Raw genomic sequence first — 228744 nt, 5'->3', positions numbered from 1 at the left:
TTTTGCGCTGCTTGTCCTCGGACATGCCCTTCGGGCGGCTGATCATCAGCCATAGCGGCGCGCGCACGACAGCATCCTTGGAGTCCTCAAGGTCAAACGGCACCGTCGGCGAGAGGAACGGATATCCAAAGGACTCCAGCGCGGACATATGCACCAGTATGGCGAGCAGCCCCATGGTAATCCCGAAGCCGCCGAAGGTCGCGGCGAGAATGAGCAAAATGATGCGCATGATGACTGCTGAATCGTTCTGATTCGGCACAAGGAAGCCTGAAACCGCCGTGATGGCCACGACGATAACCATCGGCGCGCCGATCAGGCCCGCCGACACCGCAGATTCGCCGATAACGAGAGCGCCGACGATGCTGAGCGCCTGGCCGACGGGACGCGGGAGCCGGATGCCGGCCTCACGGAGTATCTCGAAGGTGATGATCATGATGAGCGATTCCACAAAAGCGGGAAAAGGCACGCCCTCGCGGGCGCTGGCAAACGTAATGAGCAGGCTTGTCGGTATCAGCTCCTGATGATACGTCGTGACGGCAACGTAAAATGCCGGCGCCAAAACGGTGATCGCATAGCCGATAATTCGGATGATTCTCGTCATGGTGGCGAAATACGGTCTGAAATAGTAATCCTCCGCCGCCTGAAAGCTTTCCAGGAATACAAACGGCGCCGTGAGGACAAACGGCGTGCCGTCCACGATAATGGCGACACGCCCCTCGAGTATTTTGGCGGCGGCGACGTCGGGCTTTTCGGTGTACCCGATGGTCGCAAAAATCGATCCGGGCGCGTCCTCGATAAACTGCTCTATATATCCCGACTCCAAGATGGAGTCCGTGCTGATGCCCTTGATGCGTTTTTTGACCTCGGCGATGAGCTCGGGCTTCGCCAGGCCGTTGATATAGGCGATGCTGACATTTGTCTTCGTCTTCCGGCCGATGACCATCTGCTCAAAGACAAGCGAGGAATTTTTGATCTTGCGGCGTATGAGCGCCGTGTTTGTCCGCATGTTTTCGATAAAGCTCTCCCGAGGCCCGCGGATAACGGCCTCGCTGGAGGGCTCGGTGATGCTGCGCTTTTCCCAGCCCTTTGAATTTATGACGACGGCCCTGCCGATACCGTCCAGAAACAGCGCCACATCCCCGGACAGCGCGCCGTTGAGGGCCTCCGACAGCTTCCCCACCTCTTCGATCTCGTTGACAGCGATGAGCGACTTCTCGATGTAGGTGATCACGTTGTCCTTTTTGGCGTACCCCGCGTCCAGCCGCGTATCGAACATGAGCGGCTTGATCACGTCGTCGTTGATGATTTTCGAGCTGACGAGGCCGTCGATATAGACGATTGCCGCGTCGGCGCCCACATCGCCGCCAACGTAAATTTCGCGGATGACGACATCCTTGCTGCCGATGGTTTCATTTCTGATCGTATTGAGTACCTCGGTGAGGTTTTTTGAGATCGTATCGTCCTTGTCGGGTTCCTTGCTCCTGTAGGTTTCCTGCTTTTTTGCAAACCAGTAACCCGCTTTTCTCAATAGAAAATCGAACATATTTTGACTCCAGCGTATGAATATTCCGTTATTTCCCCTATAGTATGTCACCGCATTTTCAATTCATCGCAGCGCCGCACATCCAAGTATTTACAGTAGAGTTATAATCCGCTATCCTCGCCGTCGTAAAATATAATAAAACTGTCATTCCCGGCGAAGCGAAGAATGACAGTTACCGTCAGTTTTCAGTTTTAAATCAGCCCAGGAAATTGCGGCCCCGGATCATACTTTCTATGAGCGCAAGGCTTTTATCGCCGCCATCCAGCTCCCCCGATGTCAGGAGCGCCGACAGACCGTGGACGAGCCCCCAGCAGAGGAGCACCAACTCGTCCTGCGTCATTGCTTCCTCCGTGCAATCTTTTTTATATCGGGCCACCGCCTCGTAAAACGTCTTGTATGGGTGCTCGTCTCCGTACTCCCCGTTGAACTGTCGGTCCCATTCCTCCAGTACCGCCTTATCGAGCTTTTCCCTGATATTGCTGAAAAACAAAAGGCGCAGATAATCGGGATTTTCCCTGAAGAAACGGACATAAGCCACACCCATTTCCTTGAGCTGCCGCCGCGCGTCTCCCGGATACATGCTCACCGCCGCCCGGAGGCTCGCGTTGAACAATTGCATCGCCTGCAGCGTGATCGCGCCGATCAGCTCATCCTTACTCTTAAAATGCCGGTACGGCGCCGTCTGGCTGACGTTGCAGGCCTTGGCCACCTTTCGGAGCGACAGGCCGTCGTACCCCTCCGTGTCAAGAATTTTCAGGCCTTCTCGGATCAGCTCCCCTTTTAGGTCGCCGTGGTGGTAATTCTTATCGGCTGCCAACGTCTCCTCTTCCTTCCGTGAAAAATCTGCGTTGATTTTAGCACAAAATGTTGACAATGTAAACATCGCATAGTATATTGATGTTGACACCGTTAACATCTAAGGAGGAATCAAGTTGAAGGCATTTGTTGTCTCCGACGAGGAGCTGCGCTCAGCCAGGTCCGCGCAAATCAATGACGTCGTCCGCGGCTTTCTGAAGGCGCGCGGTTATGGCGTCGAAGAGGCGCACCTGGACCGGGATACGCTGAAATGCTGCATGGGCTGCTTCGGCTGCTGGGTCAAAAAGCCGGGTGTATGCGTCATCGGTGACGGCATGTCGTCCGTCAACAACAGCGCCATGACGAGCGACGCCGTTTTCTACATCTGCCCCATCGTGTTCGGGCAGTTTTCCGCAAACATCAAAAACGCGGTCGACCGGTGGCTGCCGAACATGCTGCCGTTTTTTGAAACCCGGCCGGACGGCTCGACCATGCACCCGCCGCGGTACATAGATTATCCCTGCCAGATCATGATCGGTTACGGTGAGAATTTGACCCGGGAGGACGCCCGCCTTTTTACCGATATCATAAAGAAGCACAGGGGCGGCGCCGAGGTTCTGATCTGCGGCGACCCGGCGGAGCTGCCGGAGGCGCTGGGCCGCCTCAGCCTTTCAAGAATCGGAGGTCATCTATGAACAGCGCAAAAACCGTCTCGCTCATCGCCGCCAGCCCGAAGGTCGGCGAGGCCGCCGTCTCCGACTGGCTGTCGGACCGGGCAAAGAAAGTTTTCTCAGGCGGCGGCGTCCTTGTGCATCAGATCAACGTGCGGCAGAGCGCGGCCCATAGGCCGGAGGACGACTTTGAGCGCATGCGCTTATCGGACGCTCTCATATTCATCTTCCCCCTCTATTTCTTTTGCCTGCCCGGGCTGCTGATCCGGTATCTGCAGGATTTTGAGGCGTATCTTGCCGCCCGGGAGGCCGCGCCAACAGTGCCGCGCGTATTCTGCGCCGTCAACTGTGGTTTTCCCGAGCCCGGCATCAACGAGGAGGCCGTCCGCGTCGTCAAAAGCTTCAGTGAGAAAATCGGCGCCTCTTTCGGTTTCGGCCTCATGATCGGCGGCGGCGGGATGTTACTGCCGGCGCAGGAAGCGCCTTTCATGAAAAAGACGCTGTCCGCCATCGATGCGGCGTTTGAACGGATGCGCACGGACCTCACGGCCGACCCCGCCGGGGAGACGGCAAATCTTGAAGTAAAGGCCGCCTTCCCCCGCCGCCTGTACTTTGCCGCCGCCAGCCTGGACTGGATCTCGTCGGCAAAGAAAAACGGCCTGAAAAAGAGGGATTTATACGCCCGGCCATATGTCTGAGCATGCCGGCGCTTTCTGCCGCGCTCCAGTCAAAGCCCGGTAAACGGCGGAAATTATCAAAAAACATCATCGGGAACCGATCCGCACGAACGATTTCCGGTGATTATTTTCGACTTATTCGCGTTATTGCGCCAAATATTTCCACATGCTTCCATTATAATTTTCTCATAAATTACGAGAAAATGGAATGGTGAGCATGGAAGTCAGCAATATTTTATGCCTCAGCAGAGACAACACGGAGCAATGGTGCGTTTACGCACATCATTGGTGCGGGCTGCCCGTCTTTGTGACGAAGGACGACCGGGAATCTCGAAGCGCCCTATACAGGGACGGCACAAGCTTTATTATTCTGGGCAGTACACTGATCAAATCGCGCAATCCGAAATTCATATACAACAGGCTGTGGCACGAGGTGGCGCATCTCTATTTCAAAGACGTCTGGAAGCCCTGGGACATCAGCTTTGAATACCGGGCGGACCTTGTCGCCGCCGCGGCCACGGGGCGGGACGTCTCGCTGACGCGGCTGTACCAGGTCAGATCGGCCGCCGCCACGCAGGACAGCGTCCAGGCGATCGAAAAGCGCATCGCGCACCTGCGCGCTGCCGCCAATTCCTATACGAGGGACGACGCGCTCACGATGCTGCAAAGCCTGCGGCCCGTCACGATTCAGAGCAGCGTGCGCGGCAATCAGTACATATAGCCCCTGAGACAAGCGCTTTGGCGCGCCAGCGTCAAATAGCCCTCCAGCACGGCGGCGCTGTCGGCATTGGCGCAGCTGGCGGCGGTGACGGCGGATTGCACCGGCTCCCGGGACGATATCCCGGAAACAGCCGGCGCCGGCGTTTTATCAGCGGGCGCGTTCCGGGCGCCCTCCGGTTCGCGGACGTTCGCCGCGATATTTCCGCGTCCTTCGAGATTGCCTGAAATCCGGACGGTCCTCCCGTGGATTCCGGCGGAGGACGCAGACATCGGATCGTATCCCATCCCCATTTTCCTTTCTCTTCGGCCTTGGCCGTTTTTTATCGCGCCTTGTCCAGGACGATGCGGATATCCTCGCGGATCGCCTCCTCGGACAGATAGCGGTCTTTCACGACGATGGTTTCAATCAGGTTGTCCAGAAGATGGATGAGCGTCCGAATGATGACGATCCAGTTGCCGACATCGCTCAGATGGGGCATAACGTGCTGAAAATGCCAGGGAATCTGGCTTTTCTCCCATTCGTCCATCACCTCGCTGAGCTCCTCGTCCCCGTCGAACGACAGGGACACCTTGACCCCGAGCCTGTATACCTTTTTGTCATAGCTGTCCAGATGGTTGAGCGTGTAGACATATTGGGTATAAAACTCGACGATATCTTTGTTCTGGACCTGCCTTGAATGTCTGTCCAGAATTTCAAAATAGTCTTGCTTGATAATTTCGTGAAAAAGTTCCTTCTTGCTGTTGAAATAATAATAGACCATCGGCAGAGAGCAGCCCACGTCCTTGGCGATATTGCGGATCGTCGCGCCGTGATAGCCCTCTCGATTGAAGTGATCCACTGCAACTTCCTTGATGCGCGCTCTTAAATCCGACTCCATAGTTCATCCTCGAATTTTACTTAACGTTAGATAATATTATATCTCCGTTTGAAAAAAGCGCAAGTCTTTTCTCGGCGTGCCACGGTGTTCCCCTGCCTTTCCAAAGGCTGCGGGCTTCTGCCCCAAGCACCGGCCGCCAAGCGAAACGCCCCGGTCAACCGGGGCGCAGTACACTGCTTCGGCAGACTTACTTATCCACCTTTTTGATGAGCTGAAGGATTTTTTTGTAAGTCATCGTTTCTTCTTCCAACTGCTCGATGCGCATGACAATCGTGCGGATATCATCTTCAGAGATATCGGGCTGCGCGCTGCGCGCTTTTCTGATCCACCGGTAAAACGTCGATTTAGGGACATTGTGCTCGGCGCAGATCTCATCGACGCTCCGCCCCTCGGCGTATAAATCAATCAACTGTTTCCTATAAATATCTCTTGTCATGATGCAGTTCCTTTCGTATCTAAAATATCTTCTTTCTACTCATTTCCCGATATTATTTGATACTATTTAATACAGCAAAAACCTCCTTCACTGGAACTCGTGAAGGAGGTTGTCATACGATCCTTTCATCAAGTTCGGCAACCGGCTGTCATAGTCCCCCGTCAAGCCTCCGCGGCTGACATCAGAACCTTAGACCCATAGCTTTGCGTCCCTGCTTTTCAACAGGTTTGCCATTATCGTTTGATATGAACTTTTTTCACTTACGTCGTGAAAATATCACAAGTTTCTACATTTGTCAAGAATATTTCTCAAAATTTCTCAAAATGGCCCTAAATAATCTGCTGAATAATAAGGAATTATGTCAATTAAGTCAAAATATGGCTCGTATTCCGAAAGCCGGAAGGGCAAAAGTCAGCCGCGGACAGCGTTTGTGCGCCATCCGCGGCAGGGATTTTCATGACGGCAGCTTGCCGAGCGTTTCCAGGGCGTCGGCAACGTCCTTCAAGCCGTAGCGCTCGAAGGTTTCCCGCGTCGGCCAGCCTGTCTTTTTGTCCCAGCCGCGCCGCTCGTAGTAGAGATCGACCAGGTCGTTCCAGTCCTCCCAGGATACCGTCTCCCCCCAGGGATCGGGGTACTGCATGGAGGGAAAAACGGCGCCGACCTCCATGTCCCTGTCCCGCCCGAAGTTGCGCATCAATATGGCGCGGAACAAAAGCCTCGAGCGCTCCGCCGCCGCGTTGAGCTGCCGCTCCGTCATGGGGATGCCCGTCGCCGCCGTGAAGGCCTCCGCTTCCATCTCCGGCCAGAACAGGTCCGGCGACTGCCACTCGCAGGAGGTGACCGAATCCTTGAGCTCCGCTTTGTTCTGATTCATGATAACGCCGTCCACAAGCAGCAGGCTGTGGCACGGATCGCCCCTGAACTGAAGATATTCCTCATATTTCTGGTGGTGGTGCTCCACCGTCTGGCAGTCCCGGGTCGACGTCATGAGCTCCAGCGACGTGGCCAGCCAGCCCGGCTTCGGGATCGAGCCCTCAAAACCCCGGCCCTGCCAGTGGTAGCTGTGGCCCCAGGCCGTCTCCAGGCTGACGGGCAGGTCCAGGCGCACGCCGGGCTTCACCTGGGAAAACCGGCCCCTGTAAATCGTGTCGCCGTACTTTTCCTTGCCCAGCGTCCTGATGGCGCGGGCCATGCCCTCGGCGAAGACCGGACCGTACTTCCCCTTCCGGTACGTGATCATGTCAAGAAAGTATTTGACGAACTCCTCGTTTTCCACGTCGGGCTCCATCCCAAAGTCCAGGTCGTCCAGCAGCCCCTCCTTTTTCGCCATGGACAGCCACGTCATAAACCAGACGATAACGTCCCACTTGTCGATGCCGTACTCGTTGCACATGTCCATCATGACGCTGCCCTTGTCGAAGTCCGGCTTCCAGTAATTGACCGTGTCGCCGGGCACCTTTTCAAAAAGCGCCGTCACGTGCGGGTCGGACATATCGATGGGCGGCATCTCCTGGCTCAGCATCTTGCAGGGCAAAAAGTGGTTTTGTTCCGTCTCAAAGCTCTGTATGGGCGTCCAGCTGCAGTCCTGCTGAAAGCCGTAGGCAAAGATGCCCACGCACTTTTCCACCTGGTTGATGCGCGCATCGCCAAAGGCCGATTTCATATTCATCATGAGCCGGCAGCAGTGCTGGTTGCAGCCGTGGCTGCAGGCCACCTGGCCCCGAAGCCAGCCGCCCTCCACGGGGATCGCGTTCTGGTCCATGCCGTGGGTCTCCTCACGGACGACCGGGCTCGGGCGCATATACGGCTCGCCCATCTTCTTCCGGAGCGCGTAGAGTTTTTTGATATCGGCGGGGTACACGGCCCCCGTACCCCGGACGGTGATCGCCTTGAGATTCTTTGAGCCGAAGACGGCGCCGAAGCCGCTTTTGGCCGCCACGTTGTCGTTGGAGGTGGTGATGCTGGCGTTGCGCATGAGGTTCTCCCCCGCCGGGCCGATCACGATGCTCTTGACGTTTTTGCCGTGCAGCTCCTCCAGCTTCTTCTGGGCCGGGTGCACCATGAGGCCCCAGAGAGGCTCCGCCGGCAAAAAGCGGATGTCGCCGTCCTCGATGTACAGGTATGTATGCGCCGGCGCCTTTCCCTCCAGGATAAGGCCGTCGTACCCGGCAAACTTCAGCTCCGCGCCGAACCAGCCGCCGATGCCGCTCCAGCAGTACTGCTCCGGCCAGCTGTTGGGCGAGATGCCGGTGAAAACGGTCCTGCCGCCGGTGGGGATGCCCGTGGCCGTCGTGGGGCCGGTCATATAAATCAGCTTGTTTTCAGGGTCGAAGGCCCCCACGCCGGGCTGGACCTCCTCCCAGAATATCCTGTTGCAGACGGACCGCCCGCCAATGTATTCCGGCACGTACTTTGACGTCGGAATGAGCTCGACGGCGGAGTTTGTAAGATCGATCCGGGCGATTTTGCCCGCGTAGCCGTACAGCCTGTCGCCCATTTCACGCCTCCCGCTGCAGCGGCGCCGCCACCGAGCTTTCGCTCAGCCCGATGCACCGCACGGGGCACCATTCGACGCAGGCCGGCCCCTCCGGCCGCGTCCGGCAGAGATCGCATTTTCTGGCCTTTCGCTTTTCCTTGTCCGCAGAGCGCACGAAATTGATCCGCGGCGGAGTGAACACGCAGGCCTTCACGCACAGGCCGCAGCCGACGCATTGGCTCTCGTCGATATAAACGATGCCGTTTTCGTCCAGCTTCATCGCCGCGCCCTTCTTCGGGCAGCTGTCGTAACAGGGATGGTCGGCGCAGTGCTGGCAGGAAAGGATCGTATGTACCATTGTCCGCGCGTCCCTGTCGACGAATATCCTGCTGTGGCTGGGGCTGACAAGCCCGTCGTGCACAAGTGTGCAGACGACCTCGCAGGAGGTGCACCCGGCACAAAAGGAATACTCGGGCGAATACTGCACGACATGGTTTAAATATGTTCTGCTTCCGTTTGCTTCCATACGCGCTCAACGCGCCACGGTCTATGGCGCAGCCCCTTTCTACTGATAAAATTTGTCATATGTCATAAATTATACCGGTGGCAAAACGGACTGTCAATGTGAATATATACAGAACCGGCCGCTAAAATCCGTAGGATTACAACTTTACAATTTTTGTCTGGCGCCCTTATACTTATGGTAAATTTTTATATCCTTTTACAGTATACGGCACCGCCGGCGCCGCATAAAAACATCGGAGGAGAATGGATGATGGGTAGACTTGAAGGGAAAATCGCCGTCGTGACGGGCGCCGGTTCCGGCATTGGCCGGGCAACCGCCGTCATGTTTGCCAGGGAGGGCGCCAAGGTCGTCTGCGCCAACAGGAACGAGGCCGACGGGGCGGAGACGCTCCAAAGCATCAAAGCCGCCGGCGGCGAGGGCATCTACGTCCGGACGGACGTGCGCCAAAAGAGCGACATCGACAGGCTATTGCGGGCGGCGCTCGATACATACGGCGGCGTGACGACGCTGTTCAACTGCGCCGGCGTCCTGGTCCACAAGCCGTTTCTGGAGCACGACGACGAGGACCTGGCAAAGCTCTTTGAAACGAACTTCCGCGGCTATTACTGGACGATGCAGGCCTTTCTGCCAGTCCTTGTGAAAAACGGCCATAGCTCCGTGACAAACGTGGCGTCCATCTCCGTCATGAAGCCGGAGACGAATGCCTATCTGTACGGGGCCTTCAAGGCCGCCGTCAACAAGATGACGCGGGACATGATCCGCGAGTTTTCACCCCAGGGCGTCCGCCTGAACGTCATCTGCCCCGGCCCCGTCCAGACGAACCTGACGCCGGAGTGGGTCCGCAACAGCCCCGAGGCCCGGAAGCAGATTCAAAAGGAGGTCTGCCCCGCCGGCCGCCTGGGCGTCCCCAACGACATCGCCTATGCCGCCGTGTGGCTGGCCTCCAACGAGGCCGACTGGGTCACCGGCAGCACCATCGTCATCGACGGCGGCGCCTGCAACATGGGCTGAACGCTCTCCGGCGAAAAAGGCGCAAGCGGCAATAACGGCCGCTTGCGCCTTTTTCGCCGCCGCGGTATTTTGGCAGCGTCTGCCGGAATCCGCCAGTCCTGCCTGTATTTGTGCGTGGAAAACGGCGCGGCAATCCGGTAGAGTAGTCGTATCACCGATACGAAGGCAGGTCGACAATTGAAAAAGCTCTGTCTCTGGCTGTGCGCCGCCGTTTTCTTGTCTCTTTTTTCCGGGATAAGCGCCGATGCGCTGGATTACAAGTTCAACATGTCCTACATATACTTCGGCAGCTCCACGGGTTATACATCGCTCGTTGACGGCGCTCAGGACTCCCTGGACGAGGTGGCGCCGAATTATTTCACCCTGGACGCCAGCGGCAGCCTGAAACTCACAAACGCGGTATCGCCCGCCTTTGTCAGCGACATGCACGCCAGAAACATCCGCGTGGTGCCCTATCTCACCAACGACTGGGCAAACCAGACCGGCGTCAACGCCCTGAATAACAGAGAAGCTCTGTCGACCAGCATTGCCGCCGCCGTCGCCGCCTATAATCTGGACGGCGTCAACGTCGACATCGAAAACGTCAACCAGGACCAGCGGGCCGCGTACGTGGATCTCCTGCGCCTGCTGCGGGAAAAACTCCCCGCCGGAAAGACGATCGCGGTGGCCGTGGCCGCCAATCCCTGGGGCGCCACCACGGGCTGGCAGGGCTCCTACGACTACACGGGGCTCGCGCAGTATGCCGACTACCTGCTCATCATGGCCTATGACGAGCACTATGACGGCAGCGCGCCCGGCTCTGTGGACAGCATTTCCTTCGTCGAAAAATCCATCGCCTACGCGCTGAGCAAGGCGCCGAAGGAAAAGCTCGTGCTGGGCCTGCCCTTTTACGGGCGCATCTGGTCGGACAGCGGCAGCTCTCCGGGCGGATACGGCGTCAGCAACACAAAGGTCGACCAGCTCCTCGCCGCCTATGGCGGCACCGTGACCGTTGACAGCGCCACACAGTCGGCCCGCGCCACGTTCACCGTCAGGGACAGTGATACAAAGCCCGTCGTCGGCGGCAAAGCCCTGGTGGCCGGGACGTATACGATCTGGTATGAAAACAGCCAGACGCTGAAGGCCAGGCTGAACCTGGTCCAGAAGTACGGCCTCAAAGGAACGGGCAGCTGGAGCCTTGGCCAGGAAAGCGCCGGTACCTGGGATTATTACACGCTCTGGCTCAACGGCTGCACCTTCGCCGATATTCAGAACAGCTGGGCGCGCGATGACATATTCAAGGCCTATATGAACGGCTGGGTCAACGGCACATCCTCCGCGACCTTCGAGCCCGACGCGCCCCTGACGCGGGCGGAGGCGGCCGCCGTCCTTGTGCGCATGCTGGGCTACCCCCTGGAAGCCAACACCGCCTATGCCTTTGACGACGCGAAGGGCGGCTGGGCCGAGGCGTATATCAACACCGCCCGGCGCTATAACCTCATCTCCGGCGTCGGCGGCAATGTGTTCGCGCCGGACAGGCCCGTCACCCGCCAGGAGATCGCCGTCATGGTGCGCAACGCCCTGGGCTATCCCGACGTGGTGCAGCAGGCAGCCTTCAGCGACGTCACCCTCTCCGGCAATTCCTGGTCTTACGGCGCCATCACCGCCCTCAGCGCCAGCGGCGTCATCACGGGCTACCCCGACGGCACCTTCCGGCCGGAGGTCAGCATCTCCCGCGCCGAGCTGACGGCGCTGCTGACGCGGCTCCCTGACAACTGATTATTCCTTCCTTGTATAGATGTTCTATCTTTTATGCAGACGCGAAATTTGCGTCTGCATCTTTTTTTGCAAATACGAGCCGTTCGGCCAGGAGCCGGGGCGATTCATTTCCGTTTTCTCCCATTTTATATTTCCTGTCATTTTCCGACTGCTTTCTCCCGGGCGGCGAATTAAACTATAAAAGCCCGGCATGTGATACCGTTTTCAAGTTTAGGGAGTGATATTTTGAAAAAGGCGAAGAAAATCGGCATATTAGTCGTCTGCCTCGCCGTCCTGCTGACCACGGCCCTGTCGGCGGCGGGACAGGCCGCGGAATACAGGTTCAACATGTCCTACATATTTTTCAGCAATACATCGAACTACACCGCCATGGTGGACAACGCCCAGAACTCCTTAAGCGAGGTCGCGCCGAATTACTTCGCGCTGACCAAGGACGGCAATCTGACGCTGACGTCGTCGGTCAGCGCGACGTTTGTGTCGGACATGCACAGCCGCGGCATCACCGTCGTCCCCTACCTGTCCAACGACTGGTCCCGAGCCGTCGGCAAGGTCGCCCTGAGCAACCGGGAAAAGCTGGCCCAAAGCCTGGTGGAGGCCGTGCGCCGTTACGATCTGGATGGGGTCAATATCGATATCGAAAATGTCACGGTGAATGAGCGGGCGGCCTATGTGGATTTCGTCAAAACGCTCCGGGAGCTGCTGGAGCCCGGAAAAACGATCGCCGTTTCCGTGGCCGCCAATCCCTGGGGCGCCTCCGCCGGCTGGCAGGGCTCCTACGATTACGCGGGGCTCGGCGAATACTGCGATTACCTGATGGTCATGGGCTATGACGAGCATTATTACGGCGGGCCGGCCGGACCCGTTTCCAGTTATTCGTTTCTCGATAAATCCCTGAGCTACGCCGTCAGCGTCGTGCCGAAGGAAAAGGTGGTGCTGGGCCTCCCCTTTTACGGGCGCATCTGGTCAAACCGCGGCGGCTTTCCAAACGGCTACGGACTGACGAATCCCCAGATCGCCAAGCTCGTGAAAAATTACGGCGGCGCCGTCAGCTTCGACACGGCCAGCCAGTCCACAAAGGCCGTGATCACCGTCGGCCCCCGCGGCGTAAAGCCCATCGTCGGCGGACAGGCCCTCGCTGCGGGCACATATACGATCTGGTACGAAAGCGAACAGTCCATCAAAGCGAAGCTGGCGCTGGTGAACAAGTACGACATCAAGGGCACCGGCAGCTGGGCGCTGGGCCAGGAGTCGGACAACACCTGGAGCTACTATAAACTATGGCTCAACGACTGCACCTTTACGGACGTGGAGGGCAGCTGGGCCAAGGATTACATACTGAACGCGTACCTCAACAACTGGGTTACCGGCTACAGTGCCGACAACTTTTCCCCCGACGCGCCGCTGACGCGCTCCCAGGCCGCCGTGATCCTCGTCCGCCGCCTGGGACTGACGCCGGAAACAGACCCCGCCTACCGGTTTGACGACTGCGCGGGCAGCTGGGCGCAGGCCTATATCGAGACCGCCAGAAAATATCAGATCGTCACCGGCGTCGGCGATAACCTGTTCGACCCCGACAGGCCCGTGACGCGCCAGGAGCTGGCCGTCATGATCAACAATATCCTGACGTACCAGAATACGAACAGCATCAATATCTTCACCGACGTCACCCCGCTGACGAGCCCCTGGGCCTATAACGCGATCCAGGCCCTGTCCGCCGGGGGCGTCATCTCCGGCTACCCCGACGGGACATACAGGCCGGACAGCGACGTGACCCGCGCCGAGATGACGGTATTCATTTCCCATATGTCCGTCACGGTGCCGGTGACCGCTCCCGTCATTTCTCCCGCGGCATCCCCCGGCGCCGCGGGAGACCGGCCGGATATTACGCCGGCATCCGGGCCGATGACCTCATAAAAAGCGCGAAAAAACGCGCCTGCGAGGAATCATCATCTCCCCACCGGCGCGTCTTCTCGCGCTTATATGCTTTCGGTTCCTCCGGCCTTCTCGTCACCGGGCTGAGCCCTTCCCAGGTTTTCCGCCGCTTGGCCAGCAGCTCCCGCTTCTTCCGTTTGGACAGCTTGTCAAACGGCACGAACTTTTCCATAGCGTTCTCCTTTTATTGATTTATTACAGTTTAACAAACAGCTGCTCCGTTGTCAAACATACCCAGGAGGCGAACACAATTCGCCCCTACGATACATACCCGATTCCCCCGTAGGGGCGATCTGTGATCGCCATCCGCGTCTTATTCCCGCCACAGCCGCATCGTCAGGCAGCGCAGGCTGCCGCCGCCGGCCAGAAGCGCGTCGGGGTGGAAATGGATGAAGCGCACGCCCTCGTGTTCCAGCGTTTTGATCGTCGACGGCTCCAGTGAAATATCGTAATTGATGATCAGGCCCGGCTCCAGCGGGACGAACGACGAGCCCCAGCGCTGCTGCTCCTTGTCGGAGAGCGGAACGAGCGTCACGTGACGGCGCGCCATCCATTCCTTCAGCTCGATGGCGGACACGCCCGCCTTCGTGAAGAGATAGGTGTCTTGAAAGGCCGGCGGGTACCAGACCATCAGCTGCTCCGTCATACGGTTCAACACCATATCCGGGTGCATAAAGCGCCGCTCCTTGGGAATAACGGCGTAGATCACCTGGCTGAAATGCTCCAGGATAAAGCCGATGAATTTCCGGATCGACAGGCCGTTATGCCGCTCCGTGTCCGCCACGAAGACGGTGTCGCCGTCGATGAGCAGGCAGCCCTCGAAGCTGTCGCCCTCCGGCGGCTCGTAGAGCGTGGGGATGCCGAGGGCGTGCAGGGCCTCCCCCACGGCGATCTCCTCGTGGCAGCGCCCGCGGGACGCCATTTTGGACACGATGGCGCCGTGGGAGCTGACGACGGCGGTGTCGTGCAGATACGCCAGATTCGGCAGGCGCTCAACGAGCGCCGTGTTCTTCCTGACGAGGTCCGACAGCTGATAGACTATCACGCCGTTTGACTCCAGGAGCGCCTGATACTTCCGGTGCTCCTCCAGATAGCGGCCCACGTCGGGCACGTGATCAAACAGGAAGAATTCCCTGTTATCCTCAGTAATTTTTCCGATCGCCTTGTCCGGCCGGTGCAGCATCACGGCCTTCAGCCTGCCAAAATTTTCGATCCCGTATTTTTTAATGTGATTTTGTTTCACGGTATTTACGCCAATCCAAGCTTTTTCCGCTTCTCGCCGATGACCTTGCAGATACATTCCGCCGCGTCGAAGGGATCGTCCCCCAAGAGGACCTTTCCGCCCGTCACGTTTTCCACATCCTCGGTGAGGAGCTTCACAAGCTTCGTCGCGCCGGTGATGAACGGCACCGGGGAGAGATGCGTCGCCGCGCCGTAAGCCACGGCGAAAACGCCGTCGATCGTCGCCTTCTGCTCCATCCACTCCGGGGCTGTCACGGCGATGGGCAGGTCCGGGATATCGGCGTTCAGATGGTCGGCCAGCGCCGTGACGAGCATGGAAATGCGCCCCGTGTCCGTGCAGGTGCCGAAGCTCAGGACCGGCGGGATCTTCAAAAGGCCGCAGATTTCCTGAAGCCCGGGGCCCGCCATGCCGACGGCGTCCATATTGCACAGCCCGGCCACCTCCAGGGCATGGTTGCCGCACCCGGCGCTGACGACGAGAATATCCTGCCGGATGAGCTCCTTGACGAGTGTGACCGTGTTGTAGTCCTGCGGGCCGTTCCGAAGCGTCGAGCAGCTGGCCAGGGCCACGACGCCCTTCAGCTTGCCGCTGACGATGACGTCGGCCAGTGTGTCGAGCTGCCCGCCGAGAGCCTGCAGCACGGCCTCCGTGGAAAAGCCGGCGACAGCCTTCTGGACGATTTTCGGAACCTTGACGTCGATGGCGTCCCTTCGGAGCCCGAAATTCTCGATGGCCGCGTCGATGAGCCTGTCGGCCGTCACGCCGGCCTCGGCGGGATTGTACGGCATTTTCTGCGCGAGGTCCGGCATGTCGATGATCGAGCTGATGGCCACGGGCGTAAACTGATATTTCTCGGCGTACGCGCGGATGGCCGGCGGAGAGCAGTTTTCCTCCATGGCAAACACATCCACGGCGCCGGTGGCCAGCAGCGGCTCGATGGCCAGCCAGTCGCCCGTGAGCCCCGCGAACACCTCGTCTGTGTCGAACCGCTGCAAAAGCTCCTGCCCCGTTTCGATAGAGCCCACGATCCTCAGGCCGGCGGCGCCGGCTTTTTTCGCGCGCTCCTGGACCTGCGGCGTCCGCGCCATTTTCAGCGCCGCCACGGCGATCCAGGGCTGATGGCCGTTGAACACGATATTGACATACCTGGGGTCCATAATGCCGAGGTCGACATTGACCTCATGGGGATACGGCGTGCCGTAGAGGATATCCTGCACCATCTCCAGCCCGATCTGGGCGTTATAGATGGTGGCCAGCCCCAGGCGCAGGGCCTTCACCGCCAGGGAGACATAGTTGCCGTCCACGTTCGTCAGACAGCTGGCCACGCAGCTTTGCTCCTCGTGCTCGATGCCGGCGGGATAAATGCCGGCGCGGTGCCAGACGGGGATGCGCTTTTTCGGGGCGAAGGCCTCCACCATCAGATTCTCCTCGCCGTTTCCGATGCGCATCTGCGCCGTCAGCAGGTCGGCCAGCCGGGCCGCCATTTTGTTATTCGTCTGCGACAGTCCGATGCCGAGCTTCTGGCACATCCACCGGAGCTTGTCTGTATCCTTTATAGAAAACGGCGTCTTCCCCTCCGCCGTCGCCTTCAGCGTCCGAAAGGCCTCATAGGCGTGGTGGCCGTAAGTCCCGGCACCCATGATGTTGTGCAGCAGGAGCGTCCGCATGGCCATGGCGTCGGGACCGATGCCGCACACGCCCTTGTCCTGCCCCGTCTTTTCGCTGATCCGGCACGGCCCGTTGCTGCAAAGCTGGCAGCTCATGCCCTCAAGGCAGAATTTACACCGTATTTTTTCCTGCTGCGCATACCGGTCAAAGGTGTTCGTCAGGCCGTCCGCCCTGATGCGCTCCAGCATTTCCTCCACCGAATCATGGATGCTGACGCGGGGACTTTTCCGTTCCAATACCGTTTCTTTCATGATGTATTCCTCCCATCGTTTGCGAAGATAATGTAACCAAAAACGGCTTTTCTTATGAGGCGGCGCATTTCTTTCATAAATTTTGGAACAAACCCGCGAAAGCCGCCGTCATAAAGCCGTTCAATCAATCATGTATGGAGGTTCTCATGAAAAAGAAGATTATTGCCGGCGCGCTCGTCGCCCTGATGCTTCTGGCCGCGCTGCCGTTCTCGGCGCTTGCCGCCCCGGGCGGGAGCTTTGCCTATACCGACGTCTCAAACGCCTGGTACACGGATGCCGTCGCGGGATACGGCTACGATGATATTTTCTCCGACGGGAGCGGCCTGTTCAAGCCGGCGCAGCAGATCACCCGTATGGAATTTGCCCGGAGCCTGTACAAGGCGCTCGGCATCACCATCAACTATTTCGCCGCACCCGATATCGCCGATGATTTCAACGACGTGAAGAGCACCGACCCGGGCGCCGGCGCGCTCATCGATCTGGTCACGGCCGGGATCGTGGAAAAGGGCGGCAGCTTCAACCCGAACGCGCCGCTGAACCGCGACGTCATGGTCCACTGGATCATGAACGCCCTGGAATACAAGACAGACGGCAATTATGTGATACCGATGGTAAAGCCCGTGCCCTTCAGCGACGATGATAAGATCACGGATGCTTACAGAAACGAAATCTATTCCGCCGTGGTCCTGAAGCTGGCCTTCGGCAAGGGCGGCAATGTGTTCGACCCGAAGGCGGGCGCCACCCGCGCCGAAGCCGTTGTCGTCATCTCCAGGCTTATGGGCCTTCTCGACAGCTACAGCGAACCCGACGGCCAGTCGGTCGCCGTCACCGCCGGAGCGGAGGAAGAGAACGGCGCGCTGGTGATGCGCCTGACCATCGCCAACGGCACCGATAAAGCCGTCTCGATCTCTCACGGCGGCCAGAAGTTCGACTTCAAGCTGTTCAACCAGAAGGGCGAAACGGTCTATGTCTGGTCTCAGGACAAATCCTTTATCATGATTCTCGACACCACAGTGATCGACCCCGGCCAAAGCGTCGTCTACACGGCAACGCTGGACAAAGACGCCTACGCCGCCGTCAAGCCGGACGTCGCCGCCATGAAAGCCTACATCACCGGCACCTCCGACGATTTCAAGATCGACGAAGCGGGCTACACCGGCACCATCACGGCAGAAAAAACCAACTGATTAACAACCGCCAAACACAAAGTCCGCCTTTCGGCGGACTTTTGTCTTATTTAAGCGGCTTTTCGCATTACGGGAATCAGGACGCGTCACAAACGGCGGAATCTCTCCGCGACGGCCCTGTTCCCCTTTTCCGGATCGATGCCCATCCCGGCAAGAACGGCGAGCTCGTCGTCCGTCCCCTGCCCCTGGCGTACCATCCAGGCGCCGCAGTCGCTGCCGGAGGCGATCGGAACGCCCCTGGCATAAGCCTCGGCCAGAACCCTTCTCTGCGCCTCGTGGATTTTCCGCATGGTGTCGCCGGAATAACGCCCCGTATCGATGAGATTGTAAACGGCCACGCAGGTCGGCACCCAGACGGCGCCCGTCTGCAAAAAATAATCGATCACATCGCCGTCCGGCCAGAACCCGTGCTCGACACTGTCGACGCCGGCCTCCAATGCCGCCTTGATATTGTCCGCGCCATTCACATGAGCCATGACACTAAAGCCCTCGCCATTTGAAATTTTAACGGCTTCCCTCAATTCCGGGCCGCTGAAAACGGGCCCCATGATCCTGCCCCCGTCGTCAAAGTCCAGCATGCCGGAGACCGTGAGCTTGACGAAATCGGCGCCCTGCGCCTTCGCCTCGAGAATGAGCGCGTGAAACTCCCGCATGTTTTCAAAGCTCCGGCCGTACATGGACCCGTAGTAGCCCGCCTTGTGCGATATAAAGACGGGCGTGCGGTAATCGACGCCGTACTCCCCCGCGATCTTCTTCGCGAAGGCGGACACCATGTACTTGTCCCCGCCGTCCCTGTAAAATCCAATGCCGTGCGCGGCGACAGTCTTCAGCGCCTTATGGACATAAGCCGCGTCAATCCCGCCTTTATGCCGCGCCATCGCCTCCTGATAGCTGACCCCGTCGGCGATGATATGTCCGTGACATTCATATTTCATCGGTCTAAAAACCCCTTATTTGCAAGCCATTCAACAGAAGACCGGCAGCTGTCCCGTATCTCCAGGGTCAGCGTCGCGTCCGGCGCGCCGCCGGCCAGGATATGCAGCAGCGCCTCCAGGTCCATGTCTCCGTCGAAGAGCGGATCGTGCGAATCCGGCCAGCCGCGGTTATTGTGCAGATGAGCGTGGCCCAGGTACGGGACGACGGCGCGCGCCCATTCCTCCATGGTGACGTCTTTTTTCGTGATGTTGGCGTGGCCGACGTCGAGGCAGAGCCTCAGGCGCGGGTCGCCCACGCCCTTCACCACGTCGATCAGCATAAACGGCTCGTCCTCCAGCACGTTTTCCAGCACGACCGTCAAATCCGCCGGTTTATCCGACAGGAATTCCTGCCAGAACTCCACGGAGCGATCCACAAAATATTGCTTAAAGTATACAAACGGCACATATCCCGAGTGGGCCACGATTCGCCGGATGCCGTAGCCCGCCGCCAGCTCGTACGCCTGCCGGTACCGCCTTTTGGCGATGTCCAAGACGAGCGGATCGATGGCCGCCGGGCAAAGCTCGTTAAACGCGGCGTGCAGGACCAGCCTGTCCGCGCTCTTCATCTTTTCCCGCGCAACGGCGTCCCATTCGTTAAAATCCGCGTCCATATTGCTGGCCGTGCAGAACTCGGCCAGCTCCAGGCCAAGCCCGTATTCCGCCGCCACCGGCGCCGCGTCTCCGGCCACGGTGGACAGATAAACCCGGTTAGAAATATTCTTATCATTCATATAGTTAGTCACCTCAAAAGCAGCTTCACCGTAACACGATTTCCCGGTGTTGTCAACAAACGCGCCCGCCCGGTCCGTGACGCCGGGGAGACGGTATCCCTTGCCGTACCGCAGCTGTAGGGCGGGGGCTTGCTCCCGCCGCTCCCCGCCGGCGCGGCTATACCTCTGCCGGGGCGGGCGGGCGCCCGCGCTCTTGACAAAATGGGCCGATATGTTAAACTGAGAGGACAAACATTCGGGCGACGGGAAGTCGGGTGAAAATCCCGCGCGGAGCCGCCGCTGTATGGGTACCAGCACGTTTCATACGCCACTGTGGCTTCCATGGGAAGGCGAAACGCTGCCACGACGCCCGAGCCAGAATACCGGCCGCCTGAATTATGCGCACAAAGCTGACGGACATTTGGCTGACGTGAAATTGCAATAGTGCTCTTTTCGCCTCTCCGTCATGCGGAGAGTTTTTTATTTGGCGCTTATTTTGCAAAGAGGATAAACTTATGAATTACTCCGAACTGAACAATCAGATACCGAAGCCGGATGCCGCGGCGCGGGCGCGGGCGCAGGCCCACTGGGACAGCATCGCCAAGCCGCTGAACAGCCTGGGCCTCCTTGAGGACGCGGTGGTCACCCTCGCCGGCCTGGCGGGATCGCCCAACGTCCGGCTGGACAGGCGCGGCGTCCTCGTCCTCTGCGCGGACAACGGGGTCGTCAGGGAGGGCATCTCCCAGTCCCCCAGCGACATCACGCTCCTGGTGGCCGAGAACCTGACGAAAAAACAGACCTCCGTCTGCCGGATGGCCAAGGTGGCCGACGCCGATGTCATCCCCGTCGACATGGGCATGATCAAAAAGCTCAGCAACCCCCTGCTCCTGGACCGCCATATTGCCGACGGCACGCAAAATATCGCCGAGGGTCCCGCCATGACGCTGCAGCAGGCCGAAAAAGCCATCGAGGCCGGTATCGGGCTCGTCAAGGACTGCCGGGAGCAGGGCTATGACATCCTGGCCACCGGCGAGATGGGCATCGGCAACACCACGACCTCCAGCGCCGTCGCCGCCGTTTTGTTACATAGGCCGGTGGAGGAGGTGACGGGCCGCGGCGCCGGCCTGTCCGACGACGCGCTCAGGCGCAAAATCGACGTCATTGAAAAAGCCATCCACGTCAACCGGCCGGACCCGGACGACGCGCTGGATATCCTCATGAAGCTCGGCGGCTTTGACATCGCCGGCATGACGGGGATTTTCATCGGCGGCGCGCTGTACCGTGTGCCCATTATCATCGACGGGATCATCAGCGCGGTGAGCGCGCTGATCGCGGCGCGTCTCTGCCCCGCCGCCAAAGCCGCGATGCTCGCCAGCCACGTCTCGGAGGAGCCGGCTGCCAAAATGCTGCTGGACACGCTGGACCTCCGCCCGATGATCACGGCCGGGATGCGCCTCGGCGAAGGCACCGGCGCCGTCACTCTCCTGCCGCTTCTGGATATGGCCCTCGCCGTCTACCACGGCTCGTCCTCGTTCTCCGATATCGGCATGGACGCGTACAAGCCGCATCAATAGTGCTCTTATGCCGTTCCGGCACTTACGTCATTCCCATCATCCTTATTCCTCGGCTATCTCATTCCTTCGCACTCTTATGTCATTCCCGCGAAGGCGGGAATCCATATCCATCGCACAAGGAACGTAGATTCCCGCCTTCGCGGGAATGACAAATTAAGAGCGGTACATGACAATGTTGAAGTGTGAAGGACAGTATTGAAGCGGTACATGACAAGGTTGAAGTGCGAAGGGCAATGTTGAAGTGGGACGGACAATGTGAAAGGAAAGAAATTTCAATGCGTACATTGGTGATCGGCGGGGCGGCCTGCGGCAAAAGTGAATACGCGGAGGCCCTGGCCGTCCGGAAACCCGTGCCGCGCTATTATGTCGCCACGATGATGCCCTTTGACAGCGAGGACGTCCGGCGGATCGAAAAGCACCGGGCCCAGCGCGCGGAAAAGGGCTTTCACACCATGGAGCGGTACACGGACCTGCGGGGGCTTCTCCTGCCCGAACGCGGGACCGTGCTGCTGGAATGCCTCGGCAATCTCACGGCCAACGAGCTCTTTGCGGAAAACGGCGCTCGTGAGGACGCGCTCGGCGCCGTCCTCCGCGGCGTAGAGGCGCTGGAGGTCCAGTGCGGCGACCTCGTCGTCGTCACCAACGACGTCCACTCCGACGGCGGGGCTTATGAGGCCGAGACGCGCCGCTATATCGAAACGCTGGGGAATATCAACAGGGCGCTGGCCGCGCGCTTTGAGTGCGTGGTCGAGCTTGTCTGCGGTATACCGCTCCCGGTGAAGGGAGTCCTGGCATGAATTTGGTACGGTCGTTTGTCACGGCTTTCTCGATGTTCTCCAAGCTCCCCGTCCCGACGCTCAAGTGGCGGGACGACAACATGCGCTATATGCTGGCGATGTTCCCTTTCGTCGGCGCTGTCGTCGGGCTCTTCGTCTGGGCCTGGCTCTGGATCAGCGAGGCTCTGGGCTTCGGCGCCCTCCTCCGGGCCGCCGGGCTGACGCTCCTCCCCGTCGCCGTGACGGGCGGCATCCATCTGGACGGCTTCTGCGACACGTCGGACGCCCTGGCCAGTCACGCGCCTGCCGAGCGCAAGCGTGAGATTTTGAAAGACCCGCACACGGGCGCCTTTGCCGTCATCAGCGTCGTGGCTTACCTTATCCTGTATTTCGCGCTGAGTACGGAGCTGCAAGTCTCCGCGCGCACGCCCCTGCTGCTGGGCGCCATGTTCGTGCTCAGCCGGACGCTGTCCGGCCTGTCCGTGCTGCTGTTCGCGCCGAACGGCGGGAAGGGGCTTTTGAGCACCTTTAAGAACGCGGCTGAAAAGCAGGTCTCCGTCGCCATCCTCGCCGTTTTCTTCCTGCTGTGTCTTGCCGGCCTGCTCCTCACGGACCTGTACCTGGGCGCGGCGATGATTGCCGCCGCCGTGTTGTGCGTTCTATATCTCTTCTTCATGGCGCGCCGGCAGTTCGGTGGCATGAGCGGCGATCTAGCGGGCTATTTCCTGCAGCTGGGCGAGCTTTGCATGCTCGCCGCCATGATTTTGATTCAAAAGGTGGTTTTTCAGTGATACTCGTCATCGGCGGTCTTGCCTCCGGCAAACGGGACTATGTCAAAAAGGAATTCGGCTTTACGGACGCGGATATGGCCGACGCCGCGCTGGACGGCCGCCCCGTGGTCTATAATCTTCAAAACCTCGTTACGGCGTCGCTTTCGTCTGTTGACGGGCTCCTTCCGGCGCTGCTTTTAAAAAAGGTCGTCATCTGCAACGAGGTCGGCAGCGGCGTCGTGCCCATAGACAAAACGGAGCGCGGCGCGCGGGAGGCCACGGGCCGGCTCTGCGTGGGCCTTGCCGAGAAAGCGGAAAAGGTCATTCGGATTTGCTGCGGCATTCCGTCCGTCATCAAGGGGTAGCCCATGGATATTATTTTAGTGCGCCACGGCAAAACGGAGGGCAACTTGTTCAGGCGCTACAGCGGCCGGACGGACGAGCCGCTCTGCCGGGAGGGCGTCGAGCACGCCAAGGCCTCCGGCGCCGACCAAACCGTCCCGCGCGTTTACGTCAGCCCGATGCGCCGCGCGCTGGAAACGGCGCGTATCAAATTCCCCAACGCGGCGCAGACCGTCTGCCCGGACCTCCGGGAGATGGACTTCGGCGATTTCGAGGGCAAAACGGCCGACGAGCTCCAAAACGACGCCGACTACACGAAATGGGTCGAATCGAACTGCACGCTCCCCTGCCCAAACGGCGAGCAGATGGACGCGTTTGCCGACAGGATCTGCCGGGCCTTCGACGGGATCGTTCGGGAAAGCATTGAAAATAACGACAACCGGCTCGTCGTCGTCGCCCACGGCGGCAGCATCATGGCGATCCTCTCCCGGTACGGCAGGCCGGAGCGGCAATACTACGATTGGTACGTCGACAACTGCTGCGGCTACCGCGCGCGGCTGGACGGCGCGGCGTGGGAGACAGAACCGGTCCTGTCCGACTGCGAAAAATTCGAAACGCTCCCGTAGGGGCAAGCCTTGCGTTTGTCCTGCGGCATGAATGTATTGCACAACGAAAGCGGGCAGACACGAGGTCTGCCCCTACGTCATTAAATTCTGCATAATCATTTCCCAAGGAGGAATTTATATGTCAAAAGGTCTCATCCATGTGTATTACGGTTACGGCAAAGGCAAAACGACGGCTGCCCTGGGGCTGGCGCTCCGCGCCGCCGGCTGCGGGCTCAAGGTAGTGATCGTGCAGTTCCTGAAGGACTCGAACACCGGAGAGCTGAATGCGCTCAAGCTCTTGCCGAACGTCACCGTCCTGCGCGGCACGGCGGCCAGGGCCTTTACGCGCGATATGACGCCCGAGCAGCTGGCGGAAACGCGGAAAATCCAGAACGCCAACTTTGAAAAGGCGCTCGAGCTGGTGGGCTCCGGCGAGTGCGGCCTGCTGATCCTGGACGAGGCGCTGGACGCGTACCAGCTGGGCCTTCTGGACAAGGCCGCGTTTCTGGACCTTGTGTGCCGCAAGCCCGACAGCCTGGAGCTCGTCATCACCGGCCACAGGCCGGACGAGGAAATCCTCGGCCGCGCCGATTATGTTACCGAGATGGTGAAGGTCCGCCACCCGTACGACAGCGGGATCTCCGCCCGGCGCGGGATCGAATTCTGAGCGTCCGCATGAAATTGACACGCGGCGTGCTTTTATGTTAGAATTGAGGCAAATATAAAAAAAGGACTCGATGGCAATGGAGAAAAATAATATCTGGGATAAACCCTGGAGAGGCCGCGGATAACGGCTTTCTTGGGGTTTATATTTTTTAGGCTGTTTTTCGCTCCAGTCGCCGGAGCCCGCAGCAGGAGATAATTCAGTATGGATCTAAAAACGTTCTTCAAGGAAAACCCGCGTTTTGCCATCGCCTTTTCCGGCGGAGTGGATTCGGCATACCTTTTGTATGCGGCGTCCGAGGCCGGCTGCGACGTCAAAGCCTATTATGTCAACACGAATTTTCAGCCGCAGTTCGAGCTGGATGACGCGAAGAAATTCGCGTACCTGACCCAGGCGCCCATGATGATCGAGAAGCTGGACGTTATGAGCTGCCCCAAGATCGTCGGTAACGGGGCAGACCGCTGCTATCACTGCAAGAGGGCCATTTACACGCGCCTTTGGGAGCTCGTCCGCGCCGACGGCTTCGATATGCTGTGCGACGGGACGAACGCCACCGACGACGCCAGCGTGCGCGCCGGCATGAGCGCGCTCTCCGAGCTGGGCGTCCGTTCCCCCCTGCGGGAGTGCGGGCTCCCGAAAAGCGCGGTCCGCCGCCTGTCCTGCGAGGCCGGGCTGTTCACCCATGACAAGCCGTCCTACGCCTGCCTGGCCACCCGCATCCCGACGGGAACGGAGATCACGGAGGAGCTTTTACAAAAGGTCGAGCAGTCGGAGCACGCGCTCCACGGGCTCGGCTTCAGCGATTTCCGCATCCGCTATCTCGACGGGTCAGCGAAAATTCAGATTCCCGAGAGCCAGTTCAAAATGATCGTCGATAAGCGGAAAAAGATCATCGACGCCGTCTCCCCGTATTTTGAGCATGTTCTCGTCGATCTCATGCCGCGCAAAACGGAGGTCTGACATGGAACCCGAGAAGCTTCTCAGCCTCCTGGACAGCGTCAAAAACGGTGAGGTCTCACCGGAAGACGCGCTCCTGAGGCTCAAAATGGAGCCCTTTGAGGATATCGGCTACGCCAAGGTCGACCACCACAGGAGCCTGCGGCACGGTATTCCCGAGGTGATCTACGGCGCCGGCAAAACGCCGGAGCAGATCGCCGGCATCATCACGGCGCTTAAAAATCACGGCAATACGAATATCCTTGTCACGCGCCTCACGCCGGAAAAAGCGGACGAGCTTCATAAGCTGATCGCCGTCGACTACGACCCCGTTTCCCGCGTCGCCATTCACGGGCGGAAGTTTGAGGCGGCAACCAAGGGCTATATCGCCGTCGTCGCCGCCGGGACGAGCGACCTGCCCGTTTCGGAAGAGGCCGCCGTCACCGCCGAAGCGTTCGGCAACAAGGTGGAGCGGCTGTACGACGTGGGCGTGGCCGGGTTGCACCGCCTGCTGAGCCGGCTTGACGTGCTGATGACCGCCAAGGTCGTCATCGCCGTGGCGGGCATGGAGGGCGCGCTGGCCACCGTTGTGGGCGGGCTCGTGTCCTGCCCCGTTATCGCCGTTCCCACCAGCGTCGGCTACGGCGCCAATTTCGGCGGCCTGTCTGCGCTCTTGTCCATGCTCAACTCCTGCGCGGGAAACGTCAGCGTCGTCAACATCGACAACGGCTTCGGCGCGGGATATCTGGCCAGCCTCATCAATCATATCGGGGAGTCTGAACGATGAAACTCTATATTGAATGCAATATGGGCGCGGCGGGCGACATGCTCATGGGCGCGTTGCTGGAGCTCCTGCCCGACAGGGACATCTTTCTCCAGCGGATGCGGAGCCTGGGCCTGCCCCGCGTCGATATCGGCTGCGATTTTATGACCAAATGCGGCGTCACCGGCACAAAGATGCGCATCCGCATCGGCGGCGAGGAGGAATCAAGCCACGACGCTTTCACCGATGCCCCCGACGCTCCTGAAAGCCGCCCAGATCACGAGCCTCCCCGCGAGCATGAGCATTCCCATGCGCATGAACATGACGAACATGAGCATGAGCACGAGCATACACACGAGCACACGCACGGCGGGGATGTCCACGCGCACGCCCATTACAGCTATAACGACATCTGCGAGATCATCAAGAATCTCGATCTGGCCGAAAACGTGAAGGACCACGCGCTGGCCGTATACAAGCTCATCGGCGAGGCCGAGGCCGCCGTCCATGGCGTGCCGCTCGGCGAGATCCGTTTCCACGAGGTCGGATCCTTCGACGCCATCGTCGACATCGTCGGCTGCTGCCTGTTGTTTCAGATGCTCGGCGTGACGAATATCGAGGCCTCGCCGGTGCATGTGGGCTCCGGCTTTGTCCGCTGCGCCCACGGCATCCTGCCGGTGCCCGCCCCCGCGACGGCGCATATCCTGCAGGGGGTGCCGATCTACGGCGGGAAAATAAATGGCGAGCTTTGCACCCCCACGGGCGCGGCGCTTCTCAAGCACTTCGTCCGCCGGTTCGGCGACATGGAACCGATGGCCGTCACAAAGATCGGCTACGGCATGGGCGCAAAGGATTTCGAGGCAGCCAACTGCGTTCGCGCCTTTCTGAGCGACAGGCCGGAAACAAAGGATACCGTCTCGGAGCTCCGCTGCAATCTGGACGACATGACGCCCGAGGCCATCGGGTATGTGACGGAGCTGCTGCTCTCCCGCGGCGCGCTGGACGTTTTTACGACGCCGATCACCATGAAAAAAAGCCGCCCCGCCGTCATGCTCACCTGCCTGTGCGCGCCGGACGACAAAAACGAAATGTCGCGCCTCCTGCTGGAGAACACGACGACGCTGGGCATCCGGTACGAAACGCTGAAGCGCGATGTGCTGGACAAGACGTCCTACAAGGTCAAAACGATTTACGGCGATATCCGTATCAAGTCCGCCAGGGGCTACGGCATCGTCAAGGAAAAACCGGAATACGACGACGTCCGCGCGGCCGCCGCCGCCCACAACGTCCCCTTTTCCCGGGTCTACGCCGCGGCCGCCGCCGAAATGAAATCCGTTCAGGGGCAGTAACCCAAACTAAACATCAAAAAGCAAAAGATTCTTCGGGCTTTCAGCCCCGAAGAATCTTTTTTGTTTTTTACTCCCCGACAGACAGCTCCAGAAAGCCGACCGTAAAGGGCAGATGCTCAAATTTTTTACTGCCTGTTGGCACACAGCCGTTTTTTATGTACCACTCCTTTAAAATCCCGTTCTCCTCGATGATCGCGATCCCCAGCTTATGGGCGCCCATTTCCTTTGCCTTTTCCCTGGCAAAATCCAGGAGCGCCGTCCCATACCCGCGGTGCCGGTATTCCGGCACGACGGAGATCTTCTCCAGATAAAACGTCCCGTTCCCGGCGTTCTCCAGCTGCATGAAGCCGACAATGCGGTCATCCTCCGTGAGCGCGTACATGAGATTGCCCTTCGCCCTATCGGCTATGAGCCTTTCTGTTTTGATATACGCCCCGTTCGTCGGCACCCTTTCCTCCGTCAGCCCGAAATCGTCCGCCACCGTCTGAAACCCCCGCCGGATTACCTCCGCGCACCGGTCCAGCTCGCCGTCATGAACCTCTCTGATGTCTGCCATAATGGCCTCCCTCCGTCTCAGAATATCTGCGCCTGTTTCTGCCAGTATAAACCAGCCGGCGCATTTGGTCCATATAATTTTGCGGGACCGCGCGCCCAGGGACGCCTGGCGGGAGAAAAATCCCTCTTGACACGCTCCCTATTATTCCTTATTATTACCTTATAGGTTACATTAAGGAGCACCTCAACCATGGACAATGCGTACTATACGGTAGAGCAAATCTCAAAAATGCTGGATATGCACCCCAAGACGATACAGCGGTATATTCGCGAGGGGAAGCTGCACGCGGTAAAAATCGGCAAAGGGTGGCGGGTGGCGGGCCACGACCTTTCGGTTTTTACCGAAAACGCCGCAGCGCCCCAGGCGGCGCGGACCGGGATGGATACCGGCGTTTCCGCGACGGCGTCTTCCGTTGTCGACATCCGCGTTCCCCTCAGGGACGAGGCCGTCCGCATCATGAACGCGCTGACAGCGGTGTTAAACGCAAAACCGCCCGAATTCGGGCGGTCTTCCATGCAGGCACAGTTTATCGAAGAGGAATTCAAGCTGCGCGTCACCCTCTGGGGCGGCGCGCGGTTCACGGCGGCCATGCTGGAGACCGTCGCCTTTTTGACGGAGCAAAACGATGGCGATGAACCTAAATAACGTGAAAGGAGCGTCATGATGAATACCATTGTTAAAAACGGCGTGACCATCTCCGTGGCCGACAGAACACTCAGGCTTGAAAGCGTTCAGGATATCCTCGATCTTATCGTCTCGGCATCCTTTATGGCACACAGCGCCGGCGTCGTCGTGTTCAGGGAGACCCTGCCGGAGCGCTTCTTTGACCTGAAGTCGGGGCTGGCGGGCGACATGCTGCAGAAGTTCTCCAACTATAACCTCAGGCTCGCCATCGTCGGCGATTTCTCCGGATACACGAGCAAAAGCCTGAAGGACTTTATCTATGAGTGCAACAAGGGCCGCCTGATTTTTTTCAAGCCCGACCTCGAAGCCGCCGCCGATGCCCTGTCATCCGTTTGACACAATCATAGCTTCTTTATACGAGGTATCGGTCGGAGCCCAATCGGGCCACAGGGCCGAGACCCTTCAATCGGACCATGGGGCGAAGCCCCAACCGGAGCCACAGGACCGAAACCCTTCAATCGGACCATGGGGCAAAGCCCCAACCGAGGTCACAGGGGCGGAGCCCCTCAATCCGGACACGGGGCAAAGCCCCAACCGGGGTCACAGGGGCGGAGCCCCTCAACTGGGGCATGGGGCGAAGCCCCATACCTTTTTGGGGCGGGTGGGCGGGAATTCTAACCGGCGATGATCTTCTTCAGCAGCTCCTCCGCCTCGATGGCGTTGGCGCGGCCCCTGGACTCCCGCATGACGGCGCCGACGAGCGCCTTGATGGCCTTCTCCTTGCCGGTGCGGTAGTCGTCCACGGACTTTGAGTTTTCGGCAACGGCCCGCAGGCAGAGCTCGTTGAGCGCACCGGCATCGAACCCGGCCATGTCCTCCTCGGAGATAAAGTCCGTGGCAGGCTTCCCCGTTTCAAGCATCTGGGAAAAGACGCGCTTGGCGATGTTGCGGCTGAGCTTGCCCCCCTCAAGGAGCTTTACCAGCTCGTTTAACTGGGCGGCCGAAACAGCAGGCGACCAGTTCTCGCGCTCGGCCTCGGTGGGAATGAGGCTGAACATCTGCGTCACCATGAACGTCGCCGCCGTCTTGGGGCTTTCGCAGCCCTCGGAGGCTGCTTCGAAATACTCCGACACCTTTCTGTATTTCGTCAGGAGGCGCGCGTCGGCCTCCGGTACGCCGAGCGCCGATATATACCGCTCCCGCTTGGCGTCTGGCAGCTCGGGCAGGCCGTCCCTGAGTCTCTGCAATACGTCTTCCGGAATGATGACGGGGACGATATCAGGCTCCGGGAAGTAGCGGTAATCGTCCGCGTTTTCCTTGCCCCGGAGGCTGCTCGTCTCGCCCGTGTCGGCGTCGAAATGGCGCGTTTCCTGCTCGACGGCGCCGCCTGCTGAAAGCAGCTCCTCCTGCCGGTCAAATTCGTGCGCGATGGCGGCGGCGACCGACGTAAAGGAATTGAGGTTCTTGATCTCGGCGCGGACGCCGAATTTTGTTTCGCCCTTCGGCCGCAGCGAGATATTCACGTCGCAGCGCATGGACCCCTCCTGCATGCGGCAGTCGGACACGCCCACGGCCCGCAGGATGGTCTGCAGCTTTTCAAGATATTCGGTGCACTCCTCGGCGCTGCGGAAATCGGGCTCCGAGACGATCTCGATGAGCGGCACGCCCCCGCGGTTGTAGTCGATGAACACCGCCCCGCCCTGGTGGACGAGCTTGCCGGCGTCCTCCTCGATGTGGATGCGCGTCAGGTTGATGCGCCTGCCGCCGGAGAGCTCGACCCAGCCGCCCTCGCACAGCGGCTGCTCGTATTGGGAAATCTGATACGCCTTCGGCAGGTCGGGATAGACATAGTGCTTGCGTGCCATGACCGACTGCGTGTTGATGCCGCAGTTGAGCGCGAGCCCCGCCGTCGCGGCGTACTCGATGACGCTTTTGTTCAAAACGGGCAGGCTGCCCGGCTGGCCCGTGCAGACGGGGCAGCAGTGCGTGTTCGGCGCGCCGCCGAACTGCGTTGTGCAGCCGCAGAAGATTTTCGTCTTTGTTGAGAGCTCGACGTGCGTTTCGAGCCCGATGACCATTTCGTACGTCACAGCAGCACCCCCATATCCGCCGTTTTCAGATGGCTCCCCTCCGTCTCGCGCTCGAACGCCAGAGACGCGTTTAAGACGACGTCTTCGCTGAACTTGTCCCCGATCAGCTGCATGCCCACCGGCAGCCCCTTTCCGTCATGGCCGCAGGGCAGCGAAACGGCGGGCAGTCCCGCGATATTGACAGAGCACGTGCAGATGTCCGTCTGGTACATCTGTACTGGCGTCATGCCGGCGCCGGACTTGAGCGCCGTGACCGGCACCGTGGGCGTCAGCAGGACGTCGCACCTTGAAAACATTTTGGAAAACTCGTTTTTGATGCTCTTTCTCAAAAGCTGCGCCTTGTTGTAATACGCGTCGTAATACCCCGCGCTGAGCACGTACGCCCCCAGAAGGATGCGCCGGCGGACCTCCTGGCCGAACCCCTCGCTGCGGGTGCGGCAGATGAAGTCGTTGAGGTCGTCGAATGCCGATGCACGGTGCCCGTAACGGAGGCCGTCGTAGCGCCCGAGATTGGACGACGCCTCGGCGCAGGCGATGATGTAATACGTCGGCAGGACATATTTGAGCAGCGGGAACTCCAGCTCGACGAGCTCGGCGCCAAGCTTTCTATACAGGTCAACCGCCTCGTCCAGCGGTCTCCGGACCGATTCCGGGAGGCCGTCAAAAAACTCCTTGGCAAGGCCGATCCTGAGACCCCGGACGCTGCCGGTGAGCTTGTCGGAAACAGGCTCTGATCCCTCGCTGGTCATGTCCAGCGGGTCCTTGGCGCAAATCTCGTCAAAGACAGCGGCCGCGTCCTCGGTGCAGGCCGCGATGGGGCCGATCTGGTCCAGGGACGAGCCATAGGCGATGAGTCCCCGCCGGGAGACTGCGCCGTACGTGGGCTTGAGGCCGACAAGGCCGCAGAAGGAGGCAGGCATGCGGATACTGCCGCCGGTGTCGGAGCCAATGCCGTAGACGGCCAGGTTCCCCGCCACCGCCGCCGCCACGCCGCCCGAGCTGCCCCCGGCCACATGGCCCAGGTTGCGCGGGTTTTTCGCGCCGCCGAAATAAGAGTTTTCGCAGGTGGAGCCCATGGCGAATTCGTCCATGTTCCCCTTGCCGATGATGACGGCGTTCTGCCCTTTCAGGCTCTCCCATACGGCGGCGTCATAAATGGGCGTGTAATCCTCCAGCATGCGCGAGGCGCACGTGGTCCGAAGGCCCTTTGTGGAAATGTTGTCCTTCAGGCAGAACGGGATGCCCTCCAGGGGCTGGAGCTCCTCGCCCTTTTGTATCTTCTTGTCCACGTCGTCGGCGGTCTTCAGCGCCGCCTCCCGCGTTAGGGTGATGTAGGCCGTCAGCTCCGGGTTCAGCTCCTCGGCGGCTTTCAAAAATCGGACGGTCAGCTCGCGGCAGGTGATTTCCTTGCACTTTAAAAGATGCCTGACGTTTTTGATCGTGTTCATCAGATCAGGCCTCCCCGCTGGCGCGCCACAAAGAAGCCGTCCTGCCGCTCTCCGGCGTTTTTCAGTATCTCCTCCGCCGGGTACGACGGCCGGCAGACGTCCTCCCTGAAGCGCCAGGACGCCTCGCCCCCGGCCTCCTCCGGCAGGTCGACGGCCGCCTGCGCGATCGTATCGGCAAACTCCAGCACATTGTCGATATCGCGCCGGAGCGCCTCCACGTCCTCGCCGTCCAGCGACAGCTTCGCCAGCGCGGCGATCTTTTTCAGTTCATCGACTGTGATCATAAAATCACTATCCTTTTTTATTTTACATGCCTTGCGGCGGCGGATGGCCAACGGCCATCCCTGCGATAAATCGTATATCCTACGCAGCGGCGGGCGACTCGTGAATCGCCCCTACGTTGTATATCGAGACACCTCACCAGCCCAAATGAGGTCCGGGGCAGAGCCCCGATGGGGTTTGGGGCGGAGCCCCCTATGCCTCTATCGGGCGGGTGGGTGGGCTTATCTTATTTTGACGTGCACTTCCCTGAGCTGATGCTCCGTGACCTCGCAGGGAGCGCCCATCAAAAGGTCCTGGGCGTTGCCGTTTAGGGGGAAGGCGATGACATCGCGGATCGTCTCCTCACCAGCCAGCAGCATGACCATACGGTCGATGCCGGGGGCCATGCCGGCGTGGGGCGGCGCGCCGTACTGGAACGCCGTATAGAGGGCGCCGAACCGCTCCTCCAATACCTCCTCGGAATATCCGGCGATGGCAAAGGCCTTTTTCATGATCTCGGGCGAATGGTTCCGCACGGCGCCGGAGGAAAGCTCCACGCCGCTGCAGACGACGTCGTACTGATACGCGACGATCTCCAGCGGATTTTTCGTCTCCAGCGCCTCCAGTCCGCCCTGAGGCATGGAAAACGGATTGTGCGTGAACCCGACGGCGTTCGTCTCCGGGTCGCGCTCGTACATGGGGAAGTCGACGACAAAGCAGAACTCAAACGCGTCCGTGTCGATGATATTGAGGTTTTCGCCCAGCCAGGTGCGGATGAGGCCGGCAAACCTGTCGGCGGCGCCGGGCGCGTCGCTGATGAAGAAGAGCGTCTGCCCTTCCTTGATATCGCAATGGCCGATCAGATATTTCTTCTGCTCCTCCGAAAGGAACTTTTCGATGGGGCCCTTGAAATTGCCCTCGCTGAGCGTGATGTACCCCAGGCCCTTCATGCCGATAGAGGTGGCGTACTTCAGCGAATTTTCAAAGAAGCTGCGGGTGCAGCCGGAGCAGTCGGCCACGATCCCGCGGACCGGCTTGTTTTTAAAGGCGGCAAATTCCACCCCTCTGAAGAAGTCGGTCAGGTCGCAGATGACGAGCGGATTGCGGAGGTCGGGCTTGTCGCAGCCGTAGTGGAGCATCGCCTCGGCGTAGGTGATGCGCCGAAACGGCGGCTTTGACACGCGCTTATCGGAAAATTTCGTAAACGTGTCGTACAGCACCGTCTCGGCGACGGTCAATACGTCCTCCTGCTCGGCGAACGCCATTTCAAAGTCCAGCTGGTAAAACTCGCCCGGCGAGCGGTCGCCCCGGGCATCCTCGTCCCGGAAGCAGGGTGCGACCTGAAAATATTTCTCAAAGCCGGACACCATCAGCATCTGCTTGAACTGCTGGGGCGCCTGCGGCAGCGCGTAAAACTTGCCCTTGTGCTTGCGGCTGGGGACGAGATAGTCCCGCGCGCCCTCCGGCGACGACGCCGTCAAAATCGGCGTTTGAATCTCAAGAAAGCCCAGCTCCTCCATCCGGCGCCGCAGGAAGCTGATCACCTGCGCGCGCAGAACGATATTTTTGTGGATGTCCGGGTTCCTGAGGTCGAGGAACCGGTATTTGAGCCGGACCTCCTCACGGGTGTCTGTCGATTCCCTGACTTCAAAAGGCAGGACGCTCCGACTGGGGCCGAGGACGGTGATAGATTCCGCCCGGAGATCGATCATGCCGGTGTCGATCTTCGGATTGACGTTCTCCTCGTCCCGGGCCTCCACGACGCCGGTCACGGCAATGACCGTTTCCCGATTGACGCCGTCCAGCAGGGCATCGTCGTGGAAGACGACCTGGGTGACGCCGCTCTCATCCCGCAGGTCCAGAAACTTGACGCCGCCGTGGTCCCGGATCGTGTCGACCCAGCCGGCCAGCGTGGCTTTTTCTCCGATGTGCCCCGTCCGGAGCTCGTTGCAGATGTGTGTTCTCAGCATTGCTCTTCCTCCAGATAAACAAAAAATCCCGGAAATTATCGTCAAATAATTCCCGGGACGAGCAATTCTGTCTGCCCGCGGTGCCACCCGCATTGACGCGGAAAGCCCGCGTCCACTTTCATATTCAATTTCCGGACTTTCAGAAGCGTTCCCCTGCTCACTACTCATCCGTATCGCGCTCTCAACCGGTGACGCGAATTCTCTGTCGGACTTTCCATAAAAGCGGAGTCTTCCTGTTTTGAATTATATGCGATGAAAAAATACATGTCAACATGTATTGTTTAATAGATTAAACAATTCGCCCAAACTAATATTGGGTTATCCTGCCCAAGAGTGCCTCTGCCTATGCATCGTCTGGCCGGATTTTTAAAATATGTCTTGACAATTTTAAATTCAAGTTATATATTTATCACACAAAGTTATATATTTATAACTTATGAAAGAGGCTATTTTTATGAAAAATCCGCTCGGTTACCTTGGTTTTCTAGGCCTGCTCGGAATTCTGAGCCTTGTTACGCACCATTGGATGTATCTCTGGTTTTTTTGCTTTTTCATCTTTTTCGTTTTCTTTAAGGTTATCCCCGACGAGCTGTTCCGGGAAAACATCAAGCGGTCGGCGACACCGGCGTTTTTCACGAGTTTGGTGCTGTACGTCCTGACCGTGGCCTTCCGGCCGCTTTATAACAGCGACGCCGTATACATGGCCTGTCTCATCATTGCCTTCGCGGCATCCTTCCTTGTTTTCTTTATCCTGCTGGCCGTCTATTCTGCCCGCGAAAGGCGGGGCTGAGCGTATGGTGATCAAAACGAAAATCAAGCAGTACAGGACGATGCGGGATATGAAGCAGGAAACGCTGGCCGCCTTCGTGGGCGTCCGCCGGGAGACGATCGTCCACCTCGAAAACGGCAAATACAATCCCTCTCTGAAGCTGGCCCTCGATATCGCCAAGGTTTTCGGCGTGACAGTGGAGGATCTGTTTGAATTTACGGAGGAGTAAATTCTTAGCCGTTTCCCACACTTTTAAAGTAACAGCTCCCCTACCCGATTACTGATGGCAGGGGAGCTTCGTTTATTTACGTAACTGTTATTAAATTCCGCCGAGCTTCGGGTGGCTGCCGGTGATGGAGTATTCCACCCATTCGGCGATGTTGACGGCGTGGTCGCCGATGCGCTCGAAATATTTTGCGATCATCAAAAGGTCCAGGAAAAGCTCTCCCCTGTTGTCGCCGTCGGAGATCATGCGGATGAGCTCCTCCTTGATGTTTCGGAACAGGTCGTCGACGATATCGTCGTAGTCCATGACGGAGCGCGCCAAGGCGATATCCTTCTTGACGAAGGAGTCGACGGCGTCCGTCACCATTTCTATAGTGGCCTTGGCCATCTCGTTGATGTGGAGCCGGCTTTTGAGGTCGGTATTGTTATGGATGTACTGCGTGATCTCCTCGATGTCCGACGCCTGGTCGCCGATGCGTTCCATGTCGGAGATCATCTTCATGGCGGCGGAGATGAGCCGGAGGTCGCGGGCCACCGGCTGCTGCTGCAGCAGCAGCCGCAGGCAGAGCGTTTCAATTTCGCGCTCCTTCTGGTCGATATCGCGCTCATAGATTCTTGCCGCGCCCAGTTCCGTGCCGTCGGGGTCAAGCAGCTCTTTTGTGCACGCGCTGATGGCATCCTCGCAGAGGGCTCCCATGTCGATCAGCTCGTGGTTGAGACGTTCAAGCTGTTCCTCGAAGTGCGTTCTCATTATCCGAACCTCCCTGTGATATAGTCCTCGGTGCGTTTGTCCTTCGGCATGGAAAACAGCGATTCCGTGTTGCCGACCTCAACGACCTCACCGAGCAGGAAAAATGCCGTTTTGTCCGAGATGCGCGCCGCCTGCTGCATGTTATGGGTAACGATGATGATGGTATATTGATTTTTCAACTCCAGCACAAGCTCCTCGATCTTTGAGGTGGAAATCGGGTCCAGAGCGCTGGTTGGCTCATCCATCAAAAGCACATCCGGCTGGACGGCCAGCGCCCGCGCGATGCAGAGCCTCTGCTGCTGCCCGCCCGACAGGCCGAGCGCGTTCTTTTTGAGTCTGTCCTTGACCTCGTCCCAGATGGCAGCGTCCTTAAGAGAGCGCTCCACGATCTCGTCAAGCGCCTGCTTCCCCCGGATACCGTGCGTCCGCGGCCCGTAGGCCACGTTGTCGTAGATGCTCATCGGGAAGGGATTTGGCTTCTGGAACACCATGCCCACGCGCTTGCGCAGGAGATTGACGTCCATCGTGCCGTAGATGTCTTCCCCATCGAGAAGGATTTCGCCACTAATTTTGCAGTTTTCGATGAGGTCGTTCATCCTGTTCAGCGTCTTCAAAAGCGTCGATTTACCGCAGCCGGAAGGCCCGATAAAGGCCGTGATCTCACTGGGCTGTATATGTAGCTCCACATCCTTCAGCGCCCTGAAATCACCATAATACAGATTCAACGCTTTGATCGAAAATTTATCCATCACATACCCTCGTTTATCGTTCTTCGCTCTAAAACAGTCAGATCTATTTAACCTTCCGAACGTAAAAGCCATTATCATATTTATGTTAAAACCATGTAAAATAGCCTGTGCCGCCGAGACGGCAGCCAGACCGGCGGCGGGCCGGGGCGTCCCGCCCTGCGGCGGCGGTATGCTGTCATATTCATCATTTTAGCCATAATTGGCTTGTTTATTCGATTGCTGAAGCAAAAGAGAAAGTTGATAAATTCAATTTGCAGATATAAATAATAGAAATTTGTTGTTGCAATCCATAGTCTTTTAAGACATAATAATTGTATGATATTGTATATATCATCGGATGAGCACCTGCCGTATGCGAGGCTAACTTGCATACGGCTTTTTATTTTGTTCGGGAGGTTTATACTATGTGGAATATGCTATGGCCAATTCTGATTGTTGTTGCCGCAAATACAATTTACAACATCAGCGCCAAATCAACACCGACAAATATCAATTCATTTGCTTCGCTTTCTGTTACTTACCTCATAGCTATGACTTGTTCAATAATTATGTATTTTGTGACCAGTGAAAAGAAAAATCTTTTGCTGGAATTATCAAAAGCGAATTGGACGACCTATGCTCTCGGCATTGCAATCGTTGGCTTGGAGTTTGGGTTTCTATGTGTTTATCGTGCCGGATGGAAAATAAGCACAGCAAATTTATTTGCCAGTATAACCCTGGCTTGCGTTTTGCTGATCGTTGGATTTCTCTTATACAAGGAAACGCTTAGCTTACGTCAAGTACTGGGAATGGGCGTGTGTGCGGTTGGCCTGGTTCTCATCGCAAAATAATCTGCTTATAAGTAACCGACAAATTGAAATTGTTTTAGCCTTTACACAAACAGAATGGATGTCCTGATGGATCAATCATCGTGACAAAATCCTCTCCGCCATATTGATCTGCCGCCATTACAGCACCTAACACCTTTGCTTTCTCAACCATTACTAAAATATCGTCAACTTGAAAGTCAAAATGCATTTGTTTTTGCTGCTTTCCACTTTCCTCCGGCCATATCGGTCGAATATAGTCCGGTTCCTCAATAAATAAAAAAACGACTCCGCTAGAGCTTCGAACTGCCGGCCGCTCAAATAATTCACATAAATCCCATCCTAATAATTCACCATAGAATTTCTGTAACTTTCTTTCATCATCACAATCAACCATTACATTTCCAAGCACTACTTCTTTTTTCATTTAAAACCTCCGCAAATTTTAATTTGTCAGGACAGCATAAATTCGTACTCCTCCGCGATAAGACCGCCGGGAAACTCAAAGACATCGCAGGACCGTTCGTCCAGATTGCTCCTCAAGATAGCAACAATGCGGTTCTCATCGCCGCTTTGATACAGGGCTTCGCAGACATATGTCTCACCCTCTTAAATTGGAATTTATCAATTTCCAGTTATGCTTATTATTCTAGCTGCTTTTTCATTAGGGTTGCTTCACCATATGGCGTTGCCATAGGCTCTACCTCTGTCCAGCAGAATCTCTCATATAGTGCCTTTGCTTTCTCAGTAACAAGAAATAGCTCCTTAATTTCCAAGCGGTACGCTTCGGCGATGAGCCGCTCAATCAGACGGAGGGAAATGCCTTTGTTCCGATGAAACGGATGCACATATAACGCAGACAGCCAAGGAGTTAGATCCGGTCTTGAGGCCTCGGTATTCCATACGCTTACCGTTCCGGCTGGTTTTGAATCATGAAGGGCGAGAAAGGTAATGGGCAGAGCCTCCTTATTGGCTCCGTCCGTGAACTTACTCAAAGCCCGTTCATATGTTCCGCCCGATTGGCTGCCCCACAAGCCGTATATCCAACTAGCACACGTTTGGATATACTCCGGATGGTCCGCAAGATAAGCGATCTCAATGCCCATGCCTATAATCTCCCAACATTAACTAACGTATTGGTTCTTCTTCCTGTCATAGATAAATTCCCGTTTGCCCAACTCAGCAAGACGCTTTTATGAGTTTACCATATTTATATGGTTCTGTCCTCATTTTCAAGCCAATTCGATTCCCCAAAATACGAGTTCATGTAAATCCATGTACATCCATGCCATGTCATAAAAGCTCGAAAAACCGTTGCGGCATCAAGAAATCCTGATACCGCAACGGTTTCTGTCCCAGCAGTTAAAATTCGGTAGTCCGGTGCTGCGCCCCGCCCTCGCATACAGCGGGCAAAGCCTCGCAGAGTTTGCCGCCGGAGCGGCAAATAAATTTAAAATTTGTCACGCAGGACGACATGCGCCTCCGGAGTGACTCTTCTCATGCGGGGAGCGGCTGAGCGAGCCGCATGCATCTCTTGTCGAGAAAGCCGAAGGGCTTTATCGACAGGCGGGCGGGTGGGCGGGTCATTTTCTAATAAAAAGTATCCCCAGCGTTCTCGGCCCGCAGTGGCAGGAGATGGTGCAGCCGGCCTTCGTCTCGGCGATCTCGCCGAAGGCGGCGTACCGGCCGATGGCGTCCCGCGCGGCGGCCACCGCTTTCTGTGACGCCGCCGGGTGCGTGATGAAAATCCGATCCAGAACGAGGTCGTCACGGCCCTGCAGCTTATCGCGGACATATGTTTCAACGGCGCTTTCAAACGCGCCCCTGTATTTTTTCGTGACCTGCATGACGCCGGTACTGACCTCGACGCAGGTCCTCAGATGGAGGATATTCGCGCCCAGGGCCGTGGCCAGCGAGCAGCGGCCGCCCTTGAAAATGTAGTCCAGCCGGTCGATGAGAAAGCTCGTCTCCACCCTGTCGATAACGCCGTCAAGCTGCCGGCAGAGCGCCTCCGCGTCCAGGCCGGACGCCGCAAGCTTCGCCGCTTCGAGGGCCACAAGCCCCTGTCCGGAGGACAGGTTTTTCGAGTCGACCACAAAGACGTTTTTAAACACCTTGGCCGCGGCCGCGGCGTTCGTATGGCAGACGGAAAAGCCGGACCCGAGATTGATGTGGATCACGGCGTCGTATTTTGCCGAAAAGCGTTCGAAAAACTTTATGTAATCGAACGTATTGACGGCGGCGGTCGTGCAGAAATCGCCTGTTTTTTCAACGTAGGAGAAAATATCGGCAGGAGTGATATCAACGCCGTCGCGGTATGCCTTCCCGTTTTTCATGATGTAAAGCGGAATCAGGGAAATATCATACCTGTCCAGCAATTCCTTGGACAAGTCGCAAGTGCTGTCGGACGTGATCTTGATATTCATCGGAAGCCTCCTGACCTTTTAAAAATTACGACGTTTTCTGCACCCCGATGCGTCTGAACCTCTTATACCTGCTTTCGGTCAGCTCCTCGGGGGTGAATACCTTCATTTTCACATACCAGCTCCTGATATCCGCCGCCAGCGACGCGAACAGGCGCTCGGTATCCCCGCCCTTTTCGGAGATGATGCGCTCCACAACGCCGAGCTCATAGACGTCCTTCGCCGTCAGGCGCAGGCTTTCGGCCGCCTCGGCCGCCTTGTCCGGGTCCCGCCAGAGGATATTGGCGCAGCTCTCCGGGGCGATGACGGAATACGTGGCGTTTTCCAGCATCCAGACCTCGTCGGCCACGGCCAGCGCCAGCGCGCCGCCGCTGCCGCCCTCGCCGATCACGACGGACAGGATGGGCACCCTGAGCGTCATCATTTCCATGATGCTCTCGGCGATGGCCTGCCCCTGCCCTCTCTCCTCGGCGCCGATGCCGGGATAGGCCCCCGAGGTGTCCACAAAGCACACGACGGGGCGGTTAAATTTTTCGGCCTGCTTCATAAGGCGCTGGGCCTTGCGGTAGCCCTCGGGATTGGCCATGCCGAAATTCCGCCGGATGCGGCTTTTCGTATCGCGCCCCTTTTCCGTCGCGATCACCGTGACGGGGATATCGTCCAGATAGGCCAAGCCGCCCACAACGGACGGGTCGTCGGCAAAACGGCGGTCGCCGTGGAGCTCGATAAAGCCCTTGAAGATGTGATTGATGAAATCGAGGCCGGTCTGGCGGTCCTTGCTCCGCGCCGCCGTAACATACTCATATGCAGCTTTCATAATACCCTCATATCGTTCTATGCGTGAGCCCGGTGCATTGCCAGCAGCGTGCCGATAATGCGCCTTTGCTCGGACCTGGGGACGATCATGTCGATGAAGCCGTGCTCCAGCGTCGTCTCCGCCTTCTGGAAGCCTGCCGGCAGCTTTTTCCGGACGGTCTGCTCAACGAGCCGCGCGCCGGCAAAGCCGATGGTCGCGCCGGGCTCGGCGATGATGACGTCGCCCTCCATGGCAAAGCTGGCCGTGACGCCGCCCGTCGTGGGGTCCGTGATGACGGTGATGTACAAAAGCCCGCAGTCGCTGTGGCGTTTGATGGCGCCGCTCGTCTTGGCCATTTGCATCAGGGAGAGTATCCCCTCCTGCATCCGGGCGCCGCCGGAGACGGTGCAGCCGATGACGGGCAGCCGCTTTTCCGCGGCGTATTCGAAAAGCTTTGTGATCTTCTCGCCCACAACGGTGCCCATGCTGCCCATCATGAAGTACGGCTCCATGACAAACAGTGCGCAGGGCACCCCGCCCACGGAGGCCTCGCCGCAGATGACGGCTTCCTTTTCGCGCGCCTGAGCCCTGATGCTTTCGAGCTTGTTTTTATAGCCCGGGAAGTTCAGTAGGTCGACGCTCTCCATATCCCCCCACAGCTCCGTAAAGCTGTCCTTGTCCGTCAGAAAACGGATGCGCTGCCGCGAATTCATGCGGAAGCAGTGCCCGCACCGGCAGACATGGAGGTTTTCCCACAACAGGCTCAGCGGCGTTTCCGTCCCGCACTCCGGGCATTTTTCGGACATTTCGTATTCCGTCTCCGCCCGCACGACGGGGGGCCTGCCGCCCTTTTCCAGCTCGTTTCTCGGTTTTTTGAAGAAGGCATCCAGTGCCATCAGTCGTCACCACGCTCTTTGATAAAATTCGTATTATAATCGCCCTTGACAAATCGCTTGTCGCTCAGTATCGATATCTGCTCGTCGATGTTGTTGGGCACGCCGTCGATGACCAGCTCGCACAGCGCTGCGTGCATCTTGCGGATAGCCTCCTCGCGCGTCTTGGCGTGGACGATCAGCTTGCCCAGGAGGGAATCGTAAAACGGCGGGACGGCGTAGCCCGTGAACAGCGCGCTGTCAAAGCGGACGCGGGGACCGCCCGGCACGTGCAGAAACGTCACCCGGCCGACGCTGGAGGCGTTGATGCGGCATTCGATGGCGTTGCCCTCGATGACCACGTCCTTCTGCGTAAAATCCAGCGGGACGCCGGCGGCGATGCGTATCTGCCATTTGACGATGTCGATGCCCGTGATCTGCTCGGTGATGCCGTGCTCCACCTGCAGCCGGACGTTCATTTCCATGAAATAAAAGCTGTTGTCCGTGTCCAGCAAAAATTCGATGGTCCCCGCGTTGCAGTAGCCCGCGGCCCTGGCCGCTTTAATCGCCGCGTCCGTTAACCGCGCGCGCAGCGCGCCATCCACCGCCGGGGAGGGCGACTCCTCGATCAGCTTCTGGTTGTTCCGCTGGATCGAGCACTCGCGTTCGGCCAGGCACACGATGTTGCCCGTCTCGTCGGCCAGCAGCTGGATTTCGATATGCTTGGCGGGATTGATCTGCTTTTCCAGATAGACCGCGCCGTCGCCAAAGGCCTCCTGCGCCTCGTGGGAGGCGGTCAGGAAAGCGTTTTCCAGCTCCTCCTCGCCCGTCACGATGCGGATGCCCTTGCCCCCGCCGCCGGACCGCGCCTTGATCAGAACGGGATAGCCGATCCTTTTGGCGGCGGCCGCCGCCTCGCCGGGATTTTTCAGAATATCGGTGCCCGGAATGACGGGGACGCCGGCTTTTTTCATCATCTGGCGGGCCTGATCCTTGTCGCCCATCAGGGAAATGACCTCCGGGGAGGGACCGATAAAATCGATGCCGTTTTTCTTGCAGAGCTCCGCAAAGCGCGGGCTCTCGGACATAAAGCCGTAGCCCGGATGGATGGCCTGCGCCTTGGTGATGATCGCCGCGCTGATGATGCGCTCGGCGTTTAAGTAGCTGTCGGAGGTCGACGCCTCGCCGATGCAGACGCTCTGGTCCGCCAGCGCCACATGCAGCGCCTCCTTGTCGGCGAGAGAATAAACGGCAACGGTCTGAATCCCCATCTCCTTGCAGGCCCTGATGATGCGGATGGCGACCTCGCCGCGGTTTGCGATCAGTATTTTTGAAAACACAGTGTCACCCCTTATTACGCCTTGACGAGCGCAAAGGAAAATTCCGCCTTGACGCAAAGCTTGCCGTTTACGCTCCCCTGCCCCTCGGCAAAGTAAAACGGCGGTCTGGACTTTGTGATGACGCACTCCGTTTCGATGGTATCGCCGGGCTTCACCGGCGTTTTGAATTTCACCCTGTCGAGTCCCGTAAACATCGGGGTTGCCCCGTTTGCCTCGCCGGCGAGCAGAACGCAGGCCGACTGGGCGAGTATCTCGCACAGGATCACGCCGGGCACCACGGGATTGCCGGGAAAATGCCCCTTTAAAAACCACTCGTCCCCCCGGACGTGATATTTTCCGCGGGCCTTACCTTCGGCAAGCTCCGCCTCGTCGACGAGGAGCATGTTGTCCCGGTGCGGCAGAACCGCCATGATTTCAGCCTTATTCATTGTGCTCTCCCCTTCCGCTTACGAGCGCCCGCGCCACATGCCGCTCTATTCATCGAGGCTTAACCGGAAGAGCGGATGGCCGTATTCGACGATCTGCTTGTTGCCGGCGCAGATTTCGGCGATAACGCCGCTCTTTTCCGAGGTGATCTCGTTCATCATCTTCATGGCCTCGATAATGCACAGCACGTCGCCGGCTTCCACACGGTCGCCGATGGAGACATACGGCTTCTTGTCGGCGGCGGGCGCCGCGTAGAACACGCCGACCATAGGCGAGGTGATGGTATAAGCGCCGCTGTTCGCCTCCGGCTGGGCCGCCGCTTCCTCGGCCTTCGGCGCGGCAACGGCAGGCGCCGCGCTCAGTACGGCGCCGCGCTCCATTTTGACGCTGGCGTCCCCCTCCGAATATTCCAGAGACGTCAGCCCCATATCCTTCATCAGTGACGCCAGTTGTTTGATGTCCTTAAACTCCATTGCTAGCCCCATTCCGCCGCCTTATGCCATTCCCGCGAAGGCGGGAAGCCGTGCGGCTTTCATAAATCAACTGTCGAATTTTGAAAACGCGACGCAGGCGTTGTGCCCGCCGAAGCCCATGGACACCGAGATCGCCAGCGCCGGGTCGGCTTTCCTGGACTTTACCGGCACGCAGTCGAGATCGCATTCCGGGTCCTGCTCCTGGAGTCCCGCCGTCGGCGGAACCACGCCTGTGTGCAGGGACAGGACGGATATGATGGACTCCACGGCGCCGGCGGCGCCAAGCATATGCCCCGTCATGGATTTCGTCGAGCTGACGACCACGTCGCCAAGCCTGTCGCTGAACGCTTTCTTGATCGCCACCGTCTCAGCCGCGTCGTTGAGCGGCGTGCCGGTGCCGTGGGCGTTGATGTAGATTTTCCCGTCCGCCGGGCTGCCGGCCTCCTGATAGGAATCGCGCAGGGCGCGGGCGCAGCTGTCCGCCTCGGGGTCCGGCGCGGTGATGTGATAGGCGTCGCAGGTGGTGCCGTAGCCCGTCACCTCGGCGTAGATCTTGGCCCCGCGGGCCTTGGCGTGCTCATATTCCTCCAGGATCAGCGCGCCGGCGCCTTCGCCCATGATAAACCCTGCCCGCCTTTTGTCAAACGGGAGGGACGCGGCGTCCGGATCGGTGGCCGTGGACAGGGCCGTCATATTGGTGAAGCCGGCGATGGACAGCGGCATGACGGCCGCCTCGCTGCCGCCGGTGATGACGGCGTCGGCATACCCGTGCTTGATGGCGCGGAACGCCTCGCCGATGGCGTTGCAGCCGGTGGCGCAGGCCGTGACGATGCAGATGCAGGAGCCCTTTGCCTTAAAGCGTATGGCAATATTGCCCGCGGCCAGATTGGAAATCATCATCGGGACAAACAGCGGAGAGACCTTTCTCGGGCCGCCGTTTACAAGCTTTGAGTGCTCATCCGTCAGCGTCACGATGCCGCCGATGCCGGAGCCGAAGGATGTGGCGAACCGCTCGGGCTCCACGTTGCCGAGGATGCCGCTGTCGCCGACCGCCTGCGTAGCCGCGGCGACGGCATACTGCGAAAAAAGGTCCATCCGGCGCGCCTCGCCCTTTTCCATATACAAAAGCGGGTCGAAGTCCTTGACCTCGGCGGCGAGCTTCGCCTTATAATCCGTACAATCGAACTTTGTGATCGGGCCGATCCCGTGGCGCCCCGCGACCAGGTTTTCCCACATCGTGTTAACATCATTTCCCACCGGCGTTATGGCGCCCATACCGGTGACTACGACTCTTTTCATGCTCATTCCACCTCGAAAAATTACATTGCCAGGCCGCCGTCAATCCGAATAACCTCGCCGGTTATGTAATTGGCGCCGTCCTGAACTAAAAAAGCCGCCAGCTCGGCAATCTCTTCCGGCAGGCCCATCCGCCCCAGCGGAATGTTCGCCATCAGCGGATTGTCGCTTGCGATATTTTCGGTCATGTCCGTCTGTATAAAGCCGGGCGCGATCGCGTTGCAGCAGACGCCCCGCGAAGCCAGCTCCCGCGCCACCGATTTCGTCAGGCCGATGAGGCCCGCCTTGGACGCGGCGTAATTGGCCTGCCCCGGATTTCCCATCAGTCCGGCAACAGAGCTGATATTGACGATTTTCCCGCTGCGTTTTCTGATAAAGATCGGGCTGCAGTGCCGGATCATGTTGAAAGCGCCCTTGAGATTGATGTCGATCACGCCGTCAAAGGCTTCCTCCTTCATGTTCATAATGAGGCCGTCCTTCGTGATGCCGGCGTTGTTGACAAGGATATCCACCGTGCCGAGCTTTGCCTTGATCTCATCCACCGTCGTCTTTACGGCGCCGAAATCCGACACGTCGCACTTGAACGCCTCGGCCCTGACGCCGAGAGCGCGGATTTGGGACGCGGTCTCCTCGGCCTTTTCCGTATTCCCGGCGTACACCAGGGCGATATCCGCGCCGAGGCCCGCCAGCTTCAAGGCGATGGCTTTGCCGATACCGCGCGATGCGCCCGTCACGAGCGCCACTTCTCCGTTAAGCATGGCTTTGCACCTCCGAAACCGTATTTTTGAGGCTCGATACGTCCTCCACATTAAAAACCCGCGCCTTGTCCGAAATCCTTGACACAAGGCCGGACAGGACCTTGCCGGGCCCGACCTCGACAAACGTGTCGGCGCCGGCGGCGATCATATTCTCAACGGTGCGCCACCACTGCACGGGGCTTTTGATCTGCAGCGCCAAAAGACCTTTGAAATCGTCCTCGTACGGCCGCGCCGTCACGTTTGAATACAGCGGCACGGACGGCGGCGTGATGGTAAAGTCTTCGAGCTCCTCCGCAAACCTGTCGGAGGCCGAAGCCATAAACGGCGAGTGGAAACCGCCGCTGACCTTGAGCGGCATGGTTTTGCCGCCCTTTTCCTTCACGCGGGCCTTGAACGCTTCCAGCGCGCCCACCTCGCCCGAAACGACCACCTGGCCGGGGCTGTTGAAGTTGACGGCGTAGACGTTTTCAAATTCCTTCGTCAGGGCGATCACCGTGTCGTCGTCCAGCTTGAGGACGGCGGCCATCGCCGCAGGCGTTTCCCTGGAGGCGCCCGCCATATGATAGGCGCGGCGGCAGACCAGCTTAAAGGCGTCCTCATAGGTAACGGCGCCCGAAAAGGCCAGCGCTGCCAGCTCCCCCAGCGAAAAGCCCGCCAGCATATCCGGCGTAACGCCCGCTTCCCTGAGGGCGGCCGCCGCGGCCAGATCGACGCAGAAAAGGCACGGCTGCGTGTTTTCCGTCTGGGAGAGCGTTTCGGCCGTCCCCTCAAAGCACTGCCCCGACGTGCCGGGCCGGATGCCGTCCGCCGTGTCGAAGACCGCCTTTGCCGCGGAGCTGGCGCCGTAAAGCTCCCAGCCCATGCCGCCGTACTGGGCGCCCTGTCCTGAAAATATAAAAGCTATTTTACCCATTTGTTCGCTCCACTCAAAACTTCTTCCGTTTCCGCGAATATCTCGCGGATGATCTCGGCGGCCGGCTGGCGCCGGTTCACCATGCCGGCGATCTGGCCTGCCAGGAAGCAGCCGTTGTTCAAATCGCCCTCCACGGCGGCCCGGCGCAGCGCGCCCGCGCCCAGGGCCTCCAGCTCCTCGTCGGAGATGGACGAATATTCCGCTTTGAAATATGCGCGTGCATAAGGCGTCTTCAGGCTGCGGACAGGATGACCCAGGCGTTTGCCTGTCGTGATGGTGGCGATATCATTGGCGCTTAAAATCTTTTCCTTATAGTTTTCGTGAACCGAGCACTCGTCGGCGACGAGAAAACGCGTACCGAGCTGAACGCCCTGGGCCCCCAGCATGAAGCAGGCGGCCGCGCCGCGCCCGTCGCCGATGCCCCCCGCCGCGATCACGGGGAGCGAGGTTGCGTTGCAAACCTGCGGGACGAGGACGAGCGTCGTCGTCTCCCCCACGTGGCCGCCGCTCTCGCCGCCTTCCGCGATGAGGGCGTCGGCCCCCGCCCGCGTCAGCAGCTTTGCCAGGGCCACCGAGGCCACGACGGGGATGACCTTGATGCCGGCAGCCTTCCACATGGGGATATATTTCGCCGGATTCCCGGCGCCCGTGGTGACGACGGCGACCCTTTCCTCGGCGGCGACTCTGCTGACTTCCTCCACATGGGGGCTCATCAGCATGATATTGACGCCGAAGGGCTTGTCGGTCGCCTCCCGGGCGGCCCTGATCTCCTGCCGGAGATAGTCGGCGCCGGCATTCATGGCGGAAATGATCCCGAGCCCGCCGCCGTTTGATACGGCGGCAGCCAGCCTGCCGTCGGCAATCCAGGCCATTCCGCCCTGAAATATCGGATAGTCGATCCCCAGGAGATCGCATACCGGCGTTTTGATCATAACATTATCCTTCCGAACGCTCAGCCCAGCTTGGACTCGACATATTTGGCCAGCTCCCCGACGGTTGCCATCTTCTCCTCAAGTTCGATCTCGATGCCGAGCTCCTCTTCGAGCTGCATGACCATTTCAACGGTGTCGAGAGAGTCGATCCCCAGGGACTCAAACGTGGTATCCTCGGTGATGGATTCTGTGTCGTTGATGTTTTCCTTAATAAGGTTAACGATTCTTTCAAATACTGACATGGTAATATTCCTCCCGTTTTATTGTCACTCCGGCTTGGAATTCCGGAGATGATCACTGATGTAAATATAATGTATGGATGAACGTGTGCGGCCTCAGATACCCCAGCGGATGATGCAGGCCGCGCTTGTCAGCCCGCCGCCGAAGCTCGCCAGTGCCAGGTAATCGCCCTTTTTGAATTTGCCGGCCCTGTTGAGCTCGTCCAGAAGTATCGGGACGCTGGCGGCCGACGTGTTGCCGTACTTCTCGATATTCTTGCCGAACCTATCCGCCGGGATATCAAGCTTCCGGCTGGCCGCGTCGATAATGCGGGCGTTGGCCTGATGCGGCACGACCCAGGCGATGTCGGACTGCTTCAGCCCCGCGGCGTTAATGACGTCGATAATATCTCCGGCCATGGCGTTGACGGCGAATTTGAACGTCTCCTGGCCGTTCATACGGATAAAGGGCTTTCTGGCCTCCAGCTGATTGAAGGGAGAATCGCCCGCATACTGCGGGATGACGATCGTCTCGCAGCCCTTGGCGTACAGCTTGGACGACAGGTAATCGTCCCCCTCGCCCAGAACCACCGCGCCGGCGCCGTCGGCAAAGATGACGCAGGTGTTCCTGTCGGTCCAGTCGATCAGGCGGCTCAGTCTTTCCCCGCCGATCACCAGCATTTTTTTCACCTTTTTCCGGGCAAAAAATCCCGCGGCTGTATCGAGGGCGTAAATAAAACCGCTGCAGGCGGCGTTGACGTCCAGCGCCGGGCAACTGGCGCCCAGCCTGTTCTGCATCATGCACGCCATGGACGGCGACGCCTCGTCGGCGCTGAGGGTAGCGCAGAGGATCATGTCCAGCTCTTCCGGCTTTGTTCCGCTCATCGCGAGCGCCTGCTGTGCCGCTTCAAACGCCAGGTCCGACGCCGTCTCCGTCGTGCAGACGCGGCGCTCCCTGACGCCGACGCGCGGCGCGATCCATTCGTCCGAGGTTTCCACGATCGTGGACATTTCGTCATTCGTCACAACGCGCGACGGCACGCAATGACCGGTACCAAGAATTTTAAAACTCATGTCGCTGCTCCAACGCTCTTTTCAAAAAATTTATTCAGCTTGCCAATAACGCGGATCAGGTACGCCTGTTCCTCGTCGCCAAATTCGTCTTCAATTTCATGGATCATGCTCAGGTGGTAACGATTATGATATAAGTAAATCTTCCGGCCCTCCCGCGTGAGCGTCACGCGCACGACCCGGCCGTCCGTATGACAGCTGTTTTTACAGAGGTAGCCTTTTTTCTCGAGCTTATTCACGGCGACCGTGACAGAGGGCTTAGCCACCTTGAGATACTCGGCGATCTCGCTGACCGTTTTTCCGTTTTCCTTATCCATCCCGACGCACTCGATCAGGTGCATCTCGCGGATCGTCAGGTTGACGCGGTCGTTGTTCTGCAAAAATTCCTCTTCCACGCGGAGAATATTGTGGTATACTTCCATTAGCATATTATTCAGAATCTTCTGAAACCCCTGCATTCATCTCATCCCCATCAATACGTCAGCGCACCGCCCGGCAACTCATCCGTTTATCATTAAATTAGTTAGTCTAACTAATTATATCAGGGATTTTACTTCTTTATTCCGCGCTTGTCAATACAAAACTGTTTCACCGATATTTATGTTGACACATACAATGCAATGTGTTAAAGTATAACAAATATCAAATTTCCGTACTTTTGCGGGGGAAATAATGAGAAACGTCCTTTTTACAGCTTCATATTACTTTTACTTTTACTTTTATTGGGATGAAGTAAGAGCGATTGATGCTGCAAAAAGTGCAATATAGTGGGTTACAACACAAGGTAACAAACGATTGCAAGGGGCTGTGCAGATTAATCGCTGCACAGCCCCTTTTGTATTTGTTTACAATATTTTCAGCAGAAAACAGCCTGCGCCGGCAACAGATTTGAGGAGGAAATAAAATGATCGCAGTATTGAAACCCGGCACCACCCAGCAGCAGATCGACAACCTTATCAATTGGTTCAAGGGCAGAGGCCTTGACGTTCACCTCTCGGTGGGCCAGTACCGCACGATCCTCGGTCTCATCGGCGACACGAGCAAGATCGACGTCGAGCTTCTGGAAGGCCTCGAGATGATAGAGTCCGTCAAGCGCATCACGGAGCCGTTCAAGAGCGCCAACCGCAAGTTCCACCCGGACGACTCCGCCGTGGATATCGGCGGCGGGATCAAGCTCGGCGGCGGCCACTTCCAGCTGATCGCCGGGCCGTGCTCGGTGGAGTCGGCGGAGCAGATTCTCGGCATCGCCGAGAGCGTCAAGGCTTCGGGGGCCACGATCCTCCGGGGCGGCGCGTTCAAGCCGCGCACCTCGCCCTACGACTTCCAGGGACTGCGCGCGGAGGGCATCGAGCTGCTGCTGGAGGCCAAGAAAAAAACCGGCATGCCGATCATCACCGAGATCATGAACCAGAACCATCTCCCCATGTTCGAGGAGGTGGACATCATCCAGGTGGGCGCGCGCAACATGCAGAACTTCGAGCTGCTCAAGGAGCTGGGCCGGACAAACAAGCCCATCCTGTTAAAGCGCGGCCTCGCCAACACGCTCAAGGAGCTTCTCATGAGCGCCGAGTATATCATGGCCGGCGGCAACAACAACGTCATCCTCTGCGAGCGCGGCATCCGGACCTTTGAAACGTACACCCGCAATACGCTGGACCTCTCCGCCGTGCCGATGCTCCGGGAGCTCACCCACCTGCCCATCGTCATCGACCCCAGCCACGCCACCGGCATGGCAAGGCTTGTGAAGCCCATGGCCCTGGCCGCCGCCGCCGCGGGCGCCGACGGCATCATGATCGAGGTGCACAACGACCCGGCCAATGCCCTCTGTGACGGCGCCCAGTCGCTGACGCCGGCCCAGTTCAGCGAGGTCGCCGAAAAGGTGCGCCAGATCCGAGAGGTGATCGCGGAATGATCGTCGGGATCGCCGGCCTCGGCCTCATCGGCGGGTCTCTGGCCAAGGCCTATAAAAGCGCCGGGGACCACACGGTCTACGGCTTCGACGCCGACGAGGCGACGCTGGGCTTCGCGCAGGTGGCCGGCGCCATTGACGGCGTGCTGACCCCAGAGACGGCCGCCCAATGCGGCCTCCTCCTCATCGCGCTTTACCCGAAGGACGCCGTCGAGTATCTGCGCAGCCTGGCGCCCTATATCCCCAGGGACGCCCTGGTGATCGACTGCTGCGGCGTCAAGCGTTTCGTCTGCCAGGCATGCTTTGAGCTTGCCGCGGCGCACGGGTTTACCTTTGTCGGCGGGCACCCCATGGCGGGCACCCACAATTCCGGCTTCAAGTACAGCCGCCCGACCCTTTTCAAGGGCGCCGCCATGATCCTGGTGCCCCCCGTCTACGACGATATCATGTTGTTTGACCGCATCGAAAAGGCGCTGGCGCCGGCCGGCTTCGGCCATCTCACCGTCACCACCGGGGAAAAGCACGATGAGATGATCGCCTTCACCTCCCAGATGGCGCACGTGGTCTCCAACGCGTTTATCAAAAGCCCCGCGGCCCGGGAGCACAAGGGCTATTCCGCCGGCAGCTACAAGGACCTCACCCGGGTCGCCTGGCTGAACCCGGACATGTGGTCGGAGCTTTTCCTGGAAAACCGCGACGTGCTCATCCGGGAGTTGGATTTCTTTATAGGCTCCCTCTCGAAATACCGCGACGCCCTTGACAAAAGCGACGGTCCTGCGCTGCGCGCGCTTCTGGACGAGGGGCGCCGCCTGAAGGAGGAGCTGGACGGACGATGAAAACGATCACGGTCAACGCCTCTAAAAAATACGATATCCTGATCGGCCCCGGGCTCCTTGACGGCGCGGGCGGCTATGCGCGTAAGCTCCTGAAATCAACTGCCGCCGCCGTCGTGACGGACGACAACGTCGCGCCGCTGTACGGGGATCGCCTTACCGCTTCCCTGCTGGACGCGGGCCTCCGTGTCGTCCGGTTCGTTATCAAAAACGGCGAGTCGTCCAAGAATGCCGAAAACTATATCGCGCTCTTGAATTTCCTGGCCGCCGAGCGTTTTACCCGGGACGACGTGATCGTCGCGCTGGGCGGCGGGGTGGCAGGCGACCTGGCGGGCTTCGCGGCGTCCACCTACATGCGCGGAATGCGCTTTATCCAGATGCCCACCACCCTGCTCGCCGCCGTCGATTCCTCCGTGGGCGGCAAAACGGCCATCGACCTGACCTCCGGCAAAAATCTGGCCGGGACGTTCTTTCAGCCGGACCTCGTCCTCTGTGATGTCTCATCCCTGGCGTCGCTCAGCCCGGACGTCTTTGCCGACGGTACCGCCGAGGTCGTCAAATACGGCGTCATCGCCGACGGGGAGCTTTTCGAGCTGCTCAAGGCGCCGATAATGCCGCAGCTCACGGAGATCATCGCCCGGTGTGTCGCCATCAAGCGCGACGTGGTGGAAGCCGACGAGACGGAGACCGGCCCCCGCAAGCTTCTGAATTTCGGCCACACCGTCGCCCACGCGGTGGAAGCCTGCAGCGATTATTCGATTTCCCACGGAAAGGCCGTCGCCGTCGGCATGGCCGTCTTTGCCCGCGCCGCTTTTAAATCCGGCCTGTGCGGCGAGGCGGCCTGCCGGGATATCATAGATATGATCCGCAAGCTCGGGCTCCCCGCCGAGACGGATTTCACCGCCGCCCAGCTGGCCCGGGCCGCGCTCAGCGACAAAAAGCGCAGCGGCGGCACGATCACGCTTGTTATACCAAAGTCAATCGGCACATGCGTCCTTCAGGAAACCCCGGTGGACGCGCTGGAACATTTTATCGCCCTGGGCCTGTGACACGTCTCCGGGAACCGGGCCCTTACGGCATAATCGCCCCGTCCTCCCCCCGGCTCCCTCAGACGAGGGAGCTGTCGGCGCAGGCGACTGAAGGAGGGAACTTGTCGGCGCGGCACAAGGCCGCGGGCAGTTTGTGAACCGCCCCTACAAGGCTGATACACAGCGGCGCGGCACAGGAGACAATCCTCAGTCGGTTGTGCCGACAGCTCCTTGCCAAAGGAGCCTTACGGTGGGCAATGGTCGTCCCTACGAAAAATAAGAGGATATGCCGTAGGGGCGAACTGTGTTCGCCTGCTCTTGTTGGCGCTGGGGCGGCCTGTGGGTAAGGGCCGACGGGGCGATGTGGGCATCGCCCCCTACGAGGGATTCGACGGGAAAACAGGCTTCTATTGGATGAAAAAGGGGTTCTATTGGATGTTTTGGGGCTGATATTGATTAAAAACGCCTTGTAAAGCTTTGAAAAGGGGCTGGATTGACGCGATATTTCCGAGGATATGTTACAAAAGTATGAAGCGTTGCGGTTTATCAAAGCGGTCAAACCGCTGCGGTTACAGGATAATCCATTTTTGAAAATCTCAATTTGTGTTATATTTATAATTATTTTTTCTGCCGCGGCCTCTTTGTCCGGGCTTCACGGATTCATTATAACATGGGTCGGCCTCATTTTGCGTGATACGACGACCGTGTGAGCACCCTGCCACGCCGGGGTCACACCCGCCCCCCGTAGGGCGCGCGACTCACTTGTTGGCGCAGCTGCCGAGGGCGGCCCATCGTGGTGTTCCTTCGACGGGCGGGACGGGCGATTGATAATCGCCCCTACAGGCATGGCATGGTTTTGCACCTTGGGAACGCCTCCGTTTCCCGCAGCACGACGCCGGAAACGAACGAAGCCCAAGGGCCGCCGGCACGTCCGGTCCCCGCAATATACGGACACAACCCGTAGGGGCGATTATCAATCGCCCGCCGTCCCGTAAGGCTCCTTTGGCAAAGGAGAGCTGTCGGCGGAGCCGACTGAGGATTGTCTCCTGTGCCGCGCCGCTGTGCATCAGCCCCTGTAGGGGCGATTCCCCCTCCCCCTGGCTCCCTCAGACGAGGGAGCTGTCGCCCGCAGGCGACTGAAGGAGGGACCCTTGTCGGCGCGGCACCGCACAAGCGGCCGGGTCGTCCCGCCGGCAGCCCTCATGCCGGACCGCCGCCGCGCCAACAAGAGCAGGCGAACACAGTTCGCCCCTATGGAAACCAACCGTTCGCCGTTTGCCGTCGCAGGGGATGCCGCCACGGCGTCTCGCATGCGGCGCATGCCGGGGAACGGGCCGCCGAGGGCGGCGGCCCCTACGGGTTACGCATATGTTTATCCACGGCTGGCAGGTCGATGTGATCCCTACACGACGACCCGTCTTGTCATTCCCGCGCAGGCGGGAATCCACATCCACGCAGCTGCAAATAAAAATTTCCGTGAAACGGAGGCTTTACGATGACTGTAACAATCACAAAACCCATAACAGGCGGCGCTGTCGGCGCCATTGCCTCCAAGTCCATGGCGCACCGGCTGCTTATCTGCGCGGCGCTGGCGTCGGCGCCGTCCTCGGTCGTCTGCGCGGAGACCTCCGCCGATATCGACGCCACCGCCGGATGCCTCACGGCGCTGGGGGCTCGGATCGACTTTGACGGCGGGGTTTTCCGCGTCGTGCCGATCCCCCGCCCCGTCGCGGGAGAACGGACGCTCGCCGTGGGCGAAAGCGGGTCGACGCTGCGCTTTATGCTCCCCGTGGCCTGCGCGCTGGGGGCCGACGCGTCGCTGACGATGGCCGGGCGTCTGCCCTCACGGCCGTTGTCGCCGCTTTACGAGGAGCTGATTTCCCACGGCTGCGCCATCTCTGCGCCGGGGTACAATCCCCTCCGCACCAGCGGGCAGCTCACCGGCGGAAAATATACCATCCCCGGCAACATCTCCTCCCAGTTCATCAGCGGCCTGATGTTCGCGCTGCCGCTCCTGCACGGCGAGAGCCGGATCAAAATCCTCGGCGATATTGAGAGCAAGCCGTACATCGATATGACGCTGGCCGCCCTGAAGGAGTTCGGCGTTACCGTCAAGCCGGGCCGGCAGATGTACGGGATCGCCGGAAACCAGCAATACGCTTCGGGTCGTACCGTGACGGTCGAAGGCGACTGGTCCAACGCCGCCTTCTGGCTCTGCGCCGGCGCCGTCGGCAGCGGGGAGATCACGGTGACGGGCCTCAGCACGGATTCCCTCCAGGGCGACAAAGGCGTTGTGGACATCCTTGAGCGCTTCGGCGCGCGCGTGCGGCGCGGCGGCGGCAGCGTCACCGTTTCGCGCGGGGCTCTGAAGGGCATAGACATTGACGCCGGAGATACGCCGGACCTGGTTCCCGCCCTGGCCGCCGTCGCGGCGGCCGCCGAGGGCACCACGGTGTTCCGCAACGCCGGGCGGCTGAGGATCAAGGAAAGCGACAGGCTGAAAACCGTCACGGAGACGCTGGCCGCGCTGGGCGCCGACATCGCCGAGACGGAAGACGGTCTTGTGGTGCGCGGGAAGCCGCGGCTCGGCGGCGGTACGGTCAGCGCCCACGGCGACCACCGCATCGCCATGGCGGCCGCCGTCGTTTCATCGGTCTGCGCCGGGCCCGTCACCATCGCGGGCGCCGAGGCGGTTAACAAATCCTATCCCGGATTTTTCAGCGATTTTACAATTCTGGGCGGTAATTACAAGGAGACAACGTGACGAAAATTATTATAGATCATTCAGAAACGGGGGCTGCGCATGTCTTCCACGTACGGTAAAAATATCAGAATCTCCATTTTCGGGCAGTCGCATTCCGAGGCGGTCGGCGTCGTTGTCGACGGCCTGCCGTCCGGCTTCAGGCCCGACCTTGACGAGCTGCGGCGATTTATGGACCGCCGCGCGCCGGGCAAAAACAGCTACTCAACGCCGCGAAAGGAAGCCGACGCCCCGGAATTCCTGTCAGGCCTTAACGGCGGCGTCACCTGCGGCGCGCCGCTCGTCGCGCTCATCCGCAGCAAGGACACGCGCTCGGCCGATTACAGCAACCTGAAAGACGTGCCTCGCCCCGGGCACGCGGATTTTACGGCGCAGCTCAAATACAAGGGCGCGCAGGACGTTGCGGGCGGCGGCCATTTCTCCGGCCGTCTCACGGCACCGCTCTGCGTGGCCGGGGGCATCTGTCTGCAGATTCTCAAATCAAAGGGCATCGAGATCGGCGCCCACATCGCCTCCATCGGCAATATCCGCGACGTGCGTTTTGACGCGTCCTCTGTCGGCAGGGCCGACTTTCACCTGCTCCGCGGCGCCGCCTTCCCCGTGCTGGACGAGGCGCGCGGGGCGCAGATGCTTACCGCCATCGAGCAGGCGCGAAAGGACGGCGACTCTCTGGGCGGCGTGATCGAATGTGCAGTGACCGGCGTCCCCGGCGGGCTGGGCGACCCCATGTTTGACGGCATGGAAAACCGCATCGCCGGGATCGTCTTCGGCATCCCCGCAGTGAAGGGCATCGAGTTCGGCAGCGGCTTCGGCGGTACGTCGCTCCGCGGCTCGGACAACAATGACAGCTTTTATATGGACGGGGGACGCGTCCGGACCAGGACCAACAATCACGGCGGCATCCTTGGCGGCATCACCTCCGGCATGCCCATCGTCTTCCGTGCGGCCGTCAAGCCGACGCCGTCGATCGCCAAGGAGCAGTACAGCGTCAGCCTGTCTGGAAAATCCAACGTCCGCATGACGATCAAGGGCCGGCACGACCCCTGCATCGTCCCCCGCGCCGTCCCCGTCGTGGAGGCGGCCGCCGCCGTGGCGGTCCTCGACGCGCTGCTGGACGGCAACAAATATCAGTAAGGAGCTAAAGTATGGATATCAAAGAACTGCGCGATCGGATCGACGAGGCGGACGCCGCCCTGCTCGACGCCTTCTGCCGGCGCATGGACGTCTCGGCGCAGCTGGCGGAATATAAAAAGGACAACGCTCTCCCCATATACGATCCCGCCCGCGAGCGGCAGAAGCTGGGCGAGGTCGCCCTCGGGACGCCGGAGCCGCTGCGCACCCACGCCATGGCCCTTTATTCCCTGCTCTTCGACCTCAGCCGGTCGTACCAGGAAAAGATTCTCTGCCCGGACGCCCCGCTTGTACGGCAGATCACCGGCGCCATCGACGGCACGCCGAAGCTCTTTCCGCAGACGCCCGTCGTCGCCTGCCAGGGCGTCGAGGGGGCCTACTCGCAGCTGGCGTGCGAAAAGCTCTTTCCCGTGCCGAACATCATGTACTGCACCACCTTTGAAAGCGTGTTCTCCGCCATCGATTCCGGCCTGTGCCGATACGGTGTGCTGCCGCTGGAGAACAGCACCGCCGGGTCCATCAACAAAATCTACGACCTGATGATGAAATACCGCTTCTACATCGTCCGCAGCGCGCGGCTGAAGGTGGACCATAACCTGCTGGCCAAAAAAGGCACGTCAGTTAAGGACATTAAAGAAATCATCTCCCACGAGCAGGCGATCAACCAGTGCGGGGCTTTCCTCAAGTCCCTGAGCGGCGTCAGGATCACGGCCGCTGAAAATACGGCGCTGGCGGCGCAGACGGTGGCCGAATCCGGCCGGAGCGACATCGCCGCCCTCTCCTCGCGCTATTGCGCCGACCTGTACGGGCTGGAGTGCCTGGCCGAATCCGTCCAGGACCAGGGCAATAACTACACGCGCTTCATCACCATTTCCAAAGTGCTGGAGATCTATCCCGGCGCGGACAAGACGAGCATCATGATGGCGGTCCCCCACAAGCCCGGCTCGCTGTACAGAATCCTGAGCCGCTTCTACGCGCTGGGCATCAATCTCATCAAGCTGGAAAGCCGGCCCATCCCCGACCGCGATTTCGAGTTCATGTTCTATTTCGATCTGGACACGCCCGTCTACTCCCCGCAGTTTGCCGAGCTCATGAGCGCGCTGGCCGCCGTCTGCGAAGAGTTTCGGTATCTGGGCAGCTATTCAGAGATCGTTTAGCCGTTTAAATCCGCCGGAGCCTTATATTTCCTCTCATCTTCATTAAAGGCCGCACCTAAAACCCCGATAATATCTATTATAGGCCGTCCTCCCCGGCTCCTCCGGGGCGCCGGGGGAGGCTGCCGTAATCCCCCCTGAGAATATGCTCGTCGGCAGGGCGCTGCACGCTTCCTTGCGACGGGGACAATGCGGAGGTGGCTGCGGGTTGACTTTTGCGCCGGTGCGGCACTATGATGATATCGTTATAGGGCCCGGATTTCTGAATCCCACGCGACCAGACATAGACGCGCTCATAACTTATGTCGCGCAATACTACTATATACAGCGCCGCATCGGCGGCCCGGTGTGGACGCCCTTCGTCTCCCCTGCGCCCGACGACGACGCTGAGGAGGCATATGACGTTTACGATCCCGCGTTTCCCGTCACTCCGTACGATTATATACAGCGCCGCCGGGACGGCCCGGTCTGGGCGCCGGTCTATTGCTGAATCCGCTGAATTTAAAGGTGTCCTGTATTTATGAACAAATTCGGCCTTCTCGGGGAGCATCTCGCCCACAGCTTTTCCCCGCAGATCCATTCGCTTCTGGGCGATTACGAATACCTGCTTTATGAAAAAACGCCGGACGAGGTTGCCGGCTTTCTGGCGCGCGGCGATTTCGACGGGCTGAACGTGACGATCCCCTATAAAAAGGCCGTCATCCCCTGCTGCGCCGCTCTGTCGCGGAGCGCCGAACAGATCGGCAGCGTGAACACGCTCGTCCGGCGGCCGGACGGCACGCTTTACGGGGACAACACGGACTACGACGGCTTTTCCTATCTGCTCGGCGCCCTCGGCGCCGACGTCGCCGGGAAAAAAGCGCTGGTACTGGGCAGCGGCGGCGCTTCCCTCACCATTCGCACCGTGCTCGCCGATCTGGGCGCCGGCGAAATCGTCGTCGTCTCCCGCGGCGGCAAAGACAACTATGAAAATATCGGGCGCCATAACGACGCGCAGCTCATCGTCAACACGACGCCGGTGGGCATGTTCCCCGGCAACGGCGCAGCGCCCGTCGGGCTCTCCGTTTTCAAGGCCTGCGCGGCGGTGGTCGACATCATTTACAACCCCGCGAAAACGGCACTGCTGCTGGAGGCTGAGGACCTGGGTATTCCGTGCGTGAACGGTCTGCCGATGCTGGTGGCCCAGGCCAAGCGCGCCGCCGAGATTTTTACGGGCCTTCCGATCGACGACGGGGTTATCGACGATATTACGGACAAGATCGCGCGCCGGACGAAAAACATCGTCCTCATCGGCATGCCCGGCAGCGGCAAGTCCACCACGGGCGCGGCGCTGGCAAAGCTTTTGGGCAGAGAGTTTTTCGATACGGACGAGCTTATCGTCAAGGCCGCCGGCAAAAGTATCCCGGACGTTTTCAAAGACGACGGCGAGGACGCGTTTCGGCAGTTGGAGACGGCGGCCCTCGCGGAGGCCGCTAAAAAAAGCGGGGCCGTTATCGCCACGGGCGGCGGCATCGTTAAAAAGCCGGAGAACAGGCGGCTCATCCGGCAGAACAGCACGGCCGTCTTTCTTGACCGCCCCCTGGACGCACTCCCCGCGGACGGGCGTCCGCTCTCCTTGCAAAACGGCGTGGAGGCTCTTGCCAGGGAGCGCCTGCCCCTTTACAGCAGCTGGTGCGACGTCCGCGTGCCGGTCATCGGCGTCGACGGGACGATTAATATGATCAGGGAGCTTTTAAGGTTATGATTCTGCTTGTCATCAATGGGCCGAACATCAATATGCTGGGGCTCCGGGAGCCCGGCATCTACGGGAAAAGGACCTATAACGACCTCCTCGACTTTTTGAGAGCCGCCGCCAAAGAGTCCGGCGTGGAGCTGGAGCTCTTCCAGTCCAACAGCGAGGGTGCCATCGTCGATATCATCCAGTGGGCGTATGGCAAAATCGACGGCATCGTATTAAACCCGGCGGCCTACACCCACACGAGCATCGCCATCCTCGACGCGCTCAAGGCCGTCTCCATCCCCGCCGTCGAGGTCCATCTCTCCGACCCGAACACCCGCGAGGAGTTCCGCCACAAATCCTTCGTCCGCGAGGCCTGCGTCAAAACCATCGCCGGGAAAGGCTTCGACGGCTACAAGGAAGCAATGCTGTTTTTGAAGGATTATATAACAGAGGCCGCCCTGTAATCCGATAAATACAGAAGAAGAACGACGGGTGAACTGTGTTCGCCCGTTTCATATCAATGTTTGCCCCGCAATAAATTATCCGCTTTTCCCCCCAGCTCCACGAGCTTGCGGAGGCGGTGGTTGAGGCAGGATTTTGTGAGCGCGGAGAGCTCCGCCAGCTCGTTGAGGCTCATTTCGGGGTTTTCAAGGCGCAGGACCGCCGTTCCGCGGAGCTTGTCCGGCAGGCTGTCCAGGCCGGTTTCGGTGCGCAGCTTCTCGATGGCCTCGATCTGGAGGAACGCGGCGTCCACTGTTTTGGAGACGTTGGCCGTGTCGCAGTTGACCTTTCTGTTGACGGCGTTGCGCATGTCCTTTTCGATTTTCCGGGACATAAGCTCCATGGCCGAAATCGGCGCGCCAAGGGTCGTCAGGAAATCCTCGATGGAGGTCGACTGCTTGAAATAGATGATAAAGTTGCCCTTGCGGGTGGCCTCCTTCGGCTCAAAGCCCATTTCCAGCAGGAGCGAATAGGTCTCCCGGCTGACATTATAATGGTCGGTCACCAGCTCCAAGTGGTACCGCTTGGCCGGGTCCGTCACAGAGCCGCCGGCGAGGAACGCGCCCCTGAGAAAGCTCGGGCGGCAGCAATCGTCCTCCAGAACGCTCAGGTTCAGATGATGGGCCAGCATTTTGCTGTCGGCCAGCCCAAAGGCCTCGAATATCGTGCGGAGCTTATCGGGGCTGATGATCAGAAACGTCTGCTTCCCGCCCTTCTCACCCCCCTGCGGTATGAGGTCAAACGTCAGGTTGAACGCGCGCTTGAACAGCTTTGGGAGGCGCTGGGCAAGTTCCCGGCTCTCCGTGATGATCCTGATTTCCCGGTCGGAAAACGTATTGCAGTATAAAAGAAGGCCGTAGCTTTCGGCAATGGCGCAGCATTTCCGGCCGATCGGATCTTTACACAGCTCCGCCTTTGCGTCGTACGAAAACGACATGGACGAACCCCCTTTGTATGTACGGTATCAGATCTTCCGGCGCTCAAAAATCCGCGTCGGTGCCCGCCTTCTGAAAATGCCCATGATCTCCCGGGCCAGCAGCTCGGGATTGTGGCGGACAAGGTCCTTATAGCGCTCCGCCAGCGGCGCCGTAAAAAGCTCGACGCCGAGCTTTTCGATTTTCTCCGGGTCCACGGCAATCGGCGCCGCGCCGTCGTCCGCGTAGCGCCGGAGGAGCTCCGGCGGCGGCGTCAGGCTGTTGACGAGGCACATGTCGAACAGCTTGCTGGAGGAGTGCCGGAAAAGCTCCCGGATATGGTCGGAGGCCGTATACCCCTCCGTTTCGCCGGGCTGCGTCATGATATTGCCGATATAGAGCTTCGCCGCGCCGGAATTCTCGATGGCCTTGACGACGCCGCCCACAAGAAGGTTCGGGATAATGCTCGTATACAGGCTGCCCGGCCCCAGGACGATGAGATCGGCCTCCTGGATAGCCTTTAAGCTCTCGGGCAGGGCCAGGACGGGCGACGGCACGATCTGGACCCGCTTGATGCGGCAGTTGCGCTCTTGCTTCGCCTGGCAGATTTTCGATTCGCCGTAGACGACGCTGCCGTCCTCGAATTCGGCCATCAGCCGGATATCCTCGTTCGTGACCGGCAGGACGCGGCCCGTGATGGCCAGCACCTCTCCCATCCGCGCCACCGCTTTGTCAAACGACGAGGAAATGCCGTTCATGGCGGCCAGCAGGAGATTTCCGAAGCTCTGGCCTTCCAGGCTGCCGCTCGAAAAGCGGTAGGACATGAGCTGCTCCATCGTCGGCTCGATGTTGGACAGCGCCAGGATGCAGCTTCTGATATCGCCCGGCGGCGGCATCCCCAGCTCCTCCCGGAGGACGCCGGAGCCGCCGCCGTCGTCGGTGACGGTGACGATCGCCGTAATGTTCGCCGTATAGCGCTTGAGGCCCCGCAGCATCGTGGACAGGCCCGTGCCGCCGCCGATACAGGTAATCGCCGGCGCGCTCGCGCCATGGTCGAAAAATGACTCCATGTCGTATCCCCGTTTCATGACGATTTTATGCCATATTATATGAAAACGGCACTATGTTTTGTCAATGTCCCGGTGGATGCATTCCGCGGGATAGCCTTTTTCGGTCAGATAATCGGACAGCGCCTGGGCCACGGCCACCGATCTGTGGCGGCCGCCGGTGCAGCCGACGCCGACCACCAGATGGCGCTTTCCTTCCTCGATGTAATACGGCAGCAGAAATTCCATCAGCTCCGACAGCCTCCTGAAAAACTCCTTCGTCTCGCCGAAGTCGAAGATGAATTCCCTGACGGAGTCCTCCAGGCCGCTGTGCTCGCGCAGGTCCGGCACGTAATACGGGTTCGGCAGAAACCGGACGTCAAAGACGAGGTCGGACTCGATGGGTATTCCGTACTTGTAGCCGAAGGAGATGACGTTGACATTCATCGGTTTTTCTTCCTGATCCCTGTTGAAGATCGAGAAGAGGCGGCGCTGCAGCTTGCCCAACGTCAGGTCGGTGGTGTCGATGATCGTGTCGGCCTGCTCCCTGAGCGGCGCCATCATGCCGATCTCCCGGCGCACGGCCTTTTCCAGGTCGCAGCCGTCCGGGTCGAGGGGATGGCGCCGGCGCGTTTCCTTATAGCGCTTGACGATCGTTTGGAGACCTGCCTCCACGAACAGAATCCGGTGGTCGCAGCCCATGTCGCGCATTTCGTCCAGCGCGGTAAAAAGCTCGCCCAGATTTTCGATAGCGCGCACGTCGGTGACGAGGGCGACGCGCTCGTACCGGCCGCGGGTGGCCAGGCAAAGCTCGGCAAACTTCGGCATCAGCGCGACGGGCATATTATCCACGCAGTAAAAATCCATGTCCTCCAGGACGGCGGCGACGCGGCTTTTACCCGCGCCCGACAACCCCGATATGATGAGTATTTCCATAGTGCACCCTTCTTCTCTCTCTGTCCCTGGCCTATCCCTTACCGGCCTGCGCTCCGGATGATTTTGACCTCCGGCTCAAGCGCCGTCCCAAATCGGCGCAGCACCTCTTCCCGGACGTGGTCCATGACCGCCAAGACGTCCTCGAACGTGGCGCCGCCCCTGTTGACGACAAAACCTGTGTGCTTATCGGACACCATGGCCCCCCCAACGGCGTAGCCGCGGAGCCCCGCCTGGTCGATAAGGGCGGCCGCGTATCCGTTTTTCGGCCTTTTGAACGTGCTCCCGGCGCTCGGCAGCGTGAGCGGCTGGCTCTCCCGCCGCTTTGCGGCCAGCGCCTCCATCCGGGCCCGTATCTCCTGCGGGTCGCCCTTTTTCAGGCGGAGCACCGACGAGAGGATAATATCTCCGGAATCGGAGAACCTGCTGCGCCGGTATGAAAAGGCGTGATCCGCGCCGTAAATATCATAAAGCGCCAGTCCCTGTCCGAGAAAGGAGGTTTTTGCCACGACATCCTTCATCTCGCCGCCGTAAGCGCCGGCATTCATCGCCACGGCGCCGCCCAGCGTCCCCGGGATGCCGTGGGCAAACTCCAGCCCCGTCAGCGCGTGCTCCAGCGCGAAGCCGGCAAGCCTTGACAGGAGCACGCCGCTCTCGGCGGTGATCTCCGTCTCCCCGGTCAGCCGGATGTCCCCGAGCCCCGCGTGCGTCTTCACAACGGCAAGGTCGATGGGCCCGTCGTCCGCCAGGAGGTTCGTCCCATTGCCGATGACGAGGGCTTTCAGGCTAAAATTCTTCAGAACGCCGCATAGAATTCTGAGCTCCTCCGGCGATTTCGGGAAAAACATCACGGAAACAGGCCCGCCGATCCTGAAGGAGGTATGCTCCTTCAGCGGCTCATCAAGGCGGTATTCAATATCCGGCAGCAGCTCCCTTAACGTCTCAAACACGGCGGACACGTTGTTCATGCGGCGATGGCTCCAATCAAGAATAAATTTATTACGACAGCTTTTCGTCGAAATGCCTGTTGATCTGGCGGGTGAACTCCAGCGCGGCGTTGTAGCCCATGAATTTCTGGCGCTGGTTCATGGCGGCCACCTCCAGGATGACGGCCAGGTTGCGCCCCGGTTTGACCGGGATCGTCACGGCCGCCACGTCGACGCCGAGAATGGTCACGGTTTGCTCGTTGATGCCGAGCCTGTCGTACAGCATGCCCTCGCGCCAGGGCTCCAGATTGACGACCAGGTGGATGTTCTGGCGCGCCTTGACGGCGCCCACGCCGAAAATTTGCCTGACGTCAATAACGCCGATGCCGCGCAGCTCCACGTAATGGCGGATGAGCTCCGGCGCCGTGCCCTCAAGGTAATCGGCGACAGCCTTGATCTCAACGGCGTCGTCGGCAATGAGCCGGTGGCCGCGCTTTAAAAGCTCGATGGCCGCCTCGCTCTTGCCGACGCCGCTTTCTCCCAGGAGCAAAAGGCCCATCCCGTAGACCTCTACAAGGACGCCGTGGCGCGTAACGCGTGGGGCCAGCTCCATTTTTATAATGCGGATCACATCCGACATGACCGCCGAGGTGCTCTTGCTGGTGGAGCACAGCGAGACGTCGTACTTCTCCGCCGCCTCCATGAACTCCGGCAAAAGCTCGGCATCGTGGCAGATGATGAGCGCGGGAAACTTTTTCGACATATAAAAATCGACCTTTTCCCTGCGTTCCTCCGATGAAAATTTCATCAGGAACGCGACCTCCATCCGGCCGACGAGCTGGACCCGGGCCGGGTCAAAGTAGTCGTAAAAGCCGGCCAGCTGCAACCCCGGACGGTGCACGTCGCCTGTCTTGATCAAAACCTTTTCATAATCCGTCGACGGGTAGAGGATATTCAGCTTCTGCCCTTCCACCAGCGTTTTCAGCCTGTAGCTGTATTCGCGTTCCATAGCATCCTCCCGCGTATCTCTGTAAATATATGTTCCGCCGGTTAAATTGTATACAATACCTCTCCCATTTGCAAGCAAATTTCTTGTCTCAAAAGCGCGCCTCCCAAAGAGCATCTCCAAACGCATCTCCAAACGCATCTCCAAACGCATCTCCAAGCGCACCTCTAAGCGCATCTCTAAGCGCACCTCTAAGCGCATCTCTAAGCGCATCTCTCAAGGAGCACCTTCCGAGCACCCGCCCCCTTCATGTCATTCCCGCGAAGGCGGGAATCCATATCCCGGCGCAAAATAATTAGTAATTAATACTTGCATTTTTCGCCCTATTCTGTTATTATAATAAAGCTGTTCAAAATCCAATAAAGCACGTGCAAGGAGGTGCAGCAGATGGCTAAGTGTGAATTTTGCGATAAGGGCGTTTCTTTCGGTATCCGTCAGAGCCACTCTCACAGGCGCACAAACAGGATGTGGAAACCGAACGTCAAGAGAGTGTCCGCTATTGTGGACGGCGCCCCGCGCCATGTTTACGTGTGTACTCGGTGCCTCCGCAGCGGCAAGGTTACGCGTGCAGTGTAGATAATGACTGAAATGCTCACAGCGTCCGCTGTGAGCATAATTTTTTATGCCCGCCCATCGGGACGGCGCTTCCCTCATCCGCCCGGCTTCGCAGAGGCGTCTACGGTATTATTGCCGGCGCGGTGCAAAAAGCATACGATTGAAAGAAATAATCCGCGACAGTGAGAATATAGTGAGAATATTGAACAAAAACTGTCCGATATATCCGCACAAATTTTCACAAAGATTTCCTCTGGCCCGAGATTTCACTTACATTCTCCGAATCAAACTGCTATGATATCTATGGAAAGCGTCAGAGGGATATGCGTTGAACGCGAGCGAAAGCCGGCACCCGGCTGAATGCTGCCGGATGCGCGCGGCTTAGAAAGGTCAGTGAATCATGGATATCATTAACACACAGGTTCGGCATAACAAGTACGGTATCGGCGCCGTTATCGAGCAGGCGGACAATATCATCACCGTAAAATTTCCCACGGAAAGCGAGACGAAAAGATTCCTCTATCCGTCGATTTTCGAAAATTATCTGACATTCTGCAGTGAAGAGCTGCAGACGCGGCAGATGGAAGAAATTTCACGGCAAAAGGCCGAATACGAAGTGGCCGTGACGCAGCAGAAAGCCGCGGCGGAGGAGCAGCGCAAAAAAGAGCTGAAGCCCGCCCCGAAGCGCAGGAAAAAAATGATATCATCGGAAACAAAGGCGTAAGCTTTATCGACAGTCTGGGACGGCTCATTTTATGAGTCGTCCCTTTGCGTTCTCCCCTGTTTTCATATCCACTCGGGCTTTTCTACCGTCCTGTCATTGGTGACGTCGCCGGTGTTCAGCGTCGTCTTCGCCTCGATGAGCATCACCTGGACCTCCCTTTCGGCCACCGGCATGTGCTCCACGCCCTTCGGGATGATCAGAAACTCCCCGTCGTTCAGGACAACGTCCTTATCCCGGAATTTTATGATGAGCTGTCCTTTCAGGACATAAAACATCTCATCCTCCGTTTCGTGACGGTGCCACAAAAACTCGCCCTTGAGCCTGGCGACCTTGATATACGACTCATTCAGCTCCCCGATAATTTTCGGGCTCCAATGCTCGCTGAAGAGACGCAGCTTTTCCTCAACATTGACTTTATCCATTTTCCCTCTCTGGTTTCCGTCATTTTAATTTGGCTAATATATAAAATTGAATTCAAAAGCATAGTCGAGGCCGCGGGCACAGCCCAGACCTCGCCGTCGGAGTTTATAGCAGGCGCAGTTCCGCATCCGTCAGGGCCCCAGGCATGGCGCCTTCCCCTTCAGGGAAGGCGGAAATGGGTCCGGGGCGAAGCCCCGCAAGGGATCATAGGGGGCGTAGCCCCCTATACCTCTATTGGGCGGGTGGGCGGGCTTTTTTAATGCACCATTTGATCCGTCCTGCTGATAAGATCGTTCTGCAGCGCGCTGTCAAGCTCGACGAAATAGGCGGAAAAGCCGGCGATGCGGATGACGAGATTTTTGTATTTGTCCGGCTCCTTCTGCGCCTCGCGCAGCTGCTCCCCGCCGACCACGTTATACTGGATGTGCATGCCGCCGAGGGAAAAGAAGGTCTCCACCAGCAACCGGAGCTTCATGGCGCCCTCGTCGCCCTGAACGGTGGCCGGGTGGAACTTCATGTTCAGAAGCGTGCCGTTGCGGTACGTGGCGTGATTGATGGCTGCCACGGACTTCAGGACGGCCGCGGGGCCGTTTTTGTCGAGACCCTGCTTCGGGGAAACGCCCTCGGCCAGGGCTTCCCGCGCCATACGCCCATCGGGCGTGGCCCAGGTGCGCTTGCCGTTGACCACGTGGGTGGAGACGGGATAAATGCCCGCCTGCCACTTGTTGCCCCGGTCGCCGGTGCCCTTTAAAAATGCCTGGGCGAAGATTTCCATCGCGTCGCGGGCGATCTTATCCACATACGGGATGTCGTTGCCGTAGCGCGGCACCTCGTTGAGGATGCGCTGGCGGAGCGGCTCGTAGCCCTTCCAGTCGGCCATGATGGCGTCATAGAGCTCGCGGGCCGTCAGGAGCTTTTTGTCGAACACCATGTATTTGATGACCGCCAGGCTGTCGATGACGTTGGCACAGCCGACGCCGGAGGAGCCGTTGGCGTTGTATTTCGCCCCGCCGTACATGACGTCCCTGCCGGACTCCATGCAGCCGTCCATGGTGGCCGAGGCGGCGATGAGCGGCATCTTGTCGCGCATGACGAGCCAGAAGAGGTTGGACATGGAGATGTGCCAGTTCACATAGTGCTCCACGTGCTTTTTATAGGCCGCCATGACCTCGTCAAAGGATTTGTAGTCGTAGAGATACCCGGTGCCGAAGCCGGAGTCCCCGCCGTTTAACGGATTCCTGCCGTTATTGATGAGCATGGTGATGAGATTGCCCATATTGAGGTACGTGGCGCGCCCCAGGCCGCCGCAGGCCGGGAAGTCGTTGCCGGCGCCGGCAGGCTCCACGCAGCCGATGATGCAGTAATCGCGGGCATCCCCGATGGTAAAGCCGCGGGCCAAAAGCGTCGGGATGATGACGTCGTCGTTCTGGAGCGTCGGGATGCCGCCACACTCCTTTGTGCAGGCGATGGCCGCCTCCCAGAGCGTATCCGGCGTACCTTTGTGGATGCGGAGCGAGAGCGGCGGCTCATGCAGGTGGAGCCGTCCCATCGTCTGGAGCATGAGGTAGGACACCGCGTTGGTGGCGTCGCCCCCGTCCCTGCCGACACCGCCCAGGGACATGTGCTGCCCGGAGGAATAGCCGCCGGAATTGGTCGCGGCAGCCGTCGTCTTCAGGACGACGGCCTCGGAAATCTTCAAAAAGAAGCAGTCGACGATCTCCTGGGCGCGCTCCAGCGTGGTGGTGCCCTCCTCCAGTTCCTTTTTCAGGAGCGGATACGTGTACTGGTCGAAGCGGCCAAACGTCAGGCCGTGCATCTGGCCGTCGAAGCAGAGCGTCAGGTGATAGATGAGCGTGGCCTGGACCGCCTCCCGGAAGGTGCGGGCCGGGTATTCGATGATGTGATCGAGGGAGTCCGCCATGGAGCTGAGCTCCGCCCTCCGCTCGGGCGTATATTTGTCCAGCGCGGCCATGTGGCGGCATACCGCAGCGTAGCGCTTACTGAGCAGCATGACGGCGTCGCAATAGATGACGACAGCGCGGTAAAAGAGGTGCTTTTCGGCGTCGCCCTCAAATAAATGGCCGTTCATGGCCGCGAGCTTCTCGAGGGCTTCGTCCTTGATGGCCCTGAAGCCCTTGCTCACGGCTTTGGAGTAGTTGGCCGAAAAATGTCCGATGGGATTGCCGCCGGTGCCGTTTCTGGCAAAGGGCAGGATGTTCGCCGTCTCCACGGGGTAAAATTCGTCCGGGATGACGGCGTCGCAGAGGGTGCCCAGGCAGCGGTCGTTCCAATACTCCTCGATGGAGCACATGTAGTCGGCGTCCACCGGATCGATCTCGTTGTACTCCTCGTATGCCTGTCTTTTATAGAACTGGCCGCTTTTGAGCTCGTCGACGAGCCATTTCACGCCGCCGTACTCGGGGTTCGTGGTGGCGCCGCGAAATGTCGGCACCTGATTGCCGACGATCAGGTCGTCGTCGCCGACGATGAGCGTCATCCTCTCGCAGATGGCGTGCATGCATTTGGCCCGCTTCAGCAGCGGATGCTCCGTCTCGTGGGCCTTATAAAACTCGGTGATGATCCTCGGGCGTTCGCTGGAGAATTTGGGCGTTGTGTTCCGGTACCGCTCCCTGATGCGCAGGACTCTGTCGCTGATGGGTGAAAAGGTATACATAGCAGTCTCCTTCCCGGCTCTCGATAACACTTATATTTTATTTTATTATAGTAACTGCCGCCGGCAAAATCAACCACGGCGGTCTTTACAAAAAATATCTCTGAAGCGGATATGATAACTTTTCTTCTTTTTTATATTAATGGAACCTTTCAGGCCCTGGCCCGTCTATACGTTTGAGGTGAAATTATGAAGAATCTGCTGTGCTCGGCTTTGATTGCCGCCCTGTGCTTCACCCTCCAGCCGGCCGGAAACGCGGCGGCGGCGCCCGCCGGCCCGCGTGACGAGGAATCGGCCCTTTCAAGGAGCGCCGTATCCGAATACATAGACGTCCCGGAGAATCGGGACAGCGTCGACGACGGGATATTTGCAGAGGCGCCATACAATTGCGATCCTCAAATGCTGATCCCTGTCACGGCGGATAACGACCCCGGCTTCACGCGGGAGCCCGAAGCAACACGCAGCGCCGCAGCTATAAATTTTATCCCTTAAAATACTTAAAGTCCGCTTTCGCGGACTTTAATCAGCTTGTCAAAAAACCTGCCTGCAGAGGGGACTGGCTTTATCGACAGCCTGGCTATCCCACCCAGGTCTCCTCGGCGGTATCCCATTCGCGCTTCCGGTCCCGGCTCATGAGATCCTTCATGGCGGTGAGGGCCGATTTGCCTTCGTAAAGCACCTTATAGGCCTCGGTGGATATGGGCATGGGGATGCCGACCTTTTGGGACAGCTCGTAAGCGGCCTTGGCGGCGTAATAACCCTCCACCACGGCGCCGACCTCCTTCATGGCCGCCTGGGCATCCATCCCCTTGCCGATCAGCACGCCGGCGCGCCTGTTGCGCGAGTGCTGCGAGGTACAGGTGACAATGAGGTCGCCGAGGCCGGCAAGGCCCGCCAGCGTGGACTTTCTTCCGCCCAGGGCCACACAGAGCTCCGCGATCTCGGCAAGGCCGCGCGTCATCAGCATGGCGATCGTATTATCGCCGAAGCCGAGGCCGTCGCTGATGCCGGCGCCTAAGGCAATGACATTTTTGAGCGCCGCGCCGAGCTCCACGCCGATGACGTCGGTGGAGGTGTAGACGCGCAGGTAATCGTTCATGAAAATATCCTGGACCTGCTCGGCAACCTTGATGTCCTCCGACGCCACGACGCAGGCCGTCGGCACCTGGCGCCCGACCTCCTCGGCGTGAGTGGGGCCGGACAGGGACGCCAGCTTTACCATCTCGCCCAGCGTCTCCCGGAGAATACGGGAAAAGAGCCGGCAGGTGTCCTTCTCGATGCCCTTTGACACGCAGACGACGATGCAGTCCGCCGGGAGCTTATCCTTCAGCATTTCCGCCGTTTCCGCCACCGCGAAGGACGGCGTTGCGATGACGGCGAGGCCGATGCCGTCGGCGGCGTCCCGCAGCGACGTGGTGATCGTGATCCCCGCCGGGATCGCCACGCCCTTCAGGAGCGGATTTTCTCTCGCCGTGGCAAGCGTCTCGGCTTCCTTTTCAAACTTTGACCACAGCGTGACGTCATGGCCGTTTTCATGCAGTACCTTGGACACGGCCGTACCCCAGCCGCCGCTGCCGAATACCGTTATTTTCATCATTGTTACCCCATCTCTCCACGTTGGGTTTCCCCCGCGCGGAGGCTATTTTTTATGTAAGGGCTTATCAATCGCCCGCATGCGCCGTCATAAGACGGCGGGCGATTATCAATCGCCCCTACATATATACCAGTCATTCACAGCAGTGAATATTACGCTTCTTTTTTGCGGTGAAAGGAAAACCTGGATTCCTTCCCGGCAAAAATGCGCCTGATGTTTTCCCGGTGGCGGTAAATGAGCAGCGCGGCGCACGCGGACGAGAGGACGATTTCCCACACGCCGCCGAAGCCCAGAAGGCCGACCATGAGCGGATAGGCGAGCACGCCCACCACGGCGCCCAGCGAAACGTACCGCGTCGCCAGCGTCAGCACTATAAACGCCCCCCAGGCGGCCAGGGCGATGCGCCAGTCGATGAAAAACACGATGGTGCCCATCGCCATAACGCCTTTGCCGCCCCGAAATTCATAAAAGAGCGGAAAGCAGTGGCCCAGCATCACAAAGAAGCCGGCCAGCTCGCTGCCGAAGAAGCTCAGGCCGAAGAAGCCGACGTTGCCGCTGGGGAACGTATCGGCGCTGAGAAAATGCGAAAACAAAAAGCCGCCGAGCACAACGGGCCCCACGGTCTTCACCACGTCGATGAGGACGACGAGCACCGCGCCGCCCTTTCCGAAAACGCGGTAAAAATTCGTCAGGCCGGGATTGCCGCTGCCGAATTTGCGGATATCCTTGCGGTAAAAATATTTGGATATAATGATCGCGCCGTTGACGCCGCCGATGACATACGCCTGCAAAGCCGTCACAATTATCAGTAAAATAAGCATTGCCGTCATCCCCCATGGTCCGAGTTTATTTCATACGCCTGTTTTCGCAGCGCGTTATTCGCCGTCCCTGCCCCGTTCCCGGACAAACAGGCGCACCGGCGTGCCTTCCAGGCCGAAGACGCCCCTGATCTGGTTTTCGAGATATCTCTGATATGAAAAATGGAACAGCGTCGCGTCGTTGCAGAAGCAGACGAAGGTCGGCGGGCGGACGCTGATTTGCGTCATGTAATAAATCTTCAGCCGCTTGCCCTTGTCCGTGGGCGGCTGGACGCGCGCCGTGGCGTCCGACAGGACGTTATTGAGCATGCCTGTCGTAATGCGCATGGCCGACTGGTTGTCGACGTAATTGATGAGCTCGAACAGCCGGTCCACGCGCTGACCGCTTTTGGCCGAGATGAAGAGGACCGGCGCGTACGTCATGTAGCCCAGCGCGTTGCGGACCTCCTGGCGCATATGGTCCATGGTATTGCTGTCCTTTTCGATAAGGTCCCATTTGTTGACGACGATGATGCTGGCCTTGCCGGCCTCGTGCGCCAGCCCTGCGACCTTTGTGTCCTGCTCCGTCACGCCGTCGCGGGCATCGATCATGATGAGGCAGACGTCGGCGCGCTCGATGGCCATCTCCGAGCGCAGGACGCTGTATTTTTCGATCCTGTCGTCCACTCTGGAGCGCCGCCGGATACCGGCCGTGTCGATGAAGATATATCGGCCCTGCTCGTTTTCAAAGGGCGTATCAACGGCGTCCCGCGTCGTGCCGGCAACGTCGCTGACGATGACGCGGTTTTCCCCCAGAATGTAGTTGATCAGCGAGGATTTGCCCACGTTCGGCTTGCCGATAACGGCCACCTTGACGACGTTCTCCTCCTCCTCTTCCCCGGTCTCTTCCGGGAAGTATTTGAGGCAGGCGTCCAGCACGTCGCCCGTGCCGTGGCCGTGCACGGCGGACAGCGCGACGGGGTCGCCCAGGCCGAGGGCGTAAAACTCGTAGATGTCGGGATTTGTCGGCCCGATGGAATCCATCTTGTTGACGGCGAGCACGACGGGCTTTTTCGAGCGCAGCAGCATGGACGCGATCTCCTGATCGGCCGCCGTAACGCCCGTCTCTATATCCGTGACGAACAGAATGACGTCGGCCATTTCAATGGCCAGCAGCGCCTGCTCGCGCATGAACAATAAAATTTCGCTGTCCGCCGTCGGCTCGATGCCGCCGGTGTCAACGATGGAAAATTCCCGTCCGCTCCAGTCGGAGGATGCGTACAGCCTGTCGCGCGTCACCCCGGGCGTATCCTCGACGATGGATAGGCGCTTCCCGGCTATTCTGTTGAAAAGCATGGACTTGCCGACATTCGGCCGCCCGACGATCGCGATCAGCGGTTTTGCCATATGAGGTACCTCTTATTACAGCTATTACGCCTCCCTCGGACGAGGGCGGCGGCACGGCGGAACACCGTGACGGAAGGAGAAATACAGCCGAGACTGTGGTGCGCGATATTCCTCCCTCAGCCGCCTGCGGGCGGCAGCTCCCTCGTCTGAGGGAGCCATGAGGATGAGGCAATAGAGAGTTCGCTAATTTCCAAAGATCGCGCGGATCAAATCCTCGCCATCCTGGCCGACGACGCGGACCGTTACGCCCAGCGCCCTGGACACCTCGTCCAGCGTGACGTCGTCGAGAAATACCGTTTCGCCGTGCCGGAGCATATTTTTCGTAATCAGCAGCCGCTGCCCCAGGTCGCGCCCCTTGAGCTGCGCGATGAGATCGCCGCCGGTAATAAGCCCAGCCACATCGATCAGGCTGCCGAAAAATTCATTTTTGACGGCAACTACATTTCCATTAATATTAGCACATTTTTCCCGCGCGGAATCTAAAATTTTTTGTAAACAATGCGCAGCGGCCTCGCCTGTGGCGATGGAAAACAGCGCGCCGTCGGCGGAATGATAAAACGGCAGCGCGTCGCCGGCCTGCGTCATGAGGAGCCGGAGCATGCCCACCCCGTTTTCCAGCTGCGGGTATCCCTCGTAAAACGCGTCCTCCGGGACGTCGAGCCCCGCCTTCAGGTAGAGCTCGTCCGCCGGGTAAAAAAGGCGCGTGCCGAATTTTTTCAGGCATTTCTCGCCGGTATGCTCCACCTGCCGGACCGTCTGGAGCGCGCGCGCCGAGTCGAACGGTGTGAGCGGACAGAGCCCTTCCCGGAATTTTGTGAGGCCGACCGGCACGACGGACACGCTTTTCACGGCCGGGTGCAGCGCGGCAAGGTCGCTCATGGTGCGTTCGAGATGCTCCCCGTCGTTGAGACCGGGGCAGCAGACAATCTGGCAGTGCATCGTCATGCCGGCGTCGCGGAAGCGCGACAGGGCCCCCAGCGCCCGGGCGCTCTTCTTGTTGCCCAGGAGCAGGCTGTGCAGCTCCGGTTCCGTTGAATGCACGGAGATGTTCAGCGGCATGAGGCGCAGGTCGATCATGCGCTGGAGCTCGGCGTCGGACATGTTGGTCAGCGTCACGTAATTGCCCTGCAGAAAGCTGAGGCGGGAGTCGTCGTCCTTGAAATACAGCGTGTCGCGCAAGCCCGCCGGCAGCTGGTCGACGAAGCAGAACACGCACCTGTTGGCGCAGGAGCGCGCGTCATCCATCAGATAGTTGTCAAACGTCAGCCCCAGCTCTTCGCCCTCCCGCTTGTTAACGCGCACAAAGCGGAGCCTCCCGCCGCCGCAAAGCTCCAGCAGCAAATGCGCGTCGTAGGCGTAAAACTTATAATCGAGGACATCGTTTATCTTATGCCCGTTGATCCTGTTTAAGGTTTCCCCCGGGCGGACATGCCGCCGGGCGGCCGGGCTTTTTTCCTCAACGGCGATGATGACGGACCCCATAAACGCTCCAAGCCCGACGCCGCGCACCGGCGCCGGGCGCCGCCGAAAACAGGCTGGCGGCCCGCCGTAATCTCTCTTTTCACGGTAATTATGTTGCAGGGACATGCTGTTTAGTCAGGCGGCAAACAAAATTACGGTGGCCCCGAACAGGCATAATAAAACGCGGGCGGGGGTTTTGCCCCCGCCTGTCAGTTCGTTTTATTCGGCGTCGATTTTGATGACCTCGCGCCCGTTATATGTGCCGCAGGACCTGCATACTCTGTGTGGGAGCCGCAGCTCGCCGCATTTCGAGCATTTGACAAGGCCGGGAGTCTCAAGCTTCCAGTGGGAAGAACGCCTCTTGTCCCGTCTCGCTTTTGATGTTTTTCTCTTTGGTACCGCCATGGTGACACCTCCTGTTATTCATTTTCCAGGAACTGTCCAAGGACAGCGAGCCTGGGATCTGTCTCCGATTTGCATGCGCACGGCCCCTCGTTTAAATCGGCGCCGCATTTTTCACAGAGACCTTTGCAGTCGTCCCTGCACAGGAGCCTCTGATCCATGTTCAGGACAAAATCCGTCGAGATGATTTCATCGACGTCGATGAAATCGCCCTCCAGAAAAAATTTGTCCGGATCGTCCTCATCCTGCTCTCCCTCGGAGAGCGTGGTCTCGATCGCGAGATGCACGGGGTAATCGAAATCCTTCAGGCATCTGGCGCAGGTACATTCCAAAACGGCATCGACATCCGCCGTAAAAAGCAGAACGCCGGCACTGTTTCTGATCTGCCCGGCTGCTCTGGCGTTTCTGACGCCCTTGACCGATCCATAACCGGCTTGCGACAGGTCAGGCTCATAGTCAAATGTGACGCCGGTTCCGGGGATATTAATGATATCACGAAGATCAAGACGCATAGCACACCTCGCACATACGCTAGGACATTATAAATGATAAAGCAAATGTTGTCAAACTATTTTTTAATGATATAATTATACCCACCCACCCGCCCAATAAAGGAATGTGGCTTCGCACCATTCCCCATTTATAGGGGCTGCGCACCAATAACCAACGAAGCCTTTCCCCTTGGCGAAGCCGTGACGGTTGAGGGCGTTACGGCAGAAATTTATATTGCTGATCAAATTATTTATGCCCAAAAAGGCGGTATACCATTGAAAGAATTCACCATAGAGAAAAATGACGCCGGGCAGAGGCTGGACCGGTTTGTGACGAAAACGGTGCCGCTGCTGCCGGCGTCGCTTTTGCAGAAGTATATCCGCCTCAAGAGGATCAAGTTAAACGGCAAGGGAGCGAAGCAGGATGCGAAGCTTGCCTTGGGCGATAATATTCAAATGTATATAAACGACGAGTTCTTCGAGGCGCCCTCTGAGGAAAACGCCTATCTGAAGATCACCGAGCCGCAGCTGGACATCGTCTACGAGGACGAGAATATCCTGCTCGTCAACAAAAAGGCCGGGGTCCTGTGCCACTCGGACGGCGCGTGGTCGTACAACACGCTGATCGCCCACATCCAGGCGTATCTGTACGCCGAACGGGCGTGGCGGCCCCGGGAGGAAAACGCGTTCGCGCCGGCGCTGTGCAACAGGATCGACCGAAACACGCAGGGTATCGTCATCGCCGCGAAAAACGCCGAGGCGCTGCGCGTTATGAATGAGAAAATCAAAAACCGCGAGGTAGAAAAATACTATCTCGCCGTTGTCAGCGGGCCGATGCGACCCGCAGCCGGAAAGCTTGAGGGGTATATCTTCAAGGACGCCGTGAAAAATCAGGTGTTCGTTTCGGACAGGAGCGTCGCCGGCTCGAAGACGGCGGTCACCGAATACAGGACGCTGGCCGTTCAAAACGGGCTGTCGCTTCTGGAGTGCCGTCTTATCACCGGGCGCACCCATCAGATCAGGGCGCAGCTCAGCCACGCCGGCCATCCGCTCCTCGGGGACGGCAAGTACGGCAGCGGCAAAACGAACCGCCAATACGGCGAAAACGGGCAGGCGCTGTGCTCTTACCGCCTCGTTTTCGGCTTCAAAACGGACGCCGGAATACTCCAATATCTGAGCGGACGGGAATTTAAAATCGCCAAGGTCGATTTTGTCGAAAAATACTTCAATATCAATTGACAATCACACTATAATTTTATATATTTATCCTGTTTTATTTTCACATGGAAACGGGGGCCGATAGATGTCCAAAGAGTTGATTCGCCTGTCGGAGTTAACGATGGCGTTTGACGGAGAAGTTGTTTTAGACAGCATAAATCTCGTCATAAATGATAAAGAATTCCTCACACTGCTCGGTCCCAGCGGATGCGGCAAAACCACGACGCTGCGGATCATCGGCGGCTTCGTGACGCCCGCGTCCGGAGACGTCTATTTTGACGGTGTGAGGATTAATGATGTCCCGCCCTATAAGCGGACCGTCAATACGGTTTTTCAGAAATACGCCCTCTTCCCTCACCTGAACGTCTTTGAAAACGTCGCGTTCGGCCTTAAGATCAACAGGCACGAGGGGAAAAAGCTCTCGAAGCAGGAGATTTCGTCGCGCGTTCTCGAGATGCTGGAGATCGTCAGCCTCAAGGGCTTTGAGTACCGCGACGTCTCTTCCCTGTCCGGCGGCCAGCAGCAGCGCGTGGCGATCGCCCGGGCGCTCGTCAACAAGCCGAAGGTGCTGCTTCTGGACGAGCCGCTGGGCGCTTTGGACATGCGCCTTCGCAAGGATATGCAAAACGAGCTCAAGCGCATCCACGAGGCGATGGGCATTACCTTTATATATGTCACCCACGACCAGGAGGAAGCCCTGGCCATGAGTGACACCGTCGTCGTCATGGACGCGGGCAAAATCCAGCAGATCGGGACGCCCGAGCAGATTTACAACGAGCCGGTCAACGCCTTTGTGGCCGATTTCATCGGCGAGAGCAATATCGTCGACGGGACGATGATCTCCGACGGCATCGTGGAGATATTCGGCCGGAAATTCAAGTGCCTGGACACCGGCTTTGCGGAAAACGCGCCGGTGGACGTGGTCATCCGTCCCGAGGACGTGGACATTGTCGACGTCAAAGACGGCATGCTCACCGGCACCGTGACGAACATCACGTTCAAGGGCGTCCACTACGACGTCATCGTGGACTTCAAGGGCTTCAAATGGCTTATCCAGACGACGGACCTTGTGACCGTCGGCGCGTATATCGGCATCAAGATCGACCCGGACGGCATCCACATCATGAGCAAAAGCGACTACAGCGGCAAATTCGGCGACTACAGCTCCTACAGCGCCGAGTACGACGAAATCAGCGACGTTGAATACGAGCCCGAGGAGGAAAGCGCCGAGGAGGAAATGTATGAAGCTTAGGACGCTGGCCATCCCCTACGTCGGCTGGATGGCGCTCTTCGTCGTAACGCCCGTCGTCATCATCCTCGCCTACGCGGTGACGAATTCCGGCGGCGCCTTCTCGCTGGAGAGCTTTGCAAAGATGGGCGATTACATTTCCGTCTTTATCCGGTCGTTTCTGCTGGCCGTCATATCCACCGTCATCTGCATTATCATCGGCTACCCCGTGGCCTATATCCTCGCCAAGGAGCGGCCGCGGCTGCAGCGCATCCTCCTGATGCTCGTCATGCTGCCCATGTGGATGAATTTTCTCCTGCGGACATATGCCTGGATGTCCATTCTTGAAAATACGGGACTTTTGAACCGCCTGCTCACCGCCGTCGGGCTGCCCGCCGTCGGCATCATCAACACCCCGGGCGCCGTGGTGATCGGCATGGTATATAACTTTCTGCCCTTCATGATCCTGCCGGTCTATTCCGTTATCGTCAAGATAGACCGCAGCCTGATCGAGGCCGCCCAGGATCTGGGCGCCGGCGGATTGACCATTTTCAGAAAGGTCATCTTCCCGCTGAGCCTGCCCGGCGTGTTGTCGGGGATCACCATGGTCTTTGTCCCGGCCGTTTCCACCTTTGTCATCTCGCAGCTTTTGGGCGGCGGCAGCAACATGCTCCTGGGCGATCTCATTGAAATGCAGTTTCTCGGCACGGCCTACAACCCGCATCTCGGCTCGGCGATCGCTTTTGTGATGATGATCGTCGTCATGCTCTGCATGTGGCTGATGAACAAATTCGGCGCCGGTGAAGAACAGGCGGTGATGCTGTGAAAAAACGTCCTCTTCCCACAAGCCGCATCTTCCTTGTGCTGATCTTCATCTTCCTGTACGCTCCCATCGCGCTGCTCATCGCCTTTTCCTTCAACAGCACCAAGAGCCGGACGGTGTGGAGCGGCTTTACGTTCGACTGGTACAGGCAGCTCTTTCAGGACAGCGCCATCATGAGCTCTCTCTGGACGACGCTGACCGTCTCCATTTTCGCGGCGCTGATCGCCACTGTCGCCGGCACGTTTGCCGCTATCGGCCTGAACAACATGCGTCGGCGCTGGCAGAGCCCGCTGCTGGCGGTGAGCAATATCCCTGTCATCAACGCCGACATCGTCACGGGCGTATCGCTGTGCCTCCTGTTCGTCTCGCTCGGCGCCGTTTTAAAGTTCGAGCTGGGCTTTGGGACGCTCCTGATTGCGCATATTACCTTTAATATTCCCTATGTCATCCTGTCGGTCATGCCGAAGCTCCGCCAGTTGGACAAAAACCTGGTGGACGCCGCGCAGGACCTGGGCTGCACCTGGTTCCAGGCCTTTTACAAGGTCATCATTCCCGAAATCATGCCCGGCATCATCAACGGCATGATCATCGCCTTTACGATGTCCATCGACGACTTTGTTATCAGCTACTTTACGGCCGGCTCCCAGGTGCAGACGCTCTCCATGACCATCTATTCCATGACCAGGAGGCGGATCAGCCCGAAGATCAACGCCGTGTCGACGCTTTTGTTCGTCTTCGTCCTCATCATGCTGCTGATCATCAATTTCCGGGAGGTCCGGCAGGAAGAACGCGTTAAAAAACAAAATTCACATCATCATTCGTAAAGGGGTATCGTCCATGAAAAAAGCTTTTTCCTTTGCCGTCGCCGCCGTCATGCTTGCGGCGCTTCTGGCCGGCTGCGCCGCCGGGGGCGGAAAAACATCGTCCGGCGAGGTCAACGTCTACAACTGGGGCGAGTATATCGACGAGAGCATTTTTGCCGATTTTGAAAAACAGACCGGTATCAAGGTCAATTACACCACATTCTCCGATAACGAATCCATGTACGCCGTTTTAAAGACGGGCGGCTCCAGCTACGACGTCATCATTCCGTCGGACTACATGATCTCCCGCCTCATCGCGGAAAACATGCTCGAGAAGCTGGACTTCTCAAATATCCCGAACTACAGCCAGATCGACGACAAATACAAGAAGCTGGACTATGACCCCACGGGCGAATACTCGGCGGCCTATATGACGGGCATCGTCGGCCTCATCTACAATACAAAGATGATCCCCGACGATATCACCAGCTGGAGCGGGCTGTTCGACAGCAAATACGCGGGCAAGATTCTCATGTTCGACAACTCGCGCGACGCCCTGGCCATCGCCCTGTTGCGCCTCGGCTACGCCGTCAACACGACGAACGCCGACGAGCTGAACGCGGCCTACGATCTGCTGCGCCAGCAGAAGCCGCTGGTACAGGCCTACGTGATGGACCAGATCTTTGACAAGCTGGAGAGCGGCGAGGCCGCCATCGCGCCCTATTACGCCGGCGACTACGTGACCATGAAGGAGTCGAATCCCGATCTGAAATTCGTTGCGCCGAGCGAGGGTACCAACCAGTTTGTGGACGCCATGTGCGTTCCCAAGGGCGCGGCCAACAAAAAGAACGCCGAGCTGTTCATCAACTTCATGTGCTCTAAGGACGTCAGCCTGAAAAACATGGAGTATACCAGCTACACCTCGCCGAATAAGGATGCGGCCGACGAGTACGCCAAAACGCTGGACGCCGAGACCGCAGCCGTCATGTTCCCCTCCGACGATATCCTGAGCCGCTGCCAGATTTACGTCAATCTGCCGCAGGATACGCTCAGGCAGTACGACGACCTTTGGGTCAAATTAAAATCATAGTTTTTTTATAAAACAAATTCCTTTTGTTCCGCAGGGGCGCATAATTTGTCAAACCGGATACCGCACGGCGATGCATTGATACTTTTTTTATTGCAATACTAGAATAGGAGAAATCCTTCACTAAGAATGTCAGGATGTGAACACATTGAGCATATTAGGCTGGGTCATTCTAGGCGGTATCGCCGGCTGGATCGCGAGTATCATCATGCGTCGGGATAAACGGATGGGTGTTTTCGCCAATATCCTTGTCGGCATCGTCGGCGCATTCATCGGCGGATTTCTGTTTCATCTCTTCGGCGGCACCGGCATCACCGGCTTCAATTTCTGGAGTCTCGTCGTGGCCACCGTCGGCGCCGTCATCCTGCTCTGGATCGTCAATCTCGCCAGCGGGAGCCGGTCCAGGTCAACCTGAACCATCGCCCAAAACATCGCCAAAGCAAAAAAGGACGGAAAACCGTCCTTTTTTTGCTTGTCAAAAAGCCCGCTTACAGAGGGCGAAGCCTCGCAGAGTTTGCCGCCGGGGCGGCAAATAAATCTGTAATTTGTCACGCAGGAGGACATGCGCCTCCGGAGTGACACTTCTCATGCGGGGCGCGGCTGAGCGCGCCGCATGCATCCCCTTGTCGGATAAAGCCCAACGGGCTTTATCGACAGACTGAAATCCCCCGCGGTATGCAATCAAGACATACCGCGGGGGATTTGCAAGCTTTCGGCTTTTATTCCTCGTCCCAGTTGTGCCAGACGTTTTGGACGTCGTCGTTGTCTTCCAGGAGCTCGATCATGCGCTCGAAGTTTTTGACGTCGTCGGGGTCTGTGAGCTTCACATAATTCTGCGGCACCATTTCGACCTGAGCCGAGAGGAATTTATATTTTTTATTTTCCAGCGCCGCGGCGACGCTGCTGAAATTATCGACAGAGGTATAGACCTCAAAGGCTTCTTCGTCGGTAACGATATCGTCGGCCCCCGCGTCCAGCGCGTCGGACAGGACAGTGTCCTCGTCGTAGTCACCGTCCTCGTTGTCGATGACGATGACGCCCTTGCGGTCGAAGGACCAGGCCACGCAGCCCGTGGCGCCCAGGTTGCCGCCGTATTTGTCAAAATGGTGGCGAACCTCCGAGGCCGTCCTGTTGCGGTTGTCGGTCATCGCTTCCACGATGACGGCGACGCCAGCCGGACCGTAGCCCTCGTAGGTGACGCTTTCGTAACTGTCGCCGCTGCCGCTGCCCAGCGCCTTGTCGATGGTGCGCTTAATGTTATCGTTCGGCATATTCGCCGCTTTCGCTTTGGCGATGACGGTGGCCAAGCGCGCGTTATAAGAGGGATCGCCGCTGCCGCCTTCTTTCACCGCGACGATCATTTCGCGGGCTATTTTCGTATAGGCCTGCGCCCTTTTGGCGTCGGCCGCGCCTTTTGTTTTTTGTATATTGTGCCATTTTGAATGCCCCGACATTGTAACCTCTCCTTGTTGTAACCAGATAACGCCTGTGCTTTGGGCCTCAGAGATTTTAACATATTTTCACGTGCGTGGCAAGCCTTTGCGCCGCCAAAATTAAGAGGCCGGGCCGCATCTTCCATTTTCTTCTTCCGGAGGTATAAAACGGATTTTGCCTGTGCAGAATACAAGTAATTTCGGAAAAAGGAGGTGTGTGTTTATGCCCAGCAAGGGCAAAAACCAGCAGTCAGACACAGGCAGTCAGCAGAACAGGAACTTAAACACGAATCAGAGCCAGAACGTCAGCCAGCCGCAGAAGAAGACGACAAGCGCAAAGTAAAAATATACGTATTGAGGCGGTCACAAGGCCGCCTCAATTATTTTTGACTCAGACGCCGTCTTCCTCCTCCGGACCGTTTATGAACGCCCTCCGGCCGAGCCCGAAGGCGCGCATGGCGTTCAGAACGGCGAGCACGGACACAACGGCGTCCGCCAAAACGGCGACCCATGCCGTGGCGAGGCCCAGCGCCACCAGCAGGAGAACCAGCCCTTTGAGCACCAGCGACACGGTGATGTTCTGCCCGACGATTTTATCGGTAGTCCGGGCAAGCTTGATCGCCTCGGTGATTTTGCTGGGTTCGTCGGTCATGATGACCATACCGGCAGCGTCGGCGGCCTCATCGGACCCCAGTCCGCCGATGGCGGCGCCCACGTCGGCCAGGCGCAGGACGGGTACGTCGCTGGCTCCGTCGCCGATGAAAATCAGCTTGTCGCCCGGGAGCTGCATCTCGTTGAGCCCCCGGAGCCTTTTGAGCTTGTCCTCCACCTGATATTCCGCGTAAAATTCAAGTATGCCGAGCTGGCTGGCGATCTCCCCGGCCGCGCTCTTTTTATCTCCCGTGAACATGGCGATCCTGTCGATGCCGATGTTGTGCAGATCCCTGACGGTCCTTTTCGCGTCCGGTCGGATGGTGTCCCGGAGGAGGATGCGGCCGGCATATTTGCCGCTCACCGCGATGTAGACGACGCTGGCGTCGTTTTCCGCGATATCGGGCGTGATGCCAAGCTCCTCCATCATGAGCGCGTTCCCGGCTGTGACGGTCATGCCGCTGATATCGACCTCGGTGCCCTTGCCGCTGATCTCGCGGTAATTGGAAATTCTGTCATAGTCGGGCGTAAATCCTGCCTCGGCGATGATCGCGCGGGCCATCGGGTGTCTGGAATACGCCTCGGCGTAAGCGCCCAGCATCAAAAGCTGGTCCGCGGGAATATTATACGACTGGATATCGGCCACCTGATAGCTGCCCGTCGTCAGCGTCCCCGTTTTGTCAAACACGACGGACGTGGCGTGGGCGGCGGCGTCAACGATGCTGGCGCCCTTGAAGAGGATGCCTTTTTTAGCGGCGCCGCCGATGCCGGCAAAGTACGTCAGCGTAATGGAAATCACCAGCGCGCTGGCGCCGGATACGGCCAGGAACCCGAACGCCCTACTCAGCCACGGCCTGAAGTCGAAGCCGCCGAACAGCGGGACAAGGACGCCGACAACGAGCGTGGCGGCGATAACCGTCGGGGTAAAGATGCCCGCGAAACGCGCGATCTTCTTTTCCGGCCGCGCCTTTTTGCTCTCGTCCTTTTCCACAAACTTCAAAAGGCGCGACACTGTGGTGCCGTCGAACTCACACGTAGCGCGGATGTCCAGCGTACCGGTCAGGTTCAGGCAGCCCGACAGGACCTCGCTGCCCTCCCGTACCGTCCGGCGGACGGACGAGCCGGTCAGCGCGGAAGCGTCCACCTCCGACACGCCGCTGACGACGACGCCGTCCAGGGCGAAGCGTTCGCCAGGGGCCACGGAGATCACGTCGCCTTCCCTGATCTTGCCGGCCGCCTTGCGGACAATGGCGCCGCTGACGACGGCGTTGACCTCGTCGGGCCGCAGATCCACAAATCCCTCAATAGAGCTCTTCAGCCTTTTGGCGGCCTTATCGCGCACAACCTCGCCGACCCGGAACAGCAGCATCACAGCCGCGCCCTCGGCCTCCCTGCCGATCAGAAATACGCCGATGGCCGCGATGACGACCAGAAAGCTCTCGTCGAAATCGTGTTCCCTGACGATCTTTACCACCGTGTCGACCGCGACGTCATAACCGGCCAGGACGACAGAGGACGCAAAGATAAATATTTTCAGCCATGCCGCCACATGGACGAAAAGCCCGACCGCCAGCAGGACGGCCGATACGGCAAGGCACATGAGCAGCAGAAAATCCGGCGGCAGCGCCGGACGCGGCTTTTTAAGCTGATCCCTGTCATTTTCCATCGACATCACCTATTTCCTGCGCGAATGTTCAAGCGCGTTCTTCATCAGCGCGCCGATATTGCCGGCAGCGCGCGGTAAATGCCCGCCTTGCCCTCGCGCCCGCTGCCGACGTGCGCCTGCTTCAGGCCCCTGAACCGATGCGCGCAATTGCTGAATTCACCATAAGGAGCGGCGCTGCGATACCAAAAGCGCACAGCTCTAATTTTACTTTTATGTAAACAAATGTTCAATCGTAGCCCTACCATACTCCAGAAAAGTCCCGTTTGTCAACACATTTTAACATTTTGCGCGCTGTCGGCGCCGCTGCGTCAGGCCGCCGCGCCGCCCGGGCATCCTGCAAAAAAGCGCCTCCGGGAAAGCCCGGAGGCGCTCAGTCTCAATGACAGCTCAAGGGTTTCAGTCGGATTCCCCTTCGCCGTTCTCGTCATCCTCGTCGAATTCAAACTCCAGCTTATCGCCGCACTTGGGGCAAGTGATCGAGCCGTTTTCAAGGTCGGACTCCTCGATGACGATATCCTCGCCGCAGGACGGACACGTCACCTCATAGGCGCAGTCCTCCTCGCCGCAGCAGCAGTCGTCGTCACAGCACCCGTCATCGTCGTCGTCCAGGTCGTCGTCATCGCCGTCGCCGAAGATGACTTCCTCCACGTCGGACAGATCGTCGGACAGGGCGTCCAGCTCGTCGCCGATATCAAGCGCGTTTTCGTTGAGCTCTTCAAGCTCCAGAGAAATATCTTCCAGAGTATCAATGATCACCGAAATGAGTTTCCCCTCTTTTGTCTCTGTGTCAAGTCCGAGTCCCTCAGCCAGTCCTTTAAGATATGCTACTTTTTCCGATACTGTCATAATGACGCCTCCTTCAGATATTTAAGCCAGTTTCGTATACTAAAGCCATCGTATGGCATCAGCCCTTCGCGCGTTCCAGATATTCACCGGTTCTGGTGTCTATCCGGATTTTCTCCCCTTCGCTGATAAACAAAGGCACCTTGACCTCCGCGCCGGTTTCAACAGTCGCCGGCTTTGTCACGTTTGTCGCCGTATCGCCCTTAAAGCCGGGGTCCGTCTGCGTAATGACGAGCTCGACAAAGTTGGGCGGCTCGACGTTGTAAACCTTTCCCTTATAGGAATAGATTGTGCACGGCATATTTTCCTTGACGAATTTAAAGTTGTCTCCCAGGAGGCTCCCGTCGATGGGCTCCAGCTCAAACGTCTCCATATCCATAAAATAGTAGAGATTTCCGTCGTTATAGCTGTATTCCATGTCGCGGCGCTCAACGAAGGCGTTTTCAAATTTATCCGTGGGGTTGAACGAGGTTTCAACCACGGCGCCCGTGATGACATTTTTTATTTTGGTGCGGACAAAAGCCGCGCCTTTGCCGGGCTTTACATGCTGGAATTCAACAACCTGCATGACCTTCCCGTCCATCTCAAATGTCACGCCGTTTCTGAAATCACTTGCAGAAATCATTTTTTATCCTCCTGTATATTGTCTTCTCTCTTACTGATTTTATCCTATATGTTCAGCGTTTGCAAGGACAATTTATACAACCAGAAGTGCCTTCGGCAGATTCGTAATGTTTTCGCACCCGTCCTTTGTGACGTAAACGACATCCTCGATACGCACGCCGTATTTGCCCGGAATATAGATGCCGGGTTCCGCCGAAATGACGGCGCCTTCGGGGATCTCCTTATCGTAAGAGGGCCCGGCGCTGGGCGTCTCATGCACCTCAAGCCCCAGCCCGTGGCCGAAGCCGTGGCCGAAAAACTTCCCATAGCCCGCCTCATCGATCACGCGGCGGGCCGCGCCGTCGATTGCGCTGCCCTTTACCCCCGCCCTTGCCGCCGCGATGCCCGCAAGCTGCGCGTTCAGGACGGTATGGTATATCTGGTCCATTTCCTCATCCGGCTTGCCGACGCAGAGCGTCCGGGTCGTATCGGAGCACCAGCCGTTTTTCCTGGCGCCGAAATCGATCGTCAGAAAGCCCTTTTGGATGCGGGCGTCCGTCGGGACGCCGTGGGGCATGCTGGAGCGCTCGCCCGAGACGACGATGGGGTCGAAGGACTTGTCGTCCGCGCCGTTTTTCATCATTTTGTAAACAAGCTCGGCCGCCAGCTCCCTCTCCGTGATCTTTTCCGAAACCAGCGGCAGGAGCTCCCCGAACGCCTTTTCCGCAATCCTCTGCACCAGGATCAGGCCGTCCAGGTCCTCGCGGCTTTTGACGGCGCGCAGTCCCGACAGGACCTGCTGCGCGGGCCGGAGCTTTGCCGTCAGCTTCCCGGTCCATTCCATATACTCGGCATACGTGAGGCGCTCGTCCTCAAAGCCGAGCGTTTTGATCCCGGCGTCGCCGATAATCTTATTGATCCTCTTGCTGTAAGGCTCTTCCCTGTCGGCAATCAGCACCTCGGCGCCGTCAATCGCATTCGCGGCCGCCTCGATATAGCGCGAGTCCGTGAAAAACCAGGCGTTGTCGGCGGTGACGACGACGACGCCGGCCGAGGAGTGAAACCCCGTGGCGTACTGTCTGTTCGATTCGCTGGTGATCATCACGGCGTCGATGCCGCCGGTTTTGACGGCCGCTTTTATTTTCTCCAGATTGTTCATTTTATCTCTCTTCCCTTCGGGCTTGTTTTTTGTTCCCGCCCGCCCACCCAGCAAAGGTATGGGGCCGCGCCCCGGTACGGCCGCCGGCCGTCCCCACGGCGTGTCCGGTGGCTTAAGGGCACCATATATCTAACAGATATATATCTATTAGATATATTAATATGCTTTACGCGCCTACAACTTATTCGGGCACATCGCGCGGAAGGGGGCTTCCAGCCAGTAGCGCAGGTTGAGCATGGGGTTTCTGATTTTAATGGGCTCCACGATGATCGACAGCAGGCCGGCGCAGTTGGCCGCCAGGATATCGGTATACACCTGGTCGCCGGCGAGCGCTGTTTCTCCGGGCTTTTTGCCCAGCTGCTCCAGCGCTCTGCTGATGCCGGAGACGAAGGGCTTATGCGCTTTCATAATATAATTCATTTTAAAGGCGGAGGCCAGGCTCTCGACGCGGTTTGAGCCTCTGTTGTTCGTGATGATAAACAGCTCTATGCCGTTTCTTTTCATGTTTTTCGCCCAGGCGGCGATGTCCTCGGGCGGAACGACGGTGCCGTACGGGGCGATTGTATTATCCAGATCAAGCAGCAGCAGGGCCACACCCCGGCTTAACAGAAATTCGGGCGTTACTTCGCAGATGCTGCGGAAAGAATAATCCGGTATCAGAGAAAAGCTCATATCAGGCACCTTAAAATCATATTTTATTATATCGGTTATCCTTAACAAATCACCGCGGGCGGAGACTCTGATTTTAAGCAGTCAAGGGACATGTTCCGCTGAAAGCGGACGTATGATTTTACCATGTGTCGGGAGGAATGTACAATTGGAGAATACCACAAATCTTATTGTCGCCGCGCCCCGGGAATACATCGCCGCAGCCGCCCGGACCGGGCTGCCGGTCGCTCATATCATTTACAGGATCGGCCGCGGGTATCACCTCTACCGTGCGCAGGGCACCGAATTTGTCAGAGGCGGGCTGATGGTCGTCGACACGGACGGTTTTACAGGCGGCGGACCGGCGGCGGCCTTTGTGGCGGAGCTCCTCCACGAATGTGAAAAAAGCGGCTTCACCGGCATCGTCCTGGACACCGGCGGCCGGTCGTCAGCACAGCTCACATCCCTGACGGCCCATCTGGCGTCGGACGCCAAAGCCCGGGGCCTGAAGGTGTACGTCCCCGAGGCGCTGGCATCGGCGAGCGAGCATGTCATCGCCCTGGTGCCGTCGGCACTGTCGGGCGGCACGCTCAGCGACCACATCGGCGAGGCGCTGAAAAAATACGACGGGCGGGTCGCCCTGGAGATCGAACGGGTCCGCATGGATTTCTCCCTGCCGGCCGTCACCGGCGCCGGCCGTGAGCTGACGGCGGAAGAGCTTCAGGCGCTCATAGAGCAGCAGCACGCCCAGTCTTTCCTCTCAAAGGACCTCTGCGCCTACTACTTTACATACCACGACAAGAAAGGCACGCGCTTTGTCCTGTACGACAACGCCGCCAGCATCCGGCGCAAGCTCACCGTCGCTTCCAGGCTGGGCATTGAGAACGCTTTTATATTCTACCCGCAAGTGGAAGATATCATTGACAAAATTATCGCGCCGTAGCATGAGAGAAAAGCGCGGAGAGACACGGCGCTTTCGCCCGGAATGACAGGATGGTCCCCGCAGGGGCGAACTGTGTTCGCCTCAACTTGTCTAATAAAGCCTTCGGGCTTATCGGCAGTCCGGGGCTCCCTCGTCAGAGGGGGCCTTTCTTTCCAGCTTCTTTATATGCTTTTCAATGCTGCTTCTCGGGCTCATGATCTCATGGCCGCAGCCGGTGCACCGGAGCTTGAAGTCAGCCCCGGTCCGAAGCACCTGCCATGTAAAAGCGCCGCACGGGTGCTTTTTTTTCATGGTGAGAATATCCCCAACCCGCACGTCCATCTGTATCACCTTTCACGCGGTATTCGCCGTATTATATGTTTACGCTTCCTGCCCGCCGTTTTTGATCAGATCCCAGTATTTTTTCGCGGCCTGCTCGGTCTTGTTGTCGCCGTACTCGTAATACCTGGCGTTTTTGATCTCGTTCGGGAGATACTGCTGCTTCACCCAGTGACCGGGGTAGTCGTGCGGATACTTATAATTCTGCCCGCGCTCCTGCCCCGCCGAGTCGGCGTGGACGTTCTGCAGCTCCCTCGGCACGTCGCCGCTCCGCCCCTTTCGGATATCCTCCATGGCGGCGTCGATGGCAAGACAGGCCGCGTTTGACTTGGGCGCGGTGGCCAGCAGGACGGCAGCCTCGGCCAGCGGGATACGCGCCTCGGGCAGACCCAGCTGGAGCGCCGCGTCGACGCAAGCCTTGACGACGGCCACCGCCTGGGGGTACGCCAGGCCGATGTCCTCGGCGGCAATGACGAGAAGGCGCCGGCACGGGGAAATCAGATCCCCGGCTTCCAGGAGGCGCGCCAGGTAGTGCAACGCCGCGTCCGGGTCGGAGCCGCGGATGGATTTCTGCAGCGCGGAGATGATGTCGTAGTGGCTGTCGCCCTCTCTGTCGTAGCGCATGGCGCTGCGCTGGGAGAGCGCTTTGGCGTCCTCCAGCCGGATACGGATGGCGTCCGCCGTCCTCTCCGAGGACGAGAACAGAAGCTCCACGGAGTTGACCGCCTTGCGGACGTCGCCGCCGCAGGCGCTGGCGATGTGCTCGGCCACGCCCTCCTCCAGCTCGGCGGGCAGGCCCTCCCGTTCCTCCATGAGCCGCACAGCCCGCAGCACGGCGGGCAGGACGCTCCGGGCCGTGAGCGCCTTGAACTCAAAGACGGTGCTGCGGCTCAATATGGCGTTGTACACGTAGAAATACGGATTTTCCGTGGTGGAGGCAATGAGCGTAATTTTTCCGTTTTCGATGAACTCCAGCAGCGACTGCTGCTGCTTCTTATTGAAGTACTGGATCTCATCGAGGTATAGCAGCACGCCGTTGGGCGTCATGAGGGTGTCCAGCTCCGCGATAATGTTCTTGATATCGGCGGTGCCGGCCGTCGTGGCGTTGAGCTTATGGAGGGCACGGCCGGATTTGAGCGCGATGATATTGGCCACCGTCGTCTTGCCGGAACCCGACGGGCCGTAAAAAATCATATTCGGTATCGTGCCGCTGTCAATAATACGCCGCAGCAGCCCGTTTTTGCCCAGGATATGCTCCTGGCCCACGACCTCGTCCAGCGACGTCGGGCGAATCTCATCCGCAAGGGGACGGTACATGATATCATCGCCTTTCCTTGTACAAATCTACCCGAAATCTGCCAAAATATCAATACCCCACCCGCCCGCCCAAAAAAAGGTATAAGGGGCTGCGCCCCCTATGATCCCGCTAATGGGGCTTCGCCCCATACCCCACGACTTTACGGCCTCGCTATTATACGCCCGGCAGTTTCACCGTTCGAGCTGCTCCGTCATCAGTCCCCAGCGGAAACCGAATTTATTGTGCAGGAACTGTATGTCGTACTGTGCGGCGGGTAGATGCCTATACCTTCCTCGATAAGAACGTCATACGCTTTCCTGACCTCGTTCGAAACACAGCGGGCGGGATCGCTCCCACCCGCTGTTATCATGATTCAATTATTCGTACAGCGGATGCTTGGCGGTGAGCTTGTTCACTTCGCTGCGGATGTAGTCCGCCTTGTTCTGGTAATCGGACGCCGTCAGGTAGATGAGCTCGGCGACCTTGACCATGTCCTCCTCCTTAAAGCCTCGGGACGTCACGGCCGGAGTGCCGAGGCGGATGCCGCTGGTCAGGGAGGCGTTCTGCGGGTCGTTGGGGATCTTGTTCTTGTTGGCGGTGATGTAGACGGTGTCCAGGAGCTTTTCCATGTCGCGGCCCGTGGTGTTGAACTTGCGCAGGTCCACGAGCATCAGGTGGTTGTCCGTGCCGCCGGAGACCAGGTTGAAGCCATGTTTCAAAAGCTCCGCGGCCAGCGTTTTGGCGTTTTTGCGGATCTGCTGCTGATACGTTTTGAATTCGGGCCTGAGCGCCTCGCCCAGCGCCACGGCCTTGGCGGCGACGATGTGCATCAGCGGGCCGCCCTGCGCGCCGGGAAACACGGCGCTGTTGATCTTTTTCGCAATCGCCTCGTCGTTCGTCAGGAGCAGGCCGCCTCTGGGACCGCGCAGTGTTTTATGGGTCGTGGAGGTGACGATGTCGGCGTACGGGACGGGCGACGGGTGCTCGCCCGCGGCCACGAGCCCGGCGATATGAGCAATATCGACCATCAGATACGCGCCGACCTCCTTCGCAATCTCGGAAAAAGTCTTGAAGTCGATGATGCGGGGATAGGCCGACGCGCCGGCGATAATCATCCGGGGCCGGTGCTTTTTGGCCAGGTCCCGCAGCTGGTCGTAATCGATGACGTTGGTATCCGTCGTGACGCCGTAGGAGACGATATTGTAATATTTACCGGAGAAATTGGCCGGGCTGCCGTGTGAGAGATGCCCGCCGTGGTCAAGATTCATGCCCAGGACCGTGTCGCCGGGCTTCACCAGCGTCATATAGGCCGCGTAGTTGGCGGACACCCCGGAGTGGGGCTGGACGTTGGCGAACCTGGCTCCGAAGAGCTTTTTCGCGCGCTCGATGGCGATGGCTTCGACGACGTCGACCTCCTCGCAGCCGCCGTAATAGCGGTGTCCGGGATACCCCTCGGCATACTTGTTCGTCAGCACGGTACCCGCGGTCAAAAGGACAGCCTCGCTGACGCAGTTTTCGGATGCGATCAGCTCGATATTTCTGCGCTGCCGGGCAAATTCCTTTTCGACAGCCGCGCCGACCTCAGGGTCGTAGCCGGTAATAAACGACATCGTCTCTTTAATCACGTGTTTTCCCCCATTAATCTATTAAAGTGATAAATCGTATTATATCGAAATCTGTCGGCATTTTCAACTGACAAACAGTAAAAAAAGTGGCTTTTCAACATTTACCGTGGTATCATAATGCCTATAGATTCGCTTTTGGAGTATTGATATGCACAGTAAAAAAGAGATCGACGAAATCATCCGCCTTCTCGAAGCCGACTACCCCGACGAGCTCTGCTCGCTGGAATACGTCAAGGATTACGAGCTTTTGTTTGCCACGCGCCTGGCCGCCCAGTGCACCGACGAGCGCGTCAATCAGGTCACGCCCGCCTTCTACGCGGCTTACCCGACGCTTCAGTCCCTGGCTGAGGCGGACGTGGCCGACGTTGAAAAATATATCCATTCCTGCGGTTTTTATCACACCAAGGCCAGGGATATCGTCAGCGCGGCGCAAATGCTGATCTCCGACTTCGGCGGCCGCGTCCCCGGCACGATGGAGGAACTGCTGAAGCTCCCCGGGGTCGGCCGCAAGACGGCGAACATCATCCTCGGCGACGTGTACCGCAAGCCCGCCGTCGTGGTGGACACGCACTGCATCCGGCTGTCGAACCGTATCGGTCTGGTAAATTTCGAGGACCCATACAAGATCGAGCTGGCCCTTCGGGACATCCTGCCGCCGGACAAGTCCAACGACTTTTGCCACAGGCTCGTCCTGCACGGGCGCGCCGTCTGCCCCGCCAGAAAACCGAAATGCGAGATATGCAGCATCCGCGGTTACTGCGATTATGGCAAAACACATTGAATAACGCGCGATAAGTGGATTCCCGCCTTCGCGGGAATGACAAAGAGGAGACCACCGCTCCCAGGTATGTCATTCCCGCGAAGGCGGGAATCTATTTTTGCCGGAGTTATCGAGTCACGACCCGCTAATAGTTCCCGTCGACCGTCGCGATCGTCTCAAGCGGCGGCGTTCCGCCCACGTTGCCCAGGGCGTAGACGGTCGACGTCGTGCCGCGCTCCAGCGTGACCGGCGCGGAGGCGACACCCTGCTGCCTTGATCCGGCGGGCCGCAGCTGAAAGACATAGGTGCCGGGGTCCACCGGGGTGTATTTCGTATGCGTCGTATACGGGACGTTCCGGAAAAGCCGTGTTCCGCCGACAATTGCCACGTCAAGCGGCGGCGAATTCGGGGAGAGGTTGATAAAGCGGACGTATGCCTTGCACCGTTCGCGCAGGCGGCGGCACGGGTCGAAAATCTCCTGGATGCCGAGCAGCCCTGTGCCGCAGCGGCAGTCTCCGAGGAACGCGAAGGTCGTCGCGGTTTTCGCACAGATTTCAAAGCACGCTTCGGCAATGGGGCACTCCCCGTACTTTTTGCCGGAGGGGAAAATTTTTATATGATACGTACACGGCGAAACCGTGAAGTAGCCCGCGGTCTGCTTGTAGGCAAGGTTCATTGCGACCGGATTTCCGTTGACGTACACGTCGACGGGCGGCATGTCAGGAGCGGCGTGGAGAATGCGGGTGTAGGACGGGGGACAGTTTTGGTATGTAGTGGACAATCGGCTGCATTTCAAAGTTTTCATGGTACTGATGCTCCTGTGTTTGGATTCTCAGTACAGTGTATGAAACCGGTCAAGCAGCACGTGACGCCCACCCGGCGCGGTCGTTCTTATAGTAATGGTAAACGTTGCCGACGGCGATATGGGCGTTTGCTTAAACCCGCCTGCCTGTCAGACGATCTCGGAAACGCGGCCGATAAAATCTCCGATCGTTTTCAGTTCCGTTTCAGTATAGCGGTCCAGCACCGAATCGATTTTTTTGTATATCTTCGCATGGAGCTGCTCATGGATGAGATATACTTTTTTCCCAAGGGGCGTCAGGGCATAAAAAATCTCTTTCCTATTCCCTTCCAAACGGTATATTCTGATCAGGCCCTTTTTCAGCAAACGCGCTGTAATTTTTGAAATACCGCCTTTGGTTATATTCATTTTCTGCGATATCCCTATCGCGTTGATCAGCGGATTTCTTTCAATACAGTCGATCACATGGCACTCCGTCAGCGTCATGCCGGGCAGGTCCGGGTACTTTTCGCTTTTCAGAGCTTCCTTCAGGTATTCTTCCTCGTAATCATAGCTTTCCGCGCTGACTTTATTGATGAATTGATCCATTTTCGCAACGAGTGCGCCTTTTATCTGCTGATTTTCTTCAAGCTTCATGATACCTGCTCCACAACTTAGATGTTTATTAGGAAACCATAACAAGTATATCACAATAAATATCGTTGTAAATATGCTGTTATGCATAGTTGACGCAGAAACGATATGGTGCTATCATTATCATAGTTTCCACGTAAACCATAATGCATCGCGAAAGATTGAAAATCATCTTGCCCGCCATGCTTGAAGGAGAAAGCGACAATGATATTTAAACGCCATCCACGCCGGCCGGACCCGCCGGAAGCGGGAACGCCCCGGGATCAGCAGTCCTCGGCGACGGCTTCACCCGCCGGCGCCGATCCCCTGCGCTGCCCTTTTTGTAAAAGGCATTGCCCCGTCACGGCGCCTCGGTGCTCACGGGGAAAAGCGTACGCCAAAAGCCTTGCGGAAAAAGAAAGAAACGGCTGAATCGGAAAATTCCGAAACCCCGCCGTTTCTTTTTATCAGCTTATTTTACCTGAAGCCGCTTGACGAGCTCCTCATCCGGCGACGCGATAATCGTCCTGTAATCAGTGTACGTCACCATGCCGGGGCGGCCGCCCGGGATTTTTTTGACGTATTTGACAAGCGTGCAGTCCACGGGGACCTTACTGCTCTCCCGGGCCTGGGAAAAGAACGCGGCGATGGCGGCCGCCTCCCCCAGCGCCGCCTCGTCGGGCTCCTGGCCGTTGGCGGAGACGATGACATGGGAACCGGGGATTTTCTGGGCGTGCAGCCAGACGTCCGTTTTGTAGGCCAGGCGGTGCGTCAGCGTCTCGTTTTGGATGTTGTTCCTGCCGGCGCGGATCGTGAGGCCTGATGTGGAGGCGAAGCGCATCGGCACGGCCTCCGGCGTTTTATCCTTTTTGCCTGTCTTTTGGACCCTGACGTACCCTGTCTGGGCGAGCTCCTGGCGAATTTCGGCGAGATCGCGTTCGCTTTCGGCTCGGCCGATCTCCTCAAGGACGCTCTTTAAGTATTCCAGTTCCTTTTCGCCCAGCGCGATCTGCTCCGTCAAAATCGTCTCGGCGTTCCGGGCTTTTGTATAGTCCTTGTAGTACTTGGCGGCGTTCTGCTGGGGCGTTTTCAGCGGGTCGAGGCGGATGTCGATCTCGTGTCCGTCGTCGGCATAAAAGTCCGTCGTCCTGAAAACGGCCATACCCTTTTTGAGGAGGTGCAGCTGCGCCGTGAGGATGTCGCCCAGCTCGCGGAGCCGTTCCCGGCCGGCGGTCTGCCGGAGCTCCTCCCTCTGGCTTATAAGCTTGCGCTGGACGCGGTCGCAGGCGTTTTTGATGGATTTCGTCAGCGATTGGGAGCGCTGGCGCATGCGCTCCATGGTAAACCGGCGCGTGTAAAACGCGTCGAGGAGCGCGGAAAAGGATTCGGCGGTTTCCTGCCGGAGGGCCGCGCCGTACTGGGAGATCGCCGTGTACGAAAAATCGGATGGTTTGCCCTCGCCGTCCAGCAGCATCACCGGCGCGAACCGGCCGGCCAGGACATCGTCCGTCAATACAAGGAACGCGCGGCGGAGCGCGGCGCCGTCAGCGGCCCGGAGCGCGGCGACACGCCTGTCCGTCTCCCCGCAGGCCCTGAAGACGAGCTCCCGGCAGATAAGCGGCGACAGGCCCGTGAAGCTGTCCACCAGCCATTTGTCGGCCGCCCTGTCTCCCGGCGCCGAAGCAAGCAATGTATCAAACGACTCCGGCGTCACCGCCAGGGGGTCGCTCTTGTCCTGAATGGGCGGCAGGCGGTAATAAAGGCCGGGCAGGACCTGCCGCTTTTCGGACATGGTGGCATCCACGCGGCGGAGGCAGTCGATAATGAGCATGTCCCGATCGGTGAGAATGATGTTGGAGTACCGCCCCATAAGCTCCAGGATCAGATGCTTTTCGCAGGGCTCTCCCAGTGCGTCGACGCAGTCGAGGGCGATATCGGCCGATCTTTCAAGCGGAGGCTGGGTGATCGACTTGATCTTCGCCCCCGTTAAATGCTTGCGCAGCAGCATACAGAACATCGGCGGACTCATCGGGTTTTCAAACGACGCGGCCGTGAGATGCAGCCGCGCGTCGCCTGTCCCCGCGGAGATGAGCAGCCGCGGCGATGCGCCGTAGCCCCGGAGCGCCAGAACGATCTGGTCCTGCTCCGGCTGCTGTATTTTATCGATTTTCATTCCCCGGAGCCTCTCGTCCAGCTCGTTACGGAGCGCCGTGAGGAATATGGCGTCAAGCGGCATTGCGGTGTCCTTTCTTTAATAAAGCCTGCACCTGATGAGGGGCCTTGCGGTGCGAAGCGGGAAGGGGCCGCCGAGGACGGCGGCCCCTACGATTTGTGTTTGCCTTCCACCGTCTCTTCGAGGGAGGTACTTGCCGCAGGCATTTTGCGGCGCGCAGTTGGGAACTCCTTCAGTCGGCTACGCCGACAGTTCCCTCAAAGAGAGCGCTTTTACGGAACATAGGAACAGAAGAATGTCAGCTTCCCAAGCTGGACACGCGGGTTTGACTATAAGGGGTATGGGGCGGAGCCCCAAAAAGGGGTCATAGGGCGCAGCCCTATACCTCTGTCGGGCGGGTGGGCGGGCCGATTATTATCTCGAACAGCTCGTTGAGTCTGTCCGCTCGGTTCTTCAGCCAGAGGTAGCCGAACAGGGTTTCGAAGCCTGTCGAGGCGTGGTATTCCTCCAGCGTGGCGTTGCGAGGCACGGAATTGACGCGAGTGTTCCGCCCGCGACGGAAGACGGCATGCTCCTCCTCAGTCAAAACCGGCAGGAGCTTTTGCACTCCCCTTGCCTGCGCCGGCGCCGAGACATACGTGATCGCCGCCTTATGGAGGCCTTTGGCTGTCGCCCGGCCGCTGGCGCAAAGCCAGGTGCGGACCATCAGCTCATAAACGGCGTCCCCGACGTGGGCCAGGCCCAGCGCGGAAATATTTTTGATGTCGTCGTCGGCCATTGAGACCGCCAGGTAGTCCGCCATTTATATTGGCTCCTTCCGTACTTAAGGGGTTTCTCCAAAATGTCTCACGACGGCATTCTTATGGTAAACGACAAAATTGAACACGTTTCCCATAATAAGAATAATGCTGCAGATATATATCCAGAACATCAGGATGATAAAAGATGCCAGCGAACCGTAGACGATCGGATAATTGGCGGCCGAGCCGATGAGATGCGAAAAAATGACGCTGGCCGCCACGAGCAGCACCGAAGCGATCAGCGCCCCGGGCATGCGGTGGACCTTTCTGGTCTCTCTGGGCGCGGATATCTTATAGATCAGATAAATGATGACGAGCAGCAGCAGAAACAGTATGGCAAAGCGCACCCACTGCCATATCTCGAACAGCTCCTCAAAGCCGAATTTTGTTTCAAGAAAATCAAGCAGCCATTCGCCCGACACGATCACAAGGCCCGAAACATACATGACGGCCAGCAGGCCGACGGAAATCACGACGCTGAACACGGTGGCCCAAAAGCCGCGGTACCGCGGCTTTCCCTGGATATCCGCCATAATGCTGATCAGCGAGCCGAACGCGGACGAGGACGAGGTCAGCGTCACGGTGATGCCGACAACCAGCATCGCCGTCGATTTGGCGCCGCCGACATACTGGAGATAGCCGAGGATGATCTTGAGCACGTCGGCCGGAAGTATCTGCTCCCAAACCTTATAGAGATTCTCATTGGAGATATTCAGGCTGTTCAGTATGGCGTAGGCAACGATCAGCAGGGGAAAAATAGAGATAGTGAGATAGTAGGACATCGCGGCGGCGCTGCGTGTCACGCGCTGCTTGTTGAAGATGTCATACATGGTTTTAACGACGCGCTTGACTTCTGGCATAGTCACACCTCTTTGAATTAAAACGGGACGAGCAGAGAGACTCTGCCCGTCCCTATTTTTAGCTGTAAATCGGTGTCCTATCGAACATAAGGGCGTTATTTTGAATTGAAAATTTTGAAAATAGTATCGAAGGGGTCTTCTTCCTGCACCGGTTCGGGCGCCGGCTTCTGCTCTTCCGCTTCTTTCTTCTCCGCCGCCTCGGTGAACAGGCCCACGCCGGGGGCCGGCTTTTCAGCGCCAGCCGTTGGCGTGTAAGTTTTCGGCTTGTCGTCAAAACGGGTGGCGATGACGGTGACGCGTATTTCGTCATCCATCGTCTCGTCAAAGGTTGCGCCGAAGATGATATTGGCGTCCGGATGCGCCGCCTGCTGAACGAGGCAGGCCGCCGCCTCGACTTCCTCCAGGCCAATGTCCAGAGAGCCGGTGATATTGACCAGAACGCCGTGCGCCCCGTCGATGGACGTTTCCATCAGCGGGCTGGAGACAGCCTGCTTTGCGGCCTCCTCCGCCTTGTTTTTCCCGGCGGCGTGGCCCACGCCCATGTGCGCGAACCCGGCGTCCTTCATGATGGCGGTGACGTCGGCAAAATCGAGATTGATAAAGCCCGTGTTTTTAATGAGCTCTGAAATGCTGACAACGGCCTGACGCAGCACATCGTCGGCGATGGCAAAGGCATTGGCAAACGTCAGCTTCTGATCGGTGGCAAATTTCAGCCTGTCGTTCGGGATGATGAGGAGCGAGTCGACCTTTCCCAAAAGCGTCTTGATGCCCTCTTCCGCCTGCATCATCCGGCGCTTTCCTTCAAAGCTGAAGGGCTTTGTGACGACGCCGACGGTAAGTATGCCGGCCTCCCGGGCGATATCCGCGACGATGGGCGAAGCGCCGGTGCCGGTGCCGCCGCCCATACCGCCGGAGATAAACACCATGTCAGCGTTTTCAAGCGCTTTGGCGATATTGTTGCGGCTTTCCTCGGCCGCTTTTTTGCCGACCTCGGGATTGGAACCGGCGCCCTGCCCATGCGTTAATTTTTCACCAATCTGTATTTTCTGATCCGCGTTTGAAATGCCGAGTGCCGGCTTGTCCGTATTGATCGAAATAAATTCAACACCCTGTGTGCCCGCTTCTACCATTCTGTTGACGACATTATTTCCGGCCCCGCCGATACCGGCGACCTTTATAACGACAACATTATCCGGACCACTTTCGAGTGATAATGACATTTTCTAATCCTCCTGTATATGAATTGAGAACTGAGGCAACTATTCATTTTTATTATGGTATAGCATCGCCAAAATCAGTCAGTCAGTTTTATTAATTATTCCAAATTGATTATTCCAATATTATTCATCATTCTATAACGATTTTCTGTCAAGGTCAATAGTTCACATAATATTTATTTACAGTTTTGTTGCATATTTTGTGTTTTTTTGCTAAATTTAGGGCAAAAAGTACTTTAATTCGGCGTAACCGGGATAAATCTCGCTGTTACGGGAGCATCCTGAGATACGTCGATCTTGCCCGTATCGTCCGGCTCAAGCGTCGCAATGACGTCATGGAGCTTGACCATCTTATAATCCGCGTCCTCGCCGGTTCCCATAATTACCGTAAAGCGGCCGTAGCTGAACTGGATATTGCCGATATTGGATACGTCGACCGACTGGACGTCGCCGGAGATTCCGGCGTTCTGGATGGCCGAGAGCACGTTTGCCAGATAAAGGAGCTTTGTCTGCTCGCCGTCACCCACCGCGAGCTGGCGGCCGACGGGGGCGTCCGTGGGGATGAGGCCGGTGACACTGATCTTTCCCTGGGCCGTGGCGCTGTCCGTCTTTTCCAGCACTCTGGCCTTCTGGTCAATGATATACCAGGTGTTGTCGACACTGACGGCGGCCAGCGGCTGGCTTTCCGTCACATTGATGGCGATCTTGTCCGGTACGATTTTGCTGATCTGCACATCACTCAAATACGGCAGGTTCGTTTTGATGGCTGCGGCGACGGCACCCGGGTCGATAAAAACAAGGTTATCCCCGATTTTGATCCCGGATGCCGATATGATCTGATCCACCGTATATTTTCCCGCGCCTTTTACCTCGATGTCGGAAATGCGAAAAAATACGCTGATTCCAAAAATCACGATGACGATGATCAGAATTGCGGCGATCGGCGTATATAAGACGGCGCCCCGTCTGCGCCGCCTGTAATATTTGTCGTCCGCCATTCCTCTTCCCCTTCTTTCGTATCAGTCGAGTCTTAAAATATCCGCGCCAAGCGATTCGAGCGCAGCGACAATATTGTCGTATCCCCTGTCAATATGATGGACGCCCGCGATCTCCGTTACGCCCTCCGCGCCGAGCGCTGCTACAAGAAGCGAGGCGCCGCCGCGCAGGTCGGTGGAGGTAATCGGCGCGCCGTGCAGCCTTGGAACGCCGCTGACGATGGCAACACGCCCTTCCGTCTTGATATCGGCGCCCATGCGTAAAAGCTCCGCCACATGGCGGTATCTGTTCTCGAAAATGTTTTCCACGAAAACCGTGGTCCCCTGCGCCGTCAGGCTCGCCGCCATGATCGGGGGCTGGGCGTCCGTCGGGAAGCCGGGATACGGCTTCGTTTCAATCGGCCGGGCCGCTTTTCTGGGCTTATCGGCACTGATGTAGATCGTGTTCTCGCCCAGCATGAGGCCGCAGCCCATCTCGCCGAGGACATCCGTTACCGTGGACAGATGCCCCGGCATGACGCCGGTGAGTTCCACGCTACCGCCCGACGCCGCGGCGCAGGCGAGGTAAGTTGCGGCGACAATCCGGTCCGGGATGACCCAATGCTCCATGCTCCCCTTCTGTATGCTGCCCTCAATGGTGACGACCGGCGTGCCGGCGCCGTGTACATTGACGCCGAGGCGGCGCAGATAACTCTGAAGGTCCCAGATTTCAGGCTCGCAGGCCGCGTTTGTGATGATCGTGGTTCCCTCGCACCGCGAGGCGGCCAGCATGGTGTTCTCCGTCGCGCCGACGCTGGGCAGCGCCAGATTAATACGGCAGCCATGAAGCTTTTTCGCCTTGCAGACGATATTTCCGCCGTCCTCTTCGATTTCGGCGCCCATGGCGCGCAGCGCCGAGAGGTGCAGATCGATCGGCCGCGGGCCGAGCTCGCATCCGCCCGGCATGGAGAGCACCGCCTCACCCAGACGGGCGAGGATCGCGCCGAGGAAGATAACGGAAGAGCGCATTTCTTTCATGAGATCATGCGGAATATCGCTCCGCGTCAGCGTTTTTGAATCGACATAAACCTTTTCGCCCTCGCGGGCAACGGTACAGCCCAAATGCGCGAGGATCCTGATTGCCGCGTCGACGTCGCTTAAATTGGGGCAATTATGTATGACTGTTTCGCCACATGCCAAAAGCGCCGCCGCCATAATCGGCAGAACGCTGTTTTTTGCCCCGTGCACGGGAATACTCCCGGAAAGCCGTCTTCCGCCATCAATACGTATGATACTCATAGTCAACCCCCGAAAACAGCATAGAATGATCCGTATGCCGTATACTATGTTCGGAGGTTGTTTTCCGTTAATCAGCACATGGAAATAATCAGATCGACGATTTTATTTGCCGAATCCGGGACGCCGGCCTTCTTCATTGCGGCGGCCATATCGTTCAGCGCCGACTTGTCCGCCAGCAGCGTTTTAACGGTCTGATACAGTGTCTCTCCCGTGCAGTCCTTTTCATACATGACGACGGCGCCGCCTATTTTGGCAAGCTGGAGCGCGTTTTTCTCCTGATGGTTATTGGTGACGTTGGGAGAGGGCACGATGACGGCCGGTTTTCCCATAAGGGCAAGCTCCGCCAGCGTTGAAGCGCCGCCCCGGCACAAAATGAGGTCGGATGCCGCCATGACGGCCGCCATGTTGTCAATGTACGTCCTTATATCGATCCACTCGGGGATACGGGCGCCTGCCGTTTTATCGTGCAGGCGCTTTTTCAGCGCCGCCATCACGGCGTCGTTGCCGCCGGTGGCGTGGATATGGTTAAACAATCTGCTCTCGATGTCCAGAGCGATAAAATCGGAGATGACTTCATTCATTTTTTCGGCGCCCAGCGACCCCCAGAACGAGACCACGAGCGGCCGCCCGTCCACGCCGAGAGCCATCCGGGCCGTATGCTTCGTCTGCGTCAGAAAGCTGCCTCTGACCGGCGTGCCGGTGAAAATGACCTTGCCGGGATATCTGTACTGGTTCTCAACGCCGGGAAAGGCGACAAGCACCTTGTCCACCGTTTTCATGAGCATTTTTGTCGTGAGCCCCGGTACGGCGTTCGACTCGTGGAGAATTGTCGGAATGCCGAGCTGGGCGGCCTTTTTCAAAACGGGATAGCAGACGTAGCCGCCTGTGCCGATGGCCACGTCGGGCGTGAAAATACGAATGATTTCCGACGACTGCGCCGCCGCCGACGCCAGGCTGCGCAGGTTCTTGAAATTGCGGATGAGCTTATTCGGCGTTACGCCGCGCTCGAAGCCGCTGATTTTTATATTTTTGATATCATAGCCCGCTTGAGGGATCAGTCTGTTCTCCATGCGCCTGCCCGAACCCACGAAAAGTATCTTTGAGTCCGGCATGGTGCGCTTGATTTCGTCAGCCAGGGCGAGTGCCGGATTGATATGGCCGGCCGTCCCACCGCATGTAAACAGAAATCTCATCGTTACTCCTCCGGCAAAATAATCTATCCGGCTTTGACAATCGGAATATCCCTGGATATTGAGAGAATGATGCCCATCTCTACGAGCTGAATCCACAGCGCCGTGCCGCCGTAGCTGAAGAACGGCAGGGATATGCCGGTACTCGGCAGCAGATTCGTCACAACGGCGACGTTCAGGAATACCTGGATTGCCAGAAGGCTCGACAGCCCCGTGACCACAAGTGAGCCGAACCGGTCCCTGGCGTGGAGCGCCAGCCAGAAGCCGCGGACGATGAGCAGCGCAAACAGCAATAGGATCAAAATGGCGCCGACGTAGCCGAGCTCCTCGCACACGATGGCAAAAATATAGTCGTTGTGCTCCTCCGGGAGATAGAGGTATTTTTGCCTGCCCTGGCCGAGGCCAAGCCCCATCAGGCCGCCCGAGCCGATGGCGTACAGCGACTGCAGAATTTGATAGGCGCTGTCACCCGGGTCATTCTCCGGATGCAGCCACGCGGTAATTCGGCTGCTGGCGTAGTCCATCTTGGATATGGTGAGATACGCAACTAAAATTATAACACCGCCCGCCAGCAGAAACCACTTCATTTTCGTTCCCCCCGCGAACATCATAATCGCGGCCAGAGCGATCACGATGACGGAAGCCGAAAGGTGCGGTTCCAGATACAGAAGGCCGACAATGACGACGACGACCGCCATAAACGGCGCGACGCCGTACTTGAACGTCTTCATTTTTTCCTTGTAGGTGCAGATCATGACGGCAAACATCAGCACCTCGGCAAGCTTCGCGATTTCCGACGGCTGAAACGTTGTAAAGCCAAGATTGATCCACCGCCGCGCGCCGTTTTCCTCCGACCCGATGACAGGCACGGAGGCCAGCAGCAGCAGAGAAATGACCATCAGCGGGAACGCGAATTTGCGGAGAGTAGCGACCTTCAAAGTGGATACGATGACCATGAGCACGACGCCGGTGATGGCGAAAATAATTTGCCTGGAAAAATGCTGAAGCGGGTTTCCGTTGGTGTAATAATCGCGGGCAAAGCTTGCCGAGAGCACCATGACGACGCCTATGGCGAGGATCACCAGCGTCAGCACAAAAAACGGCAGGTCGAAGCTGCCCCGTCTGACCTTTTCGTCCGCCCTGTAGTCGCGGAGCTGCTCCACGGGACGCCTTGGTACCGCCGTGCCCGCGGCCGCCCGCGCCGTCCTGTATGTTTTCATGATGCGCCCTCCCAGGAAAATACTTACAACAGTGGGCCACGGCAAGGGCAGAGCCCTTGCCCTACTTCCAGCGCGGCGCCCTCAAAGGGAAAAACGCGCGCTCACCGCGAAAAAGGAAACGACGGCAAAAATGGCGGAAACGAGGGTAAATACGGCGAACAGCTTGTATTCGCTCCATCCGCTCATTTCAAAGTGATGGTGCAGCGGCGCCATCTTGAAGATGCGCTTTCCCTTCGTCGCTTTGAAGTAGACGATCTGGATGATATCGGAGAGCGTTTCCACAATGTAGACGATGCCGAGGGGGACGAGTATCAGCGGCGCGTCCATGGCAAAGGCCATAGCGCAGATGATGCCGCCCAGAAACAGCGAACCGGTGTCCCCCATGAACACGCGGGCCGGATGGAAGTTAAACAGCAGGAAACCGATAAGCCCCCCGCACAGCGCGGCGGCGACGATGCCGAGATACGTGTAGGTAAGGCCCCACGCGACCGCGACCGCTCCATAGCAGACGGCGACGGGAATAGAGACGCCGGTCGCCAGTCCGTCGACGCCGTCGGTGATGTTCACGGCGTTGACTGTGCCGACGATGACAAACGCCGCCAGAACGAAATACACCGGCTCGGGAATGATCACCGAAACATTCCAGAACGGTATATAGAGGTTCGGCGTCAGATGCCCAGTCAGGCGCATCAAAAGCACGAACACGACGGCGGCGGCCAGCTGCAGCAGAAATTTCTGCAGTGCCGTCAGGCCGAGATTGCGTTTTTTGACGAGCTTTTCATAGTCGTCCAGAAAGCCGATAAATGCGAAAATCAGCGCGAAAACAAGGATATAAATGTGCCCGAGTTCTCCTTGCCGCATTTCACCGAAACCGACGGTCACACAGGTCACGGCGATGCCGATGATAAACATCAGCCCGCCCATCGTGGGCGTTCCCTGCTTGCTTCTGTGCCAGACAGGTCCGTCCTCGCGGATCATCTGGCCGGCCTTTTTACGGCGCAGCAGCGGAACAAGAACGAGGCCGCAGACCGCCGTAACGCCCAGTGACAGGAGAAAAGCGGTAAGAAGCTTCATTGTCATAGGTGTACCCTCTCAATACTAAGAAATAGCCGAAAGAAATTCCCGTACGACTTCCCTTTCATCGAAATGGAACTTTTCCTTTCCGATGATCTGATACGTCTCGTGCCCCTTGCCCGCCAGGATAAGGATATCGCCGGACTGGGCGTTTTTGAGCGCCCAGCCGATCGCTTCCCGCCTGTTTTCTATGACGATATACGGCGTCTTTGTGCCTTTCATGCCGACCAGGATATCGTCAATGATTTTTTTAGGGTCTTCCGTTCTCGGGTTGTCGCTGGTCACGATGACGTAATCGGAGAGGCGCGCGGCAATCTCCCCCATCAGGGGGCGTTTCGTCGCGTCTCGGTCCCCGCCGCAGCCGAACAGCGTGACGACGCGGCCGGGCGCGAATTCCTTAAAGGTACTGATGATGTTCTCCAGCGCGTACGGCTTATGGGCGTAGTCGATGATAACGGTGAAGTCGCGCCCCGTGGGGACGACCTCGATCCTGCCCTTGACGCCGGTGCAGTCCTTCATCGCCTCGGCCAGCGCCTCCAGCTCAAAGCCGAGCTGCAGGCCAGCGGCGACGGCGGCCAGGGCGTTGTACACGGAGAAAATCGCCGGGATATTCAATTCGATCTTCTGCAGCTTTTCCATTGTCAGCGCGCAGAAGTCAACCTTGTCAGGATACACCTTTATTCGCTTGGCGACAAGGTCCGCCGTGTCATTTTCTGTAGAAAATGTAAAGACGGGACATGTGGCGCCGCCGATCATCACGCCCGCGTAGCTGTCGTCCAGATTGACGACGGCGTGATTCGACTGCCGGAACAGGAGCGATTTTGCCTTGGCGTACTCGTCCATCGTCTTGTGGAAATCGAGATGCTCGTGGGTCAGGTTGGTGAACACGCCCACCTCGTAAGTGAGGCCATAGACCCGGTCCAGAAAAAGCGCGTGGGACGAAACCTCCATCACCGCGTAAGTGCAGCCCTCGTCCGCCATGTCGCGGAACAGCTTCTGCAGCTCGTAGGATTCCGGCGTGGTGCGTTCCGTCTCGACGGTCCTGTCGCCGATCATGTTGTAATTGGTGCCGATCAGCCCCACCTTCGCGCCAGAGCATTTTTCAATGAGCGTCTTGATAAGATGGGTCGTGGTGGTTTTGCCGTTGGTCCCCGTTACGCCGACCAGGATGAGCCGGGACGCGGGATTGTTAAACCAGACGGCCGAGACGACCGCCAGGCCGCGCCGCGTGTTATCGGTTAAAATGTACGGGATATCCTCTTCCGGCTTCTCCTCGCAGAGGACGCAGGCCGCGCCATTTTTAACGGCGGCGCCGATATACTCGTGGCCGTCGCTCTCGTATCCGCGGACGGCGACAAAGAGGTTACCTGGGGCGGCCGCCCGAGAATCATAGCTGACGCCGGTAATCTCCAGCGCCTCGTCGGCGTGAAATTCCAGCACCGGTATTCCCTTCAACAATTCAGCCAGCTTCATGGCGCAACCCCCCGCTTAACATCTCAGTAAGGCTCAATACTGCCCAAGTATGCTTTTATCGACAAGTGTGACCTCAACAACGGTGCCCGCGGTCACCTGCTCGCTCTTCGAAATCGACTGTGTCGACACGACGGCGTTGGGCGATTCCGACAGCGTGCCGCCGGATTTGATGAACAGGCCCAGCTTTTCAAGCGCCCGTTTGGCGTCGTTAAAGCTCTTTCCGTAGAGCTCCGGTACGGTAACCGTGTCGCTCGGCTTTTCCGTGCCGGCGTAGAGCACAATCTGGCTCTTGGGCGCAACGGCCGCGTTCGCCGCCGGCAGCTGGTCGGTGATCGTGTCGCCCTTGCCGACGACTTTGGCCGTCAGGCCCAGGCTTTCCAGCTGTTCCGTCGCTTCATCGATACTCTTGCCGGCGAGCTTCGGAACGGTCACGTCCAGCTCCTTCTTCTCCTGGTCCGTGTAAACAGGCTGGATGCCCAGATACGGCAGCACCTCGGACATGATGTGCCCCACAACCGGCGCGGCCATGTTGCCGCCGCTGATGTAGATGCCGGATTTGCTGCTCGGGTTGTCAAGCAGCAGGAGAATGGCAACCTGCGGGTCGTCCATCGGCGCCACGCCCAGGAAGGAGACGATGTATTTCTTCTGCCCCGTCTGCTGCAGATAGACCGTATCCGTCGAGGTCCCCGTCTTACCGCCGACCCTGTAACCGGGAACGGCGGCGTTTTTGCCCGTGCCCTTGGCGTCGTTGACGACCGCATCCAGGATACTGCGCATCTCCTCGGACGTCTGGGAACTGATAACCTGGCGGACCGTCGTCGGCTCGTTGGCCAAAACGACCTTGCCGTCGGCGTCGGTGATCTGCTTGACCACATACGGCTTCATCAGGTTGCCGCCGTTGACGACGGCGGAGACGGCCGTGATCATCTGCATCGGCGTGATCCTGAAGGTCTGGCCGAAGGACGCAGCCGCCAGCTGCGACAGATTTTCGGGATTTTCAAAGGTCTTGTTGTCCCACCAGAGGCCGAGCGATTCTCCAGGGAGGTCGATGCCTGTCTTTTCGCGCAGGCCGAAGGCGTCCACGTATTTATAATAAGTTTCGGCGCCGACCTTCAGCCCGATGGTCGCCAGCGCCACGTTGCAGGAATTCTCCATTGCCTCCGTCAGCGTTTCGGAGCCATGGCCCGTCGTTTTCCAGCATTTGAGCGGGATGGTACGGCCGAGGACGTTCATGGAGCCGCCGCAGTAGAACGTGCTGTTCAGGGTAACGGCGCCTTCCTCCAGCGCCGTGGCGCAGGTGATGATCTTGAAAACGGAGCCGGGCTCATACGTATCGACGAGGGCCTTGTTCCGCCACTGGAGCTGCTGCGCCGCGACCTGCTCCTTCTGCTTCTCGGCAGGGTCCGTGATGGCGTCGAGCTTCGCCTGTTCCTCCTGGCTGACGGCCTGATAGTTGTTCGGGTCATAATTCCCAAAGCTGGCCATTGCCAGGATGGCACCCGTCTTCGGCTGCATCACGATGGCGGCGGCGCCGCTCTGGATGTCATAATCCTTGATGGCCTGCTGCAGATATTTTTCAACGTAGAACTGAATGGTCGAGTCGACTGTCAGTGTGATGTCGTCGCCGTTTCTCGCGTCGTAATAATCCTCAAAATCGGAGAACAGCATGTCGGTGCCCTGGGCGTTCTTGAGCCGGACGATGCGCCCGTTGGTACCCTCCAGGTATTTATTATACTGCAGTTCCAACCCGTCCAAACCTTGATTGTCGGCGCCGACGAAGCCGATGATGTGGCTGGCCAGGCTGCTGTTCGGATAATACCGCTTCGAGTCCGTCTCCAGATGGACGCTTTTGAGCTTGTTGTCCTTGACAAACTGCCGGACCTTGTCGGACACGTCCTTCTCGATCTTGCGCTTGATCGTCTTGTACCATGACTTGGTGTCCTCCATCTGCTTCAGTACCGCGTCCTTGTCGACGCCGAGGATTTCGGACAGATTGCTGGCAATGAGATTTTTGTCCTCATTGTATTTATTCATCTCGATGGGGCTGATGAACACCGTCTCAGTGGACGCGCTCATGGCGAGCGCTTTGCCGTTTGTATCGTAGATCGTGCCGCGGGCCGCCGTCACGGAAGATTCCCGCGTCTGCTGCTCCACTGCCTGCTTCTCATAATAATCGTGCTTGACGATCTGCAGCTGGTAGAGCTTTATCGCGAGCACAAAAAACGCAACGACACCGCACACAGTCATGAGCATGAGTGTGCGGCGAAGTATCGTCCTGTTCGGCTTCTCTCCGGCCGTTTTTTTCCTTCTTCTCTTGTCCTGAGGTTTTTCAGCCATGATAATCCCCTTAATGCCAGTGCAGAATACGATGCTTTTGCTTCACCAGTAAAGCATTATATTATGCGATTCATTTGAAATATGCCAACAGGGACGCCAGAAATGTGCCCATGCTCTCGCTTGTCTTTACCGAAGTCTCCTGCGTGTCCGCGACGACGGCCTTGTCCTGGGCCGTGGCAGAGATCGTGCCGATCTGGCTTTCCAGCGGTTTCGACATGCCGAGCTGGTGCGTGGCGTACTGCTCCACCTGGTTGACGTCGAACGCATTTTCATGGGTGATCTGGAGCTTTCTTTCCTGCTCGGTCAGCTGGGTCAGCTGGGTCTGAAGCTGGGCTGTCTGGTTCGTCACCTCGGCGTACCTGACATGGGCCAGCAGCACAAAGACCATCAGAACGGCGACAACGATAAAGCCCGCCGCGGCGTAAAGCGAAAACCCGTACGTCCTCTGCGCCTTCCGGGACGGCCTCGGGTCGGCTTTGGGCGCTTCTTTAACCGTATTCCTCGGGTCGGCTTTCGGCGCGGTTCTGGGCGCCGGCCGTCCCGCAGGTATTCTGTCGGGCTCCGAGGGCGCGGGCGCCCCGCCCCTGACCCTTGCCAGGTCATAGGCATTGCTGCCGTGGACGGCGCCTCTCGAGGCATATTTGACGGTAGATGTTGTACGGCTCGCCATTGTCGTCTGTCCTTTCTATACGCGCTCCGCGATGCGGAGCTTGGCGCTTCTTGACCGCGGGTTCTGCGACAGTTCGTCAGGCCCGGGCGTGATCGGTTTTTTTGTAATGGTTTTCAGCGTGGGAGAAAATCCGCAAACACAGACCGGAAAATCCGGCGGGCACGTGCAGCCCTTTTCCCTCTTGTGAACGGCGGCCTTGACGAGCTTGTCCTCCAGCGACTGAAAGCTGATGACGCACAGGCGGCCGCCCTTATTCAATCTGTCCGGCGCGGCGGAGAGCATTTCCCCGACAGCGCCCAGTTCGTCGTTGACGGCGATACGGATCGCCTGGAAGCTGCGCTTGGCCGGATGCTGCTTTTCCCGCAGCGCCTTGGCCGGCATCGCGGCTTTGATGACGTCCACCAGCTCCGCTGTCGTTTCGATTTTTTTATCGCCGCGCCGCCGGACGATCGCGGCGGCGATTTTCGGTGCGTAGCGCTCTTCTCCGTATTCATAGAGAATCCGTCTGAGCTCGTCCTGCGGCCAGCCGTTAACAACGGCGTCGGCGGTCAGGGCGTCGCCCTGGTCCATCCGCATGTCCAGCGGCGCGTCGCTCATGTAGGAAAAGCCGCGCCCGGCGTCGTCCAGCTGCGGCGACGAGACGCCGAGGTCGAACAGCATGCCGTCAACCTTCTGTATGCCGAGCCCGTCAAGGATGGCCCCCACGTCGCGGAAGTTGCCGCGGACCAGCGTTACCCGGTCTTTATAAGCCTCCAGGGTCCGGTATGCCGCGCCGATGGCTGCCTCGTCCCTGTCGATGCCGATCAGCCGGCCGCCCTTGAGGCGCTTTGCAATCTCGGCGGAATGTCCGGCGCGGCCGAGCGTCCCATCCACATAAATCCCGTCGGGCTTCAGGCGGAGGCCGTCGACGCACTCGTGAAGCAGTACTGGAATGTGTTCCATCAGAAGTCAAGCTCCATAAACATTTGCTTGATATTTTCGGGCGTGACCTCCTGCGTATCGGTCTTGGCCCAGGCAGCGGAATCCCAGAATTCAGCCGTCTCGCCGCAGCCGACGACGGTGACGTCCTTCAATAGTCCGGCAAAATCTCTCAGGTTCTGCGGAAGGAGGATTCGCCCCTGACCGTCCAGCTCGCACTTGGCCGCGTGGGCGAAGAGCGGACGGGCCCTTTTCTGAGCGATCGTGTTCATCGCGTTGACCTTCTCCTTCATCTTCTGCCATTTCTCCTGCGAATAGGCCGCCAGGCAGGTTTCCGACGAAAGCGTTACGTAAAAGGTCTCGCCGAGCTCTTCTCTGATTTTGGCGGGGATAAACAGCCGGCCTTTAGCATCAATAGTGTGCTCATAGATGCCTTCCACTGTTTATCCACCTCCTTCGTTTTTGTGGGATTTCGATGCACTTGGCACCACTATCCCCCACTTACATGGCTAATTATAAGGGCATGGTTTTGAAAATGCAAGAGGTTTTTTAAAGAATCTTCCCTTTTTTTCAATGTTTTTCAGCAAAAAAACATAATTTTTACAATTGAACCCAACTTCAGAAAATAGCCCTCGCGCAAAAAGCGTCAAAACAGCACGAATAGGCACGCTCCCGACAAATTTACCGAAAAAACAAAAAAACCGCCTTCTGTGACGAAAGCGGTTTGCGAAAAAGTCGCGATATTCTGTTTTGCCGCGCCGGCGGCCGGACATTTATTAAGGAGGCTTCAGGCCATAGAAAAACCGGAGGGCGGCGGCCCTCCGGTTGGCATTCAGTTGTCCATGGCGATGTCGATTCTGCCGGTATCGTGCCCCGGGCGCGTTGGCCGGGCGGTCGTGCCGGCGGCGTTTCGGAATCGGCCGCGCGTTTGGCGCATTTCCTCCAGGGCGGCGGCGAGCGCCTCCTCTGTCCGGCGCATGGCGTCGTCAACATATTCGTTGGCGGCGCGCTTGAGCTCACCCGCTGAATTTTCAGCGCTCGTCATGATCTCGTTGCTGCGCGCTTTGGCGGCCCGGATGACCTCCTGGTCCTCAACAAGCTGCCGCGCGCGCTCCTCTGCCGTCTTCCGCATGGCGTCGGCTTCCTTCTTCGCGCTGCCTATAAACTCCGTTCTGGCTTCGACGAGGCGTTTGGCCTCGGCCAGCTCGTTGGGGAACTGCGCTTTTATTTCATCGATCAGGTCGAGCGCCTTGTCGCGCTCGATCACGCACTTCTCAGCGCCGAGCGGAATGCCCCACGCCTCGTTAATCATCTGGTAGAGCATCTCCAGAAGCTCTTGTACCCTGCTGCCCATATGGTCACCCCTTGCTTCTTGTCTTGTTGACGATGTCCTCAATAATTTCTCTCGGGACAAAATCCCGGAGATCGGCGCCGTATTTGGCCATTTCCTTGACGACTGTTGAACTGAGGAACGTGTACTTCTCGCTGGCGGTCAGAAACAGCGTGTCTATGGCGGGGTCGATTTTCCTGTTGGCCAGGGCCATCTGAAATTCCCAGTCAAAATCCGAAACGGCACGCAGGCCCTTGACAATGACGCTCGCGTCTCTTTCCCGGCAGTAGCTGACAAGCAGTCCTTCCGCAGTCTCTACCTCCACATTGGGAAAATTCTTGACGGTGCGCTTTATTAACTCCACACGTTCCTCACGGGTGAAGAGAGGGTTCTTTTCGGAATTTTTCATGACGCAGACGTAGACCTTGTCGAAGATCCGCGCCGCGCGCTTGATGATGTTCAGGTGTCCCAGCGTAATCGGATCAAAGCTCCCCGGATAAACGGCTGATTTCATATGTTCTCCATTAACGGCCGCGTACAGCCGGCAGCCGCAATCGCCGCGGCGCTCAGGCGCCGGCGCTGCAAGCTGCCGCTTCACAGCGCGCGACCCGCTCAATTTTATTGTCTCCGGATGGCCGCCGGATTTTCACGCTTCGGCCCGGTTTGTTTTGGTATAAAGCGTGATTTTGATTTTACCGTACCTGTATTCCCGCCCTCTGATGTAAGGTACGGCAGGTTCCGGCAACGGCTTGTCCTCTTTTGTTTCGCAGATTATTATACCATTTTCTTTCAGTATGTCAAATTCTATTATCCGCTTCAGTGCCTTTTCAATCAGATTCGACTCGTACGGCGGGTCCAGAAAAATCACGTCAAAGCCGCCGCCCCGGCCGAGGAACGCCAGCGCGTCCTCCCGCGCGACGGTGGCTTTTTCATCAAACCCCATGACCTTAATGTTGTCCCGCACCAGCTTGACGGCGTCGTTGGACGCGTCGACGAAGACGACGGCGGCCGCGCCGCGGCTGAGCGCCTCGATGCCAAGCTGTCCCGTCCCTGCAAACAGGTCGAGGACGCGCCGGCCCTCTATGTCGAACTGAATGATGTTAAAGATAGATTCCTTGACCATGTCCGTCGTCGGCCGGATATTCTGGCCATCCGGCTCCTTCAGCTTCCGCCCTCTGGCGCTCCCGCTGATCACTCTCATATGTTGGTATCCTCTCTTTGTATCCGCCCTGTAATATTGCTGCATTGCACCTCGGGGAGGGCAGACACAAGGTCTGCCCCTACGGGCGGGCGATTGATTATTTTTTCTCAATTTCCGGGGTTTCGGTGTTCTCGCACTGCTCTTCGGCCCCACCGGCGCCGTGAAAATGCTTATACACGCGCTCGGCGGTGTTCTTCGGCACCACTTTGGACAAGTCCTCGATGGTCGCCTCCCTGACGGCCTTCAGGCTGCCAAAGCTTTTCAAGAGCGCGTTCCGCCGCTTCTCGCCCACGCCCTCGATGGCGTCCAGCTTTGACTGATAGCTGTTTTTGGACCGGAGGCTCCGGTGGTACTCGATGGCGAACCGGTGCGTCTCCTCCTGGATAGTGCCGATGAGCGCGAAGACGGCGGGGTTGGCCGATATGCCGATCTCGTCCCCCTCCGGCGTGACAAGCGCCCGCGTCCTGTGCCGGTCATCCTTCACCATGCCGAAGACCGGCACGCGAATTCCGGCGTCGTCCAAAACATTCAGCGCGGCTTTGGCGTGGGTGGCGCCGCCGTCGATAAGCATGAGGTCGGACAGTGTCGAAAACTTCTCGTCGTCGCTCTTGTACCGGGCGAGGCGCCGGGAGACGACCTCCGCCATGCTGTGATAGTCGTCCTGTGTCTCCAGCGTTTTGATTTTAAATTTTCTGTAGTCGCGTTTCAGGGGCTTCCCGCCGGCAAAGACGGTCATCGACGCGACGATGTCGCTGGAGCCCGTGTTGGAGATATCGTAAGCCTCGATCCGCTCCGGCGGCACGTCCATATTGAGCGCCTTCTGGAGCCACTCCAGCGTTTTTGACGTCTTTTCCTCGTACGTCGTGGCCCGCTCCGTCTCCTCCCGGGCGTTGACGTTGGCCGTCTCGACGAGCTTCAGCTTGTCGCCGCGCTGGGGGCTCTCGATATAGACGCGGTGACCGGCGTTTTCGCTCAGCAGCTGCTCCAGCGGCTCTCTGTCCTGCAGGTTAAACGGCAGGACGATCGTTTTCGGCCAGGCGCCCCGGCGCTCGTAATACTGGCGCAGGAGCGCGGAGATGGCCTCCTCGTCCTCCTCGAAGGGGCTTTCAAACAGATCAAAATCCTTGTCCAGCAGGGTGCCGCCGATATAGTGCAGCACGACGAAGCAGGACTTCGCCGGGCCCCGGTAATACCCGACGGCGTCCGTATCCGCCATGGAGCCGGAGATGATGAACTGCTTTGTGGCCAGAAGATTGATGGCCTTCAGCCGGTCGCGCCTTTCCGCGGCGCGCTCAAAGCGGAGCTGCTCGGCGGCCTCCTCCATTTCGGCGGTCAGCTTCTTCGCCAGCTCCGAGGTCTTCCCTTCAAAGACCGCCACAGCCGCCTCGACGGATTCTTTGTATTCCTGCCGGGGCGTGCCCTTCTGGCACCAGGCGCGGCAGGCCCCCATGTGGTAATTCAGGCACGGTCGCTCTTTGCCGATGTCCCGTGGGAACTTCTTGCCGCAGGTCGGCAGCATCAGCGCCTTTTTGACGGCCTCGATGGCGTTTTTCGTGTTGCCCCGGCTGCCGTACGGCCCCAGGTATTTCGCCCCGTCCTGCTCGATGCGCGAGGCGACCGTAAACGCCGGATACTCGCTTTTCATGTCGACGCGGATAAAAGGATAAGTCTTATCGTCCTTGAGGAGGATGTTGTACTGGGGCATGTGGTGCTTGATGAGGGAGTTTTCCAGCACAAGCGCCTCAAATTCCGAGCCGGCGATGATCACGTCAAAGGTATTGATTTTGGAGACCATCGCCTCTGTCTTGAGGGTATGGTCGCCGTGAAAATAACTGCTGACGCGGTTTTTTAAAAGCTTCGCCTTGCCGACATATATAACCTTCCCCGTTTTATCCATCATTATATAAACGCCCGGCAGCAACGGCAGCCCGTTTGCCTTGGCGCGCAGCTCTTCAAACGTCATGGTATCACCTCGCGAAACGTGAAGATGTCTTTTGCGGTTATCATATTATCGCATACGCGCGAAAAAAAGAAAAGCCTCCGTTTTTTAGCGGAGGCTTTCCCGGTGGTAAATGCTCAGTCAATCTCGATAATATCAATCTCCGCTCAGTTATATGAACGGCGTTTAACGTTAGATCGTCAATTCCTCGCTCTTTTCGTCCGTTTCATTTTGGCTCTTTAATCTGCAATACTCAATAGCTGCCCTATTTTCCGCTTCGGCCTTTTTATTTTTCTTTATGATTAAATACGCGGAGACCCCGGTTATGGCAATCAGGACAAGTAAAATGGCGATGGTCGGAACGAGGCTGAGATGGAGCCGTTCGCGCGCGACCTGGTAACTGCCGATGAGCCCAAACACGGCAAACGCGCCGGCCGATATGAGCTTTACCGTTTTTTCCGGTATCCTTTTGCACAGCACAACGCCGACAATAATCCCGATGCCGTCGGCAATCAGCATACCGGTCGTGGTGCCGACCAGTATGCCGACGGGACATCGCGGGAATTTTGCCGCCAGGGCAATCGTGGCAAGCTGAGTCTTGTCCCCCATTTCGGCTAAGAAAAACGCGATGCCCACGGTGGCAATCGCGCCGAACTTCGACACCTTGTTTTCCTCTCCCTCCAGCTTATCTCCCCGGATCGTCCAAAGCCCGAAAAAGATAAAGGACAGAGACGCGATGGCCTGTATCCATATCTGGGCGGCCTCAAAACGGGTGATCAGATTGCCGATGGCAACCGCCAGGGCATGATTGAAAACAGTGGCGATAAAAACGCCGAGCAGGACCTTGGACGCCTTGTACTTTGTCGCAAAGGCCATCGCCAGCAGCTGCGTCTTATCTCCCATTTCGGCCAGGACAACGGCGCCGGCGGCAAAAAGAAAAGCGATGAGATTTTCGTGCATAGTACTCTCTCCTTTACAAAATAAAAAAGACCCTTAATGTAATCCCATAGCAGGAATACATTAAAAGTCTCGTTACCGGAAACGGCCGCGAAGCCAGGTGATTAACACCAGCATGTTGACTTCGTGAGAAAACTACTCCCTCTTAATATGAATACTTTACCCGATAATTTCCCATTTGTCAATAACAAGCTGTCTGGCTCAGTCCCTGATCCACCGCATGGTCAGCTTATGGATCGGCGGGACAAAGACAAAGGCGATGGGGATGGAAACGCCGAAGCCGATTTTTGCCGAGCTCAGCCAGAGCGTGAGAAATTCCGGCACGAAACCGACATTCATCGCCGTCATGGCAAAGCTCATGGTGACGCTGAAAACGAGAGACAACGTGACGTTGAAGAAAATCGTCTGCCTGATGCTCATATCCCATCGCTCCTTATTTGTTTCATCCGGCGCCATTACATCTTTATGACGCAAAAGCGCGGAAATGCATTGGGCGGGACAAAATAAAAGAGCCTGCCGAAGCAGGCTCTCTTCTCTGTTTGCTTATTCCGCAAAGTCGGAATCAATCAGCTGGCACAATGTGTCGACAGCCTGAACCTCGTCCGTCCCATCGCCGATGATGTTGATCGACGCCCCTTTGGCAACGCCGAGGGAGAGGACTCCCAGAAGACTCTTGGCGTTGACCTTTCTCTCGTCCTTTTCAATCCAAAGGCTGCTCTTGAACTCGTTGGCTTTCTGTATTAAGAAGGTGGCCGGTCTGGCGTGCAGACCTACCTGATTCATGATCGTGGCTTTTCTTGTATACATTGTGCTTTCCTCCTTAAGAAACAAGCTGATTGTTAAGACTTATTTCAGGCCCCTTGCGTAATATTACTTTATCAAAACCGCACCGGTACGTCAAGTCGATTTTTCAGAAAATCTTAATATATTACAAAAAACATGCAGTACCGCGCCATGCGGAGCTTGCGGCATGTGGGCTCCGGCGCAGTTCTACGGCTTCAGCTCCACAATGGTTACGCCCATCTCGCCCTCGCCGAAGTGCCCGAGACGGTAGGATTTGACGTTGGGGTCGTGCTTGAGGCTCTGGTGCACCGCGGCGCGGAGCGCCCCCGTGCCCTTGCCGTGGATGACCGTGACGACGTTTAATTTCCCCATGCGCGCGGTGTCGAGGTAGCGCTCTAGGATCGGGACAGCCTCGTCCGTCATCATGCCGCGCAGGTCGATTTCCGGCCGGGCCTGGGCCTGGCTCATTTGGGCGCTGGACTTTGCGAGGATTTTTTTGACGCTGCGCTGCGTCTCCCCCTCCACCAGCTCCACTTCCTCCGGCCGCGCCGTAATCTTCATCACCCCGGCCTGCAGGCTCAAAACGCCGTCGGCGTTCACCGAAATGACGTCCGCCGTTGTCCCGAGGCCCAGGAGCCGCACCTTGTCGCCGGGGGCGGCCGGGCGCGTGGGCGCCGAGGCAGTTTCCTCGCTCGTCGGCGCGGACATGGCGCTTTCGGCTTCGTTAAGGCGCCGGAAGACACCGGATTTTGCGGCGTTGACGCGCTGCCAGTCCTCGCCGGACGCGGCCTGGGCGCGGAGGGCCTTCAGCTCCTCCATGACGTCGTCCGCCGTCCTTCTGGCCTCCTGCAAAATCCTGTTTGCCTCGCGGCGCGCCGTTCTTGACGCCTTTTCGCGCTCCTGCGCGGCGGTACCTCTGTCCTCCTCCGCCCGACGGGCCTTTTCCTCGGCCTCCCTGAGGAGCCGCCGCGTCTCGAGCCGCTCGTTTTCCATCGACCGGCGGGTATCCTCCAGACTTTCCAGCACCTCCTCAAAGGAGGCGCTCTCGCTGTTTACATGCTTCTTCGCCTCGTCGATGATTGCCTCCGGAAGGCCCAGCCGGCCGGAGATGGCAAAGGCGTTGGATTTCCCGGGGACGCCGATGAGGAGCTTGTACGTGGGCTTCAGCGTCTCCACGTCAAACTCGCAGGAGGCGTTCATGACGCCTTTTGTGGTCAGGGCGAAGACCTTGAGCTCGGCGTAGTGCGTCGTCGCGGCGAGCCGGGCGCCTGCCCCCCGTGCGTATTCGATGATGGCGATGGCCAGCGCCGCACCCTCGACAGGGTCCGTGCCGGCGCCCAGCTCGTCGAAAAGCAGGAGCGACGCGCCGTCGCACTCCTCCAGGATTTTCACGATATTGGTCATATGGGACGAAAACGTCGACAGCGACTGCTCGATGGACTGTTCGTCGCCGATGTCGGCGAGGATCTGGCCATAGACGGGCACCATGCTGCCGTCGTCGGCCGGGATGTGCAGCCCGCAGTATGTCATGGCCGACAGGAGCCCCAGCGTCTTCAGCGTGACCGTTTTGCCGCCGGTGTTGGGACCGGTGATGATGAGCGTGTCGAAATCGCCGCCGAGGCGGATGTCGATGGGCACGGCCTTCTTCGGGTCCAGGAGCGGATGGCGGGCACGGCGCAGCGTGAGCCGGCCGTTTTCCGATATCTCCGGTTCCGCGGCGTTCAGGCGGTAGGAGAGCTTCGCCTTGGCGAAAATCAAATCCAGCGCCGAGAGGACCGTGAAATCTGTAATGATGCCCTCGCCGTGGTTTGACACGTCGGCGGACAGCTCCTGGAGGATACGCTCGATCTCCTTCTTCTCCTTGGACAGGAGCTCCCGGATCTCGTTATTCAGCTGCACCACCGCCATCGGTTCGATAAAAAAGGTGGCGCCGGAGGAGGAAACGTCGTGGACGAGCCCGGGCACGGCGGATTTCTGCTCGGCCTTGACAGGCACGACGTACCTGTCGTTCTTGACGGTGATGATCGGCTCCTGCAGGGCCTTCGAGTACGCCGGAGAGGAGATGATCCTGTTCAGCGACTGGCGGATCTTATCGCCGGCCACGCGCATATGGCGGCGGATGTCGGCAAGCTCCGTGCTGGCCGCGTCGGCGATTTCGTCGGGGCCGACGATGGACGCGGAGATTTTGCCTTCGAGGAATTTGTTGGCCGCAAGGCCGTCGAACAAGGCGTCGATGGCCGTCCGCTCCGCCCTGTCGCCGGAGGCGTAAGAAATCGCTCCGGCGGCGCAGCGCAGAAGCGCGGCGATATCCAGGAGCTCGACGGTGTTGAGCATGCCGCTGATGTCCGCGCGGCGCACGGCGCTGCGGACGTCCTTGACGCCCGAAAAGGATGGGCTGCCGTGGAGCGTCATCATTTTCTTGGCCGCCGTTGTTTCCTCGAGCCGGTAGCGCACCTCATAAACGTCGGAGACCGGCGCCAGCGCCAAAGCCGCCTCCTTTGCCTCCCCGCTCACCGCCTCGCCCGCCAGCATCTGCAAAACGGCGGGCAGTTCCAGAGTTTTGAGTGATTTTTCGTAAAGTGTCATATTGATACCTTAATTATATTTTTTTCGCCCCCTGCCTAAAAAGGCAAACGGCTTGCGTGCTTTCAATCCTTGTTTTTTTACCGGCGGACTGAAAAATTTCCTGTTGAATCGCACGATTCCTTTTTTCAATGCTTTCTCTTTATATTTTTGGAGATTATTTAGAAGATCATCATAATCAGTCACTTTGCCGATGATATAAAACGGCAATTCCGTGCCGCTTTTCGTCACCGTGATATGCTCGTAATCAATGAGCAAACCGTCATGTGACAGACTTAACAAGGTTCTGGCGGTTTCCTTCGGCAGCAGATCGGCACGGTCGTCCTCTCCAGATACGACCGAGCCGACGGCGTGTGACAGCACAGGCAAAAAATCGTCCGGATCAGATAAGTAAACTTTGTTATACCAGCCGTCGTCATGCGTCCAGTAGGCAAATCTGTTTTTCAGCGTCGTATTGACATATGACTCCAGCGGCCTGCCCTTGTGTCCGAAATACAAAAGCTCCGCGATTTCCCGCGGCGAAAGCAGATCAAGCGCATACTCATCGTTAAAATCAAACCAGCAGAAATCGCCGTAATTATAAATATTATCTGCAGACAGCTCCCATAATTGATGTTCTTTGACAAACTTGAACCCGCTGGGGCCGTGATAGCACCCGCCAAAAAAATCATGCTTTATCAAGAGCAGGTTTTTCACCGGCGTTTCCAAGGAATTTATGAAGTCTCTGAACTCAATTCCATGATTGACAACAAGGTTTTCTTTGCTGTTCGAATAAATATAGCATATCTTTCTGTTGGGCATTTATTTCATCCTTAATCCGTGCTGTTCCGGACGCGGCGGGCGGCTCGACCGTCTCGCGAAAGAGGCGTCTGCCCAGCTCCTTTATTTCAGCTGCTTGTAAAACTCCAGCGTTTTGAATTTGCGGTCGAGCTGCGTGGAGACGTAGGCGCCGGCGGCGCGGGAAAGGCGTGAGAGGGCCTCGGCGTCAAGCTTGAACGAGAACATTTTCTTGGGGTCAGCCGACACGATGTAGCGGAGCGCGTCCAGCGACCCGCGGCACAAGGGGGCCGTTTCGTTGGTCCCGGGGGAACGGCAGCCGTGGCAGAGCACCGTGCCGCCCACAAGGTCAAGCCGCGGAGCATCCACGTCTTCCCTGCCGCAGGCGGCGCAGAGCGAGACGACCGGCTCAAAGCCGGCCAAACACATGAGGCGGATTTCAAACGCCGCCTTGACAAGCTCCGGGTCCTTCTCGTTCCGGCTGAGCATATAGAGCGCGTTGAGACCGAGGGAGAGAATCTCGGGATTGGGGCTGTCCTCGTCGGACACCGCCTCCAGGAGCTCGGCCACATACGAGCCCAGCGCCAAAAGCCTGACGTCGCCCGAAACACCGGAAAACAGCTCGATCGTCTGGGCCTCGGTCAACGTCCAGCGGTCACGGTTTTGATAGAGCGTCATATCGGAATAGGCCAGCGGCTGCACGGCGGCGGCAAACTTGCTCCCACGCCGCATGGCGCCGCGGGCGGACACGGTGAGCTTGCCCTCGGTAGAGGTCAAAACCGTCATGATTCTGCTGGCGTCCTTATAGTCCGTCACGCGAAGGACGAGGCCGGTCGTGTTTATGTACATGGGTTCATCCTGTCCCCGCTTTTTTATCCGGGCCTGCCGCGTGGGGCAGACGGCAGGCCCGCATTTTTCACATCAGATGCTGTCGATCGTTTTTCATTTCGGTGGCTTCAGTTTTGTCTGGCGACGCATTCTTTTCAGTGGACTTGAGATAGAGAAGATAAAAGCCGATATCGCCGGTTTCGGCGAACAAATCCCAATAATTTGACATGGCCATACACCTCCGATACTCCTAGTGTGAATCGTCGGACAGCTATTTATCAGCGGTAATTTCTTGAAAGGCGGCGAAAAAGCGAATTTTTCGACAGGAAATGCACAACGGCCCCAACAGGAGCGCGGCGGGAGCAAGCCCCCGCCCTACGGATCGTCGGGCGCGGTACCGGAAGTATCCTCAGCCGCCCTCCGAGCGGCACAAACTGTCGACACAGTCCTCCGGACGACAACTCCTTGCAAAAGGAGCCTTACGGGGTCCGGGGCGGAGCCCCGCAAAAAAGAAGGGTCATAGGGCGCAGCCCTATACCTTACATCGGGCGGGTGGGCAGGTTAATCGGTATAGCCGAAATTGCGCATGGCCGTCTGGTTGTCGCGCCAGTTTTCCTTGACCTTCACCCAGGTCTGCAAAAAGACCTTGCCGCCCATGAATTTTTCAATATCCACGCGGGCCTGCTGGCCGATCCTTTTGAGCATCTCGCCGTTTTTGCCGATGATCATGCCCTTATGGCTCTGCTTTTCGCAGTAAATGGTCACGTCCAGGTCGATGATGCCGTCGTCCCGCTCGGAGAATTTCGTCACTTCCACCGCCGTGCCGTGGGGCACCTCCCGGTCCAGGCCGAGCAGCAGCTTTTCGCGGACGATTTCGGCGATGATCTGCTTTTCCGGCTGGTCGGTCACCATATCCTCGGGGAAAAGCTGGGGGCCTTCCACGGCAAATTTCTCAAACTCGCCCAGCAGCTCGCCGATGCCCTGCCCAAGCTTGGCCGAGATGGGCACAATGGCGCTGAACGCAAAGCGCGCGGCGTAGCGGGCAATGATCCTGAGAAGCTCCTCTTTTTTGACGGTGTCGATTTTGTTGATGACGAGCACCGCCGGCACACCGGCCGATTCGATTTGCCCGATGAGCAGCTCTTCCTGCGTACCGACGCTGTCCAGCGGCTCGACGATGAGCGCCACGGCGTCCACGTCGGCGACACTCTCCTTGACGATATTGACCATATAGTCGCCCAGGCGCGTGCGCGCCTTATGGAAACCGGGAGTGTCCAGCAGCACGAACTGCGTCTCCTCCCTGTTCACGACGGCGAAAATGCGGTTGCGCGTCGTTTGCGGTTTATTTGTAACGATGGCGACTTTCTCGCCGGTCAGGGTGTTGACAAGCGTCGATTTACCGACGTTCGGTCGCCCGGCGATCGTGATCATGGCGGTTTTTTTTATCATTCCTATAACTCCTGAATACCAGAAATGCTGCCGGAGGCAGCGTGGCAAAAATAAGTACGGTCAAAATGGGGTGCAGTACCGCAAAGGCGGCCAGCTTCGACATTTTGTCGGCGTTGAAAAAGATGATCGCGCCGATCACGGCGCTGGCCAGGGCGGCCATCAGAACGCCGCCGGCCGTCATGTCCTTGACGCGCCCGATGCCGTCGCTCCTGCCGGGATGCAGCGTATCGCAGAGCTTCTCCACAGCCGTGTTGAAAAGCTCCGCGCCGGTTACCGCGCCGATACAGACGAATACCAGTATCCACTCCGTCCCGGTCAGGCCCGTCACCGCGCCGGCGATCACCACATAACCGGCAAACGCCAGATGGAAGCGGAAATTCCGCTCCTCTTTCAGGCATGTGCGAACGCCCTTGAAGGCATAGGCAAAGCTCTTTTTCATTCCGGCAGCCCCGCCTCCCGCAAAATAGCTTTCTCCCGCGCGCGCATCAGGCGCTTGTCCGGGCCCTCGTCCATGTGGTCGTAGCCTAACAGGTGCAGGACGGAATGAACGACGAGATACGCCATCTCCCTGTCCGCGCTGTGGCCGAACCGCGCCGCCTGGTCGGCGATCCTGTCGGCGGAGAGCACGATATCGCCCAGCGGCAAAAGGCCGGTTTCCGGGTCGACCTCCGTAAGGCCGGGCTTAAAATCGCCCGGCGACAGCATCTGCATCGGAAAGGACAGCACGTCCGTCGGCGCGTCCTTGTCCCTGAACTCCCTGTTGATCTCGCGGATGCCCGCGTCATCCGTGATCAAAACGCTCACCTCGCAGGGCCTGTCCACGCCCTCGGCGCCCAGCGCCTTCCGGACGCAGTAACGGAGCAGGCGGACGTCCAGCGCCTTGCCGAGGCCGGGACGGGCGCGCCGGATGTAGAGCTTATGACTTTTCACTTGGTTTTCTCCTGCTCCGAGGCGGCGTCCTCGCCGGCTCGGAGGGCCGTGATTTTTCATACCTTTCGTAAGCGTCGATGATTCGCTGGACGAGCACATGGCGGACGACGTCCGCGCCGGTGAGACGGCAGACGGCCACGTCCTGCACATTGTCCAGGACGCGCATGGCCTCCTTGAGGCCGCTGGTTTTTTCCGCCGGGAGGTCGATCTGCGTGATATCGCCGGTGATGACGATCTTGGAGCCGAAGCCGAGCCGGGTCAAAAACATCTTCATCTGCTCTCGGGACGTGTTCTGCGCCTCGTCGAGGATGATGAACGAGTCGTCCAGCGTCCGGCCGCGCATGTACGCCAGCGGCGCGACCTCGATGTTGCCGCGCTCCAGGTATTTCTGGTATGTCTCGGCACCCAGCATTTCAAACAGCGCGTCGTACAGCGGCCGCAGATACGGGTCGACCTTGCTCTGCAGGTCGCCCGGCAAAAAGCCCAGGCGCTCCCCGGCCTCCACGGCGGGGCGCGTTAGAATGATCCTGTTGACCGATTTATCGCGGAACGCGGCGACGGCGGCGGCGACGGCCAGATATGTCTTGCCCGTGCCGGCCGGCCCGATGCCCAGCGTGATCGTTTTTTTGCCGATGGCCTCCACGTACGTTTTCTGCCCCAGTGTTTTGGCCTTGACCGGCTTGCCCTTCGCGGTGATGCAGATCACGTCGCGCGCAAGCTCGCTGATCTTGTCCTCGTGCCCCTCCCGGACGAGCCCGATGATATACCGGACGCTCCTGGAGTCGATATTCTCCCCCTTGGCGGCCAGCGACAGAAGGCCGTTGATCGCGTGCTCGGCGTACATGATATTCTCGTCGTCGCCGGTGAGGGCCAGCTCGGAATTCCTGTCCGTGATGCGGACGTTCAGTTCGTCTTCAATAAGGCGCAGATTTTCGTCGAATGAGCCGAACACGCTGATGATATGCTCCAGCCTGTCAACGCTCATCGTCTTTTCCGCCATGTGTCAGTTCCCCGTTTCCTTTGTTTTTTCCTGTATCGGCTGCAGGGCCTGCTGAAGCTCCTCGGCCGTAAAGGGGCGCTCGGCGGCGATCTGCTCGAGGCATTCCGCCTTGAGCGTCACCTTTAAAACGCCGTTTTCCTCGGACGTCTCGAAGGCGGTCGTGGTGACCGACCCGTCGCCGATGCGGAGCTGCAGACGATCCAGCAGGTCCTTTTGAAGAATCTGATCCGCTTTCAAAATGGCAAGGCGCGCGCCGGACGTCGTGTATTCCGAGTATTTCTCCTTGACGATGGTGACGGGCAGGATATTGCCCGTTGGAAGCTTCAGGGTATTTTCAGTCGTCATTTTATCATAATGCGCGAAGGAAATTCCACCATTAAAATAGAAATTTATGCGTTTGCCCGCCAAAATAACGGCTGTTTTCGTCTTCTTTTCGCCGGTATACGTCTTTGCCGTGGTCTCCAGCGGCATTTGCGCGGACAGCTCATACCACGTCCTGGCGTAAACCTCCGCCATGGCATGGACCGTCCGCTTGCCGGAGGAGAGCGAATCCATGACGCCGGTAACGAGAATGTCGCCCGCCTGTACCGTACTTCCCTCGGCGCAGACGCGCGCGCCCTCGAGCACGCTCATTTTTGTTATTATACCCGATTTCGTGGCGTAGACCATCGTCGGCGCTTTCTCGTCGAGGATATCCGGCTTCGGCAGGCGCTCGCGGACGAGCACGTCGGCGTGGCTGCCGCGCACGTTCACGGCGATCCACGAAAGCTCCGGGATTTTGAGCAGCATATCGTTTGAAATGGCCTCCGACGAAATGGTGGGCCCGAAGGAGCCGATGCCGACGCCGAGCTCCTTCAGCGACGCGAGTATCTCCTGGGACGAAACGGTTTCGTTGCCCTGTACGTCGATCTCCCAGACGAACATGGACAGGCCCCAGACCGTCAGGAACATCAGGAGCATCCCGGCCAGCAGGACATACCGCTTCCGAAGCTTCCAGAGGAAAAACGGGACGCCCGTCTTCTGCACCTGGCGAATCTCGAAACCGGCTTTCTCCGCCAGCGCGCCGAGCCGCCGGTACCCATGGATATGCATGGTGATATGTACGACCGTCGGCGAGACGCGCTCAAGGTCCCAGAATTCGATGTCGTTCTGCGCGCAGACGTTGACGAGCCGCTCGGGGTACGGGCATTCCACAAAAACGCGGACGCTGCCCCGGATATAGTTGACCGCTTTTTTCATGACGCGACCTCGCTTCTATTCGAATTCGATCCCCACGACAAAGCCCTTGATGAGGATCTCCTCGGCGCTCATCGAGACGATCTCCAGATTTTCGCCGCGGATCCTTATGACGGCGGCGCCCCCGTTGACGGCAATCAGGCTGCCGTCATACTCGATGATCCCCTTGTGGCATTCGATGTGGATTCTCCTGTTGCCGGTGACCGTCAGCTTCGGCAGCCCGGCCAGCACCTCTCCCGGCAGATCGAACGCGTCGACGGCGCGGTCGATGATGTTTTTCTTATTCTTGTCGGTGTTCAAAGTAACGCCTCCCAACACAGCGTGTCTATCCATCATTCATATTTATGCGCACAAAGGAAAAAATACGCCCCACGCCGCATATGCTTCGTAGCAGGTGGTGTTCATATGCGTCCCTTCCGCTTCCGAAGAAAATTTTTCGACGTGCTGATATGCCTGGCGCTTTTTGCGGCCGTCGCGGCACTCGTGGTTTTCCCCAAGGACTCCGTCGATGCCGCGGCCAACGGCGTGAAGCTCTGCATCAACGTGATCGTCCCGTCGCTGTTTCCATTTTTTGTGCTGTCGACGCTTATCGTGCAGCTGGGACTCGCCCGCCACTTCGGGCGCATCCTGGAGCCCGTCATGCGCCCGCTGTTCAACGTCGGCGGGGAGTGCGTCACCGCGTTCGTGCTGGGCTTTATCGGCGGCTACCCCGTGGGCGCCAAGACCGTCATCGCGCTGTATGAAAACGGCAGCTGCAGCCGGGCGGAGGCGGAACGGCTGCTCTCCTTCTGCAACAACTCCGGGCCGGCGTTCATCTTCGGCGTCGTGGGGGCGGGCGTTTTCGCCAGCAGCGCCGCCGGCATTGCCCTTTACCTGGCCCACACGCTGGCGTCCGTCATCGTCGGCGTGATGTTTCGGTACTGGGGCAGCGGCGAGGAGAAAAAAGGCGGGGGCCGCCTGCCGGAAGCCGAGCCCAAGCGCTTTACCCTCGCGTTTACCGACTCGGTGAAATCGGCGTTTCAGACGACGCTCAATATCTGCGGCTTTGTGATTTTCTTTACGGTATTTATCAGGCTCCTCTTCCTGTCGGGGCTTCTGCCCTTTATCGCGTCCGTCATCGGCGGCATCTTCGGCCCCTTCGGGTTCGACAAGGCCTGGGCGGAGCGGCTTTTGACCGGCGTTATCGAGCTGACCTCCGGCGTCACCTCCCTCCAGGGGGCGGTCGGGGAATTTTCCCGCTCTCTGGCCCTGGCGGCATTCATGCTGGGCTGGGCCGGCCTCTCCATCCACTGCCAGGTGCTCTCCTTTATCGGCGACAGCGGCCTTTCCGTCCGAACCTACATCTACGGCAAGATACTGCAGGGCTCCATCTCCGCCGTCTTCGCGTATTTTCTGGCGCGCATTTTTGTTTTCAAGCAGCCCGCCGCCGTCTACCTGGCCCAGCAGGTCAAAAGCTACGCCGCCGTCGACTTTGTCTCCGCGCTTTTGATGTCGTGCCTGACCGCCGCGCTCCTTTTGCTGCTCCTTATCATCGGGGCGAGAAAAGCCGCGGTCCGGCGGGGAAAATACATACGGGGAAAATACATAAAAAAATGAGCCGCCTCACGGCGGCCCATATAGTATAAACCCGCCCGAGAGGGCGGGTTCCAGCTTGTCGAAAAACCTGCCTGAAAAGGGCAAAGCCTCGCAGAGTTTGCCGCCGGAGCGGCAAATAAATTCAAAATCGTCACGCAGGGGGACATGCGCCTCCGGAGTGACACTTCTCATGCAGCGCGCGGCTGAGCGCGCTGCATGCACCCCCTTGTCGATAAAGCCCGAAGGGCTTTATCGACAGTCTGAAACCCGCCCGAGAGGGCGGGTTTTTGCTAATGTCTCTAGTCTGATAATTCCGGGTTATCCAGCACGCCCAGGAACAGCGGCGCGCCGGTCTGCATGTCCATGAGTGCATAAATGAACGGACGATCCAGGCGGAGCACCACGGGCTTATCTTTTTCTGCCGGGGCGCTGCCGCTCCTCAATTCGACCTTCGTTGCCGCGGCGGCCTCCGTCCCCTGCTCGTCGAGCTTAAAGACGGCATTCTGCAGGACATTATCGATGAAAATGTTGTTTTTCGCCGTACCGAGGGCGGAAAAATCGGCCTTTAACGGATCAAAAGCGCTTTGAAGCCCCATTTGCCGCAGCGGCTCATTCAGCGCCTTGCTGATGCTGGCCGTGTACTTCGGGATGTGCAGCTCCACCCTCCTGTCCGCCGCCGACGCGATGAGGCCCTTGAAGCTCTCCGGCGTCAGCGCCGCCAAGTAATCGGCAACGCCGCCGGACGGCAGGAGCGCCACGTAGGCAAAGCGGTCGCTGACATACGGCAGGAGGATGCCCCTGGCGTCTTCCGTCTCAAAGCAGCGGGCCTCGTCATATATCTGGCACATGGTGGGAATACGGACATTTTTGCCGTCGGCCGGCACAAACGCTTCGCTTTGGGTGAACACGGGATCAAACGGCGACGCCCATTTGCCGTTGAAATATAAGGTGTTCACCAGCACCATAACGTCGTTGGGCTCCAGCTGGTCGACCATATTCTGTATCAGACCGTTCGTGTTGTCGCTGATGTAATTATTGATATCGTCGACCGTCTCCTGCCTTGAAAAGTCGGATGCCACAGCCGCCGCACTGTAATAATCGGCGTTTGTCTGAAGAAACCCCTGGTCCGCCTTGAAATCGCCGGCCGTGTTGTACCAGATACCGTTGGCCGTTTTTAAAGTCAGGCCGTCCGACGATTTGTTCAGCGCTTCCACAAACGCCTTGCAGCCGGCGTTAAGCTCCTCGGCGGGCGCGCCGAGGACGCTCTCAAATTCCTTTTGGGTACCGCCGGCAGCGCCGTTGGCGACCATGGACAGCGCAATGTAGGCCGACAGCGGAGATACGACGGTATTGCCGCCGTCGTAGACTGTTTCCAGGAGCTTCAGGGCAAAGGCCGTCGTATCGGCCGCTGCCTGCTCCGCGGCGATCTGCCGGGGCCGGATGTCCGCCATCAGATCAACCGTTCCCGCGGATGACGCCGGCGCGCAGCCGGATAAAAGCAGCGCAGCAACGCCAAGCAGTATGGTTATTATCTTTTTCATAATGATCCCTCCATCCATAATTTTCTGGACGAAGCGGCCTATGGAAAAGTTCCATTCCGGCGATTGAGGCCCGACGCACAAAAAAGCCGCCTTTCGGCGGCTTTTTTGTGTCGTTACGGGTTTGCGGCGGCGGACGGGTTCTCGCGGAAGTCGATGATCGGGCTGCTGTCGCCCTGGACCATCGGGAGCTGGCCGTCCCATTTCTGTATCTTCTGGTATTCCAGATAGGCGTTGCTCTGCGCCAGCTGGTTCTGGATCACGTCGATGGCGTACGCCTGCGCGTCGGCCTGGGCCTTGGTGGCGTTGGCCTCCGCCTGGGCGTTGACGACCTTCTGCTCGGCCTCGATCTTGATCCTGTTCAGGTCCTGCTCCGCCTTCAGCGCTTCCTGCTGCGCCGTCTGCTTGGCCTCGATTGCGGTATTGAACGCGTCGGAAAATTCCAGATTCGTGATGTTGAAGATCTCGATAACCAGGCCGTAGGAGTCGATCTTCTCAGACAGCTTCTCGGAAATGCTGGTGCTGACGAGCTGGCGCTTGGTGATGAGCTCCTCGGCGCTGTACTGCGCCACCACCGCCTTGACCGATTCCTGAATTGCCGGGACGACGATCACGTTTTCAAAGCCGCGGCCGACGCTGGCGTACAGCTGTGGGGCCGTCGCTTCCGTGACATGGTAGTTGACGACGATCGTCGTGGAGATCGTCTGCAGGTCCTTTGACGCCGCGGCGCTGTTCACCTCGACCTTCTGCGTCCTGGTGTCCACCTTCGAAACGCTGGTGATGAACGGCGCGACGACATGGAGTCCCTCGTAAAGCGGCTCGTTCTTGACGGCACCGAAGACGGAGACGACGCCGACGGTACCGGAATTTATTGTTGTGAAGCTTGACAGCGCAACAATGACCAGGAATACGACGACGACAGCGAGAATGATCAGTCTGAATATCTTCTTCGGAGTCTTTTGTCTGGGGGCTGCAGTTTCCTGCATATTTGCTCACATCCTTTTTTATTTTTTGGCTCCCAAAATTCTTTGGCTCCAATAAGATGATTATAACAAAATGAAACGGTCCGTCAACTTTTCCGGTTCAAAACAGCCGAAAGATACATAAAACGCCGCCGGCCCCGCCCAGGACCGGCGGCGTTTTGTACGGCTACAGACGTGTTTTCCATTCCTCTTCCTTAAATCCGACAAGCACGAAATCCCCGCCCACGAGGAGCGGACGCTTGACGAGCATGCCGTCGGTCGCCAGCAACGCCAGCTGCTCCTCCTCCGTCATGTCCGGCAGCCTGTCTTTCACAGCCAGGGCCCTGTACTGCTGCCCGCTGGTGTTCCAGAACCGTTTGACCGGCAGGCCGCTTGCTTTATGCCACCGGCGCAGCTCGGCCAGCGTCGGACGGTCCGTCTTGATATCGCGGAATTCATAGGCAACGCCGTGCTCGTCCAGCCACCGTCGGGCCTTTTGGCAGGTGGTGCAGCGCGGATAACAGACAAAAAGCAGAGACATAGGTATCCTCCTTCGGTGTGATCGTGATTTGCGGCAAGGCGCACCCTGCGGGGGGAAACGGCGGGCGATTCGTGAATCGCCCCTACGGGTGCGGCGCTATGACGGCGCTTTGTGGATCGGCCAGGGAAACGCCGCCCTATACCTCTGCAAGGTCAAATTCAATGTTCAGCAGGCGGGTTTTTGTGACGTAGCCGGCGCTTTCGAGGGCGCGCCTGCTGTCGTCGCTCTGGTAGGTGCAGCCGGGAACGGGGCTGATGCCTTTTTCGTTGCAGATGGCTTTCAGGTGCAGGAGTATGCTCCGCCCGACGCCCTTTCCCCTGTATTTGGCGTTGATAAACATGCCCGTCCCCTTGCAGTTGGGGATGATGACGTTATCGACGATGACGCCGAGACCGAGGAACTCGCCGTCCTTCCGCATGACGTACAGCTGGCCGTTTTTGATGCGCTCCTCATAGCGGTCGAGAAAATCGCCGCAGATGGCGATGATCGCCGGCATATCCCCGGGCGTGGCCTGGCGCAGCAGCTCCCGGCCGTATTCCGGCGGCCTGACACGCTTTCTGCCGTCCTCAAACAGATACGCCTGAAGGCTCACCTTTTTGTGGCGGTCCAGGCAGAGCGACAAAAAAAGCTCGTCGCACGTCGGGACAAGGGCGTTTTCGATGCGGTACGTTTCCAGGACCTCCCGGAAGACCGGCTGGGCGTGCCGGAGGTCCGACGGCGACAGCACAAACTGCGTAAGCGTTTTGTCTTTATATACCCCAAAGTAACCGATGCGCCTTTCGTCGGCGGTGATGCTGAATATCTCGGAATCCAATATGTGATTTTCCAGAAAATCGTCATAGCGCGACGAGAGAGAACCGATATACAGGTCAAAGAACTCCCTGTTGTCGTACAGCGACGATCTGACGTATTTGTACATATCCGATACCCCCTGTATATTGACCGGCGGCCGTCTTTACCTTGATTTTACTTTGGCGCGATTTTTTAATCAACCTTAAAATGTTAACATTTTGAAAAAACGGCCCGGATTTATCCGGGCCGCTCTGGCGTCGCGTTATATTTTCAAAGGGAAGCCCACGTCGATGCCGAACTGTGCGCGGAGCGCCTCTCTCAGCTTTTCCTCCGTGTCCAGCACCGTCTCCTCGACCTCGCCGCCTTTATGTATCCGCAGGACGTTGCCGGTGAGCGCGGCGCTGCCGTCCTCCCGGGAGATATTGACCATGCGCGTTTTTTTGAAGCCGGAGTTGTTATTTTTGGACAGGTACTCGTTCGGCCCGAGGAAGTCCACGTTCTCACAGGGCCGGTCGTCAAACTTTAAAAGCTGTTCCCTGCCGGTCTCCGTAAGCCTGTAAATCACAAAGTCGCCGTCGGCCGCCTTCTCGAATATAAAGCTGTTCATGCCGGACTGCTGCGGGCCGGTCTCATCCAGCTTCAGCGCGCTGCACGGGGCCGGGCCGCCAAAGCCCACGTCGCAGAAATAACGGGTGCCGCCGATGGTGACGATGCCGGCACGGTGGGTGATCGGCATATAGCCCGTCGACATCCAGACGACCCGCACCATGACGGGATGGCAGTCAAAGCCGATTTCCTTCAAAACGCTCATGAAAAGCGCGTTGAGCTCAAAGCAGTAACCGCCGCGCCGGCGGACGACGAGCTTGTCGAACAGCGGGGCGATATCCAGTAGGATATCGGTTTCGGCATCGTAGACGTCGAGATTTTCAAACGGGACGTGACGCAGCTGGGCCAGAATGAGCCTGTTCAGCGTCTCAACATCCGGCGTCAGGTCTCCGGTGACGCCGAGTCGCTCCAGATATTGCTTTTTATCGGGCAGGGGCGCGTATAATTCCTCGTACATAGGTGCCTCCGTCTTTTTGTTTATGCTATAATAATGCAATCATATTTATTGAAAGTCAATGTAAATCGCTGTATAATACGCTTGTTAAGATATTCACCGGAGGTGCGTATGCTGTTTGCCCGTCATATTCCGCCGTCCTGCGCGTATTGCCGGTTCGGCAATCCCATCGGCGACGGCGAGGTTGCCTGCACCAAGCGCGGCATTTCGTCGCTCGGCTCCTCCTGCAGAAAATTTTCTTACGACCCTTTGAAGCGCGAGCCGGAGCGTCCGCAGTTTTTAGACAGGCAAAAGATTTCCGAAGAGCTGAGCGAGGATGACTTTGAGCTCTGAGAAGCCCGTTCAGCGCGCCAGGCTGATAATTTCACATTTGACCGCGCCGTGTTCGATATCGAGCACGGCGTATGTTTTTGCCCCCAGGCCGATGCTGCCGGGGTTTATAACGAGCATCCCCTCAAATTCCTCCCGGTGGGCCCTGTGGGTGTGCCCGTAGAGCAAGATGTCCGCGCGCCGGAGCAGTCCCGCGTTCAAAACGGCGCCAAGACCCGTCTTGACGCCGTGCAGGTGGCCGTGCGTCATGAATATCCTCTTGTCTTCCACGACGAATTCGTCGTATTCCGGCTCCCGGGACCGGAAGTCCCCGTTCCCCCGCACGGCACGCACCGTCAGGAGCGGAAACGCCTCGCGGAGCTTGTCGCAGTCCCTCTCATAATCTCCCAGATGAAGGACGAGCTGCGGCGAAACATCGAAAACGGCGTCGAGGAGCGCCTGGGTGTTGCCGTGCGAATCGGAAGCGGCGAGAATTTTCATAAGCATCTCCGTGAAGTCATTGGTAAGAGTCACCACCACTATGGCGCTGAATATACTGATTTAGGACGCCAAATGTCGGCCTGCGCTCAGCGGGCCTGTTTTCAATGAAAGAAAGGGTGGTCATCTGAGATGGCAATAGATTTTAACAAAGCGGCAAATGATTTTATGAATACGCCTGCCGGCGCGAAGCTGTCCGGGAAGCAGAATGAGCTGAACAAGCTCATTGATTCAACGGACGGTCAGAAAGTCAAGAACATGCTGAGCGGAAAAGAGGCCAGTGTCATCGCCGCCATCGAAAACGGCGATACGAACGTTTTGAAGAACACACTCTCAAATATCCTGAAAACCGAAGAAGGCTCGCGCCTGGCCGAACAGCTCCTCAACATGATGAAATAAAAAGCAGGAATACACTGTAACGGAGGTGCAGTATGAGCGAGCTTGAAGATAAACTGAACAAGATTCTGTCATCTCCAGCGGACATGGAAAAAATCATGGGCATTGCCCGCTCGCTTTCCGGCTCTCTCGGTGCACAGCAGCCCCAGGGAGAAGCCGCAGCGGCAGCCGCCCCGGCGCCGGATTTCAACGCCATCGCGTCGGGCCTTAAGGACATCGACCCGAAAATATTCAAGCTGGTCACTCGGCTTGTCAGCGAGTACTCCTCGGCCCAGAATGACAAATCCGAGCTTCTCAAGGTCATAAAGCCGTATCTCAAGGAAGACCGGCGCGAAAAAATCGACAGAGCCGCCGAGATCGCAAAACTGGCAAAACTCGCAAGAGTCGCTTTCCGGGAATTTTCCGGAGGTGAGAAGGGTGTATAATAAATATATCGGGAACACTGGAAAATTCGTACGCGTTGAGGATCATCAAGGAGGCGGCACGCATCAGGCCCACAGGCCGGCGCCCGCGCCGCCTCCGGTACATCAGCCGCCGCTTCAGGAATTTGAGCCGCCGATCCCGTCCGCACCGCCGCCGCCGTCTGCCGGTAAAAGCAAGTCTTTGCTCGGAGGGCTCGGACTAGGCAATCTTCTGGGAGGCAAGGGCGGCGGTTTGGGCAATCTTTTGGGCGGCAAGGGCGGCGGTTTGGGCGGTCTTTTAGGCGGACTGGGCGGCGGCGCCAAAGGCCTGACGGGTATGTTTGATCATCTGCCGTTCGGGCTGGACCTCGGCGACATCCTGCTGTTTCTTCTGCTCTTCTTCTTATTCCTGGAGAGCGGAGACGAAGAATTCATCATTATACTGGCCGTTATCGCCTTCAGTCTCTTCAAGGAGCGCTGAAGGCGTTCTTTCCGTCCGGCAGGTTGAAGGCCGAGGCATCCGGTTCGGCGGGGTCGTAAGCGGAGGTCGTCATCCGGTAAACGAGCGTCTCGCCTTCGTACTGCTCCGCGTCCGCGAGAAGGCCTGTCTGGACGGAGATATAGCACTTCCAGATCGTCGCATATCCGGGCAGCTCCGTCACGTATTCGACGTAAATGCAGTTTTCCCCGCCGTACGTCGTAAAGCTTGCGTCCTGAATGCTGCTCTTATCGAGCTTGAGGATATCCTCATAGGTCGCGATCATCTGGAACTGGTCCGCGACGCTCTGCGCCTGTCCCAGAGCGTCCGCCGGGCCGGAATAATATTCCTTGTCGCCGTCATACCAGACGTAAAGCCTGCCTCCGGCGAGCACGATATATTTTGCGGAACCCGAGCCGTTTATTTTCATCGCCGTCGCGCCATCCAGCACGGCCACGTCGATATTGCTGACGGCTTTCCCTTCCGCGTTGAAATTCTCGACTTTGACGCTCCGCGTATAGCTGCCTCGCCGCGCCATCGTCGCGATGACGGCCTGGACGTTATCCTCGGTGACCGAGACGCTGCTGAGCCCGGTTGCCGCCGGAGAACCGCTGGCGGTCGCCCCGGCGCCGGACGGCTCGGCGGTCGCCGTCTGCGGCAGATCGGTATTTATCGTCTGCCGGGATGCGTATGTTAAAATCAGGCTGATGCCGATGATGAGGACGATGAGCGCGATCCCTGTCAAAAGGATGATGCGCACCCGTTTAGAGCTCATCTCCGTCCTCCGGTTTCTCCGCCTCGGCGCTTTCTTCCGCCCCTTCAGGCGGGGCCGTTTCCCCGTGTGCCGCCTCTTCCGCGGGCTGAGCCGCTTCAACGGGCAAAGCAGCTTCGGCCTCGGCGGGCTTTTGATTCTCAGTCTCGTTCCGGATGCCCTTGACGACAAACACGCCGATAACGCCGGCGACAAAAATCGCCACCAGCAGGATGATCGCCCTGATCTCGCCATTTGTGGTGATGACGACGGCGGAGAGGCCCAGAATACCGCTGATGGCATAGGCGATGGCCACGGCCTGCTTCTGGCTGAAACCCATATCGATGAGCCGGTGGTGGAAATGCCCCCTGTCGGGCGACATCGGATTGCGGCCGCTCAGGATGCGGCGCATAAACGCAAACGCCGTGTCAAACAGCGGCAGCCCCACGACGAGAAACGGTACGGCAAAAGAGATAATGGCGTACAGCTTGAAAAGGCCGATGATGGATACCGTCGCCAAAACGTAGCCCAGCAGCAGCGCGCCCGTGTCGCCCATAAAAATCTTCGCCGGATTTTTGTTGTAGGGCAGAAAGCCGATGCACGCGCCGGCCAGCGCCGCCATGATGATGGCCACGTTCAGGTCCGCCACAACGATGGAGATGATCATCATCGTGAAGGAGGAAATCGCCGAGACGCCGGCGGCAAGGCCGTCCAGCCCATCGATAAGGTTGACGGAGTTGGTAATGGCGACGATCCACAAAACGGTGATCGGAACCGAGAAATAGCCGAAATTGACGAAATCAACCGGACTCCAGATATTTGGGTTTGTGATGATGTCGACGACGACGCCGTGATAGACGGCGATCAGCGCGGCCCCGATCTGGATGACGAATTTGACGAGGGCGGGCAGCGGGACGATATCGTCGATGACGCCGACAATGACGACGACGACGGAGCCCAGCAGGATACCCTGCACCTCCCTGCTGATATCGGCAAACAGGACGACGCTGAGCAAAAAGCCCAGGAAGATGGCGAGACCGCCAAGGCGCGGAATCGGGTGATTGTGCATCCTCCGGCCGTCCTTCGGCACGTCGATGGCACCGACACGATGCGCGAAAGACTTGACGATCGGCGTCGCCGCGAAGCTGATGATAAAGGCCGCGACGACGGCCAGCCCAACCTGGATAAATAAATCTTTCTGCATATCTGCTCCATATCCCACGCCGCAGGAGTCCGCCCGAGGCCGGGCGGCGGGTAAAGCGCGGCGCGGTTTCCGCTGTTACGGCACGCGGCGGCCGATGGACTTAAAGACCGGACTTCTGCACGAAGCCGACCTTTTTATAAACTTTTCTCAGCGTTTTACTCGCCGTGCGAGCGGCCTTCTCTGCGCCCTCGGTATAGACCTTTTCAAGATAGGCCTTATCGGCCAGCAGGTGCTCCGCCTCCTCGCGGACGGGGCGCAAAAGCTCCACCACGGCCTCGCCGACGGCCTGCTTGAAAACGCCGTAGCCTTTGCCGGAAAACTCCGCCTCGGCGTCCGGGATGGTCTTACCCGTCGCCACGGCGTAAATCTGCAGGAGGTTCGACACGCCGGGCTTCGCTTTGACGTCGTAGCGTATCTCCGTCTCGCTGTCGGTGACGGCGCGCTTGAAGGCGCGCATAACATCCTCCGGCTTATCCAACAGGCAGATACAGCCGCCGTTGTCCGTCTCCGATTTGGACATCTTGTTTGCCGGCTCCTGGAGGCTCATGATCCGGGCGCCGACCTTCGGGATAAAGGGCTCCGGCAGCTTGAAAACGTCGCCGTAGATGCCATTGAATCTGCCCGCGATGTCGCGCGTCAGCTCCACGTGCTGCTTCTGATCCTCTCCCACCGGCACCAGGTCCGCCTGATAAACGAGAATATCGGCCGCCATCAGCACCGGGTATGTGAAAAGGCCGGCGTTGATGTTATCGGCATTCTTGGCGGATTTGTCCTTGAACTGGGTCATGCGCGACAGCTCGCCGAACATCGTGTAGCAGTTCAGCACCCACGCAAGCTCCGCGTGGGCCGGCACCTGGCTCTGGATGAAGATGACGTTCTTCTCCGGGTCCAGCCCGCAGGCGATGTACTGCGCGATCTGCTCCAGCGTCCTCCGCCGCAGCGCCGCCGGCTCCTGGCGCACGGTGACGGCGTGGAGATCGGCCATCATATAATAGCAATCGTATGTCTCCGAGAGCTCCACCCAGTTTTTGATCGCGCCGATATACGAGCCGAGCGTCAGCGCCCCGCTGGGTTTGATACCAGAGAGAATGATCTTTTTTTCATCCATTTACGTCAGATCCTTATCGATAATATAGTCGCCCGGCGGACCGTGGCCCATCCTCGCCGCAATGCGGGGTCCGGGGCGAAGCCCCGCCGGTGAGGCCGTGCGGCGCGGGGCAAAGTTTACTCCTTCAGCCGGCTTCGCCGACAGCTCCCTCAAGGAGGGAGCCTTGAGATTACGGGGCGTAGATTCCCGCCTTCGCGGGAATGACAATACAACATGGCGCGCAGCCTCAACGAGTCCGGGGCAAAGCCCCGAGGGGTCCGGGGCGAAGCCCCAAGCCAGGGTCATAGGGGCGGAGCCCCTATACCTTTATCGGGCGGGTGGGCGGGCTTTAAAGTCCATATTCCTGCGCCAGCTTTTTAAACGCCGGCAGCGACCGCTCGATGGTCGCCTTCGCCACGCAGTAGGCGATGCGCACATAGCCGGGGCAGCCGAAGGACGTGCCGGGCACCACAAGGATATTGTATTTCTTGGCGGCGCCTGCGAACTCCCTGTCGTCCGCCGGCGTCTTCATCCACATGTAAAATGCCCCCTGTGGAAAGGCACAGGTAAAGCCGCAGTCGGTGAGCCCCTTGTAGAGAAGCTTTCTGTTCGTATCGTATGCGCCGACGTCTGTGGTCTCCTCCAGACACCGCGCTACGGCCAGCTGCTGGAGGGACGGCGCGTTGACGAAGCCCAAAACGCGCGTGGCGATACAGGCCGCGTCGAAGACAAGCTGGTATTCGTCCGCCTCGCCGGGGATGACAATGTAGCCGATGCGCTCGCCCGGCAGGGAGAGCGACTTTGACCAGGAATAGCAGACGATGGTGTTTTTATAGAATTTCGTGAGATACGGGACCTCGACACCGTCGTAGGCCAGCTCCCGGTACGGCTCGTCGGCAATGATGAAAATGGACGTGCCGTATTCCTTCTGCTTGGCCTCGAGGACGGCGGCAATTTTGCGGATCGATTCCGCCGAGTAGACGACGCCGGTCGGATTGTTGGGCGAATTGATGATAAGCGCTTTCGTCTTCGGGGTAATCATACCGGAGAGCATCGACGGGTCGGGCTGAAAGTCCGCGGTGTTCGCCGGAACGGCCACGAGGACGCCGTCGTAATTTCGGACATAGTTGCCGTACTCCACAAAATACGGCGAGAATGTGACGACCTCGTCCCCCGGGTTCAACAGCGTCCTCAGCACCACGTTCAGGCCGCCGGCCGCGCCGACGGACATGATGATATTCCCGTCGCCGAAGGCCGTGCCGAACCTTTTGTTCAGGCTGTCGGCAATCGCGCCGCGCACCGACTCGTAGCCGGCGTTGGACATGTAGCCGTGGACAAAGACGGCGTCCTCCCTGTCGAGGACATCGACGATCGCCTTTTTGACGGCGGCGGGCGCCGGAAAGTTCGGGTTGCCCAGGCTGAAATCATAGACGTTTTCGCGGCCGTACTGCGCCGCCAGCCTGTTCCCCTCTTCAAACATCGCCCGAATGGCGCTGTTGTTCTGGGCGAGCTTCATCATTTTCTCCGATATCATCATCAAAACTCCAATCTGTTGTTTTGCGTGTGTTCTAACGAGGTATTTTATCACAGATGCCTGAATTTGCAATGAATAAATGATTAAATATCAAATGGTATAATACCGAAATTATTCACATAATACTCAACATCCGCTGGGAGAAATGAGGAGACGTTCGTGAAAAATAAAGATATCAAAATCAGGGAATCGCTGCGCTTTGACCTGCAGCGGCGCGTCGTGTCGCATATGACGTCGGCTTCCTGGCAGGCCATCCCGCACGTGTCCTATATATACGAGCCTGACATCACCGATTTTTACCGCGAGTATCTCAAGCTGGCGGAAAACAGAAGCGCGGAAGGCCACAAAATAACCTTCAACACCGTCATGCTCAAGGTGATCACGGAAGGGCTGCGGACCGCCCCGGAGCTCAACGCCCACATCGAATACAATCACAAAAAATCAGAGGGCACCACGCATATTTTAGATGAAATGAACGTGTCCGTCCCCTGGCTCCTGCCCGACGGCAAAATGATCACGCCGGCAATTCCAAACGCCGCCGCGATGTCCCTCAACGATATCTCGGCCTATATGCACGATTTATCGGAGAGAATCGGAAAAACCAATATCGACGAAATGCTGTACAGGGCGGTTTTTGCCGATACGGTCAGCGAGCTCAAGAAATTCAACCTGAGCATTTTCAGGCGCATTATCGCTTCTCAGATCACCAGATACAGAGTCAAGGGGCTCCAGGGCGCCGAAAAAGAAGCGTATTATAAAATCCCGGAAAAAGACCGGCTGACCGAAAAGGATATCATGCTCGGCACGGTGACGGTATCAAACATCGGCTCGTTATATAGGGCTCAGCGGGGCTTTTTTGCCCTGCTGGAAATCATTCCGCCCCAGGTGTTCGCCATCGGCCTCGGCTCCGTCCAGGAAAAGCCCGGCGTCTTTGTACAGGAGGACGGAAGTAAAGACATCGGCATCCGAAAAATCCTGCCGATGTGCCTGGCCTTCGACCATCGCGCCGCCGATTTCAGTGCCGTCATACCATTTATAAAAAAGCTTGACGAAATTTTCGCCGCGCCGGAGGTTGTTCACGCGTGGTGAGGGTCTTAGGCGCTGTCCTGTGCCGCGTCGCACCGCAAGCGCGGCGGGAGCAAGCTCCCCCGCCCTGAGGATCGCCGGGCGCGGGACAGGCGGCAATCCTCAGCCGCCTGCGGCGACAGCTCCTTTCAAAAAGGAGCCTTACGGGGTGTGGATTCCCGCCTTCGCGGGAATGACAGGTGACAGGGCAAAGCCTCGCATGAGACTGGGACGAGGCCCTGCATGGAACCCGCGGCAAAGCCCCGATGGAGGTCGGGGCAAAGCCCCGATAGGGTCCAGGGCAAAGCCCCGATGGGGTCCAGGGCAAAGCCCCGCAGGAGCCCGGGGCGAAGCCCCAATGGGGGTCCGGGGCGAAGCCCCGCCGTTCTAAATAGGGTCATAGGGGCGGAGCCCCTATACCTTTCTTGGGCGGGTGGGCGGGCTATTTTGTATAGTCGAATTCCAGATTATAGATACTGACAGTATCGCCCTCTTTGATTCCCATGGTCTCCAGCCGGTCGTAAACGCCCGCGTTGCGGAGCGAACGGTCAAAAAAGCTCATGGATTCGTTGTCCGAGAAATTGATGTTGCGCACCAGGCGCTCCATCCACTTCCCCTCGATCACCCAGATATCGTCGACGACCTCGATCTTCAGGTCGTCCACGGAAACCGGCTCCTGCTTTTCGACGAACTCCGGCTCGTAAACGACGACGGGCGGCAGATGGTTCAGCTTTGCCGCGGCGGCGTTGACGAGCTCGCGGACGCCGGAATTTGTCGCGGCGGATATCTCGAAAAGCTCCAGGCCCTGCTGTCTGATGAATTTTCTGAACTCGTCCAGCTGCGGCGAATCGCCGGCGATATCTGTCTTATTCGCCGCCACCAGCTGCGGCCGCGCGGCAAGCTCCGGGCTGTATTGCTGAAGCTCTGAGTTGATCGTCTTGAAATCCTCGATGGGGTCGCGCCCCTCGCTGCCGGACGCGTCCACAACGTGAATGAGGAGACGGCATCTGTCGATATGGCGCAGAAAGTCGTGGCCGAGCCCCGCACCCTCGGACGCGCCCTCGATAATGCCCGGAATGTCCGCCATGACGAAGGAAACGCCCTCGTCGATATAAACGACGCCCAGGTTCGGGAACAGGGTCGTAAAATGGTAATCGGCGATTTTCGGGTGTGCCTTGGAGACGACGGACAGGAGCGTGGACTTGCCCACGTTCGGATAGCCGACGAGGCCCACGTCCGCCAGGAGCTTGAGCTCCAGCGTCACTTCCCTGTCCTCGCCGGGCAGTCCGCTTTTGGCAAAGCGCGGCGCCTGACGCGTGGGTGTGGCGAAGTGCCTGTTTCCCCAGCCGCCCAGGCCGCCGCGGGCGACGACAAAGGATTCCACGCCGGTCATGTCCTTGATGATCGCGCCAGTCTCCTTGTCGCGGACCAGCGTGCCGTTGGGCACCTTGATGACGAGGCTCTCCCCGTCCTTGCCGGTGCAGACCTTGCCGCCGCCGTCGACCCCGTTCGACGCGGCGTATTTTCTTTTGTAGCGGAAATCCATCAGCGTGGACATATTGGGGTCCGTCTTCAGGACGACGTCGCCGCCGCGGCCCCCGTCGCCGCCGTCCGGCCCGCCCGCGGGGACATATTTCTCCCTGTGGAACGAGACGGCACCGTTTCCTCCGGCGCCGGCCTTAACGCGGATCGTCGCTTTATCAACAAACATATCGTGTTCCTCTTCAAATTTTATATGGGTATGTAAGGAACGACCGGCGAACACCGATCGCCCCTGCGCCGTTCATACGAAATGCGCCGTAGGGGCGATCTGCAATTGCCGTCGAACCTATGCCTGTATAATTCTACCCGTTTTCAGCCGGGCTTAGGCCTTGGTCAGCACGACATCCAAAAGCTTTGCCATTTCGCCGCGGGACAGGCCGTTGGCGGGCATCAGCAAACCGTTGGCGCCCGAGACGACGCCCATCGAAACGAGTGTCGCCGCCGGCGTTACAGCGTACGCGGATACGGCGGCTTTATCCTGAAACGCGTCCAGGAGGTCGGCCGTCCCGTCCTGATACGGGATTTTCAGCGTGGGGAGCGCGCGATAGATGAGCGCGAAGGCCTGTTCGCGGGTCAGCGTGTCCTGCGGCTTAAAGAGGCCCGACCCATCGCCCTGGGCGATCTGGCTGGTCTCCGCCCAGGCGATGGCATTGGCGTAATAATCCGTCGGCGCCACGTCCGTGAAGCTTAACGGGCCGCCCGCGGCCGGCTGGCCGGCTGCCCTGTACAGCATCAGGACGAAGTCGCCCCGGTGGATGCTCAGGTCCGGCTCAAAGGTCGTCGCCGTCGTGCCGGTAACGATGCCCTTTTTCGCCAGATCGGTGATATAATCCTGCGCCCAGTGCCCGACCGTGTCGGCAAAGCCTGTCACCGTGACGGGAATGGAGACGGATTTGCTGCCGATCTGCACGTTGACGGCGCCGGTGGCACCGACGGCGTTCCCCACCGTGAGCAGCCCGTCCGCCGACACTGTGCCGATATCGCCGGTAATCGTGTAAACGGTGGCGGAGGTGTCCGACACGACGGGGAATCCATAGTAGGACGCCGACGCGCCGAGCTGTACCGTGTCCCCAGCCCGGACTGACAGCGCCGTCACGGCGCTGCCGCCGGCCGTCACGGTCAGATTTGTGGGATCATTGATGATGTGCACCGTGCCAACGCCTGTCGCGCCCGTCGACGGAGAGGTGAGCGTCAGCGTGTCGACGCCGTGGGTGGGGCCGGCGGTGTAGGTCGCCCCCGTGACCGTGCCGAGCCCGCCCGAGACGACCTGGACGTCGGCGGGCACCGCGGCCGGCGTATAACCGCCGTCGGACGCGCCGTAGGTCAGATTGACCGACGACCCGGCCAGAACGACGGGCCCGTCATTATTCACATTAAGGTGTGTAACGAGGCCGTCGGACGTCTTGTCCGTGACAAAAAGAAGATATTCCGCACATTTTCTGCTGGAGCCGTCCGACGGGTGGTTGACGACGACGGGAGCCGCCGTGCCCGGCAGCCGGATGCTGATGGCCGAGGAGCCGCCGCCGTCAAAATTAACGGCCTGGACGCAGCCGCGCTGCAGCATTTCCTCGGCAAGGCCCTGAAGCGTAAGTCCGGAGGAGTTGTCCGACTCGCGCCCGTCGATGACGTAGCTGATCACCGTGCCGTCCGCCTTGACGCCGAAAGCCGTCCTGGGGTTCTTGGCGGCGATGCTCTTGTCCCACTGGGCCGAATCCGTGATGGCGCCGTTTTTGATCAGCATATCTCCGCCGCCCGTGACCCAGCCGGAGTCGGCAAGATTCGGGTCGGTGCATGCCGTGTTCAGGGTCACCTGGTCGCCGATTTTGAACTTGGTGTATTCCTCGCTGTAGCCGCACTGGTCGGCTGCCGTCAGCACCAGGTACCCGTCGCCGATCGTCTGAGCGGCGCTGGACTGAACCAGGTCGGCCACTTCCAGGGTCATCGTGCCGTTCACCGACGGCGCGCCCTCAAGAATTTTGAATTTGACGAACCAGCCCGGCGTGGACGTCCGCGTCGAGACGGTGGAAAAGGCCGAGCTGAAGAGATACATCCCGCCCGTATCCATTCTGTACTTGTTGAAATGCGTGAGCGTCACGACCTTGCCGCTGTTGGTCAGGTCGGCGGCGCTGCCGTTGTTGGTCAGGGTGATTGTCACCTCGGAGCTGTCGGAGAAATAAACGCTGCCGTCCGGCTTGAACGAGACAGCCGGTCTCCCTTCGGGGCTCGATTTATAGACGCCGTTCTCGACGACCATCCCCATCGGCACGCCCGTTTTCATGGAAAAGAAGTCCGTGTTGACTGCGGCCAGCACGTTTTTGCCCTGGGACGCGGCATAGTTCACGAGCTGTTCGATCGTCATGCTGCCGTAAATCGTGTCGTCGGCCATGACAATCGGATAAGCGTCGCCTTGTCCGGTCAGGCTGAGCGCGTAGCTCTGCTGGCGCTGTGTGCTGTTTATGTACGATACGGTGTTCGTATATGCCAGGTTGTTGGCAATTTGACTGGTGTTGGCGTAAACAGCCGTCCCGGCCCCGGCGGCCAGGGCCGGTGGAATCAGGGTGAAAAGAAGCAGGAAAACAGTGATGATTGCGATGATTTTTTTCATGATGTACCTCGATCTGCTTTGGCTAAAATGTCAAAATTATTATTATTATACAAAAATTCGACATACTTTTCAACCGAAGCTCTGATGTTTAACACAGTTTTCATACCAGGAGCCGAAATAATGTTGAAATATCATGATGGTTGGGGTAAAATACAACAGCTATTCCGATATCTGGTGGATGAATTTACCTTTTTATAATGCGAAAGCTGGCTGGATATGGCAGAAAAAAATAAGAATCCCGTCAAAACAATTTCTCTCGTCATGGTCCTCACGCTCGTCGGCAAGATCCTGGGGCTTTTACGTGACAGGCTCATGACCGTCCATTACGGGAGCGGGATGGAGACAAACGCCTTTCTTACGGCCAGCCAGATTCCGCGCGTCTTCTTCGACGCCGTTTTCGCCTCGGCTGTCGCCGCCAGCTTCATCCCCGTATTCAGCGAGTACGTTGCCAAAAAAGGACGGCGCGAGGCGCTGGACTTCTCGGGGAACTTTATAACGGTCATCAGTTTTCTCTCCCTTCTTCTGACGGTGCTGGGCATCGTCTTCACCGGCCCCCTCGTCAGTCTTTTCGCCCCCGGCTACGACGCGCAGACGGCGGCGCTCTGCGTCTCGCTGACGCGCGTCATGTTCCCGACCGTGCTGTTTACCGGCATCGCCTACTGCTTCGTCGGCATTCTCCAGTCGTTTGACGAGTTCAATATCCCGGCGCTGATCAGCGTGATTGCCAACCTCGTCGTCATACTTTACTACTATACCTTTAATCCGAAGTACGGCATCTACGGCCTGGCGTGCGCCTTTCTCATCGGCTGGTTCGTACAGGCCGCGATGCAGGTACCTTCCCTTATTCGGAAGGGTTTTCATTACAAACCGTCGCTCCGTATGAACTCCGAGGGTATGAAAAAAGTTTTCGCCCTGATGATCCCCGTCATGGTCAGCACCTGGGTACAGCCCATTAATCTGACGATTAATACCAGATTTGGTTCCCATTTATATAACGGAACAGGCGTAACGGCCATTAATTTGTCGAATAACCTGTACCTCATCATCATCGGCGTCTTCATCCTGTCGGTGACAAACGTCATCTTCCCGCGGCTGTCCCGCCTGACGGCGGAAAACAAAGCGGCGCAGTTCAGGGACACGATCAGCACCACGGTGCACGCCTCGATGTATTTCGTCGTTCCGATGACGGCAGGGCTCATGGTGCTGGCCCGCCCCATCATCAGCCTCATCTACGGCGGCGGGCAGTTTGACGCTTTTTCCGTCTCCATCACGTCGCAGGCGCTCACCTTCGCCAGCCTCGGCATGATCGGTTACGCGCTGCAGGCCGTCCTGTGCCGGGCATACTTCGCGCGGCAGAACGGCCGCGTGCCGCTCGTGGCGGGCCTGGCCTCCATCGCGGTCAATATCGTTTTATGTATCCTCCTGACAGACACGCTGGGCGTCAAGGGCCTGGCCATCGCGTCCGCTGCCGCGGGCACCGTCAACGCGATTGTCCTGATGATCCCGCTTGAGGTGCGGAAGGAGGGCTTTCTGGACAGGAAATTTTCTCTGGACTTTCTGAAAATGGTGGTTGCCACCCTCGTCATGGCGGCCGTCGTCTGGGTACTGATGCGGGCGCTGGACGGCCTGCACCCCGGCAAGCTCTGGGAGGCCGTCACCGCCGCCGTACCGGCCGCCGCCGGCTTTATCGTCTATTTCGCCGCCACGTCCCTCGCCGGCCTCGACGAGGCCCGGACGGCCGCCGGCATCATCAAAAAAAGACTGCGTCGAAGCAGCGATGATTCGACAAGGAAGGGGTAAAGATGCAGGAAATTTTTAAGTCGAGCATTTTTCTCAGATGGCTGACCGCGTTCTTCAGCTGGGTCGGCGTCATGTGGCACCGGAGCCGGATCGTCTCGTGGTTTCTCTCCCCGGGCCGCGGGCGCGCGCTCACCGACAACAGCGTTTTCTCAAAGCTCTTCGGAAAGCTGCACGGGGCGGTCTGCGTCGTTTTCGAAAAGCTGCGTCTCAACAGGCTCTTTGAGGGCAGCATTTTCAAGCAGGCGTTCTTCGGGTGCCTGCTGCCCGCCGTTCTGGCGCCGTTCCTTCCGACGATGGTTGTTTTATGCCTCGTCATCGTCGGCGTGTTCACCCTGTTTGTCCGCTTCGGCACGGACAGGAGCCTCCGGCTGTTTTATTCGCCGGTGAACAAATACATCCTTCTGTTTTGCGCCGTCTATCTTGTGGCGACTTTGACGTCCGTAACGGTATCGGGCAGCCTGTTTACGGGCCTCATCACCGTGCTGTTCGCGCTCTTTGCCATCGCTTTCGACAATGCGGTCACTACAAAAAAGCAGGCCGACCTTGCCGTCCGCCTCATTGTCGTGGCCGGTACGGCCGTGGCGCTGTACGGTATTTATCAGTACATTTTCTATAATCCGGCCACGGCGGGCGCCTGGGTGGACAGCGACATGTTCTCCGGGATCACCAACAGGGTCTATTCCACCCTCGGAAATCCGAACGTGCTGTCGGAATACCTGCTGCTGGTCATGCCCTTTGCCGCCGCCTGCGTCCTCACCGGAAAAACCTGGTGGCAGAGAGTATTTTTCCTCTGCTGCCTTGCCGTCATGGCCGTGTGCATGATCGTCACGTTTTCGCGCGGAGGCTATCTCGGCCTCATCCTGGCGGCGGTCATTTTCATCGTCATGCTGGACGCGCGCTTCATCCTGCTCGGCATTGTGGCGCTGGTCGCGCTGTACTTCTTCCTCCCCCAAACGGTCACCGAGCGGTTTTCAAGCATCGGGAACCTGTCCGACAGCTCCACCTCGTACCGCGTCTATATCTGGATGGGCACGATCGCCATGCTGAAGGACTACTGGTTTTCCGGCATCGGGCCGGGCACCAACGCCTTCAACCTCATCTACCCCGCCTACAGCTACAACACCATCGCCGCGCCCCACGCCCACAACCTGTTTCTGCAGATCATGTGCGACAGCGGGATCGTCGGCCTGATACTTTTCGTGGCCATCCTGTTCAGCTACTACAGGAGGACCTTCACCGCCTTTTCGAGAACGCGCGATAAAACGTCGAGGACCTATCTCATTGCGGCGATCGCCTCCGTCAGCGCGTTTTTGCTGCAGGGCATGACCGACTACGCTTTTTATAACAACTGCGTCATGCTCCTGTTCTGGATATTTATCGGGCTGGGCGCCATCATGGCCCGACGTCCGGAAATGGAAGAGGGGCCGTTATGGTTAAAGTCTTAAACGTCATCAGCGACACCAACATCGGCGGCGCCGGCAGGGTCATTCTCAACTACCTGAAATACAGCGACAGAGCATCGTTCGACACCGCCGTCTGCCTGCCCCGGGGCAGCCTGCTCGCCGCGCCGCTCCGGGACGCCGGCGCCGGGGTATACGAGCTGGACATCAGCCCGGACAAGTCCTTTGACCGCGGCGACATCCGAAAGCTCAGGCAGCTGATCCGGGAGCTTGACCCCGACATCGTGCACACCCACGGCTCCCTGTCGGGGCGCATTGCCGGGCGGCGCTGCGGCAAAACAGTCATCTACACGCGGCACTCCGTTTTCCCCGTCAGCCCGCGTATCCGGTCGGGACCGGGGCATCTGCTCAACAAGCTTGTCAACGAGCATTACGCCGACAGGATCATCGCCGTCAGCCAGGCCGCCAAGGAAAACCTCACCGACGGCGGTATCAGCGCCGGGCTCATCGACGTGGTCATCAACGGCGTCGAGCCCGTGAGCCGCGTCTCCGGCGAGGAGCGCCGCCTGCTGCGGGCCCGGTACGGTATTGGCGAAGACGATTTCGCCTGCGGCATCATCGCCCGGATCGAGCCCTACAAGGGCCATATGATCATCCTGGACGCGGCGAAAATTCTCAGGGACGAGGGCCGGAGCGTCAAGGTCGCGGTCGCCGGGACCGGGTCCTTCGAGGAGGAGGTCCGAAAGCGGGCGGCGGAACTTGGGCTCCAGGACAACGTCATATTTCTTGGCTTCGTCTCCGACGTGGCACCGGTCTACGGCATGCTGGACGCGCAGCTCAACGCCTCTTACGGTACCGAGGCGACCTCCCTGTCGCTCCTGGAGGGCATGAGCGCCGGTCTTCCGGCCATTGTCAGCGATTACGGCGGAAACCCCTATATCATCGAGCATGAGAAAAACGGCCTCGTTTTCAAAAGCATGGACAGCCGGGGCCTGGCGGACCAAATCCGGCGGCTTATGTCCGACCCGGCGCTTTACGCGAAGCTCGCCGAAAACGCCCCGCTGATGTATTCCGCGCGCTATACGGGAAAGATCTTCGCGGAAAATATCGAGGCCGTCTACCAAAAGGCGCTGAAAGGAGTCAATGATGGAAAATAAACAGAATAAACCGCGTTTTAAAATCAGCATCTTCGACATCATTATCATCGTGGTCGTCATTATCGTGGCCTGCGTGCTCATTTTTGTCTGGCGGTCGTCCGGCAAGAGCAGCAACCCCGCCGCCAACACAAAATCGGTGCACTATTCTATCGAGCTGAGCGGCATGCTGGCCGGGACGCCCGAGAAAATCAAAACAGGTGACACGATCATGGACAGCGACAAGAAGTTTATTATCGGGACGGTCGAGTCGGTCTCTATTGCGCCGGCGACATCGGACACAAAGGATTATATGACCGGCGACACGCTGCGGTCCGAGGTCCCGGGCAAGGAGACGGCCACCGTCGCGCTGGTCTGCGACGCCTCATCTACCGACTCTCAGATCACGGCCGCCAGCGGCTACGTCATCCGCGTGGGGCAGGAAGTCCACGCCGCAGGCCCGGGCTACGCGGGTCTCGGCTATATCGTCGCAATCAACCGGGAGGATCTGGGGCAATGAAAAAAATCATTGATGAGCACGGCAGAGTATTCGGTAAAGTCAGCATCATCGATTTTTTGGTGATCCTGATCGTCGTCGTGGTCGGCGTGGCGCTGTACCTCCGGTACGATGTCCTCAATCCGACGGACAGCGCCGCGGAAACAGGGTCGATCACCTATACAATCAAAATTTACGGCGTCCGCGACTATACGGCGAATGCCCTCAAGGCCGGCGACGCGCTGTTTGACAAAAACAACAGCGGCGGATACAGCATCGGAACAATCACGGACATTGCGGTTTCGGACGCCAAAAAGATTTCCGAGACGGTGGACGGCAAGCTGGTCCTCGGCAATTACGCCGCTCACTACGACGTCACCGTGACGGTAACGGCCCACGGGGCCCTCAGCGGCGGCCGATATCTCGTCAACAAGACCTACGAGCTCAACACCAACTCCAACCGCACGTTTTTAACGAAATTCTGCACGTTTGAAGCGACGATAATGGAGATCGAATAATGGCCCGGAAGATTATGATGGCCACGATGAGCCTGGGCATCGGCGGCGCCGAAACGCATATCGTCGAGCTTGCATCGGAGCTCCGGCGGCGCGGGGACGATGTCGTCATCGCCTCCAACGGGGGCGTCTATGTATCCGACATCGAAAAGCTCGGCATCCGGCACTACCAGGTCCCTATGAACAGGCGCAACGTGCTCACCATGCTGCGCTCCTACTTCCTGCTCCGAAAAATCATCAAAAAGGAAGAACCCGACATGGTCCACGCCCACGCGCGGATCTCGGCGTTTATCTGCGGCCTTCTTCACAAGACGATGCATTTTCCCTTCGTCACCACGGCGCACTGGGTCTTCGACATCAGCGGCAGCCTCCGTTATCTGACGAACTGGGGCCAGAAGACGATCGCCGTGTCCGAGGATATCAAGGACTATCTCGTCAAGAATTATAAAATAAACGAGCGCGATATCTTCGTCACCATCAACGGCATCGACACGGAAAAATTCTCGTCGGGGGCGTCCGGCGATAAAATCATCAGGGAATTTGGTCTGGACAGCACGCACCCGATCATTTCCTACGTCAGCCGGCTGGACACGGACAGAGCTCTTGTCGCCAGTCAGCTGATCGATCTGGCGCTGGCGCTGGACAAAAAGCTCCCCGGCGTTCAGCTGCTGATCGCCGGCGGCGGCGACGTCTATGACGCGCTGAAGACAAAGGCCGACGCTGTGAACGCTGCCGCCAGGCGGCAGGTCGTGGCCATGACGGGCCCCCGGACGGATATCAACGAAATCATCGCTGCCGGAGATATTTTCATTGGCGTATCCCGCGCGGCCCTGGAAGCCATGGCGTCGGAGAAGCCGGTGATTTTGGCGGGCAATGAGGGGTATATCGGCCTGTTTTCATCGGAAAACCTGCCGGCGGCACAGGAAAGCAACTTCTGCTGCCGGGGCTTTACGGCCTCATCGGAGGCGCTGCTCCTGAGCGACATTCTCCGCTGCTTTGAGATGACGCCGGAGGGCCGCGCGGCGCTGGGGGCCGAGGAGCGGCGGCTGATATTGTCCGATTACTCCGTCAGCCGTATGACGAACGACTGCCAGAAGGCGTACGACGCCGTCCGCCCGCGGAAATACAGCGTCGTCATGAGCGGCTACTACGGCTTCGGCAACGCCGGAGACGAGGCCATTTTGCAGTCCATACACCAGAACATCGAGGGTTCCGGCGGTGACATTGCCATCACCGTGCTCTCCAGCGACCCGGAGGATACAAAAATCCGGTACGGCTACGACGCCGTCAACCGCTTTGCCTTCATCGAAGTGCTGAACACGCTCCGCCGGTGCGACGCGCTGGTGTCCGGCGGCGGCAGCCTGCTGCAGGACCACACCTCCACCCGGTCGCTGATGTACTATCTGATGATCATTCAGGTCGCCGAGATGTTCCATAAAAAAGTCATGGTCTACGCCAACGGCATCGGCCCGGTCCGGAAAAAAATCAACCGCATGCTTGTCCGGCGCATCGTCGGCAAAGCCGATGTGATCACCCTGCGCGACGCCGCCTCCGCCCAGGAGCTTCTGAGCATGGGCGTCCGCCGCGCCGACATCCGCGTCACGGCCGACCCCGTGTTTACGCTAATCGGCGCAACTCGGGAGGAGGCCCGCGGCCTGCTTTCCAAAAGCGGCATCCCTCTGGACAAGCCGTACGTCTGCGTTTCGGTGCGCAACTGGAGCACAATGGGGACGTTCAAGGAAAAGGTCGCCGCGCTCTGCGACGACATCGCCGAAAACTTCGGCAGGACCGTCATTTTTATCGCCATGCAGACGCCCAACGACATCGGCATCAGCTACGACGTCGTGCGTCTGATGAAAAGCAAGGCCTGCGTCCTGGACACGCGCTACACGGCGGAGCAGATCATGGGCATCATCGGCGGCGCCGATTTCGTCCTGGCCATGCGCCTGCACACGCTCATATTCTCGGCGCGGATGTGCGTGCCGCTCATCGGTATGATCTACGACCCCAAGGTCGAGGCCTACATCAAAGCCCTCGACATGCCTTCCGCCGGCGACGTCAAGAACTTCGACATCGAGGAAGTCAAGGCCGCCGTCAGGGCCGTGACCGGCGACCGGGAGAAATACGTCTCGATCCTGAAAAACAAATCCATAGAATTCGAAGTCCTCGCCCGTGAAGACGCGAAGCTGCTCGTCGAGCTGCTCCAATCAGAGAAAAAGCGCCGGACATAATCCGAAAGGACGGATAGAACTTTATCTCCGCCGTCCGCAGCGGAACCCCTGAGGCTCTCCTCTCAATATGATTTTCAAAAATGAACGCCGGACAGTATGGCCCGGCGTTCATTTTTTCATGTATTGGCAAGGGTGGATTTCGTATCCGCCATCCCTCAGCGGCGCAATACGAGGAATACTCCGCCGACGGCTCCCTCGGGGAGGGAGCCAGACACGGCGCGATGCAAAGCTCCAAAAGCTTCCGGGGCGGAGCCCCGCCGCGGGGTATGGGGCTCCGCCCCATCGTTCCCCTGAGGGTCATAGGGGGCGCCAGCCCCCTATACCTCTATTGGGTGGGAGGGGCGGGCTTATTTTACAAAGAATACGGCGTTTTCCTTCCGGGGCGCGGCCTTGGGCGTTTCCATATCGGGGTATCCCAGGATGCAGGTGCCGACACCCACATAGTCGCCGGTGACGCCCCACTTCTTCAGCAGCGCCTTTCCCTCGTCGCTCTCAAACATCTGCTGCGCGCGGTGAATCCAGCAGGAGCCGAGACCCAGCGCGTGGGCCGCGTTGAGCATGTTGCCCAGCGCCAGCGCGGCGTCTTCCACAGGCGTGATCTTATCCTTTTCCGCCAGGACATGGATGATTGTGGGCGCGCCGTAATATGGGTCGATCCCGTCTTTGCCGATCACGGCGGCGTTCATCCGAGACTGGTTCCGCAGCTCGTCCTTACTCTGGATCACGACGAATATGGCCGACTGCTGATTGCCGCCGCTGGGCGCGTACCGCCCCGCCTCCAGCACGGCGTTCAGCGCGCTGTCGCTGATCTGCTCAGCCTTGAATTTGCGGATGCTTCTCCTGTTGAGCAATGTATCGAGTGTTTCGTTCATAAAGCGCTCCTTTCCATGTCGCGCCTGACGGTTCCTTGTTTCATGGCAGCCGCCAGATATGTTCCTATGGTTTTACCCTAATTCATACTAATATGATAAGACTTTAGTATTATGCTGTCAATCATTAACATGAAGTTCTCAACCGGCGATGACAAACGCAAAAGGGCGGTTATGAAATCCGCCCCCGCATGGTTTTTCGACAAACGCAAAAGGGCGAACACAGTTCGCCCCTACGGCATTTTTACAGCGTAGGGGCGAACTGTGTTCGCCTCGTTGTTGTGGAAGACATACGGATTGAATGATCTCCCGAATCAGCGGCAGACGGGCGATTGATAATCGCCCCTACTTGCAATACCGTGAACCATACGTACAAGCGGTTTCTCAGCGGCGGGGCTTTAGCGTTCCGCCGCAGAGAAAAGGGACGCCGCGTGATCCCTTAGTTTTATAGTTTCGATGCGACAGCGTCGATAAATTCCTCGGTGGTGACGGCGGCGGCCTTGAAGCCGCTATCCGTGAGGGCGGCCAGCTCCTTTGGCATGCTGCCGCTCATGAGGGTGTCGAAGCATGCTTTTTCGAGCCTGTCGGCGAATGAGACCAAATCGCCGAGCCCGTCCAGCTCTCCCCTTTTCCGCAGTGCGCCCGTCCAGGCGAAGATCGTCGCCATAGGGTTCGTGGAGGTCTTCTCGCCCTTGAGGTGATTGTAATAATGCTTTGTCACGGTGCCGTGGGCGGCTTCAAACTCGCAGGTGCCGTCCGGGGCTACCAATACGCTCGTCATCATCGCCAGGGACCCGAAGGCCGTGGAGATCATGTCGCTCATGACGTCGCCGTCGTAGTTCTTGCAGGCCCAGATAAAGCCGCCCTTGGAGCGGATGACGCGCGCCACCGCGTCGTCGATGAGCGTATAGAAATATGTGATGCCGAGGGCGGCGAACTTTTCCTTATAGGCCTCGAACTCCTCCTCGAAGATCGCCCGGAACTGGCCGTCATAGACCTTGGATATCGTGTCCTTCGTGGAAAACCAGACGTCCTGCTTTATATCGACGGCGTACTGGAAACACGCTTTGGCGAAGGAGCGGATGCTGTCCTCCCTGTTGTGCATGGCCTGCCACACGGCGGGCCCTTTGACCTTCTGGACGGAGACGGTCTTTTCCGTGCCGCTGTCGCCCTTGAAGGTCAGCGTGCACTCCCCCGGCTCGCCGGTGACCAGCTCGACGGCCTTGTAGATATCGCCGTAGGCGTGACGGGCCACCGTGATCGGCTTTTCCCAGTTTTTGACGACGGGCTTCACGCAGTCGATGATGATGGGCGTCCTGAAAACGGTGCCGTCCAGGATGGCGCGGATGGTGGCGTTGGGCGACTTCCACATCTCGGTGAGCTCCGGGTATTCGGCCATGCGCTGCTTGTTCGGCGTGATGGTGGCGCATTTGACGGCGACGCCGAGCCTCTTCGTGGCGTTGGCCGCGTCCACCGTCACCTGGTCCTTCGTCGCGTTGCGGCTTAGAAGGCCGAGGTCGTAATATTCCGTCTTCAGGTCAACATGCGGCAGAAGGAGCTTGTCCTTGATCATCCGCCAGATGATCCTGGTCATCTCGTCGCCGTCCATCTCCACAATCGGCGTTGTCATTTGTATTTTGGGCATGTAGGGTCAGTCTCCTTTTAAGGTGTGATCAGGGCGAAGCCCCATAAAAAGGGGTCATAGGGCGCAGCCCTATACCTCTATTGGGCGGGCGGGCGGATGGGCTATTTGCCGTAGCCTGCCGCGTAGTAGTTCATGAGGCAGCCCTCGGTGAGGATCAGCTTTTCGTCGGGGCTGAGGCCCTTGCAGTAGAGTGTGATGTCCTTCACGCCGTCCTTGGTGACGGCCTTGCCGGGGATGGTCTCGACGCCGTTCAATATCGCCTGGCGGATGCCGGGGACATAGACCCAGTCGCCGTCGGTATACGCAAACGGCTCGCTCTTGTCGATGGTGAACGGGACGATGCCCCAGTTGAGGCAGTTGGAGCGGTAACGCTTCGTGGCGTACTCAAAGCAGATATTCGCCCAGCCGCCCAGGACCTTCTGGCAGGAGGCCGCCTGCTCGCGGGCGCTGCCGTCTCCGGGCTTTTTGGCAAAGACGCAGGAGCCCACCGTCGTCTTTTTGACGTCTCCGCCGACCTTTTTGAGAACCTCCGCCACGTCGGCGGGCGCTCCCCCGTTCCGGCGCGCCGCCTCAAGCTCGCGGACCGCCTTGCTGCGCCCCACGTATTCCGGCACGCGCCGCGACAGCGTAAACTCGGACAAGGCGATGGGATTGGAGCGGTAGGAGGACGTTTCGCCGGAGGGAATGAGCTCGTCCGTCGTGGTGACCTCGTCCCGGATGACGGCGCAGAGCCTTACCAGCAGATCGTCGTCCATGCGGTACATCTTCGGCCAGTCGGCGATATTGGGGCCGAACCGGAGCTCCACGGACGGGTCCGGCCGGCCGAAGCCGTTGTAGACGCGCTTTTCGTAAATGGCGGGGTCGTATTTGTATTCTCTCGGCGTAACAGTATAGTCGATATCGGTGGCCGCCGTGAGGATGCCGCCGTTTGCCGCCGTAGCCGCGATGGAGCGCGCGTCCATAAGCGCCACCGCCGCGATCTGGCCGCCCGACGGCTTGGAGCCCTCACGGTTGGCAAAGTTGCGCGTGGCGTGGCGGATGGAGAGCGTGTTGTGGGCCGGCGTATCGCCCGCGCCAAAGCAGGGCCCGCAGAACGCCGGTTTGATCAGCGTCCCGGTTTCCATGAGCGCTGCGGAAATGCCGTCCTTCGTCATGGCAAGGCCGACGGGCGTGGACGACGGATAGACGGACAGCGAAAAATAACCGTCGCCCACCGATTTGCCGGCGAGGATGTCGGCCGCCTCGGAGATGTTCTCATACATGCCGCCCGAGCAGCCGACGATAACGCCCTGCTCCACGGCGACCTGCCCCTTATCGTTGATGCTGCGGCGCAGGTCCAGCGCGACGTGCCCGCCCAGCTCCTTGTTGCACTCCGCTTCGATCTCCGTAAAGATGCGCCCGGGATCCTTCTGGAGCTCATGAATGGTGTAGGCCTTGGAGGGGTGGAACGGCAGCGCGATCATCGATTCCATCTCGCTCAGGTTCACGCTGACCATAGAATCATAGTACGCGCCGTCGGCCGGTGTCATTTTGGCGTACGCCTCGGGGCGGCCGACATTTTTGTAGTACGCCGCGACCTTGTCGTCGGTGATCCAGATAGAGGACAGGCAGCTCGTCTCCGTCGTCATGACGTCGACGCCGATGCGGAAGTCCATGGACAGCGCCTCGATGCCCGGGCCGGCAAATTCCATGATCTTATTCTTCACAAAGCCGCTTTGGAACGTCGCGCTCACCAGCGCGATGGCCACATCATGGGGCCCGACGCCGTGCGGGACCGTCCCCTCCACCCAGACGAGGACGACCTCCGGCGCGTCCACGTCGTATGTATTCTCCAAAAGCTGCTTGGCCAGCTCTCCCCCGCCCTCGCCGACCCCCATGGCGCCGTAGCAGCCGTAGCGGGTATGGGAGTCCGAGCCTAGGATCATCTTGCCGCAGCCGCAGAGCGCCTCGCGGGCGTACTGATGGATGACGGCCTGATTGGCCGGGACGAAGATGCCGCCGTATTTTTTCGCGGCGGAAAGGCCGAAGGCGTGGTCGTCCTCGTTGATCGTGCCGCCGACGGCGCACAGGCTGTTATGGCAGTTCGTCAGCGCGTACGGGATCGGGAACTTCGTCATTCCCGAGGCGCGCGCCGTCTGGATGATGCCGACGTATGTAATATCGTGGGACACAAGGGCGTCGAATTTGACCCGGAGCTTTCTCGGGTCCGCGCTCTTGTCATGCTTCCGCAGGATCTGATACGCCATCGTCCGCTCGCGGGCCTCGTCCGGCGCCGCGGCGCCCTTGGCCTCCGCCGCCGGCACAGGCTTTCCGTTGACCAGATAAACGCCGTTTTTGTGCAGTTCCGTCATTGACATGTCGATTTGCTCCTTAAAAAACAGGGCCCGGCCCTGGTATTTTTCGAATTAGTGAAGTGAATTTAAAGAGGGCAGAAAGGCGCGGAATCCGTATCCGCCCCGCTTGCTGGCGCTCACTGGCAACTGCGCAGCGACGCGGCACAAGCCAACTCCTTCAGTCGGCTCCGCCGACAGCTCCCTCCAAGAGGGAGCCGAGGGTTGTGCTTATCTGTTGGCGGCGTTTGCTAAAGAAGAGACTCAGCGGCGCCAACTAAGGCAGCGGGATGAGGTCATCCCGCCCTACGCATCCCAAGGGACTGAGGGGGCTCCCCTGCTAAGGGAGCCGTGGCTTCACCCCCCAGGGGGGCCGGGGCGAAGCCCCATAAAAAGGGGGTCATAGGGCGCAGCCCTATACCTCTGTCGGGCGGGCGGGCGGGAATTATAGATTGCCGGTGTGGTACATCACAGCCGCCAGCGCCGCGACGGGGGCCGTCTCGCAGCGCAGGATACGCGGGCCGACGGAAACGGACTTCATGCCGTTCTCCGCGGCAAACGCCGCTTCCTCCGGCTCAAAGCCGCCTTCGGGTCCCGTCATGATCGACACCGTCTTGACGCCGGCGCTGCCGTCCAGCACGTCCTTCAGGCTTTGCTGCTTTTCACTTTCGTATAAAAACAGGGGCAGCTCGTTTTTAGAGGCGCTGAGGACGGCGTTCTCAAACGAGTGCACGGCGGTGACCCAGGGGATCTTTCCGCGCCCCGACTGCTTGGCCGCCTCCTCGGCGATTTTCTGGAGCCGGCTCGTCTTGTGCAGGACGGAGAGCGTCTCCGGCTTTGAAACGCACCGGGCCGAGGGGAACAAAACGAGCTCCGTGGCGCCGAGCTCCACGGACTTCTGGACGACCGTCTCAAGCTTATCCCCTTTTGAATAGGCGGTGTAAACGGCGCAAAAAACAGAGGGCTCGCCGGCCGACGGGGCGATGTCGACGACCTCCGCCTCGGCGCCGTCGTCATTCAGCCGCGTCAGGCGGCAGGTATAATCCTGCCCGGCACCGTCGCAGACGGTGAAGCTCTCGCCGTGGCGGATGCGCAGTGCACGGAGATGTTCGATTTCCTTTGCGCTCAGATACGCGACGCCGCCGAAAATGTTCGAGGCGGCGATAAAAAATCTCGGCATCAAATTCCCTTCCTTTATCCGTTTTTTATTCTAACAGATTGCCTGCACTCTGGCAATATTGATTGCATAGTATAATTTAGTCCACGGTGCTCCCGCACCCTGGCGGAAAAGACAAACCCGATCTTCCCGCCCCCGGAAGGATTGATAGTATGGAGCGTGACAACGATCAGTTCGACAGGGCCAAGTTCGACGCTGTATGGCGGCGCGTGATGCCGGAGATGGCCGACGCCGTCCCGGAGCAGAAGCCGGCGGTCAAGCGGACCGAACCCGACGAAAACGAAAGACTCCGGGCCTTTATGGACGACGAGTCCTGCGACGCGCAGCTTTATTGCCTGCTTGCAAACAAATGCTCCGGGAACGCACGCCAGACACTCATGCGCATCTCCTGCGACGAGCGACACCACCTGAAAAAGCTGCGGGCCAAATACTTTATCCGCACCGGCGAGACATACACACCCCCAAGCACCTGCCCGCTGATCTGTGCCGTGCCCGACGCGCTCCGCCGGAAATATTCTGACGAGAAGGCTGGCGCGGCAGCCTACCGGGCCGCCGCCGGAGCCACACCGGACGCGGACCTGAAGGATACTTACCTCGCCCTCTCGGAAGACGAGGCCCGCCACGCCGGAATCATCGGCTGCCTCATTGAAAATATGTTTTGACATTGCGTCGTACATACCGTGCCGGAATACCGGCATGGTATGTTTTTTACCGGAACGGGACAGGCCGGAAATCCTCAGACGGCGCGGCCTGCCGTATGGGGACGCTTTGGGGCTTCATATAAAATCTTGCCCGTTATTTATTCTCTTACTACAGTTGACAAGGTCCTGGGGTAGAATTACAATTTATTTGATAAAAATGCCGCTTCTCCCCTTATGAAAGGAGACCAAAAGTATGAGCGATCTGAAATATCCGCATCTGTTCGAGCCGATCCAGGTGGCCGGCGCGCTTTTCCGAAACAGGCTTTTTTCGTCTCCCCAGGGCTTTTACAACCTGGGCCCGGACCTGTTCCCCAATGACGACATGGTCGCCTATTTCGAGACAAAGGCGCGGGGCGGCTTTGCCTCTGTCTGCGTGGGCGACTGCATCGTCGACTGGAAAAACGGCCGGCATTATGACTGGCTGATCCCGATGGACAACCCCAAAATGCTGCCGGGCCTTTCAAAGCTCGCCAGCGCCGTCCACCGCCACGGGGCGGTGGCCTCGGCGGAGCTGTCCCACGCGGGGATGTTCGCCAAGGCGTCCTTTGACGCGGGCGCGCCGATCAAGGGCCCCGTCAACATGGCGGGTAAATACGGCGACGTGACGGCCATGACGGAGGAGGATATCGCTCATGTGGTCGAGGCCTACGGCAAGGCTGCCGCGTTTGCCAAACAGTGCGGCTTCGGCATGGTGACGATCCACGGCGGCCACGGCTGGCTGATCCCGCAGTTCTGGTCCGGGCAGATCAACACCAGGACGGACCGGTGGGGCGGCAGCTTTGAAAACCGCATGCGCTTCCCGCTGGCCATCGTCGACAGCGTCCGGAAGGCCGTCGGCAAGGGCTTCCCCATCGAGTTCCGCATGAGCGGCTCGGAGACGAACCCGGACGGGTACGATATCGACGAGGGCATCGAGTTTGCAAAGGCCCTGGACGGCAAGGTGGACATCATCCACGTTTCCACGGGGAACCACGAGGTGCTGTCGGCCACGATCATCACACACCCCAGCATGTTCCTGGAGGACGGCTGCAATGTCAAATACGCCGCCGCCATCAAAAAGCACGTCAAAACCCACGTGGCCACCGTCGGCGCGTTCACGGACCCCGCGCACATGGAGGAGGTTCTGGCCTCCGGCCAGGCCGACATCATCGAACTGGGCCGCCAGACGCTGGCGGACCCGGACCTGCCGCTCAAGGCGCGCGCCGGCCGGGATGACGAGATCAACAAATGCATGCGCTGCTCGGCGTGCTTCGGCAATGTGGGCCGGCACCGCATCTTCTACTGCGCGATAAACCCCGTCGTCGGGCATGAGGATGAGGCCCGGTACCTCCCGCCCGTACGGGAGAAAAAGCGCGTGCTCGTCGCCGGCGGCGGCGTGGCCGGCATGCAGGCGGCATTGACAGCGGCCGAGCGCGGTCACAGCGTCACCCTCTGCGAGAAGGGCGGGAAGCTCGGCGGCGTCCTGCTCTGCGAGGATCAGATCTCCTTTAAGCAAAAGCTCAAGGCGTATCTGGAGCATCAGGCGCACATGCTCGCCAAGGCGCCCATCGAGGTCCGGCTGAATACAGAGGTGACGCCGGAATACGCCAGAGAGCTCCGCCCCGATGTGATCATCGCGGCATTGGGCGCGCGACCCTTTGTCCCGCCGGTCAAGGGCATCGACGGGCCTAACGTCCTGGGCGCGGAGGAGGTCTATTACCACCCCGAGCGCGCCGGAAAGCGTCTTGTCATCTTGGGCGGCGGCCTGGTGGGCATCGAGCTGGGCATACATATGGCGATGCTGGGCCGGGATGTGTCCATCGTCGAAATGCTCCCCGAGCTGTCCGTGGACAATTTCAGCATGCACACGCTGGCGCTGCTTGAGCAAATCGGCAAGCTCGGCATCAAGGTCCGCACCTCGACCGCCGTCAGCGAGATCACGCCGGCCGGCGTCACCGCCAAGGGCCCGGACGGGACGCTGGAGCTCCCCGCCGACACCGTCGTTTACGCCGTGGGCCAGAAGCCGCTCCGCGATGAGGCCGCCGCCCTCGGCGGCTGCGCGGGCGAGTTCTACCAGCTGGGCGACTGTGTGACCCCCAGAAACATCCTTGCCGCCACCCAGGCCGCCTGGACGGTTGCCCGGGATATCGGGCGATAAGCATTGAATAAACGAAGCAGGGGCCGCGGCCCCTGCTTTTGCTTTTTACTGGTTATCCCGGCTGCTTTGCGGCCAGGTCGTCGGCGAACTGGCGGGCGGTGCGGGGCGTTCTGGCGCCGTGCTCGATCGCCCACTGCAGCGCCGCCCGGTGCAGCGCGGCGTCGTCCATAGCCACGCCGGCCTGTCTGGCGAGAGTCTCGGCTGTTTTCAGGTAATCCTCCTGGTTCAGCGAGAAAAACGGAATCCGCAGGCCGAAACGGTCCGACAGAGACGTCTTCTCCTCCACCGTCTCCTCGTTGTTCATCTCGTCCCGGTCGGAAAAGTTCCGCCGGACGAGCTGGCGGCGGTTGGAGGTGACGTAGACCGCCACATTCGGCGGCCGCCGCCCCAGGCTGCCCTCCAGTATCACCTTGAGCGCGGAAAACTTGGCGTCGCCGTCCTCAAAGGAGAGATCGTCGATGAATATGATAAACTTCCGGGGCCGCCAGGCCAGCTCACTCAGAAGGTCGGGCAGGCCGGTCAGGCTCTGCTTCGGCACCTCTATGAGCGTCAGGCTTGAAAACTCCGTCACGTTGAGCATGGACTTGACGGTGGCCGACTTCCCCGTGCCGCTGTCGCCGTAGAGCAGGATATTATTGACGAACCGGCCGGCCAGGAGTGCTCTTGTGTTCTCCAAAACGGCCTGCCGCTGCCAGTCGTAACCGACAAGCCTGTCAAACCGGACCGGGTCCGGCGAGGCTACGGGCGTCATTTTATCGCCCGACCACAAAAAGGCCCGGTATTTGGCCAGCGGGCCGGACCCGTTCTGCCTGTAAAAGGATTTCAGCGCGTCAAAGGACAGCGAGACGCCTGTCTCCCATTCGGGCAGCGTGCCGATAATGTCGTTATAGCCGCCCGGCAGATGCATCAGCTGGCGCTTGATATCTTCGCAGGACAGGCACGCGGCCTCCGACAGGATGCGCACGTCCCGCTCGGCCGCCGCTAGGTAGGACGCCTCGGCCGCTCCCGTCGCCATCGCCTTTGCAAAAGGCAGCTCGGAATATTTTAAAACGTCGAGCACATATTCGCCCACGCCCGCAAACCCCGCCTCCCGCAGGCGGTAATAAACGCCGGCATAGCGGCAAGAAGCCTCTGTCACATCGCCGTCTGACGCGGCGCGGCACAGCCTGTAAAACGACGAGAGCACGGACGAATCCATGACCGGCCTGAAAACAGTGAGCGTATCGAGCGAAAACGTCAGACGCTTGAAAATCGTATCCATAAAAAACCGTCTTTCCTGATGATGCGCATATTGTAGCATAAAGGCGGTTTTGATACAACGGACCACCGGGGCACCGGATACAAAACGCGCCGCTGCCATGCCGCGCTTTTTATTCAAAATTCCAAAAACATCCCCCCGGAGGAGCCTTGAAAAAAATAGTCAACGGCGTACAATGCATTCAGATTGACCGGACCGGTTAAACCAAGTCAGTCAGGGAGGTGACGGAGATGAACGAAAAGTTCTATGAGCTGCCGGAGGAAAAGCAGCAGCGGATCATCAACGCGGGCTTCGAGGTCTTCGGCCGGAGCGATTACAGGCATGCCTCGACGGAGGATATCGCCGCCAAAGCCGGAATTTCCAAGGGGCTTTTGTTTTACTATTTCCACGACAAGCGGACGCTCTATTTATTCCTGTTCGAAAAAGCGGCCGGCATGCTCAAGACGCACGTCGTCGACACGCGCCTCGGGGAGATCACCGATTTCTTTGAGCTGTGCGCCTATGCGGCCGAGCGCAAATGCGAGATGCTGCGCCAGAGCCCGTATATCATGGATTTCATCGTCCGGGCCTTCTACTCGCAGCGCGAATCGGTTTCCGAGGATATCAACCGGAAGGTAAAGGACGAGACGGCGAACATATTCGCCACCTATTTCTCAAATATCGATTTCTCTAAATTCAGGGACGACGTGAACCCGAAGGATATCTTTCAGATGCTCACCTGGATGACGGACGGTTACCTGCACGAAAAGCAGCGGACAGGCCATGTTATCGGGTTTGAAGAAGTGATGGAAAAGTACAGGCTCTGGTCGGCCTATTTGAGGAACATGTCATACAAGGAGGAATTTCTGTCATGAGTGCGGTCATAGAAACAAAAAATCTGACGAAGTCTTACGGCAGGACCCGGGGCGTCGCCGACGTCAGCCTCGCCGTGGAGGAGGGCGAAATCTTCGGCTTTATCGGCCCCAACGGTGCGGGCAAGTCCACGACGATCCGGACGCTTTTGTCCCTCATTCACAAGACGAGCGGCGAGGCGAGAATCTTTGGGCTCGACTGCGAGGCGGACAAGGTCAAAATTCTGAAGGACGTGGGTTATCTGCCCAGCGAAGTCTTTTACTACGACAATATGCGGGCCGTCGACCTGTTCAAATACTCCGCCAGCTTTTACAAAAAGGACTGCTCGAAAAAGATCGGGGAGCTCGCCTCTCTCCTGCAGCTCGATCTGCACAAAAAAATCGAGGACATGAGCCTCGGCAACAAGAAAAAGGTCGGCATCATCCAGGGGCTCCTGCATTCGCCGCGCCTCATCATTCTCGACGAGCCCACCAGCGGACTGGACCCCCTGATGCAGAAGACGTTTTTCGACCTGATCAAAAAGGAGAACGCGCGGGGCGCCACGGTGCTCTTCTCGTCTCATATCCTCAGCGAGGTCCAGCGTATCTGCGACCGCGTCGCCATCATCAAGGACGGCCGGATCGTCAGCGTCCAAAAAATCAATGAGCTGCAGCAAAGCGCATATAAAGCCGTCAGCTTTACGGCGCGGGCGGGGGCCGACCTGCGCGGCTTTGCCGTGCCTGGCGCGCAGAACCTGGAGATTTCCGGGCAAAGCGCGGGCTTTATTTTCAAGGGCGACGTCAACGCGCTGCTGACAGAGCTTGGCAGATATCCTCTTGTCAACGTCGACATCACCGAACCGACCCTTGAGGAAATTTTCATGCACTACTATTCCGAATAGCGGGAGGCGAGCGGTTTGAACATCTATTCATACGAAATAAAATCCCAGCTTCGGACATACATCATCTGGAGCGTCAGCATCCTCGTTGTTTTCCTGATTTTCATGTCTGGACTGTACCATGTGTTCATGGACAGCAGGGCGGACGTTGAAAAAGCCTACAGCGGTTTCCCGCCGGCGTTTTCCGCCGCCTTCGGCATCGTCATCGAACAGATATTTACCTATGGAGGCTTCTTCCAGTTCATTTACACCTATATCGCCATCATCGGGGCGATCATGGCCGCCGCCGTCGCCATCTCGGCCTTTTCACGGGAAAAGCGCTCCAAATGCGTCGATTTCCTGCTGACGAAGCCGGTGGGCCGCGGGGCCATATTTACCGCAAAGCTGCTGGCCGGGCTCACCATGCTGGCCGTCACCAACATCCTGTTTGTCGCCGTTTCCATCCTCGTGCACAATGGCAGCGGACAGGACGCCGCCCAGCTTGACCGGGCGGTCTGGGCCTCCTGCGCCCTGTTCTTCATGCAGCTCGTTTTCCTCTCTATCGGCGCTCTGTACGCCACGTTTGCCAAAAAGGTGCGTTCCGTCCCGGGCATTGCCACGGCGCTGGGCTTTGCCGGCTTCATCCTGTCGGCGCTATACTCCCTGCTGCGCGAGGATGCCATTCGTTTTATCTCGCCGCTTACCTACTTTCAGCCCTATGCCGTTTTTTCAACCGGCGGTTTCGAGACACGGTACGCGGTGACGGCCGCCGCCGTTGCCGTCGCCTGTATCGGCCTGTCGTATGTGAAATACTGCAAGTACGACGTCCCGGCCCTTTAAAGGAGGCGTTGCATTATGAATATTTTCAAACGCGAGCTGCGCGCCGGACTGAAACCTTTCGTCTTCTGGATGATCGGAATGTTTGTCCTGGTTTTTGTCGGCATCGTCAAATATGAGGGCCTCAATACCGGAGGGGCGAGCATGTCGGATATGGTAACGTCATTTCCCCGTATCGTCCAGGCCGTGATGGGCATCGTCGGCGTCGACATCAACACACTCGGCGGCTATACGGCGATCCTCAACTACTACGTACTCATCTGCGCCGTCATTTACGCCGTCCATCTCGGCGCCGGCGCCGTGGTCCGCGAGTCCGTGGACAAGACGTATGAGTTCATTTTCACAAAGCCGGCTTCCCGGTCCCGCGTGCTGGCCGTGAAGCTGGCCGCTTCCTGGGTCTATCTCCTGCTCTTCTGCGTTTTCACCGCCGTGTTCTCCGTTATGGCCGTCGGCCTTTTAAAAACGTACGAAGATATCACGGCGACCATTTTGCTGTTCGCGCTGTCTGTTTTCCTCGTCGGTTCGCTGTTCATCGCGCTCTCCGCCTTCATGGCGGCCATGGCGAAGCGGCCCGACAAGGGGGCTCTCTACGGCAGCCTGGCCTTCCTGTACGCGTTCATTCTGGGCGTCATCTGCAACATGCTGGAAAACCCGGGCATCCTCAGGCTGATCTCTCCGTTCACATACTTTATCCCGGCCGATCTGATTGCCGGCAGGTTTGACCCCGTATATACGGTCATCGCGCTCCTGCTCGCCGCCGCGTTCCTTTTCGGCGCGTTTTTAAGATTTAAGAAGAAGGACCTGTCGTAAAGCGCAAGGATATAAAAAGCAAGAGGCAGCCGGGCTTACGGCTGCCTCTTGACAGACTGTCGATAAAGCCCTTTGGGCTTTATCCGACAAGGGGGTGCATGCAGCGCGCTCAGCCGCGCGCTGCATGAGAAGAGTCACTCCGGAGGCGCATGTCCTCCTGCGTGGCAGTTTTGAATTTATTTGCCGCTCCGGCGGCAAACTCTGGAGGCTTTCCCCTTGGTTTGCAGGTTCTTTGACAAGCTGGCAAGAGGCGGCCGGACTTACGGCTGCCTCTTGAGCTGTTTGTTTAAAAAATACCGGGTACGAGACGCGCTGCGGCAAGGCCTGTGATGAACGAAACGCTATTCGCCGCCAGCGCGTAAAAAACAGGCCTCCACTTCCCCGCCGGTTCTTTGCCGCCATACTGGTTCAGCGTGACGTAGTACACATAAGCCTCCAGCGCAAAGACAAGCAGCTCGAACAATATGTAATACCACACAAATGCCATTGGGCCCAAATTATAATCGACCACATTGAGCAGCACATTCAGTATTGTCTGCGTGGTCACGTTGGTCAGGCCAATGACGAGCAGCTGCTTTTTCGCCCTGAACCCAAAAAACAGCGCAATCACCAGCTCCACCGCGATCGTCAGGACGATCCTCGCCAGCAGCGAGACGAGTTCCCAATCATAGTTATAATTCCGAACGGCCGTGACCGTCCCGCCGTCCGTCCCCGATGACGCCCCGAGGCCCGACGCGTCCACCGTGTAATAGCTGTCGAAGGCGTATCTGGTGTAAATCTCAGCGCTCTTAACAAAGCTGTCCGTTTCGGGAAAATACATCAGAATCTTGAATTCCTCCGGGGGGAAATACCCCCAGGTGAATACGCTCCGGTCGTCGGGCTTCATAAAATACTGCAAAAAATAAAAGCCATCGCCGTCCCGGTACGAGACGAATTTCTCCCATATCTTATACTTGACGTCGTCTTCCTTATAGGGGGCATAGTCCGGCACGTTATTGTACACCGAGTACGGCCCGGTGGACGAGGTTTTAGACAAGAGCGTCACATAGCAGTTCTTCTCCCCGAGCCCCTTGAAACTGACGACAACGGACGGCTTCGGCCCCGTATCGGCGGACGCCGTCGTCTGCGTGGCCGTCAGCAGGGCCAAAAAGCACAGAAGCACCAAAAGCGGCTTTTTATACATCCCCGTTCCCCCTCCGGGCCAGTTTACCGCTGTTTACCAATTAATTCAAGCCGCTGGCGCGTCAAATCGAGCGCCGGTCATTTGTAATTTTTGGCCGTCCTGTCGATTGTCGCAATAATATCACCGATAGCCCCGACGACGATGAGCACGGTCAGGACCGTGACGGCAATGCCGACGTACCCGGACATTGCCCTTTCCGTCACCTGGACCTTTTCGGCAAACCGCGCGATAAAGGCCCCGGTGAAGACGCCCGGATTGTTGATGAACGTCACGCCGATCACAGCTCCGATGATGCCGCAGAGACAATGCATGGCCGCCACGGCGATATTCCACCGGCCAATGACAAGCTTCAGCATCGCGACGGCCAGCGTCAGCGCCATCATGGAAACAAAGAACGGCAGAAACCGCTGTACGAGCTGGCTGTCAAAAAGCGCTACCGTGGGCGCGCCGGTCTCGTACCAGGCGATAAATGGGGGCTGCCGCAGCGTACCGGCCAAGAAAAGCGCAGTGAACAGTATGGAGAAAATGGCCCTCGCGACGGCGTCGCCGCGCCTGATCAGGCCCTTTGCGTTTGCCGGGACCTCCGGCAGATATTTCGGTGACCAGGGACGCGCGTTCTTTTTGCCGCCGAAATGCTCAATGCAGAAAAATACGATCGTCACCCAGAAAAACGCATAAACGACACCGTCGAAAGCGCCGCCGATAAAGCCCGCGATCACCGATACCACCGCCGAAACGATGTCCGTGCTCCCGGCGTCGCTGAATACGATCTTGAAAACCGCCAGCGCCGCCAGCAGCGCTCCGAGACAGATGCCGGCAATCTTCAGTACCATCAGATACTCGTCAAAAAATTCGGGCGAGATCAGATACCGCGGCCGCGGGTTGTACCTGACGGCCAGCTTGGCCGGGCTGCCAAGCTCGGTGAGAACTTTTTCGATATCGCCCTGGCCGGGGTTTTCCGGCAGCATATCCTCGATATTGGAGCGGAGCTCACGCTCCACGTCCGCGCGCATCTCCTCCGGCAGCCGGCGCGACACGTCGTACAGGTACCGGTCAATCAGATTTTTCATATCTTCGTCTCCCTCAACAGCCCGTTTATCGACTGACATGTTTTCATCCACTCGTCTTTAAGGGCCTCATAGATTTCCCGTCCGGCGCCGCTCAGCACGTAGTATTTTCGCGGGCGGGCCGATGATGTGTCCCAGCTGTTTTCAAGCAGGCCCTGGGATTCAAGCCGGCGCATGAGAGGATACAGCGTATTCGCTTCAATCTGGATCCCCTTCCCCTCGAGGCTTTGCAGCAGCGAATAACCGTACTGCGGCTTCTCCAGCTGACTCAGCACGGCGAGCGTCAGCGTCCCTCGCCGCAATTCCGTGATCATGCCCGCGAGCAGGCTCTGATTAATCATGGTATCGCCTCCTGATCGTATTATACTGTGCACCGCACAATATTGTCAACGCCTATTATTATGATTATTATATTATTTAAAATCTATTGTTTTTGTAAATTAATCCGATATATTATGTAAAATGTAATTGCGTGAGGAAGGTGACGTTTTTGAGCACTGTCGGTCAGGTTTTGGACGCAATGATCGGCTATTATGCCGGGGACGTCCGGCGCATCAACCATTTCCTCAAAGTGTACGGCTTCGCCAGGTCAATCGGCGAAAAGGAAGGCCTCACTTCGGACGAGTTGCTGATTCTCGAAATTGCCGCGCTGACGCACGACATCGGTATTCGCAACAGCGAAAAGAAGTACAACAGCGCCGCGGGAAATTATCAGGAGCTCGAAGGCCCGCCGGAGGCCCGTAAAATGCTGGAGTCTCTTGGCTTTGACAAGCGTGTCGTCGACCGCGTCTGCTGGCTGATCGCGCACCACCACACGTACGGCGCCCTCGACGGCCCGGACCACGCCATTCTTGTTGAAGCCGACTTTCTCGTCAACGCCTTTGAGGATGCCATGCCGCTGTCCTCGATACGTTCCGTCAAAGAGAAAGTCTTTACGACCAGGACCGGAAAAATGTATCTCGATACCCTGTACATCAGCAAGACATCCGAGGGGACCGCACCGTGACACAGCGCCGTTCTGCAGCGATCGCCCGAAAAACTTATGCGGCGGAAGAACGGAAGAAACCATTTTATATGACGGGAGACGATACCCTATGAGTTCTCAGCCGGAAAACAACGGCATCAACAACAAATCCCCCGAGAGTACAGGTCCGGTAAAGGATGCGTCCGTAAAAGTCGTCATTATGGACAGCGGGATGACGGCGCGTATCCGGATCAGCCCGCCGCAGAATGGCGGCGCCGACGTCACCATGGACGGGCTCATGAAGCTTCTTACCAACGATAACTCGATAAAGAATATCGATCTGATGCGGCTGAAATCCCTGGCGGCAGATCCAGTGTACGACGACGACATCGTCGTTGCCACAGGGACGAATGCCGTCAACGGGACAGACGGTACGGTGACCTTCAACGTCAGGACCGAAAGCAAGGGCAAACCGAAGGAGTTTGAAAACGGCAAGGTCGATTATTTCGACTTGGGCATCATCGAAAATGTCGGCAAGGGCCAGACGCTCTGCACGCTGACGCCGCCCACGGAGGGTACGCCCGGCTATACGGTCAAGGGCGATATCGTAAAGCCCAAGGCGGGCAAGCCTGCCCCTATCGTCCCCGGCCCCAACACGGAGCTGAGTCCCGACGGCCTGCGCATCGTCTCCAAAATCGACGGGCAGTTCGAATTCGACGGAAAAAGAGTCTCCGTCAACGAGACGTACACCCTCAATCAGGACGTCGACACATCGACGGGGCACATCAAGGTTGCCGGAAATCTTGTCATACGCGGCATGGTAACGAGCGGCTTTACCATCGAAGCGGGCGGCTTTATCAACGTGGTCGGCGTGGTGGATTCGGCGACCGTCAGGGCCGGCAAGGACCTGAACCTGCAGGGCGGCGCCATCGGCAGCTCAATATCCTGCGGCGGCAGTCTGAAAAGCAGGTTCATTGAAAACTGCGCGGTCTCTGTCAAGGGCGAAATGCGTGCGGAATACATACTCAACAGCACCGTACGCTGCAAGAAAAGCCTCAAGACGGAGGGCGTCATCTCCAAAATCATCGGCGGCACCTGCATCGTCATGCAGAACGTCGAGTGCCGGACCATCGGCTCGGCGTCCGGCGTCAAAACAAAGCTGGAGATCGGCAACGATCCGGATCTTATTGAACGGCAGCACACCCTGATGGAGATGATCCCGGAGCTGGAAAAGCAGATGAAAAGCCTGGAGCCTCTGTTAAAGCTTTTAAACCAGCTGTCGGCGACAAACCGGCTCGACGAGACGAAGGCGCTCACGCTGGAAAAAGCGAGCTATACCTACAATACCAACGCCGAGACGCTGGAAAACGCCAGAAAAGAGCTCGAGGAGATCGGCAGCTCCATCAGCAACAAAAATTTTGGCAAGGTCATCTGCCCCGGCATCATATATCCGGGCACATTTGTGACGATCGGCTCGGCGAGCTATTCCGTCACGCAAAACCTGATGAACACCTCCCTGTATTATCACGAAGGCGAAATCGCCATCGGAGCGGCCAAATGAAATAACGCAGCAAGGCCAGAGGCAAAACCTCTGGCCTTGTGCTTGGACGGATCGACAGGCGCAATGTCTTAAGCATCGCGCCTGTGTTTTGTTTTTTGCGCTATGGAGGCAAACACAGCTCGCCCCTGCGGCATGCGTTGATCGCGTCGGGGTCGTACCCGCCCCCCGTAGGGCGTTGCTTCAAGGAGCCTGGGGACGACGGGGACGAGGACGAGGACGGAGAACGGCGGGCCATTTTCGTGAATCGCCCCTACATAGAACCATGAGGGTATTCTGTAAAGACAGGGTTCTATGCCTGCCCTCTTGTACCGTGCCGCGCCGACAGGAGTTCCCTCCTTCAGTCGCCTGCGGGCGACAGCTCCCTCGTCTGAGGGAGCAGGGGAAGACGGATTCGGCCCCACAGTGTCATTCCCGCGCAGGCGGGAATCCAAGCCTTCCCCTCGGGGAAGGTGGCGCGCAGCGCCGGATGAGGGCCTCCTGTGCCGCGCCCCGGCAAATCTTTTCATAATCAGATCGTGCTGTGATCCTCGCCGGCACGCTCAGTATAACATACTGAGCGTGCTTTTTCCGTTATAAGAAAGCCGTCTACCCACCCGCATACTTATTCGGCATAAAAAGACAAACGCCTCCAATCGGCGTTTTTTAAAATATAATATAACACAAATCAAGATTCTCAAAAACAAATTATCCAGCAACCGCAAGGCTTTGAGGGCTCTTCGAACGCGAAACATTTAATACTTTCGCAACATATCAAGGCAAATATCGCCCCACTCCAGCCCCTTTTCAAAGCTTTACAAGGCGTTTTTTAATCAATATCAGCCCCAAAACATCCAATAGGAACCCTTTTTCATCCAATACAAGCCTGTTTTTCTGTCGAATCCCTCGTAGGGGGCGATGCCCACAGGTCCCCGCCGCGCCAACAAGAGCAGGCGAGCACAGTTCGCCCCTACGGCATATCCTTATGGCTGTATGTAGGGGCGATTATCAATCGCCCGCCGTTCCCCATTCCCCGGCTCCCTCAGACGAGGGAGCTGTCGCCCGCAGGCGACTGAAGGAGGGAACTCCTCCCGGCGCCGCGCAAGTCCCTCATCCGGCGCTGCGCGCCACCTTCCCCAAGGGGAAGGCTTGGATTCCCGCCTTCGCGGGAATGACAATGCGGGCCCCGGGGCACAGCCCCGAGGAGGTCCGGGGCACAGCCCCGCAGGGGTCCGGGGCCGCAGCCCCGCAAGGGGTCTGGGGCGCAGCCCCATTAAGGGGTCATAGGGGGCGACAGCCCCCTATACCTTTATTGGGCGGGCGGGTGGGCTTATTTCAGGATCTTCTTCAGGTCCTCGTCCGGCGTGGAGACCGGAGAGATGTTAAAGTTCTCGACGAGGAAGTTCAAAACGTTGGGCGAGACGAACGCCGGCAGTGTGGGCCCGAGGTAGATATTCTTAATACCCAGCGCCAGAAGCGTCAGCAGGATGCAGACGGCCTTCTGCTCGTACCAGGAGAGCACCAGCGTCAGCGGCAGGTCGTTGACGCCGCAGCCAAAGGCTTCCGCCAGCGCGACGGCGACGCGGATGGCACTGTAGGCATCGTTGCACTGCCCCATATCCATCAGGCGCGGCAGCCCGCCGATCGTGCCCAGGTCCAGATCATTGAAGCGGTATTTGCCGCAGGCCAGCGTCAGGATGACGGTATCCTCCGGGGTCTTCTGCACAAACTCCGTGTAGTAGTTGCGGCCCGGCTTGGCGCCGTCGCAGCCGCCCACCAGGAAGAAGTGCTTGATGGCGCCCGCCTTAACGGCGTCGATAACGGTCCCGGCAACCGACAGGACGGTCCCGTGGCCGAAGCCGGTCATGACGGTGGCGCCGCCGTTGATGCCGGTCATCGCCTTGTCTTCCTTATAGCCGCCGAGCTCCAGCGCTTTTTTGATCACCGGGGTGAAGTCCTTGTCGTCCCCGATGTGGACGAGGCCGGGATACGCCACGACCTCCGTGGTATAGACGCGGTCCCGGTAGCTGTCTTTGGGCGGCATAAGGCAGTTGGTCGTAAAGAGGACGGGCGCCGGCAGATTGTCAAACTCCTTTTGCTGGTTCTGCCAGGCGGTGCCGAAGTTGCCCTTGAGGTGCGGGTATGCCTTGAGCTTCGGATAGGCGTGGGCGGGCAGCATCTCGCCGTGGGTGTAGATGTTGATCCCCTTGTCCTTCGTCTGCTCCAGGAGCTGATAAAGATCGTACAGGTCGTGGCCGGAGATAACGATGAACGGTCCCTTTTCGATGGTCAGCGGGACAGTGGTGGGCACCGGCGTGCCGTATGTATCTGTATTGGCCTTGTCGAGCATCTCCATGCACTTGAGGTTGACGTTGCCCACTTCCATGACGACGGGCAGCAGGTCGTTCATCCCCGCGTCGGTTCTGGCAATGGCCCGGAGCCCTGTGAAAAAGATTGCGTCCACGTCGTCGTTCGCATAGCCCAGCACCAGCGCGTGGTAGGCGTAAGCGGCCACGCCGCGCAGGCCGAGAAGTATCAGGGATTTCAGCGAGCGGATGTCCTCATCGACGCTCCAGAGCTTCAGCGGCTCGCCGGGGGTGCCGCAGTCCAGCCTGACACTCGGGTTCACGGCCGCTTTTTCCGCCTTGACGGCGTCGATCGTCTTATTGATGGCGTCCGCGTCAAAGCTGACGTTGGTGACGGTGGTGAAAAGTCCTTCGATCATCACCTTCACCGCGCTCTTCGACGGCGTTTTTCCGTCATAGGCGACGGCCAGGCCGATGAGCTCGCGGGTCAGGTCGTCCTGCAGGAGCGCCACGTCCTCGGTCTTGCCGCAGACGCCCGCTTTACCTGTGCAGGCCTTGCAGCCGGCCGCCTGCTCACACTGGAAACAAAACATACTCATTGATAGTTCCTCCTCATATAATTGTTTTTGGGTCTCGTTGATATATAAATTTGCTTGGTAAACACTTTGTGGCTGCCAGAGGCAAGGGCAGAGCCCTTGCCCTATAGCGCCCCCAGCCTTCCCGATGATGTCCCGCCGGAGTATGGGGCGCAGCCCCTTCAACAAGGGGTACGGGGCGAAGCCCGGGAGCGTTAGCGAGCCGCACCGGTATCGGCGCGTAAAATCGAGCGGCAGCGAGATTTATGCCGAGGCGGAATTCACTTCCGCCCGGCAGATTAAATCTAAAGGGGCCCCCCGCGCGGCCTGCCGCGTGGGGAAACGGGTGGGCTTATTCCTCTAAGATTTTGCCATCCGTCGAGATGACCGTAACGCTCCAGGGGATGAACTTCCCGCTGTTCTGCAGCGCTCTTTTCACCGCGTACTCAAGGCCGCCGCAGCACGGCACCTCCATCCGGACGATCTTGACGCTTTTGATATTGTTGCGCTTGATGATCTCCGTCAGCTTCTCCGCATAATCGCCCTCGTCCAGCTTGGGGCAGCCGATGAGCGTGACATGATTTTTGATGAACTTCCTGTGGAAATCGCCGTAGGCAAAGGCGGTGCAGTCCGCGGCGATCAGAAGATTGGCGTTGTCAAAGTACGGCGCGTTCACCGGCACGAGCTTGATCTGTACGGGCCACTGCATCAGCTCGCTGTCAACCGCCGCGCTCGGCGCGTCCGCGCGGCTTTCTCTTTCCAGCTTTTTGGCGTTGGACCCGGGGCATCCGCAGGGGGGCGCTTCCTTCTTCTCCGTCTTTGACGCCATGACGGCCGCGTGGTCATAGGCCGGCGCTTCCCGCTCCTCAAAGGTGATGGCGCCTGTGGGGCAGGCGGGCAGGCAGTCGCCGAGGCCGTCGCAGTAATCCTCCCGCGTCAGCTTTGCCTTGCCGTCCACCATTTTGATGGCGCCCTCGTGGCAGGCAGAGGCGCACAGGCCGCAGCCGGTGCATTTATCTTCATCTATCTTAATGATTTTTCTGATCATTTCGATGTCCTCCTTGATTTGTTGTCATTATCGTACTACAATAAGTCGATGGCGTATGTTGTTTTTACAACAGAGTAATATTTTTTTCGGAAGTGATATCTATGGTGGCAAAATATCTGCCGGTATTAAAAGAATGCCCGCTGTTCGCGGGCATCCAGGAGGCAAATATAGAGCAGATCCTCCCCTGCCTGTCGGCAAGCGTCCGGCAGGCGGAGAAAAACACGTTTATCGTATCCGCGGAGGACCAGGTCAATTTCGTCGGGTTGATCCTCAGCGGCAGCGTGCATATCGTCAGCGAGGATTTCTGGGGCCGAAAGGATATCCTCTCCCAGCTCGGCCCGGGCGAGCTCTTTGCCGAGTCCTTTTCCTGCGCGGAGGCGGAGCATATTCCCGTGAGCGTCATCGCGGTGGAAAATACCGAGGTCATGCTCCTGAGCTGCCGTAAGCTCGTTACGACCTGCTCGTCGGCCTGCGTTTTTCATTCGCGGCTCATATCCAACATGCTGCAGATCATCGCGGGCAAGAATATTCTGCTGATGCAGAAGATCGAACAGCTGTCCAAGCGGTCCACGCGGGAAAAAATTCTCGCCTATCTCTCTTCCGAGGCCAAGAAAGGCGGCGGCAATACGTTTGAAATTCCCTTCAGCCGCCAGGAGATGGCCGATTATCTCGCCGTCGATCGCAGCGCCATGTCCTCCGAGCTCGGCCGGATGCGCGACGAGGGCCTGATCGACTTTGACCGGAACCATTTCAGGCTGAAGGAATCCTATAAGGGCTTTGTATCATGATATTTGCGGCCTGTTATCGACATTTTACGACAGGACGTTGACAATAACCGTCCGCAGCTATACAATAAATGGTGTATATGCCATAATCAGTTCAATAAACCGGGGGTATCGTATGAAAAAGCGCGCCGTTTCCTTGCTGTGTGCAGTCCTCCTCGCAGTTTTCGTTTTACCGATCACTTCCCTCGCCGCCGGATCTCTCTCAAATTTTACAAAGGTCAACACCTATCAGAGCGGAAAGTTTTCCGACGTTTCGGACCAGTGGTTCGCGGCAAACGTTCAGGCGGCCTACGAATATGACCTGATGAGCGGCACCAGCACCACCGCGCCGACCTTCTCCCCTGACAATAATCTGACCATCGCGGAGGCCGTCAAGCTGGCCGCCTGCCTACATAGCATTTACAGCACGGGCGCGGCGAGCTTTGCCGCGGGAACCCCGTGGTATCAGCCCTACGCGGACTATGCGCTGCAGAACAACATCATCAGCGCGCCGTACGCCAATTACACGGCGGTCGCCACGCGGTCGGATTTCGCCGTGATTCTTGCCAGCGCGCTCCCCGACGAGGCGCTCACCGTCAAAAACGATATCGCCGACAACGCGATTCCCGACGTTCTGGTCAGCTATTCCTACGGGCCGGCGGTGTATAAGCTCTACCGGGCCGGTATCCTGACGGGCGACACCTCGGGGAACTTTAATCCCAGCAACAAGATCCAGCGCTCCGAGGTCGCCACCATCGTCACCAGGATGGCCAGCCCCGACCTCCGCAAGTCGGTCTCGCTGTCGTCAAAGGAGCTGACAGCCACCGAAATATCGGCCAAATGCGCGCCGGCCGTCTTTTACATCAACGTCTATGACGCCGCCGGAAAAAAGCTTGGAAACGCCAGCGGCTTTTTCATCAGCAGCTCCGGCCTCGCCGTAACCAATTACCACGTCATCAAGGGCGCGGCCTCCGCCAAGGTCACGACAAAGGACGGCAAGACCTATGACGTATCCGGCGTGTACGATTACAACAAGACAAACGATCTGGCGCTGCTGCAGGTAAACGGGACCGGCTTCCCGTATCTGTCCCTCGGCAACTCGGATACCGCCCTGACGGGGGCGACGATCTATGCCATCGGTTATCCGCTCGGCATCGACCAGACGTTTACGAAGGGCTCGATAACGAACGCGTCTCACCCCGATAACGGTGTGAATTACATTATGATCGACGCGTCGATGTCCCCGGGCAGCAGCGGCGGTGCTCTGGTCAACGCCTACGGGCAGGTCATCGGCATCACCAGCGGCGGTTATACCAGCGGCCAGAACCTGAACGTTGCGGTACCGGTCAATTTACTGCAGGCGCTCAAGCAAACCAATACAGTTTCTCTCGCGGCGATTGCCGCGTCGAATCCGGCGCTGTCGATCACGGCGTCCTCTTCCTCCGTCACCGTCGCCAAGGGCGCGCAGACAACCGTGACGCTGACAGCCAGCTCCGATGATTTCGATTCGATTGCGTATCTGACGGGCAACAAGTCTGTCGTCTCCTGTACATGGGGAAATCAGAGCGGTAATTCTTTTCCGCTGACCTTAACCGGTCTTTCCGCCGGTTCGACAACGGTCCAGGTCCTGCTGCTTGACCCCGACGACAACACGCTCGCGTCAACGACCATCAATGTCACAGTGACAGGCTCGGGATCAGGTACGAGCTCCACAACGTCTTATTATTCGGGGTATTCTCCGACCCCTGATTTTGGGGCATACGCCGGCGCGCCTTTATTTACGTCGTATTATGATGCGTCGATCGGCGGTACAGGATATTACTACGCGCTCTCCTCAATACCGATGGACCCCTCGGTTTATGTCCCCGGTTACAGCGCTTTGCTGCAGAACAACGGCTTCGATTACCTGGGCTCGTTTGTCGACGACAGCGGCAACACGGTTTTGACCTATCAAAACGACAGCGCAAACCTGGAGGTCATGACCGGTCTCTCCAGTTATAACGGTGTCAATTTCTTCCTGGTACTGGTCGTATCTGCTTAATAGTAAAATAACAGATTAAAGGCGCCGCAAGTCTGCGGCGCCTTTAATCATTGCTTCGGGAGCTGTGAAAGCTCCCAGCCTTTAATAATCTACAGTTTCTTTTTGATGATAATATCGAACACGAGCCAGGCGCCCAGAATGAAAGACAGCGTGTAGCCCAGCACGCCGAACAGCGGAATACCGAGAAGTGTCGGCTTCATGTCGGTAAGGCATATGAGGCTGGACCCGATCAGGATAGCGGCGCTGAGCAGGCTGATGATCAGCCTGTTGACCATATGGCTGATCTTCGACAGCGGCTCCTCGGAGCCGACCAGCTCGATATTCAGCTTGCTCTGGCCCTTGGAGGCCAGCTTCATAATCTCCATCAGGTTGGAGGAAAACTCCAGGGACCTGCCCCCGAGGCCGTAAAGCAGCCTGCCGTTCTTCTCCAGTATCTTTCTGAGATCGAATTCCTCAAACGACGCGCCGGCGACGGCGGCGGCGTACACGCTGATGACGTCCGTTTCCGGATCGACCTTGCCGATGACGCCCTCCATGGTGATCATGCCGCGGCCGAGCATGGAGATACCGGCCGGCATCGACAGCCCGTTGGTCTCGGCGATGGCCATCAGGTCCATGAAGGCCTGGCCGATATCCAGCCCGCCCAGATCGATGGCGCCGTATTTGTTCAGCATATCGTCGATGTCCGCCGACAGCCTGCTGTGGTTGATCTTGCCCGTATGCCTGCTGATGCCGAGGACCGCCTGCTTCAGCTCGTACACGTCGCACTGGACGATAGCCATCATCGATTTTTTCAAAAGCTGCCTGTCGTGAGCGGACAGCGTGCCGACCATGCCGAGATCAATGAAAACGATTTTCCCGTCACGGATCAGGATATTGCCCGGATGCGGGTCCGCGTGAAAGAAGCCGTCCTCAATCACCTGCTTGGCATAGCCGGCCGCCAGCTTTTGGGCAATGTCGTGCAGGTCGTAGCCCTCCTGAAGCAGCGCTTCGGTATCGTCGATCTGAATCCCTTCGATCCGCTCCATGCACAGGACCTTCGGCGTGGTGAGCTCCCACTCGACCTCCGGGAAGGCGACATATTTAAGCGCCCTGTTGAGTTCGCCGAAACGCCGGATGTGTTCGGCCTCCGTCATGAAATCCATTTCCTGCTTGGCGACCGCCCACATTTCATCCAGGACGCCGTTCAGGTCGATCACCTGCCCCGTCCTGCCGATGATTTTGATGATGACGGCCGCCTTGTGAAGCAGCCGGATATCCAGGCACATACGGTCATAGATATCGGGCCGCTGGACCTTGACGACAACACTCCTGCCGTTTTTCAAAACGGCGGCGTGCACCTGCGCGATTGACGCCGAGCCCAGCGGCTTTTCTTCCAGAGCGCTGAAAATCTCCCGGTAATCGTCGCCGTATTCGCTTTCCAGCACGGCCACGACCTCGGCAAACGCCATCGGCCTGACCTCCGTCCGAAGACGGGTCAGCTCCCTGCAGTATTCCTCCGGGATCATATCAGGGCGCATCGACAGGATCTGACCCAGCTTGATGAAGGTCGGCCCCAGGTCCTCCAGGATATGGCGAAGCTTTTCGGGCGATAACCCGTGGATCAGGTTGTACCGCCCGAAAACGCCGAGTATTTCTCTCAGTCTCTCGCCCGAGGAGCCGTCCTTTTGCTTTGGGTCCTCACATTTCCGACCCTTGGTCACCGTCATCTGTCCATTTCTTGCTGATTTCATCGAGCTTGGCTTTTATGGCGTCGATCTCCTCTTTGCTCAGCTCCTCCAGGCGGGAGGCGATGGACTCGGCGTTCATAATGACGTCCTTGCCGGTCTCCTCCAGGGTCTTTTCAACATCGGAGAGCTTTGTCCTGATCTCCTCCACTTCCTCCTTCGTCAGCTTTTCGAGCGCATCGGCGATGTCCCGCACATTGGCCCGGGCGGCGGCCCGTTTGCGCCGGAGCTCCTCGTTGACGACCTTTCCGCGCTGTACGGCCTCTTCTCCCTTGACGGCCAGCGCCTCTACGGCCTTGCCGACCGCATCCACCGACATGGCCGCCAGGCCCACGCCTGTATACAGCACTTTTTTAAGTCCTTCGTTTAAATTGTTTTCCGACATTTCAATTACTCCTTTTATGCGGGCTTCAGCCCGTTCATATGTTTTGATGCATTACTATTATATTATACCGTTGCCTTTAGTTTAAATATAAGCTCGTCGGCCTTTTGCTTGAGCAGGCTGGACTGATAAGCCGTCAGCATGATAAAAATGACTTCCTTGATCTTTGAGGCATCACCTTCCTTTTGCTTAAGGCTTTTTGCCAGCTCTTCACCGGCAGCCTTTTCATAGCCCTCCACATCGCCGGGTGCGATGCCCTTTGTTTTTACCACGGCGCCGTTGAACAGCTCAAACAGCTCTTTTTCCGACAGCGTGCCCTTTGAAAAATCATTCACATACTGCAGCAGCAGCCTGATGTCCTCCAGCTCCACCGCGCGGCGCAGCGCGTTAAAAATCAGTATCCGCGCCACTTGGTTCTCATCGTAAAACCGCCCTTTTCTCGGCGGGTCCACAAAATTCCGTTTGACCCAGTTCTGAATCGTCTCTTTCGTCAGATTGTCCGCAATATGTGTGATCTGCGAGAGCAGCAATCCGGAACCAAACCCGAGAAGCGGCGTGAGCTTGCCTCCCAAAAAACCGCCGGCCTCGGCAAAAACGGCACCGAGCACTCCCCCGATCTTAATAATTGTGCCCGGAATGGTATACTTATTATCCTCCATCATAAGTCTCCAAATCTCTCTTATCTATATTTCACACTATATCATGAGTTCACATGACTGTCAATAGTACTCAAGTGACTTTTTATATAGGTCAATACCCTATGCCAATAAGGCATTGCACACCTTTAGAGGGCAGACACGAGGTCTGCCCCTACGGCCGGTCACATTGGCCCGGCGCATCATTACACCGGTTTTGTAACGCCGGTGCGGCGGCTTTTGCTCAAGCCACCGCCCATCGGCGAAAACACATCGCCGATAAAACAGGCCCGGCAGATGGACTCCTCGCCGAATTTTTCGCGGATGGCGTCAACCGCCGCGTCCAGCTTTTCGAGCCGCGCGTACTTCTGTCCGTCCCAGATGTTAAATTGGCGGCAGCCGTCCCTGTCTACCCTGGCGACATGGACCCCAAGCTGACGAAGGGGTGTTTTTCTATCCCATAAATCGTCAAACACACGGCAGGCGTAATGGTACAGCTCCCCGGTGACATTTGTGTGGGACATCATCTGCGCCTGGCGGGACTTGTCGGCAAATTGATTGCTCCGTATGCTGACGGTCATGACCGCGCCCGTCTGGCCGTCCCTGCGCATGCGCATCCCGACCGTTTCGCACAGCGACAGCAGCACCCTGTGGGCCGTGGCCCTGTCGGTCACGTCGAACGGCGTGGTGGCGGAGTTGCCGTAGCCCTTGTTCAGCGCCGCCTCGTCGGTCACGTCGTCATATCCTCTACCGTTGGCGTAATTCCAGATGACCTCCCCCTGTTTTTTCAGGTGCGCCTTGAGAAACGGCAGGTCCGCCTTGGCAAGCTCCCCGATGGTGTTTATCCCGAACGCCCGCAGCTTCCGTTCCGTGGCGGGCCCCACGAGAAACAGGTCCCGAACCGGCAGAGGCCACATCTTCTCCTCGATCTCGCGGGGGAAAAGCGTATGGACTTTGTCGGGTTTTAGAAAATCGCCGGCCATCTTGGAAAGCAGCTTGTTGGAGGATATGCCGATATTGACAGTGAATCCGAGCTCCGTCTTAATGCGCTCCTTCAATTTTTCAGCCGCCGCGACCGGCGCGGCGCAGGCTTCATCCATACCGGTGACGTCGGCGTAGGCCTCGTCTATGGAGTATTGCTCGACAATAGGAGTGAACTCGCGGAGAAGCGCTATCAGCCTTCTGGACGCCTCCACATACAGGTCGTAATCGGGCCGCTCCACGATCAGGTGCGGGCACTTGCCCTTTGCCTCGAAAAGCGGCTCGCCGGTCCTGATGCCATAGGCCTTTGCCGGGATGCTTTTGGCAAGGACGATCGACCGCCGGGCTTCCTTGTCGCCGGCGATAACGGCGGGTACATTCCGCAAATCCACGCGCTTTCCCAGCACGCCCACCTGATACGCCGCGGTCCAGGACAGAAAGGCGCTGTTGACGTCTACATGATAAATAATTTTTTTGTTCATAACCATATCTCAGTAAATGATGCGAAAGAGCACCCATTTATGGGACCTCACCGTATATTTCAGCTCGAACTGCTTCTCTTCTCCATGAAGGACGGCGCGGCAGACATAGATAAAAGCCTCTATGCCCACATATTGAACCTCCTTGGAAGACACGATTTTCGTGATGCTGACGGTGTGAATAAAATCCTCACCGTCCTCAAACCGAAAACGAATGGGACTGATCGTCCCGTCGGCATTGCACAAGGAGATCATCTGTACAGGGATGTCGAGAATGTCCAATGTTTTATAGCCTCCCACAAACGGCACCTCCGAAAAAGTTCTGCTTGACAGATGAAGTTCTGACATTTATAATGAATTTAAACTTCGTCAACTTCACTTTTAATATAATGCCCCGGCGGCGTGTTGTCAATACAAAAAGCGAAGTATACGAAGTTGTTGATGTAGGCGGGCAAATTTCCTGAGAGGATTGATACGGATGAAAACATTTTCAGACAAGATACGCGAGGCGCGGATTTTGTGCAAGCTGACGCAGGAGGAGCTCGGAAATCTCATTGGGGTCAGCAAGCGGGCCGTCCTCGCCTATGAAACGGAGGGCGTCCGCCCGCGGCACAATGTGAAGGTAAAGCTGGCCGAAGCGCTCCGCGTATCGGTGGACTATCTCGACCGGGACGATATTGACGACCCCACGTATGGTCTGGAAAAATCTGAGTATATTGAAGAAACCCGCGGCCGGTTCGGCAGCCGTGCCGCCCACGAGATGGAATTTCTCCTGGAGCGGAACGCGGCGCTTTTTGCCGGCGGCCATCTGGACCAGGAAGCCAAGGACTCTTTCTTTGAAGCCGTGACCAAGGCGTACTGGGCTGCCAAGGAAGAAGCGCGGAAGACATACGGGCGGAAATAATCATGGTCTATGCCGTTGATTTTGACGGGACGCTGTGCGTTAACGCGTTTCCCGAGATCGGCGCTCCGCGTCACGAAATCATCAATTTTGTCAAAGGGCGCCGGCGGGACGGCGATAAGATCATTCTCTGGACGTGCCGGAGCGGATGGGCGCTGGAAAGCGCCATCCGCTGGTGCATGCGCCACGGGCTCGAGTTCGACGCCGTCAACGACAACCTTGCCGAAAACATCGCCTCCTTCAACAACAACAGCCGGAAGGTCAGCGCGGATTTCTATATCGACGACCGGAATCTGTCGCTGGAGGTATAGGGACTGGAGCTTGTCCCTTTGACAGGGCTTCACCCCCCACCGCACAGTACCCCGCCAGCTTCCCCTGGGGGAAGCTGGCGGGGAAGCTGGCGGCGAAGCTGACTGATGAGGGCCCCTTGTACCGCGCGGCGGTGCCGCTATTGATAATATTCCAAATAAGGCAGGTGAAAGCAGAATGACCATCGACACAATCAGCGGCGAGGTGCAGCGCATCCGGCGGAAATACGACGAGGCGGACCCGGAGCGTCTGGCCGAGGCGATGGGCATCCTGCTGCTTTCCGAGCCTATGGGCGACCAGGCAAACGCCTGCAAGGGCTTTTATCTCTGTCAGTCGCGGGCGCAGGTCATCACGGTGAACAGCAGCCTGCCGGAGGAGCTGCGGCGCATCATCCTGTGCCATGAGCTGGGCCACGCCGTACTGCACCGCAAGGCGGCCGGCGTCCGGGCTTTCCATGATTTCAGCCTGTTTGACGAGACGTCTGTCTATGAGTATGAGGCCAACATCTTTGCCGCCGATTTTTTGATGGAGGACGACAGGGTCCTCGGCCTGTTAAACGACGACATCTCCTTTTTCGGCGCGGCCGCCGCGCTGGGCGTGCCACCGGAACTCCTGGACTTCAAGTTCCGGGTTTTGAAACGCAAGGGCTACAAGGTCATCGACCCGCCGATCCTGTCCCGGGGTGATTTCCTGAAAAAAATCCATTGACAAATCCCACGCGATTGGTGACGATAGCAGAGTGATACTGTAAATAGAATCCCGAGGTGATCTCCATGCGCGCAAAATCGGCCGTCGACCGTCGGTTCCGGGCTGTTGTATTCGGCGTTATTGTTTTTCTGTTCGCCGCCGCCGTGCTTTTTACGACGGCGATATCGTTCGCGCCGTATCAGATCGTGATCGGCTGCGGCGCCGTTCTGGCTGCCTCAGCTTTTCTGCTGTGGCTCCTGTACGGCACGTTCTACGAGCTGCGCGATGATTATCTGTACTGCCGGAGCGGCCCGTTCGTGGAAAAGATTGGGTACGACCAGATCAAATATCTCGGGTACAGCGAAAACATGCTCTCTTCCATGGCGCTGTCGTCCAAGCGCATTGAGATCCGGCAGTACGGGAAGGGCTTCGTCAATGGCACGATAATGATCTCTCCGGAAAACCGGGAGATTTTTCTCGGATACCTGCGGCAGCGCTGCCACTGTCTGGACAAAGCCAGCTGAGAAAGGAGCGTCTGTCATGTGTGGGCGGTACAATTTTATCCTTGCGCGCGACGATTTTGGCAGCCTGCTGAAACAGGCCGAAAGCTGCAGCGGCGCTTCACCGCGCCTCAAGGACATAAAAAGCGGCGACATCTGCCCGACGGATATCGTCCCCATTGTCACAAAGGATGGCCCTGTTCTCATGCGATGGGGCTTTTCGGGGTACGACGGCAAGGGGCAGGTCATTAACGCACGGCTCGAGACCGCGGCGGAAAAGCCGATGTTCAGAAAATCGTATGCGCAGTGCCGCTGTCTCGTCCCGGCCGGGCATTATTTTGAGTGGCGGAAGGACGGGACGAAAAAACAGAAGTACGCCATCGGGACGGGCACGCCGATGTATATGGCCGGCCTCTACAGATCTGAGCCGGGCGATCCCCTGCCCCACTTCGTCATCCTCACCCGGTCAGCCGCGCCCGGCATCGCCTTTATTCACGACCGCATGCCGGTCATCGTCCCGGAAAGCCTGCGGAACAGATGGCTGGCCTCCCCCATCGGCGCACGCGAGCTGCTGTCGGCGTCGGATGAAAGCATCGCGTACAGGGAAACCGTCTGAACAAATTATAAGGGCTGACTTCCGAAGTTCCGGAAGTCAGCCCTTTGTTTTATGTCGCTACTTCTGCGCCGCCAGCCACGACGGGATATCAAAGTAGATTTGACGGTCTGCGGTGTCGGCATAAGCCGGGACGATGCCGAGCCGCCAGATGGATACGCCGGTCACGCCGAACATCTTTGCCAGCGCCATCTTGGCGTCGACGCTGCGCGTGTCCTCGTACCAGGTGATGTTGTCCGTGTTGTCTGTGGCGTTATGATATGTAATGTACGGGTTTTGGTATTTATCGGAATAGTTCAGTAATGCCGTCGGGTCCAGCATCCTGCTGTAAATGGCCGCCGGGTCCGGCTTGTACGCGGTCTGATTGATGATCTTGCCGTCGGTGAGCTTCCATTGTACGCTGTTAAAGCTCACGGCCAGCGCGATCTTGCTTTTGTCGGCGACGCCGGTGGCGCTGTCGGTGATCGCCTGGAGCGCCGTGTAAACCTCATAGATGGGCGACACCGGCGTGGTGGTAAAGGCCGCACCCATCTCCGCCGCGGTGAGGGAATTGGCCGCGTAGTCGTGGGCCATCAGGATGACCTTGTCGGCGTATGTCCCGATCGTTTTATAATCATAGGCGTTATAATACTGGCCGTCCGACATCACCGGCTGGACGCAGACGTAAATGGACGCCCCCAGGCTGTCCGTCTGCGCCTTCAGCTCCTGCAGGAACTGGTTCAGGCCGGTTTTCAGCGCGTCGCCGCGCATTTCCTCAAAATCGATCGTCACGCCGGCATAATTGTTCTCCCGCCGGAGCTCGGCGACGATCTGGGCGATTGCCTGCGCGCGCCGCGCCGGGTCTGTCAGAACCGCGGTGCACGCGTCCGTGGCCGTGCCGTCCGGCAGCGTCACCTTCTGCGCCGCGGTCATGTAAACGTCCAGGTTATCCTTGACCCCGTTCCCCTGCGCGAGCTGGACGACCTCCTGATATCCCTGCGGGATGCTGTAGGAGTTCCCGCCGGCCGACGTCGTGTTGAGCACCGCCGCGCCATTCGCGTCTACCTCCATCCGGCTCCAGCCGAAGGAGACGGCGCTGAGATCCGGGATCAGGTCTCTCTGGGCATAAGAAGAGATCGCGTAAAAAGCGTGCGTCCAGTCCAGCTTGGAATAAAACCTGTCGTTGAGCCGGACCATCATGGCGGCGGCTTCCTCGCGGGACGCGCTGCCGGACGGGGTAAAGGTCGTGGTGGTCGTGCCGTTGATGATGCCGAACTCATACGCCATCGCGATGAACGTTTTATTATTTGTGACGTCGGTAAACGGCAGACTGATATTTTTCAGGGAACCGGCCAGCGTCGTATAGCCCAGCCCGCGGACGAGCATGATGGCCATTTCCTCCCGCGTGATGTTGTCGTTCGGCCGGAAGGCCGCGCTGTCGGCCGCGACGGCCCCGTTTTTGACGGCCGTTTCGATATTACTGTAATACCAGGCCGTCGTATCGGCATTGTCCGTAAAGGTCGGCTTGTCGGGGCTGACAAGGTCCCAGTGGAACAGCCGCGTGAGCATGACCGTAAACTGCGCCCGCGTCACCTTGTCCCCGTAGCCGAAAAGGCCGCTGTCGTAACCGGTCATGACCCCCAGCTCGACCGCCTTTGAGATATCGGCCCCGGCCCAGCTGTCCGCCGGCACATCGGGAAATCCGGCGGCATACGCCTTGGGCACAAGACAGAAGGTAAAAACAAAAACCAATATAACACTGATGATTCTTCTTTTCATATGACACTCCAATTTCATTGGCAGCCGCCAGAGCGGCAGCACCGTACATCTTCCGTTATCCGTCGGAGAGGCTCGCGGCGGTAGAAAAGAGGCGCGGCGGCACCCGGCCCGATGAGGCGAGCGCCTGCCGAGGCATTTTCTGTATCCGCCGGTTCATAGCACCTCTTCTACCAAATCATACACCTTTTTCCGCATACGTCAACTGTACCGCGGCAAAATAAAACCAATTTTTACAAAAATCGCCATATCCTGTTGTGATACGGCGGTCTTTGTGCGCGGCTATCTATCCCATTTCTTCGCCAGAGCGATGATCTGGTCTGTAAACGCCGCCAGGTCCTTATTCGAGCCGCCGTAGTTGTGCGCGATGACGTCGAGCAGGCGCGTGCCGGCCGAGAGGAGACGCTGATAAACGGGCGACTCCCGATTCGCGGCGTCGGCCTGCCGCCTGTCGCCGCGCCGTCTTTCCTCCGCCAGCTGTTCGGGGGCGCTGCCCTCGGCGATGAGCGTTTCAGTCATAAGATCGTAGACCGCCGTGAATTTTGGCGCGTAGGCGTCAAAGCCCAGGGATTTGAGCGTATCGGTAAAGATATCGCAGACCTCTTCCTCGCCGTGGACGACAAAGACCTTCGCCGGCTTCGGATCGAACGCGCCGACCCATTTCAAAAGCCCGTCCCTGTCGGCGTGGGCGCTCATGCCGCGAAAGCTCAGTATCTGGCACTTAACGGCGATCTCCTCGCCGAAAAGCATCACCTTGGAGGCGGCCCTGTCGACGAGTATCCGGCCGAGCGTCCCCTTGGCCTGGAAGCCCACAAAGACAACCGTACACTCGGGACGCCACAGGTTGTGCTTGAGGTGATGCCTGATGCGGCCCGCGTCGCACATTCCGCTGGACGAAATGATGACCTTCGGGACGGTGTCGAAGTTGATGGCCTTTGAATCCTCGGAGGTTTCCGAGATGTGCAGATCATCGAACGCAAGAAATTTCTTGCCCGACCTGATCACGTCTATGGTCTCCTGATCAAGATAGCCCTCCATCCCGCCTTCATATATGCGCGTGGCGGCATTGCCCAGAGGGCTGTCCACGTAGACCGGGAAGTTCGGCGCGCTCTTTACAAGGCTCCGCTCCTTCATTTCGCGGATAAAGTACAAAAGCTCCTGCGTTCGCCCGATGGCGAAGGAGGGGATGATCACGTTTCCGCCGCGGCCGAGCGTTTCGTCGATGATCTTGGCCAGGTCCACCGTATAGTCGGCCGGGACCTCGTGGTTCCTGTCGCCGTACGTCGACTCCATAAGGACCACGTCCGCCTCCTTCAGGTATTGGGGGTCCCGGATGATCGGCTGGCCGACGTTGCCGATGTCGCCGGAGAAGACGACCTTTTTCGTGACGCTGTCCTCTGTCAGCCACATCTCCACGTAAGCTGAGCCCAGCAGATGCCCGGCGTCGACAAAGCGGATTTTAACGCCCTCGTCGATGGTGATTTCCTCGTTGTACTGGCAGGGTATGATATATTTAAAAACCTCCTCGGCGTCCTCCATGGTGTAGAGCGGCTCGGTGTCCTTATTCCCCGCCCGTTTGCCTTTTCGGGATTTCCAGCCGGCCTCAAACTCCTGGATGTGCGCCGAGTCCCGGAGCATGATCTCCAAAAGCTCCACCGTGGCGCCGGTGGCATATATCTTATTCCGAAAGCCCTGCTTGACGAGCAGCGGCAACCTGCCCGAATGGTCGATGTGGGCGTGCGTCATGACGACATAGTCGATTGCCGCCGGGTCAAAGGGGAAATCCTGTTTGGAGCCGTTGTCGCTGCCCTGCTGCATGCCGCAGTCCACGAGAATCTTCTTCCCCCGGACCTCCACCCCATGGCAGCTGCCTGTGACCTCCCGGTCTGCGCCGTAAAATGAAAGCTTCATAATGTACCTCTTTAAATGTATTTTGATATTAAGCCGACGGCAGCAATGGCCACATTATCGGCGAAGAAAAAACCCGCAGGAAAAAGCGTGGCGCGTCTGGGAAGCCGCGCCCTACGCAGTGACGCGAGAATAGCGGAAACGGGACGGGCGATTAATAATCGCCCATACATAAAAATCGGAAGATTTGCCGACCTATTCGGGATATGGGGCGCAACCCCATGGCGCCTCGCGCGAAGCGCGGGCTCTTGAGGGGGCGGGCACAGCCCTATACCTTACTCGGGCAGGTGGGTGGGCTATTTAAGTACCACGTTGTCGCGCCCGAACATGCCCTGCAGCTCCGTGATGAGCGCCTCGTGGAGGACGCAGCGGGCGCCGCGCCGTTTTTTTGTGTCGTCAAAATATAAAACCATCTGTTCGTTGCCGGGAAACATGACCAGGATGAGCTTCAACCGCTCGTAGCCGGCGTCGTTTTCGCTGGGCACCTTGACGTAAAGCTTCTTTTCGCCGGGGGGCGCCTCGCCGGGCATCGCGTCCATATCGGACAGCGGCCGGATCGTATCCACCACCAGCTGCGGCTCCTTTTCGTCGCGGGCCGACAGCTTCCCGGTAATGTAAACGGGCAGATTCTCCTTGACGTAGACGCCGCCGGTATCGAGGGCGCGCTGGAAGGCCAGCAGCTCCATGCTGCCCGTCCCGTCTTCTATGGTGATATACGCCATAAGGCTGTTGTTGCGGGTCGTCTTTGTCTTGACGGCGGAGATGACCCCGGCGATCGTCACCTGCTGCTCGTCGCGGAACTCCGTGTTGCCGCCCTCCCTGGCAAAGTCGGCGAGGATTTTGCCGATGGAGGCGGCGCCGAGACGGCGGACGGCCTGCGCGTATTCGTCCATCGGATGCCCCGTCAGGTAGAGGCCGGTGACTTCGTGCTCCATGGCCATCAGCTCGCGCGTGGTGTATTCCGGTACGTCGGGCAGCGGTATCTTCTGGACGGCGGCCGGCTCGTCCGGCGCGGCGCCAAAACCGAAAAGGTCCATCTGGCCGTCCACGTTCCGGCGCTTGGCGGCGGCGACGCTCTCCAGGGCCGTCTCGCAGATCATTACCAGTTGGCGGCGCTTCACACCGAAGCTGTCGAAGCCGCCGCATTTGATGAGGCTTTCGAGGGCGCGGCGGTTTAAATCCCCGCCGTACATCCGGCGGCAGAATTCCTCAAAATCGCGAAAGGGCCCGCCCGACTCCCGCTCCGCCATCAGATCGCGGATAAAACCGCGGCCGATGTTCTTGACGGCCACAAGGCCGTAACGGATATTGTCCCCGCTCACGGAGAACATATCGCCCGACTCGTTGACATCCGGCGGGAGGAGCTTTATGCCCATCACCCGGCACTCCTCCGTATATTCCGCGATCTTTTCCGGAAAGTCCAGTACGGAGGACAGAAGCGCCGCCATGTACTCCCTGGGATAATGACACTTCAGGTACGCCGTCTGATAGGAGACGACGGCGTACGCCACGGCATGGGCCTTGTTGAAGGCGTAGTTGGCGAAATCGTAGATCTCGTCGTAGATGCTGCCGGCCACCTCGCGGGAGATGCCGTTTTTCACGGCGCCGCAGATGTCCCGCGACGGGTCGCCGTCGATGAAGGTTTTGCGCTCCTTTTCGATCTCAGCCTGCTTTTTCTTGGACATGGCCCGGCGGATCATATCGGCCTGGCCCAGCGAAAAGCCGCCGAGCTTACGGAATATCTCGATGACCTGCTCCTGATAAACGATGCAGCCGTACGTGACGCGCAGAATCGGCTCCAGGAGCGGATGCTTATAGGTGATCCTCTCGGGATGCCTGTTGTTCTCAAGAAAGCGCGGGATGGAATCCATCGGGCCGGGGCGATAGAGCGCGATGATGGCCGTGATGTCCTCGATGCTCTTCGGCCCGAGGCCGGTGGCCACGCCGGTCATGCCGCTGGACTCCAGCTGGAAGACGCCCAGTGTCTTGCCCGCCGTCAGCATATCGTAGGTGGGCTTGTCGCCGTCGGGAATATCGTCCACGGAGAAGCCGGGTTCTGTCTTCCGTATCTCCGCCTCGGCGTCGCGGATGACGGTGAGGTTGCGAAGGCCCAGAAAGTCCATTTTCAAAAGGCCCAGCTCCTCCAGCGTCGTCATGACGTACTGGGTGGCAATGGAGTCGTCCTTTTTCGACAGCGTCAGCGGGACATACTCGCAGACGGGGCTTTTGGTGATGACGACGCCGGCGGCGTGGGTGCCGGAATCCTTGGGCATGTCCTCCAGCGCCATGGCCGTATCGATGACGCGCCGGATGCGTTCGTCTCCGTCGTACATCTCTTTAAGGCGCTTCGACGTGGCCAGCGCGTCGGCCAGCTTGATGTTGAGAACGCTGGGCACCTCGCGGGCCAGCTCGTTTTCCTCGGCAAAGGTGAAGCCCATGGCCTTGGCAACGTTACGGACAGCGTTTTTCGCCTTCAGTGTGTTGAAGGTGACGATCTGCGCCACATGGTCCTCGCCGTATTTGCGCTTGACATAGTCGATGACCTCGCCCCGCCGGCGCTCGCAGAAGTCGATGTCGATATCCGGCATGCTGACCCGTTCGGGATTTAGAAACCGCTCGAAGTAGAGGCCGTATTTGATGGGGTCCACCGTGGTGATGTCCAGGCAGTAGGACACGACGCTCCCGGCCGCCGAGCCCCTGCCCGGCCCCACCGGTATCCCCTCGCGCTTGGCGTAGGCGATAAAGTCCGAGGTGATGAGGAAGTAGTCGGTAAAGCCCATGCGCTCGATCATGTCCAGCTCGTAGAAGAGCTGCTCCTTCACCTCTTCCCTGCCCTCGCCGTATCTCTTCTCAAACCCCTTGAGGCAGAGCTCCCTGAGATATTCCGCGGCAACGACCCCTTCCGGCAGCTTGAATTCCGGCAGGTGGTACTTGTTGAATTCAAACTCAATATTGCACATGGCGGCGATTTTGGCGGTATTGTCGCAGGCCTCGGCCTGCTGCGGGAACAGCGCGCGCATCTCTTCCTCGGACTTTAAGTAAAACTCCTCGGTCTCAAAGCGCATCCGGTCGGTGTCGTTTACCGTTTTGCCGGTTTGGATGCACATGAGAACATCCTGCGCCGCGGCGTCCTTTTTGGCGATGTAATGGGCGTCGTTTGTCGCCACGAGCGGTATGCCCGTCTCGCCGCTGATTTTAACGATATCGGCGTTGACCGTCTTCTGCTCCTGGATACCGTGGTCCTGCAGCTCGAGATAAAAGCTGTCCGGCCCGAAAATATCGCGCATTTCCAGCGCTTTGGCTTTCGCCGCATCGTAATTCCCCTGCAGAATAAGCTGCGGGATCTCTCCCGCGAGGCACGCGGACAGCGCAATGAGCCCCTCGTGATATTCCCGCAAAAGCTCCATGTCGACGCGCGGCTTGATGTAAAAGCCCTCCGTGTACGCGCGGCTGACGAGCATACAGAGGTTTTTATAGCCGGTCATATTCCTGCACAGAAGGACGAGATGGTTCCGGCCCGCGTCGGTGTTGTGCTCCATATCGAAGCGGGAACGCGCGGCGACGTAGACCTCGCAGCCGATGATCGGGCGGATACCGGCCTTAACGGCTTCCTTGTAAAAATTGATGACGCCGTACATGGCGCCATGATCCGTGACGGCCACGGCGTCAAAGCCCAACTCGCGCGATTTGGCGACCAGGTCCTTCACGCGGCAGGCGCCGTCTAAAAGGCTGTATTCGCTGTGGACATGCAGATGTGTAAACGCCAAAGGACGTCGCCTCCTGTCGTAATGTTGACAGCATTATTTTAATACTTCTTCATTGCCTTTTCAACAGTTGTTCGGCTATTGTCCCCTTTGACGCAGTTTACGTATTTTTAACGTTATTTTTTATGTATTTCATGAAAATCCCGTTTGATTATTGCATTAGCGAACTGATGTGATATAATGAACTCTGCATTCATTGTATCGGCCACGCACCGTCTCAGGCGGCGCGCGCCGGATTAAAGCCCTCGCGCTCCATGTGCGCGAACGGCCGTATCATAGCTGACCGTACAAGCAGGTATTACTTCGCGTTGCCGGCGCCCGCGCCCCGGACATGAAATAGCTGCTTTGCAGTTGCGTTATGATAGCTCTGACATTGCCTTATGGAGGAATAAAATGAAAAGGTTTATCAGTATCGTATGTGTGCTGCTGCTCGTCCTGGCCCTCGCCGGCTGCGCGACCGGCAACACCGCCACAACCAGCCCGTCCGGCGCAAGCGGCGCCGCGTCCCCCAGCGCATCCGCAGCCGCCGACGACGATTGGGCCTACATAAAGCAAAAGGGCGAGCTCGTTATCGGCATCACCGAGACCGCGCCAATGAACTTTTACGACAAGGATGGAAAGACTCTGATCGGTTTCGATACCGAATTTGCCGAAGCTGCCTGTGCCAAACTCGGCGTCAAACCCAAGTTTGAGATTATTAACTGGGATTCCAAGGAATTAGAGCTTAAATCCAAGAATATCGACTGCATTTGGAACGGCCTGACCGTGATGGAAGACCGTAAGGAAAATATGGCTTTCACAAGTAATTATCTTACAAACCGCCAGGTTGTCGTGGTGAAGGCCTCAAACGCGGACAAATACAAGGACGCCGCCAGCCTGAAAGGCGCCGCTATTGTCGCGGAAAAGGGCTCCGCCGGCGAGGAGGCAATATCCGTCAATCTGGCGGATACAACATATACCCCTGTGGATTCGCAAGCGAACGCTCTGCTTGAAGTTAAGGCCGGCACATCCGACGCGGCCGTTCTCGACTACACGATGGCCTCATACCTGACAGGTCCCGGGACAGATTATTCCGATCTGCAGATCGTCACGGGCATCAATTTGGGCGACAGCGAGTTCTACGCCATTGGTTTCCGCCTGAACAGCACAGCTGTGGCGCAGTTCAACGACGTAATCGCCGAGTTCCAGAAAGACGGCACCTTCAAGACGGTCGCCGATAAATACAGTCTGGCGGACCTGCTGGTCACCGCGTAATATCAACTGCTGATTTTTTATTAAAATAGGGGCAGGAGTTCAAACTCCTGCCCTTGTAAACTGTCCAACCGACAAAAGCGTGAAAGGACTAACCGTTAACATGAGCTTTATGGCTGTAACGCAGATGCTGCTCGAAGGCTTTTATTCGACAGTTTTAATTTTTGTTATCACGTTGGTCTGTGCGGCGCCGCTGGGACTGGTTGTCTCCTTCGGCTCAATGAGCCGATTCAGGCCACTCAAATGGCTGACAAAAACGTTTGTCTGGATCATCCGCGGGACGCCGTTAATGCTTCAGGTCATCATGATATTCTACGTGCCGGGCCTCCTGTTTGACTCGCCGTCCCAATCACGACTGACGGCTGTACTGATTGCATTCATCATCAACTACTCGGCGTACTTTTCTGAAATATACAGGAGCGGCATCGAAGGCGTGCCGCGGGGCCAGTATGAGGCGGGCCAGGTTCTTGGGATGACGAAGTCCCAGATATTTTTTAAAGTCATCCTGCTGCAGGTCATCAAGCGCATCGTGCCGCCCATGTCCAACGAGATCATCACGCTCGTTAAAGACACGTCGCTGGCGCGCATTATCTCCTTCGGCGAAATCATCATGGCGGCGGAATCTATTGTCAGGACAAAGGGCCTCGTGTGGCCGCTTTTCTACACGGGCGTGTTTTACCTTTTGTTCTGCGGCATACTGACGCTGCTGTTCGGGTATATTGAGCGCAGGCTCAGCTATTTCAGGGTTTAGGAGGGCGCGATATGGCGATTCTGGAAGTCAAGAATCTGAAGAAGTGCTTCGGCGCCGTCTGCGTTTTGAACGGCATCGACTTTTCTTTGGAAAAGGGCGAGTCGCTGGCGATCATCGGCTCGTCCGGCAGCGGCAAGACGACGCTGCTCCGGTGCCTCAATTTCCTCGAGCTGGCCGACGGCGGCACCATCAGCGTCGGCGGCGAGGTCATTTTCGACGGCGTCAATCCGTCCACGTTTTCGGACAGCGAGGTCCGCAGAAAACGGCTGCACTTCGGGCTGGTGTTTCAGTCCTTCAACCTGTTCCCCCAGTTTACGGCGCTCAAAAACGTGACGCTCGCCTCGGAGCTCCTCGCCAAAGAGCGGCCCGATTACAAGGACAACAAAAAGACGCTCCTCTCTGATATCGACAAAAACGCCCGGGAGATCCTCGACCAGGTCGGCCTGTCGGACAAGCTGGAGTACTACCCCCACCAGCTCTCAGGCGGTCAACAGCAGCGCGTGGCCATCGCCAGGGCTCTGGCCCTGCACCCCGACATTCTCTGCTTTGACGAGCCGACGTCGGCCCTAGACCCGGAGCTGACCGGCGAGGTTTTAAAGGTCATCCGCAGCCTCGCCGAACGGAAGACGACGATGGTCATCGTCACCCACGAGATGCAGTTTGCCCGGGAGGTCTCCGACAAGCTCCTCTTTATGGACGGCGGCGTCGTGGTGGAGCAGGGCCCGCCGGAGGAGATTTTCACAAATCCCAGAGAGGAACGGACAAAGCAGTTTCTGGAGCGCTATACGGGCGCGTAGTGCCCGGCGGCGTTCATCCGCAGGCTGAATATCCTTTTGAAATGCAAAGCAACGAAGAATCTCCGGGTAACCTTATGCCGGCGCAAGCGGCAAGGTACCCGGAGATTCTTTACGTCGTTCAGAATGACGCGGTTTTGAGCTCGGCGTATTCCGCGAGCTTTTCAATATAATCGGCTTCGCTGAGGGTGAGCATGTCGCGGTAAAACGGGGCGTCCGGTATATTGTCCGGGAGGACGCCGTCGCGGAAGATCAGCGTGAAATAGTAAAAAAGCGGGGCCGGGCGGCGGACGAGCACGCCGTCTTTGTACCTCAACAGCACAAAATCGATGGACGCGCCGCAGCCGAGACACAAAAGCGGCCTGACGCGGCGGGCGGCGCAGTCCTCCCCCCTGAGAAAAACACACGGGAAGGGCAGCGCCGTCTCGTTCAGCGACGCAAGCTCGCCGGGCGTGGTTTTTCCCCCGGCTTTCTCCGCGATATCCGGGCGCTCGGCTTCCAGGTATCGCCGGCACTCCCACGACCGGTCGACGACCTGCCGGATTTCCTCCGCCGTCCAATGGCGCAGCATGTCGTCCAAAAGCTGAACAAACTCAGCTTCAGAGACGAGGAAGCACTGGGACCGCAAGGGGCTCCGGCAGGCGGAACCATTCGCGGCGCCGCACCGCGCCTGGAGCCGGTAGAGCTTTGCAACGAGGCTGTCACAGCGGATATGGCCGTGGCAATCCGCGTGTTTCTTTCCGCTCCCGCAGAAGCAGGCTGTGTCGTTACTCATGAGAAGCATCTCCTTTCAAGGCGCGCCCGGGCACCCTGCCGCCCGTTTTCACCAACGGCGCACTCAGGGCCCGGAAGATCACGGAAAGCAGGATGGCGCCGGCGCCGGCGATGAAGACCGCCTGGGCGTCGAAAAAATGCATGAGGATATATGTCACCCCGATACCCAGAAGCTTTGCGGCAGAAGAGCACAGGTCCCGGACACCCGACACCCTGGCCGTATAGTCGGCCCGCGCCGTTTTCAGCAGCGTCGTCACCAGCAGCGTCGCACTCAGCGCGGTGCTGAACCCCTCCACAGCGGTGGTCCCGAGAATGGCGGGCAGGCTGCGCGTTGTGGAGTTAAAGCACCATACGAGCGCAACGACGGCAAGGAACAGGTTGGCGAAGGCGAAGGAATTGCCGCCCAGCGTCTTCTGATGCCGCACCAGAAAGAGCATCGCAAAGACGTTCATCCCGTAAAGGACGGACAGGAGCAGGCCCCAATAGGCGCTCGTCACCCTGAGGGTATCGAAGGCATAGGAGTAAAAAGCGATGTTGACGGAGACGGCGGCAAAATCGACGACGGCCATGGTCAGGATAGTCTGTCTGAGCGGCGCGCTGTCAAAGCAGTAGCGGAGCCCTCGCAGCACCTCGCCGGGGGCGCTCCGCGGCGGTCCGACCGGCTGCCGGCCGACGTGCAGATACGAGAGCGTCAGCGCGGACAGAAAATAGAAGGCACCGCCCACAAAAAAGACCGTGGCGGCCCCGCTCCGGCCGAGCACGACACCCGTGAGCGCCGGCATGATCAGGCTGACGACGCCGTATCCGCCGCTGAGGAGCGAATTTCCCCGGAGCAGCTGGTCCTTCGTCAGCAGCGCCGCCAGCGTCTTGTTCCTGGCCGGACTGTACAGGACGTCCAAAAGCCCCGAGAGCATCATGACGATAAAAAGCGACGGCACCGTCCGGCAGAAGGAGAACGAGATGACGAGGCCGCCGCGCAGGATGTCACAGAGCAGCAGCAGATTCCGCGCCTTAAATCTGTCGCCCAGCCCGCCGGCAACGAGCGACAGCAGGACGCCCGGCAGCGGCGCGCAGACGATGGAAAAGCCCGCCAAAAGTCCGGAATTGGTCATCGAAACGATCAGCTTCGCCACGGCGACCACCTGGACAAACGCGCCGCAGCTCACAAAATTCTGGCTCATAAAAAACAGCAGGAACCGGCTGTTCAAAAACAGGCGTTCAGTCCTCGCTGTCCTCATGGCGCGTCTCCTTGCAAAGTCGTTGCTACATCATATGACCGCGCCGGGCGCATCATACGCGCAAAACATCCCGCCCCGGCGCTTCTCTCCGCGGCCGGATCAAATTCCACCCGCCGGACAGCCACATTTCTCCCCCCGCGAAATAGAATATACAAACTAGAAAAGCAGGGAATGAAATGGAAACTTTATTGTTGGGCTCCACCGGCCCGAACGTCAAGCTCATACAGAGTCTTCTAAACAGGATCGGCTACAGCGCCGGCGCGGTCGACGGGGCCTTCGGCTCCAGGACGCGTCAGGCCGTTATTCAGTTCCAGCAGGATTACGGGCTGACGCCGGACGGCGTCGTCGGGCCCGCCACCTGGGCCGCCATGGAACGCCTCCTGCTGGGCTACGACGACTATAACGTCCGCCCCGGAGACACGGTCTACGCCATCGCGCGGCGGTTTTACACAACGGAAAACGCCATCCTGACGGCAAACCCGGGCATCAACCCGAACAATCTTTATATCGGCCAGCACCTCACCGTCCCCTACGGGATCGACGTGGTCTATACCGATATCGACTATACATACGATATCCTTTCCCGGCAGCTCCGGGGTCTGCGGGCCCGGTATCCCTTTCTGGAGGTCAGCAGCATCGGGACGAGCGTTATGGGCAAAAGCCTCTATGCCGTCCGTCTCGGGCGCGGGACCAATCAGGTCTTTTACAACGCCGCCCACCACGCCAACGAATGGATCACCACGCCGCTTTTGATGAAATTCATCGAAAACGTCTCCAGGGCCTTCTCCGTCGGCGGCCGGCTGGGGAACTACAGCATCCCCGACATCTGGAGCCGGACCAGCATTTATATCGTGCCGATGGTGAATCCCGACGGCGTGGATCTGGTGAACTACTGGCCCAATTATTCGGCCGACGCGTACCGCCAGGCGGCGCAGCTCAACCGGACGGGGCTCCCCCTCCCCAGCGTGTGGAAGGCCAATATCAGGGGCACCGACCTCAATCTGAATTACCCCGCCGAATGGGAGCGCGGCCGTCAGTACGAGCTGGAGCAGGGCATCACCGGCCCGGGTCCCAGGGATTACGGCGGGCCCGGACCGCTCAGCGAGCCGGAGACGGTCAGCATGGCCAATTTCACCCGGCAGCACGATTTCCGGCTCGTCATCGCTTACCACACGCAGGGGAACGTCATTTTTTATCAGTTTGAAAATCTCGAGCCGCCCGAGTCCACGACCATCGCGCAGCTTTTCTCCCGCGTCAGCGGCTACGCCATCGCGGCAAATCCCGAGGAGGCGTCATATGCCGGGTATAAGGACTGGTTCATCCAGGAATACAGGCGGCCCGGCTTTACCATTGAGGTGGGCCTCGGCGTCAATCCGGTGCCGGTCAGCCAGTTCCCCACGATCTACAGTCAAAACGAGGAAATCCTCCTGTTGGGCGCGCTGGTGTGACGGCTGAATAACCTATGTAACGGAAGGCGAACGCAGTTCGCCCCTACGGTATATCTCACGTAGGGGCGAATTTCGTTCGCCGAATGCCCGCCGTTAATTGTTTCTTTCGATGATCCAGGACAAAGGGTTATAGTAGTGGGTGCCCATTTCGCGCACGTCGCTGGTGCCGTCGGAATGAAAGCGCGTGATCCACGAGCGGATGGCGGCGCCGTCCATCCCCTCGTGGAGGACATGCTCGGTGCCTTTCGGGAGCTTTGTATTGTCGCGGTAGACGACCGGGGCCCGGTATACGTTCAGCACGTCGTGGTGCCATACCAGCTCCGGCGGGACGCTTTGGCCGTAAAAGCCGATATACAGGATATTGTCGATGCCCTCAGCCCAGATGAGGATGGGCGCGCCCGTCGTATTTTTGAACTTCAGGTCCTTGGCCCCGTAATAGACGGTGGCGTCCTGGCCGTAGGGCACGTAAGGGACGGGCATGCTGTGGGTGTGCCGTTCCACGATGGCAAGGTCCGAGAGGACCGCCACGTTAAAGAGTGTGGAGGCGATTTTGCACACGCCGCCGCCGATCGTCTCGGAATAGAGCGTCCCCATATATGTGGGCCCGCTGTCGTAGCCCCGCTCGGCAGTATACGGGCCCGCCGTCTCGTTTTGCGAAAAGGTTTCTCCCGGCGGGACAAGCGCGCCGCGGATGTAACGCGCGGCGAGATGCACGTTGCCCTCCTCGCCCGGCAGCGGGTCCCTGAGGACGGTTTTATACGCCGCCAGCAGAGCCGTGCAGCCGTTTTCCTTCTTCGCCGCGTTGAACGCCGGGTCGTTCTGCCACGGCACCTGCGTTGTGGGGCCGGAGAGGAGCGAGGCGCGCAGGAACGGGTCGAAGCCGGGCCGCCCGGAGAGCTCCGCCGGCACCGCTCCGGCGCCGGCGCCGCCGGTCAGGCAGCCGGCCGTGACGGACAAGCCCAGGACAAAAACAAAAAGCCTTTTGATATTTACAGATAATCTGATGCTCCCACGCCCTTTTCTGAAAATCAGCCCCGCGCCGCCAGAGCAAACATATGTAGTATTTGCGCGCCGCGGAGAAATATTTGATGTCCATTCTAACCCGGTGGGACAACACATATAGTTGAACAAACAACAGGAAGTGACGTCGTATGGTTTATTTTTTTGCCATCATCGGCATGATCTGCTGGGGCATAGCGCCGTTTTTTGCCAAAATGGGCCTGGAAAACGTCAATCCCGTCGTCGGCCTGTCGGTCAGGACGTTCTTTACGGCGGCCGTTATTCTGCTGTGGCTGACGTTCAGCGGCAGTATCGGCGAGCTGCGAAATATTCCGGCGAGGACTCTTCTCCTGCTGATCGTCGAGGCCCTGCTCGCCACGCTCATCGGCGACCTGGCCTATTTCGCCGCGCTGAAGCGGGGCTCGGCCTCCATCGTCATGCTTATCATGTCCTGTTCCCCGGTCGTGACGATTCTATGCGCCATCCTCTTCCTGCACGAGCGCCTGACCTTTACGAATCTGCTGGGCGCCTGTCTGGCCATTGTCGGTTTGATTCTGATCATCTGAAGCCGCCGCTTTTCGCCAGCACCTCAATATAATCGACGGCGGGGTCCGCCGTCCCCTGCAGCTGGCACTTTTCCGTCTTCAGAAGCCTGATATACGCAACGGTCTCCCCCGTGATACGCTCGCCGATGCCGATAACCGGTATCCCGGGCGGGTACGCCATGAGCATCTCCCCCGCGATCTCTCCGGCGGCGTCTTCGAGGCGGACCGCCTTTTTTTTGCCGAAAAAGGCCTCGCGGGGGGCCTCGGCCACATCCGGTATCTCCGGGATGATCGTATTACAAATACTTTTCCGGGCGGCCGGATGCCGGGCGATGTCCTTCAGCGCATCGACGAGGCGGCGGAGGTTCTCCGCGCTGTCGCCCAGCGTTACGACGGCCAGGATGTTGTACATGTCCGACAGCTCGATCTGGATGTTATATTCCTTCCGCAGTTTCTCCTCGACTTCATACCCTGTATATCCCAGGTCCCTGACGCTGACGCCGAGCTTTGTCTCGTCAAAATCGAAGCAGCCCGGCGTACCGATAAGCTCCCGACCGAAGACGCGCAGCCCGTCGACGGCGGCAAGCTCCCGCCGCGCCAGCCGGACAAGCCGGAGCGTTTCGTCGAGCATTTCCTCGCCCCGCAGGGCCAGCTGCTTTCTGGCAAGGTCGATGGAGCACATCAAAATGTACGACGCGCTGGCGGTGCTCAGCAGGCTGAGCGCCTGTCCGGCCCGCGCCGGGTCACAGCCGCCGCTCAGGAGCAGCGCGGAGCACTGCGTCAGTGCGCCGGCCGTTTTATGCAGGCTGACGGCGCTCATATCGGCGCCGGCGGCCATGGCGGAGAGCGGCAGCCCGGGATGAAAAGGCAGATGGGCGCCGTGGGCCTCGTCAGCCAGCGCCGCCACCCCGGCGGAATGCGCCAGCTGCACCAGCGTTTCGATGTCCGCGGCGGCCCCGTAATACGTGGGATTTAGCAAAAGCAGCGCGGCCGCCCCGCTGTGGGCGCGTATCGCCCGCTCAACGGCGCCGGGGGTGACGCTCATGGCGATTCCCAGCTCTTCGCTGTATTCCGGCTGCACGTATACGGGCACGGCCCCGCTTAAGATCATTCCGCCCACCGCCGATTTGTGCGCGTTCCTCGGCAGGATGAGCTCATCTCCCGGCTTGCAGGCGCTGAGGACCATCGCCTGGACGCCGGCCGTGGTCCCGTTAACGAGAAAGAACGCGTGAGCGGCGCCGTAAGCCTCGGCCAGGAGTTGCTCCGACTCCAGTATCACGCCCGAGGGGTTGTTGTAAAAGTCCAGGCCCTCCATGCCGTTGACGTCCGTTTTCAGGACGCTCTGGCCAAAATAGGCCCCGTACTCCCTCAGGCCGTTCCCCTGCTTATGGCCCGGCACATGAAACGGTATGACCTTATCCTCCGCGTATTTTTTGACGGCGTCAAACAGCGGCGTTTTAGACTGATCCAACGACAAAAGCGTCCTTTCATGGGTAATAGTCCATTACCCATTATATGGCCGCCGCCGTTTTTCGCCACCGGGCCTCGGCGTGCAGCAAGCCGCGCAAAACCGGGACGCGGCGGTGCCGCGTCCCGGTTCCGGGTCGATTTATTTGCCGCGCTTACATGGCCAGCGTGCCCTGATCCGTTTCCTGAAGGATCAGGATCTTCTCCTCGTTCCCAGTCTGGGCGTTGACGTAGACGATATAGTGGCTCCCGTTCCCGTTTTCGCACTTGAATTCATGGCAGAAGACCTCGTTCTTTCCCGCGGTAGGGATGATCGCCATGTTGTGGGAGAGGACCTTGAGGTATGACGACACCTTTTTCACGGCGTCTTTTTCCGAGACCTTGGCGGCCGGGATATCTCTGTCCGCATGGTTCATGATATATCCCTGGCTCTCGAACCCGACGATGTTGCCGTTATCGAGCGCGACGGAAACCTTGATGAGGTCCGTGTAGCAGATAACGTCGTTTTGGGTATAGGCAAAGTTGATCGTCAGCGTGTTGCCGGTTTTCATCTGATAGCTCTGCTTCATGTTTTTATAGCCTTTTTTGCTCAGGAACCGCGAGGCGATTTTCGCCGCGTCATCCGCGGAGATCACGCTTGACTTGACGAGACGGGAGTTGAACACCGCGGAGATATATCCGCCCTTTTTCGTGACCTCAAAGCTGACCGTCCCGCCGCCGACGTTGGCGTAGAACATATAGACCGGCAGATTTCCGCCGCGCTCGCCGTTGGACTTGATGGCGCTGGACTTCATTCCGATAAAAGCCGCGGCCTTTTTGAGCGCCTCGTCGGAGGTGATATCGCTCTTATCCTCTAAAAGCTTTGGCGTCATGCCGGCGATGTGGGAAGAAAACGGCCCGTCGTATATGAGGGAGGGCGTCTCCGGGAACTCCCCTTCCATCACGGAAAAGCTGTCCTGCAGGACGCCCGACGTCGCGTCGTCCCCGACCTTTGAGGCCGAATCGCTCAGATTCTCGATTTTCGCCACGGACATGCCCGAGGTGTTCGTGTCCCACATGAGCTGGTTGAGGTTTGTCGACAGGACGGACGCCGTATCGGACAGCTTCTGGAGGTTTTGGTGGTCCTCCTCCGTGCTCTCTGACCCGGAGGACGCTTTTTTTGAAAGCATATAGGCGTAATCGCCGACCTTTGAGATAAAGCTCGACATGTTCTGATATTTATACGATGAAAACGGCAGCTCGCCCAGCGCGTACTGCGCCGCCTGCGCCTTGCCGTAGACCTCGGCGCAGACGGAGCTGACCATGGACGGCGTCGTGGCGTACAGCGTCTTCTGCAGCGCCGAGTCCAGCTCTCCGACGCCGGAAACGAGCTCGTCAAAGGCGTGCTGATAGCCGTTTTCCAGCTGGAGCCTGTACGCTTCCGCCTGTAGATGATTCTGGTACGCCGCGCCGCCCAGCACCACGAATCCCGCGAGGATATAGCTCGTCAGTAATACGATTTTTTTTCTTCGTTTGTTTATTTTCATAGTTCATGCTCCGTTTATCCCAGTTGGGGGCGCTTTTTGCCGCATTGGCTCCATTTCCCAATAAAACGACACTAAGCGCCCCTTTATGGTTTTATCGTTACCACAAAGAGGCGCCGTATGTGTTGCAAAATATGCTTGGCGTACCGGTTATTTACTCATTGATCGTCAAAGACGACAGCAATTTATCAAGCTGCGGCGTTTGGGACGCCTTGTCCGACAGGCTGAGGCTGATCGCCACCGTCAAAACGCCCTTATCGGTGTCGACGAGCCAAGCCGTCACCTGCGTTTTGCCGTCGTCCGCCGTCACCGTCTCGCCGGATATCTGCGTGCCGTCGATATAATTTTGTCCGGACTGTTCAAAATTCGTATAGTTGATATAGGAATCCATGATGCTCGGGGCCAGAGCCGCCGCCTTGGCGCCCTTGACGAAATCGATCCTCAGATATTCGCTTTCATCCTTATTTGACTTGAACAGGTCGCTGCCGTTCTCCCTGGAATGTGTAAAGAGGGCGCTATCAGCCGTGATTGAGTATGAGGCCGACGCCTCGGGTATCGTGACATTGTATTTGGTGCCATCCGCCGTTTCCTCCGTCGTCACGGCGCCGTCCTCCGACGGAGAGGGCGAGGGCGACAGGCTGGGCGACGGCGATGCGCTTTCAGACGGCGTCGGCGACGGGCTGTCCGAAACGGCCGGCGACGTGAGGTCCGGCCCGCCCGACTGCCTCGGCACAAGCAGCTCGATCAGGAAAATCACGAGGACGACGGCAATAAGCGCCAGGATGAAAATGAGTACTTTTTTCAGCGTCTTGTTCATAGCTTCCCCCCGGACAATTTCCCTATGCCGATATCGATGCGGCGAAGCGTCTCTTCCCTGCCCAGTATGTGGCATATCTCCACGGCGCCGCCGGGCGTCACTGCTTTGCCGGCGAGCGCGATGCGGAGCGGCCAAAGGAGCGTCGCGTTTTTGAGCTCCAGCTTTTCGGCCAGGCCCATCAGCGCGTCGTGAATGGCCTCCAGCGACCACGGCGCCAGCGCCTCAAGCACCGGCCGGACAATCTCGAGCATTTTCAGCGAGACCGCCTCATCGGTCTTCGATTTTTTGTGGACATACAGCGCCGTTTCATATGCTGGCAGCTTATCGAAAAAGTCGATCTTCTCGGGGATATCCGTCAGCTTTTCGCAGCGCGGCTGCAGGATGGCGGCGACCGCGCCAATGTCGATGGCCGGATTTTTCACGGCCGCGCGGATATACGGCGCGGCGAGCGCGGCGAATTTGTCCGGCGCCATGGCCCGGATATATTCGGCGTTGAAATACGTCAGCTTATCAATATCAAAAATCGCCGGGGATTTCGAAATGCCGCCGACATCGAAAATCTCCGACAGCTCGGAAAGCGTGAAAATCTCACGCTCGCCCCCGGGGCTCCACCCCAGGAGCGCCACGTAGTTGACGACCGCGTCCGACACGTAGCCGAGCTTTAAAAGGTCCTCGTAGGAGGGGTCCCCGTGGCGCTTGGAAAGCTTATGCTGCGCGTCCCGCATGATCGGCGAGACGGTGATATAGACGGGAATCTCCCAGCCGAACGCCTCATACAGCAGATTGTATTTTGGCGCGGAGGAGAGATATTCGCTGCCGCGGATAACGTGGGTGATGCCCATGAGGTGATCGTCCACGACGTTGGCGAAGTTATACGTGGGCAGGTTGTCGCTTTTTAAAAGCACCATATCGTCCAGCGTTTTGTTCTCTACGGTGATATCGCCGAAGATTTCGTCGTGGAACGAGGTGGTTCCCTCCCGGGGCGTTTTCATGCGGATGACGTGGGGCTCGCCCGCGTCGGCGCGCCGCTTTGCCTCTTCATACGAAAGACTGCGGCACGGGTCCTCCGTCTCGGCCACGAGCCCCAAGTCCTCGTGGTCACGCTCGTCGTGCTCCACATGCCTGCAGAAGCAGTAATACGCCGCGTCCGTCTCGCACAGCAGCTCCGCGTATGGGCGGTAAAGCGGCTTGCGCTCACTCTGGATATAAGGCCCGCTGGGTCCGCCCGCGTCCGGCCCCTCGTCGTAATCAAGGCCGACGCTTTTCAGCGTGCGGACGATGATCTCCGTGGCGCCCTCCACAAAGCGCTTGTCGTCCGTATCCTCGATGCGCAGGATAAACGTCCCGCCCATCTTTTTGGCGATCAGATACGTATAAAGCGCCGTCCGCAGGCCGCCCACATGCATATACCCCGTCGGGCTGGGCGCGAAACGCGTACGCACCTTGCCCTTCGGGATTTTTGCCTCCATCTCATCAAGCCATTTTTTATCGATTGCCATATATTCTCCTCCGGTTTCCGGGTATTGTGGTGATTGTGCTTAAAGCCTTATCCTGAGGGCGGCGCAAAGCGCCCCGGTCTGTGTGAGCCTTGGGACGCCGAGGACGGCGTCCCCCACGGGGAGTTAGCATTGCCCCTTGAAGAGGCAATGTAAAGCGCCGGAAAAAGCCTGTGCGGCGCGGAGAAAGCTCCCTCCTTCAGTCGCCTGCGGGCGACAGCTCCCTCGTCTGAGGGAGCCAGGGGACGCCGAGGGCGGTGTCCCCTACGGTTTGGGGTCGGGGCGGAGCCCGCGAGCGACAGTGAGCCGCGCCGGGTGGCGCGTAAAATCGAGCGCCAGCGAGATTTATGCCGAGGCGGAATTCATTTCCGCCCGGCAGATTAAATTATTCGGGGCCCCCGCGCGGCCTGCCGCGTGGGGAAACGGGTGGGTGGGTCAATTAAAATGGGGCGTCTTCGGTTTCCGAGGCCTCTTCAACCTCGACTTCCGGGTCGCCGATGGGCGCGGTGCCCTGGACGAACTGCATCTCATGCCACTGGGAGCGATTGATGAGCATTTGTCGCGGCTTTGAACCCTCAAAGGGCCCGACGATGCCCCGCTGTTCCATCTGATCGACGATGCGGGCCGCCCGGGAGTAGCCGAGCTTGAGCCGCCGCTGCAGCATGGAAACGGACGCCTGTCCCGTTTCGAAGATGATCTCCACCGCCTGGGGCAACAGCTCGTCGTAATCGTCGCCGCCCTCCTCCGGCTCTTCCTTTTTGCCGTTCGAGGATTTCTCTTCGGCGGCCTTGTCGATCTGATGGATGACTTCCTCGTTGTACTGGGCGTCGCCGCTCTTTTTGACGAACTCCACGACCTTTTCGCGCTCGGAATCGGAGACCCAGGTGCCTTGGATACGGATCGGCTTGTTCACGCCGATGGGCGCGTACAGCATGTCGCCGTTGCCCACGAGCTTGTCCGCGTTGCCGCCGGCGTCAAGGATGATGCGCGACTCCAGGGCGCTGGACACCTTCAGGGCGATGCGGGACGGGATGTTGGCCTTCATCAGGCCGGTGATCACGTCGGCCCGGGGGCTCTGGGTGGCGATGATCAGGTGGACGCCGGCGGCGCGGCCCATCTGGGCGACGCGGCAGATGGATTCCTCCACCTCCTTGGCGGCCGTCAGCATCAGGTCGGCCAGCTCGTCGATGACCACGACGATCTGCGGAAGCGTGGCGGCGCCTTCCTCCTCCGAGTTTTTCATAAGCTTGTTGTAGCTCTCCAGGTCGCGGGCGTTGGCCTCTGAAAACGTGCGGTAGCGCTTCATCATTTCCACAACGGCCCACTGGAGTGCGCCGGCGGCCTTTTTGACGTCGGTGACGACAGGCACCAGCAGATGCGGTATGCCGTTGTAGACACGGAACTCCACCATCTTCGGGTCGATCATGATGAAGCGGACCTCTTCGGGCGTGGACTTATATAATATGCTCAGAATGAGTGAATTGAGACAGACGGATTTGCCCGAGCCGGTGGTGCCGGCGACTAGCATGTGCGGCAGCTTGGAGATGTTGCCGACGATGGCCTCGCCGCCGATATTCTTGCCGATGGCGAAGGTGAGCTTTGACGACGCGTTTTTGAATTCCGGCGAGTCGATGATGTCCCGGAGCAGGACCTTGCTGATCAGTTTGTTGGGGACCTCGATGCCGACGGTGGAGATTTTATTCGGCATCGCCGCGATGCGCACGCCGTTGGCGCCCAGGGACAGCGCAATGTCGTCGGCAAGGCTCGTGAGACGGTTGAGCTTGACGCCGGCCTCCAGCTCCGCCTCGTACCGCGTCACCGTTGGCCCGCGGGTATAGCTGATGATCTTGACGTTGACGCCGAAGCTTTTGAAGGCGGCCTCCAGCCGCTCGATGTTCAGCCGGACCTCCTCCGAGCCGTCAACCCGCCCGGCCGTATTCGTGCTTAAGAGGTCCATCGTCGGATAGACGTAGGAAGTCCCCGTCTTCTCCGGCTCCGGTTTTTCCGGCTCGGTCTTCGCCGGCGGCTTCGGCGCCTCGGGGGGCACGGCCTCCTGCTTTTTCTCCGGCGCCGGCTTTTTCTCCGGGAACGGGATATCGAGAGGCACGTCTCTGGCGGCCGTTTCAGCAGGGACGCTGTCGGCTTTCACCTCCGGCTTTTCCTGCGCATCGCCGGCCAGGACCTCATCGGGCGTTTTGACGCGTGGATGCGTATTGAAAAACGCCGTGTGCTTTTTGACCTTCAGGGGCTCCGGGTCGCCGGACACCTGGGGCTCGTCCAGTGGGATGTCGATCACCCTGCCGCCGAAACGGACCATTTCCGGCTGGCTTCTGCCGATCGGCGTTTCCCTGGCGGGGGCCGCCGCGCGGGCGGGCGCGGGCACCCGTTCCGGCTCTGGCTCCGGCGCGTACCGCTCCCGATTCCTGTAGGCGTCGATCAGCCCGGCAATCGTTTTGTTGAGCGCGGCCAGCAGGAAGAAGACGCTGGAGCAGATGAGCACCACGGCGGCGCCGATTTTACTGAACAGGTATGTAAATATCTCCGACAGGGCCCCGCCGAGCACGCCGCCGCTGTGCAGCGCCGTGCCGTTGAGCCAGAGCTCTTTGAACATCGGAAAGCTGACCTCGTACGATATCCTGCTGATCAAAAGATGCAGCAGCGCCGCCACGGACACCGACAGCAGCAGCGTGCAGGTGACGCGGAAGCGGACAGGCCGCCCCCGGTGAAAGCCGAGGATGACGGCACAGAAGATGAGGAGCGGCGGGACGGTGTAATACCCCCACCCCAAAAGTCCTTTTAACAGGCTGCTGAAAAAGCCGATAAAAACGCCGCTGGCGCTGAAATAGCTGATGATCGAGAAGACGCCGAGCACCAGGCAAAAGATGGCGCCCGCTTCACGGGCGTGGGTCTTGTCCCGGCGCCGCGGGGCCGCCGTCTGCCTGGACGTGGTTTTCCCGGAGGATTTTGCGGCGGGCTTCCCTTTCCTTTTATTTTTCGTTTGTGCCATAAGCCACCTCTACAGCTAGAGAATTAACGTTAATACAATCGTGACGATGCCGGCAAACCACAGATAATACCCGAAGTTCCTCAGCTTTCTCTTCCTTGACGCCATGCGCAGTATCTGGATAGCCAGATAGCCGGTGAGCGTCGACACCACAAAGGCGATCAGATAGACGAAAAAAGACGACCATTCGGTGCCGCTTTTGAAAAGCGAGAAAAATCCGCTGAGAATCGAAACGATCAGGGCAGGCAGCGACAGGAAAATCGAAAAGCGGACGGCGAAATCTCTCTTGAGTCCGCAGACCAGGCCGACCGTCACGGTCGTGCCTGTGCGCGACAGGCCCGGGATAACGGCGAAGGCCTGTCCGAGACCGATAAAAAACGCGTCTTTGACGTTCATCGTCTTTTCGCTTTTCTTGCCGGGCTTTAAAAACTTATCCGTAACAAACAGCAGAATGCCCATGGCGATCAGGGCAAACCCGATAAACAGGGTGTTTCCCATCAGCACGTCGATCCGTTTGCCGATCGGTGCGGAAAGAATCAGCGGCAGCGTGCCCACGATGATGAAGTAGAGCAGCCGGATCGGCGGCGTCAGGCGCCCGTCGCTCATGGGGTCCTCGTCTGTCTGTCCCCTCAGGAATTCGGCGCCCTCTTGAAGGAGCCGCCCCAGGTCCTTCCGAAAGACCATAAAAATAGAGACGAACGTCGATAAATTCATAAAAAAGCCGAAAAGCCCGCCGGCGGGCACATCCAGCTTCAGCAGATTCTCAACAACAGCCAGATGGCCGGAATTTGAAATCGGCAAAAATACTGTAACGCCCTGCAAGAGCCCCAGCAACATTGCCATCCAAACCGACATGCTTATCCCTCCAACGCGCGATAACCGCAGGACTTTTATTTTCTCTTCAGCGCGCCCCATATCACGGAGTTTGACGCCGTCCTGACGGATGCCGGCCAAGCCGGCCCATATCTTAAGGCATGCACACTTTGATATCATATAATATCACACTGCGCACCCAATTACCAGTATTTTATCCGATACGGCCGCCCGGCACATGGAGCGCCGCGCCGCAGCGGGTGTCTTGCCCGGCGGCGCGGCGTAGGTTCTTGTCGGCTCAAAGAAGCTTTATCAGGAGCTTAAAACGGCGGCCCCTCCCGCCGCTTTCCTCTGTTTTTCCAGATCGATCTGGCCATGGAGCCAGCTGAGCGCGTCGGACAGTCCGCCGACCTGGTCGACGAGCCCGCCGGCCACAGCCTCCTCGCCGTAAATCACCGTTCCGACGTCGGAGGCCAGCTCGCCTGTCTTGAGCATCATGCTGATGAAATTGTCCCGGTCAACCTTTGAATTTTTGACGACGAACTGGACGATCCGCTCCTGTATCCTGCCGAAATAGTTGTATGTCTGCGGCGCGCCGATAACGACGCCGGTCAGGCGGACCGGATGGATCGTCATTGCCGCCGAGGGCGCGATAAACGAGCGCTTGGCGGCGACGGCCAGCGGCACGCCGATGGAGTGGCCGCCGCCCAGGACCAGCGACGCCGTCGGTTTTTTCATGCTGGCGACGAGCTCGGCGATGGCCAGACCCGCCTCGATATCGCCGCCCACCGTGTTGAGCAGGATGAGCAGGCCCTCGATCTCCTCGGATTCCTCCACGGCGGCCAGCTGGGGCATGACGTGCTCGTACTTTGTCGTCTTCGTCTCCTGCGGGAGTATCTGGTGCCCCTCGATCTGCCCGATGATCGACAGGCAGTGAATGATGCCCTTGTCGCTCTTCATCGTGGCCGAACCCATGTCCTTGATCTGCGCCCGCTGATACTCCCCGACGACCTGCTCTTTCTCGGCGTCCGCCTCGCTGTCGCCCCGGCGCTCGCTGACGTCGGTATTTATTTCAATTTTATTGTCGTCCATAGTAACACCTCTGCAACAGTGTTTGTCAGCAGAGGTGTTTCCATGCATCTTCATTTTTAATTGAGCGGCAGGCCGTATTTCTGTGGATTGGAAAAATAGTCCGAATAATCAAAAGACCCGGCAAAGCTGAACGTTTTGGCCGTACTGTCATAATCGTAGACCAAAACGGTACCCCGCATGCCCGAGTTTGTTCTGTTATCAACAACGGCAATCCGGTCAGGTGCCAGCTGAACAATCTGCTCGCCGGTATCGATGCTCGGATTAGCAGTAGCGGTGGCTGTCGGGGCGGGCTTAAATGCCAGGATGGCCAGGCAAACAAGTATCCCCGCCAAAACAACCTTCGTAAAATTATCGTTCATATGTAACTCCCCTCAGAAAATTCTTTCATCCGGCTCGGAGCGCCATTCGTTCACCGGCAGTGTCACAAGGCGCAGCCCCACGAGCGCCAGCGAGCCGCGCCGGGCAGCGCGTAAAATCGAGCGCCAGCGAGATTTATGCCGCGGCGGACGGGGCCCCCGCGCGGCCTGCCGCGTGGGGAAATTAAGAACACATGTCGATGATGGCCTGCGTATACATCTTAGCGCTGAGTATCAGATCGTTCCGGCTGATGAATTCGTCGGCGCCGTGGAGGCGGTTGTCGACGCCGGGGAACGAGGGGCCGAAGGCGACGCCACCGTCGATATCGTGGACGTATGTCTGGCCGCCCAGGGAGATGCATTCGCCCTTATTGCCGGTGTAATCCTCGTACACCTTCAACAGTGTCTGCACCAGGGGGCTCTCGGCCGGGGTATGGTGGCAGGGCGTTTTTTGGATGTCGGAGACGGTAAAGCCGGCGCCGGTGAGGGCGCGGACGGTGACGTCGTACAGATTCTCTTCCGTGGCGCACTTGGGCGAGCGGCAGTCGAAATTGGCGGTAAAGCCCGTGGGACCCAGGGACAGAACGCCGAAATTGAGCGTCAGGGGGCCGGAAATATCGTCCCGCATCGCGATGCCCAGGGTCTCCCCCGCCGTGTCGCCGTGCGGAAAAAGCTCCGCGAGCTTCTTGATGCATGTAAGGGCGGGACAATTGTGGAGCGGCAGCTCGGAGAGCACCGCCAGCAGCGCCGTCTGGGCATTGAGTCCCTCCTGCGGCATCATGGCATGGGAGGCCACGCCGCTGGCTGTGATTTTCACGCCGTCATGAAAAGCGGCGGCGGAAATGGACGTATGGAATTTTGACGCGTACTCGAAGCAGCGCGCCTGGACGTACGCCAGCGGCAGGCCCTCGACAACGGCCTCGGCGTGATTCGGCACCACGTTGGCCGTGGCGCCGCCGGTGACGGACACGACGCAGGGCGTAGCAGAGCTCTCCGCCCACGCGGCGCCGAAGGTCGGCACAAAGCGGCCCTTTTCCAGATTGACAACCGGATAGTCGGCGTCCGGCGTAAAGACGCTGGGCGGCATTTTATTTGTTTTCCTGTAAAAGGCCAGATCGTCATGGCCTGTCTCCTCAGCGGAGCCGAGGATGAGCCGGCAACCCTTGGTGAGCTCCGGCGCCAGCGCCCGGGCGGCCTCCAGCGCGTGGATGGCGGCGACGGCCGGCCCCTTGTCGTCGATGACGCCGCGCCCGTACAGGGCGCCGCCCCGCTCCTGGAGCGTGAAGGGGTCGGAGGTCCAGCTCTCGCCGACCGTGACCGTGTCCAGATGCGCGAGAATCCCCAGCGTAGGCTCCTGCCCGTTTAAATCCGCCGTGACGACGTGGTTTTCAAAATTGACCGGCTTGAAGCCCTTTTCCTCCAGAATACGCCCGGCCGCGGCCAGCGCCGCCGCCGGCCCTTCTCCGTACGGCTTGCCGGGGAGCGCCTCTCCCCTGACGCTGTTGACCGCGATCAGCGTGCCGAGATCGCGCACCAGCGCGTCGGCGTGGCTGTCAAACCACGCGTCAATTTCAGCGCGCAGGTTCTCTTTATTTTTCATCGTAGACCGCCTTGATGCCCTTGTACGTCATGTAGCAGTCCAGCTTTGACGTCACCTCATAGGGCGCGTGCATCGACAGCACCGGCACGCCGGCGTCAATGGTGTCGATATTCCGGTTGGCCATATATTTGGCGATGGTGCCGCCGCCGCCCTGATCGACCTTACCCAGCTCCGACATCTGCCAGACGACGCCTTTGTCACCGAAGAGCTTGCGGAGCCTGGCGACGATCTCCGCCGAGGCGTCGGACGAGCCGGACTTGCCGCGGGCGCCGGTATATTTCAGGATGCCCATGCCGTAGTTGAACTTCGCTGCGTTGCGTTTTTCGGACACGTCCGGAAAATTGGGATCGAAGGCGTTGCAGACGTCGGCCGACAGGCAGAAGGAGTTTTCAAAGCAGTGCCGGAGCTTTACGTTTTGGGTATCGCAGAGGTCTTCCATAAAATTCTCGAAGACGGCCGACTGCATGCCGGAGACGCCGTCGGAACCGACCTCCTCCTTGTCGGCGAGGACGCAGACCGCCGTCTTTTCCGGCGTCCCGATATCCAGGAGGGCGCGGAGCGCCGCGTAGGCGCAGGAACGGTCGTCCTGCCCGTAGGCGCCGATCATGGTTCGGTCAAACCCGATATCCCTGGCGCCGGCCGCGGGGACGGCCTCCAGCTCGGCGGAGAGGAAATCCTCCTCCACGATGCCGTATTTTTCGTTGAGTATCTGCAGGATCGTGTGCTTGACGCGATCGGTATCCTTCTCGCCGCCCGTGGGCCGGCTGCCGATCAGGATATTCAGGTTCTCCCCCGAGAACGCCTCGCCGAGGGTCTTTTTGGCCTGGTCCTTGTCCAGATGGGGCAGAAGGTCCGTGATCATAAAGATAGGATCGCCCGGCGCCTCGCCGATCACGACGTCCACGCAGGTGCCGTCCTTTTTGACGGCGATGCCGTGCAGGCTCAAAGGCAGCGTCACCCACTGGTACTTCTTGATGCCGCCGTAATAATGCGTTTTGAAAAACGCCAGCTCGCCGTCCTCGTAAAGCGGATTCTGCTTGAGGTCCAGGCGCGGGGAATCCACGTGCGCACCCGCGATATTGACGCCGCCGGAGAGCGGCGTTTTGCCGATGACGGCCAGCATGAGCGCCTTTCCGTGGACAATTTTGTAGATTTTTTTGCCGGGAGCGAGCTGCGCCCCGCGCTCATACGGAACGAAGCCGGCGCTTTCGGCCAGGCTTATGGCCTTGTTGACGGATTCGCGCTCCGTCTTGGCACTATCGAGAAAGCCCTTGTAATCCTCGCAGTAAGCGTTTATCTGCGCTTTCTCTTCCTCAGAAATCGTATCATAGGCATTTTTTCTTGTGTAAAACAGTTCATCACGATCAGGCACGATGCATTCCTCCTAATATTCCCATAAAAAAAACTTTGCATTTGGCTTCAAATTCTTCCACAGTGTCACAATCACTGATCAGCACATAGTCGCAATTTTCGTAAAAAAAGAGTTCCGGCTTCTGAGCGCCGACACGCAGGCGCGCGTACTCCTCGCTGACGCTGTCACGGGCCATGATGCGCCGCACACGGGTCTCCTCCGGCGCCGTCACGCCAACGACGAGGCCGCACAGCGCGGCGAGCCCGCTCTCGACGAGGGCGATGGCGTCAACGGCGGCCAGGGCGCCGCCCTTGTCCTCGTACTCCTTTAACCGGCGGTCCACTTCCACCTTGACAAACTTGTGGGTGATCTCGTTCAGCGTTTCCAGCGCCGCCGCTTCCGAAAAAACAATCTTTCCCAGCGCCTTACGGTCCAGCGTATCGCCCGTCACGACGCCTTCGAAATTGGCGCCGATCTCCCGGAGCATATCGTCGTTTCCCGACAGTAATTCATGGTACACCGCGTCGCAGTCGATAATCAGCGCACCGAGAGACCGGAGCGCGTGCAGCGCCGACGTTTTGCCGCCGCCGGACGGGCCCGTGATACCTATTATAATCATAATGCCTCCACAATATAATAGCGGCGGCGCCTCAGCCTTCCGGGCGGGCGCTCAGCGCAGCTTCGATCGCCGCGCGCGCAAGACCGCCCTGCCGCAGGATCTTCGGCGGGCCGTCGGCCAGGTCGACGATGGTGGACTCGATCCCGACGGTGCACTGTCCGCCGTCGACGGCACAAGCGATTTTGCCGTTAAAAACCTTCAGGACGTCGTCCACGTTTTTGGGGCTTGGCGCGCCGGAGAGATTGGCCGACGGCGCGGCCAGCGGCACGCCGGCAAGCCTGATGAGCTCAAGAGTCTTTTGATGGTCGGGACAGCGAACGCCGACAGTGGCCCCGCCCGCCGTGACGATATCGGGCACGTTGTCCCGCTTTTTCAGGACCATAGTGAGGGGCCCCGGCCAGAAGCGCCCGGCGAGGGCATAGGCGGCGTCCGGGATATCGGCGCAGAATTTTTCCACGTCCGCCATCCCGGTGACGAGAAGGCTGATGGGCTTTGTCTCCGGTCTGTTCTTGACGTCGTAAATCCTCTGGACGGCAGCGCCGTCCAGCCCGTTGGCCGCCAGGCCGTACACCGTTTCCGTGGGCACGGCCACAAGCCCGCCGCCCCGGATGATCTCCGCGGCGGGCGCCATATCGCTGTCGGTGATAAGTAAGGTTTTCAAGGCTTTCTCCTTGTCAGCGCGTCGGAAGGACGTGTATTTTACGAAGTTTGGATCGACGGCAGGCCGAGTCGTCCCGCCGGCTACGGGTCCTTTGTGAATTTCTTACCGCGCGTAGGACGCCGAAGCCGGCGTCCCCTACGGGATGCAGGACGACGGGCGATTGATAATCGCCCCTACGTGAGCCCGGAAGATGCTGCGGCGCGACATAAGGAAAATTCTCAGTCCGCTGCGACGCCAACTCCCTTGAAAAGGGAGCCTCACCCGGAATCCGGGGCGAAGCCTCGAAAGGGGTATGGGGCGAAGCCCCATAAAAAGGGGTCATAGGGCGCAGCCTAGCGAGCGCCAGCGAGCCGCGCCGAAGTCGGCGCGTAAAATCGAGCGTCAGCGAGATTTATGCCGAGGCGGAATTCATTTCCGCCCGGCAGATTAAATCATCAGGGGTCCCCCGCGCGGCCTGCCGCGTGGGGAAATTGGGTGGGCTATTCGGCTTGGTTTTTGAGCTTTTCCGTCTGGTCGGCGATGATGAGAGCGTCGATGACCTCGTCGAGGTCGCCGTTCATGACCTGCTCGAGCTTGTAGAGGGTCAGGCCGATGCGGTGGTCCGTCAGGCGGCCCTGTGGAAAATTGTAGGTGCGGATGCGCTCGGAGCGGTCGCCGGTGCCGACTTGGCTTTTACGCTCGGCCGCCTGGGCGTCGCACTGCTTGCGCTGCTCCTCCTCGTACAGGCGCGAGACGAGAATCTTCATCGCGCGATCCTTGTTCTTGTGCTGACTGCGCTCGTCCTGACATTCGACGACGGTGCCCGTGGGCAGGTGCGTGATGCGGATGGCCGACTCGGTCTTGTTGACGTGCTGGCCGCCGGCGCCGGACGAGCGGAAGGTGTCGATCTGCAGGTCGTTGGGGTTGATCTCGAAGTCCAGCTCCTCCATCTCCGGCAGGACGGCGACGGTAACGGTGCTCGTGTGGATGCGCCCCGAGGACTCCGTATCCGGCACGCGCTGGACGCGGTGAACGCCGCTTTCGTACTTGAGGCGCGAATACGCGCCCTCGCCGACGATAATGAAGCTGACCTCCTTGATGCCGCCGAGCTCCGTCTCATTCAGATTGGCAAGCTCCGTCTTCCAGCGCTTGGAGTCGGCATACATCGAATACATGCGGTAGAGGCTGTTGGCAAACAGCGCGGCCTCCTCCCCCCCGGCGCCGCCCCTGATCTCAACGATGACGTTCTTGGAGTCGTTGGGGTCGCAGGGCAGCAGGAGAATCCTGATCTCCTCCTCGATGCGCTCCATGTCGCAGCGGGCCCTGTCGAACTCCTCCTGCGCCACTTCCTTGAATTCCGGCTCGCACATCAGGGCGCAGGCGTCCTCCATATCCTTCTGTGCTTTCTTGTAGCGGCGGTATGCCTCGACGACCCGGCCCAGCTCCTTCTGCTCCCGGGCAAGCCTTGCATAGAGCGCCGGGTCGGAATAGACATTCGGGTCCTGCATCCGCGTTTCAAGGTCGACGTACTTTTCTTCTATTTCAACAAGCCTGTCGAGCATAAAATCTTCCTTTGTCAATAGTGTCGTATTATGAAATCTGATGGAAATATTATCACACAGACGTGAAATTGTAAACACCGTCCAATGACGCGCAATAACGCAAAAGCAGCGGAACGCGTCCGCTGCCTTCGGATTATTTCGGTATGTACGCGCAGTACTTTTTATCGGACTCCATAATATGCCCGATGAGCCACTCCATCAGAAACGGCATGATCGTCTGCCCCAGGAGGGCCCTGTCCCTTTTGTAGTCCGCCTCGAAGCCGATGACCTTCCGCACAAAGCGGGCGTGCTGCTCCTTATGCGCCTTTAAGCCGGGATATTTAATGAACAGCATGTACGACTCCTCCCTGCTGAAATGCTCTATGGCGTAATTTTTCATCCCGTTCAGCAGGTTCAGGAGGACCTTGTCGCTTTCCCCGGCATCGAGCGCCTCGGCGAGCTTGTTGATCATGCCGACAAGCCGGCGGTGGTCGCTGTCCAGCGCCTCAACGCCGACGCTGATAGATTCGTCCCATTTGACCGGTTCCATTGACGTCACCTTTTTTCTGGCCGCGGTTATTCATCGACACAAATCGCGGATATTTATCTTTATTTATATAATAGAGTGCCGCGTGCCGCGTTGTCAACTCCGCAAACGGACAACGCGCCCCGCACCTGCCTGACGCAGATGCGGGGCGCTCGTATATTTTCAGGATTACGCCGCGGCCCTGTTTATATAATGAGACGGCGGTTGGGCGCGTTCTTCACTTCCCGCTTGAGGGCCATCAGGCGCTGGGGCTGGGCCAGGGGCTGGAAGCCGCAGTTGGCGTAGAGGCCGTGGGCGTCCCGTGTTGAAAGCAGCCACTGGTAAACGTCCTTCAAGCTCTCGTGATCTAAAATATAATTGACGAGGCTCTGCCCGATGCCCTGATTTCTGTACCGCTCGTCCACATAAACGTCCATGATGTAAGCGAACCTGGTTTTGTCGGAAACGGCTCTCGCGTAGCCGATCTGCTCGTCCTCCACAAACGCCCCGACGACGAGCGCGGAATTGGAGGCGCCCCGCATGACCTCATCCTGCCCGATGTCCTCGGACCAGTATGCCTTTGCCAGCATATCCGTCACCTTTGTGAAATCCATTTTTTCATAACCGTCGCAGATATGTACCATATAATATTTCCCCCATTAGATTAACATTCCCCGCAGTTATACATTATATCTCAACGCGCCGGTGTTTGTACAGTGATTTATAGCAAAAAGCACAAATTAACGTGTTTTGGCAATTCTTTAACAAAGTTCATGCAGTTGGCGATAAAGTCCGCAAAAAATCCGGCAATATCCGCCCCAAGCGCGGCAAATTCCGCGCGGGATATACCCCCCGCAAAGCACAACCCCGCATCCGTCCTGCGCGGATGCGGGGCTACCTCGCCTGTTCATCTGTCAATAAATTCGTCCGCCTTTCTCCCTGGGAACCTCCGAAACCCTGGTCATACATTTCCTTTGCAGCTGGCGCGCACGCAGGCTCCCGAAGGATGCCGGCGGATATTATTCCGCCGTTTTGCGCGTTTGGACATTGTGTCCCCTCTGCCGTAAATATCTGCCGGGCTCAAAAGCTCACCGGAAAATTCCACCCGAAAGGGCTCGCCCTGTTGGGCCGGCTGCGTAGAACATTGGAATCACCCTTTCTGTCTATAATATACTACACTCACTCCTGTTTGTCAATATCATTTATATATATTTCACAGACATGCTCGACCTGTCCGACGGCTGTACTTGTCCGGGAAAGGAAATGATGATACCATCGGAAGGACAATTTTCCGGAAAGGAAATATGGTAAATGATCAAGATTTCAAACCTGAGAATCCCGGCGTCCGTCGGCGCGGACGGGCTGGCGGCTTTTGCCGCGGACGCCCTCGGCGTCAGCGCCGGCGATATCAAAGCGCTCACAATCCTGAAACGCTCCGTGGATGCCCGGCGCAAAAACGACGTCCGCTTCGTCTATACGCTGGCGCTGTCGGCGGCGGCTGAGGAAAAAATCCTAAAGGAGAACAGCGGCCTTGCCGCCCCGTATACCCCGCCCGAGACGTATGCGTTCCCGTTTGTCGGGCTCGGCGCCGGAGCAAGGCCCGTTGTGGCGGGGCTGGGTCCGGCCGGCCTGTTTGCCGCCCTGTGCCTGGCGGAAGCAGGCCTTGCGCCGGTCGTCCTCGAGCGCGGGAAGCCCGTGGAGGAGCGCGCACGGGACGTCGAGCGCTTCTGGCAAACGGGCGCGCTGGACGAGGACTCGAACGTCCAGTTCGGCGAGGGCGGCGCGGGGACCTTCTCGGACGGCAAGCTGACCACGGGGATCGGCGACGAGCGCATCTCCTACGTGCTGCGGCGGTTCGTGGAGTTCGGTGCGCCGGAGGATATCTTATATCTGGCACAGCCGCACATCGGTACCGACAGGCTGCGGCGCGTCGTGGCCAACCTGCGCGCGCACCTTTTGACGCTGGGCTGCGACATCCGCTTCGGGCACCGGCTCGCCGGGCTAAGCTTTGACGGCGGCAGTCTCCGGTCGGCGGAGGTCGAGACCGGCGGCGAAGCGTATCAGCTGGAGGCCCCGCACCTGATCCTGGCGCCGGGGAACAGCGCGCGCGACACATTTGAAATGCTGGAGCTCGCCGGCGTCCGGCTGTCGGCAAAGAACTTCTCCGTCGGCGTGCGCATCGAGCACCTGCAGAAGGATATCGACCTGGCCCAGTACCGTCAGGCGGCCACGCTGGGCACGCTGCCCGCCGCCGACTACAAGCTCGCCGTCCACCTCAAGGGCGGCCGGGCGGTCTACACCTTCTGCGTGTGCCCGGGCGGGGCCGTGATCGCCTCGGCCAGCGGCACCGGCCAGGTGGTGACGAACGGCATGAGCGAATACGCCCGAGACGGGGTCAATTGCAACGGCGGCCTGCTCGTCAGCGTCACGCCCGATGATTTCGGTGCGTCTCCCCTTTCCGGTGTACGCTTTCAAGAGGCGCTGGAACGGGCGGCGTTCACCCACGGCGGCGGCGATTACCGCGCGCCGGCACAGCTTGCCGGAGATTTTCTGGCCAGGCGGCCGTCCAGGTCCTGCGGCACCGTCACGCCCACGTACAGGCCGGGCGTCCGCTGGTGCAATCTCTGGGATGTGCTGCCGCACTTCGTCTGCCAGGCGCTGGCCGAAGCGCTGCCCGCGCTCGACAAAAGCGTCCGCGGCTTTGCGCACCCCGACGCCGTGCTGACGGCCGTGGAGACGAGAAGCTCCTCCCCCGTCCGCATCGACAGGGACGGCTATCAGGCGGCCGGGCTCAAAGGCCTCTACCCCTGCGGCGAAGGCGCCGGCTATGCCGGGGGCATCATGTCCGCCGCCGTCGACGGTATTCGCACCGCCGAGGCATTATGTGCACGTATCCGATAGATAACGATTAATTGCCGCAACAACCGTGCCAGGGCCTCATTCAAGTTTAATTTTTTCGCCATCAATTTAGTTAATTTTTTAACATGAATATATTGATTTTTCAAAAAATGCAGTTTAGTATATTCAGTGTTGAATAATTCATCTGTTGCTTTGCGGGCAAAATCATTGTCAGAGGGTGAAAAAATGAAAACGACGGTAAATCACGTTTCCGGCTGCACCGGCACGGAGGAGGAACTGCTGCAGCGTGTCCGGCAGCTCGCGTCAGGCTACAAGGACAAGGAAGGGAGCCTCATACAGGTCCTGCATATGGTCCAGAGTGTGTACGGATATCTCCCGCTCACCGTCCAGCAGATCGTCGCCGAGGAGCTGGGGCTGCCGCTGTCCACCGTAGCGGGCGTCGTGAGCTTCTATTCTTTTTTTGCCACCACGCCGCGGGGCCGCCACACCATCCGCGTCTGTATGGGCACGGCCTGTTATGTCAGGGGCGGCGTGAGCATCGTCGAGTCGCTGGAAAAGCAGCTCGGCATTCAGGCGGGCGGCACAACGGCCGACGGCGTCTTCACCTTTGAAATTGCCCGATGCATCGGCTCCTGCGGCCTGGCGCCGGCGATGACGATCGACGACACGGTATATCCCGAGGTCAAGGCCGCCGATCTCCCAAGCATCCTTGAGCCGTGGTACTGCGGCGGAAAGTGAGAGGAGTGACGCACGATGCGCAATGCGATTATCAAAAGCCCGAGCGATCTTGCGGCCCTTCGCGATGCCATCCGTACTCAAGCCTCTACATATAAATTCACCGTTTACATCTGCGGCGGCGCCGGCTGCGTCTCGTCGCGCTGCGACAAGGTGGCCGAAGCCCTCAGGGCGGCCGTAGACAGCGCGGGGCTTTCTAACGACGTCCGGCTCGTCGTCACCGGCTGCATCGGGCTGTGCGCCCACGGGCCGTGCATGGTGGTGGACCCCGACGGCGTCTTCTACGGCGACCTCACCCCCGAAAAGGCATGGTCCATCGCCGACAGGCACCTGAGGGGCGGCGAGCTCGTACAGGAGCTCTGCTATTTCGACACCGACAGGGGCGAATACCTCCCCTACATGAAGGATATCGGCTTTTTCTCCGAGCAGGTGAAAATCGCCCTGCGCAACTGCGGCAGGGTCGACTTTTCCTCCCTGGAGGACGTCGTCGCCCACGACGGCTATTTCGCCTTGGCCAAGGTTCTCACGGACCTGGGCCGCGAGAGGACGGCGCAGGAGCTCATCGACGCCGGGCTGCGCGGCCGCGGCGGCGCCGGCTTCCCCACGGGCGTCAAGTGGCAGTCGGGCATGAACCAGCCGGGGGATCAGAAATACATCATCTGCAACGCCGACGAGGGCGACCCCGGCGCGTTCATGGACAGGAGCGTCCTGGAGGGCGATCCCCACAGCGTCATCGAGGCGCTGGCCATCGGCGGCTACGTCATCGGGGCGAACAAGGGCTACGTTTACGTCCGCGCGGAATATCCGCTGGCGGTGGACCGCCTCGGCAAGGCGCTTGACGACGCGCGCGCGGCCGGTCTCCTGGGCAGCGACATTCTCGGTGCAGGCTTTGACTTTGATATCGAGATCCGCATCGGCGCCGGCGCTTTCGTCTGCGGCGAGGAAACCGCGCTGATCAATTCCATCGAGGGCAAGCGCGGCGAGCCGCGGCAGAAGCCCCCCTTCCCCTTCCAGTCGGGGCTCTGGGGCTGTCCGACCATCATCAACAACGTGGAGACCCTCGCCAACGTCCCCGCCATCATTTTAAACGGCGCCGGGTGGTTTGCCTCCTACGGGGTCGGGAAAAGCCGGGGCACAAAGGTTTTCGCCCTGGCCGGCGATATCGTCAATTCCGGCATCATTGAGATACCCATGGGCATGACGCTCCGGACCATCATCTTCGGTATGGGCGGGGGCATGAAGGGCGGCAGGGCTTTCAAGGCTGTCCAGTCAGGCGGCCCCTCCGGCGGCTGCCTGACTGTTGCGCACCTGGACGTCTCCGTGGACTACGAGAGCCTGTCGGCCATGGGAGCGATCATGGGCTCGGGCGGCCTCATCGCCATGGACGAGAACACCTGTCTGGTGGACACGGCCAGGTTCTTCATGGAATTCGTCCAGGACGAGAGCTGCGGGCACTGCGTTCCGTGCCGCAGCGGCACAAAGCGCATGCTGGAGCTGCTTTTGAAAATCACGTCCGGGCGCGGCGCGCCGGAGGACCTGGAGGAGCTGCAGGAGCTGGCCGTCATCGTCGGCCAGACGGCGATGTGCGGCCTGGGTCAGACGGCGCCGAACCCCGTTTTGACAACGCTCAGATACTTTAAGGACGAATATCTTGCCCACGTCGTCGACAAGCAGTGCCCGGCGCACGTCTGCAAAGCGCTGAGAATCTACGCCATCGACCCGGACAAATGCCGGGGCTGCGCGGCCTGCGCCGCGAAATGTCCCGCCGGCGCGATTTCCGGCGTTATCCGGCAGCCCCATTCGATAAATACCGACAAGTGCGTCAAGTGCGGCGTCTGCAGCGACGCCTGCAAGTTTGACGCGGTTGTCTGTTAAGGGAGGGCGCGACGATGCTGGAACTGACGATTAACGGGAAACCCGTATCCGCGCCCGAGGGCGTAACGCTCCTCCAGTGCGCCAAGCTCGCCGGCGTCAAGATTCCGACGCTGTGCAGCCTCCCCGGCATCCACACCAACGGCTCCTGCCGTATCTGCGTTGTGGAGGTGGAGGGGCAAAAAAACCTGATGGCCTCCTGCATCGTCAAGGCGCAGAACGGCATGGTGGTGAAAACGAACTCGGAAAGGGTCCGGAAAGCCAGAAAAATTCTGTACGATCTCGTCATATCCAGCCACCCGAAGGACTGCATGAGCTGCGGGCGCAACCAAAGCTGCGAGCTGCAGGAGCTGGGCTATACGCTGGATATCAGCACGGCAAGAATTCCCAACAAATCGACGAGGGCACCTATCGATATATCCCCCGCGATCACCCGGGACCCGTCCAAATGCATCCTCTGCCGCCGCTGCGTGACGGCCTGCAACGATATTCAGGGCGTCGGTGCCATCGGCAGCCAGAACAGGGGCTTTGAAACGACGATTTCCCCCGCCATGGACCTGCCGCTTCTGGGCGTCAACTGCGCCATGTGCGGCCAATGCTCCGCCGTCTGCCCCACGGGCGCCATCGTCGAAACAGACCATATCGGCAGGGTCTGGGCGGCGCTGAGCAATCCGTCGAAGCGCGTGGCCGTTCAGGTCGCGCCGGCTGTGCGCGCCGCGCTGGGCGAGGAATTCGGTATGGAGGCCGGCACCCGCGTCACCGGCAGGCTGGCGTCGGCGCTCCGCGAGCTGGGCTTTGACGACGTCTTCGACACAAATTTCGCCGCCGACCTCACCATCATGGAGGAGGGCGCCGAGCTCCTGCGCCGTCTGCAGGCGGCCCTGACCGGGGAGGGCGCCGTTCTCCCGATGCTCACGAGCTGCTCCCCGGGCTGGATCAAGCACATCGAGCACGCCTTTCCGGGCCAGCTGGACCATCTGTCCACCTGCAAAAGCCCCCACATGATGCTGGGCGCGCTCATCAAGAGCTGCTACGCCGAAAAGCTCGGCGCCGAGGCGAAGGATTTCTTCGTCGTCTCCGTCATGCCGTGTACGGCGAAAAAGTACGAGATCCAGCGGCCCGAAATGCAAAATAACGGGTATCCAAACGTGGACGCCGTCATCACCACGCGGGAGCTGGGGCGCATGATCAAATCGGCGGGTATCGACTTTGCCGGCCTCCAGGAGAGCGATTTTGACGCACCCTTGGGCTTTTCCACCGGGGCCGCCGACATCTTCGGCGTTACCGGCGGCGTCATGGAGGCGGCGCTCCGCACCGTTTACGAGCTGGCCACAGGCCGGGAGCTCCCCTCCGACAACCTGCACCTGACGCCGATTATGGGCCTTGACAGCATCAAGGAAGCGGCGCTGAAATTTGAAGACGTCAAGCCGGAATACGGATTCCTGGAGGGCGTGACAGCCCGCGTGGCCGTGGCCAGCGGCCTCAAAAACGCCGACGTGCTCATGCACCAGGTCGAAGACGGCGCAAGCCCCTATCATTTTATCGAGATCATGGGCTGCCCCTCCGGCTGTATTAACGGCGGCGGTCAGCCGCGTATGGCCGGCAAGCCGGAGGATTACAAGGTCCGCCGCATGAAAGCCATCTACGCCGAGGACGAGAGCAAAGCGCTCCGCAAATCCCACGAAAACCCCGACGTCCTGGCCCTTTATAAGGATTACCTCGGCGAGCCCGGCGGCCACGTGTCCCACCGGCTCCTGCACACGACGTACACAGAGCGCGGCAACTTCAATGAGCTGATCGCGACATAGCGGAACACTCCCTCCGGCATAGGCCGGAGGGAGTGTTCGATGCGCACCTGTGAAACGAGACGCCGCGGCGGCGCCCCAGCGGGGGCGAGCTAAAATATCTGTACGCGGATGCACTCCGTGCCGTCGAGGTCGACGTCGCTGAAGGTCATGGTGATGCCGTAGGCCGCATTGATGTAATAGGTGATGATCTGGCCGTTTTCGATGGCGTAGCCATAGAACTGGAAGCAGTTGTCATCCAGGAGGCCGGCGTACCCGTTAAGCGCGTCCTCGATCGTTTTGGACAGGTCGCTCACCTTGTAGTAGTAGGTGGTGCCGAACTCGTCGTCCTGATAAACGGGAGCGCCGGCATAGGCGCCGAAATCCGGCACCGGGTAGTGCTCGGCGTAATACTTCGTATCGGGCAGGATCGATTTCAGCGTGACGAGCTTTGTGGCGCCGAAATCCTTGAGCGTGGCGATTGGCAGGGCGAGATTGATGTTCTGGGCGCCGCTGGCCGTCGCCGTTGTGACGCCGATAACCTTGCCGGAACGGTTCAGCAAGGCGCCGCCGCTGCTGCCGGAGGAGATCGCCGCCGTGGTTTGTATGTAGTTCCGGCCTTCCACATCCCGCGAAGCACTGGAGATGATGCCGGTAGAAATGGTGTTTTTAAAGCCCAGCGGGCTGCCGATGGCGTAGACGTCGTCTCCTGTGACCGGCGCGCCGGAATCCTCCGTCTGCAGATATGGGAAGCCGCCGCCGTCGACCTTGATGAGCGCCAGGTCCTTCTCCTTGCTGTAATCGTACACGCCGGCAACGTCGTACTCCTTGCCGTCGGCCGTGGTGACGACGGCGCTGGCCGCGCCGTTGATGACGTGGAAATTGGTGACGGCCAGTCCGTTCTCGTCAATAAAGAAGCCGCTGCCCGTTTTGATGGCGGTGCCTTTGATATCGAACAGCTTTATGAAGAAGACGGCCGGCGCGCATTTTTCGAAAATCTGCGTTGTTGTCAGGTCAAGGCGCAGCGTCACGCTCTGCCGGAAGGAGGCGTTTGCCATGCGCGTGACGATGGCGGCGACTTCGGCCCTGGTGATATCGTTGTTCGGCAGGAAATGCCCCTGAGCGTCGCTGCCGACGAGGACGCCGGCTCTGTACAGCGTATAGACGGCCGGCGCGTAGGTGTAGCTGAACGGCACATCGGGGATGGCGTTATCCTCGACGCTGTTTTTCACAGTCAGCGCCTCCTCTGGAAGTGCCTTGGCAAGGATCTGCGCGAAGTCCGACCGCGTCGCCTGCGCGTTGTAATCGGCATAATCTTCGGAGATGATGCCGTTTTTCAGAGCGTAATCCGCATAGGGCCTGTACCACGGCACGGAGGCTGTAAAGTCCGCCCTGCCCGTCGTGTAAACGCTGTGCAGGCAGGCGGCCAGCTTGACGGCCTCGGCGATTGTCAGATGCTCGCCGGGCGCATAGGTCGACGTCGTCGTGCCGTCGATCAGGCCGTACTCGAAGCCAGCCTGAACGTACGGCGTGTACCATTGGGAGGACGCCACGTCTGTAAACAGCCCGCTTTGATATGTATTGACCCTGACGAAGTTGCCGAGCCCCCCGGACGCGAGAGCGGCGGCTGGCAGGACCCCGATTGCCAGGATGAGGACGAGCAGAACAGATGCGATGCGCTTTTTCATGGTAAGCCTCCAAATTGATGACGTGACCGAACGCCTGCGGCGTCAAAGCCCAGTTTTAGGAAAATTCTTAATCCCGCCTTATTATACTTTATATGCCACGGATAACACAATAATAACAGCACATCTTTCCATTATTTTATTCTTTTCTGTCGATAAACGAAAATTTTTATCAGCGGGGCCAGCCGAATGTTCACAATTTATTCATAAAGCGCGTCAAAAATTGCGATAAAATTATAAAAATCAGGTGTAAAATGGCTCGGATATCGCATCGACAGAGAAAGGGCTCAGGCCGGTGGAAGACAGATTGAACTTGAACAATGGCGGCGGCTTCCGGCGGATGTTCGCCGGCTTTTCGGCGTATATCTGGCTTTTTGCCGGATTATTTATTTTTTACCTCATTTTCTCCCCGCTTGTGACCCTCAGCGGAAACAGCGGCGCGCTGGCCCAGGCGTCGGCGCCATATGACGGCGACCCCAAGGTCATGCTGGCGATGGCGCTTTTGCTGCTGGCTCTCCTCGCCGCCGCCGTGTACCTCCTCGCGACGCGGCGCCTGACGGCGGGCCGGCTCACCGCCCTGGCGATCGCGGCCGGCTTTGTCCTGCGCTTCGGCTATATGCTGTACACGCCGTTTTATATCCGGGGCCACGACGTTTTATCATACGGCGGCTACGGCCACCTGGACTATATCTACCGGCTCTTCAGGCTGGAGGGCCTGCCGGATTCCTACGGCGGGCAGTTTTATCATCCGCCGCTGGCGCACATCGCGGACGCGGCCGTCGCCAAAATCTACGCGCTTCTCACCGGCGCGACGGACCTGGACACGATATTCGAGTCGTCGAAGCTCGTGCCCTGCTTTGCCTCCAGCGCCCTGCTTGTGATGAGCGGCCGACTGCTGGACGCGCTGGACTTTTCGCCGCGGGCCAGGGCGGTCGCTCTTATCGTCATCGCCTTTCACCCCACGTTTATCCTCCTGTCCGCCAGCATCAATAACGACATGCTGATGGTGTTCTTCTTCATGGCGGCGTTTTTATATACCGTCCGCTGGTATAAAAACCCCTGTTACAAGAACATTATCCTCCTGGCGCTCTGCATCGGCGGCGCGATGAGCACGAAGTTTTCCGGTTCGCTGATCGCCGTTTTTACAGCGCTGATCTTTATTCTCGGCCTGGCGCGCCACCTGCGCGAGGGGAAATCGTGGAACATTTTCGGCCAGTTCGCCGTCTTTGGTGTGATCTGCATTCCGCTGGGTCTGTGGTACCAGATACGCAATCTGATGCTGTTCGGGCAGCCGCTGGGCTTCGTAGCCAGAATATCCGCGACAAGCGCGCTCTACGTTGGGGACAGGACGGCCGCCGAGCGTTTTCTGACGTTCTCGGTGCCCAATATGCTGCAAAATCCCTACTGCAGCCCCTTCGACGATTTCAGGCTGTGGGAGTACACCGTCCGGTGCGCGCTCTTCGGGGAGTTCGCCTTCTCGCCGAAGCACGACGCTGCGGCCGCTGTCATGATCATCGCCAGCGTTGTTCTGATTATCCTGTCGCTGGCCGCTGTGGTCTGGTTTTTGTTTTTCGACAGACGGAAAAATCGCCTGGCCGTGCTGGGCTTTACCGCGGTATGGGCGCTTTTGATGGTGTCCTTTGTGTATTTCAACATTAAATACCCCTTCGGCTGCACCATGGATTTCCGCTACATCGTCCCGACGGTGATCACCGGGGCCGCGTTTCTAGGGCTCTTGTCGGACAAGCTCGCGGGCGGCAGGGGCCGAAAGGCGCTCTTCGGCGCCTTCTGTGCCGTTCTGGCCGTATTCTGCGTGTCCTCCGCCGTCTTTTATGTCATATAGGTGGTTCATTCAGCATGGATAAAATCAAAAACCTCAGGCCGCTGCTCCTCGAATTCATCCGGTACTGCGTCGTCGGCGGTGCGGCGTTTCTGGTCGACGCCGGCATACTGGCGCTCTTCAATCAGGTGATTCTGCCGGAGCTCGGCGGTTACAGGCTCTATATCGCCACGGCCATCGGCTTTCTGGCCGGGCTCGTATTCAATTACATTTTTTCGCTGCTCTTCGTATTCAGCGCCGCGAAAAACGGCAGGGTTGGGCGCTCGGTGGGCGCGTTTGCGATATTCGCCGTTGTCGGCGGCATCGGCCTGGGCCTGACGGAGCTGGGCATGTATATCGGCGTATCCCGCCTGGGGCTGCATTACATGCTCGTCAAGGTCGTGGTCACGGCCGTTGTGCTCATGTGGAATTATCTCGGCAGAAAAATACTTATTTTTAAATAGGAGACAAGGAAATGGCAGACAAGACGGCGATCATCATCGGCGCCGGCCCCGCGGGGCTCACCGCCGCGTACAAGCTGCTCACCGACACGGATATCAAGCCGATCGTGCTGGAGGAGACCGGCTTTATCGGCGGCATCTCCCGCACGGCGGAATACCATGGCAACAGGATGGACCTTGGCGGCCACCGTTTTTTCTCAAAAAACGAGGAGATCATGAACCTCTGGCGGGAGATTATGCCCCTCCAGGGCACGCCGGCCAGGGACGATACCCTGCTGGACCGGAAGAAGCCCCTGGCCCCCGGCGGGCCGGACCCCGAGAAAACCGACCGCGTCATGCTCGTACGAAACAGGGTCTCGCGGATATTCTATCTCCGCAAATTCTTCGATTACCCCATCTCTTTAAAGGCGCAGACGTTTATCAACATGGGCTTTTCCCGTACCATGATGGCCGGCTTCGGCTATATGCGCTCGGCGATATTCAAGCGGAAGGAAGAGTCGCTGGGGGACTTTTACATCAACAGGTTCGGCAAGCCGCTGTACGAGATGTTTTTTGAGGATTACACCGAAAAGGTTTGGGGCGTGCACCCCGGCAAAATCTCGCCCGACTGGGGCGCGCAGCGCGTCAAGGGGCTGTCGCTGTCAAAGGCCGTCCTCAGCATCCTGAAAAAGCCCTTCGTCGGGAATAGCAGCAAAAATGTCGAGACGTCGCTCATTGAGGAGTTCAATTACCCCAAGAAGGGACCGGGGCAGCTCTGGGAGCAGCTGGCCGAGCTCGTCCGGGAAAAGGGCGGCGAAATCCGCATGAATACCCGCGTGACGGAAATTCACGGGGAAAACGGCCACGTTGCCGCCGTCACCGCCGCCGGTGACGATGGCGAGGCCACACGGCTCACCGGAGATTATTTCCTTTCCTCCATGCCGGTCAAGGACCTGGTTTGCGGCATGTGCGACGTCCCGGCAAACGTCCGCGAGGTCGCCGAGGCGCTCCCCTACCGGGACTTTATCACCGTGGGTCTCCTGCTGAAGCGGCTGGAAATCAAAAACGAGACGAAAATGAAAACCGTCGGCAATATCGTCCCCGACTGCTGGATCTACGTCCAGGAGCGCGACGTGAAGCTCGGCCGCCTGCAGATCTTCAACAACTGGTCGCCATATATGGTGGAGGATCTGGAGAATACGATCTTTGTCGGGCTGGAGTACTTCTGCAACGAGGGCGACGACATGTGGACGATGCCGGATGAGAAATTCATCGAGTTTGCCATCGGGGAGCTGGAGAAAATCGACGTCATCAGGCGCGAAAACGTTTTGGACAGCGTCCGTATCAACGTCAAAAAGGCCTATCCCGCCTATTTTGGCTCGTACGCCCGCTTCGGCGAGGTGCGCGATTTCCTCGACACGTTCGACAACCTTTACTGCATCGGCCGCAACGGCCAGCATAAATACAACAACATGGATCACTCGATGCTGACGGCCATCGAGGCCGTCGCCGCCATCTGCGGGAACAAAAAGAGCAAAAACGACATCTGGAACGTCAATACGGAGACGGAGTATCACGAGACGAAAAGCGGGGCGTGAGGATTGCTGCGGCGCGGAGACGATTTGCCGCCTGCAGGCGGAGGGACGTGAAAGCTCCGCAGGGTCACTTTTCTGCACGAGCAGAAAAGTAACCAAAAGACACGCATAAGGGGGAGGCTTTTGCAAGCCGCCTCCCCCTTATGAATCCTCCTCCCCGAAACAAAGAGGCTGTGCATTGGAAGAACGGTCTTTCGTTATCTTGTCACTCGCCTAAACCTCAAAGGGCGAAGCCCCGTTTACCGGCCTTCGGCGGCCTGCCGTGGTGCGATCATGTATTGTACGCAACCCGTAGGGGACGCCGCCCTCGGCGTCCCACCACACGGCACCCTGGGGACCGCTGTGGGGCGGGGGCTTGCTCCCGCCGTTCTTGTGCCGTGCGCCGTACTGGCTCATGCGGACACGAGAAATGGCTGATATAATATCAGACAAAAGAGGTGTCCAACATGAAGAAATTCGATGCAGAATTCAAGAAAGAAATAGCGCAATCGTTTCTGGACGGCCATAGGACGGCGCGGAGCCTGGCGGCGGAGCTGGGCCTGCATTCCAACACAATATATAAATGGGCGGAACAGTACAAAACCGATCCGGAAAACGCCTTTCCTGGAACAGGCCATATGAAGCCTGACGAAGAGGATTTGGCGAAAGCACAGAGACGTATCCGAGAGCTAGA

The 228744-nt window shown here is 58.6% G+C and carries 219 protein-coding genes and 2 riboswitches (1 of these 221 only partly in view); of the genes, 82 read left to right on the top strand and 137 right to left on the bottom strand.

Annotated elements, in window-relative coordinates; all coding sequences use genetic code 11:
* Together BUB60_RS07940 and BUB60_RS07935 are read right to left on the bottom strand one after the other, a co-directional pair.
* Positions 1–1543, bottom strand: partial view of a spore germination protein gene (locus BUB60_RS07940; protein ID WP_073077480.1) — the 5' portion only. Its footprint begins 59 nt before the window's first position; the window shows 1543 of its 1602 coding nt (coding positions 1–1543); it begins with the start codon at positions 1541–1543; its stop codon lies beyond the left edge, outside the window.
* Between the two features lie 196 nt (positions 1544–1739).
* Positions 1740–2360, bottom strand: coding sequence for a TetR/AcrR family transcriptional regulator (locus tag BUB60_RS07935; RefSeq protein WP_073077477.1), 621 nt, complete (start codon positions 2358–2360; stop codon positions 1740–1742).
* Positions 2361–2475: 115 nt separating this feature from the next.
* On the opposite strand from BUB60_RS07935, the gene BUB60_RS07930 reads away from it, so the two are divergent.
* The 3 genes from BUB60_RS07930 (at position 2476) to BUB60_RS07915 (ending at position 4407) form a co-directional block, all read left to right on the top strand.
* Positions 2476–3033, top strand: coding sequence for a flavodoxin family protein (locus tag BUB60_RS07930; RefSeq protein WP_073077474.1), 558 nt, complete (start codon positions 2476–2478; stop codon positions 3031–3033).
* Positions 3030–3707 (top strand): hypothetical protein, encoded by a 678-nt coding sequence (locus BUB60_RS07925; protein ID WP_073077472.1) that lies wholly within the window; start codon positions 3030–3032, stop codon positions 3705–3707. The genes BUB60_RS07930 and BUB60_RS07925 overlap by 4 nt, the downstream gene beginning before the upstream one ends.
* A gap of 187 nt (positions 3708–3894) precedes the next feature.
* On the top strand, positions 3895–4407 hold the full coding sequence (locus tag BUB60_RS07915; protein WP_073077468.1) for a hypothetical protein: 513 nt from the start codon (positions 3895–3897) through the stop codon (positions 4405–4407).
* Here BUB60_RS07915 and BUB60_RS07910 read toward each other — a convergent pair.
* The 5 genes from BUB60_RS07910 to BUB60_RS07890 all read right to left on the bottom strand — a co-directional run bounded on the left by BUB60_RS07910 (position 4395) and on the right by BUB60_RS07890 (position 8722).
* Complete coding sequence (locus BUB60_RS07910; protein ID WP_073077466.1) at positions 4395–4691, bottom strand: hypothetical protein; 297 nt, start codon at positions 4689–4691, stop codon at positions 4395–4397. The genes BUB60_RS07915 and BUB60_RS07910 overlap by 13 nt on opposite strands.
* 35 nt (positions 4692–4726) lie before the next feature.
* Positions 4727–5284 carry a TetR/AcrR family transcriptional regulator gene (locus BUB60_RS07905; RefSeq protein ID WP_073077459.1) on the bottom strand — a complete coding sequence of 186 codons (558 nt, stop codon included), beginning with the start codon at positions 5282–5284 and terminating at the stop codon, positions 4727–4729.
* A 187-nt stretch (positions 5285–5471) separates the two neighbouring features.
* Entirely contained in the window at positions 5472–5720 is a 249-nt protein-coding gene (locus BUB60_RS07900; RefSeq protein ID WP_073077453.1) for a helix-turn-helix domain-containing protein, read from the bottom strand.
* Positions 5721–5853: 133 nt separating this feature from the next.
* Positions 5854–5962: riboswitch (cyclic di-GMP riboswitch) on the bottom strand.
* 212 nt (positions 5963–6174) lie between these two features.
* Positions 6175–8217: an aldehyde ferredoxin oxidoreductase N-terminal domain-containing protein gene (locus BUB60_RS07895; protein ID WP_073077451.1), complete on the bottom strand. Its 2043-nt coding sequence runs from the start codon at positions 8215–8217 to the stop codon at positions 6175–6177.
* A 1-nt stretch (position 8218) separates the two neighbouring features.
* Positions 8219–8722, bottom strand: a complete 504-nt coding sequence (locus BUB60_RS07890) for a 4Fe-4S dicluster domain-containing protein (protein ID WP_073077449.1) — start codon at positions 8720–8722, stop codon at positions 8219–8221.
* Between the two features lie 249 nt (positions 8723–8971).
* Between BUB60_RS07890 and BUB60_RS07885 the strand changes: the two genes are divergently transcribed.
* From BUB60_RS07885 to BUB60_RS07875, 3 genes are all read left to right on the top strand, one after another.
* Positions 8972–9733, top strand: a complete 762-nt coding sequence (locus BUB60_RS07885; protein ID WP_159435367.1) for an SDR family NAD(P)-dependent oxidoreductase — start codon at positions 8972–8974, stop codon at positions 9731–9733.
* Positions 9734–9910: 177 nt separating this feature from the next.
* Entirely contained in the window at positions 9911–11491 is a 1581-nt protein-coding gene (locus tag BUB60_RS07880) for an S-layer homology domain-containing protein (protein ID WP_084726338.1), read from the top strand.
* 225 nt (positions 11492–11716) lie between these two features.
* Complete coding sequence (locus BUB60_RS07875; RefSeq protein WP_073077443.1) at positions 11717–13405, top strand: S-layer homology domain-containing protein; 1689 nt, start codon at positions 11717–11719, stop codon at positions 13403–13405.
* On the opposite strand, the gene BUB60_RS07870 is transcribed toward BUB60_RS07875, so the two are convergent.
* The 3 genes from BUB60_RS07870 to cooS all read right to left on the bottom strand — a co-directional run bounded on the left by BUB60_RS07870 (position 13374) and on the right by cooS (position 16585).
* Positions 13374–13595, bottom strand: coding sequence for a hypothetical protein (locus BUB60_RS07870; protein WP_073077440.1), 222 nt, complete (start codon positions 13593–13595; stop codon positions 13374–13376). The genes BUB60_RS07875 and BUB60_RS07870 overlap by 32 nt on opposite strands.
* 141 nt (positions 13596–13736) lie before the next feature.
* Entirely contained in the window at positions 13737–14666 is a 930-nt protein-coding gene (locus BUB60_RS07865) for an arginine deiminase family protein (RefSeq protein ID WP_200796612.1), read from the bottom strand.
* Between the two features lie 5 nt (positions 14667–14671).
* Complete coding sequence (gene cooS, locus BUB60_RS07860) at positions 14672–16585, bottom strand: anaerobic carbon-monoxide dehydrogenase catalytic subunit (RefSeq protein WP_073077438.1); 1914 nt, start codon at positions 16583–16585, stop codon at positions 14672–14674.
* A gap of 146 nt (positions 16586–16731) precedes the next feature.
* On the opposite strand from cooS, the gene BUB60_RS07855 reads away from it, so the two are divergent.
* Positions 16732–17772 (top strand): S-layer homology domain-containing protein, encoded by a 1041-nt coding sequence (locus tag BUB60_RS07855; RefSeq protein ID WP_073077436.1) that lies wholly within the window; start codon positions 16732–16734, stop codon positions 17770–17772.
* 86 nt (positions 17773–17858) lie between these two features.
* Here BUB60_RS07855 and BUB60_RS07850 read toward each other — a convergent pair whose 3' ends face one another.
* Positions 17859–18707: an amidohydrolase family protein gene (locus BUB60_RS07850; RefSeq protein WP_073077434.1), complete on the bottom strand. Its 849-nt coding sequence runs from the start codon at positions 18705–18707 to the stop codon at positions 17859–17861.
* A complete protein-coding gene (locus tag BUB60_RS07845; RefSeq protein ID WP_073077431.1) occupies positions 18704–19480 on the bottom strand; it encodes a sugar phosphate isomerase/epimerase family protein in 777 nt (258 codons plus the stop codon). The genes BUB60_RS07850 and BUB60_RS07845 overlap by 4 nt, the downstream gene beginning before the upstream one ends.
* A 190-nt stretch (positions 19481–19670) precedes the next feature.
* A riboswitch (cobalamin riboswitch) is annotated at positions 19671–19865 on the top strand.
* A gap of 109 nt (positions 19866–19974) precedes the next feature.
* On the opposite strand from BUB60_RS07845, the gene cobT reads away from it, so the two are divergent.
* The 9 genes from cobT (at position 19975) to larC (ending at position 27238) form a co-directional block, all read left to right on the top strand.
* Positions 19975–21033, top strand: coding sequence for a nicotinate-nucleotide--dimethylbenzimidazole phosphoribosyltransferase (gene cobT, locus BUB60_RS07840; protein ID WP_073077429.1), 1059 nt, complete (start codon positions 19975–19977; stop codon positions 21031–21033).
* A 275-nt stretch (positions 21034–21308) separates the two neighbouring features.
* Entirely contained in the window at positions 21309–21830 is a 522-nt protein-coding gene (locus BUB60_RS07835) for a bifunctional adenosylcobinamide kinase/adenosylcobinamide-phosphate guanylyltransferase (protein WP_073077427.1), read from the top strand.
* Positions 21827–22600, top strand: coding sequence for an adenosylcobinamide-GDP ribazoletransferase (locus BUB60_RS07830; RefSeq protein ID WP_073077425.1), 774 nt, complete (start codon positions 21827–21829; stop codon positions 22598–22600). Before BUB60_RS07835 ends, BUB60_RS07830 begins: the two co-directional genes overlap by 4 nt.
* Positions 22597–22944, top strand: a complete 348-nt coding sequence (locus tag BUB60_RS07825) for a bifunctional adenosylcobinamide kinase/adenosylcobinamide-phosphate guanylyltransferase (RefSeq protein WP_073077423.1) — start codon at positions 22597–22599, stop codon at positions 22942–22944. The genes BUB60_RS07830 and BUB60_RS07825 overlap by 4 nt, the downstream gene beginning before the upstream one ends.
* A 3-nt stretch (positions 22945–22947) precedes the next feature.
* Complete coding sequence (locus BUB60_RS07820; RefSeq protein ID WP_073077421.1) at positions 22948–23547, top strand: histidine phosphatase family protein; 600 nt, start codon at positions 22948–22950, stop codon at positions 23545–23547.
* A gap of 118 nt (positions 23548–23665) precedes the next feature.
* Positions 23666–24193 carry a cob(I)yrinic acid a,c-diamide adenosyltransferase gene (locus BUB60_RS07815; RefSeq protein ID WP_073077419.1) on the top strand — a complete coding sequence of 176 codons (528 nt, stop codon included), beginning with the start codon at positions 23666–23668 and terminating at the stop codon, positions 24191–24193.
* 201 nt (positions 24194–24394) lie between these two features.
* Positions 24395–25150: an ATP-dependent sacrificial sulfur transferase LarE gene (larE, locus tag BUB60_RS07810; protein ID WP_073077417.1), complete on the top strand. Its 756-nt coding sequence runs from the start codon at positions 24395–24397 to the stop codon at positions 25148–25150.
* 1 nt (position 25151) lies between these two features.
* Positions 25152–25913, top strand: coding sequence for a nickel pincer cofactor biosynthesis protein LarB (larB, locus tag BUB60_RS07805; protein WP_073077416.1), 762 nt, complete (start codon positions 25152–25154; stop codon positions 25911–25913).
* The gene (larC, locus tag BUB60_RS07800; RefSeq protein WP_073077415.1) at positions 25910–27238 is read left to right on the top strand and encodes a nickel pincer cofactor biosynthesis protein LarC; all 1329 of its coding nucleotides are present in this window, start codon (positions 25910–25912) and stop codon (positions 27236–27238) included. Before larB ends, larC begins: the two co-directional genes overlap by 4 nt.
* A 67-nt stretch (positions 27239–27305) precedes the next feature.
* Here the strand turns inward: larC and BUB60_RS07795 are convergent, their stop codons facing one another.
* Positions 27306–27794 (bottom strand): GNAT family N-acetyltransferase, encoded by a 489-nt coding sequence (locus tag BUB60_RS07795; RefSeq protein WP_073077414.1) that lies wholly within the window; start codon positions 27792–27794, stop codon positions 27306–27308.
* 189 nt (positions 27795–27983) lie between these two features.
* Between BUB60_RS07795 and BUB60_RS07790 the strand changes: the two genes are divergently transcribed.
* The gene (locus BUB60_RS07790; RefSeq protein ID WP_073077413.1) at positions 27984–28439 is read left to right on the top strand and encodes a helix-turn-helix domain-containing protein; all 456 of its coding nucleotides are present in this window, start codon (positions 27984–27986) and stop codon (positions 28437–28439) included.
* 18 nt (positions 28440–28457) lie between these two features.
* Entirely contained in the window at positions 28458–28814 is a 357-nt protein-coding gene (locus BUB60_RS07785) for a DUF4180 domain-containing protein (protein ID WP_073077412.1), read from the top strand.
* Positions 28815–29092: 278 nt separating this feature from the next.
* On the opposite strand, the gene gatB is transcribed toward BUB60_RS07785, so the two are convergent.
* From gatB to aspS, 4 genes are all read right to left on the bottom strand, one after another.
* On the bottom strand, positions 29093–30508 hold the full coding sequence (gene gatB / locus BUB60_RS07780; RefSeq protein ID WP_073077411.1) for an Asp-tRNA(Asn)/Glu-tRNA(Gln) amidotransferase subunit GatB: 1416 nt from the start codon (positions 30506–30508) through the stop codon (positions 29093–29095).
* Entirely contained in the window at positions 30505–31956 is a 1452-nt protein-coding gene (gatA, locus tag BUB60_RS07775) for an Asp-tRNA(Asn)/Glu-tRNA(Gln) amidotransferase subunit GatA (RefSeq protein WP_073077410.1), read from the bottom strand. The genes gatB and gatA overlap by 4 nt, the downstream gene beginning before the upstream one ends.
* Positions 31956–32240, bottom strand: coding sequence for an Asp-tRNA(Asn)/Glu-tRNA(Gln) amidotransferase subunit GatC (locus BUB60_RS07770; RefSeq protein ID WP_073077409.1), 285 nt, complete (start codon positions 32238–32240; stop codon positions 31956–31958). The genes gatA and BUB60_RS07770 overlap by 1 nt, the downstream gene beginning before the upstream one ends.
* A gap of 219 nt (positions 32241–32459) precedes the next feature.
* Positions 32460–34187, bottom strand: a complete 1728-nt coding sequence (gene aspS / locus BUB60_RS07765; protein WP_073077407.1) for an aspartate--tRNA ligase — start codon at positions 34185–34187, stop codon at positions 32460–32462.
* Between the two features lie 454 nt (positions 34188–34641).
* On the opposite strand from aspS, the gene BUB60_RS07760 reads away from it, so the two are divergent.
* Both BUB60_RS07760 and BUB60_RS07755 read left to right on the top strand, forming a co-directional pair.
* Positions 34642–34977: a DUF3796 domain-containing protein gene (locus tag BUB60_RS07760; protein ID WP_073077405.1), complete on the top strand. Its 336-nt coding sequence runs from the start codon at positions 34642–34644 to the stop codon at positions 34975–34977.
* A gap of 4 nt (positions 34978–34981) precedes the next feature.
* Positions 34982–35185: a helix-turn-helix transcriptional regulator gene (locus BUB60_RS07755; RefSeq protein ID WP_073077403.1), complete on the top strand. Its 204-nt coding sequence runs from the start codon at positions 34982–34984 to the stop codon at positions 35183–35185.
* Between the two features lie 90 nt (positions 35186–35275).
* On the opposite strand, the gene phoU is transcribed toward BUB60_RS07755, so the two are convergent.
* Together phoU and pstB are read right to left on the bottom strand one after the other, a co-directional pair.
* A complete protein-coding gene (gene phoU, locus BUB60_RS07750; RefSeq protein ID WP_073077401.1) occupies positions 35276–35932 on the bottom strand; it encodes a phosphate signaling complex protein PhoU in 657 nt (218 codons plus the stop codon).
* Complete coding sequence (gene pstB / locus BUB60_RS07745; protein ID WP_242941169.1) at positions 35932–36681, bottom strand: phosphate ABC transporter ATP-binding protein PstB; 750 nt, start codon at positions 36679–36681, stop codon at positions 35932–35934. Before pstB ends, phoU begins: the two co-directional genes overlap by 1 nt.
* A 404-nt stretch (positions 36682–37085) precedes the next feature.
* Between pstB and BUB60_RS07740 the strand changes: the two genes are divergently transcribed.
* Complete coding sequence (locus tag BUB60_RS07740) at positions 37086–37511, top strand: EamA family transporter (RefSeq protein ID WP_073077396.1); 426 nt, start codon at positions 37086–37088, stop codon at positions 37509–37511.
* Positions 37512–37545: 34 nt separating this feature from the next.
* Here the strand turns inward: BUB60_RS07740 and BUB60_RS07735 are convergent, their stop codons facing one another.
* From BUB60_RS07735 to BUB60_RS07665, 15 genes are all read right to left on the bottom strand, one after another.
* Complete coding sequence (locus BUB60_RS07735) at positions 37546–37914, bottom strand: VOC family protein (protein WP_073077393.1); 369 nt, start codon at positions 37912–37914, stop codon at positions 37546–37548.
* A 217-nt stretch (positions 37915–38131) separates the two neighbouring features.
* On the bottom strand, positions 38132–38593 hold the full coding sequence (locus BUB60_RS07730) for a GNAT family N-acetyltransferase (protein ID WP_073077391.1): 462 nt from the start codon (positions 38591–38593) through the stop codon (positions 38132–38134).
* Positions 38594–39070: 477 nt separating this feature from the next.
* Complete coding sequence (locus BUB60_RS07725) at positions 39071–39913, bottom strand: DegV family protein (protein ID WP_073077388.1); 843 nt, start codon at positions 39911–39913, stop codon at positions 39071–39073.
* A 25-nt stretch (positions 39914–39938) separates the two neighbouring features.
* Positions 39939–40727, bottom strand: coding sequence for an acetyl-CoA carboxylase carboxyltransferase subunit alpha (locus tag BUB60_RS07720; protein WP_073077385.1), 789 nt, complete (start codon positions 40725–40727; stop codon positions 39939–39941).
* A gap of 17 nt (positions 40728–40744) precedes the next feature.
* A complete protein-coding gene (gene accD / locus BUB60_RS07715; RefSeq protein ID WP_073077383.1) occupies positions 40745–41602 on the bottom strand; it encodes an acetyl-CoA carboxylase, carboxyltransferase subunit beta in 858 nt (285 codons plus the stop codon).
* The gene (gene accC / locus BUB60_RS07710; protein WP_073077381.1) at positions 41602–42918 is read right to left on the bottom strand and encodes an acetyl-CoA carboxylase biotin carboxylase subunit; all 1317 of its coding nucleotides are present in this window, start codon (positions 42916–42918) and stop codon (positions 41602–41604) included. Before accC ends, accD begins: the two co-directional genes overlap by 1 nt.
* A 14-nt stretch (positions 42919–42932) precedes the next feature.
* A complete protein-coding gene (locus BUB60_RS07705) occupies positions 42933–43346 on the bottom strand; it encodes a 3-hydroxyacyl-ACP dehydratase FabZ family protein (protein ID WP_073077379.1) in 414 nt (137 codons plus the stop codon).
* A 45-nt stretch (positions 43347–43391) separates the two neighbouring features.
* Complete coding sequence (gene accB / locus BUB60_RS07700; RefSeq protein ID WP_073077377.1) at positions 43392–43817, bottom strand: acetyl-CoA carboxylase biotin carboxyl carrier protein; 426 nt, start codon at positions 43815–43817, stop codon at positions 43392–43394.
* A gap of 66 nt (positions 43818–43883) precedes the next feature.
* The gene (gene fabF, locus BUB60_RS07695) at positions 43884–45116 is read right to left on the bottom strand and encodes a beta-ketoacyl-ACP synthase II (protein ID WP_073077375.1); all 1233 of its coding nucleotides are present in this window, start codon (positions 45114–45116) and stop codon (positions 43884–43886) included.
* 20 nt (positions 45117–45136) lie between these two features.
* The gene (gene fabG / locus BUB60_RS07690) at positions 45137–45871 is read right to left on the bottom strand and encodes a 3-oxoacyl-[acyl-carrier-protein] reductase (protein WP_073077373.1); all 735 of its coding nucleotides are present in this window, start codon (positions 45869–45871) and stop codon (positions 45137–45139) included.
* Complete coding sequence (gene fabD, locus BUB60_RS07685; RefSeq protein WP_073077371.1) at positions 45864–46784, bottom strand: ACP S-malonyltransferase; 921 nt, start codon at positions 46782–46784, stop codon at positions 45864–45866. The genes fabG and fabD overlap by 8 nt, the downstream gene beginning before the upstream one ends.
* Positions 46772–47740 (bottom strand): enoyl-[acyl-carrier-protein] reductase FabK, encoded by a 969-nt coding sequence (gene fabK / locus BUB60_RS07680; RefSeq protein ID WP_278277487.1) that lies wholly within the window; start codon positions 47738–47740, stop codon positions 46772–46774. The genes fabD and fabK overlap by 13 nt, the downstream gene beginning before the upstream one ends.
* Positions 47737–47958, bottom strand: a complete 222-nt coding sequence (locus BUB60_RS07675) for an acyl carrier protein (protein ID WP_073077367.1) — start codon at positions 47956–47958, stop codon at positions 47737–47739. The genes fabK and BUB60_RS07675 overlap by 4 nt, the downstream gene beginning before the upstream one ends.
* Positions 47959–48051: 93 nt before the next feature.
* Positions 48052–49008: a beta-ketoacyl-ACP synthase III gene (locus tag BUB60_RS07670; protein WP_073077365.1), complete on the bottom strand. Its 957-nt coding sequence runs from the start codon at positions 49006–49008 to the stop codon at positions 48052–48054.
* The gene (locus BUB60_RS07665) at positions 49005–49433 is read right to left on the bottom strand and encodes a MarR family winged helix-turn-helix transcriptional regulator (RefSeq protein WP_159435366.1); all 429 of its coding nucleotides are present in this window, start codon (positions 49431–49433) and stop codon (positions 49005–49007) included. The genes BUB60_RS07670 and BUB60_RS07665 overlap by 4 nt, the downstream gene beginning before the upstream one ends.
* A 476-nt stretch (positions 49434–49909) precedes the next feature.
* Here BUB60_RS07665 and aroF point away from each other — a divergent pair, with 476 nt between their 5' ends.
* From aroF to aroQ, 9 genes are all read left to right on the top strand, one after another.
* On the top strand, positions 49910–50917 hold the full coding sequence (gene aroF / locus BUB60_RS07660) for a 3-deoxy-7-phosphoheptulonate synthase (protein WP_073077361.1): 1008 nt from the start codon (positions 49910–49912) through the stop codon (positions 50915–50917).
* Complete coding sequence (locus tag BUB60_RS07655; RefSeq protein ID WP_073077359.1) at positions 50914–51750, top strand: prephenate dehydrogenase; 837 nt, start codon at positions 50914–50916, stop codon at positions 51748–51750. The genes aroF and BUB60_RS07655 overlap by 4 nt, the downstream gene beginning before the upstream one ends.
* Positions 51747–52796, top strand: a complete 1050-nt coding sequence (gene aroB, locus BUB60_RS07650) for a 3-dehydroquinate synthase (RefSeq protein WP_073077357.1) — start codon at positions 51747–51749, stop codon at positions 52794–52796. Before BUB60_RS07655 ends, aroB begins: the two co-directional genes overlap by 4 nt.
* Positions 52797–54270: 1474 nt before the next feature.
* Entirely contained in the window at positions 54271–55539 is a 1269-nt protein-coding gene (gene aroA / locus BUB60_RS07640; protein ID WP_073077353.1) for a 3-phosphoshikimate 1-carboxyvinyltransferase, read from the top strand.
* A 39-nt stretch (positions 55540–55578) separates the two neighbouring features.
* Positions 55579–56670: a chorismate synthase gene (gene aroC, locus BUB60_RS07635; RefSeq protein WP_073077351.1), complete on the top strand. Its 1092-nt coding sequence runs from the start codon at positions 55579–55581 to the stop codon at positions 56668–56670.
* An 11-nt stretch (positions 56671–56681) separates the two neighbouring features.
* Positions 56682–57824, top strand: coding sequence for a bifunctional chorismate mutase/prephenate dehydratase (locus BUB60_RS07630; protein ID WP_073077349.1), 1143 nt, complete (start codon positions 56682–56684; stop codon positions 57822–57824).
* A 205-nt stretch (positions 57825–58029) separates the two neighbouring features.
* Positions 58030–58311 (top strand): hypothetical protein, encoded by a 282-nt coding sequence (locus tag BUB60_RS07625; RefSeq protein WP_073077347.1) that lies wholly within the window; start codon positions 58030–58032, stop codon positions 58309–58311.
* A 30-nt stretch (positions 58312–58341) separates the two neighbouring features.
* Positions 58342–59565: a shikimate kinase gene (locus BUB60_RS07620; protein WP_073077345.1), complete on the top strand. Its 1224-nt coding sequence runs from the start codon at positions 58342–58344 to the stop codon at positions 59563–59565.
* Positions 59562–60005, top strand: a complete 444-nt coding sequence (gene aroQ, locus BUB60_RS07615; RefSeq protein ID WP_073077342.1) for a type II 3-dehydroquinate dehydratase — start codon at positions 59562–59564, stop codon at positions 60003–60005. The genes BUB60_RS07620 and aroQ overlap by 4 nt, the downstream gene beginning before the upstream one ends.
* A 53-nt stretch (positions 60006–60058) precedes the next feature.
* Here aroQ and whiA read toward each other — a convergent pair whose 3' ends face one another.
* From whiA to hprK, 5 genes are read right to left on the bottom strand one after another with little or no spacing between them, the layout of a single operon-like run.
* Entirely contained in the window at positions 60059–60979 is a 921-nt protein-coding gene (gene whiA, locus BUB60_RS07610; protein WP_073077339.1) for a DNA-binding protein WhiA, read from the bottom strand.
* A gap of 27 nt (positions 60980–61006) precedes the next feature.
* Positions 61007–62026, bottom strand: a complete 1020-nt coding sequence (locus BUB60_RS07605; RefSeq protein ID WP_073077336.1) for a gluconeogenesis factor YvcK family protein — start codon at positions 62024–62026, stop codon at positions 61007–61009.
* A 51-nt stretch (positions 62027–62077) separates the two neighbouring features.
* The gene (gene rapZ, locus BUB60_RS07600; RefSeq protein ID WP_073077334.1) at positions 62078–62938 is read right to left on the bottom strand and encodes an RNase adapter RapZ; all 861 of its coding nucleotides are present in this window, start codon (positions 62936–62938) and stop codon (positions 62078–62080) included.
* 38 nt (positions 62939–62976) lie between these two features.
* Positions 62977–63903 carry a UDP-N-acetylmuramate dehydrogenase gene (gene murB / locus BUB60_RS07595; protein ID WP_084726334.1) on the bottom strand — a complete coding sequence of 309 codons (927 nt, stop codon included), beginning with the start codon at positions 63901–63903 and terminating at the stop codon, positions 62977–62979.
* 31 nt (positions 63904–63934) lie between these two features.
* A complete protein-coding gene (gene hprK / locus BUB60_RS07590) occupies positions 63935–64870 on the bottom strand; it encodes an HPr(Ser) kinase/phosphatase (RefSeq protein WP_073077331.1) in 936 nt (311 codons plus the stop codon).
* 384 nt (positions 64871–65254) lie between these two features.
* Here hprK and rpmB point away from each other — a divergent pair, with 384 nt between their 5' ends.
* Both rpmB and BUB60_RS07580 read left to right on the top strand, forming a co-directional pair.
* The gene (rpmB, locus tag BUB60_RS07585; RefSeq protein ID WP_073077329.1) at positions 65255–65443 is read left to right on the top strand and encodes a 50S ribosomal protein L28; all 189 of its coding nucleotides are present in this window, start codon (positions 65255–65257) and stop codon (positions 65441–65443) included.
* 379 nt (positions 65444–65822) lie between these two features.
* The gene (locus tag BUB60_RS07580; RefSeq protein ID WP_073077328.1) at positions 65823–66146 is read left to right on the top strand and encodes a hypothetical protein; all 324 of its coding nucleotides are present in this window, start codon (positions 65823–65825) and stop codon (positions 66144–66146) included.
* 62 nt (positions 66147–66208) lie between these two features.
* Here the strand turns inward: BUB60_RS07580 and BUB60_RS07575 are convergent, their stop codons facing one another.
* Entirely contained in the window at positions 66209–66568 is a 360-nt protein-coding gene (locus BUB60_RS07575; protein ID WP_073077327.1) for a cupin domain-containing protein, read from the bottom strand.
* A gap of 254 nt (positions 66569–66822) precedes the next feature.
* A complete protein-coding gene (locus BUB60_RS07570; protein ID WP_073077326.1) occupies positions 66823–69240 on the bottom strand; it encodes a glycyl radical protein in 2418 nt (805 codons plus the stop codon).
* Between the two features lie 186 nt (positions 69241–69426).
* Between BUB60_RS07570 and BUB60_RS07565 the strand changes: the two genes are divergently transcribed.
* The gene (locus BUB60_RS07565; RefSeq protein WP_073077325.1) at positions 69427–69729 is read left to right on the top strand and encodes a hypothetical protein; all 303 of its coding nucleotides are present in this window, start codon (positions 69427–69429) and stop codon (positions 69727–69729) included.
* Positions 69730–69814: 85 nt separating this feature from the next.
* Here BUB60_RS07565 and BUB60_RS07560 read toward each other — a convergent pair whose 3' ends face one another.
* The 6 genes from BUB60_RS07560 to BUB60_RS07535 form a co-directional block, all read right to left on the bottom strand.
* Entirely contained in the window at positions 69815–70831 is a 1017-nt protein-coding gene (locus BUB60_RS07560) for an NAD(P)H-dependent glycerol-3-phosphate dehydrogenase (protein WP_073077645.1), read from the bottom strand.
* Positions 70832–70983: 152 nt separating this feature from the next.
* Positions 70984–71652 (bottom strand): glycerol-3-phosphate 1-O-acyltransferase PlsY, encoded by a 669-nt coding sequence (plsY, locus tag BUB60_RS07555; protein WP_159435365.1) that lies wholly within the window; start codon positions 71650–71652, stop codon positions 70984–70986.
* Between the two features lie 54 nt (positions 71653–71706).
* Positions 71707–73035 carry a ribosome biogenesis GTPase Der gene (gene der / locus BUB60_RS07550; protein ID WP_073077323.1) on the bottom strand — a complete coding sequence of 443 codons (1329 nt, stop codon included), beginning with the start codon at positions 73033–73035 and terminating at the stop codon, positions 71707–71709.
* A gap of 183 nt (positions 73036–73218) precedes the next feature.
* Positions 73219–74517, bottom strand: a complete 1299-nt coding sequence (locus BUB60_RS07545; protein ID WP_073077322.1) for a DUF512 domain-containing protein — start codon at positions 74515–74517, stop codon at positions 73219–73221.
* A 198-nt stretch (positions 74518–74715) separates the two neighbouring features.
* The gene (gene rpmF / locus BUB60_RS07540; RefSeq protein ID WP_073077321.1) at positions 74716–74901 is read right to left on the bottom strand and encodes a 50S ribosomal protein L32; all 186 of its coding nucleotides are present in this window, start codon (positions 74899–74901) and stop codon (positions 74716–74718) included.
* 14 nt (positions 74902–74915) lie between these two features.
* A complete protein-coding gene (locus BUB60_RS07535; protein ID WP_073077320.1) occupies positions 74916–75410 on the bottom strand; it encodes a YceD family protein in 495 nt (164 codons plus the stop codon).
* Positions 75411–75665: 255 nt separating this feature from the next.
* Between BUB60_RS07535 and BUB60_RS07530 the strand changes: the two genes are divergently transcribed.
* The 6 genes from BUB60_RS07530 (at position 75666) to BUB60_RS07505 (ending at position 80963) form a co-directional block, all read left to right on the top strand.
* Positions 75666–76628: an RluA family pseudouridine synthase gene (locus BUB60_RS07530; RefSeq protein ID WP_073077318.1), complete on the top strand. Its 963-nt coding sequence runs from the start codon at positions 75666–75668 to the stop codon at positions 76626–76628.
* 64 nt (positions 76629–76692) lie between these two features.
* Positions 76693–77859 carry an ABC transporter ATP-binding protein gene (locus BUB60_RS07525; protein WP_073077317.1) on the top strand — a complete coding sequence of 389 codons (1167 nt, stop codon included), beginning with the start codon at positions 76693–76695 and terminating at the stop codon, positions 77857–77859.
* Positions 77849–78661, top strand: a complete 813-nt coding sequence (locus BUB60_RS07520; RefSeq protein ID WP_073077316.1) for an ABC transporter permease — start codon at positions 77849–77851, stop codon at positions 78659–78661. Before BUB60_RS07525 ends, BUB60_RS07520 begins: the two co-directional genes overlap by 11 nt.
* Positions 78658–79482, top strand: a complete 825-nt coding sequence (locus BUB60_RS07515) for an ABC transporter permease (RefSeq protein WP_073077315.1) — start codon at positions 78658–78660, stop codon at positions 79480–79482. Before BUB60_RS07520 ends, BUB60_RS07515 begins: the two co-directional genes overlap by 4 nt.
* A gap of 13 nt (positions 79483–79495) precedes the next feature.
* Positions 79496–80551, top strand: coding sequence for an ABC transporter substrate-binding protein (locus BUB60_RS07510; protein ID WP_073077314.1), 1056 nt, complete (start codon positions 79496–79498; stop codon positions 80549–80551).
* A gap of 136 nt (positions 80552–80687) precedes the next feature.
* The gene (locus BUB60_RS07505) at positions 80688–80963 is read left to right on the top strand and encodes a GlsB/YeaQ/YmgE family stress response membrane protein (RefSeq protein WP_479725497.1); all 276 of its coding nucleotides are present in this window, start codon (positions 80688–80690) and stop codon (positions 80961–80963) included.
* A 304-nt stretch (positions 80964–81267) separates the two neighbouring features.
* Here BUB60_RS07505 and BUB60_RS07500 read toward each other — a convergent pair whose 3' ends face one another.
* From BUB60_RS07500 to BUB60_RS07475, 6 genes are all read right to left on the bottom strand, one after another.
* Entirely contained in the window at positions 81268–82002 is a 735-nt protein-coding gene (locus BUB60_RS07500; RefSeq protein WP_073077312.1) for a YebC/PmpR family DNA-binding transcriptional regulator, read from the bottom strand.
* A gap of 370 nt (positions 82003–82372) precedes the next feature.
* Positions 82373–84304 carry a heavy metal translocating P-type ATPase gene (locus tag BUB60_RS07495; RefSeq protein WP_084726333.1) on the bottom strand — a complete coding sequence of 644 codons (1932 nt, stop codon included), beginning with the start codon at positions 84302–84304 and terminating at the stop codon, positions 82373–82375.
* Positions 84305–84694: 390 nt separating this feature from the next.
* Positions 84695–85144: a CD1247 N-terminal domain-containing protein gene (locus BUB60_RS07490; protein WP_073077311.1), complete on the bottom strand. Its 450-nt coding sequence runs from the start codon at positions 85142–85144 to the stop codon at positions 84695–84697.
* A gap of 58 nt (positions 85145–85202) precedes the next feature.
* Entirely contained in the window at positions 85203–85766 is a 564-nt protein-coding gene (efp, locus tag BUB60_RS07485; RefSeq protein ID WP_073077309.1) for an elongation factor P, read from the bottom strand.
* A gap of 72 nt (positions 85767–85838) precedes the next feature.
* Positions 85839–86903: a M24 family metallopeptidase gene (locus BUB60_RS07480; protein WP_073077307.1), complete on the bottom strand. Its 1065-nt coding sequence runs from the start codon at positions 86901–86903 to the stop codon at positions 85839–85841.
* Positions 86904–87077: 174 nt separating this feature from the next.
* Entirely contained in the window at positions 87078–87575 is a 498-nt protein-coding gene (locus BUB60_RS07475) for a YqeG family HAD IIIA-type phosphatase (RefSeq protein WP_073077305.1), read from the bottom strand.
* A 145-nt stretch (positions 87576–87720) separates the two neighbouring features.
* Between BUB60_RS07475 and BUB60_RS07470 the strand changes: the two genes are divergently transcribed.
* The gene (locus BUB60_RS07470) at positions 87721–88494 is read left to right on the top strand and encodes a glycoside hydrolase family 18 protein (protein WP_073077303.1); all 774 of its coding nucleotides are present in this window, start codon (positions 87721–87723) and stop codon (positions 88492–88494) included.
* Positions 88495–88602: 108 nt separating this feature from the next.
* Here BUB60_RS07470 and BUB60_RS07465 read toward each other — a convergent pair whose 3' ends face one another.
* The 3 genes from BUB60_RS07465 to glyA form a co-directional block, all read right to left on the bottom strand.
* Positions 88603–88815 carry a DUF951 domain-containing protein gene (locus BUB60_RS07465; protein ID WP_073077301.1) on the bottom strand — a complete coding sequence of 71 codons (213 nt, stop codon included), beginning with the start codon at positions 88813–88815 and terminating at the stop codon, positions 88603–88605.
* Between the two features lie 39 nt (positions 88816–88854).
* A complete protein-coding gene (locus BUB60_RS07460) occupies positions 88855–90129 on the bottom strand; it encodes a replication-associated recombination protein A (RefSeq protein WP_200796611.1) in 1275 nt (424 codons plus the stop codon).
* Positions 90130–90486: 357 nt separating this feature from the next.
* Positions 90487–91719 (bottom strand): serine hydroxymethyltransferase, encoded by a 1233-nt coding sequence (gene glyA / locus BUB60_RS07455; RefSeq protein WP_200796616.1) that lies wholly within the window; start codon positions 91717–91719, stop codon positions 90487–90489.
* A 163-nt stretch (positions 91720–91882) separates the two neighbouring features.
* Between glyA and nth the strand changes: the two genes are divergently transcribed.
* Complete coding sequence (nth, locus tag BUB60_RS07450; RefSeq protein WP_073077295.1) at positions 91883–92515, top strand: endonuclease III; 633 nt, start codon at positions 91883–91885, stop codon at positions 92513–92515.
* A gap of 124 nt (positions 92516–92639) precedes the next feature.
* Here the strand turns inward: nth and BUB60_RS07445 are convergent, their stop codons facing one another.
* The 26 genes from BUB60_RS07445 to recO form a co-directional block, all read right to left on the bottom strand.
* A complete protein-coding gene (locus BUB60_RS07445; protein ID WP_073077293.1) occupies positions 92640–93299 on the bottom strand; it encodes a DUF4397 domain-containing protein in 660 nt (219 codons plus the stop codon).
* Positions 93300–93446: 147 nt separating this feature from the next.
* Positions 93447–93932 carry a MarR family transcriptional regulator gene (locus tag BUB60_RS07440; RefSeq protein ID WP_073077291.1) on the bottom strand — a complete coding sequence of 162 codons (486 nt, stop codon included), beginning with the start codon at positions 93930–93932 and terminating at the stop codon, positions 93447–93449.
* Positions 93933–94380: 448 nt separating this feature from the next.
* A complete protein-coding gene (locus BUB60_RS07435; RefSeq protein WP_073077290.1) occupies positions 94381–96144 on the bottom strand; it encodes an Rqc2 family fibronectin-binding protein in 1764 nt (587 codons plus the stop codon).
* A 316-nt stretch (positions 96145–96460) separates the two neighbouring features.
* Positions 96461–96883 carry a Mini-ribonuclease 3 gene (locus BUB60_RS07430; protein ID WP_073077289.1) on the bottom strand — a complete coding sequence of 141 codons (423 nt, stop codon included), beginning with the start codon at positions 96881–96883 and terminating at the stop codon, positions 96461–96463.
* Positions 96884–96904: 21 nt separating this feature from the next.
* A complete protein-coding gene (locus BUB60_RS07425) occupies positions 96905–97741 on the bottom strand; it encodes a YihY/virulence factor BrkB family protein (protein ID WP_073077288.1) in 837 nt (278 codons plus the stop codon).
* Positions 97742–97836: 95 nt separating this feature from the next.
* Positions 97837–98961 (bottom strand): cell division protein FtsZ, encoded by a 1125-nt coding sequence (gene ftsZ, locus BUB60_RS07420; RefSeq protein WP_073077287.1) that lies wholly within the window; start codon positions 98959–98961, stop codon positions 97837–97839.
* Between the two features lie 233 nt (positions 98962–99194).
* On the bottom strand, positions 99195–99956 hold the full coding sequence (locus tag BUB60_RS07415; RefSeq protein ID WP_073077286.1) for a cell division protein FtsQ/DivIB: 762 nt from the start codon (positions 99954–99956) through the stop codon (positions 99195–99197).
* A 21-nt stretch (positions 99957–99977) separates the two neighbouring features.
* The gene (gene murA / locus BUB60_RS07410; protein WP_073077285.1) at positions 99978–101231 is read right to left on the bottom strand and encodes a UDP-N-acetylglucosamine 1-carboxyvinyltransferase; all 1254 of its coding nucleotides are present in this window, start codon (positions 101229–101231) and stop codon (positions 99978–99980) included.
* 71 nt (positions 101232–101302) lie between these two features.
* Positions 101303–102424, bottom strand: coding sequence for a UDP-N-acetylglucosamine--N-acetylmuramyl-(pentapeptide) pyrophosphoryl-undecaprenol N-acetylglucosamine transferase (locus tag BUB60_RS07405; RefSeq protein ID WP_073077284.1), 1122 nt, complete (start codon positions 102422–102424; stop codon positions 101303–101305).
* A 23-nt stretch (positions 102425–102447) separates the two neighbouring features.
* Positions 102448–103641 (bottom strand): putative lipid II flippase FtsW, encoded by a 1194-nt coding sequence (ftsW, locus tag BUB60_RS07400; RefSeq protein WP_084726331.1) that lies wholly within the window; start codon positions 103639–103641, stop codon positions 102448–102450.
* 81 nt (positions 103642–103722) lie between these two features.
* The gene (gene mraY, locus BUB60_RS07395; protein ID WP_242941168.1) at positions 103723–104721 is read right to left on the bottom strand and encodes a phospho-N-acetylmuramoyl-pentapeptide-transferase; all 999 of its coding nucleotides are present in this window, start codon (positions 104719–104721) and stop codon (positions 103723–103725) included.
* An 18-nt stretch (positions 104722–104739) separates the two neighbouring features.
* Complete coding sequence (locus BUB60_RS07390; protein WP_073077283.1) at positions 104740–106188, bottom strand: UDP-N-acetylmuramoyl-L-alanyl-D-glutamate--2,6-diaminopimelate ligase; 1449 nt, start codon at positions 106186–106188, stop codon at positions 104740–104742.
* Between the two features lie 33 nt (positions 106189–106221).
* Positions 106222–108525: a penicillin-binding transpeptidase domain-containing protein gene (locus tag BUB60_RS07385; RefSeq protein ID WP_084726330.1), complete on the bottom strand. Its 2304-nt coding sequence runs from the start codon at positions 108523–108525 to the stop codon at positions 106222–106224.
* A 70-nt stretch (positions 108526–108595) separates the two neighbouring features.
* Complete coding sequence (locus BUB60_RS07380; RefSeq protein WP_073077281.1) at positions 108596–109195, bottom strand: cell division protein FtsL; 600 nt, start codon at positions 109193–109195, stop codon at positions 108596–108598.
* Between the two features lie 15 nt (positions 109196–109210).
* A complete protein-coding gene (gene rsmH / locus BUB60_RS07375; protein WP_073077279.1) occupies positions 109211–110137 on the bottom strand; it encodes a 16S rRNA (cytosine(1402)-N(4))-methyltransferase RsmH in 927 nt (308 codons plus the stop codon).
* On the bottom strand, positions 110137–110553 hold the full coding sequence (gene mraZ / locus BUB60_RS07370; protein ID WP_073077277.1) for a division/cell wall cluster transcriptional repressor MraZ: 417 nt from the start codon (positions 110551–110553) through the stop codon (positions 110137–110139). Before mraZ ends, rsmH begins: the two co-directional genes overlap by 1 nt.
* A gap of 392 nt (positions 110554–110945) precedes the next feature.
* The gene (locus tag BUB60_RS07365) at positions 110946–111467 is read right to left on the bottom strand and encodes a hypothetical protein (protein ID WP_073077274.1); all 522 of its coding nucleotides are present in this window, start codon (positions 111465–111467) and stop codon (positions 110946–110948) included.
* A gap of 4 nt (positions 111468–111471) precedes the next feature.
* Entirely contained in the window at positions 111472–111957 is a 486-nt protein-coding gene (coaD, locus tag BUB60_RS07360) for a pantetheine-phosphate adenylyltransferase (RefSeq protein WP_073077630.1), read from the bottom strand.
* Between the two features lie 132 nt (positions 111958–112089).
* Entirely contained in the window at positions 112090–112689 is a 600-nt protein-coding gene (gene rsmD / locus BUB60_RS07355) for a 16S rRNA (guanine(966)-N(2))-methyltransferase RsmD (protein ID WP_278277486.1), read from the bottom strand.
* A gap of 52 nt (positions 112690–112741) precedes the next feature.
* Positions 112742–114607: an excinuclease ABC subunit UvrC gene (gene uvrC, locus BUB60_RS07350; protein ID WP_073077270.1), complete on the bottom strand. Its 1866-nt coding sequence runs from the start codon at positions 114605–114607 to the stop codon at positions 112742–112744.
* Between the two features lie 168 nt (positions 114608–114775).
* Positions 114776–115543: a TMEM165/GDT1 family protein gene (locus BUB60_RS07345; protein WP_073077268.1), complete on the bottom strand. Its 768-nt coding sequence runs from the start codon at positions 115541–115543 to the stop codon at positions 114776–114778.
* Positions 115544–115741: 198 nt separating this feature from the next.
* Positions 115742–115960 carry a DUF2798 domain-containing protein gene (locus BUB60_RS07340; protein WP_073077265.1) on the bottom strand — a complete coding sequence of 73 codons (219 nt, stop codon included), beginning with the start codon at positions 115958–115960 and terminating at the stop codon, positions 115742–115744.
* Between the two features lie 123 nt (positions 115961–116083).
* Positions 116084–116347, bottom strand: a complete 264-nt coding sequence (locus BUB60_RS07335; protein WP_073077263.1) for an HPr family phosphocarrier protein — start codon at positions 116345–116347, stop codon at positions 116084–116086.
* A gap of 183 nt (positions 116348–116530) precedes the next feature.
* Positions 116531–118909, bottom strand: a complete 2379-nt coding sequence (locus BUB60_RS07330; RefSeq protein ID WP_073077260.1) for an endonuclease MutS2 — start codon at positions 118907–118909, stop codon at positions 116531–116533.
* Positions 118910–118918: 9 nt separating this feature from the next.
* Positions 118919–119707, bottom strand: coding sequence for a hypothetical protein (locus BUB60_RS07325; RefSeq protein WP_073077258.1), 789 nt, complete (start codon positions 119705–119707; stop codon positions 118919–118921).
* Between the two features lie 81 nt (positions 119708–119788).
* Positions 119789–120532, bottom strand: a complete 744-nt coding sequence (recO, locus tag BUB60_RS07320) for a DNA repair protein RecO (RefSeq protein WP_073077255.1) — start codon at positions 120530–120532, stop codon at positions 119789–119791.
* Here recO and BUB60_RS20445 point away from each other — a divergent pair.
* Entirely contained in the window at positions 120525–120737 is a 213-nt protein-coding gene (locus BUB60_RS20445; RefSeq protein WP_143162296.1) for a hypothetical protein, read from the top strand. The genes recO and BUB60_RS20445 overlap by 8 nt on opposite strands.
* 335 nt (positions 120738–121072) lie before the next feature.
* On the opposite strand, the gene era is transcribed toward BUB60_RS20445, so the two are convergent.
* From era to BUB60_RS07290, 6 genes are read right to left on the bottom strand one after another with little or no spacing between them, the layout of a single operon-like run.
* Entirely contained in the window at positions 121073–121960 is an 888-nt protein-coding gene (era, locus tag BUB60_RS07315) for a GTPase Era (RefSeq protein WP_073077253.1), read from the bottom strand.
* A complete protein-coding gene (locus BUB60_RS07310) occupies positions 121908–122399 on the bottom strand; it encodes a diacylglycerol kinase family protein (protein WP_073077250.1) in 492 nt (163 codons plus the stop codon). Before BUB60_RS07310 ends, era begins: the two co-directional genes overlap by 53 nt.
* Entirely contained in the window at positions 122396–122890 is a 495-nt protein-coding gene (ybeY, locus tag BUB60_RS07305) for an rRNA maturation RNase YbeY (protein WP_242941167.1), read from the bottom strand. Before ybeY ends, BUB60_RS07310 begins: the two co-directional genes overlap by 4 nt.
* A complete protein-coding gene (locus tag BUB60_RS07300) occupies positions 122877–123890 on the bottom strand; it encodes a PhoH family protein (protein WP_073077248.1) in 1014 nt (337 codons plus the stop codon). Before BUB60_RS07300 ends, ybeY begins: the two co-directional genes overlap by 14 nt.
* A gap of 3 nt (positions 123891–123893) precedes the next feature.
* Positions 123894–125129 carry a sporulation protein YqfD gene (gene yqfD / locus BUB60_RS07295; RefSeq protein WP_073077246.1) on the bottom strand — a complete coding sequence of 412 codons (1236 nt, stop codon included), beginning with the start codon at positions 125127–125129 and terminating at the stop codon, positions 123894–123896.
* 15 nt (positions 125130–125144) lie between these two features.
* Positions 125145–125426 carry a YabP/YqfC family sporulation protein gene (locus BUB60_RS07290; RefSeq protein ID WP_159435363.1) on the bottom strand — a complete coding sequence of 94 codons (282 nt, stop codon included), beginning with the start codon at positions 125424–125426 and terminating at the stop codon, positions 125145–125147.
* A 105-nt stretch (positions 125427–125531) separates the two neighbouring features.
* On the opposite strand from BUB60_RS07290, the gene BUB60_RS07285 reads away from it, so the two are divergent.
* Positions 125532–126722 carry a nucleoside recognition domain-containing protein gene (locus BUB60_RS07285; RefSeq protein WP_073077243.1) on the top strand — a complete coding sequence of 397 codons (1191 nt, stop codon included), beginning with the start codon at positions 125532–125534 and terminating at the stop codon, positions 126720–126722.
* 278 nt (positions 126723–127000) lie between these two features.
* On the opposite strand, the gene BUB60_RS07280 is transcribed toward BUB60_RS07285, so the two are convergent.
* The 5 genes from BUB60_RS07280 to BUB60_RS07260 form a co-directional block, all read right to left on the bottom strand.
* Positions 127001–128242 (bottom strand): serpin family protein, encoded by a 1242-nt coding sequence (locus BUB60_RS07280; RefSeq protein WP_073077241.1) that lies wholly within the window; start codon positions 128240–128242, stop codon positions 127001–127003.
* 113 nt (positions 128243–128355) lie between these two features.
* A complete protein-coding gene (locus tag BUB60_RS07275) occupies positions 128356–129225 on the bottom strand; it encodes a prohibitin family protein (RefSeq protein WP_073077239.1) in 870 nt (289 codons plus the stop codon).
* A gap of 163 nt (positions 129226–129388) precedes the next feature.
* On the bottom strand, positions 129389–129736 hold the full coding sequence (locus BUB60_RS07270) for an arsenate reductase family protein (protein WP_073077621.1): 348 nt from the start codon (positions 129734–129736) through the stop codon (positions 129389–129391).
* Between the two features lie 142 nt (positions 129737–129878).
* Complete coding sequence (locus tag BUB60_RS07265; protein WP_073077237.1) at positions 129879–130661, bottom strand: GNAT family N-acetyltransferase; 783 nt, start codon at positions 130659–130661, stop codon at positions 129879–129881.
* A gap of 135 nt (positions 130662–130796) precedes the next feature.
* Entirely contained in the window at positions 130797–131597 is an 801-nt protein-coding gene (locus tag BUB60_RS07260) for an arylamine N-acetyltransferase family protein (RefSeq protein ID WP_073077235.1), read from the bottom strand.
* 108 nt (positions 131598–131705) lie between these two features.
* On the opposite strand from BUB60_RS07260, the gene BUB60_RS07255 reads away from it, so the two are divergent.
* Entirely contained in the window at positions 131706–131927 is a 222-nt protein-coding gene (locus BUB60_RS07255) for a hypothetical protein (RefSeq protein ID WP_073077233.1), read from the top strand.
* Between the two features lie 9 nt (positions 131928–131936).
* On the opposite strand, the gene BUB60_RS07250 is transcribed toward BUB60_RS07255, so the two are convergent.
* Positions 131937–132404: a YfcE family phosphodiesterase gene (locus BUB60_RS07250; protein ID WP_073077231.1), complete on the bottom strand. Its 468-nt coding sequence runs from the start codon at positions 132402–132404 to the stop codon at positions 131937–131939.
* Positions 132405–132533: 129 nt separating this feature from the next.
* Between BUB60_RS07250 and BUB60_RS07245 the strand changes: the two genes are divergently transcribed.
* The 3 genes from BUB60_RS07245 to BUB60_RS07235 are packed head-to-tail and all read left to right on the top strand — an operon-like array spanning position 132534 to position 133679.
* Entirely contained in the window at positions 132534–132800 is a 267-nt protein-coding gene (locus BUB60_RS07245; RefSeq protein ID WP_073077229.1) for a hypothetical protein, read from the top strand.
* A 32-nt stretch (positions 132801–132832) separates the two neighbouring features.
* The gene (locus BUB60_RS07240; protein ID WP_073077227.1) at positions 132833–133222 is read left to right on the top strand and encodes a hypothetical protein; all 390 of its coding nucleotides are present in this window, start codon (positions 132833–132835) and stop codon (positions 133220–133222) included.
* Positions 133215–133679 (top strand): hypothetical protein, encoded by a 465-nt coding sequence (locus tag BUB60_RS07235; protein WP_073077225.1) that lies wholly within the window; start codon positions 133215–133217, stop codon positions 133677–133679. The genes BUB60_RS07240 and BUB60_RS07235 overlap by 8 nt, the downstream gene beginning before the upstream one ends.
* Here BUB60_RS07235 and BUB60_RS07230 read toward each other — a convergent pair.
* The 4 genes from BUB60_RS07230 to BUB60_RS07210 form a co-directional block, all read right to left on the bottom strand.
* Positions 133666–134451, bottom strand: a complete 786-nt coding sequence (locus tag BUB60_RS07230) for a hypothetical protein (RefSeq protein ID WP_073077223.1) — start codon at positions 134449–134451, stop codon at positions 133666–133668. The two genes, BUB60_RS07235 and BUB60_RS07230, sit on opposite strands and share 14 nt — an antisense overlap.
* Positions 134441–135631: a glycosyltransferase family 4 protein gene (locus BUB60_RS07225; protein WP_073077221.1), complete on the bottom strand. Its 1191-nt coding sequence runs from the start codon at positions 135629–135631 to the stop codon at positions 134441–134443. Before BUB60_RS07225 ends, BUB60_RS07230 begins: the two co-directional genes overlap by 11 nt.
* A 100-nt stretch (positions 135632–135731) precedes the next feature.
* The gene (gene trpS, locus BUB60_RS07220; RefSeq protein WP_073077219.1) at positions 135732–136739 is read right to left on the bottom strand and encodes a tryptophan--tRNA ligase; all 1008 of its coding nucleotides are present in this window, start codon (positions 136737–136739) and stop codon (positions 135732–135734) included.
* Between the two features lie 328 nt (positions 136740–137067).
* Positions 137068–138252 carry a pyridoxal phosphate-dependent aminotransferase gene (locus BUB60_RS07210; protein ID WP_073077214.1) on the bottom strand — a complete coding sequence of 395 codons (1185 nt, stop codon included), beginning with the start codon at positions 138250–138252 and terminating at the stop codon, positions 137068–137070.
* A gap of 159 nt (positions 138253–138411) precedes the next feature.
* On the opposite strand from BUB60_RS07210, the gene BUB60_RS07205 reads away from it, so the two are divergent.
* Positions 138412–139341, top strand: a complete 930-nt coding sequence (locus tag BUB60_RS07205; RefSeq protein WP_073077212.1) for a 2-oxo acid dehydrogenase subunit E2 — start codon at positions 138412–138414, stop codon at positions 139339–139341.
* Positions 139342–139759: 418 nt separating this feature from the next.
* Here BUB60_RS07205 and obgE read toward each other — a convergent pair whose 3' ends face one another.
* Positions 139760–141028 (bottom strand): GTPase ObgE, encoded by a 1269-nt coding sequence (gene obgE, locus BUB60_RS07200; RefSeq protein WP_073077210.1) that lies wholly within the window; start codon positions 141026–141028, stop codon positions 139760–139762.
* Between the two features lie 153 nt (positions 141029–141181).
* Positions 141182–143464 carry a phosphodiester glycosidase family protein gene (locus BUB60_RS07195; protein WP_073077208.1) on the bottom strand — a complete coding sequence of 761 codons (2283 nt, stop codon included), beginning with the start codon at positions 143462–143464 and terminating at the stop codon, positions 141182–141184.
* Between the two features lie 216 nt (positions 143465–143680).
* On the opposite strand from BUB60_RS07195, the gene murJ reads away from it, so the two are divergent.
* The 6 genes from murJ to csaB are packed head-to-tail and all read left to right on the top strand — an operon-like array spanning position 143681 to position 151039.
* The gene (murJ, locus tag BUB60_RS07190) at positions 143681–145264 is read left to right on the top strand and encodes a murein biosynthesis integral membrane protein MurJ (protein WP_073077206.1); all 1584 of its coding nucleotides are present in this window, start codon (positions 143681–143683) and stop codon (positions 145262–145264) included.
* Positions 145265–145266: 2 nt separating this feature from the next.
* Positions 145267–146709: an O-antigen ligase family protein gene (locus BUB60_RS07185; RefSeq protein ID WP_073077204.1), complete on the top strand. Its 1443-nt coding sequence runs from the start codon at positions 145267–145269 to the stop codon at positions 146707–146709.
* Positions 146694–147821, top strand: a complete 1128-nt coding sequence (locus BUB60_RS07180; RefSeq protein WP_073077202.1) for a glycosyltransferase family 4 protein — start codon at positions 146694–146696, stop codon at positions 147819–147821. Before BUB60_RS07185 ends, BUB60_RS07180 begins: the two co-directional genes overlap by 16 nt.
* Entirely contained in the window at positions 147811–148317 is a 507-nt protein-coding gene (locus tag BUB60_RS07175) for a DUF4330 family protein (protein WP_073077200.1), read from the top strand. The genes BUB60_RS07180 and BUB60_RS07175 overlap by 11 nt, the downstream gene beginning before the upstream one ends.
* Positions 148314–148811, top strand: a complete 498-nt coding sequence (locus BUB60_RS07170) for a DUF4330 domain-containing protein (RefSeq protein ID WP_073077198.1) — start codon at positions 148314–148316, stop codon at positions 148809–148811. Before BUB60_RS07175 ends, BUB60_RS07170 begins: the two co-directional genes overlap by 4 nt.
* The gene (gene csaB, locus BUB60_RS19540; RefSeq protein ID WP_084726323.1) at positions 148811–151039 is read left to right on the top strand and encodes a polysaccharide pyruvyl transferase CsaB; all 2229 of its coding nucleotides are present in this window, start codon (positions 148811–148813) and stop codon (positions 151037–151039) included. Before BUB60_RS07170 ends, csaB begins: the two co-directional genes overlap by 1 nt.
* Before the next feature lie 347 nt (positions 151040–151386).
* Here the strand turns inward: csaB and BUB60_RS07150 are convergent, their stop codons facing one another.
* From BUB60_RS07150 to BUB60_RS07135, 4 genes are all read right to left on the bottom strand, one after another.
* Complete coding sequence (locus tag BUB60_RS07150) at positions 151387–151911, bottom strand: nitroreductase family protein (RefSeq protein ID WP_073077196.1); 525 nt, start codon at positions 151909–151911, stop codon at positions 151387–151389.
* Positions 151912–152353: 442 nt separating this feature from the next.
* Positions 152354–153553 carry an NADP-dependent isocitrate dehydrogenase gene (locus tag BUB60_RS07145; RefSeq protein WP_073077194.1) on the bottom strand — a complete coding sequence of 400 codons (1200 nt, stop codon included), beginning with the start codon at positions 153551–153553 and terminating at the stop codon, positions 152354–152356.
* 101 nt (positions 153554–153654) lie between these two features.
* The gene (locus tag BUB60_RS07140) at positions 153655–155904 is read right to left on the bottom strand and encodes a hydratase (RefSeq protein WP_073077615.1); all 2250 of its coding nucleotides are present in this window, start codon (positions 155902–155904) and stop codon (positions 153655–153657) included.
* A 424-nt stretch (positions 155905–156328) separates the two neighbouring features.
* Complete coding sequence (locus BUB60_RS07135; RefSeq protein WP_073077191.1) at positions 156329–157063, bottom strand: RsmE family RNA methyltransferase; 735 nt, start codon at positions 157061–157063, stop codon at positions 156329–156331.
* A 149-nt stretch (positions 157064–157212) separates the two neighbouring features.
* Between BUB60_RS07135 and BUB60_RS07130 the strand changes: the two genes are divergently transcribed.
* Together BUB60_RS07130 and BUB60_RS07125 are read left to right on the top strand one after the other, a co-directional pair.
* Positions 157213–157722, top strand: coding sequence for a ferritin-like domain-containing protein (locus tag BUB60_RS07130; RefSeq protein ID WP_073077189.1), 510 nt, complete (start codon positions 157213–157215; stop codon positions 157720–157722).
* A 232-nt stretch (positions 157723–157954) separates the two neighbouring features.
* Complete coding sequence (locus BUB60_RS07125; protein WP_073077186.1) at positions 157955–159898, top strand: oxidoreductase; 1944 nt, start codon at positions 157955–157957, stop codon at positions 159896–159898.
* A 52-nt stretch (positions 159899–159950) separates the two neighbouring features.
* Here the strand turns inward: BUB60_RS07125 and BUB60_RS07120 are convergent, their stop codons facing one another.
* Positions 159951–161159, bottom strand: a complete 1209-nt coding sequence (locus BUB60_RS07120; RefSeq protein WP_073077612.1) for an ATP-binding protein — start codon at positions 161157–161159, stop codon at positions 159951–159953.
* Positions 161160–161386: 227 nt separating this feature from the next.
* On the opposite strand from BUB60_RS07120, the gene BUB60_RS07115 reads away from it, so the two are divergent.
* From BUB60_RS07115 to BUB60_RS07100, 4 genes are read left to right on the top strand one after another with little or no spacing between them, the layout of a single operon-like run.
* Positions 161387–162010 (top strand): TetR/AcrR family transcriptional regulator, encoded by a 624-nt coding sequence (locus tag BUB60_RS07115; RefSeq protein ID WP_073077184.1) that lies wholly within the window; start codon positions 161387–161389, stop codon positions 162008–162010.
* Positions 162007–162888 (top strand): ABC transporter ATP-binding protein, encoded by an 882-nt coding sequence (locus BUB60_RS07110; RefSeq protein WP_073077182.1) that lies wholly within the window; start codon positions 162007–162009, stop codon positions 162886–162888. The genes BUB60_RS07115 and BUB60_RS07110 overlap by 4 nt, the downstream gene beginning before the upstream one ends.
* A gap of 15 nt (positions 162889–162903) precedes the next feature.
* Complete coding sequence (locus tag BUB60_RS07105) at positions 162904–163704, top strand: ABC transporter permease subunit (RefSeq protein WP_073077180.1); 801 nt, start codon at positions 162904–162906, stop codon at positions 163702–163704.
* A 15-nt stretch (positions 163705–163719) separates the two neighbouring features.
* A complete protein-coding gene (locus BUB60_RS07100; protein ID WP_073077178.1) occupies positions 163720–164511 on the top strand; it encodes an ABC transporter permease in 792 nt (263 codons plus the stop codon).
* 286 nt (positions 164512–164797) lie between these two features.
* Here the strand turns inward: BUB60_RS07100 and BUB60_RS07095 are convergent, their stop codons facing one another.
* The 3 genes from BUB60_RS07095 to BUB60_RS07085 all read right to left on the bottom strand — a co-directional run bounded on the left by BUB60_RS07095 (position 164798) and on the right by BUB60_RS07085 (position 167102).
* Complete coding sequence (locus tag BUB60_RS07095) at positions 164798–165694, bottom strand: hypothetical protein (RefSeq protein WP_073077176.1); 897 nt, start codon at positions 165692–165694, stop codon at positions 164798–164800.
* Positions 165695–165771: 77 nt separating this feature from the next.
* Complete coding sequence (locus BUB60_RS07090) at positions 165772–166764, bottom strand: HAAS signaling domain-containing protein (protein ID WP_073077174.1); 993 nt, start codon at positions 166762–166764, stop codon at positions 165772–165774.
* Positions 166761–167102: a PadR family transcriptional regulator gene (locus BUB60_RS07085; protein ID WP_073077172.1), complete on the bottom strand. Its 342-nt coding sequence runs from the start codon at positions 167100–167102 to the stop codon at positions 166761–166763. The genes BUB60_RS07090 and BUB60_RS07085 overlap by 4 nt, the downstream gene beginning before the upstream one ends.
* 149 nt (positions 167103–167251) lie before the next feature.
* On the opposite strand from BUB60_RS07085, the gene BUB60_RS07080 reads away from it, so the two are divergent.
* Entirely contained in the window at positions 167252–167767 is a 516-nt protein-coding gene (locus BUB60_RS07080) for an HD domain-containing protein (RefSeq protein WP_143162295.1), read from the top strand.
* A gap of 88 nt (positions 167768–167855) precedes the next feature.
* Positions 167856–169286, top strand: coding sequence for a DUF342 domain-containing protein (locus BUB60_RS07075; RefSeq protein ID WP_073077170.1), 1431 nt, complete (start codon positions 167856–167858; stop codon positions 169284–169286).
* A 1306-nt stretch (positions 169287–170592) separates the two neighbouring features.
* On the opposite strand, the gene hcp is transcribed toward BUB60_RS07075, so the two are convergent.
* Both hcp and BUB60_RS07065 read right to left on the bottom strand, forming a co-directional pair.
* Positions 170593–172161 (bottom strand): hydroxylamine reductase, encoded by a 1569-nt coding sequence (hcp, locus tag BUB60_RS07070; protein WP_423242346.1) that lies wholly within the window; start codon positions 172159–172161, stop codon positions 170593–170595.
* Between the two features lie 334 nt (positions 172162–172495).
* Positions 172496–173191, bottom strand: a complete 696-nt coding sequence (locus BUB60_RS07065; protein ID WP_073077166.1) for an ATP-binding protein — start codon at positions 173189–173191, stop codon at positions 172496–172498.
* A 101-nt stretch (positions 173192–173292) separates the two neighbouring features.
* Here BUB60_RS07065 and BUB60_RS07060 point away from each other — a divergent pair, with 101 nt between their 5' ends.
* The gene (locus tag BUB60_RS07060) at positions 173293–173979 is read left to right on the top strand and encodes a Crp/Fnr family transcriptional regulator (RefSeq protein WP_341444161.1); all 687 of its coding nucleotides are present in this window, start codon (positions 173293–173295) and stop codon (positions 173977–173979) included.
* 112 nt (positions 173980–174091) lie between these two features.
* Positions 174092–175996, top strand: a complete 1905-nt coding sequence (locus tag BUB60_RS07055; protein ID WP_073077164.1) for a trypsin-like peptidase domain-containing protein — start codon at positions 174092–174094, stop codon at positions 175994–175996.
* Between the two features lie 89 nt (positions 175997–176085).
* Here BUB60_RS07055 and BUB60_RS07050 read toward each other — a convergent pair whose 3' ends face one another.
* From BUB60_RS07050 to BUB60_RS07030, 5 genes are all read right to left on the bottom strand, one after another.
* Entirely contained in the window at positions 176086–177705 is a 1620-nt protein-coding gene (locus BUB60_RS07050; protein WP_073077161.1) for an ABC1 kinase family protein, read from the bottom strand.
* Complete coding sequence (locus tag BUB60_RS07045; RefSeq protein WP_073077159.1) at positions 177677–178108, bottom strand: hypothetical protein; 432 nt, start codon at positions 178106–178108, stop codon at positions 177677–177679. The genes BUB60_RS07050 and BUB60_RS07045 overlap by 29 nt, the downstream gene beginning before the upstream one ends.
* Positions 178109–178170: 62 nt before the next feature.
* Complete coding sequence (locus BUB60_RS07040; protein ID WP_073077156.1) at positions 178171–178764, bottom strand: DUF1836 domain-containing protein; 594 nt, start codon at positions 178762–178764, stop codon at positions 178171–178173.
* 182 nt (positions 178765–178946) lie between these two features.
* The gene (locus tag BUB60_RS07035) at positions 178947–180203 is read right to left on the bottom strand and encodes a DNA polymerase Y family protein (RefSeq protein ID WP_073077154.1); all 1257 of its coding nucleotides are present in this window, start codon (positions 180201–180203) and stop codon (positions 178947–178949) included.
* Between the two features lie 9 nt (positions 180204–180212).
* Entirely contained in the window at positions 180213–180500 is a 288-nt protein-coding gene (locus BUB60_RS07030) for a hypothetical protein (RefSeq protein ID WP_084726319.1), read from the bottom strand.
* Positions 180501–180678: 178 nt separating this feature from the next.
* Between BUB60_RS07030 and BUB60_RS07025 the strand changes: the two genes are divergently transcribed.
* From BUB60_RS07025 to BUB60_RS07005, 5 genes are all read left to right on the top strand, one after another.
* Complete coding sequence (locus BUB60_RS07025; RefSeq protein ID WP_073077152.1) at positions 180679–181104, top strand: helix-turn-helix transcriptional regulator; 426 nt, start codon at positions 180679–180681, stop codon at positions 181102–181104.
* Positions 181105–181106: 2 nt separating this feature from the next.
* Positions 181107–181412, top strand: a complete 306-nt coding sequence (locus tag BUB60_RS07020) for a hypothetical protein (RefSeq protein ID WP_073077150.1) — start codon at positions 181107–181109, stop codon at positions 181410–181412.
* Positions 181413–181587: 175 nt separating this feature from the next.
* A complete protein-coding gene (locus BUB60_RS07015; protein WP_073077147.1) occupies positions 181588–182118 on the top strand; it encodes an ImmA/IrrE family metallo-endopeptidase in 531 nt (176 codons plus the stop codon).
* A 65-nt stretch (positions 182119–182183) separates the two neighbouring features.
* The gene (locus tag BUB60_RS07010; RefSeq protein ID WP_073077145.1) at positions 182184–182621 is read left to right on the top strand and encodes a PH domain-containing protein; all 438 of its coding nucleotides are present in this window, start codon (positions 182184–182186) and stop codon (positions 182619–182621) included.
* Between the two features lie 16 nt (positions 182622–182637).
* A complete protein-coding gene (locus BUB60_RS07005) occupies positions 182638–183213 on the top strand; it encodes an SOS response-associated peptidase (protein ID WP_073077143.1) in 576 nt (191 codons plus the stop codon).
* Positions 183214–183270: 57 nt separating this feature from the next.
* On the opposite strand, the gene BUB60_RS07000 is transcribed toward BUB60_RS07005, so the two are convergent.
* The 3 genes from BUB60_RS07000 to BUB60_RS06990 form a co-directional block, all read right to left on the bottom strand.
* Entirely contained in the window at positions 183271–184968 is a 1698-nt protein-coding gene (locus BUB60_RS07000; protein WP_073077140.1) for an S-layer homology domain-containing protein, read from the bottom strand.
* A 279-nt stretch (positions 184969–185247) separates the two neighbouring features.
* Positions 185248–186876 carry an MBL fold metallo-hydrolase RNA specificity domain-containing protein gene (locus tag BUB60_RS06995; protein WP_073077137.1) on the bottom strand — a complete coding sequence of 543 codons (1629 nt, stop codon included), beginning with the start codon at positions 186874–186876 and terminating at the stop codon, positions 185248–185250.
* Positions 186877–187169: 293 nt separating this feature from the next.
* Entirely contained in the window at positions 187170–190640 is a 3471-nt protein-coding gene (locus BUB60_RS06990) for a DNA polymerase III subunit alpha (RefSeq protein WP_073077135.1), read from the bottom strand.
* A gap of 390 nt (positions 190641–191030) precedes the next feature.
* Here BUB60_RS06990 and BUB60_RS06985 point away from each other — a divergent pair, with 390 nt between their 5' ends.
* From BUB60_RS06985 to BUB60_RS06975, 3 genes are all read left to right on the top strand, one after another.
* Positions 191031–191891 carry a transporter substrate-binding domain-containing protein gene (locus BUB60_RS06985; protein ID WP_073077133.1) on the top strand — a complete coding sequence of 287 codons (861 nt, stop codon included), beginning with the start codon at positions 191031–191033 and terminating at the stop codon, positions 191889–191891.
* Positions 191892–191991: 100 nt separating this feature from the next.
* The gene (locus BUB60_RS06980) at positions 191992–192639 is read left to right on the top strand and encodes an amino acid ABC transporter permease (protein ID WP_073077131.1); all 648 of its coding nucleotides are present in this window, start codon (positions 191992–191994) and stop codon (positions 192637–192639) included.
* Between the two features lie 11 nt (positions 192640–192650).
* Entirely contained in the window at positions 192651–193436 is a 786-nt protein-coding gene (locus tag BUB60_RS06975) for an amino acid ABC transporter ATP-binding protein (protein WP_073077128.1), read from the top strand.
* Positions 193437–193554: 118 nt separating this feature from the next.
* Here BUB60_RS06975 and BUB60_RS06970 read toward each other — a convergent pair whose 3' ends face one another.
* A complete protein-coding gene (locus BUB60_RS06970; protein WP_073077125.1) occupies positions 193555–194208 on the bottom strand; it encodes an SEC-C metal-binding domain-containing protein in 654 nt (217 codons plus the stop codon).
* Complete coding sequence (locus BUB60_RS06965) at positions 194201–195445, bottom strand: MFS transporter (RefSeq protein WP_073077123.1); 1245 nt, start codon at positions 195443–195445, stop codon at positions 194201–194203. The genes BUB60_RS06970 and BUB60_RS06965 overlap by 8 nt, the downstream gene beginning before the upstream one ends.
* 176 nt (positions 195446–195621) lie before the next feature.
* Between BUB60_RS06965 and BUB60_RS06960 the strand changes: the two genes are divergently transcribed.
* A complete protein-coding gene (locus tag BUB60_RS06960) occupies positions 195622–196893 on the top strand; it encodes a M14 family metallopeptidase (protein ID WP_073077121.1) in 1272 nt (423 codons plus the stop codon).
* Positions 196894–196986: 93 nt separating this feature from the next.
* Here BUB60_RS06960 and BUB60_RS06955 read toward each other — a convergent pair whose 3' ends face one another.
* Positions 196987–197850 (bottom strand): VanW family protein, encoded by an 864-nt coding sequence (locus tag BUB60_RS06955; RefSeq protein ID WP_073077119.1) that lies wholly within the window; start codon positions 197848–197850, stop codon positions 196987–196989.
* A gap of 194 nt (positions 197851–198044) precedes the next feature.
* Between BUB60_RS06955 and BUB60_RS06950 the strand changes: the two genes are divergently transcribed.
* The gene (locus tag BUB60_RS06950; protein WP_073077117.1) at positions 198045–198458 is read left to right on the top strand and encodes an EamA family transporter; all 414 of its coding nucleotides are present in this window, start codon (positions 198045–198047) and stop codon (positions 198456–198458) included.
* On the opposite strand, the gene BUB60_RS06945 is transcribed toward BUB60_RS06950, so the two are convergent.
* The 15 genes from BUB60_RS06945 to BUB60_RS06875 form a co-directional block, all read right to left on the bottom strand.
* Positions 198451–199908, bottom strand: coding sequence for an aminotransferase class I/II-fold pyridoxal phosphate-dependent enzyme (locus BUB60_RS06945; RefSeq protein ID WP_341444159.1), 1458 nt, complete (start codon positions 199906–199908; stop codon positions 198451–198453). The two genes, BUB60_RS06950 and BUB60_RS06945, sit on opposite strands and share 8 nt — an antisense overlap.
* A gap of 151 nt (positions 199909–200059) precedes the next feature.
* Complete coding sequence (ypeB, locus tag BUB60_RS06940; protein WP_084726316.1) at positions 200060–201430, bottom strand: germination protein YpeB; 1371 nt, start codon at positions 201428–201430, stop codon at positions 200060–200062.
* A 151-nt stretch (positions 201431–201581) separates the two neighbouring features.
* Positions 201582–202244 (bottom strand): hypothetical protein, encoded by a 663-nt coding sequence (locus tag BUB60_RS06935; protein WP_073077113.1) that lies wholly within the window; start codon positions 202242–202244, stop codon positions 201582–201584.
* Positions 202241–203743 (bottom strand): glutamate--tRNA ligase, encoded by a 1503-nt coding sequence (gene gltX, locus BUB60_RS06930; RefSeq protein WP_073077111.1) that lies wholly within the window; start codon positions 203741–203743, stop codon positions 202241–202243. The genes BUB60_RS06935 and gltX overlap by 4 nt, the downstream gene beginning before the upstream one ends.
* A gap of 436 nt (positions 203744–204179) precedes the next feature.
* Positions 204180–206747 (bottom strand): DNA translocase FtsK, encoded by a 2568-nt coding sequence (locus tag BUB60_RS19735; protein ID WP_073077109.1) that lies wholly within the window; start codon positions 206745–206747, stop codon positions 204180–204182.
* A 15-nt stretch (positions 206748–206762) separates the two neighbouring features.
* A complete protein-coding gene (locus tag BUB60_RS06920; RefSeq protein WP_073077107.1) occupies positions 206763–207599 on the bottom strand; it encodes an undecaprenyl-diphosphate phosphatase in 837 nt (278 codons plus the stop codon).
* A gap of 270 nt (positions 207600–207869) precedes the next feature.
* Positions 207870–208649: a ClpP family protease gene (locus BUB60_RS06915; protein WP_073077105.1), complete on the bottom strand. Its 780-nt coding sequence runs from the start codon at positions 208647–208649 to the stop codon at positions 207870–207872.
* A gap of 56 nt (positions 208650–208705) precedes the next feature.
* Positions 208706–209008 (bottom strand): hypothetical protein, encoded by a 303-nt coding sequence (locus tag BUB60_RS06910; protein WP_073077103.1) that lies wholly within the window; start codon positions 209006–209008, stop codon positions 208706–208708.
* 181 nt (positions 209009–209189) lie between these two features.
* Positions 209190–210605 (bottom strand): Sapep family Mn(2+)-dependent dipeptidase, encoded by a 1416-nt coding sequence (locus tag BUB60_RS06905; protein ID WP_073077101.1) that lies wholly within the window; start codon positions 210603–210605, stop codon positions 209190–209192.
* The gene (locus BUB60_RS06900; protein WP_242941166.1) at positions 210595–211977 is read right to left on the bottom strand and encodes an aminopeptidase; all 1383 of its coding nucleotides are present in this window, start codon (positions 211975–211977) and stop codon (positions 210595–210597) included. The genes BUB60_RS06905 and BUB60_RS06900 overlap by 11 nt, the downstream gene beginning before the upstream one ends.
* Positions 211970–212575, bottom strand: coding sequence for a dephospho-CoA kinase (coaE, locus tag BUB60_RS06895; protein ID WP_073077096.1), 606 nt, complete (start codon positions 212573–212575; stop codon positions 211970–211972). Before coaE ends, BUB60_RS06900 begins: the two co-directional genes overlap by 8 nt.
* Positions 212576–212606: 31 nt before the next feature.
* Positions 212607–213236 (bottom strand): L-threonylcarbamoyladenylate synthase, encoded by a 630-nt coding sequence (locus BUB60_RS06890; RefSeq protein WP_073077094.1) that lies wholly within the window; start codon positions 213234–213236, stop codon positions 212607–212609.
* A 479-nt stretch (positions 213237–213715) separates the two neighbouring features.
* Positions 213716–214777: a peptide chain release factor 1 gene (prfA, locus tag BUB60_RS06885; RefSeq protein ID WP_073077091.1), complete on the bottom strand. Its 1062-nt coding sequence runs from the start codon at positions 214775–214777 to the stop codon at positions 213716–213718.
* Between the two features lie 133 nt (positions 214778–214910).
* The gene (locus tag BUB60_RS06880; protein ID WP_073077089.1) at positions 214911–215306 is read right to left on the bottom strand and encodes a bacteriohemerythrin; all 396 of its coding nucleotides are present in this window, start codon (positions 215304–215306) and stop codon (positions 214911–214913) included.
* Between the two features lie 182 nt (positions 215307–215488).
* Entirely contained in the window at positions 215489–215926 is a 438-nt protein-coding gene (locus BUB60_RS06875; protein ID WP_073077087.1) for a GNAT family N-acetyltransferase, read from the bottom strand.
* Between the two features lie 667 nt (positions 215927–216593).
* On the opposite strand from BUB60_RS06875, the gene BUB60_RS06870 reads away from it, so the two are divergent.
* The 4 genes from BUB60_RS06870 to BUB60_RS06855 all read left to right on the top strand — a co-directional run bounded on the left by BUB60_RS06870 (position 216594) and on the right by BUB60_RS06855 (position 222556).
* Positions 216594–218183 (top strand): NAD(P)/FAD-dependent oxidoreductase, encoded by a 1590-nt coding sequence (locus tag BUB60_RS06870; protein ID WP_073077085.1) that lies wholly within the window; start codon positions 216594–216596, stop codon positions 218181–218183.
* 183 nt (positions 218184–218366) lie between these two features.
* Entirely contained in the window at positions 218367–218879 is a 513-nt protein-coding gene (locus BUB60_RS06865; RefSeq protein ID WP_073077083.1) for an NADH-quinone oxidoreductase subunit NuoE family protein, read from the top strand.
* 15 nt (positions 218880–218894) lie between these two features.
* Entirely contained in the window at positions 218895–220751 is a 1857-nt protein-coding gene (locus BUB60_RS06860) for a (2Fe-2S) ferredoxin domain-containing protein (RefSeq protein WP_084726314.1), read from the top strand.
* 14 nt (positions 220752–220765) lie between these two features.
* Complete coding sequence (locus BUB60_RS06855) at positions 220766–222556, top strand: NADH-dependent [FeFe] hydrogenase, group A6 (protein ID WP_073077081.1); 1791 nt, start codon at positions 220766–220768, stop codon at positions 222554–222556.
* An 89-nt stretch (positions 222557–222645) separates the two neighbouring features.
* Here the strand turns inward: BUB60_RS06855 and BUB60_RS06850 are convergent, their stop codons facing one another.
* Positions 222646–224220 (bottom strand): trypsin-like peptidase domain-containing protein, encoded by a 1575-nt coding sequence (locus BUB60_RS06850; protein ID WP_073077079.1) that lies wholly within the window; start codon positions 224218–224220, stop codon positions 222646–222648.
* 304 nt (positions 224221–224524) lie between these two features.
* Between BUB60_RS06850 and BUB60_RS06845 the strand changes: the two genes are divergently transcribed.
* The 4 genes from BUB60_RS06845 to BUB60_RS06830 form a co-directional block, all read left to right on the top strand.
* Complete coding sequence (locus tag BUB60_RS06845) at positions 224525–226060, top strand: ArnT family glycosyltransferase (protein WP_073077076.1); 1536 nt, start codon at positions 224525–224527, stop codon at positions 226058–226060.
* 14 nt (positions 226061–226074) lie between these two features.
* A complete protein-coding gene (locus BUB60_RS06840) occupies positions 226075–226500 on the top strand; it encodes a GtrA family protein (protein WP_073077074.1) in 426 nt (141 codons plus the stop codon).
* A gap of 11 nt (positions 226501–226511) precedes the next feature.
* Positions 226512–228074: an NAD(P)/FAD-dependent oxidoreductase gene (locus tag BUB60_RS06835; RefSeq protein WP_073077072.1), complete on the top strand. Its 1563-nt coding sequence runs from the start codon at positions 226512–226514 to the stop codon at positions 228072–228074.
* A gap of 443 nt (positions 228075–228517) precedes the next feature.
* Positions 228518–228744 (top strand): transposase (locus tag BUB60_RS06830; RefSeq protein ID WP_143162293.1); only part of this gene is annotated, 227 nt, incomplete at its 3' end.

It is taken from the genome of Sporobacter termitidis DSM 10068, assembly GCF_900130065.1.
Lineage (GTDB): Bacteria > Bacillota > Clostridia > Oscillospirales > Oscillospiraceae > Sporobacter > Sporobacter termitidis.
The sequence above is the reverse complement of the archived record's forward strand: the minus strand, read 5'-3'. Positions and strand labels throughout refer to the sequence as shown.

Coding starts and splice junctions, on each gene's coding strand:
- BUB60_RS07925 (WP_073077472.1), top strand. CDS start 3,030: ATGAACAGCGCAAAAACCGTCTCGCTCATCGCCGCCAGCCCGAAGGTC.
- BUB60_RS07915 (WP_073077468.1), top strand. CDS start 3,895: ATGGTGAGCATGGAAGTCAGCAATATTTTATGCCTCAGCAGAGACAAC.
- BUB60_RS07910 (WP_073077466.1), bottom strand. CDS start 4,691: ATGGGATACGATCCGATGTCTGCGTCCTCCGCCGGAATCCACGGGAGG.
- BUB60_RS07905 (WP_073077459.1), bottom strand. CDS start 5,284: ATGGAGTCGGATTTAAGAGCGCGCATCAAGGAAGTTGCAGTGGATCAC.
- BUB60_RS07900 (WP_073077453.1), bottom strand. CDS start 5,720: ATGACAAGAGATATTTATAGGAAACAGTTGATTGATTTATACGCCGAG.
- BUB60_RS07895 (WP_073077451.1), bottom strand. CDS start 8,217: ATGGGCGACAGGCTGTACGGCTACGCGGGCAAAATCGCCCGGATCGAT.
- BUB60_RS07890 (WP_073077449.1), bottom strand. CDS start 8,722: ATGGAAGCAAACGGAAGCAGAACATATTTAAACCATGTCGTGCAGTAT.
- BUB60_RS07885 (WP_159435367.1), top strand. CDS start 8,972: ATGGGTAGACTTGAAGGGAAAATCGCCGTCGTGACGGGCGCCGGTTCC.
- BUB60_RS07870 (WP_073077440.1), bottom strand. CDS start 13,595: ATGGAAAAGTTCGTGCCGTTTGACAAGCTGTCCAAACGGAAGAAGCGG.
- cooS (WP_073077438.1), bottom strand. CDS start 16,585: ATGAAAGAAACGGTATTGGAACGGAAAAGTCCCCGCGTCAGCATCCAT.
- BUB60_RS07855 (WP_073077436.1), top strand. CDS start 16,732: ATGAAAAAGAAGATTATTGCCGGCGCGCTCGTCGCCCTGATGCTTCTG.
- BUB60_RS07850 (WP_073077434.1), bottom strand. CDS start 18,707: ATGAAATATGAATGTCACGGACATATCATCGCCGACGGGGTCAGCTAT.
- BUB60_RS07845 (WP_073077431.1), bottom strand. CDS start 19,480: ATGAATGATAAGAATATTTCTAACCGGGTTTATCTGTCCACCGTGGCC.
- cobT (WP_073077429.1), top strand. CDS start 19,975: ATGAATTACTCCGAACTGAACAATCAGATACCGAAGCCGGATGCCGCG.
- BUB60_RS07835 (WP_073077427.1), top strand. CDS start 21,309: ATGCGTACATTGGTGATCGGCGGGGCGGCCTGCGGCAAAAGTGAATAC.
- BUB60_RS07830 (WP_073077425.1), top strand. CDS start 21,827: ATGAATTTGGTACGGTCGTTTGTCACGGCTTTCTCGATGTTCTCCAAG.
- BUB60_RS07820 (WP_073077421.1), top strand. CDS start 22,948: ATGGATATTATTTTAGTGCGCCACGGCAAAACGGAGGGCAACTTGTTC.
- BUB60_RS07815 (WP_073077419.1), top strand. CDS start 23,666: ATGTCAAAAGGTCTCATCCATGTGTATTACGGTTACGGCAAAGGCAAA.
- larE (WP_073077417.1), top strand. CDS start 24,395: ATGGATCTAAAAACGTTCTTCAAGGAAAACCCGCGTTTTGCCATCGCC.
- larB (WP_073077416.1), top strand. CDS start 25,152: ATGGAACCCGAGAAGCTTCTCAGCCTCCTGGACAGCGTCAAAAACGGT.
- larC (WP_073077415.1), top strand. CDS start 25,910: ATGAAACTCTATATTGAATGCAATATGGGCGCGGCGGGCGACATGCTC.
- BUB60_RS07795 (WP_073077414.1), bottom strand. CDS start 27,794: ATGGCAGACATCAGAGAGGTTCATGACGGCGAGCTGGACCGGTGCGCG.
- BUB60_RS07790 (WP_073077413.1), top strand. CDS start 27,984: ATGGACAATGCGTACTATACGGTAGAGCAAATCTCAAAAATGCTGGAT.
- BUB60_RS07785 (WP_073077412.1), top strand. CDS start 28,458: ATGAATACCATTGTTAAAAACGGCGTGACCATCTCCGTGGCCGACAGA.
- gatA (WP_073077410.1), bottom strand. CDS start 31,956: ATGAACACGATCAAAAACGTCAGGCATCTTTTAAAGTGCAAGGAAATC.
- BUB60_RS07770 (WP_073077409.1), bottom strand. CDS start 32,240: ATGATCACAGTCGATGAACTGAAAAAGATCGCCGCGCTGGCGAAGCTG.
- aspS (WP_073077407.1), bottom strand. CDS start 34,187: ATGCTGAGAACACACATCTGCAACGAGCTCCGGACGGGGCACATCGGA.
- BUB60_RS07760 (WP_073077405.1), top strand. CDS start 34,642: ATGAAAAATCCGCTCGGTTACCTTGGTTTTCTAGGCCTGCTCGGAATT.
- BUB60_RS07755 (WP_073077403.1), top strand. CDS start 34,982: ATGGTGATCAAAACGAAAATCAAGCAGTACAGGACGATGCGGGATATG.
- phoU (WP_073077401.1), bottom strand. CDS start 35,932: ATGAGAACGCACTTCGAGGAACAGCTTGAACGTCTCAACCACGAGCTG.
- pstB (WP_242941169.1), bottom strand. CDS start 36,681: ATGGATAAATTTTCGATCAAAGCGTTGAATCTGTATTATGGTGATTTC.
- BUB60_RS07740 (WP_073077396.1), top strand. CDS start 37,086: ATGTGGAATATGCTATGGCCAATTCTGATTGTTGTTGCCGCAAATACA.
- BUB60_RS07735 (WP_073077393.1), bottom strand. CDS start 37,914: ATGAAAAAAGAAGTAGTGCTTGGAAATGTAATGGTTGATTGTGATGAT.
- BUB60_RS07730 (WP_073077391.1), bottom strand. CDS start 38,593: ATGGGCATTGAGATCGCTTATCTTGCGGACCATCCGGAGTATATCCAA.
- BUB60_RS07725 (WP_073077388.1), bottom strand. CDS start 39,913: ATGAATATCAAGATCACGTCCGACAGCACTTGCGACTTGTCCAAGGAA.
- BUB60_RS07720 (WP_073077385.1), bottom strand. CDS start 40,727: ATGAAAGCTGCATATGAGTATGTTACGGCGGCGCGGAGCAAGGACCGC.
- accD (WP_073077383.1), bottom strand. CDS start 41,602: ATGGCACTGGATGCCTTCTTCAAAAAACCGAGAAACGAGCTGGAAAAG.
- BUB60_RS07705 (WP_073077379.1), bottom strand. CDS start 43,346: ATGAATAAGGCTGAAATCATGGCGGTTCTGCCGCACCGGGACAACATG.
- accB (WP_073077377.1), bottom strand. CDS start 43,817: ATGGAGTTTAAGGACATCAAACAACTGGCGTCACTGATGAAGGATATG.
- fabF (WP_073077375.1), bottom strand. CDS start 45,116: ATGAAAAGAGTCGTAGTCACCGGTATGGGCGCCATAACGCCGGTGGGA.
- fabG (WP_073077373.1), bottom strand. CDS start 45,871: ATGCTTAACGGAGAAGTGGCGCTCGTGACGGGCGCATCGCGCGGTATC.
- fabD (WP_073077371.1), bottom strand. CDS start 46,784: ATGGGTAAAATAGCTTTTATATTTTCAGGACAGGGCGCCCAGTACGGC.
- BUB60_RS07675 (WP_073077367.1), bottom strand. CDS start 47,958: ATGTCAGTATTTGAAAGAATCGTTAACCTTATTAAGGAAAACATCAAC.
- BUB60_RS07670 (WP_073077365.1), bottom strand. CDS start 49,008: ATGAGTTTTAAAATTCTTGGTACCGGTCATTGCGTGCCGTCGCGCGTT.
- BUB60_RS07665 (WP_159435366.1), bottom strand. CDS start 49,433: ATGCTAATGGAAGTATACCACAATATTCTCCGCGTGGAAGAGGAATTT.
- aroF (WP_073077361.1), top strand. CDS start 49,910: ATGATCGCAGTATTGAAACCCGGCACCACCCAGCAGCAGATCGACAAC.
- BUB60_RS07655 (WP_073077359.1), top strand. CDS start 50,914: ATGATCGTCGGGATCGCCGGCCTCGGCCTCATCGGCGGGTCTCTGGCC.
- aroB (WP_073077357.1), top strand. CDS start 51,747: ATGAAAACGATCACGGTCAACGCCTCTAAAAAATACGATATCCTGATC.
- aroA (WP_073077353.1), top strand. CDS start 54,271: ATGACTGTAACAATCACAAAACCCATAACAGGCGGCGCTGTCGGCGCC.
- aroC (WP_073077351.1), top strand. CDS start 55,579: ATGTCTTCCACGTACGGTAAAAATATCAGAATCTCCATTTTCGGGCAG.
- BUB60_RS07630 (WP_073077349.1), top strand. CDS start 56,682: ATGGATATCAAAGAACTGCGCGATCGGATCGACGAGGCGGACGCCGCC.
- BUB60_RS07620 (WP_073077345.1), top strand. CDS start 58,342: ATGAACAAATTCGGCCTTCTCGGGGAGCATCTCGCCCACAGCTTTTCC.
- aroQ (WP_073077342.1), top strand. CDS start 59,562: ATGATTCTGCTTGTCATCAATGGGCCGAACATCAATATGCTGGGGCTC.
- whiA (WP_073077339.1), bottom strand. CDS start 60,979: ATGTCGTTTTCGTACGACGCAAAGGCGGAGCTGTGTAAAGATCCGATC.
- BUB60_RS07605 (WP_073077336.1), bottom strand. CDS start 62,026: ATGGAGTCATTTTTCGACCATGGCGCGAGCGCGCCGGCGATTACCTGT.
- rapZ (WP_073077334.1), bottom strand. CDS start 62,938: ATGGAAATACTCATCATATCGGGGTTGTCGGGCGCGGGTAAAAGCCGC.
- murB (WP_084726334.1), bottom strand. CDS start 63,903: ATGAACAACGTGTCCGCCGTGTTTGAGACGTTAAGGGAGCTGCTGCCG.
- hprK (WP_073077331.1), bottom strand. CDS start 64,870: ATGGAACGCGAATACAGCTACAGGCTGAAAACGCTGGTGGAAGGGCAG.
- rpmB (WP_073077329.1), top strand. CDS start 65,255: ATGGCTAAGTGTGAATTTTGCGATAAGGGCGTTTCTTTCGGTATCCGT.
- BUB60_RS07580 (WP_073077328.1), top strand. CDS start 65,823: ATGGATATCATTAACACACAGGTTCGGCATAACAAGTACGGTATCGGC.
- BUB60_RS07575 (WP_073077327.1), bottom strand. CDS start 66,568: ATGGATAAAGTCAATGTTGAGGAAAAGCTGCGTCTCTTCAGCGAGCAT.
- BUB60_RS07570 (WP_073077326.1), bottom strand. CDS start 69,240: ATGTATACCTTTTCACCCATCAGCGACAGAGTCCTGCGCATCAGGGAG.
- BUB60_RS07565 (WP_073077325.1), top strand. CDS start 69,427: ATGAAGAATCTGCTGTGCTCGGCTTTGATTGCCGCCCTGTGCTTCACC.
- BUB60_RS07560 (WP_073077645.1), bottom strand. CDS start 70,831: ATGAAAATAACGGTATTCGGCAGCGGCGGCTGGGGTACGGCCGTGTCC.
- plsY (WP_159435365.1), bottom strand. CDS start 71,652: ATGCTTATTTTACTGATAATTGTGACGGCTTTGCAGGCGTATGTCATC.
- der (WP_073077323.1), bottom strand. CDS start 73,035: ATGGCAAAACCGCTGATCGCGATCGTCGGGCGGCCGAATGTCGGCAAG.
- BUB60_RS07545 (WP_073077322.1), bottom strand. CDS start 74,517: ATGGGGTCCGTCATCATCGCCGTTGAGGAAAAAAGCCCGGCCGCCCGG.
- rpmF (WP_073077321.1), bottom strand. CDS start 74,901: ATGGCGGTACCAAAGAGAAAAACATCAAAAGCGAGACGGGACAAGAGG.
- BUB60_RS07535 (WP_073077320.1), bottom strand. CDS start 75,410: ATGCGTCTTGATCTTCGTGATATCATTAATATCCCCGGAACCGGCGTC.
- BUB60_RS07525 (WP_073077317.1), top strand. CDS start 76,693: ATGTCCAAAGAGTTGATTCGCCTGTCGGAGTTAACGATGGCGTTTGAC.
- BUB60_RS07520 (WP_073077316.1), top strand. CDS start 77,849: ATGAAGCTTAGGACGCTGGCCATCCCCTACGTCGGCTGGATGGCGCTC.
- BUB60_RS07510 (WP_073077314.1), top strand. CDS start 79,496: ATGAAAAAAGCTTTTTCCTTTGCCGTCGCCGCCGTCATGCTTGCGGCG.
- BUB60_RS07500 (WP_073077312.1), bottom strand. CDS start 82,002: ATGTCGGGGCATTCAAAATGGCACAATATACAAAAAACAAAAGGCGCG.
- BUB60_RS07495 (WP_084726333.1), bottom strand. CDS start 84,304: ATGTCGATGGAAAATGACAGGGATCAGCTTAAAAAGCCGCGTCCGGCG.
- BUB60_RS07490 (WP_073077311.1), bottom strand. CDS start 85,144: ATGACAGTATCGGAAAAAGTAGCATATCTTAAAGGACTGGCTGAGGGA.
- efp (WP_073077309.1), bottom strand. CDS start 85,766: ATGATTTCTGCAAGTGATTTCAGAAACGGCGTGACATTTGAGATGGAC.
- BUB60_RS07480 (WP_073077307.1), bottom strand. CDS start 86,903: ATGAACAATCTGGAGAAAATAAAAGCGGCCGTCAAAACCGGCGGCATC.
- BUB60_RS07475 (WP_073077305.1), bottom strand. CDS start 87,575: ATGAGCTTTTCTCTGATACCGGATTATTCTTTCCGCAGCATCTGCGAA.
- BUB60_RS07465 (WP_073077301.1), bottom strand. CDS start 88,815: ATGGACGTGCGGGTTGGGGATATTCTCACCATGAAAAAAAAGCACCCG.
- BUB60_RS07460 (WP_200796611.1), bottom strand. CDS start 90,129: ATGTACCGTCCCCTTGCGGATGAGATTCGCCCGACGTCGCTGGACGAG.
- glyA (WP_200796616.1), bottom strand. CDS start 91,719: ATGTCGTTTATTACCGGCTACGACCCTGAGGTCGGCGCGGCTGTCGAA.
- nth (WP_073077295.1), top strand. CDS start 91,883: ATGCACAGTAAAAAAGAGATCGACGAAATCATCCGCCTTCTCGAAGCC.
- BUB60_RS07445 (WP_073077293.1), bottom strand. CDS start 93,299: ATGAAAACTTTGAAATGCAGCCGATTGTCCACTACATACCAAAACTGT.
- BUB60_RS07440 (WP_073077291.1), bottom strand. CDS start 93,932: ATGAAGCTTGAAGAAAATCAGCAGATAAAAGGCGCACTCGTTGCGAAA.
- BUB60_RS07435 (WP_073077290.1), bottom strand. CDS start 96,144: ATGCCGCTTGACGCCATATTCCTCACGGCGCTCCGTAACGAGCTGGAC.
- BUB60_RS07430 (WP_073077289.1), bottom strand. CDS start 96,883: ATGGCGGACTACCTGGCGGTCTCAATGGCCGACGACGACATCAAAAAT.
- BUB60_RS07425 (WP_073077288.1), bottom strand. CDS start 97,741: ATGCCAGAAGTCAAGCGCGTCGTTAAAACCATGTATGACATCTTCAAC.
- ftsZ (WP_073077287.1), bottom strand. CDS start 98,961: ATGTCATTATCACTCGAAAGTGGTCCGGATAATGTTGTCGTTATAAAG.
- BUB60_RS07415 (WP_073077286.1), bottom strand. CDS start 99,956: ATGGCGGACGACAAATATTACAGGCGGCGCAGACGGGGCGCCGTCTTA.
- murA (WP_073077285.1), bottom strand. CDS start 101,231: ATGAGTATCATACGTATTGATGGCGGAAGACGGCTTTCCGGGAGTATT.
- BUB60_RS07405 (WP_073077284.1), bottom strand. CDS start 102,424: ATGAGATTTCTGTTTACATGCGGTGGGACGGCCGGCCATATCAATCCG.
- ftsW (WP_084726331.1), bottom strand. CDS start 103,641: ATGAAAACATACAGGACGGCGCGGGCGGCCGCGGGCACGGCGGTACCA.
- mraY (WP_242941168.1), bottom strand. CDS start 104,721: ATGACAATGAAGCTTCTTACCGCTTTTCTCCTGTCACTGGGCGTTACG.
- BUB60_RS07390 (WP_073077283.1), bottom strand. CDS start 106,188: ATGAAGCTGGCTGAATTGTTGAAGGGAATACCGGTGCTGGAATTTCAC.
- BUB60_RS07385 (WP_084726330.1), bottom strand. CDS start 108,525: ATGGCTGAAAAACCTCAGGACAAGAGAAGAAGGAAAAAAACGGCCGGA.
- BUB60_RS07380 (WP_073077281.1), bottom strand. CDS start 109,195: ATGGCGAGCCGTACAACATCTACCGTCAAATATGCCTCGAGAGGCGCC.
- rsmH (WP_073077279.1), bottom strand. CDS start 110,137: ATGGAACACATTCCAGTACTGCTTCACGAGTGCGTCGACGGCCTCCGC.
- BUB60_RS07365 (WP_073077274.1), bottom strand. CDS start 111,467: ATGGGCAGCAGGGTACAAGAGCTTCTGGAGATGCTCTACCAGATGATT.
- coaD (WP_073077630.1), bottom strand. CDS start 111,957: ATGAAATCAGCCGTTTATCCGGGGAGCTTTGATCCGATTACGCTGGGA.
- rsmD (WP_278277486.1), bottom strand. CDS start 112,689: ATGCAGCAATATTACAGGGCGGATACAAAGAGAGGATACCAACATATG.
- uvrC (WP_073077270.1), bottom strand. CDS start 114,607: ATGACGTTTGAAGAGCTGCGCGCCAAGGCAAACGGGCTGCCGTTGCTG.
- BUB60_RS07345 (WP_073077268.1), bottom strand. CDS start 115,543: ATGCACGAAAATCTCATCGCTTTTCTTTTTGCCGCCGGCGCCGTTGTC.
- BUB60_RS07340 (WP_073077265.1), bottom strand. CDS start 115,960: ATGAGCATCAGGCAGACGATTTTCTTCAACGTCACGTTGTCTCTCGTT.
- BUB60_RS07335 (WP_073077263.1), bottom strand. CDS start 116,347: ATGTATACAAGAAAAGCCACGATCATGAATCAGGTAGGTCTGCACGCC.
- BUB60_RS07330 (WP_073077260.1), bottom strand. CDS start 118,909: ATGACACTTTACGAAAAATCACTCAAAACTCTGGAACTGCCCGCCGTT.
- BUB60_RS07325 (WP_073077258.1), bottom strand. CDS start 119,707: ATGCCCAACAGAAAGATATGCTATATTTATTCGAACAGCAAAGAAAAC.
- BUB60_RS20445 (WP_143162296.1), top strand. CDS start 120,525: ATGTACATGGGTTCATCCTGTCCCCGCTTTTTTATCCGGGCCTGCCGC.
- recO (WP_073077255.1), bottom strand. CDS start 120,532: ATGTACATAAACACGACCGGCCTCGTCCTTCGCGTGACGGACTATAAG.
- era (WP_073077253.1), bottom strand. CDS start 121,960: ATGATAAAAAAAACCGCCATGATCACGATCGCCGGGCGACCGAACGTC.
- BUB60_RS07310 (WP_073077250.1), bottom strand. CDS start 122,399: ATGAAAAAGAGCTTTGCCTATGCCTTCAAGGGCGTTCGCACATGCCTG.
- BUB60_RS07300 (WP_073077248.1), bottom strand. CDS start 123,890: ATGGCGGAAAAGACGATGAGCGTTGACAGGCTGGAGCATATCATCAGC.
- yqfD (WP_073077246.1), bottom strand. CDS start 125,129: ATGAAAAAAGCGGTCAACTATATCCGGGGCAGCGTCCGCGTTTTTGTG.
- BUB60_RS07285 (WP_073077243.1), top strand. CDS start 125,532: ATGCGTCCCTTCCGCTTCCGAAGAAAATTTTTCGACGTGCTGATATGC.
- BUB60_RS07280 (WP_073077241.1), bottom strand. CDS start 128,242: ATGAAAAAGATAATAACCATACTGCTTGGCGTTGCTGCGCTGCTTTTA.
- BUB60_RS07275 (WP_073077239.1), bottom strand. CDS start 129,225: ATGCAGGAAACTGCAGCCCCCAGACAAAAGACTCCGAAGAAGATATTC.
- BUB60_RS07265 (WP_073077237.1), bottom strand. CDS start 130,661: ATGTACAAATACGTCAGATCGTCGCTGTACGACAACAGGGAGTTCTTT.
- BUB60_RS07260 (WP_073077235.1), bottom strand. CDS start 131,597: ATGTACGAGGAATTATACGCGCCCCTGCCCGATAAAAAGCAATATCTG.
- BUB60_RS07255 (WP_073077233.1), top strand. CDS start 131,706: ATGCTGTTTGCCCGTCATATTCCGCCGTCCTGCGCGTATTGCCGGTTC.
- BUB60_RS07250 (WP_073077231.1), bottom strand. CDS start 132,404: ATGAAAATTCTCGCCGCTTCCGATTCGCACGGCAACACCCAGGCGCTC.
- BUB60_RS07245 (WP_073077229.1), top strand. CDS start 132,534: ATGGCAATAGATTTTAACAAAGCGGCAAATGATTTTATGAATACGCCT.
- BUB60_RS07240 (WP_073077227.1), top strand. CDS start 132,833: ATGAGCGAGCTTGAAGATAAACTGAACAAGATTCTGTCATCTCCAGCG.
- BUB60_RS07230 (WP_073077223.1), bottom strand. CDS start 134,451: ATGAGCTCTAAACGGGTGCGCATCATCCTTTTGACAGGGATCGCGCTC.
- BUB60_RS07225 (WP_073077221.1), bottom strand. CDS start 135,631: ATGCAGAAAGATTTATTTATCCAGGTTGGGCTGGCCGTCGTCGCGGCC.
- trpS (WP_073077219.1), bottom strand. CDS start 136,739: ATGGATGAAAAAAAGATCATTCTCTCTGGTATCAAACCCAGCGGGGCG.
- BUB60_RS07210 (WP_073077214.1), bottom strand. CDS start 138,252: ATGATATCGGAGAAAATGATGAAGCTCGCCCAGAACAACAGCGCCATT.
- obgE (WP_073077210.1), bottom strand. CDS start 141,028: ATGTTTGTTGATAAAGCGACGATCCGCGTTAAGGCCGGCGCCGGAGGA.
- BUB60_RS07195 (WP_073077208.1), bottom strand. CDS start 143,464: ATGAAAAAAATCATCGCAATCATCACTGTTTTCCTGCTTCTTTTCACC.
- murJ (WP_073077206.1), top strand. CDS start 143,681: ATGGCAGAAAAAAATAAGAATCCCGTCAAAACAATTTCTCTCGTCATG.
- BUB60_RS07185 (WP_073077204.1), top strand. CDS start 145,267: ATGCAGGAAATTTTTAAGTCGAGCATTTTTCTCAGATGGCTGACCGCG.
- BUB60_RS07180 (WP_073077202.1), top strand. CDS start 146,694: ATGGTTAAAGTCTTAAACGTCATCAGCGACACCAACATCGGCGGCGCC.
- BUB60_RS07175 (WP_073077200.1), top strand. CDS start 147,811: ATGGAAAATAAACAGAATAAACCGCGTTTTAAAATCAGCATCTTCGAC.
- BUB60_RS07170 (WP_073077198.1), top strand. CDS start 148,314: ATGAAAAAAATCATTGATGAGCACGGCAGAGTATTCGGTAAAGTCAGC.
- csaB (WP_084726323.1), top strand. CDS start 148,811: ATGGCCCGGAAGATTATGATGGCCACGATGAGCCTGGGCATCGGCGGC.
- BUB60_RS07150 (WP_073077196.1), bottom strand. CDS start 151,911: ATGAACGAAACACTCGATACATTGCTCAACAGGAGAAGCATCCGCAAA.
- BUB60_RS07145 (WP_073077194.1), bottom strand. CDS start 153,553: ATGCCCAAAATACAAATGACAACGCCGATTGTGGAGATGGACGGCGAC.
- BUB60_RS07140 (WP_073077615.1), bottom strand. CDS start 155,904: ATGACGGAACTGCACAAAAACGGCGTTTATCTGGTCAACGGAAAGCCT.
- BUB60_RS07135 (WP_073077191.1), bottom strand. CDS start 157,063: ATGCCGAGATTTTTTATCGCCGCCTCGAACATTTTCGGCGGCGTCGCG.
- BUB60_RS07130 (WP_073077189.1), top strand. CDS start 157,213: ATGGAGCGTGACAACGATCAGTTCGACAGGGCCAAGTTCGACGCTGTA.
- BUB60_RS07125 (WP_073077186.1), top strand. CDS start 157,955: ATGAGCGATCTGAAATATCCGCATCTGTTCGAGCCGATCCAGGTGGCC.
- BUB60_RS07120 (WP_073077612.1), bottom strand. CDS start 161,159: ATGGATACGATTTTCAAGCGTCTGACGTTTTCGCTCGATACGCTCACT.
- BUB60_RS07115 (WP_073077184.1), top strand. CDS start 161,387: ATGAACGAAAAGTTCTATGAGCTGCCGGAGGAAAAGCAGCAGCGGATC.
- BUB60_RS07110 (WP_073077182.1), top strand. CDS start 162,007: ATGAGTGCGGTCATAGAAACAAAAAATCTGACGAAGTCTTACGGCAGG.
- BUB60_RS07100 (WP_073077178.1), top strand. CDS start 163,720: ATGAATATTTTCAAACGCGAGCTGCGCGCCGGACTGAAACCTTTCGTC.
- BUB60_RS07095 (WP_073077176.1), bottom strand. CDS start 165,694: ATGTATAAAAAGCCGCTTTTGGTGCTTCTGTGCTTTTTGGCCCTGCTG.
- BUB60_RS07090 (WP_073077174.1), bottom strand. CDS start 166,764: ATGAAAAATCTGATTGACCGGTACCTGTACGACGTGTCGCGCCGGCTG.
- BUB60_RS07085 (WP_073077172.1), bottom strand. CDS start 167,102: ATGATTAATCAGAGCCTGCTCGCGGGCATGATCACGGAATTGCGGCGA.
- BUB60_RS07075 (WP_073077170.1), top strand. CDS start 167,856: ATGAGTTCTCAGCCGGAAAACAACGGCATCAACAACAAATCCCCCGAG.
- hcp (WP_423242346.1), bottom strand. CDS start 172,161: ATGTTTTGTTTCCAGTGTGAGCAGGCGGCCGGCTGCAAGGCCTGCACA.
- BUB60_RS07065 (WP_073077166.1), bottom strand. CDS start 173,191: ATGATCAGAAAAATCATTAAGATAGATGAAGATAAATGCACCGGCTGC.
- BUB60_RS07060 (WP_341444161.1), top strand. CDS start 173,293: ATGGTGGCAAAATATCTGCCGGTATTAAAAGAATGCCCGCTGTTCGCG.
- BUB60_RS07055 (WP_073077164.1), top strand. CDS start 174,092: ATGAAAAAGCGCGCCGTTTCCTTGCTGTGTGCAGTCCTCCTCGCAGTT.
- BUB60_RS07050 (WP_073077161.1), bottom strand. CDS start 177,705: ATGACGGTGACCAAGGGTCGGAAATGTGAGGACCCAAAGCAAAAGGAC.
- BUB60_RS07045 (WP_073077159.1), bottom strand. CDS start 178,108: ATGTCGGAAAACAATTTAAACGAAGGACTTAAAAAAGTGCTGTATACA.
- BUB60_RS07040 (WP_073077156.1), bottom strand. CDS start 178,764: ATGGAGGATAATAAGTATACCATTCCGGGCACAATTATTAAGATCGGG.
- BUB60_RS07035 (WP_073077154.1), bottom strand. CDS start 180,203: ATGAACAAAAAAATTATTTATCATGTAGACGTCAACAGCGCCTTTCTG.
- BUB60_RS07025 (WP_073077152.1), top strand. CDS start 180,679: ATGAAAACATTTTCAGACAAGATACGCGAGGCGCGGATTTTGTGCAAG.
- BUB60_RS07020 (WP_073077150.1), top strand. CDS start 181,107: ATGGTCTATGCCGTTGATTTTGACGGGACGCTGTGCGTTAACGCGTTT.
- BUB60_RS07015 (WP_073077147.1), top strand. CDS start 181,588: ATGACCATCGACACAATCAGCGGCGAGGTGCAGCGCATCCGGCGGAAA.
- BUB60_RS07010 (WP_073077145.1), top strand. CDS start 182,184: ATGCGCGCAAAATCGGCCGTCGACCGTCGGTTCCGGGCTGTTGTATTC.
- BUB60_RS07005 (WP_073077143.1), top strand. CDS start 182,638: ATGTGTGGGCGGTACAATTTTATCCTTGCGCGCGACGATTTTGGCAGC.
- BUB60_RS07000 (WP_073077140.1), bottom strand. CDS start 184,968: ATGAAAAGAAGAATCATCAGTGTTATATTGGTTTTTGTTTTTACCTTC.
- BUB60_RS06995 (WP_073077137.1), bottom strand. CDS start 186,876: ATGAAGCTTTCATTTTACGGCGCAGACCGGGAGGTCACAGGCAGCTGC.
- BUB60_RS06985 (WP_073077133.1), top strand. CDS start 191,031: ATGAAAAGGTTTATCAGTATCGTATGTGTGCTGCTGCTCGTCCTGGCC.
- BUB60_RS06980 (WP_073077131.1), top strand. CDS start 191,992: ATGAGCTTTATGGCTGTAACGCAGATGCTGCTCGAAGGCTTTTATTCG.
- BUB60_RS06975 (WP_073077128.1), top strand. CDS start 192,651: ATGGCGATTCTGGAAGTCAAGAATCTGAAGAAGTGCTTCGGCGCCGTC.
- BUB60_RS06970 (WP_073077125.1), bottom strand. CDS start 194,208: ATGAGTAACGACACAGCCTGCTTCTGCGGGAGCGGAAAGAAACACGCG.
- BUB60_RS06965 (WP_073077123.1), bottom strand. CDS start 195,445: ATGAGGACAGCGAGGACTGAACGCCTGTTTTTGAACAGCCGGTTCCTG.
- BUB60_RS06960 (WP_073077121.1), top strand. CDS start 195,622: ATGGAAACTTTATTGTTGGGCTCCACCGGCCCGAACGTCAAGCTCATA.
- BUB60_RS06950 (WP_073077117.1), top strand. CDS start 198,045: ATGGTTTATTTTTTTGCCATCATCGGCATGATCTGCTGGGGCATAGCG.
- ypeB (WP_084726316.1), bottom strand. CDS start 201,430: ATGAAAATAAACAAACGAAGAAAAAAAATCGTATTACTGACGAGCTAT.
- BUB60_RS06935 (WP_073077113.1), bottom strand. CDS start 202,244: ATGAACAAGACGCTGAAAAAAGTACTCATTTTCATCCTGGCGCTTATT.
- gltX (WP_073077111.1), bottom strand. CDS start 203,743: ATGGCAATCGATAAAAAATGGCTTGATGAGATGGAGGCAAAAATCCCG.
- BUB60_RS19735 (WP_073077109.1), bottom strand. CDS start 206,747: ATGGCACAAACGAAAAATAAAAGGAAAGGGAAGCCCGCCGCAAAATCC.
- BUB60_RS06920 (WP_073077107.1), bottom strand. CDS start 207,599: ATGTCGGTTTGGATGGCAATGTTGCTGGGGCTCTTGCAGGGCGTTACA.
- BUB60_RS06915 (WP_073077105.1), bottom strand. CDS start 208,649: ATGGACGACAATAAAATTGAAATAAATACCGACGTCAGCGAGCGCCGG.
- BUB60_RS06910 (WP_073077103.1), bottom strand. CDS start 209,008: ATGAACGATAATTTTACGAAGGTTGTTTTGGCGGGGATACTTGTTTGC.
- BUB60_RS06905 (WP_073077101.1), bottom strand. CDS start 210,605: ATGAAAAATAAAGAGAACCTGCGCGCTGAAATTGACGCGTGGTTTGAC.
- coaE (WP_073077096.1), bottom strand. CDS start 212,575: ATGATTATAATAGGTATCACGGGCCCGTCCGGCGGCGGCAAAACGTCG.
- prfA (WP_073077091.1), bottom strand. CDS start 214,777: ATGCTCGACAGGCTTGTTGAAATAGAAGAAAAGTACGTCGACCTTGAA.
- BUB60_RS06880 (WP_073077089.1), bottom strand. CDS start 215,306: ATGGAACCGGTCAAATGGGACGAATCTATCAGCGTCGGCGTTGAGGCG.
- BUB60_RS06875 (WP_073077087.1), bottom strand. CDS start 215,926: ATGGTACATATCTGCGACGGTTATGAAAAAATGGATTTCACAAAGGTG.
- BUB60_RS06870 (WP_073077085.1), top strand. CDS start 216,594: ATGATCAAGATTTCAAACCTGAGAATCCCGGCGTCCGTCGGCGCGGAC.
- BUB60_RS06865 (WP_073077083.1), top strand. CDS start 218,367: ATGAAAACGACGGTAAATCACGTTTCCGGCTGCACCGGCACGGAGGAG.
- BUB60_RS06860 (WP_084726314.1), top strand. CDS start 218,895: ATGCGCAATGCGATTATCAAAAGCCCGAGCGATCTTGCGGCCCTTCGC.
- BUB60_RS06855 (WP_073077081.1), top strand. CDS start 220,766: ATGCTGGAACTGACGATTAACGGGAAACCCGTATCCGCGCCCGAGGGC.
- BUB60_RS06850 (WP_073077079.1), bottom strand. CDS start 224,220: ATGAAAAAGCGCATCGCATCTGTTCTGCTCGTCCTCATCCTGGCAATC.
- BUB60_RS06840 (WP_073077074.1), top strand. CDS start 226,075: ATGGATAAAATCAAAAACCTCAGGCCGCTGCTCCTCGAATTCATCCGG.
- BUB60_RS06835 (WP_073077072.1), top strand. CDS start 226,512: ATGGCAGACAAGACGGCGATCATCATCGGCGCCGGCCCCGCGGGGCTC.